Origin of the sequence: Klugiella xanthotipulae (genome assembly GCF_006716695.1) — a bacterium.
GTDB lineage: Bacteria > Actinomycetota > Actinomycetes > Actinomycetales > Microbacteriaceae > Klugiella > Klugiella xanthotipulae.
In genome coordinates this window covers 57,672-288,357 of the sequence record NZ_VFPN01000001.1, presented here as the reverse complement: position 1 = coordinate 288,357, position 230,686 = coordinate 57,672, and the positions used below count along the sequence as shown (strand labels likewise).

Below are 230,686 nucleotides of genomic sequence, written 5' to 3'. Positions count from 1 at the left end.
GATTCGGCTACCCCCACAACGGCACCCGCCAGTTCGGCTTCCGCGGCCAGCTGGTCCTACACGGGTGATGACGGTCCCGACCACTGGGGAGCCGTCGCCGACACCTGCAGCACGAGCGCGGCTCAGTCGCCCATTGATATTGAGAAAGACGCGCTCGTCGCTACCCCGACCGGTGCTCCCGAGGTGCACTACCAGGCCACTGCGTTTGAGGTCGAGAACAACGGCCACACTATTGAGGCCGTGCCCGAGGACCTGACACACAACTATGTTGTCCTCGAGGGCACGAAGTACTTCTTGCAGCAGTTTCACCTGCACACCACGAGCGAGCACACCATTAACGGTGAGAGCAGCGACCTTGAACTGCACCTCGTGAACAAGAGTGAGGATGGTCAGATCGCCGTTCTCGGCGTGCTCTTCAACACGGGTGCCGCCAACTCCACGCTCACCGAACTCTTCGATTCGATGCCCACCGAGGTGACCGAGGAGGAGAACCTGGTGAAGCTGAGTGAAGAGATCAACCCCGCCGATCTCCTGCCCGCTGGCTCGGAGGTTGTGCAGTATGAGGGGTCCCTCACGACCCCGCCGTGCACCGAGGGTGTGCGCTGGAACGTGTTTGAGACTGTCGGAGAGATCTCGGCTGACCAGCTGGCAGCTTTCCAGGAGATCTTCCCGAGTAACCACCGCCCCACCCAGGACGTGAACGACCGCGAAGAAACCGAAACGCCGGCCCTGTAGCCGCGTCTGGGGGCGGATGCCGGGTTGGCCTCCGCCCCCACGCATACACCCCCCGCCGCGGCGAATTCTCCTGGTTTTTCGTGAGGTGTAGAAATTTGATTACTTATTGGTCACGGGTTGCTGCGGCGATGGAATTTTTTCCAGACCGAACAGTACGCTGAATATTAACGCACGATTCGTGACCCACTACTGAGGAAAATACCCATGTCTCAATTTCCTGAAAACCCCGGCCCGCCCGCTGGCGGTCCTTCCGAGCCGGTTCCGCCCGCTGGTCAGTACCCCAGTCCAGGGGGCATGTACCCGCCTCCCACCGGCCAGTACCCGGGTCCCGGCGGTTCGTACCCGCCACCCGGACAGGGCGGTTACGTGCCGGTATCGCCGCAGGGTGGACCCGCTGGTAAGAACACTTTGGGGCTTGTCGCGATCATTGTGGCTGGCGTTGGTTTTGTGGCGGCGTGTATCCCGTTCGTGGCGTATCTTTCCTGGTTCCTGCTGGTGCCCGGCCTGGTTCTTGCGATCATTGCGCTGGTGCAAAAGAACAAGAAAAAGGGTCTCGCCATTGCTGCGCTCATTACGAGCGTTCTGGGGATTATCATGTCGATTATCATCGCCATCGTGAGTATCGTCATCCTGGGGGCTGGGGTGAGTAGCGCAATTGAAGATGCGGGCGGAAGTAGCCTGTCGCAGCAAGAGTCCGGTAAGGAGTTCTCTCTGGGGGACACCGCCACCATGAGTGATGGGGTGGCCTTTACCGTGACCGATACTGAGTGCGGGATCACCTCCGCCACCGACATGTTCGATATGGAGCAGCCCGCTCAGGGCGAATTCTGCACGGTGGAATTCACCGTTAAAAACGGATCGAATGATTCCGTGAGTTTGGCGACGAGCGTCATTGCCGGCATGGTGGGGAGCACCGAGTACTATCCCGACGGCTTGATCAGCACGTTTGGTACGGACAGTATGCTCACCACCCTGAACCCCGGCCTGTCGGTTGATTCGGTGATGTACTTCGATGTTCCCGCTGGCAGCACGCTGGACTCTGTTCGCCTCAACACCAACCTCGGTCTGGGGACGGGTGTCACCTTCTCACTGAAGTAGGCTGTACCCACTAGGTGGCGGCTCGCATCCCGGGAGGGCTGCGAGCCGCCACTGTTCGCTTCGTCGATCGTTAGGGATGTGTACTTGTGTCGTACCCGCCGCAGAACCCCCAGCCCTCCGCCGGCGGGCCGTACGGACAGCCTCCTGTGCCGCCAGGCGGTGCCCACCCGCCCTACGGCGCACCCGGTGGCTATGGTCTGATGCCGCCCACCCCGGACCCGCCGCGCAGCAGCTCGCTTGGCTTCGTCGCTCTCGTGGTTGCGGTTATCGGGGCTGTGGCCGCGTGTATCCCGGTCCTGACGGTGCTGGCCTGGGTGGTGCTGATCCCGGCCTTGCTTCTGTCCATTGTGGCTCTTGCTCAAAAAAACCACACCAAGAGGGGAGTGTCGCTGACTGCGCTCAGTGTGAGCATCGTTGGCACCCTCATCTTGTGCGCCATGATTGCTGTCTCCTCCGGGCTGCTGCGTGCCGGGTCAGACACCACCTCGACCGCTCGGCCCACGATAACCGGCGAGGCGTCCACCCCCACGCAGGAGCCAACCGAGGTGCCATCGGCTGCGGCCCCCACCAACCCGGATGAGGTGGGGATTGGCGAGCCCGCCAGCACCACGACCGGCGTCACGTTTACCGTGACGGGGAGTGAGTGCGGGATCACGTCCGCCCGGACCGTTTTTGATACGGAACAGCTGCCCGCGGGCGAGTTCTGCACGGTATCGTTCACCGCCGTGAACGGTTCGTCGAGTGCCGTAATAATTTGGCTCGACTCTCAGTTCGGGTTTATCGGTGCGAACGAGTATCGGTCCATCTCGACCCTGGGCGATGTGGGCGGGGACCTGTTGCTCTCACAGGTGAAACCGGGTCTGAGCGTTGACGGCGTTGCCTACTTCGATGTTCCGGCCGGTAGCGCGCTGGACGCGGTTGAACTGGGTGACGGGATTAGTTCCCTGCGGAGCGTGCGGATCGTTCTCAGGTAGCGGTGGCGGCGTCGATTCGGGGCTGTCGGTGGGGTCGAGTAGGCTGAGACCGTGCACTTTGCGATGGTTGCGAAGCTCCCTGCTACGTAGGATCTCGGATCGTGTGTGAGGTTTTCGACGCTCAGAAGTGAGGGTAGTTATGGCATGGTTCCGCAGACGTCGCGCAGAAGACGCCGAGCAGTCGAGCGATGCCTCGACCACGGAACCCGCGCCGATCGCCGAGGTGGTCCGCCAGGGGGTGATGATCGCCGAGGTCTCCGTGCGCATGGTCGCCAAGAACTTCATCATTATCAACGCCATGGGCGATCAGCTGTCCTACAATGAGGCGACCGTGATGGACGCCGTGCGTGCCGAGCTAAAATCTCTTGCCACCGAGAAACACGAGGACGCTGAACGCATCTCCGCGGACGCCGCCACGAAGCCCCGCAAACGCACGGTCTGGATGCGGCGAGATGAGAACCGCGCCACCCAGCAGGTCCTCAACGTTCGCCGCCAGGAAGTTTATGAGCTTCTGTCCGCGGAACTCACCCGGCTGCGTGACGATGAGGGGTATGTGCGTGCGACGGCTGAAAAGGCTCGCCAGGATGCCTGGCTAGAAATCAGTCGATCCTTCGAGATCATGCTGGTGAACGAGCAGAAGCGACGAGTGCGAGATGAAAGCTACTGGCATCGCCGCGACGACCGCATCACCTACCTGATCGAGAAAGATCTGGCCAAGCTGGAGCGGCAATCCGCGCATAAGCGGCGTGCCGCCGAGGAATCCTCGGCGGCGAAACGCTAAGACTTCCGTCCGGGGCGACCGACGTGTGGAATGCCATCGCCAGTTGCCCCGCCAGGCGGCGCGCACCAGAGAGAGGTTACTGGTCACCAGTTCCGTGGGGTGTACCGTTACGCCCGCACGAAGCGGAACCAAACCACCTGATCGGGGTCGCCGATCTCGAAAACCAGTTCAACGGGGGAGAACAGCATGCTCGTCATCCGCAATCGGTGTGAGTTGAGGTTCCACTGCGGTCCGCCCGCGGTATCGGTCGTGATGGTTGTGATGGTTGTGATGGTTGTGATGGTCGTGATGGTTGTGTCGATGGTGGGGAAGGTCTGCGGATCCCGTGTGGGGATTGACCAGCTTCCCCCGCCGGAGGTCAGCCACTCGGCGTTCTCCAGATCTGCATGGGTGGGGTGTGGGTTGTCCGCAAAGACGGCCGAGGGGATACCGTCAAATGTGAAGGTGCCGTCGGCTTTCATCGTGAGGGTTGCCTCTGCGCTGCCATCATCCGCCGCGTGTAGCCACTCGCCCACCACATCCGACTGCGTGGGCTGTGGAGTGGAGGCGGGGGTGAAGGTAGCGGCGTAGTGGCCGCATCCCATCAGCGTCAGGGCAACCACGGTGGAGACCGCGAGAGTGATGAGCCGCCGAAAGCCGCGAGGGGAAAGCATCGAGGCCTGTCGATTACGGCGCGACGCCAGCCACCGCGGGCTTAAATCCGAGGCGACGGTTTTCGCAGCATCCGGGCCGACACACGTCATACCAGGGGCCGAGCTCGGTGAGGGAGGAGCGGTCGGCAACCGGGGTGCCGTTGACGCGTTCGAGTACCAGGTCAACCAAACCGGCCACGTAGGCGGGGTGGGTGCCGGGCGTCTGGGTTCGGATGGCGGTCAGGCCGTGTTTCTCCGCGGTCTCGATGGCCTCGGTATCGAGATCCCACATCACCTCCATGTGGTCGCTGACAAAGCCAACGGGCACGATCAACACCGCACGGGTGCCCTTCGCGGGGAGTGTCTCGATAGCATCGTTGATGTCGGGTTCCAGCCACGGCTGGCTTGCCGGACCGCTGCGTGACTGGTAGACAAGCTGCCAGGAGATGGGGTGTGCGGTGGGAAACTCAGCCTGGATACTCGCCATAATGACCCGGCACACGGCTAGGTGCTGGTCTTCGTACGCGCCCCCGGGACCAAACTCTCGTGTCGCTGGGCCGGAGAGTTGCGCATCCGCTGTGGGGATGGAGTGTGTGGAGAAGAGGATCTCCACCTCGCTCTCGAGCGCGAGGTCGGGGATATCCGTGAGTAGGCTCGTGAGCCCGGCACGCACCCCCTCAATGAAGGGCTCGATGAAGCCGCGGTGATCGAAGAACTGGCGGACTTTGTCAATGCGCACGGTGTCGGTGAGGTTGGCGGCATCGAGAGCACTGGCGAAGTCTTCCCGGTACTGGCGGCAGCTGGAGAAGCTGGAGTAGGCGCTCGTGGCAATGGCGAGCAGCGTATCGTGGCCGTTGCTGTGCGCCGCTACCAGGGCATCCTTCAGGTAGGGATCCCAGTTGCGGTTGCCCCAGTACACGGGGAGGTCGATGTTACGCCGGGCTAACTCCGCGTCGAGGGCGGCCTTGAGTGCGCGATTTTGGTCATTGATGGGGCTCACCCCGCCGAAGTGGCGGTAGTGGTGTGCGACCTCTTCGAGGCGCTCATCCGGGATGCCTTTGCCGCGCGTCACATTGCGTAGGAACGGGATCACATCGTCCTGGCCCTCGGGGCCGCCGAACCCTGCCAGCAGAATGGCGTCGTAGTGCGTCGGAACCGTCACATGTTCGGGGCCGCTGGCCGCGCCGCTGGTTGCGCTCGGTACGGGTGCGGTGGAGGGGGTGGATTCTTGGCTCACAACGGTATCCATTTCGGCAGAGTGGGTGGTGGCTGAGCCTCCCACGCTAGCATGCCCCTCCCCGTCACAACGGGAAGGGGCATGGACGTTGCCAGACTCGGCTACGGGCGGCGGGTCAGTGCGAGCACACCCTTCCTCGCGACAGCGGGAAGGGTGTGCCACGTATATGGGACGAATCCGGCGCGTTACGAGAAAGGGATTCTGGGGGGCTCGGGGGTGGGCGCGACGTAGGGCGGGAGCGCTTCGGTGTAGGGGGCCTCCGTGACCAGTTTGTAGCGGGCGACATCCCGCACGTTCTTCTGCACGGCGACGGAGGCAAAGACGCTCATCACAAAAGCGATGCCGTAGAAGCCCTTCTCGCTCAGCTCAAGGCTGCCGGCATTCCACAGGCCGATGCAGAGAAGCGTAACCGCCAGCACGAGGGAGAACCAGGCGAGGCCGTAGTAAATGGCGGTAACGGCGATGCCCTCCGTTTTGTCCCGTACGGATTTTTGCAGCGACACTGCTGCAAAGAGACCAAACATGAGGACGGTGAAGTAGTAGCCCTTTTCGTTGAGCTCCATACTGGCGTTGAAGAGGCCGATGATGTAGGTCGAGAGGCCGATGAGAAGAGCGAGCCAGGATGCGCCGATGAAGGCCGGGGTGGGTTTCTGAATGTCCTCGGTGCGAGTCATGAGTGCTGTACCTCCGGTGATGGACCGGCGCTGTTGCCGGGTTACTGAGTAATCTACTGGCAGCGAATGCGGGTAACGGAATATTCCCCATCGCATGCATGTCTCGGCATATCTCCCGATGCTTTCTCTCCGCAACGTCCGCGCCTTAGCGCCAGGCCAGCACCCGGTCGAGTGTCCCCGGGCGGGTGAGCCGTGCGTGCTCGATGCTCACATCATCCCGACCCACCGCGACGGCCGACACGGACAGCGACCGGAACGCGTCTAGGCCCGGGCCCTCCTCACGCAGCAGCGCCTCGGGACTGGTGGAGGGCAGCTCGGCGCTGTCGCGCAACACGCCCAGCCAGGCCGCCCAGGTGCCCGAGCTGATCGGCCCCGTGGGGGCGGTTGCCCCCCGAAACGCGGGTAGCCAGCGGTGTACCCGTGGCACGGCCGTCTCGTCTGGTCCCTCGTGGGTGAGCATGTGGACGCCGGGGGTCAGCTGGGTGGTGGTGAGGGTGTGGCCGTTCCAACTGGTGTGTTCCGCATCCGGCCCGGTGACGGTGAGCAAGTTGAACGGACGGGTTGTGGGAGTACTATCTGCCGGGATACCCGTAGTGCTGCCGATCAGGGGGAGCTCGCCGCGGGTGGTCCAGCCGCCGGGGGGTTCCACGACGTTTTCACCGCGGTTAAGGACGACGGATGCGCGCCGTTTCGGTCCGTTGACGGCCAGCCATGCCCCGCCCGCCTCACGGTCCCGAATACCGCGAATGTGTTCGCAGAGTTCGGGCCACCACGCGCCGGGCGGATCCCAGGGGCGAGTGATGAGTTCGTCGCGCATCCCGAGGAGAACAACGGGCCAGGCGCTCGCGGGGTCGATGCTGACGATGACGGTGCACACGGTGAATCCTCGGGGTGGTGGCTGGTGTGGGCGCGGTTCCGCGCGGCCACCCCCAGTATGCCACCGGGTCAGGTCGGGGCTGAGCCGCTGGCTCGTACGTGTACCCGCTCGCCCTGCGGCCCGTAGAGGCTGAGGAACTCCACGCCGCGGGTGTCGGCCGGTCCAAACCAGTGCGGGGTTCGGGTGTCAAACTCGGCGGCCTCACCCGCGGGCAGCAGCAGATCGTGCTCGCCCAGGATGAGGCGTAGCGTGCCGGTGAGGACGTACAACCACTCGTGGCCCTCGTGCGCCCTGGGGTGTGGGGTCCGGCGGATCGGCCCGTTCGGAATAACGTGTTTGAACGCTTGGATGCCGCCGCTGCCTCGGCTGAGCGGCAGGATTGTCATCCCGTCCCGCTGCAGCGGCTTGATGTGGATGCGGGGGTCACCCGTGGCCGGCGCATCCACCAGGTCGTCAAGTGGCACGCCAAACTCACGGGCCAGGGGGAGCAAGAGTTCCAGGTTGGGTCGGCGCCGACCCGATTCCAGTCGAGACAGGGTGCTGACCGAGATACCCGTTGTGTCAGCCAACTCGGCGAGGGTGAGCCCTCGTGCCAGGCGCAGGCTACGGATGCGCGGGCCCACAGTCGTGAGGACGTCCTCTATCGTCTCGATCATGCGTCTAGTTTGCCATAGTGGCAAAACTTCTTGCTGGTGTGTGCAGTGCTGCACGAGGATGGGAGCCTCAACACACCCGTCTGAAAGGCCTCCACATGAACGCCATCCCGCAGCACGTCGATGTCCTGATCGTCGGCGGTGGCCCCGCCGGCCTCACCGCCGCCACCGCGCTCGGTCGCTCACGCCGCAGCGTGCTCGTGATCGACGCTGGGCAGCCGCGTAACGCACCCGCGGCGCACGCCCACAACATCCTCAGCCGTGACGGGGCCAGCCCACACGAGGTGCTGAGCCTCGGCCGCCGCGAGGTAGAGTCCTACGGCGGTCGCATCCTGAACGCCCGTGCTGAGAATGCCGCCGCGATCCCCGGCGGGTTCCGGGTGACCACGGATGCCGATGACACGTTCACCGCCCGCCGCCTGATCCTCGCCACCGGCCTCGTGGACACCCTGCCCGAGCTGCCGGGGATCGCGGAGCGCTGGGGTCGCGACGTGCTGCACTGCCCCTACTGCCACGGCTGGGAGGTGCGTGATCGGGTCATCGGCGTCCTGGCGACCGGGCCGACCGCCGTGCACCAGGCGCTGTTGTTTCGGCAATTGAGTGACCGGGTGACCGTGTTTCGGCACACCGCCCCCGAGTTCACCGCCGAGGAGGCCGAGATGCTGGCCGCGCTGGGTATTCGGCTGGTGTCCGGGACGGCCGAGTCGCTCGTGGTCACGGATGACGCGCTCAGCGGCCTCCGCCTCACCGACGGCCGGGTGGAGGCCGTTGACGCCCTCGTCGTGGGGCCGCGGTATGCGGCGCGTACCGCTCTGGCCGCGGGTCTGGGGCTCACGGGTACCGAGCATCCGATGGGCAGCCGGATTGATTCGGACGGGTTCGGTGCCACCACCGTACCTGGCGTGTGGGTTGCCGGTAACGTGACCGACCTCGCGGCGCAGGTAATGACCTCCGCGAGCGGCGGGCTACTCGCCGCGATTGCCGTGAACAACGACCTGATTCAGGAGGATGCCGCCGCCGCGGTGACCGCCCGCCGTGCCGCCCCGGCCCGGGTGCACGACCAGGCGGCACAGATCAGCCCGGCCAAGCACGACCGGGCCTTCTGGGATGAGCGCTACGCGGCGACCGACTCCGTCTGGAGCGGCCGCCCCAACGCTCAGCTGGTTGTTGAGACGGCGGCGCTCGCCCCCGGCCGGGCCCTCGACGTGGGCTGTGGCGAGGGTGCCGATGCGCTGTGGCTGGCCGAGCAGGGCTGGGCGGTGACGGCCGTGGACATCTCGGCGGTGGCGCTCCGCCGGGCCGCCGAGGTGACCGGTCGTCGTCACCCCGCTGTGGCGGAGCGGGTGAGCTGGGAGCAGCGCGATCTGCTTGAGTGGGTGCCGCCCGTCGGTACCTTCGATCTGGTCTCGGCACAGTTCATGCATCTGCTCCCGGAGTCTCGGAGGCTGGTCTACGCCCGGCTCGCCGAGGCGGTTGCCCTGGGCGGGTCTCTGCTGATCGTCGGGCACCGGCCCTCCGCCCGGCACGGCGGACACCCCGAGGGTTTCTTCTTTACCGCCGACGAGATCGTCGCAGATCTAGACCGTAGCCGGTGGGATGTCGTGGCCGCCGAGACCCGGCAGCGCACCATCACGAGCCGCGATGGCCGCCCCGAGATCCTGGAGGACGCCGTTGTGCACGCCCGCCGACGGGTGTAACCGGATTGCGTGTGTTCCTCACCGGCCTGTGGCATCGTTGGGGTAGTTGATTGTGCGGTGGCCCCGGCTCCGCGAGACGGGAGACCAGCGTGACGGAGCGACTCAATATCGTGGTGGGCATCACCGGGGGTATCGCGGCGTACAAGGCGGTGGGGGTCATCCGCGAGTTTGTCGTGGCCGGTCACAACGTGAACGTGATCGCCACCGAGAGCGCCCTGCGTTTTGTGGGTGCCCCGACACTGGAGGCACTCAGCCGAAACCCGCTCCACACCTCCCTGTTTGAGGATGTTGCCCGGGTGCGGCACGTCTCCCTGGGTCAGTCCGCCGACCTGATCGTAATTGCACCGGCGACCGCACACACCCTCGCGAAGCTTGCCGTTGGTCTCGCCGACGACCTGCTCGGCACCACCGTCCTCGCCTCGACCGCCCCCGTGGTGCTGGCCCCCGCTATGCACACTGAGATGTGGCAGAACCCGGCGACCGTTGCCAATGTGGCGACGCTGCGGGGGAGGGGCATGCACTGTGTGGGCCCCGAGAGAGGCGAGCTCACCGGCGGCGATGTGGGGCTCGGACGGATGAGCGAGCCCGCGGATATTGTGGCCTACGCGCTCGCCGTGCTGCACCCCGCTGGGGTGGTCCCGTCCGATGACCTGGCCGGGCGCACCGTTGTGGTCACCGCGGGTGGCACGCGTGAGCCGTTGGATCCCGTGCGCTACCTGGGCAATCGGTCGAGCGGTAAGCAGGGGGTTGCGCTGGCCCGGGAGGCGGCGCGGCGCGGCGCCCGCGTGCGCTTGATCGCCGCCCACGTAGACGGCGATATGCGGGATGCTGCTGCCGTGTTGACCGGGGTAACGGTCGAGGACGTATCGACCGCTGACGAGCTGGCCCGCGCGGTGACCGCGGCCGCGTCGGAGGCCGATATCGTGATCATGGCCGCCGCGGTGGCCGATTACCGCCCCGAGACGGTGGCCGAGGGCAAACTGAAAAAGGATGCCGTGGGCGAGTCGCTGACGCTGACCCTGGTGCAGACCCCGGATATCCTTGCGGGCCTCGCGGCGGCGCGTAGGCCGGGGCAGGTCGTTGTGGGTTTTGCGGCGGAGACCGCGGCGGATCGTGACGAGTTGCTGGCCCGGGGGCGGGCGAAGGCGGCGCGTAAGGGGGCTGACCTCCTGGTGTTGAACGCCGTGGGGTGGCAGCACGGGTTTGGTGCGGACAACACCACCGTCGTGGTGATTCGCGCTGACGGTGAGATTGTGGCCGAGGCGAGCGGGTCGAAGGATGAGGCGGCACGGGCGGTTTTTGATGCGGTGGGGTGCCTCCCGACTGCTTGAGCCCCATTCTTCTGTGCGTAGGTGTTGTTTTCTCCTCCTTTATAGAGGTGCGTTAACTAAGCGGGCTGAGGGTGAATTTTTGATGGTTTTATGTGGGGGTAAAAATAGCCCTGCGTAAATTTTTTCCCTCATTGCAAGAGGTGTGGCCGAATTTGTTTTTGCTTGGTCTCATAGCGTGGTAGTAACACCCTGTGTTGTGTGGGGTCGGGTGGAATGGGGTTCTTGTGTTACGTCGGGTTCTCTCGGTTACTGATCGTGTAGAGATTAGTGCCGGGTGAAAGCGGGGTGGTCTCTTCGTCGTATCGCGGGGCATCTTCACCGGGCACCCTCGGTGATCTCGTGAGAGGTCCGCGGTAGCCATACGCGAACCTGTGGGTATCGGGCTGTGACCGCTGATGTTACCGCGCAACGACGAAGACGCCGCACGCAACCATTCACGCTAGAACGCAACGAAGCTCTCCACACGCGTGGCCGACTCGGACACCGCGATGGTGCTCGGCGGGCACCGGTTCACAGGCCGCATGCCGCGCCGCAGTCGGTGGGGCAATGCGGTCACCCGGCACGCATTTCGGTTGGCGACCGGGTTGCGGGTTTACGAAACCCAGACGGGTCTGCGCGGATACCCAACTGGGGATGCCCCTCCTGCCCGCCAAGATCGCCACCGACACGAGCCTCTACCTGTTGAGCTACGACGTACAGCGCCGCTTCATCTTCCTCCGCTCCGCGCGGCGCGCGGGGAGGGCCGTGCCGCCCACCTCCGTGCGCCGCACCCGGGTTTCCGTGTCCGAGACGGCCCGGCGTGAGAACTACCACCGCCGCGCCTATGCCGCCCACCGGGTGCACGAGCGCGTCTAGTGCCCGCGCACCGGCACCGCTGCTGCCGGGGGTTAGGTGGCAGCTCGGCTGATACTCTGTGGTACTGCTGTTGTGCTGCCACAGATGTGAGGTCAGGTTGTCATGGGTGTGAGTGTTCTGGTGTACGGTGCTGGCGGTGCCGGTCGCAGCCTCTGCGCGGCCCTCGCCGCCGCGGGACTCAACGTCGAACTCGCGGGGCGCTCGCCGGAACGTGTGGGTGCCGTCGCCCGCGACCTGGGCGTTCCGTACCGGATCGCTGATCTGCGTGATCGGGTGAGTGTGCTCGGGGCCCTCGACGGTGTGCACCTGGTCATCAATGCGGCCGGCCCCTTCGCCCGAACGGCACCGCCGCTGCTGAGCGCCGCACTTACTGCAGGCGTTCACTATCTTGACCTCTCCAATGAGTACAGCTCCCATACCCACGCCTGGTTCCGCCATCGGGATGCCGTGGCTCGGCAGACCGCGATTGTCTGCGGGTCCGGGTTTGGCGGTACCGCGGCCGGGCTGGCCGCTCTTCGAGCCGTGGCCGAGGTACCCGACGCGCACAGCCTCGATATTCTCTTTGTCCCCCGCGGCAGCTCGGGTACGGCCGGTGTCCTCCGCAGCACGCTCTCGCTCGTGGCGGGCGGCGGGCGCGGCCTCCTCAACGGCACGTTACGCCGGTTATCCGTGCGCCGCTTCGCCCGCGCTGAAACCCTCCCGAATGGGGATGTTGTCAGTGTTGCCCCGGTATCGACAGGCGACCTCGTGTCGATCGCGCGGGGCACGCGGGTGCCCAACGTGATGGTGTTCACTCCGGTCCGGGTGTCGCTTCGTGTTCTCCGCGTCCTCATGCCCCCACTATCGGTCCTGCTGCGTCCGGGCTGGGTGCGCGAGGCTGTGGTTGCCGCCGTCATGCGACGAAAGGGGCGGGCCGAGACGCCCGTCCCGGCCCCACGAATGTCGTATGCTCAGGCCACCGCAACCGACACATCGGGGCGGTCACACACCGCCGTGGTGGCGGTGCCGCACACTCGCGACTTCATGGCCGCGGTGTGCCTGGCCCTGATCGAGGAGGTCCGCGGTGGCGATGTCGCCGGGTGTCACACCCCGGCTCAGGTCCTGGGGCGGGATCGGCTTGACGAACTGGTCGGCCGGATGGTGCAGACCTAGCGCGAGAACTGCTGCAGTGTCTCCACCCGCACCTGTGCCAACCGCAGGCGCAGACTATCCACCGCGGTTGAATCGAGTGTGCCGTGTGCCACCTCGGCGCGCAGGTCGGCGCGCAGCTGCTGGCGAAACTCGTTGATGACGAGGTCTGCTTCGCGCAGTGCCTGTCGTGAGACCACCCGGGGGTCGGCCGCCGCGGTGTGTACCGTGTAGTGCGGATTCCCGCCCGGGTTGGCTTTCGCTTCTCGTCTCGCCTCCTGCGCGGCCGAGGCGAGGTCGGCCTTCATGCTTTTCATGGCCTGGGTTACTCCGGCCCGTAGTTCGTCGGCGAGCCGCCGCACGGAGTCGGTCACCTCGTCCTCAATCGCGCTGAGCTCGGGTTCGCGTCCGACCAGTTCGTCGCGGCCCGCATCGGTGATCGTGTAGACGGTTTTGCGGCCGTCAACAGTTTTGGCCACCAGACCCTCCTCTTCCAGCTTGGCAAGCCGGGGGTAGATGGTACCGGCGCTCGGCACGTAGGTGCCGCCGAACCGGTCACTCAACGCCTGGATCAGCTCGTAACCGTGGCGGGGTTCGTCGCGTAGCAGGCTCAGGAGGTAGAGTCGCAGGCTGCCGTGGGAGAAGACTGGCGGGTTCATGCCGTCGCCTCCTCGTCGCTCGCACCGGCATCCGCACTGGTGTCCGTACTGGGGGTGGCCGCCCGGTGAATGACCGAGATATTCCCCGAGACCGAGTTGGCGCTCAGCTCTACCCAGGCTCCGTCAAGGTTGCCCGTGGTCGTGGTGTACCCGCCACCGCGCACACCCGTGATCACGTCGCCATCGAGGCGCAGTTTGCCGCCCACCGAGTTGACGCGGTACCGTGCGCCGACTCCGGCGTCCAACCGGACGGTTGTGGTTCCACTCACGGTGTTCGTACCGATCCGGTCCGGCACCCCGTAGGCGTCGAGCATGACGTTGCCGGATACGGTGTCCGAGGTGAAGACGTTGAGCTCACCGTTGGCGAGGATGTCGCCGCTCACGGTGTGCACCCTGACGTTCCCGCGGTGGTCCCGGATGCTCACATCGCCGCTCACGCTGTTCACGTCAATTTTTCCGGTGAGCCCATCAATCACGAGCTCACCGGAGACGGTGTTGAGTTTCGCGTCCGAGGTGAATCCCGACACGAGACCGCTGGCCGAGACGACGCCAAACGTGATCGCCACATCCCGGGGCACGAGCACACTGATATCGGCCTTGGCGAAGCCACGCCAGGCGCGAAACGCCTCGATGAAGTTGTCCCAGCGCAGCTGGGGGTGGTCGATGTCGAGTCTGTCACCCGAGATTTCGATTCGCAGGTCTTTGCCGGAGACCGTGTGCACCTCGACCCGGGCTCCGGGCTCGTCGTGGGCGATCACATCGACCTGCCCGGCGATCATGCCCAGTTTGAGTGAGCGGATCAGTTCGAGGTCGATAATCTTGGATTCTCCGGGCTGGATCAGCCATTTTTCGGATGCCATGGGAGGTCCCTTTCTTGGTTTGCGGGGGATACTGTTACGACGTAACGCGATATATCGTGTTTTCGATAGAACTCACGATATATCGCGTTTGCCGTCGTGTGCAAGCCGTACTCCACCAATCAGGGTCGGAATCAGGGAAACTGGGGGGTAACCCCCAGACGAGTTCGGGGGCGCATCCGCTACCCGAGGGTGTACCGAGTCAGCAGACTGGAATCATGAACACAACGCAGCCCCACGCACCCACCACGGCGCGCCCCTCCGCCCTCGCCGAGCATCTCCAACCCCGGGCCACCTACGGCGAACTGTGGCGGCGCACCCCCGCGGCTCTCGGCTACCTCCTGCCCACTATCGTCATCGCGGTGGGGAGCCTCGCGCTGCTCACCGTTCTCTTCTCTCTCAGCCTCTCGCTCGCCCTTTTTGTGGCTGGTCTCTACCTCGGCATCGGGATGTTCGCTACGGCCCGCTGGTTCGGCACGGTTGAGCTCGCCCGGCTCGAAGCCGCAGGCATGGCCCCCATCTCGCGACCCGTCTGGCCCCGGCTACCCGCGGGTGGCAACGTCTTCCGTCAGGTGTGTGCCCAGGCCCGCAACGGCCACTACTGGCTGTACCTGCTGCACGGCATGATCGTTGGTCCCATCGTAATGATCTTCACCTGGTCACTCACGATCTCCGCAATTGCCGTGGCGCTCGCAGGCAGTACCGTCTGGGCCTGGGGCTGGGCGCTGCCGGATGATCGGCGGGACATCGGTCTCGTCATCGTGGAGGGTGTTCCGGGTTTTCCGCTCCGCGAGCCGCTCCTGGTCTCGAACCTGGTCAACCTGGCTCTCGGACTGGTCGTCCTCGTGTGCCTGCCCTGGATCCTGCACGGCATGATGCGGCTCCAGCGCGGCCTTGCCGCGGCCATGCTCGGCCGGTTCCGCTCCGACGACCTCGCCGCGGAGGTCGAGAACCTTGCCGCCTCGCGCAGCGCCGCAGTTTCGGCCGAAAATGTGGGTCTGCGCCGTCTGGAGCGCGACATCCACGACGGCCCCCAGCAGCGTCTCATCCGCCTTCAGATGGATCTCGCCGCCACCGAGCGGATGCTGGATAGCAACCCCGACCGCGCCAGGGTCCTGCTCACCGAGGCCCGCACTCAGGCGCGCGACACCCTCGAAGAGTTGCGTGCCCTCTCTCGCGGCTTCGCGCCGCCCCTGCTGCAAGACCGGGGCCTTGCCGCGGCGCTCGTGCCGCTGGCCGCGCGCAACGGCATCCCCACAACGCTTGAGTCCGGTCTTCCCGATAACCGTCGGCTGGCCCCCGAGGTGGAGCTGGGCGCGTACTTCGTGATCGCCGAGTTGCTCAGCAACACGACTAAGCACTCGGGAGCCAACGAGGTCACGGTTGTGCTCGCCCTGATCGGTAGCTCTGTCGATACCGCGCTGAGTATTGCGGTGATGGATAATGGCACGGGTGGTGCCACCTTTGCCGAGGGTCACGGCTTGAGTGGCCTGCGTGAGCGGGTCACGGGTCTGCGCGGTTCGATCCGGGTGGCCAGCCCGGCCGGTGGCCCCACCACCGTGACGGTTGTCCTGCCGTTGCCAGCCTAACTCTGAGGGAGCCATGAGTCACGACGTTGCCACGCCTGCCCTGCGCATTGCCGTTGCCGAGGATTCTCTTCTGCTACGGGAGGGCCTCACCCGGCTTTTTGCCGAGGCTGGCTTCGTCACGGTCGGCGCGTATGGCGACGCCGTCGCTCTCCTCTCCTTCCTGGAATCCTGCCCCGCCGACGACATCCCGGATGTTGTCGTCACGGATGTCCGGATGCCACCCACCTTCCGCGACGAGGGTGTTCACGCCGCTATCACCATGCGCGCCCGCTGGCCCCGCCTCGGCGTCCTGCTGCTCAGCCAGTACGTCGAGAGTGTCTACGCTCAGGAACTCCTCGCCGCCGGGGCCGGCGGTCTGGGTTATCTGCTGAAAGACCGGATTGCCTCCCTGGACGAGGTTCGGGATGCCATCGAGCGCATCGCCCGCGGCGGCACCGTCCTCGATCCCCAGGTGGTCAGCGAGCTGATGACCCGTCACCGCGATCCTGTGTCCACCCTCACGGTACGCGAGCGCGAGGTGCTGGGGCTGATGGCCGAGGGCCTCACCAACCGGGCGATTGCGGCGCGGCTCTTCATTACCTCGGGGACGGTTGAGAAAAACGTCACGACAATCTTCACCAAGCTGGGCCTCGACGACTCCGTCTCGGAGAACCGCCGCGTGCTCGCCGTTCTCTCCTGGCTGCGCGACTGACCAGAGGGTTCTTCCCTCCGTGCCAAATCAGGGGGTAGTGTGGCGATAACATTGTCACCGGTACGGTAGGGAGCATGGATGACCTTCACCTGGGATGACCCGCAACTGCGGGCCCGCACCGCCCGCCAGCCCTGGCTGAACCCCGGGGCCTACTGGTCCGACCTCAGCCGGGCGGTCGCCGACCTCGACTCCCCGCTCGCGGTGATTTCTCTGGAGGCCCTCCTCCACAACGCCACCGATATGGTGCGTCGCGCGGGTGGCATACCCATTCGGGTCGCGAGTAAGTCGGTGCGTGTGCGCGAGGTGATCGACAGCGTCCTTGCCCTTCCCGGATTCGCCGGTGTGCTTGCCTACACCCTGCCCGAGGCGATCTGGCTCGCCGAGACGGTGGATGATGTGGTCGTCGGATACCCGACCGCCAACCTCAACGCCCTCCGCTACCTCGCGTCTCGGGAGAGGCTCGCCGCCCGGATCACGCTCATGGTTGACTCGGTTGAGCAGCTTGAGTTGATCAACCGCGCGGCCCCCGCCGGGAAGCGCGCCGAGATCCGTGTATGTCTCGACTTTGACGCTTCCTGGCAGGCCCCCGTCCTCGGCCATATGGGGGTGCGCCGCTCACCGGTGCACAGCCCCGAGGCGCTCCAACGCCTGGCCCGTCGCGTGCTGAGTGAGCCCGGATTCCGACTGGTGGGTATCCTCTCCTACGAGGCCCAGATTGCGGGTGTGGGCAGCGCCCCCGCGGGTCGGCCGCTTGACGGCGTGATGAAGCGTTGGATGCAGAAGAACTCGTTCGCCGAGTTGAGTGCGCGTCGGGCCGAGGCAATCGGTCTCGTGCGGGCCGAAACGGAACTCGACTTTGTCAACGGGGGAGGCACGGGTTCGCTCGAAACCACCTCTACCGATCCGAGTATCACCGAGATTGCGGCGGGTAGCGGCCTCTTCGGCCCGCACCTCTTCGACAACTACGCCACGTTCCACCCGGCCCCGGCCGCCGCTTTTGCCCTGGATGTTGTGCGCAAGCCACTCCCGGATACGGTCACCCTGCTCGGTGGCGGCTGGGTCGCCTCCGGTCCTGCCGCCGCCGATCGGTTGCCACAGGTGGTCTGGCCCCGGGGTCTGAGGTACGAGGCGCGGGAGGCCGCCGGTGAAGTCCAGACCCCCCTGCGCGGCCCGGTTGCCCGCACGCTGAGGGGTGGCGACCGGGTGTGGCTACGGCACACCAAGGCCGGGGAGCTTTCCGAGCACGTCAACGTTTTTCATGTGGTGAGCGACGGGGCCGTTGTGGGTACCACGCCGAGTTATCGTGGAGAGGGTCAGGCATTCCTATGAGCACAGCAGCCACTTGGCAAAACTGGGGTCGCGTGGAGAGCAGTACGCCGAGCCGTGTGCTGACCCCGGAAACCCCCGAGGACATCCAGCAGATTGTCGCGATTGCGAGCGATAGCGGCCAGCGGGTGAAACCCATCGGGGCTTCGCACAGCTTCACGGCCATCGGTGCGACCGACGGCATCCGCCTGCACCTGGACCGGCTTGGCGGTCTCCTCTCGGCCGATCCCGGGCGGGGTCGGGTGACGGTGGGGGCGGGTACCCGCTTGTACGAGCTGGGCCATATCCTGTCGCCGCTCGGGCTCGCGCTCGCCAATATGGGGGATATCGACCGGCAGACGATCTCGGGGGCCCTCTCCACGGGCACCCACGGCACGGGCCTCGGCTTTGGTGGGCTCGCTACCCAGGTGGTCGGGGTCACGCTCGTGGATGGCACGGGCACGCTCCGTCATATTTCTGATACCGAGAATGCCCATCTGCTGCCCGCGGTCGCGCTGGGTCTCGGCGCTCTCGGTGTGCTCGTGGATGTCACGCTTCAGTGTGTGCCCGCGTTTGTGCTCCGCGCGAGGGAGCGACCGGAACCACTCGCGGGTGTGCTCGAATCTTTTGTGGAGCGTTCGGCGGCCCACGACCACTTCGAGTTTTATTGGTTCCCGCACACCCGGACGGCCCTCACCAAGACCAATACGCGCCTCCCCGGGGATGCTGAGCGTCAGCCACTCACCGCCCTGTCGCGCTGGCGTGACGACGAGTTCATGGCGAACGGTGTCTACCGCGTCCTATGTGGGCTGGGCGCAGTCTGGCCGGCGACCACGCCACCCGTGAGCCGGGCCATTCAACGGTTCACCGCCAATCGCACGTTCAGCGACCACTCGCACCGCGTCTTTGTCACCGACCGCACGGTGCGTTTCCGCGAGATGGAGTACGCGCTACCGCTGGAGGAGGTACCCTCCGCTCTGGGCGAGGTGATGGCCCTGATCGAGACGAGGGGATGGCGGATTTCTTTTCCCCTTGAGGTGCGCAGCGCCGCCGCTGACGAGGTGTGGCTCTCGACGGCCCACGGCCGCAGATCTGGTTACATCGCGGTGCATCGTTACTGGCGCGAGGACTACCGCGAGTATTTTGCGGGGGTCGAGGAGATCATGCTCGCTCACGGAGGTCGGCCGCACTGGGGCAAAATTCACACTCTTGAGACGGAGCGGCTCGCCGAGCGATACCCGAGATTTGGCGAGTTCCGTCAACTGCGCGATGAGCTTGACCCCGAGCGAGTTTTTGCGAACGACTACATTGAGCGGGTGCTGGGCCGATAGCCTCTGAGTATCCAGAAAGGTGGTTGCCGACTCCCAGCGGAGTTTCACCATTGAACCACTATGATGAGCGCATGGAAGCCCTGCTTATTCCCCTACTCATTCTTGTGGCGCTCGTCGTCATTGTTGGCATCTATTTCTGGACCACCTACAACGGATTGGTCCGCCTCAACGTTCGTGTTGATGAGGCGTGGAGTGACATCACGGTCCAGCTCAAGCGCCGTGGCGACCTGCTGCCCAACCTGATCGAGACGGTCAAGGGATACGCCACCCATGAGCGGGGCGTTTTTGAGGCCGTGACGCAGGCCCGTGCCGAGACCATTTCGGCCGAGACGCCCGCCGAGGCCTCCGTCGCTGAAGGCCACATGCAGTCGGCGCTCAAGAGCATCTTTGCGGTGGCCGAGGCGTACCCTCAGCTCCAGGCCAGCCAGAACTTCCTCGCGCTACAGGGCGAACTGGTGGACACCGAGGACAAGATCCAGGCTGCGCGACGCTTCTACAATGGCGGGGTCCGCGAGCTCAATACCAAGATCAAAGTCTTCCCCAACAACATGTTTGCCCGGGGTCTCGGTTTCAGCGCCCGCGACTTCTTCGAGGTCGAGAACCTCGCCGCGATCTCCGAGCCGCCCCGCGTTCAGTTCTAACCGGCATCCGCGAGAATGCCCCGATGAGGCCCGTCGCACGCCGCGGCGGGCCTCCACTCGATTCCAGCCCAGCAAAGAGGTGACGCGTGTATAGCGCGATTCGTAAAAATAAGATCAACACGGTGCTCATCATCATGCTGTTCATCCTGATTATTGGCGGCCTGGGCCTCCTGGCCAGCTACGTCTATAACGACATGTCCATCGTGATCTTTGTGGTTGTTATTGCGGTTGGGTACGCCACTATCCAATATTTCCTGGCGGGTCGCCAGGCCATCGCCATGAGCGGTGCGCAGCGCATCGAGAAGGCGGATAATCCCCGCCTGTACCGCGTAGTTGAGAATCTGGCGATTGCCACCGGTTCGCCCATGCCCAAGGTCTATATCATCCACGACCCGGCCCCCAACGCGTTCGCCACGGGTCGCGACCCGGAGCACGCGATTGTGGCCGCCACGACCGGCCTGCTCGATATGATGACGGATGCCGAGTTGGAGGGTGTGATGGCGCACGAACTCGGGCATGTGCGCAACTACGACATCCGGCTCAATATGATCGTCTACGGCCTGGTGGTGGCCATCGGGATGATCGCCGATATGTTCCTGCGCATGGCCATCTTTGGCGGCGGGCGCAACAATAACAACAACAATAACCCGATCATGCTGGTCTTTGGACTGGTCGCGATGATTGTGGCCCCCCTCATCGCCACCGTGGTGCAGTTGGCCGTATCGCGCCAGCGTGAGTACCTGGCGGATGCCACGGGGGCGCTCACCACGCGTCATCCCGAGGCCCTCGCCAGTGCCCTGCACAAACTTGGCGAGTACGGTCGGCCGATGGCGCGCCAGAACACGAGTATGGCGCATATGTGGATCGCCGACCCGCTCGTGAAAAAAAGCTTCACCGCCAAGCTTTTTGCCACGCATCCGCCGATCCCCGACCGCATCCGCCGCCTGCTCGATATGGGCGGTAAATTCTAGCCCGCTCCCCTTACACTGACCGCTAGGGACGCGTGAATCAATGAACCGCGTGGCGGCACGATCGCCAGGGAGCGCCCCTTGCTTTCCGGGTAGCCGCTATGCTCGAACGCGTATCACCCCAAAATTTGCCTTGGTTTTCGCCCGCGGAGTGTTCGACTACACTATTTTTTTGCGGGTCGAGGTGACCCATAACAAGAGAAAGTGGTAATCGTGTCGCGAGTTATCTCAGCAGTCCGCACGCTGGCAGTTGTTGGCACGGTCAGTGCCCTCACGCTTACGGGATGCTCCGGCAACGGCGATTCCGTCTCGGCGGGTCCCCTGATTACTGAGGGCACCCTCAAGGTGTGCAGCGACCCCTCCTACCCGCCCTTCGAATCCACCAAGGATGGCGAATTCGTTGGCTTCGACATTGACCTCGCCGACCTGATCGCCACGGATCTCAGCGCCGAGGTCGAGATCGTCAGCACGGCCTTTGAGGGGATTCAGTCCGGCCTGGCGCTCGATACTAAGCAGTGCGATGTGGCCATCTCGGGGATGTCAATTAACGAGACCCGCGCCAAGAAGTTCGACTTCTCAGAGTCTTACTTTGACGACAGCCTGGCGCTGCTGGTCACCAAGGACTCCGGGATTACCAGCCTCAAGACGCTGGGTGACGCCGTTGTCGGCGTCCAGCAGGGCACCACGGGCGAGACATTTGCCAACGACGAGGGTCTCAAGCCCCGCCAATTTGAGGATTCGGCCCTCGCGATTCAGGCCCTCAATAACGGGGATGTGCAGGCGGTCATTAACAATATCGCCACGGTGGAGGTTGCCGCCAAGAACAACACCAGCCTTGTGGTTGCGGACACGTTCGCCACCGAGAAGCTGGGCGTTGGTGTTCGCGCGGGTAACACCGAGCTGCTCGACAGCGTCAACGCTACAATCGCCCGGATCTACGAGGATGGCACCCACAAGTCGCTCGTCGAGAAGTGGATGCAGTAGGCTCCGTAGACCGGTTCCGTCGAGTCTCCCAAAGAAAAGTGAGCTTCTTATGGCGTTAACCGCGGCAAAGCGCGCGCGACTCTCCCGTAACATCCAGTATCTGATTCTGGTCGCCGTGGTGGTGCTGGTCGCCTCCCTCGCCAATTGGGGTCAGATCGGTCACGCGTTTTTCAACTTCGGGTTTGTGGTTGAGGACAGCACCTTCCTCCCGCGTCTGGTACAGGCCTTTGGTAACACGCTGTTGTACACGGCCCTCGGCTTTATCTTGGGCCTGGCGGGCGGTGTGTTCCTGGCGCTGCTCAAACTGTCCTCGGTGGCCCCGTACCGTTGGATTTCGACGCTGTACATCGAGGTTTTCCGTGGGCTCCCGGCGCTGCTGGTGTTTATCGCGTTTGGCTACGGTATCCCCACGGCGTTCCCGGGCCTCCGACTCGACACGTATGTGACCGTGATGCTCGCCCTCGGCCTCGTCTCGGCCGCCTACATTGCCGAGACGATCCGTGCGGGCCTCCAGGCTGTGCCGGCGGGGCAGATGGAGGCCGCTCGCTCGCTCGGGATGTCACATTCGCGGGCGATGGTCACGATTGTGATTCCCCAGGCGTTGCGCATCGTGTTGCCGCCGCTTACCAACGAGGTCATCCTGCTCACAAAGGACTCCTCCCTGATCTACCTGCTGGGCCTTACCGCGAGCCAGTACGAGCTCAGCAAGTTTGGCCGCGAGGCGCTTAACGGTACGGATGCCGGTCTTACGCCGCTCGTGGTGGCCGGTGTCTGCTATCTCATCATCACGGTTCCGCTCAGCCTGCTGTCGCGGCGCTTTGAGACCAAGACTGCGAGGATCAAAAAATGACGGATGCACCAGTCGGCCCCGCCATCCAGCTCACCGGGGTCACCAAATCTTTTGGCGACAACGAGGTTTTGCGCGGTATTAGCCTCGCCGTCAATCCCGGAGATGTGGTCTGCCTGATCGGCCCGAGCGGTTCCGGTAAGTCCACGCTGCTGCGCTGCGTGAACCTGTTGGAGACGCCCAACTCGGGTGAGATCGTGGTTAATGGCACCGTTGTGACCGACCCCGAGGTAGATATTGACGGGTTCCGTCGCCGCGTGGGTCTCGTGTTCCAGCACTTCAACCTTTTTCCGCACCTCACGGTGCTGGAGAACTGTGTGGTCTCGCAGGTAAAGGTCCTCAAGCGGTCGAGGGCGGAGGCTGTGGAGGTTGCCGAGCGGAACCTGGCCCGAGTGGGTCTCTCTGATAAAGCGGCGGCCCGACCGGCAGCCCTCTCGGGCGGTCAGCAACAGCGCGTGGCGATTGCCCGCGCGCTCAGCATGGACCCTGAGCTCATGCTTTTTGATGAGCCCACGTCTGCTCTGGACCCCGAGACGGTGGGCGATGTGCTCGCGGTGATGCGTGAGCTGGCAGATGCCGGTATGACTATGCTTGTGGTCACGCACGAGATGGGCTTTGCTCGCGAGGTCGCTGATCGGGTTGTCTTCATGGATGGCGGTGTTGTGGTCGAGGAGGGCCCCGCCGCCCAGGTCATCACGGCCCCGCAGAACCCGCGCACCCAGGAGTTTCTCAGTCGCGTGCTCGACCCCAACCACGTGGGGCTTGACGACTAATCCGTGCGGGCCGCGAGGCCGCGCGCGGGCTCGCCGTTCACGGTCTGTAGCTCCCATCCGCTCTCATCGTGGGTGAGGACAGTCACCGATGCGTTGCCGATCCGCGGTGCATCAAACTCAAAAAGACTGGCGATGGTGAGACGGATGAATGACCCGTGCGCCACCGCAATCACCCGGTGTCCCGGGTGGGTATCCCGCAGATGTTCCAGTGCGAGGAGTCCGCGTGCGGCGACCTCGACCTCGGGTTCGGCCTCCTGAAAGCCGCCGGGGATGCGCACGCTCTCCAACTCTTCGCCGGCACCGAGACCTTCAGCCCGGCCGTAGTCGCGCTCCACCAGGTGCTCAACGGCGGTGGGGGAGTCGAGCCCCAGTTCCGCCGCGATAATGCGCGCGGTCTCCGCTGCGCGGGTGAGCGGTGAGGTGGCGATCGCATGCCAGCCCTCGCCGAGCGTGGTCGCGGCATCCTGAGCCTGCTTCCGGCCCGTGTCGTTGAGCGGGATGTCGGTGCGACCCTGAATGCGGAACTCGGCATTCCAGGGCGTCTGGCCGTGGCGGATGAGGGCGATGGTTGTCGTTGGGGTCACCCCCATATTCTCCCGTATGCGGCGGGATCATCGTCCTCCACCGCACCGTTGGGCGGTGATGATCCCGCGAGAGGAGGAATAATCCCGGGTAGGCGGAGCGTTTGGTTTGTCAGTTGCGTTCGCGCGTCGGCGGAAAAATCGGCGTGTGCGTGTACACTTGTCTACAGCGTAACTGTTTCCCATCACCCGCTCGACCGTCTTATTCGTTGCTCGAGCACGGAAACTCTGTTATCTATCAGAACCTCACCGAGCGTTTAGCGGGGGGTTCGTAATCGTTCCGAACCAACGTGTGTTGGATTCCGATCAGGAGAAACATGGCTCAGCCAGAACTACAGCAAGCCCCGGCCCGCACCAAACAGGCCCACAACGAGGGTCTCATCCCTCTGCTCGCGCGCGCCGTTCGCGAGGTGGAGGCTTCTGCCCAGCGTGGGAAGGCCACGCCCATGAACCGCACCAAGTTTCAGGTGATTGCGCTTCTCATGCGCGACGAGCGGGCCCGTGCCAAGTCGGATCCGAACCTGAGTGATGGTGACCGGGCCGAAACGCTCAAACGCCTCGACGGCATTGCATCGATTCTGGCGAAGGCTGCTGCCCGCGATACCTCTCTTATTACCCTGCTGGAGCCGGAGGCCACGCTCTCCGAGGCGGGTCGTAAGCTGCGTCGTAGCCTCATGGAGACCGCCGGCCTGGAGGTTCCCCAGGAGGAACCCGTCGCCGCTCCCGCCGAGGCCATTGTGCCGCCCGAACTCGCTGAGCGCCAGGTTCTGCCGCCCACCGTGATCGCCCGCCAGCGCTCCAACCCATTTCTGGCCCCCGACCTTACCCCTCTTCCCGCCAAGCGACCCGTTGTTCGTCTGGCCAGCTGGGAGCTGCTCGGTCCGCTCTTCAAATCGTTTGAACAGGGTGCCGGTGGTAAGGCTGCGTGTATGCCTCTGCCCGAGGCTCCTCCGGTTGACCGCCTGGCCCCCCGCGGTCACGAACTCATGCGCCACCAGTCCCGCTTCCTGGAGTCTGTGGGCAACGGTCACCGCAGTTTCCTGCTCGCCGACGAGCCCGGACTCGGTAAGACGGCGCAATCGGTGCTTGCGGCCTCCGTCGCCAACGCCTACCCGCTGCTCGTGGTGGTGCCCAACGTGGTCAAGATGAACTGGGCCCGCGAGGTGCACCGCTGGACGCCGCAGCGCCGCGCCACCGTGATTCAGGGTGACGGTCAGAACCTCGATGCATTCGCCGACGTCTTTGTGGTCAACTACGAGATCCTGGATCGCCACCTGAGCTGGATCGGCAAGATGGGCTTCCGCGGCATGGTGGTTGACGAGGCCCACATGATCAAGAACCTCCAATCGCAGCGTTCCAAGAATGTGCTTGCGATTGCCGACCGTATCCGCAAGAACACGCCCGGCGGAAAGCCGCTGATGATGGCGCTCACGGGTACCCCGCTGATCAACGATGTAGATGATTTCCGCGCCATCTGGCGTTTCCTTGGCTGGACCGACGAGGCAAAGCCTGCCCCCGAGTTGATGCACCGCCTGGAAGATACCGGTCTCACCCCGGCCGATCCCGGCTTTTACGCTGCGGCCCGTGAAACCGTGATTGATATGGGTATTGTTCGCCGCAAGAAGGTGGATGTGGCCGCCGATCTGCCGGCCAAGCGCGTGGTTGATCTCCCGGTCGAGCTCGACGACGATCTGGGTCGCAGTATTCGCCAGGCTGAGGAGGAGTTGGGCCGCAAAATGCTGGAGCGCTACAACCGCTCCCTCACGGGCAGGTTGGGTACCGAGCTCTCAACCGAGGCGCTCATCCGTATGATTGCGAGCCAGGAGCTCGAAGAATCGGGCAGCCAGAAGGGCATCAATGTGTTCACTATGGTGCGTCAGATTGGTCAGGCGAAGGCCTCGCTCGCCGCCGACTACGCCGCGCAGTTGGCCCGTTCGGTGGGCAAGGTGGTTTTCTTCGCTAAGCACATCGATGTCATGGATGCCGCCGAAGCCGCATTTGCTGAGCGTAGCCTGCGCACCATCTCGATTCGGGGCGACCAGACCTCCGAGTCGCGCCAGGCCCAGATTGACGCCTTCAACAACGATCCCGCGGTGTCGATTGCGGTGTGTTCACTCACGGCGGCCGGTGTGGGCGTGAACCTACAGGCCTCCTCCAACGTGGTGCTCGCCGAGCTCAGCTGGACGGATGCCGAGCAGACTCAGGCGATTGACCGTGTGCACCGCATCGGCCAGGAGGAACCCGTCACCGCCTGGCGGATCATCGCCGCGCACACCATCGACAGCAAGATTGCCGAGCTGATCGACAGCAAGGCAGGCCTGGCCTCCCGGGCGCTCGACGGTAACGAGGCGGATACCTCCACCGGTAATTCGGTTCAACTGGAGGCGCTCATCCACCTGCTGAAAAGCGCGATAGCATCGTCATAACGGTGCGCTAGCCAGGGGCATCGGCGGTCCGCGCGGCCGTACGGTGCGTAATAAGTACCCTCCACTATGAACAGGAACCATGAGGAGTGGTGTATGAAAATCGGAATTTTAACGAGCGGTGGTGACTGCCCCGGGCTTAACGCGGTGATTCGCGCAATTGTGCTGAAAGGAACCAGCGTCTACTCGCAGCAGTTTGTGGGTTTTCGAGACGGCTGGCGCGGTCTTGTTGAGGGGGACGTCATCCCTCTTGATCGTCACCGTGTGCGGGGCCTCGCCAAGCAGGGCGGGACCATCCTCGGTACGAGCCGTTTTGGCCCGTATGAGGGGCCCAGCGGGGGCCCGGAGAACATCCAGAAAACACTGGATCGTCTCGGCGTGGATGCGGTGATAGCAATCGGCGGTGAGGGGACCCAGGCCGCCTCCAAGCGACTCGCGGATGCGGGCATCAAGATTATTGGCGTCCCCAAGACCATTGATAACGATCTGGGCGCAACCGACTACACCTTCGGCTTCGATACTGCTGTGGAGATCGCCACGGAGGCGATTGACCGCCTCCGCACCACCGGTGACTCGCATAAGCGCTGCATGGTGCTTGAGGTGATGGGTCGCCACGTGGGCTGGATTGCGCTGCACTCGGGTATGGCCGGCGGTGCGCACGCTATCCTTATCCCGGAGCAGCCGGTGAGCATCGACCAGATCGTTACCTGGGTGGAGAGCGTTCGTGATCGCGGCCGCGCACCCCTGCTCGTGGTGGCCGAGGGTTTCACTCTGGACACAATGGATGAGGCCTACTCCACGAAGGGCCTTGATGGTTTTAACCGGCCGCGGCTGGGGGGTATCGCCGAGATCCTCGCCCCCATGATCGAGCAGCGCACCGGCATTGAGTCGCGAGCGACCGTGCTCGGCCATATTCAGCGCGGCGGCGTTCCGACCGCCTACGACCGGGTGCTCGCCACCCGCCTGGGCCTTGCGGCCATCGACACCGTCCTGGCCGAGCGCTGGGGCAATATGGTGGCGCTACGCGGAACCGAGGTGCAGGTCGTGGGTCTCGACGAGGCGCTTGGCGAGTTGAAGACCGTGCCCCAGCACCGCTACGACGAAGCCGCAATTCTTTTCGGCTAGACCGTGTGTCTGTCCTGAGGAACGCGTCGGCTGCCTCCCGGCGGAGGCAGCCGACGCGTTCCTCAGGCGGTGGTAGCGGGTTACACGCTCAGCGCGGCCTGCACATCTGCGAGCGACGGGTTGGTCGCGCTCGACCCGTCCGGGTAGAGCACGGTGGGAACGGTCTGGTTGCCGTTGTTGATCGACTCGACCAATTCGGCCGTGCCGAGGGTCTCCTCGATATTGATGTCGGTGTACCCGATGCCCGCCCGCTTCAGTTGGCCCTTCAGCCGCTGGCAGTAGCCGCACCAGGGGGTTGAAAACATGGTGATCGTGCCGGATTCTGGGATGTAGTCACTCATGGCATCCATCATCGCACGCTTCCGTGGGGTGTTACGCTGCAAGGCCCAGCACGTCGAGGAGCCAGGAGAGCTCGAACGCGCGTTCGCGCCACGCGTTGTAGCGGCCGCTGACCCCGCCGTGTCCGGCCGTCATCTCCGTTTTGAGGAGGACGGGTGCGTTGTTCTCCCGCAGGCGCGCGATCCACTTGGCAGGCTCCACATAGAGCACGCGCGTGTCGTTGAGGCTCGTCATTGCGAGGATGCGCGGGTAGCGCACATCCGAGCGGACGTTCTCGTAGGGCGAGTAGGCCTTCATGTAGGCGTAAACGTCCGAGTTGTGCAACGGGTCGCCCCACTCGTCCCACTCGATCACGGTGAGGGGGAGCGAGGGATCCAGAATGCTCGTGAGCGGGTCCACAAACGGCACCGAGGCGAGGATACCCGCCCATAGCTCGGGGGCTAGATTGGCCACGGCCCCCATCAGTAGCCCACCGGCGCTGCCGCCCTCGGCGACCATCCGCTCGGGCACCGTATAGCCGCGGGCTATCAGGTGCTCTGCGCACGCGATGAAATCGGTAAACGTGTTATTTTTCGCGAGAAGCTTGCCCTCCTCGTACCAGTAGCGGCCCATTTCCCCACCACCACGCACGTGTGCGATGGCAAAGATGACGCCGCGATCAAGCATCGAGAGTCGCGCAATCGAGAAGCCAGGGTCGATGCTGCTCTCGTAGGAGCCGTAGCCGTAGAGGTGCAGCGGGCGGGGGCCGTCATCGGGCTGCCCTGGCACCGCTGTTGCAGAGACAAGCGAGATCGGGATGCGGGTGCCGTCGGCCGCAATCGCCCACTCGCGCCGCTGCTCGTAGCGTGCGGGGTCGAAGGTACCGAGCACTCGCTGCTGTTTGAGGATGCTGCGCTCGCCTGTCGCCACATCCACCGAGAGTACGGTCGAGGGGGTCACGAGGGAGCCGTAGCTGAGCCGCAGGGTGCGCTGGCTCCACTCCGGGTTTCCGCCCGAGTGCACGGTGTAGAGGGGCTCGTCGAAGGCCAGCTCACTATCGGCCGTGGTGAGCGTTCCGGCCAGGGCGGATACCGGGGCGAGCGCCACCTGAGTGAGACCGTCGCGGCGGTAATCCAGCGTGATGAAAGTCTCAAACGCTGACACATCTTCGAGTCGCACGGTGTCGTTGTGGGGAATTACCACGCGGGCACCCTCCGGGCCGGTACCCGGGATGCTCGGGGCGAGGGCCACCAGCTCACAATTGGGCGCGCCGTCGTTGTGCAGCACGAGCAGTACATCCTCTCCGTTCAGCACGGCGTGCTCAACGGAGTACTCGACACCCTCTCGGCGTGGCCACACGATACGGAAGCCTGCCTCGGGTTCGCGGGTATCCAGCAGGTGATATTCGGTTGTGATCTTGGAGCCCAACTCGATGATCAGATAACGGCGGCTGCGCGTGCGGCCCACGCCCACCCAGTAGCGCTCATCGGGTTCGTGGAAAACGCGGGTGGGGGCCTCCGAGGAGCCGAGCGGGTGGCACCACACGGTATCAGGACGCCACGCCTCGTCGCAGGTGGTGTAGTAGATGGTCGCGGCATCCGGCGCAAAAATCGCGCCGGGGGAGGTCTCCGGGATCGTGTCGGGTAGGTCGCGGCCTGTGGCGAGGTCGCGGATGCGGATGGTGTAGCGCTCGTCGCCGATCGTGTCGGTTGAGTAGAGCAGCAGGGAGCCGCAGCCGCTCACGTCGAAGCTGCCGAGTGAGAAGAAGTCGTGGCCCTCGGCCTCCACATTGCCGTCGAGCAGGAGCTGTTCCCCCGGTACGGGAACCTGGGGGTCCAACCGGGGAGGGGTCCAATCATCCGGCCCGGCCAGCGGTGCACGGCACTGCAACCCGTATTGCTGGCCCTCGACCGTGCGGGCGTAGTACCACCAGTCACCGAGGCGCGTGGGTACCGACATATCGGTTTCAACCGTGCGCTCCTTGATCTCGGTGAACAGGCTTTCGCGCAGGGGCTCCAGGTGGGCGGTACGTGCGTCTGCGTAGGCGTTTTCTGCCTCCAGATAGGCGATCACCTCGGGGGAGTCTTTCTCGCGCAGCCACTCGTAGTTGTCGATGACGGTGTCACCGTGGTGGGTGCGCGCGGTGGGTCGCTGCGGGGCGTGGGGGCGGGCGGGCGAGACGGTGTCGGAGGTGGGAGAGGTGGTCACCCCTCTACGCTATCGCGCGGATCGAGGTGCCGTGGCCCAACCACTAAGCTAAAACCTATGACTGTGCCCCAGGTGTGTGTATGTTATCTCCTTCGCCCCGGCAACGGCGCGGGCGAAGAGGTTCTCCTGGGTCGTAAGAAGCGCGGACTGGGCGAGGGCAAACTCGTGGGCCCCGGCGGCAAACTGGAGGGGGAAGAAACCCCCGTGCAGGCGATTGTGCGCGAGGTGGCCGAGGAAGCCGGACTCAATATTGGCAGCCAGGCTGTTACCGAGGTGGGCCGGGTGCGGTACAGCTTTCCCGATTGCCCCGAGTGGGACCAGGAATCTACTGTCTTTGTGGCCCGAGAGTGGTCGGGAACACCGGCCGATTCCGATGAGCTAGAGCTCGATTGGTATCCCGTTGCCGGAATCGACTACTCGCTGCTGTGGGATGATGCCCAGTACTGGTTGCCTGCCGTGCTCACGGGCGGTACCGTGGATGCCGATTTTCGGTTTGGCCCGGATCTTCACACGGTGGCGACTCACACCGTACGCTGAGGGGTATGTCAGTACACCTTCCCCGCTACGCCCTGAACGACGGAAACTCCCTCCCTCAGATCGGCTTCGGCACCTATCCCCTCCTCGGTGAGGCAGGCGTAACGGCTATCCAGAGCGCGATTGACGCGGGATATACCCTGATCGACACCGCGGTGAACTACCAGAATGAGGGGGCGGTAGGTGAGGCCATCCGCCGCTCGGGTGTGGACCGCGCGGCCCTCCAGGTGGCCACGAAGCTTCCCGGGCGCTACCACGAGTTCAACAGCGCGATTGACTCCGCGCACGAATCGCTGTGGCGGCTGGGTCTCGAGTATGTGGATCTCTACGTCATCCACTGGCCCAATCCCGCGGTGGGCAACTATGTGGAGGCCTGGCGCGCCCTCATCCGGTTACAGGAGGAGGGTCTGGCCCGCTCGATCGGCGTGAGTAACTTCACCGCGGAGCATCTGGGTCGCATTATTGAGCAGACTGGCATTCGGCCCGCCGTGAACCAGGTGGAGTTGCACCCGTATTTTCCGCAGGTGGAGTTGCGTGCTGTACACGCTGAGCTGGGGATTCAGACCGAGTCGTGGAGCCCGCTGGGCAAGCGTAAAGCTCCTTACGGTGAGCGGGTGATTGTGGAGGCCGCCCGCGCACACGAGGTGACCCCCGCGCAGGTAATCCTCCGCTGGCAGACGCAGATTGGGTCGCTGCCGATCCCGAAATCGGCGACACCTGAGCGGCAGCGGCAGAACCTTGACCTGTTCGGTTTCGAGTTGTCGGAGGGTGAAATCGCCGCGATCACGGCCCTGGGTCGTCCAGATGGCCGCCTTTTCGGCGGCGACCCCGACACCCACGAGGAACAGTAACGCTCGACGCCCGGGTGGTGTGCTACCTCCCGGGGTCAGACGCGTCGGGTACAGAAATGCCCCGAACGCAGGAGAGGCGGGAGCATCCGGGGCACATCTGGTGGTGGGGACGGCGCGAGCGCTGCCCCCACCAAATCGGGGGTGTTAGAGCTTCATGACGATGCGGCCATCAATCTGGCCCTTGGTCATACGGTCGAAGATGCTGTTGATATCGTCGAGCGACTCGGTGGCGACCGTGGGCTTAATCTTCCCGCGGGCGTAGAAGTCAAGCGCCTCGATCATGTCCTGACGGGTTCCCACGATGGACCCGCGGATCGTGATGGCACGCAGCACGATGTCGAAGATGTTGGCGGGGAAGTCTCCCGGGGGCAGACCGTTGAAGACGATGGTCGCACCGCGGCGGGCGACGCCAAGGGCCTGGCCGAAGGCCTTGGGGTGTACCGCGGTAACGAGCACGCCGTGAGCGCCGCCCACCTCGCGCTGGACAACCTCGGCGGGGTCTTCGTTCATGGCGTTAACCGTGAGCAGTGCACCGTGCTTCGTGGCCAGCTCTAGCTTGGAGTCGTCAACATCGACGGCGACCACGTTGAGGCCCATGGCCACGGCGTACTGGACGGCGATGTGGCCGAGGCCACCAATGCCGGAGATGACAACCCACTCGCCGGGGCGAGCGTTGGTCATCTTGAGACCCTTGTAGACCGTGACACCCGCACAGAGAATGGGGGCAACCTCGACAGGGTCGGCACCCGCGGGGATGCGGGCGGCGTACTTGGTATCAACGAGCATGTACTCGGCAAAGGAACCGTCAACCGAGTATCCGCCGTTTTGCTGCTTCTCGCAGAGCGTCTCCCAGCCGGTACGGCAGTACTGGCAGACACCACAGGCGGACCAGAGCCACGCGTTGCCGACCTTGTCGCCAACTGCGAGGTCGGTGACGCCCTCGCCCAGCTTGACTACTTCGCCGTAGCCTTCGTGACCGGGGATGAGGGGCTGCTTAGGCTTGACCGGCCAGTCGCCCATTACAGCGTGCAGATCGGTGTGGCACACACCCGTGGTCTCAACCTTAACGAGAGCCTGACCGTATCCGGGCTCCGGGATGGGAACCTCGTCAATCGTAAGGGGCTTACCGAGTTCGTGAACCACAGCGGCCCGCATTGTTCCAGACATGAATGTACTCCTGAGCTGAATAAAATTGTGGCAGGGTCTGCCCGACGCTGATGCTAACGTCGTTGGCCCTCAGGATAGGCCGGAAAATGCTTTGACGTGAAGCGAAAAGGTTGCAACAGGGTTGCGTTGTAGCAGCTATGAAATGGACGTGACTCAGGGGGTGAAATCTGTTCTCGACTTGACCTGAGTGGCGCGCCCTGCAAGCATCGTTTGTGTGCGCTAACAGCACGCTTCGCGTTAAGGGACTTTCGATGAATTTCATCGAACACTTTCACGCGCGCGAGGAAGATACGTCTCGACAGGAAGACTTCGGTGGAACTCGCACTTATCGTGCTGCTAGTCATCGCGCTGGCCCTCTTTTTCGACTTTACCAACGGTTTTCACGACACCGCGAACGCGATGGCTACCCCCATTGCGACCGGTGCGCTGAAGCCGAAGACCGCTGTCTTCTTGGCAGCCATTCTGAATCTCGTGGGCGCGTTCCTGTCCACCGAGGTGGCCAAGACCATCTCGCAGGGCATCATCCGTGAGGGTGATGGCGGGGTGCTCATCTCACCCGAGATGATCTTTGCCGGTCTCGTCGGGGCCATTATCTGGAATATGGTGACCTGGTTGCTTGGTCTCCCCTCCAGTTCCTCGCACGCGCTCTTTGGCGGACTCATCGGTGCCGCCATTGTGGGTACGGGAATCAACGCCATCGACGGCGGAGTATTGCTGTCTAAAGTGATCCTGCCTGCCCTGGCCGCCCCGGTTACCGCCGGAATCGTAGCCTTCGTCGCGACCCGTGTTGCGTACTCCATCACTCGCCGATACGACGGCAAGCCGGATGGTCGCGGCCGATTCCGATACGCTCAGGTCGCTTCCTCCTCGCTCGTCGCCCTCGCCCACGGCACCAATGATGCCCAGAAGACGATGGGTATCATTACGCTCACGCTCGTTGCTGCCAATGTGCAGGAGGCGGGTACCGGCCCTCAACTGTGGGTCATCGTCTCGTGCGCCCTGGCTATTGCCCTCGGCACCTATTCGGGCGGCTGGCGCATTATCCGTACCCTGGGTGCGGGCCTCACCGATGTGAAGCCTGCGCAGGGGTTCGCCGCCGAGACGAGCACGGCTGCCACGATCCTCGCCTCCAGCCACCTCGGGTTTGCCCTGTCCACCACGCAGGTTGCTTCGGGCTCCGTGATCGGCTCCGGCCTCGGGCGGCGTGGCTCCACCGTGCGGTGGCGCACCGTGGGCCGAATCGCCGTCGGCTGGGTGATGACCCTACCCGCCGCGGGGGCCGTTGGTGCGATTGCCGCGTGGGTGGCGCATCTGGGCCCCGTGGGTATCGCGATTGACGCGATTGTGGGGGTGGGCGTCATCCTGGTTATCTTCCTGCTGTCCAAGCGCAACCGAATCAGCGCCAATAACGCCGTGAGCGATGTGGCCGAGTCGGGCTACGCTGTCCGCATCCGGAAGCGTAAAATCCGCCGAGTACCGACCGACACCGGCACGGTTCCCCCGCTGACACCCGTGGCCCAATCGGCCGTGATGCACGACAAGCTTGAAGCGCAGGCGCTCAAAGCCGAGGCCAAGGCTGAGGCCCAAGCCGCCGCGGAGGACGACACTTCCAGGCAGAAAGTTGAGGACAGTAAGTGATCGACTGGATTGCGTTCTTGACCGTCTTTGGCACGGCCCTCGTGGCTGCAACCATCGTTGTCAGCCTGTACTCCCTGGGTATCCGCTTCCTGGCCATGCCGGCGGCGCGCGTACCCCGCGAGGACGGTAGCTTTGAACCCCTCGGGGATGCCCGCGACGAGGAGTTTGACGATATCGAGGAGCTCGGCAGGCCTCGCTGGGCCACCGTCGGAGCCAATGTGTGCTTTGCTCTCTGCATTGCGTGTGTGCTTTTCGGTATTTACCTGATTGTGCCGGCCCTGCACGCCTAGAGACCGCACTCACCGCGGACACGGGGCGGTCCCTCTGCCTGAGGTTCTCGTCTCGGGGCGAATATCTGGGTTTCGGCTGCGGGTTGCCCGGCAGCGGTGGCACGGAGCGGGTCGAGGCGTAGGATGTCCCCTATGACGGAACAGCACATCCCCGAGGCCGTGGCTCAGCTGAGGAAACACTTCGCAAGCGGCCTCACCCGTTCCGACGAGTGGCGGGACGGCCAGTTGAGCGCCCTGAGCCGGATGCTCAGTGATAACACCGCGCTCTTCGAGACGGCACTCCAGCGAGATCTGGGCAAATCGCCGGTTGAGGGGGTCCTCACCGAGTTGGGGTTTTTGCTGACCGAGATCGATCACACCCGTGCCCAACTGCGCAGGTGGATGCGTCCCACTCGGGTGCGCACAGCGCTCGCGCTCCAACCCGCCTCGGCTCGCATCGTTGCGGAGCCCTATGGTGTTGTGCTCGTGATCGCCCCGTGGAACTACCCGTTGATGTTGGCGCTTTCGCCCGTGATCGGAGCGCTTTCGGCGGGTAATACCGTGGTGATTAAGCCGAGTGAGCTGGCACCGCACACCTCCGAACTACTGGCCCGCATCGTCCCCAGCTACCTGGATCACCGCGCGGTGACGGTTATTGAGGGAGCCGTCGAGGAGACCACGGCGCTGCTGAGTGAGAAGTTTGACTACATTTTTTATACGGGAAACGGCACGGTGGGCCGCATCGTGATGACGGCCGCCGCGCAGCACCTCACCCCCGTGACCCTGGAGCTCGGCGGTAAGTCGCCCGTTTACGTGGACGAAACCACCGATCTGCGACAGGCCGCCCAGCGCATCGCGTGGGGCAAGTTTGTGAACGCCGGGCAAACCTGTGTGGCCCCCGACTATCTCCTGGCCACCGAGCCAGTTATCCAGAGACTGACGCCCCTGCTCGCCGAGGCGGTGCGTAGCCTCTACGGCACTGCGGCGCAGAAGAATCCAGACTACGGCCGCATTGTGAATACCCGGCATACCGAGCGCCTGGCCGCCCTCATCGACGATGGTACCGCTGTGGTGGGTGGCGGGGTGGATGTGGAGGACCTCTTTATCGAGCCCACGGTACTCACGGATGTGTCGCGAGACTCCGAGGTGATGGCCCACGAGATCTTTGGCCCCATTCTCCCCATGATCGCGGTCTCAGACCTGGACGATGCGATTGGCTACGTGCGCTCCGGCGATAAGCCTCTTGCGCTTTATGTGTTCAGTGAGGATGGGGGTACCCGTCAGCGCTGGACCGACGAGACCAGCTCGGGTGCACTCGCCTTTGGTGTGCCTATGGCTCACCTGATGGTGCCCGATCTGCCGTTCGGTGGGGTGGGTGCCAGCGGCATGGGTGCCTACCACGGGCAGCGCTCCTTCCTCACCTTTAGCCATGAGAAAGCGGTGCTCAGTAAACCGCTCAGCCCGGATACGCTGCGGTCCACGATTATGCCGCCGTATACAGCGGGTAAAGAGACGGTCATTCGCCGCCTGCTGCGACGGATCTCCTAGGCTCCGGTGCCGGGTGGCGCACTCTCCAACGATGCGCGCTTCGACTTACATATGCTCCGCGAGCGGCAGATTACCCCGACCCGAGACGGTGATTCCGGAGCAGCCGCGCCACTCGGCCGCGCGTTCCAGTAGCTGCCACACACGCTCGGCGGTGTCGGCGGGTGCGCCCTCCTCCTGCCAGGCTGATTGCACGCGGAGGATGCCGGCTTTCCGGTCGTTCTTGAGATCGACCCGACCCACGAGCCGGTCGCCGAGGAGTACGGGTAGTGAGTAGTAGCCGTACACGCGCTTGGCCTCGGGCGTGTAGATCTCAATTCGGTAGTGGAAGTTGAAAAGCCGCTCGATGCGGGGGCGGAACCACACGACCGGATCGAAGGGGGAGAGGAGGGCGCTGGCACCGGCGGAGCGCGGGATGACGGCATCCCGGTGTCGCCACGCGGGCAGTGGAGAGCCCGAGGAGGTGGTCCATCCCTCAACCGTGACGGGGACGAGCACGCCTTCCTCCTGGAGCTCAGCCACGGCGCGGCGGGCGGCCGCGAGTGGCTGCCGGAAGTAGTCGGCGAAGTCGTGCAGGGTGCCAACCCCGTGCGCCCGTGCGCCCGTCTCGATCAGGTGGCGGTGGGCATCCGGTTCGGGCACCCGACGGCCGACGATCTCGGGGGAGAGTACCTGCTCGGTGAGCGCGTAGCGGCGCTCGAAGCGCTCCCGCCCGAGCGTGGTCACCTCGCCCCAACCAAATAGGCACTCCACCGCGCGTTTGACCTCCGACCAATCCCACCACTCGCCGCGTGTGCGCCGTACATCTCCCTCGATCTCCCGTACCAGAGAAGGGCCCCTCTCGGCGAGCTCGCGCCGCACCCAGTCGATTGTGTCAGCGTGCTCGGCGGCCCAACCGCCGGTGGCGGCCCCGGCATCTCGACGCTCCGCCATGCGCCAGCGGAACATCGGCCACAGTTCACGGTGGATAAAGGCCGCCTCGTGTGCCCAATACTCCACGTACTCCCCGCTCGTGAACAGGGTGGAATCAAGGAGGCCGGTGTCGTAGCCGCCGTGTCGGGAGAAGGCGGGCAGATAGTGGCTGCGCTCAAACACGTTGACCGAGTCGATCTGCATAACCCCCAGGCCCGTGAGAAGGCTCCTCACGCGGCGACGGGTGGTGAGTTCGGGTTGGGGGCGGTGTAGGTTTTGCGCCCCAAGGGCCAGACGGCGTGCCTGGCCGAGCGAAAGTGACTCTGGCATGGCGTCAGGTTAGCGGATGCTACCGACACTCGATTCACCTGCCTGCCGTATCCCTGGCGCGCATGGGTGAAACAACTAGACTGAACCAATGGCGCAGAACGACACACCACAGAACGCCCCGGAGCCACAGGGTTCTCCCGCCGCGCCGCCCACCGAGGTCAGGGATTACGTGCCATTTGGCATTCGCATTTCGGCGGCCTGGTCGTGGCGATTAATCCTCATTGTGGTCGCCCTGGCCGGTTTCTTGTGGCTTGTGGTGACGCTGCGCATTGTGGTCATCCCCGTGGTTATTGCGGCCCTGCTTGCGGCCCTGCTGATGCCCTTACAAAACCGCTTGATCGCTTGGAAACTTCCCAAGTGGTTGGCCGTTACGATTACCCTGCTGAGCTTGATCGCGGGGGTTGGTCTGTTGCTCGTCCTCATTATTACCCAGTTCCGAGAGGGCCTTGGTGGTCTGGGTCAGCGCACCGAGGAGGCCTATCACGAGTTTCTACTCTGGTTGAGCGGCGATCCCTTCCACTTCAGTAAGAAGCAGGTAGACACTACGATCAACGATTTCATCGAGGGGTTCAACGCCGATCGCAGCTTCTTCCTCAACGGTGCCCTCTCGGTGACCAGCACCCTCACCCACGTGCTGGCCGGGCTGCTGCTGACGATCTTCACCACTCTCTTCTTCCTGATCGACGGTGCCCGGATCTGGCGCTGGTTTGTCGGCTTTATGCCCACCCGCGCCCGTGCGGCGACCGACGGTGCGGGCCGTGCCGGGTGGGTGTCTGTTGGGCAGTACGTGCGTGTGCAGATCCTGGTGGCCTTTGTGGATGCGGTGGGTATCGGTCTCGGTGCCGGCATCCTTCAGGTTCCGCTGGCCATACCCATCGCGATTATGGTTTTCCTGGGGTCGTTTGTGCCCTTCCTCGGGGCGATCACTACGGGTGCGATTGCCGCCTTCGTCGCACTGATTTATAACGGACCCGTGAACGCCCTCATCATGCTCGGTATCGTGATCCTTGTGAATCAGGTCGAGGGTCACGTCCTCCAGCCGCTCGTGATGGGCAGCGCAGTGCGGGTGCATCCGCTGGGCGTCGTGCTCGCGGTGAGCATCGGAACACTCGTGGCCGGTATCCCTGGGGCGCTTTTTGCCGTGCCGATCGCTGCGGCGCTCAACAGCATGGTGAACTATCTCACCTCGGGTGTGTGGAAGGGAAAACCAGACCCACTTGCACACTCGCATCCCACCGGCCTCGCGGGTAGACCCACCCCTGCCGTAGCCCCCACCCCCGCCGATTTGGAGAAGTCCGTCGAATGACCACCACAACTCACCCGCACCCCACCCTGGCCGATTTTCAGACCGCACGCGGTGTGGTGTCACGGGTGGTGCAGAGCACACCGCTCGAAACCTCGCGTTATTTGGCTGAATTGATCGGCGTCCCCCAGGTCTATCTCAAGTGCGAGAACCTTCAGCGTACGGGATCCTACAAGATTCGCGGGGCCTACAACCGGATGGCCCAGTTGACACCCGAGGAGAAGGCCCGCGGTGTCGTGGCCGCCTCGGCCGGTAACCACGCTCAGGGGGTGGCATTTGCTGCTCGTGAGCTGGGCATCGCGGCCACGATCTTCATGCCGCTGGGCGTTGCTTTGCCCAAGCTCCAGGCCACCCGCAACTATGGGGCTGAGGTGGTGCTGCGCGGCCACACGGTTGAGGAGCCGCTCCGGGCTGCTGCTGAGTTTGCCGAAGCCACGGGTGCCGTGCTCATCCCGCCATTTGACCATTTTGACGTGGTGGCCGGTCAGGGCACGCTTGCCCTCGAAATGCTTGACGAGGCACCTGAGATCGAGACCTTCGTGGTACCGATTGGCGGTGGCGGGCTTATCGCAGGCGTGGCTGCTGCTGCTAAGCTGCGTGCCCGTGCGGACGGCCGCAGCGTGAGAATCATCGGGGTGCAGGCTGAAAACGCCGCCGCCTACCCACCCTCCCTCGCCGCGGGGAAGCCGCTTGACGTGACGATTACCCCCACAATCGCCGACGGTATCGCGGTGAGCCGACCGGGCCGCCTCAACTTTGAGATCATCCGTGAGTACGTGGATGAGGTGGTCACGATCAGCGACGACGATATTGCCCGCGGTATCCTCGTGCTGTTGGAGCGAGCCAAGCTGGTGGTGGAGCCCGCAGGTGCGGTGGGCGTTGCGGCCATGCTTGCGGGGTTGATCCCCGCGAACGGTCCGACCGCCACGATTCTCTCTGGCGGAAACATTGACCCAATGCTCATGCAGCGCGTGATTAGTCACGGCCTCGCGGCCTCCGACCGCTACCTCAAACTGCGTGTGATGCTACCGGACCGTCCCGGGCAGCTTGCCCGTACGGCCGAGATTGTGTCCGAGGCCAACGCGAACGTGGTCGAGGTGCAGCACACGCGGCACGGCTCGGGTCTACAAATCAGTGAGGTGGAGCTCGAACTGCACATCGAGACGCGCGGGCCGGAGCACCGTGACCAGGTGGTTGAGCGGCTGCGTGGTGCCGGGTACCGCATCCGGCTGGAGGGGCTCTAAGCCCAGTACCGGGTCGCTACCCCACCCAACGCCACATTACTGACCGTTGTACGTCTCGACCTTGACGATAGACACCGGGATGCTACGGCCGTTGGGTGCTTCGTAGCTGGTGGATTCGCCCACCTTGAGGCCCAGGATCGCCGCACCCAGTGGGCTTTGCTCGCTGTACACATCGAGATCGCTATTACCGGCAATTTCGCGGTTGCCGAGAAGGAACGTCTCTTCGTCACCCATCACGGTCGCGGTAATGACGGTGCCCACAACGACCTCCCCGGTGCTTTCGGGAGCGTCCCCCACCGTGGCGATCTTGAGCAGGTTGGTGAGGGTGCGGATGCGCGCCTCCATCTTGCCCTGCTCGTCCTTTGCTGCGTGGTAACCACCGTTTTCCTTAAGGTCGCCCTCGTCTCGGGCCAGCTCAATCTTCTTGGCGATATCCTCGCGGCCAAATCCGCTCAGGGTGTCTAGCTCGTCTCGGAGACGGTTGTAGGCCTCCTGGGTCAGCCAGGTTTCAGTTGCTTCGTTCGACATGGCGAACTCCTCACATACGACGCGCGCCCTAACGGTGACGTTAGGGCGATTCCGTCAAGGCTAGCAGAGCTAAGACAGAATCCAGCAGCGATCAACCACACCCGTGTTGCTGGGTGCCACGGTACGAAGCGATTCGGTGAAGCTCCGGGTGCGCTGGTCGCTTTCGGGGAGCACCACAACCCGGTACCCGACGACGGCGTAGGACTCCGAGAGCGCCTGCACCACACAGGCGACGGAGGAACCTGCGGGGGCCGTCACCTCGTACAGGACCTCCACGCTGTGATCGCTGATGGTGTCGTAGCCGAGGTTACGGTACTCCAGTGTGGCGCTGTTGCCGCTCAGGGTGGCCCAGATCACCCAGGCAACGAGGAGGAGCCCGAGCGCACCACCGAACACGCCGAGGAGTCTTTTATCGAGTCTGCGGGAGGCGGACCTGCCGTAGCGGTCTTCGAGATGCTGTTCCCTCACAGCAGCAGACTCCGTCACGTTGCTCCCATCCTGTTCGAATTCGTTATTAGGGATAGCCTACGTTGTCGTACCATTGGTTGCGGTGCCGACGATTCCTTACGGTCGCCGTTTATCCCACGACTTCCGCAAAGAAATGAGGCGATTGGTGTCACTGCGACTCATGGCTGTTCATGCTCATCCTGACGACGAATCAAGTAAGGGTGCTGCGACCTACGCCCACTATCTGAACGAGGGCGTTGAGGTGATGGTGGTGTCGTGCACGGGAGGCGAACGCGGGGATATTCTGAACGACCATCTGGAGCGGGATGCGCTCGCTCGCCGCGACCTGGCGGGATTGCGTCGCCTGGAGATGGCTGATGCCCAGTCCATCATCGGATTCCAGCATCGCTGGCTCGGCTACGTAGACTCGGGGATGGCCCGGGAGGATGGCACGCTGCCGCCCGGGAGCTTTGCCGATATTCCGGTGGAGATTGAGGCCGAGCACCTGGTGCGTGTGGTGCGCGAGTTTCGCCCGCAGGTTATCGTTACGTACGACGAGAACGGTGGCTACCCCCACCCAGACCATATTCGTAGCCACGAAATCAGTATGGCTGCCTATGAGGCTGCGGCCGACCCGGAGCGCTACCCCGAGGCTGGTGAGCCCTGGGCCGTTTCTAAGCTCTACTACGAACGCATTTTCAATTTTCCCCGCATGGAGGCCGTGGGTAAACATCTGGCCGAGATCGACCCAGACTCGCCGCTGCTGACCCAGTTCAACGAAATGGTGGGGTGGATGCGCGACCGCCCCTTCAACGCCACCACCCAGGTGCGGGTGGGCGAGTTTTTTGAGCGGCGTGACCAGGCGCTCAAGGCTCACGCCAGCCAGGTCGCACCCGATAGCTCGTTCTTCTTCTGGCCCAACCGGGTACAACAGGAGGCCTGGCCGTACGAGGACTACCAATTGGCGGCATCCCGTGTCGCCACCGCCACCCCGGAGGCGGACCTTTTCCAGGGAATTAGTGAGGACGACTAGATGCTGACCCTTCTGCTAACCAACCCCCTCGTCATCGGCCTGCTGGGAGCTGCTACGACGGCACCCGTCGCGGTTGATAATGAGGATGTGACCCCCGGGGCTGTGGGCTTTTTGGCGACGGCGTTTGTGGCCCTCATGGCAGTGCTCTTAGGTCTCGATATGATGCGCCGAGTACGCCGCACCCGCTACCGTGCCGAGGTGGGCGCTCTGCTCGACGCAGAGGAGGCTCAGGCACGTGGCGAGACGGTTGAGAGTGCGGATCCCACCGCCTCTGTCGCTCCTCTCGTGGGGTCGGGCGAACCCGTTTCGCCCGCCGATTCCGACTCCACCCCCCGCTAACCACATGGTTCCCGACGGTGCTGCCCCCGCCCACAATGCGCTGCCGGGGTCCGAATCTCCGCCCGACTACGACGACTACGCTGAGCCCGATTGGGATTCCTGGGAGCCGCAGGGCGACCCCTGGGGCGGACACGGTGCACCGGTGCAGGGCCTATCTGAACCGGAACATCCGCCCGTCGCATCTGTTTCTGCCGAACCCGTGCCGGAGCCCGAGTTGCGCGAGCGTGCACGGGAGATCCTGCATCGCGTTTTCGGCTACCCCGAGTTTCGCGGTCAGCAGGCTGATATCGTGCAGCGGGTGGCGAGCGGCGGGGATGCCGTTGTCCTGATGCCCACCGGCGGTGGTAAGTCGCTGTGCTACCAGATTCCCGCGTTGTTGCGCGACGGCGTGGGGGTCGTCGTCTCGCCGCTTATCGCGCTGATGCACGACCAGGTGGACGCCCTGCGTGCGGTGGGCATCCGCGCTGAATTTCTCAACTCCACCCAGGACGGCGCGCAGCGCGCTGCCGTGGAGCGCGCCTTTCTCTCGGGTGAGCTTGACCTGCTCTACGTGGCCCCCGAGCGGCTCAGCGCACCGGGTACTCAACAGTTGCTCAGTCGCGGAAAAATCTCGCTCTTCGCGATTGATGAGGCGCACTGCGTGTCGCAGTGGGGTCACGACTTTCGCCCCGACTACCTCACCCTCAACGTGCTTGCCGAGCGGTGGCCCCATGTTCCGCGGGTGGCCCTCACCGCCACGGCGACGGCGGAGACCCGCCGAGAGATTGTCGAACGCCTCTCGCTGGGCGACGCTGAGCTTTTCGTATCGAGTTTTGACCGGCCGAACATCCGCTATCGCATCGTGAACAAGGCGTCGGTAAAAACCCAGCTATCGTCGTTTATTCAGGGTGAGCATCCGGATGAGGCGGGCATTGTCTACTGCCTGAGCCGCAACACGGTAGAGAAGACCGCGGAGTATCTGCGCAGCGTTGGTGTGGATGCTGAGCCGTACCACGCCGGGCTGGATGCCCAGGTGCGATCCCGGGCCCAGTCACGTTTTCTGCGTGAGGACGGCGTGGTGATCGTGGCCACGATTGCGTTTGGCATGGGTATCGACAAACCCGATGTGCGTTTTGTTGCCCACATCGACCTGCCCAAATCGGTTGAGGGGTACTACCAGGAAACGGGCCGTGCGGGCCGGGACGGTTTGCCCTCCGACGCCTGGATGGCCTACGGCCTACAGGATGTGGTGCAGCAACGCCGGATGATCGAGCAGTCACCCGGTGATGTTGTGCACAAGCGCTCGCAGACGCAGCACCTCGACGCCATGCTCGCCCTGTGCGAGACAACCGAGTGTCGCCGGGTGGGGATGCTCGCCTACTTTGGTGAGCCAGTGGCCCAGCCCTGCGGTAACTGCGACACCTGCCTCAACCCGCCCGAGGTGTGGGATGGCACGGTGCCCGCCCAGAAGCTGTTGTCCACCGTGGCCCGGCTGAAGAGCGAGCGCAACCAGAGCTTTGGGGCCGGGCAGGTGATCGACATCCTGCGCGGCAAAGAAAACCCGCGCAGTAGTTCCTCCGCTCACCACGAGTTGAGTACCTGGGGGATCGGCAAAGACCTGAGCGACCAGGAGTGGCGCGGAGTGGTGCGTCAGTTGCTCGCCCGTCAGTTGCTCGCCGCCCAGGGCGACTACGGCGTTCTTGCACTGAGTGAGGGGAGTGTCGGGGTGCTGCGGGGTAGCCAGAAGGTGCTCATGCGTCACGAACCGCTGCGTGCCCCGCGGCCCGAGAAGACGAGCGGCTCCCGGTCGGCTGCGGCCGCCGAACTGACCGAGGCGCAGTTGCCCGTGTTTGAGGCGCTGCGGGCCTGGCGTGCGGCCGAGGCCCGAGAGCAGGGGGTTCCCGCATACATTGTGTTTGGCGATGCGACGCTGCGGGCCTGCGCTGTGGAGCTGCCGCGCACCGCCGAGGCGCTACTGGGTATCAGCGGTATCGGCGAGCAGAAGCACGCGCGCTACGGTGAGGCTCTGTTGGCGGTGCTCGGGGATTTTTAGTGGCGGCGGCCCTCGCAGATGAAGGCGTCCTGCCCAACGCTGACACCAGTCCAAAAATCGGGTGCGAGGGGGGAGAGGACCTCGGCGCTGTCTCCTGGGTGAAGCTATCTGTCTTTGTCGGGCAACTCGTCGAGGAATACTTTCGTGCGGTCGTGCTGACCCCCGCATCCACCTGGTGATTCTCGCAACGAGCGATGGTGGCTATCCCGCGTGATATGCCGGATGCAGTGAGATGATGAGTGTGGCGACCCAGTGGCAGAGGAACGCGATGACCGTGAGCGTGTGGAAGATTTCGTGGAAGCCAAACACTCCGGGCACGGGGTTGGGTTTCTTGAGTCCGTAGATCACGGCCCCGGCGGTGTAGCACAGGCCACCCACGATCACGAGCACCATCATGGTGGGACTCACCCGGAACAGGTCGCCCATGTACATGACCGCGGCCCAGCCGAGCAGGATGTAGATGGCCACGTACAGCCAGCGGGGTGCGGCCAGCCAGAACACGCGAAAACCGATGCCCAGAACGGCCCCGGCCCACACGAGAACCAGCAGCAGAATCCCCTTCTCGGGTGGGAGGGCCAGCAGGGCCAGCGGCGTGTACGTGCCCGCAATCAGTACAAAAATATTGGCGTGGTCGATACGTTTGAACACTTTCTTCACGGCGGGCCGCCAGTTCACACGGTGGTAGAGCGCCGAGTTGCCAAAGAGCAGCATACTGCTGAGGGTGAAGACCGTCGCGGCCCAGGTGGCCACGGTGCCCTCCGCGAGCACGATCAGCACCACCCCGGCGATGATGGTGACGGGGAAAGTTCCCGCGTGAATCCAGCCGCGCCAGGTGGGTTTGACCTCGACGGGTGCGGTATCGGATGCCTCCAACAGCGGAATGTTGGGCAGTTCTACTGCCCCGTCCTCGGCGAGACCCGGCCCGGTATCCCGTGCGGTGTCGTCCGCAACACTGGCGGGCCGGTCGCTGTTGCCCGTGTTCTCCGGTCGCTGTGAGTTTCCCATAGACCCCATGCTAGGTGGTGCATCCGTCAGCCGCGTGTATGAACATCGGATAACGTATCTCTGTGACCAGGCAAAGTGAGGGGCGAGGCGAGGGGATTCTCTACCGTCTCTATGCGCATCGCCTGCGTGCACAGATTGACGACTCCCGCACCCCGCACCACGTGGCGATCATTGTGGATGGTAACCGCCGCTGGGCTAAGCAGCGCCTGTTGGAGAGCGCCGCGCATGGGCATCGTGCGGGGGCTCGTAAGGTTCCCGAGTTTTTGGGCTGGTGCCAGGAGCGCGGCATCGGCGTGGTCACCCTCTATCTGCTCTCGACCGACAATCTTGCGGGCCGGGCGGGCCCCGAACTGGACGAACTCTTTGGCATCATCGCCGACCTGGCTGAGTACCTGTCTGCCAACGGAAACTGGCGGGTGCAACAGGTGGGCAGCTGTGAGGGTTTACCTGAGAGCCTGGTGACGGCGCTTCGGGATGCCGAACGGCGCAGCGCGGGCAACCGCGAGATGCAGGTCAACCTGGCCGTGGGCTACGGCGGGCGCAGCGAGATCGCGGCGGCCGTACGCAGCATCATCGACACGCACCGCGCCGGAGGTGGCACCCTCGACGCCCTCGCGGAGACCCTCACCCCTGAACTGATTGGTGAGCATCTCTACACCAAGGGCCAGGCTGACCCCGACCTTGTTATCCGCACATCGGGTGAGCAGCGGCTGAGTGACTTCATGCTGTGGCAGAGCGCCCACAGCGAGTTCTACTTCGTGGAGGCGCTCTACCCGGATCTGCGTGAGGTCGATTTCCTGCGGGCGCTGCGCGACTATTCGCGGCGGCAGCGGAGGTTCGGCGGGTAGGAACTCCGCTCGTGATCCACCGGGTACACAGTCCCTGTTAACCCGATGGTTACCTTCCCCGGTGTGTCACTGCTGGAAAATTTTCTCGATCAGACGTACCGTCGGGAGTACCGGGCACCGCGCCCGGTCGAGACGGCCACATATGTTCTTCTCGAACCCGAAATCTGTGGTCGTATCGCCTGAGGAACCGAGCGATACGTCGCTCGGGACGGGAGTGGTTGTGCGCGATCAACTATCGAACCAAACAAGCGGAAACTTCAGCGGGGCGGCCGAGCGGCCGGCCGGGCGGGAGCCTCAGAATCAGAACCAGGCCGAGCGTACCTACGTGTTAGATACCTCGGTTTTGTTGTCTGACCCACGGGCACTGTTCCGTTTCGCCGAGCATGCGGTGGTCCTGCCCGTTGTCGTCATCTCCGAGTTGGAGGGCAAACGTCACGACCCGGAAATTGGCTACTTTGCCCGGGCGGCGCTGCGTCTACTCGACGATCTGCGCGTGCAGCATGAGCGGCTCGACTTTCCCATCCCGGTGGGCGAGGGTGGTTCACTGCGGGTGGAACTCAACCACTCCACGATGTCCTCGCTGCCCAGCGGGCTCCAACTGGGGGACAATGACTCACGGATTCTCGCGGTTGCCCACAACCTGGCCAACGACGGTCTCGCGGTTACGGTGGTCTCGAAGGATCTCCCGATGCGCGTCAAAGCAGCCTCGATCGGCTTGGCTGCCGAGGAGTACCGGGCCGAGCAGTCGGTTGACTCCGGCTACACGGGTCTCGCCAGCATCTACCTGTCGAACGAGCAGATGAGTGACCTGTACGATACCGAACACATGGACACCGAGGAGGTGCGTGACCTGCCCGTTAACACCGGACTGATCGTGCACTCCGACCGCGGGTCGGCCCTCGGCCGGGTGGACGGTCCCGGCAGTATGCGCCTCGTGCGTGGCGACCGTGACGTTTTTGGCGTGAATGGCCGCTCCGCCGAGCAGCGGCTCGCCATTGATCTGCTGCTCGACCCGTCGATGGGTATCGTGTCGCTGGGGGGTCGAGCGGGAACGGGGAAGTCTGCGCTCGCGCTCGCAGCCGGCCTGGAAGCCGTTTTGGAACGTGGTATGCACAAGAAGATCATGGTGTTCCGCCCGCTCTACGCGGTGGGCGGTCAGGAGCTCGGCTACCTGCCGGGGGATCAGGGTGAGAAGATGAATCCCTGGGGTCAGGCGGTGTTTGACACGCTCGGGGCTGTCGTCTCGCAGAATGTGCTGGAGGAGGTGGTGGAGCGGGGCATCCTGGAGGTCCTTCCCCTCACCCATATCCGTGGCCGGTCGCTGCACGACGCGTTTGTGATCGTGGACGAGGCGCAGTCGCTGGAACGCAATGTGCTGCTCACGGTGCTCAGTCGAATCGGGCAGAACTCACGCGTGGTGCTCACCCACGATGTGGCGCAGCGAGACAACCTGCGGGTGGGTCGCCACGATGGTGTGGCCTCCGTGATCGAGGCGCTCAAGGGTCACTCGCTCTTTGCCCACATCACTCTCACCCGCTCGGAACGCAGCGAGATCGCCGCCCTGGTGACCGAATTGTTGGAGGGCACCGAGCTCGCGTAGACGCATCCAGGGTGAGTTTTCTTCGCCGGGTAGGGAAATAAACCCGGTCTGGCGGAGAAAACTCACCCCTGGTGGTGTGGCGAGGAGGGCGGTTAGGGTTCTCTGTCGAGGAGGGCGCGCAGCTGCTCGCGGTAGTCCTCGTAGGCGCGGCGACCGCGCGTGCTGAGGCGCAGGTAGGTGACGGGTTTGCGGCCGAGAAACTCCTTTGTCTGCACGATGTAGTCGGCGTCCTCCAGCTTTTTGAGGTGAGTGGACAGGTTGCCGGGGGTCATATCGAGGAGTTCCTGGAGCCGGGGGAACGCGATGCTTTGGTCCTGGTCGAGAGTGGCCAGCGCCGCCGTGATGCGCAACCGGGCCTGGGCGTGGATGACGGGGTCGAGGTCAGCCATGTCTCCCACCGCCCTCGGCGAGGGCGCGCACCCGGCGCAGCCGGATAAACGACACGAGTGCGAGGAGGGCAAACGTGCCGCCGCCCGCGAGGCCAAACCAGAGGTAGTGGTTTGGGTAGCCACAGAAGGGGCCGACGACGGCCAACACCATCAGGAGGCCGCCAGTAACAGCTGAGAACGATTCGGACCAGATGGCCCCCGCCATCACGTACATGATGCCGGCGAAGAGCACAAACGCGGTGGGGTAGTAGATGGTGGCGAGCTCGGCGCTCATCCCGTTTGCCTCAAGGCCGTAGCCAAACACGATGATGGCGATGCTACCCGCCGCCCACATTGCCCCGTAGATGATGCCGGTGAAGGCGCTCTCCGCCGAGGATTTGATGCCGCGGTTGGCCCGGATGCTCATCCAGGTCGAGAGTCCGGCGGCGACCAGGATGAGGCTGGCAAACGTGATGATGGCGGCAGGCAGGGGCAGGGAAAACTTCGGAGCCAGGCCGTCGATGAGCCAGAGCATGGTGAAGCCCACGGACCAGGCGACCGCCCATATCAGTGCCAGGGCGGGGACAAAGCTGCCCATCTGTTGCTCGATGCTGCGCTGCTGGTTATCGGCGAGGGCGAGCATGGCGAATGGGTCGAGGGCCTCGGTGTCGGTGTTCAGTGAGGAGTTCCTCGCCGGTTCTGGTGTGGGGTCTGCGGGAGAAACGGAGGTGGGTGACATAATTGTTCCGCTTTCGAAAGTACTTTGTATTTCAAAGTAAACGTAAATGCAGAGTAGGTGATGAATGAGCCGTGCGCAAGTGCGGTAGGTGTTTCGTTCACCATCAGGGCCGGGTGCGACCCTCAGAGAACACCGTGCGGGCAGATCGCGGTAACCTGTGGATGACCGTGTGCGCCGGGCTGGCCGTCGCCCTACCGTGAGGGCATGTCACCGCTCACCCTCGCCGCTCTGCCGCTCTACGCCTACCTCGCCGTCGTGACTCTTCCGCTCACGATGAGCGATCTGCGTGAGCGGCGACTGCCCAACCTGCTCGTGTTGCCCGGCTATCCGGTAGCCGCCGCCTCGTGGCTCCTCGCCCTCGTACTGGGTGGCCCGTTCCCCTTCTCCTCCGCGGTCGCCGGAGCGGTAGCCCTGTTGGGTCTGGGGGTGCTCGCCGCCCTCGGCAGCCTCGGGATGGGTGACGCTAAGCTGGCCGGTCTGATCGCCTGTGCGCTGGGCCTGCACTCCTGGGGTGCAGCGGTGGCCGGGCTCGCGGTCGGCTGTGTACTGGGCGGCATCTGGGCGCTGGGGAGCCGGCTGGCTGCTGCTGGCTGCGGGCAGATGCCCGGGGGTGGCGATCGGGTGCAGCCGGGTGGTCGGGGAGCTGATGGTGCCGGAATCCCGCTCGGCCCCGCCCTCCTCGCCGGCCTGTGGCTCGTGGCCGGGCTCGCGTGGGGGATGCAGCCCCCGGCATACACCGCACCGGCGTAGTGTTGATGGGGTGAGTGAAACAACGATGCAGACCATTCTGTCCGACGAGCTTCTGGAGCGTATCCGACACCGGGCGGCGGGGTACGATGCCCGCAACGAGTTTTTCACCGAAGATCTCGAAGAGCTCGCCCAGGTGGGTTATCTTGGCCTGTTTTCCCCCGAGAAACTCGGCGGGCTCAATCTCGGACTCGAAGAGGTTGCGCAACTTCAGATGCGGCTGGCCGCGGCCGCCCCCGCGACGGCTCTCGGTATCAATATGCACCTCGTGTGGACGGGGGTAGCTCGGGCGTTCAGCGACCGTGGTGACACCTCCCTCGACTGGCTGCTGGCGGAGGCTGCGGCCGGTGAGATCTTCGCTTTCGGTATTAGCGAGGCCGGAAACGACTCGGTGCTCTTCGACTCCGACACGGTCGCCACGCCGACCCCTGGCGGATACCGCTTCACGGGTACCAAAATATTCACGTCGCTCTCACCCGCCTGGACGCGGTTGGGAATTTTTGGTCGCGACAACAGCGACCCGGAGAATCCGAAACTTGTGTACGGCTTTATCACGCGGGAGACCTCCGGGTATACGATTTCCGACGACTGGAACCCACTGGGGATGCGTGCCACGCAGAGCCGCAGCACCGTACTTGACAACGTTTTTGTTCCCGCCGACCGCATCATCCGTATCCTTCCCGTTGGCCCGAGCGCCGACCTGCTGCCGTTTGCAATCTTTGCCAACTTCGAGCTGTTGCTCGCCTCGGTCTACGCCGGGCTCGGTGACCGTGCCCTCCGGCTTGCGGTCGAGACCGTTACCACGCGGCGCTCGAAGAAGACGGGAGAGGTCTACGCCAACGACCCCAATATCCGCTGGCGCATCGCCTCGGCCGCGATTGAGCAGGCGGCGGTGCGCCCGCAGATCCTTGCCTCGGCGCGTGATGTTGACGCCCTCGCTGACCACGGTCCGGCCTGGTTCCCGCTGTTTGTCGGACCCAAAATTCGCGCCACTGAGACGGCGCGTCGCGTGGTAGATGCCGCCATCCGGGTGAGCGGTGGTGGCTCCTACCGCAACGACGCCGAATTGACGCGGCTCTACCGCGACGTGGTCGCCGGACTGTTCCACCCCTCTGACGACGAGTCGGCGCACGGCACATTTGCGGATGCCTACCTGGGACCCATAACGTCATAGTGTGTTGCGGGCTTACTCAGGCCGCACATAGCCTGGTCACTGATGCTTGAACGAACAACAGATTTCACCGGAGAAGGACGCCCCATGCTGACTCGACGAACCACCCACACAACCCTCGCCCTGGCCGCCAGCCTGAGCTTGGCTGGAGCTCTCGCGGGCTGCGCTGCCGAGGCTGAGGACAGCGCGGCGACGCCCCCGCAGCCCACGACAGATGCCTCCTCCTCCGGTGCTGGCGACGGCTCAACCGACACCCTCGCGGGCGATGCGGGCACCGAATACAGTGACGGCACCTACACGGCCGAGGGTAGCTACCAGAGCCCCGCGGGCCAGGAAAACATCACGCTGGAGGTCACTCTCGCTGGCGGTACCGTCACCGAGGTCTCCCTTACGAGCGATGCTACCAACCCCAGCTCGAAGCAGTACCAAGGACAGTTCATCTCGGCACTTGAGGGGGCCGTGGTGGGGAAAAACCTGGATGAGATCAGTATCGACAAGCTTGCGGGCTCGTCGCTGACGAGCATCGGTTTCACCGAGGCGCTCGACTCGATCAAGTCGGAGGCCCGTGCCTAGCTTCGCCTTCGACGCCATCGGGGCACCGTGGCAGGTGGACACTCCACTGCCGCTGTCCGGGGCCGAGAGGGGCGCCATCCGGCGAATCGCCGGGGACTTTGATGCGGCCTGGTCCCGGTTCCGCAGCGACAGCACAGTCTCACGCCTGCGCAACGCACCCGGTGAGGTGACGCTGCCGCCGGAGTCCGCTGCCCTCGCAGAACTGTATCGTGCGTTGTACCGCCTGACCGAGGGGGCGTTGAGCCCCATCGTGGGGGCTGCCCTCGAACACTGGGGGTACGGCCCCGGCTACCGGCTCACGCCGCTGAGCGGTGCACCCGCCCCGCGCCCCTGGGATTCCTCGGTGCGCTGGTCGGGCACCACCCTTGCGGCGGATGCCCCCGTCGTCCTTGATATCGGGGCTGCCGGGAAGGGCTGTCTTGCGGGCCTCCTCGCTCGCGCGCTTGATGCGGCCGGGCACACCGACTACACCGTGGACGCGAGCGGCGACCTCGCGAACCGCGGGACGAGCCTGCGGGTGGGGCTGGAACACCCCTTCCAGCCGGGTCAGGCCATTGGTGTTGTTGAGCTGGGTGACGGCGCGCTGTGCGCCTCCGCCACCAATCGCCGCGCGTGGGGCGACGGACTCCACCACATATTGGATGCCCGCACCGGTCTTCCCGTGACCACCGTCGCCGCCACCTGGGTTCTCGCCGCCGACCCGGCCGTGGCCGACGGCCTCGCGACCGCGCTGTTTAGCGTGCCGGGAGAGACACTGGCCGCCGAGTTCGCGTGTGACTACGTGCGGATGTTCACCGATGGCCGCGTGGAGCTTTCGCCCACCCTCCCCGGGGAGGTGTTTCGGAGTGCGCCAGCTCGCTAGCCTGCTCGGTCGCCTGAGCATGTACCGGGTGGTGCTCGTGCTGCTGCTCGCTCTCTGGGTGGTGAGTTTTGGGTACTCGTTTCTCGGCCTGCTTCTCTATACCCCCATCGACCTCGCGCTTTCCGCCGCCGTTGCAGTCACGGCCACGGTGCTGTCCAGCGCTGTGCTCGCCCGGATCTTCCGGGCCACCGCCCAGTGGGAGTCCGCGGCCATTACCGGGATGCTCATCTTCTTCCTCTTCTGGCCTAGCGCAGACCCCAACCAGCTGTGGCGCGTAGCTCTCGTGGGGGTGGTTGCGAGCCTCTCCAAGTACATCCTGGCCTGGCGCGGACGACACCTCTTTAACCCGGCTGCGGCGGCGGCCTTCATCGGCGGGTTGACCCAGTTGACCGCCGCCGTGTGGTGGTTGGCCACGCCCTACCTTTTTCCCTACGTCGTTGTGGCCTCCTTCCTGGTGCTCTACCGCACGCGCCGTCTGCCGCTGGCCCTCACCTTCGTGGCGGTTGCGGTGACCACGGGCTCGGCGGTGCAGATTGTTGCTGGGGTCAACGTGGGGGCCGCCGTGAGTACCGTGCTGATGAGCTACCCCTACCTCTTTGTGGCCGGGTTTATGTTGAGCGAGCCGTTGACCCTGCCCGCCCGTCGATACCAGGAGATTGTGCTCGCAGCCGTCGGCGGCATCCTCGTGGCCGTACCGTTTCATCTGGGACCGCTCTACAACAGCCCCGAGTTGATGCTCGTGCTGGTTAACCTGGCCGCTGCGGTGTGGGTGGGTCGGGTTGGCATTCGCCTCACCTACGAGGGGAGCCGAGCGCTCAGCCCCTCGGTAACCGAGTTTGTTTTCCGGCCGACCCGTCCGCTGGGGTATGTGCCTGGTCAGTATCTGGAGTTGACGGTTCCGCACCGTCGGCCGGATGCCCGGGGTACGCGCCGCATTGTGAGCTTCACCTCAGCCCCGGACGTTGCCCCGGCTGCTGCCCCGGTTCGACGTCCTCGGTTGGTGACGGTGGCCATGAGTATCCCTGATCGCCCGAGCAGCGCGAAGGCGGCCCTGCGCGACCTCACCCCGGGCACGACCCTCTCGGCCACGGGCGTGTGGGGCGATTATGTGTTGCCGCGCGACACCACTGTGCCCGTGCTTCTGGTCGCGGGTGGCATCGGTATCACCCCGTGCGTCAGCCAGCTGCGGGCGGACGCGGTCCGCGGCCTGCGCCGCGATGTGGTGCTCGTCTACAGCGCGCGTAGCGCGCGGGAGTTCGCCTACGCCAATGAACTGGTCGAGTGCGGCGTTCCCGTGATCGCCTACGGCCCGGAGAGCCCCCAGCCGCTGCCTGCCGGGTGGACCTACGGCGGCCCCGGGCGGGTCACCGGCGATTTGTTGGCGGAAACCGTCCCTGGCCTGGCCGCTCGGCGGGCTTACCTCTCCGGTCCGCCTGCGATGGTCGCCGATCTGCGGGTAAGTCTCCGAGCCCGGGGCGTTCGACACATACACACCGACGCGTTTCTGGGCTACTAACCCGTTAACGATCGTGAGGTCCCCGCACCAGCGTGCGGGGACCTCACGAGGAGTGCCGAGAGAGGTGCTCTTACTGCATAAAGTCTGCGCCGCAGAGGTCGCTCAGGGCCGTGAGGTCTTCGGTCATGCCCTCGGTAACCGTGCCAATTTTTTCGGAGTCAATATTCATGAATTCGCCGTCAGCATCCCGGTAGACCTGGGCAAGATCCTCCATCGCGGTGGTGAGTCCGTTGGCGGCTGCGCGCACCTCTTCGTTACTCACCTTGCCGGCCGCTTCACTGTAGCTCTTGGCTACCTTGCTCATCATGTCGGCGAGTTTGTCAGTGTCACTGGTGCTCGCGGCTGTCGTCTCCGCGAGTTCGGCCTGCAACGGGGCCAGATCGGCACCGAGGGAGAGGCAGGCGGCGGCCGTGGACTGGGAGGCGCAGCCAACCAGTGCGCTCAGGGTGATGCCCGTGATGGCGAGCGCGCTGATGGTTTTCGTCGTGAACGTCATGAGTGTGTTTTCTCCGTAGGTGTCGGTGTGTGCAGAGGTCGCCATAAGGGCGAGCGCCAGTCAGTACTGTACCAATGGGATGAGACTGCGCCGGTTCCGAGGTCTCGGAGAAGCGGATAGGGGTTAGCGGTATACCGTGGGCAGCACCGGGTCGCCGCGCGTCAGCCGCATGGCCTCCGCGGGGAGTTCTGCCACGCTGCTCGCGTGCTGCTCGCGTGCCCGTTGCACCCCCGCCGCGCCGCGAAATTGCTCATCAATTTCACCCTGAACGAGAAGCGGAACGAGCAGCGCCCGCTCGCCGGGCATCTGGTGGGCATCGAGAGCAACGATTTCACTGCGGGCCGTGCCCCACGCATCCAGGCTGCGGTAGGCCTGCTTGCGGCCCCCCACGGAGGCCTTATCGACGGATTTTTTTGCCACCGAAATCCATTCTCCCGCGTCATTGGTGTGCGCAACGAGCTTGTACACCATCCCCATGGTGGGCGAGCCGGAGCCCACCACCACCGAGGTGCCCACACCGTAGGAGTCAACGGGGGAGGCCGCGAGCGCCGCGACGGCGTGCTCATCCAGGTCGTTGGTCACGGTGATTCGGGTGTCCCGCGCCCCGAGCGAGTCGAGTTGGGCGCGCACCTGGGCGACCACGACGGGCAGGTCGCCGGAGTCTATGCGTACCGCCCCCAGGCCGGGTCCTGCCACGCGGATGGCGGTCTCGACAGCCGTCGGGATGTCGTAGGTGTCCACCAGCAGAGTGGTGTCGGTGCCGAGCGTGTTGATTTGGGCGCGGAAGGCCTCCTCCTCGCTATCGTGCAGGAGCGTGAACGCGTGCGCGGCCGTGCCCATCGTGGGCACGGCCCAGCGGCGACCCGCCTCCAGGTTGGAGGTGGCGGCGAACCCGGCGATGTAGGCGGCGCGGGCGGCGGCGACGGCCGAGTGCTCGCCAGCGCGGCGCGAGCCCATCTCGGTCACGGGGCGGTTGCCCGCGGCGTTGACCATCCGCGAGGCCGCTGTGGCGACTGCCGAGTCGTAGTTCAGCACGCTCAGGGCGAGCGTTTCGAGGAGGACGCACTCGGCGAATCCGCCTTCGACCGTGAGCACGGGGGAGCCGGGGAAGAATACCTCGCCCTCCGGGTAACCGGAGATGGTGCCCGTGAAACGGTAGTTGGCCAGCCAGTCGAGGGTGTGCCCACTCACCACGCTGTTGTCGCGCAGCCAGGTGAGTTCCGCATCATCGAAGCGGAACCGCTCCACGAGGTCGAGGAGGCGGCCCGTTCCGGCGACAACGCCGTAGCGTCGTGCGCCGGAGAGGCGGCGGGTAAAGACCTCAAAAACGCAGCGACGGTGGGCGGTACCGGCCGTGAGGGCGGCATCCACCATGGTGAGTTCGTAGCGGTCGGTGAGCAGTGCTGAAGAAGCGATCACGGCGCAAGTGTACCGGTTGGCCTCGGGAAACCCGGCCCGGGAAACGCAGCGGGTAGGCTGTCCCTCGTGAATAACTTGCCGATTGGGATTTTTGACTCGGGAGTCGGCGGCCTCACGGTGGCCCGCGCCGTGCGAGACCAGCTGCCCCAGGAATCCATCATCTATGTGGGGGATACCGCGCATTCCCCGTACGGGCCCAAACCCATCGCCGATGTGCGCGGGTACGCCCTCGCGGTTCTGGATGACCTGGTTGAGCAGGGGGTGAAGATGCTCGTGATCGCGTGCAATACGGCCTCGGCCGCGATGCTGCGGGATGCGCATGAGCGGTACGACGTACCCGTTCTGGAGGTCATCCAACCTGCGGTGCGTAGCGCGGTCGCGATCACGCGTAACCGCCGGGTGGGTCTGATCGGTACGGTGGGCACGATTAATTCGCGGGCCTATGATGATCTGTTCAGTATCCGTAGCGACATCACCCTGTTGACCCGGGCCTGCCCGCGCTTTGTGGAGTTCGTGGAGGCCGGGGTCACCTCGGGCGCTGAGCTGGACGAGGTGGCTCGGGGCTACCTGGACGAGCTGCGCGAGCAGGATATTGATACGCTCGTGCTGGGCTGCACCCACTACCCCTTTCTCCGCGGCGCGATTAGCCGCGTGATGGGCCCGGGGGTGGCGCTTGTGTCGAGCGATATCGAGACGGCCAACGACGTGTACCGGGTACTCGTCGAGCAGGATCTGCTGCGCGCCGACGGTGCGCCACCCACATACCGCTACGAGTCCACGGGGGACACCGCCGACGCCTTCCTGCCCCTCGCCCGTCGCCTGTTGGGTGCGGATATCCCGGGGGTTGACCTGGTGCAGACCGGTGCGCATTCTTCCCTGTCCCGTGAGCCGTAGCCCATCCCGTCCGTTCCCCGTAATTCGTACACTATCCACGAGAGAGACTGTTCTGATGACCGATACACTGCGCCCCGATGGGCGAACCGCCAACCAGCTGCGCCCCGTGACGATTGAGCGGGGGTGGAGCGATCAGGCCGAGGGCTCGGCACTGATTTCGTGTGGCCGCACGCGGGTGCTCTGTACCGCATCCTTCACCAATGGGGTGCCCCGATGGATGATGGGCCAGGGCAAGGGCTGGGTTACGGCCGAGTACGCCATGTTGCCGCGTTCCACCAACGACCGGATGGCTCGCGAGTCGATCAAGGGCAAGGTGGGTGGGCGCACCCACGAGATTTCACGATTGATTGGCCGCAGCCTGCGTGCGGTTGTTGATATGAAGGCACTGGGTGAGAACACCCTCGTGATCGACTGTGACGTGTTGCAGGCCGATGGCGGCACCCGCACCGCCGCGATCACCGGGGCCTACGTGGCCCTGGTTGATGCGATTGAGTGGGGTCGTACCCACGGCTTTATCGCTAAGAAGGCTACGCCGCTGATTGACAGCGTCGCCGCCGTTTCGGTGGGAATTGTGGATGGGGAGCCCCGCCTCGATCTGGAATACCGCGAGGATTCCCGTGCGGAGACCGATATGAACGTGGTTGTGACGGGCCGCGGCCTGTTTGTCGAGGTGCAGGGCACTGCCGAAGGGGCCCCGTTTGATCGCAACGAACTCAACAACCTCCTTGACCTGGCACTGGCCGGGGCCGTAGACCTGACCGAGTTTCAGCGTGCCGCGCTGGCGAACACGGCCGAGTCGGAGTCGCGATGACGCAGGTTGTTTTGGCGAGTCACAACGCCCACAAGCTGGGCGAGCTGCGCAGCATCATGGCCCCCGGGCTTGGCGGGGTCGAGCTGATCGGGTATGACGGCCCCGAACCCGTCGAGGACGGTCTCACGTTTGCCGAGAACGCGCTCATCAAGGCTCGTGCCGCGGCCGCTCACACGGGGCTGCCCGCGCTGGCCGACGATTCGGGTATTAGTGTGGACATTCTGGGTGGCTCGCCCGGTATTTTTTCGGCGCGATGGGGTGGGCCCGCTCGGGATGACCGGGCCAACCTGGACCTGCTGTTGTGGCAGCTGAGCGATGTGGCTGACCCGCACCGCGCCGCACAATTTGTGTGCGCCGCGGCGTTGGTGCTGCCGGACGGCCGTGAGCACGCCGAGGTGGGGATCTGGCCGGGGCGGGTGCTGCGCGCCATCGACGGCGACGGTGGTTTTGGCTACGATCCGATTTTTGCGCCGGACGATGCCCCCGGCTCGGCCGGCGCACTCACCCCCGAGCAGAAGAACGCGCTCTCGCACCGCTCGCGCGCATTCCGGGCAATTGCGCCTGTTGTGGTCGAGATGCTGGGCTAGCCACCCGCGCAACTCCTAATAGATAACCGGAATCATTTCCTATAGGGCGCACCGCCTAGATTTGGCTGCACGGAGTGCGTAGGGTCGAAAGGGCTATGGCACACGATCACACTCCCCGCGTTGATGATGGTTCGGGTAAGACCCGACTCATTGTTGTCATCTGTATTACCGGCAGCGTCCTCCTGGCCGAGGTGGTGGGTGCGGCGTTCAGCGGTTCGCTGGCGCTCCTGGCCGACGCCGGTCATATGCTCTCGGACCTCATCGGACTCATCATCGCGCTCGTGGCGACGGTGGTTGCCGCCCGCCCGGCCACCCAGAGGCACACATTTGGCTATCGGCGGGTGGAGGTCTTTGCCGCGCTGCTCAACGGAGTTCTGCTGCTGGCCATTGCCGTGAGCATCACGATTGCCGCGATTGAGCGGCTCGTTGTTCCCACTGCGGTGGAGGTCGCGAGCGGCCCCCTGCTGGTCGTGGCCGTGATTGGGCTGGTCGCCAACTGTGTGGCGCTGCTCATCCTGCGGCCGGCCTCCACTCACACCATCAACCTCCGCGGCGCGTATCTGGAGGTTTTTGGCGACTTTCTCGGTTCGGTCACCGCGATTGTGGCCGGGCTGGTCATCTGGGCCACGGGCTTTATGCCGGCCGACGCCATCGCCTCGCTCGTGATTGCCGCGATGATTGCCCCGCGGGCCCTCTTTCTGCTTCGGGATGTTTTTCGTGTGCTCTCCGAGTCGGCCCCCGTCGATACCAACATCGCCGAGATTCGCGAGCACGTGCTGCGCGCACCCGGCGTCGTGGATGTGCACGACGTACACGTGTGGTCGATCACGTCGGGACAGCCCGTATTCAGCGCGCATGTGGTGGTGGAGGCTGCAGTGTTTGAGCGCGGTGACACCGGCGCGCTGCTTGACCGGCTCGACGGGTGTCTCGCTGAGCACTTTGATGTGGCGCATTCCACCTTTCAGCTGGAGCCCGAGACGCACGCCGCACACGAGGGACACCGGCACGATTAGGTGGTGTTACCTCGGTGCTGGTGAGTTGGTGGGTCTGATCCTTTCGGCTTTCGGATGCCGAATCGGGCCTGTCGCCGCCCGTTGCCTGACCGTGCTCGGTGAATGGGAAGAGACGAATTAGCGACAATCAGGATCTCGATGTTCGGATTGTTTGCGCGTAAAAGAAATATTGTCTACCATAGGGGAAACAGAAACTTTTGCGGGGATCATGCGATCACTATTGGCATTCACGATGAGGTCAGTATCGTGGTTGACATCGCGCAAGGTTTGCATAAAAATGTCTCTTTGGGGGAGAGTAATGATGGTAAGAATCTGCATTAGGCCGGGATATTTCGAGTCGAGTCTGAAACGCGCTAAGGGGGAAATAATCCATGTTAGCACGCGGACTGAGTAAACTGTGGTCTATTAGTTTTATTTCGCGTGCAGCGGAGCTTAGTTCTCGATCATCGGTGTTGCCTACGCATTGATCTGGTGTATCCGGTGAGGATTTTTGATGGCCCACAACACAATATTTTGTGTGCTGTCTCCTAAGTTATATGGCTGTATGATCGCAATTTTTGGGAGAATTGCTCGGTCTGTCTGAGGCTGTAGTTACTTTGTTATAACAAAAAAGGGGGAGCGCCATGAGGCGTGAAATGAGATATGGCCTGGCGGAGCGAACCGCGCAGAGAAAGTCTGGCCGTACAGCGGGGAATACGAAGTAGCGGTGGGCAGGTGTGCCGGTGACCGGCTGATCTTCCGCCGTATAAATCGGTAAATCATCACACGCGTCGTCCACTAGGTAATATTCCGGGCGATTCGGCTGGATGCTTTATGCTGCCGTACGGTAAAACAATTACCGTGACTACGGAAAAGTAGGCGCGTGAAACCGTGGGTCGGGCAGAATTCCGTTATCTCCGTTATCTCCGTTATGCGGAGTGATGACCTTATCTCGGAGGCATACACGGTCGTTTGGGTTGTGATGCGTGCGGGTATATTTCGGCGTTTGCGTTTCGTTCTTACCGCGTGAAACTTCTGTGACGCGGGGCGTCAACCCGAATAGTGTGACGACGCTTCCCTGCCGCGAGCGGGTGCAGGCCTTCGGAGACCTGGAGAACGGTATTCATTTGATAGTGGGTTGGTCTTGCCAACCCACTGAGCCCGGCGGTTGTCGGGGAAAAGAAGATGTCGAGCGTCTCGCTGTCTCCAGAGTGAGCGGTATGACGTTTGTAGCGAACTTTCTTAAATCCCAAAGTGATTTGAGAAAAACAAGAGCAGGACAACGAAAGGTAACCATGAAAAACAATCCCACAGGCCGCAGGTGGTGCAGTGCCGCGGCGATGTTGGCCGCTTGCGCGGTAGCCGTCGTCGGACTTGCTGGAACCGCTTCCGCGGCATCACTGGATCCGTACAATATTGATCCCACCAGAAAGAGCAGCATCACACTCACGAAGTACGGAACACCTGCGGCCGAAGTGCCGGCGGTTCCCGCGCAGGGGAGTGGCATAGAAAACGGCGTTGCGCCGACAACAAATTCGGTCTTGTTGGACGGTGCAGTTTTTGAGATTTACAAGGTCAACCACTCAAATTTAAATCTGACGAAGAATGAGGGCTGGCAGTATCTTGAGACTCTCATTGCGGCAACCACGGCGCATCCGGCAAAAACCGCCGTGGAGGCCCAGCCCGGGGTCACCCTCAATCGCATCGGTAGCCCGGTCACCACTGGTCGTGACGGAACTGGCGTTATCACGTGGACAGGTCTTGATCTTGGTCTCTACTACGTTGTGGAGACCAACGTTCCTGCGGGCTATAAGGCCTCGGAACCGTTCTTTGTGACCGCCCCAATGACGGATCCGGTGGAGCTTGATAACTGGATGTACGACGTTTTTGTGTATCCAAAAAATATTAAAGATGACAGCGTCAAGGTGCCCCTTGATACGGAGACTCCGAAGCCCGGTGACAAGATGGCCTGGGAACTGCGGACGACGATCCCCGGCGACATCACCCATCCGGTGACAATCATGAGGTTCACGGACACCCTGGCACCCGAGCTGGCACCGGATGTTGCTGCCCCCGGTGCCGTTACGATGCAGATCGGTACAACCTGGCAGAGCCCCGTCACGTCGAATATTTCGCTGGTGCCGGAGACTGACTTCTCCGTCACGGTTGACGGGCCGAGTAACACCGTCTCAGCAACCCTCACCGCTGCGGGACTCGCCAAGATTAACGGAACGCCCAATCACTACGGCAAGACGATTCTGGTGCACTTCAACACCGTTCTGGAGGACGACTACGTGGGAGTCATCACCAACGATGCAAAAATCATCGTCAACAAGCCCGGTTCGTCAACCGAAACTGAGGAGGTGACCACCCCTCCCGGTCAGGCAAAGTTTGGCGAGGTAACGGTCAACAAGACCGATTCCCAGAATGTGCCGCTCACCGGTGCCATATTCAAGGTGTATTACTCGCACTCGGCAACACCGGACTTCACTGAAACGGGTAACCCGGTGACCGGAGTGGCCGACACCGGTGCCGTGTGTGACATGGCCGGCTCCGGCGATCCCACCTCGTGCACCATGGATCTTCGCTATTCTGACTTCGCGGAGGACACCCAGCTGACCGCTGGCGATCCTCGTTGGAACCACTACTGGCTGGTTGAGGTCACGGCACCACGCGATTTCGAGTTGCTCACGGAAGCCATCCCGTTCGAGATCACGAAGGATACGGTTGTTTCCGGCACACACGCAAACACGGATATGACGGTGAAGAACGTCAAGCGTGGCGGCGGGCTCGAGTTGCCCTTTACCGGTGGGACCGGAACCGTCCTGTTCCTCCTCGGCGGTGTCGCGCTGCTCGGTGGGGCAACGGTGATGATCATCCACCGCGTCCGTCGCAGGAATGTTGCGGCTGAGTAACTGTCGATAACCGCCGGTACCGCTGGAAAGCCCCTGACGGGGTGACGCGGTTGAGGCCGGTGTGAGGGTGCAGAGTTTGGCCCTCACACCGGCACCACCACAAGCTGAGAGACACACGACACATGAGAGCCAGTTCTGCGATTGTGCAGCGCGTCATGATTACGCTCGTTGCGCTGATCGGTGTGCTGGTGCTCCTGTTTCCGAACATCGCGAACTGGTTTTCTACACTGGGAGTGAGCGCTCAGCACGGGTCCTACGACACCCAGGTTGACGAACTGAGCGAGGCGGAGATTGCGGAACTGATCGACTCAGCCCGGGACTACAATATGCACCTGCCGAGCGGTCCGCTGCGGGATCCCTACATGCTGTCCGATAGTGGGCAGTTCGTTGACCTTCGGGACGACCTGGAAACGTACGGCCAACAGCTGAACCTGGGTCCCGGCGTCCCGATGGGGTGGATCGAGATTCCCCGCATCGACGTCTCTCTGCCGATCCGGCATGGAACCGAGGCTGACACGCTCGAAAAGGGTGCCGGTCATCTGCACGGTTCGGCGCTGCCGGTGGGTGGGCCGTCCAGTCACTCGGTGATTACGGCCCATTCCGGTCGCGTGACGTCACAGTTGTTTACCGAACTTGACCGTCTGCGGAAAGGAGATGTGTTCTTCTCCGATGTGCTGGGGGAACGCTTCTACTACCGGGTGGACAGCATCGAGATTGTTGAACCGACGTACTCCGGTGAGATGCTCCGTCAGGTTGCCGGCGAGGACTACCTGACGCTACTGACCTGCACGCCAACCGGGGTGAATTCCCATCGGTTGCTCGTGCGGGGCACACGAATTGACGGCCCCGCCGCCGAAGAACTGATGAACGATATCGCGGCAACCGAATACAGCCCAGATTTTCCGTGGTGGATTGTGGTGGCCGGTGGAGTTCCAACGGTGGTGTGGGGTGTGCTAACTCGCGTTGATAACAGGGCTCAAGAGGGCGCGGCCCCGCCGCTCGAAAAGGGCCGGCGAGCCACGTGGAGAAGGAAGACGAGATGTTGAGAACTCAGAGAAATACACGGAGGAAGCGCGCCGCCCGAAAGATGTTGTCGGTCGTGGGGATCACGCTGGTCATCTCACTGGTAACCTCCGGAACGGTTGCTTCTGCGGCCACCACCACTACACCTCAGACGCCGTTGATGGCCGAGCCCGAGGGCGATACCGCCGGGAAAGACTCGGTGTCGGAGTCTGTGGTGGCTGATACGGCGGGCACTGGGCTTGAGATCTCGCCGGCCGCAGCCTCGGACTGGCCCTATAACAACCTCTGTACCGCTCCCAACACGTATGGATTCGGGAAAAACAATTCCTACGGTATATCTGATCCGCGTTCGGGAACCGTTCTGGGGTACAACGGGGTACCAACGGATGTGGGTGCGGCCAACGGGCACTTTGTCTACCTGCCCACACCCGTAACCTCTGTCGAGTACAGAACCGGATATCTGGAAACCCTCTCGCTCGCGAAGTATGTTGACGGTGATGCCAGCAATTTTGGTCTGTCCATCGATAGCGCTGGCAAAGTGTGGGCCTGGGGTGGTAACCGCTACGGTCAGCTGGGGATAGGGATTTCTGGTAATCCGACCAACACCGACTACATGGCAAAGTACTATCCAGAACGCGTGACGACCCTGCCGTCTACCGCAACGTTTGTGCAGGTCAGTGCGGGGTCACGTCACGCTCTTGCGCTGTCCAGTGATGGCGATATTTACGCGTGGGGTGGAACAAATAACTCGGGGCAACTCGGTCAAGGTAACATCACCGTTGTTCCCAATGGTCAAAACACGGCGCTCAAGGTGCAGGCTCCGGCTGGCGTAAAATTTATCAACATCAGTGCGGGACACGATTTCTCGCTGGCCGTCTCGACGACCGGTGTCGTCTACGGGTGGGGGTATAACAACTATGGATCGCTGGCTGGTGTCGGCGGCGGGACCCTGACCGCACTATCGGGCCTGTCGAACATCACCCAGGTGAGTGCCGGATACCAGCACGCGGGGGCGGTGTCCTCGACCGGTGTGCTGTACATGTGGGGGATGCGAAGCTCGGGACGTCTCGGCGACGGATCAAATACTTCCTCCGGGGCCGGAGTGACGCAGATCATGACGGGGGTTAAGCAGGTGAGCGCGGCCTGGGCCTCCTCCTACGCGGTCACGACCGGTGGTGTGCTCTATTCCTGGGGAAACAACAGTTACGGCCAACTAGGAATCCTCGATGCCGAGGGGCTTCCCCGGACGACGCCGCAGAACACAGGGGTCACCGGGGTAAAACAGGTTTCTGGGGGCACACAAACGGCAACCATCGTGACAACTGCTGGCGGGGTCTATACGGCGGGGACCAACGCGGTCAATCTGCAGCTGGGGGCAGGTAACGCCAACACCATCTATCGAACTTTCACCGGCCCAGTGCTCAGCGGTGCCACCGAGGTGGCCACCGGGTACGGGGCCGCGGGGGCGAAGGCAGGCAATACCTCCATGTGGGGAAACGGCACACAGGTGGGTCGCGGCTTGGCCTCATTCCTCACGCCGGGAGTTCTGACTGGTGTGTCGGGGACCCCCGCAACCACGTGGGTCACCGTACCCAGCACCGTTCCGGTGAGTGGTCAGATCGCCTTCGGAAACCCGGCGACGCAGACCCAGGGAGCGGCGGGATATCAGCTGGCGTTGAACACGCGGGTTGTGTCGAACGCGGGTGTCAACGTGCTGCGCGGTGATGTGCCAGCACACGTTGCCGGGCCCACGCCGGTCTATGTAAAGTGGGATAACGGTGGCACCTGGACGCGCACCGGATGCTATACCTACACGGTTGGCCTGAAAGTCGCTTCGGCCCCGTCGCCCGCGCGGACGACCCAGGCCGTTGACGTGACCACCTCGGTGTACGACCCGAAAGAGCAACCTTATCTTGGGCAATCGGTCGCCGACTTTGGCATCTCCGCCGTGTCCGGTGGCTCTCCCGCGCTGATTCTTGGGTCCGGGGCCACGGTGACGGGCGTTCCGTTCGCCTCCGGCACCCCGGCATCGGCAGTAACGCGGGTTAAGTTGACGGCACCGACTCCCTCCGCCAACGATGGTGCCCATGCGTGGAAGTACCCCGTCTCGGCCACCGCCCGGGTGGAAACATCGACCGGCAACGTGACGGTGAGTCGCAATGTACCGGCGGGTGACGTGCGGTTCTACACCATCCCGAACACGTACACCTGTGATGTTGATCCGCAGTGGCTTAACGTGGACAAGGTGGGTGGAACGGTGACGGGATGGGCGGATGATCGTGCCGAGGAAATCCTGAAGATACCCGCAGCTGCGGCGCGTGGCATCGTGTATTTTGGTGACCCGGCACTCGGTAGTGGGGTGGGCAAATCGCAGGCGGTGTCCGTGACCGCCGCCGATATCCGCACCGAAAATGGTCAACCGTATTATGCCGTGAAGGTTCCCCGACATGTGGTCGGTGGGGTTGAGGTCTACGTCAGTTGGGAGGGGTCCGCGCCCACACAGATCGGATGCTACACCTATCGACTGGGGCTCAATATTTCTCCAGACCCCAACCCACAAACGGCCGGTGGGGAGATTGTGGTGACGGCCTACGTTAACCCGGGTGAGGAACTCCTCACGGGCGACTCGCTGGTTGATATCTCGATTCCGGCCGTCGGCACACAGGTGGCCGTTGTCGCCGGTCAGAAGCTGACCGGACTCTCTCTGGTCGGTGGAAAAGTCACCACAAAGGTCAGGCTTGTTGAGCCGCGGCCCACACCGACCGAGGCGAACGGGGACTGGAAGTATCCGGACTCCGCTATCGCCTGGGTTCCGTCGAACAACACCAAGACCTCCCTGGCGAGTGATCCAGGCGGCGTGATCGTGAGCGGTCAGGCGGTGATGCCAACACCCTGGGTATGGTGGACTCCTCGGCTGCCCAGCAGTGTGTACCTGTGGAAGACCGGCGAATCGACGACGAGTCGGGAGGTCGGCATGAGCGGGTCATCGTGGGCGGTTTACGGTACATCACCGGTTACCCCGGGAACTCCCAACCGTGACGCGCCGGTAGTGGCCTTCCCCGCCGAGATCACCAACCCGAACACGAGCGCCCCCGACCGGCAGATGGGCTGGTTTCGGGCCGAGCTCATGCCGGGCACGTACTGGCTGGCCGAAACGAGGGCACCGTCGGGATTCCAGCTGATGGCAGAGATGGTGGAGTTTACGGTTGCCATTGACGGTTCCCTGACGCTGGAGAGGGGACACAGCCCGTATATTCGGGTCACGGATGACTGGGACGCGTCGCAACGGGCACACACGATTGTGGTCCGCGACCCGGGCAGCACGGAGCTTCCCGAGTCCGGTGGTAGTGGTGGGCAACGGTGGATGACGCTGCTCGGCACCCTGCTTCTTGCCGGTGCCGCGGGGTGGGCGATACGCCGGGTGCAGGTTCAGGCGCGCCGAATCACCGTGGAGTAGGAGGCTCCCTCGCTCGGGGGTCGGCTACAGGTCGAGGCCAAAACCGTCGAAGACACCACCCAGCACACCGCCGTCAACCTCGCCCACAACATCCCCGATGGATCCGGCCAGGTCGCCAAAGTCGGCAAGCTCAAGGGAGTCAAAGATGTGGGCGAGGTTAGTGATCAGCGCCGTGGCCTCCGCCAGATCGCCAAGCCCAGTACCCGACAGGTCGAGGCCGCTGTACTGTTCCACCACCGCGGCATCCACGCGCAGCTTGTCGAGCCATTCCTTGCCGTGGCCAAAGAGTACTGCGTAGGGGAGGAGACGCTCGTTGAGCAGGTAGGTGGTGACGGGGTGCCCGCTGTTGGGTATCCCCGATTCCACCGGAACCTGGAGTGCACCCTGGGGGCTCTGGAGCACGCGGAAGCGGTCGGCCTCGGCCAGTGTGATGTAGTCGTAGAGGCCGTTGAGGTGGTCGCGGTAGGGCGCGGCAGACTCGCGGAATACCCGCCAGGTCGGCGGGATCTGTGTGAGGGTAACGATGCACGCCACCGTGGTGAGAAGGAACAACACGATGGCGACGGGCTGCAGTGCCACGAGGGCACCCAGTAGGCCGAGGCCGCCGAGCAGCAGCCCACCCCACCCGAGGGCGACAAGCAGGGGCCGCAGTGCGCTGCCACCTCGCCGCACAAATCCGAGGCGGGTGAGTCGGCTCTGTCCGGTGCGCAGCACCTCCCGCAGGGCGCGGGCGAGCTGTCGGTTTTCCCGGGTGAAGCGGCGCACGGGTTGGCCAAAGCCGGGGCGGCCAAAGAGCGCCTCCATGATGGCGGCCTCGTCGGGGTGGAGTTCGCTGCCGTTGAGAAACTCGACCGACACCGGTTCGCGGGGGGTGGGCGGAGCGAGGATGCGAATCTTTTTGCGCACCGTGAGGTCGATCAGGGTGGCAGCGGCCACGTTCTTGTCTCGGCGAGTGAGAATCGCGGCGTCGCTCAGCGGCATCCCCTTGATGGGGAGGTACTGCACGATAAATCCCCCGCCCAGTCGTCGGATGCGGCGCACGGTGCGCACGACAAGAAACACGTAAGCCGCACACAGCGCGGCCACCACCAGGGCGAAGATGAGCATGTTCCGATGCTACCCGGGGGTTAGACCTCGGGCGTACGCGAAGCTTCGGCCGCGGCCGCGGCCCGCTTGCGCATCGTCGAGCGGAAACCCCGGTACATCTCGATGAGGATCGGGATGCCGGGGATGAGCACCATCGCAATAATGAAGTACTCGGAGTAGTTGCGGACAAACTCGATCTGGCCGAGGAAGAAACCGATCAGGGTGACGCCAATGGCCCAGAGGAAAGCGCCGATGGCATTGTAGGCTGCGAAGTGGCGGCGGGGCATTTTGCCCACGCCAGCGGCGACGGGGACAAAGGCGCGGAAGATGGGCAGGAAGCGGACGATGATGATCGCCTTTCCACCGTACTTTTCGAAGAACTCGTGCGTACGTTCCACGTTTTCGGGGTTGAAGAATCGGCTTTTTTCCCGGTTGAAGATGGAGGGACCGATGCGCCGACCGAGCGTATACGCCAGCTGATCACCGGCGAAGGCCGAGAGGAAGATGAGCGGGGCGACGACCCAGATGGGGTAGGGAATCACCCCCGTTGCGGTGAAGAGGCCCACCGTGAAGAGCAGGGAGTCACCGGGCAGGAACGAGAGCACCAGGACGCCGGTCTCCAAAAACACGATGGCGCACACGCCGACCAGCACAAAGGGACCAAACCAGCTGATGAGCCATTCGGGGTCTAGCCAGTCAATGCCGAGCAGGGCTGGATACACGGGAGTGTCCTCTTTTCCGTTGGGGGGGGTGGGCGATGTGGGCCGCCACCCAGTGTACCGATGGCTTCCCGGGAAAGTTCCTTGCGTCCGGAGGTGCACTATCGGGTGCGCTGAGCCGCCGCGCGCCTCCCGTCATGGAATAATGTGTCCAGAGTTCTCTCACGCCGCTGGTCTGTGAGCGATCACCGGACCCCCCTCTATACCGACGACACCCCAGTTACAGGATCCCGCCCCATGTCATCCACCACTCACACGCGTTGGCGTGGCCTGGCCGTCGGGAGTGCGCTGTTGGCCGCCGCGGGCGTGCTGGTGATGATCTGGGGGTTGAGTGGTTGGACCGGGCTGTCGGCTGCTCAGGCCACCCTGAGCAGCCCCACCTCGTTACCTCCCGCCGAAAAGCTGTATACCATCCGGGTGCAGGATGTCACGGTGGTCACCCCGTTTGGGGTTGCGGCCGAGCTGCCCAGCACCGTGACGACCCTGAACGCTGATGGCAGTTACGAGTCCCGCCCCGTGCGGTGGTCACCCGTTTTTGCGGGCACCCTCGTGTCGCCGGGAATCCACACGATTTCGGGCACACTGCTGGCGGATGGTCAACCGGTGACCGGCCACATCCGCGTTTTTGAACCCGGTCATACGGTTTCGGTGGCCGCCATTGGTGACAGTATCACCATGGGGTACGGGCTCCCCAACGAGACCGAGGACTGCTACCCCGCTCAGCTCGGTGCGCTGTTGGGCGACCGATTCTCGGTGAGCGGATACGGTGCCTCCGGCACAACCGCCCTCACCCGGGGAAACGCGCCCTATGTGAACGATCCGCTCTACGCCGAGAGCCTTCAAGCCGATTCTGACGTGGTCCTGCTCCAGTTGGGTACCAACGATAGTAAGGCAGAGAACTGGCGTTACGGTTACGAGTTGGTCGCCGACTATCGTGCCCTGATTGATGCGTATCGTAGCCTGCCCAGCGCCCCCACCGTTTACGTGGTCCTGCCGCCCGCCGTGCAGTCCTCGGGGATCTACGGTATTACAGATGTTGGCGTTAACCTGGTGATTCGGGAGATCCTTGCCGCCGTCAGTACGGATGCCTTCTCCGACGTCACAATTATTGACAACAATGCCCCCACACGCCACGCGCCACAGTACTTTACCGACGCGGTGCACCCCAATCTGGCGGGGGCTCAATTGCTCGCGGAAATTGCGCAGGAGCACATAACGGGCAGCGGCGTGCGCCACTAGGTGTACCCGGCCATGACGTTGGTTACTGATGGGTAGGGAGAGGGCCTCCACGATTGGTGGTATCTAACATCACCGAGGAGGAGGCCTTCTCGTGTCCCACGTTGATGCGCCGAGGCTCTTCGCGAGTCACGGAGTTTCCATTTGTGAGGTCATGACCGACCCGGGGTCAGGAGGGGTAGCGCGAGTTCCGGTGCCCGAGCACACTCGGGGATGCGTGTGGGCGTGGTGAGGAGTCGGGCCGGTTAGTTGTGTACAAACATCAGATTTTTGGGGTTGTTACGCATGAACTTGATGGGGACGGTCATCCCGGGCTGCATGTGGGGGGCGTAGAGGGGGGAGAGCGGTTCGCGTACGACGATATGGTGCTGCTCTGCGGTGTGGGGGTCGGTAAAGTCGAGCGTGAACTCGACGACCGGGCGTGAGCCGGTGACCTGGGCTGTGGACCGGGCAGAGACGATGAGCGCGGTCGCCTCGACGCCCTCTTTCACGAGCTTTCCCGTGCGCATGACGAGAAAGACAACACCCAGAACCGCAGCCGCGGCCGCAATGAGACCAAAGTATTCCATGGGGCGAGCCTAGCGAATTGTCGGGGGCTGGATGTTCGCCTGAGCGCCCCGGAGGGGGTAACGCTTTGGTGCGCCTCAATTCCTGCACGACAGATAAATTCGAGCGGTTGCGCGAAGCCATGCGGCAGCAGGATAAACGATCTGTGTGTTGTGTTGACGGTTCAGGGGCAGGTACCGAAGAGGCTGTTCGCTTTCATATCTATGTGGCCACCACCTCTGGCCAGGTGGCCGAAAATGCTTCCGAAATGCCTTCGCCGGAGCACGTGATTCAGCCTGCGCGGGCATAGGAAGAGGATCCTGTGTAGGCCATTTTGGACGCACCCTTGGACTCGGGACACCCGGCTTTGCAGAGATAGCTGAGTGAGCTGTTAGCGATCCGAGAAACTGGGTGTGGCGTCTCTCATGCCACACCCATCGGGCAGACTGAGAGCTTCACCGCGTTTGACGAGGACGTCGCCCCTGAATCTGTGCCACATGCGGCCTACGCGGATACCGAGGAACCCGGTTACCCCGAGGACGGAGAATGACCTTCCTCCGCCAAGGCCAGCGCGTTTTCGTTGGGCGGTGCGTGCTCACGCATGAACTCGCCCACGCAGAGAACGGTGACCCCGTCGGCCACCACCCACGAGACGAGGCCCGCGCCAATCGCGTTGCCGCCGAACGCCTCACCAACCCCCGCGAACTCTCCGAGCTCGTCCGCGTCTACCCCGACGGCGACCAGATCTGTCGCGAACTCGGTATCACCCGCGAGCTATTCACGGCCTACTGGAGGAGTACGGCGACAGCGGCGGGTGCAATACCCGCCATATTGCCTAACCGACCCAACCTGTAATCGACCTTCTGCTATGGTCATCGAGTCCAATTTAAAAAGGAGTAACTATGAAACGACGTAGCCCAGCCGCACCCCTTCTTCTGCCCCTCATCACCTTCGGGATCTACACCCTCGTGTGGTTCGTGAAAACCAAGAACGAGATGAACGAAGCCAACGCCTCGAACCCCGAGGTTCGCATCCCGACCGCTTGGCTGTTCATCGTTCCGTTCGTGAACATCTGGTGGATGTGGCGCTACGCCGTCGGCGTCGAGACATTCACCAACCGCCGCATCAGCACTGTGGGGGCCTTCCTGCTTATGTTCCTGCTCGGTGTCATCGGTGACGCCATCGTGCAGAGCAAATTCAACGCGACCATCGACGGCCGCTAGCGACAAAGGCTGGGGGTGCGTGTGCCTGCGCGCCCCCGGCACCGGTTGTTAAGCCTTTAAGACAACGACTGCCCAGTGGGCTAGACGGCCAGAACAACTGTCCGGCCCGAGTAACTAACAAGACGAACATGGCAACGATCAAGGCCGACGACGCCACGAAGGGCCTCTTGTCCCGCGTCCGGTAGTGCAAACCTGACAACAAGCAGGCGCACAGCCGCGGGTTCCGCACCAAAAAAGAGGCCCACCTGAGCCCATCGGCCTCTGGCCCGGTTGAAACGGGCTGGCGGCTCCGCGTTCGCGAGAGATGGGGCGCGACGCCCGTCGTCATCCGCGACTACGGCACCCTCGCCAGCATCCTTGACGTGGCCGTGCGAGACCGGCGAATCTCGGCCAACCCGGCCAACCCGGCCAACCCGGCCAACCCGGCCAACCCGGCCAGCGGCGTCATGCTCCCGCGCAAGGTCCACGTCGGCGACGGCATCACCACGTGTGGAATCCCAAGCCGGCCAACGGCTGGCTGACACGTGCGCTCAACGCCCTGCGGGAGGAGCACAAGACCATCCCGGCAACGTTCACGCCACACGACGTTCGCCACCCGGCCGCGTCGCTCGCGGTGTCCTCGGGTGCCAAGGTCAAGGTGCTACAACGGATGCTCGGACACGCCTCGGCCGCGATGACACTCGACACCTACACCGACCTGTTCGACGACGACCTAGACGATGTTGCAGCGCGCCTCGATCACAAGATCACCGAAACAATTGTGGGCAAAAAGTGGGCAAAATGGCGGGCCAACAAAAAAAGAACCCCCGCATCCCAGTCGTTGACCGGAATACGGGGGTAAAAGTTGGTGCGGGAAAAGGGACTTGAACCCTCACGCCTTGCGGCACAGGAACCTAAATCCTGCGTGTCTGCCAATTCCACCACTCCCGCAGACCGTACCCATCTTAGTCATATGGCAGCGGTCGTGTGGCGTGCACCGTGCGCACCCTCCCCGCGGAGCCCGCGCGGGAGTAGGCTAGAGGGGTTTTCGCCCCGACCCCAGGAGAGATACCGTGACCCGTCAGATCAAGCTTGCCGTTATTCCCGGAGACGGCATCGGCCCCGAGGTTATTGCGGAGGCCAACAAGGTTCTTGATGCCGTGCTGGTGGGCAGCGACGTGGTGATCAAGCGCAGCCACTTTTCGCTGGGCGCGGCGCGCTACCTGGAAACGGGGGACACCCTCACCGACGAGGATCTCGCCGCGATTAGGGCGAACGACGTCATCCTGCTGGGTGCGGTTGGTGGGGTGCCCGGCGATCCGCGCCTGGCGAACGCCACTATTGAGCGGGGGCTGCTTCTGAAGCTGCGCTTTGAGCTCGACCACTATGCCAACGTGCGCCCCAGTATTCTGCTGCCCGGCGAGACGAGTCCGCTGACGGCCCCGGGCACCGTGGATTTTGTGGTTGTGCGTGAGGGTACCGAGGGCCCCTATGTGGGTAACGGTGGCGCGATCCGCGCCGGCACCCCGCACGAAATTGCCAACGAGGTCTCGATTAACACGGCGCACGGTGTGGAGCGCGTGGTCCGCTACGCGTTTGAGGTGGCCCAGGCTCGCCCCGCCAAGAAACTCACCCTCGTGCACAAGACCAATGTGCTCGTCTACGCGGGTGCGCTGTGGCAGCGACACGTGGATGCGATTGCCGCCGAGTTCCCGGAGGTGTCGGTCGATTATCTACACGTGGACGCCGCGACGATTTTTTTGGTGACAAACCCTGCTAGGTTTGATGTCATCGTCACGGATAATCTCTTTGGCGATATCCTCACCGATCTGGCCGGCGCAATCAGCGGCGGCATCGGTCTCGCCGCCTCCGGCAATATCAACCCGAGCGGTGAATTTCCTAGCATGTTCGAGCCGGTTCACGGTTCCGCTCCGGACATCGCCGGTGAGCAGAAGGCCGACCCGTCCGCCGCGATCCTGTCGGTCGCCCTCATGCTCGACCACCTGGGTCTGCCCGAACAGGCTACCCGGATCCGCGAGGCGGTCGCTCAGGATGTGGCCACCCGTGGTTCCGCTCCGGCCGGTGCGCTCTCCACTCGCACGAGCGACGTTGGCGACCGCATCGTTCAGCGACTTTCTCGATAAATCTATTCAGTACGTCAGGAATTGACACATGACACACGCACCCATCACGACCCCGTTGACCTTCACGACCGAGCGCAACACCCATTCCCTGCCCGCGGCCGAGCGTGAGGCTATTCTTGCCGACCCGGGTTTTGGCAAGTACTTCACCGACCACATGGTCTCGATCGACTGGTCCCGTCAGGAGGGCTGGACTAACGCCCGCGTGCTGCCCTACGGCCCGCTCCTGATGGACCCGGCCTCGTCGGTGCTGCACTACGGCCAGGAAATCTTTGAGGGCATGAAGGTTTATCGCCACCCAGATGACTCCCTGTGGACGTTCCGCCCCGAGGCGAATGGCACCCGGCTCAACCTCTCCGCTCAGCGTCTCGCGTTGCCCCAACTTCCGGTGGGCGACTTCATCGAGTCGCTGCGCCAGTTGATTGCGGTGGACGGTCCCTGGGTGCCCTCCGGCCACGACATGAGCCTCTACCTCCGACCCTTCATGATTGCCAATGAGAGCTTCCTGGGCGTGCGCGCCGCCGAGAAGGTCTCCTACCTGGTGATCGCGAGCCCCGCGGGGCCGTACTTTGCCAGCGGTGTGAAGCCCGTCTCCATCTGGTTGTCCACCGAGTACTCGCGTGCGGGTCGCGGGGGCACGGGGGCGGCTAAGTGTGGTGGCAACTATGCCTCCTCACTGCTACCACAACAGGAGGCCGCGGCCAACGGCTGCCAGCAGGTACTCTTCCTCGACGCGGTCACCCGTGAGTACATCGACGAGCTGGGCGGTATGAACGTGTTCTTTGTGAAGAAAGATGGCACCCTGCTGACCCCCAACCTCAACGGCAACATCCTGCACGGCGTCACCCGCGCGAGCATTATCCAGCTGGCGAAGGACCGCGGCGTTGCGGTGGAGGAGCGCCCCATTACGATCACCGAGTGGAAGGATGGCGTGGCCTCGGGCGATATTGTTGAGACCTTTGCGTGCGGTACGGCCGCCGTCATCACCCCCATCAACGTGCTCAAGGGGCCCGGTTTTGAGGTGGGTGACCCGGAGGCACCCGCCGGTGAATTCACCATGTCGATCCGCGAGGAACTCACGGATATCCACCACGGGCGTCGTCCCGACCGCCACGGCTGGTTGACGCGGCTGGACGCCTAACCCCTTCTTTTTGAGACAACCACACCCGAGGAGACCCATGCAGGTAGTACGGCTCAGCCACGACGAGGCCATCGCCTACGGCATCATTGACGGCGAGGACGTTGTTGTGCTCGACGGCGACCCCATGTTTGCGGGTTTCCAGCCCACGGCTGAGCGTATCCCGCTGGCCGAGGTCACGCTGCTGGCCCCGTCGATCCCGCGCTCGAAGGTGGTGTGCGTGGGGAAGAACTACCACGACCACGCCGCCGAGATGGGCGGGGTGGCCCCCGAGGCACCCCTGCTCTTTCTCAAGCCCAACACCGCGGTGATCGGCCCGGGCGACGCGATTGTGATCCCGCCGCAGTCGAAGCGCGTGGATTTTGAGGGCGAGCTGGCCGTGGTCATCGGACGGGTAGCCAAAAACGTGAAGGCAGCGGATGCCGCCGACTACATTTTTGGCTACACCGTCGCCCTCGATATGACGGCCCGCGACCTGCAGCAGGCCGATGGTCAGTGGGCGCGCGGTAAGGGCTTCGACACGTTCTGTCCACTCGGTCCGGTGATCGAGACGGAGTTTGAGGTGGCCGCCTCCGGGCTGACCACGCGGGTCAACGGTGAGGTGGCGCAGCACGCGCCCTTCACCGCGATGATCCACTCGGTGGCCGACATCATCGAGTACTCGTCGAGTGTCTGGACGATGCTGCCCGGTGATGTCATCCTCACGGGTACACCGGCGGGTGTTGGTCCGGTCGTGAGCGGTGATGAGGTCTCGGTGGAGATTCCCGGCATCGGGATTCTGCGGAACCCGGTTCGGTAGGCGCGGTCGCCCTGATGCAGCATCCGGGAGAGCTCGCTGAGGTTGGCCACGAGATCTCCCGTTGAGAGCCTATTCTGCGAGATCCGGGTCGGCGGTGGCACCCTGTTCTGCCGCGCGCTCCTGCCGCCGTGACCACGCCTGGTTGCTCTGCACAATCTTTTCGCCGGAACCCCCGGGGTGCGGGTCTATCCACACAATAACGGTGTCCCCCACCTGGGGTGACTCGGACTCCAGCGGCGGGTTTCCCGCCGCAAACTCGGACACCACGAGTGACTCCATCGGCCGACCCGGGACCTGAGTATGGAGGAGAAGGACGAGGACTACCGCGCGGTTGGTGCGGTCTACCCGGAGAATCCGGTCAATAACCGTGCCGGTAACGTGCAGCGCGGCCTGTGAAAACGCGGCGTAGTCCTCGGCGCTTTTCTGTTGAGTCCGAGTTGCTGATCGCCAACCGCGAAAGTACCCGCGCCACAGCGGCAGCAGGAAGACCCAGGGGAAGAGGATCCAGATGATGTCCCAGGCCAGCGGCATCACACCGCCGTGGTTCAGGGCGTTTCCGGTAATGAAACCCACCCCCAGGCACGTGCCAGCCACCAGGTAGACACCCTGTAAGACTCGGCGCTTTCGACTCGTGTATTTTCCGTACACAACCTGTGGATCCGTCGGGAGTTTCCCCATGTCCTCAGCGCGTTTCACCGGAAGAAGGCGCGTATGTGGGGTCGTCAGCTTGAGAGCCTTGAAGTCGTCGGCGGGGAGATTCTGCAGGAGGGTCATGGGGGTCCTTTCGCTGATTCAGGATACCGCTGGTCTGGTTATCGGTTGGTCGGGACCCGCTCGTGTCAGCTCGGGTGGCGCCCCAGCTCCCGCGTCAGATCATCCAGTTCCGACCCACCGGCCATCAGCCTGGTGAGTTCCTCCACCGTGATCTCACCGCGCGCGTACGTGCCCAGCATCTCACCGCGGCCCAGCAGCAGAAATGTGTCGCCCACCGGATATGCGTGGTGCGGGTTGTGCGTCACAAAGACCACACCCAGCCCCCGGTCACGGGCCCTCGCGATGTCGCGCAGCACAATCCCTGCCTGTTTGACGCCGAGGGCCGCGGTGGGCTCGTCGAGGATGACAACGCGGGCACCGAAGTAGACGGCCCGGGCGATGGCTACGGATTGCCGTTCACCGCCCGAGAGGGTGCCGATGGGCTGCTCCAGGTCGCGCAGCTGGATGCCCATCCGGGCCAGTTCGGCGGAGGCAACCGAGCGCATCCGGGCCACATCGAGCCGGCGCAGCGGGCCGTGACCCACCGTGAGTTCGGAGCCGAGGAAGAAGTTGCGCCACACGGACATCAGCGGCACGACCGCGAGGTCTTGATAGACGGTGGCGATGCCGTGGTCGCGCGCCTCCCGCGGGCTCGATAAACGGGTGGGCTGGCCGTCAACCAGGAACTCGCCGCTGCCGTGCGGCTGTGCGCCTGAGAGGATACTGATGAGCGTTGACTTGCCCGCCCCGTTGTCACCCAGCACACACAGCACCTCACCGGCGAGTACCCGGGCGGAGACGTCGTGCAGTGCCACGATGGAGCCATAGGAACGGCCCACGCCCCGCGCCTCAATAAGGGGGGTGCCGGCCGAACCGGGTCGCGGGGGAGTGGCCCCGCTCATGAGCGCGACCCCAGCCTCTTGCGCACGTACAGGTTGACGAGCACCGCGCCGAGCAGCATCGCGCCCAGAAAAGCCTTGAGCCAGTTGTTATCCCACTGGGCAAAAACGATCCCCTGCAACGTCATCCCGTAGATGAGCGCCCCCAGCGCGGCCCCCACGGCCGAGCCGTAGCCGCCCGTGAGCAGGCAGCCGCCCACGACGGCGCAGATGATGTACACAAACTCCTGACCGATACCGCTCGTGGCTTGTACGGTCGAGACGTCGAAAAGTTGCAGCATCCCCACCAGCCAGGCTGCACCGGCGGTGGTCATGAAGAGCGAGATTTTGGTGCGAGCCACGGGTACGCCCATCTGTCGCGCGCTCGACGGTGCCCCACCCGCCGCAAAAATCCAGTTTCCGGGCCGCGTACGCAGCAGCACCCAGGTGGCGATCAGCGTGACCGCGAGCCACCAAAACACGGAGGTCTTCACCTCCACCCCGAGGAGCGACACGCGTGACCCGAAGAGGATCTTGCCGGTGTCGAAGCCGTCCACCGCGGACATCCCCTGAATGGCCACCGAGCCGGTGATGAGCTTCGTTACCGCCAGATTGATGCCCTGCAAGATAAAGAATGTACCGAGGGTCACGATGAAGCTGGGCAGGCCGGTCGTGACCACGAGCAGGCCGTTAATCGCGCCGAGTCCGAGGGCAACGGCGAGCGATAACGCCATCGCTAACCAGATGTTGACCTGCCACTGTGTGGTGAGTACCCCCACCAGCAGGCCGGTTGTGCCGGTCATGGCCCCGGCGGAGAGGTCAAACTCGCCGCCAATCATGAGCAGCGCCACCGCGACGGCCATGATGCCGAAGAGTGAGGAGGAGTACAGCCAGGTGCCGATGCCCGCCGGGGTGAGGAAGGCTGTGGTGATGCTCGAAAAAAGAACAAAGATCATGAGTGCGGCGGCCAGGGCACCGATCTCGGGCCGCCGCAGAACAGCGACAAACGGATGCGTGGCAGCAGGGACCACCGCGGCGACCGGCCCGAGGGGCGCGGCCGTCTCACTCACGGCGGGTGCTGCCCGGGTCATCGCGTGCCGTTCTGTGCGAACTCAGCCACCTCGGCGGCGTTGTCAAGTGTCACAAACCCGGGGCCGGAGTACACCGGCTGACCGCCGCCCACCTGGTCCCCGTTGCGGTTGAGCAGGGTGAGGAAGGTGACCGGCAGGTAGCCCTGCGAATAGGGTTGCTGGTCTACGGCAAAAAGCACCTTCTTGTCGAGGATGAGGTCGGTCACGTCGCTAGACACATCAAACGTGGCGACCCGGGCGTCGCTACCGGCGTCAGCAACGGCCTGCGTGGCAGCGGTTGCGAGACCCGAGTTGAGCGTCAGTACGGCGTCAATGCTCGGGTCGCTCAGCAGCTGGCTGGTGATCAGGTTTTGGGCGTCGGCGATGTTGGCAATATCCACCTGCACGTTACTGATCGTTCCGTTGAAGGTGTCAGCGACGCCCGAGCAGCGCTCCTCCAGCCCGGAGTTACCGGCCTCGTGGATCACGCAGGCAACCCGTGTCGCCCCCGCATCGTTGAGCTTCTCGCCCGTGCGTTGGCCCGCAATAAACTCGCTCTGACCCACATGGGTGAGGGCACCAAACTCGGCGGACCGTTCCAGTCCCGAGTTGATGGTGACCACGGGGATACCGGCCGCAACGGCCGCCTCAACCGAGTCTTTCAGCCCGTCCGGGTTGGCCATCGACACCACGATCCCGTCAACCTTGTCGGCCACGGCGCTGTCGATCAGGGAGCTCTGCTTCACCGGATCGCCGTCACCCTGGTAGGTAATTGAGACGTTCAGGTCTTCCCCGGCCTGCTCGGCGCCGCTCTTCACCACGTCCCAGAAGGAGTCGCCCGGGGTGCCGTGCGTGACAACCGCGATTGTGAGGTTGTCGCTGGGTCCGGTTTCGGTGGTGACAGCCGGTGCCGTGCATCCGGTCAGGAGGAGGGGGGCCGCAAGAACGAGGGGGAGGATGAGGCGGGCGAGCAGGGAGGTGCGAGTCATGGGGCGGGGTCTCCTGGGGACGGTCAGCGGCGCACCTCATCGTGCGCACGGGGGAACAACGGGGCGGGTCGGCTCCGAACGGCCGAACCCACTGCCCTCCAGAATAGCCCCTGTGCCCGAGGGCGATGACCTTTGTTGCGTTGTTGTCGTGAACAATAGGGCCCAGCCTCGGGGATCGTCCCACTGAGGCGATGCGCAGAATCACACCGTAGACTGGGGCGGTCTGCACTCATGATTGTGTAGGGAGGTATGAAGGGGATGCACAGTCCATGGTTGGCGCTCCGCCGCGGTGAATCTGCCCGCGAACGACGCCGGGTTTTGCTGAGTGCACACGAGGAGGCGTTTAACGGTTTCGCGATCCCCGATGTGGTGCGTGATCGGGTGCGCGAGTCTTGGGAGCGCTCCATTCTCAGCGAGATGAACCCCGCGAAGATCCCCCCGCTCAGCGTGTGGGCGCGCGAGAAGCTGGAAGATTACCGCCGCACCCACCCGCTCTCGACCATCATGCCCGTCATCCAGCGGCTCCTTATCGAGGATGCCGAGGAGGCCGGTATTATCGTGGCCGTGGGGGATGCCGCGGGTCGTCTGCTCTGGATCGATGGCGATCACACGCTGCGCGACGAGGCCGAGCGCATGAATTTTGTGGCCGGGGCTGACTGGTCTGAGGCTGCCGTGGGCATGAGTGCCCCGGGGGCCGCGCTCACGTTCAACCACGGTATCCAGGTGCTCGGGGCTGAGCATTTCAGTGAGTTAGCCCACCAGTGGAGCTGCACGGCTGTGCCCGTGCACGACCCGCTGACCAACGCTCTGCTCGGGGTGATAGACATTACCGGCGGCGACGATGTGGTGGCCCCGCACACCCTGCAACTTGTGGAGGCAACGGTGGCTGCGGTGGAGGCCGAGTTGCGCATTCAGACCCTCCGCAACGACATGGTGCTCGCGCAGGCCCGCCGCGGTTCGCGCGGCCTCTCGGAGCGTCGGCCCGTGCGCGGCACCGGCATCACCCGGCTCAACGTGCTCGGTCGCGACCGCGGTGAACTCTACATCGGCAGTGAACTGGTCGAGCTCAGCCGTCGCCACGCCGAGATCCTCACCCTGCTTGCCTGGCATGAGAACGGTCTGTCTGCGGAGCGTCTCTCACAGCTGCTGTACGGTCGGGACGACGGTGCGCTCACCCTGCGCGCCGAGATGGTGCGTCTGCGTTCGGTGCTCAAGAGTATTGATCCGAGCCTCACCCCGCTCTCGCGGCCCTACCGTTTGCCGCGCTCGATCACACTCGATGTGCGTGATGTCCTCTCGGCCATCGGCCGCGGTGCGCACCGTCTGGCCCTCGCGGCCTACGCGGGTCCGCTGCTGCCGGAGTCGGAGGCCCCCGGCATCCTGGATATTCGCACCGAGGTCGCCTACACGCTGCGCGAGGCTCTGCTCACCGACGCCTCGGTGGAGGTGTTGCTCGCCTACGTGCAAACCCCGGAGGGCGCGGATGACCGCCAGGCCTGGGAGACCTGCCTGCGGTTGCTGCCCGCTCGCTCGCCCAAACGCTCCCATGTGCTCTCCCGGCTCGAAATTATGGATGCGGCTGCCGAGGCCGCCGCGGCGACCGCCTAGCGGCGGAGGTCCGTCCCGATGTCGGAGGGTCCGGGCATCGTGGCCGTGGAGCCTAGCCCTGCCCCAGTTGTGGTACCTGCGGGAACGTGGTCGCCAGGTACAGCTCGGTGGTTTCACTCACACTCTGGATGAGGTACTCACGGTCACCAGGAAATCGCACGTAGTCACCGGTCGCGGCCTCGATGGGTTCCTCGACGGGTCCGAGGCGCACCGTGCCGGACATAACGTAGGCGTGGTGCAGACTGCCCGGGGTGTGGGTCTCCCAGGGGGTGATCTGTGGGTCATCTGAGCGCCGCACCGTGAGGAGGGCGTTGCGCACGTAGCCGGAACCGTACACCTCGTCGAGCTCGCGTAGCTCGCCGGTGGGGTGGAGCGGGTTCCACGCGGCATCGGCGGCCCGTCGGATAAAAACGCCGCTGCCCCACTGGGTGAGTACCGAGCGCAGGGAGACACCGAGGGCGTCCGCAATCGCAGAAACCGTCTCGATCGTGGGGTTACCGTTGCCCTGTTCGAGTGCGCCCAGGGTTTGTTTTGAGAGTCCGGCGCGGCGGCCCAATTCGGCGAGTGACATGCTCCGTTCGGTGCGGAAGCGTCGAATATTACGGGCCAGCATCGTTGCCGTTGTGCTCATGGAATCTCCGTGTCTATTTTAATTGCCTGGCGTGCTGTTATAGTGGACGACCAGGGGAATACATCAGAAGCGTACAGTGCGCTTCACCAACGTCAACGGTGATGAGGACATCCATCATGAATAACACTGCTACAGCATCGCGCGACGAACGCACGGCCGTCGAGAAAGCCCTCAGCTTGCTGGAAGCTTTTGGGGCCGACGCTCCAACCGGGATGGGGGTCAGCGCTCTTGCTCGGCGCGCCCAGCTCAGTAAATCGACCGCGTTTCGGCTGCTCGCTCTGCTTGAACGCAAAAATGCCGTTGAGCGCGTGGGTACCAGCTATCGGATCGGCCCGATGCTGAACGCTCTGGGGGCCGGTAGCGACTCCCGCCTGCACGACACCCTCCGCGACTTCCTGACCCCGTACCTCGCCGAGCTGTACGAGCAGACCCGACAGACCGTGCATCTCGCCGTGCTCACCGGGACAGAGGTGATCTATCTCAATAAGTTGCACGGCCACCGGCGGGTCCCCACCCCCTCAAAGATCGGTGGTCGGGTACCGGCCTACCGTACCGCGGTGGGTAAAACGCTTCTGGCCCTCAACGAGGTCGCCTCCACCGCCGCGGGCCGCGGCACTTTTGATGCACCGACCCCCACAACGATCACGGGAGCCGCTCAATTGGAGCGTGAGCTTGATGACATTCGGAGGCGGGGCGTCGCCTACGATAACGGCGAGTCTCTCCCCGAACTGGTGTGCGTTGCCGCACCCGTCATGGGGCCACAGGGTCGCCCCGTCGCCGCGTTCTCGGTGGCTGGCCAGCGCGGCTTCTTTAGCCCGGAGGAGCAAGCGGAGGCCCTGCGGAGACTCTGCTTTGCCGCATCCCGAGCCCTCTCAACCGTCTCCCGGTAGCGGGAATTCTCTCCCGCGCAGGGGAGGTGCAGCGAGCGGTGCCCGGGAGAGCATGGGGATGCCAACCCCACTAGTCCAGGGGGATAGCGTCCAGATCGAGGGGCTGGGCCGTCACCCAATCGGGCTCAACCACGAGAAGTGACTGTTCCGTTTCCGCCGTCTCGACATCAACCACATAGCGGAAACCGCCCGCCTCGGCCGCGGCGATCGCGGCCAGGTCCTGCTCGGGAACGGGAAGCACGACCCGCCGACAGCGGGGGTCTTCCGCCAGGAGGTACTCGCTGACCGCGCGCAGCGCCTCGGGGTCGAACGGACGACCGGCCACGGTGGCCGTGTCGCCCTCCGCGCTGCGCAATTCCCGGTCGTGCGCCCCCGCCGGGTAGGACCGGCCGAGCGGACCCTCCAGGGCAAAGCGCGCAACAAAATGGGCCACCGGTGCACCGGGGCGTGAGACCTCGTAGCTGGAGCGCCAGCCGGGAAGGACATCGGCGAGCGGGGTGACCCGGGGCCGGGTATCCGTGGGGCTGGGAGTGGGTGAAGACATGGTCTACCGTCCTGTCAGAATACTGGTGGCAACGAGCTCACGGATCGTGGGCTTGTCGAGTTTGCCAGCCCCGTTGCGGGGGATGCTTTCGAGCCGTAGCATCTTGGTCGGCAGCTTATACCGGGCCAACTCGTCCGCGGCAAAGTCACGCAGATCGTCCAGCGTGATCGTGTGCTCCTCGGGGGCCGAGATGACGGCGACGACGGCCTCGCCCCAGCGCGGATCGGGACATCCCACCACGGCAATGTCGGTGAGCTGCGGATGCCCAGTCAAGACCCGTTCAACCTCCGCCGGATACACGTTCTCGCCGCCCGTGATCACCATGTCTTTGAGCCGGTCGATGATGAAGAGATAACCGTCGGTGTCGAAGTAGCCAATATCGCCGCTCCGGAACCACCCTCCCTCCACAAAAGCTTTTTCTGAGGCTTCAGGGTTATTCCAGTAGCAACCGGCCACGTTAGGGCCACGCACCCACAACTCACCACTGTCACCCGGTTCGGTGATGACCCGGAGGGTGTCGGGGTCAACGACCTGTACCTCGGTGTGTGGCATGGGGATGCCTGCCGAGCCCAGCTTGAGCAGCGTCATCTCGGTCTCAAGATAGGTCGCAAAGGGGGAGGTCTCGGTCAGCCCCCACGCCTGCTGCAGGTAGACACCCTTATCGGCGTAGGCGGTGATGAGCGAGGGTGGCACGGGGGCACCCGCCGCGATGGTGGAGCGCAGGGCTGTCAGGTTGGCCTCGGCAAAGCCGGGCTCTCGCTGTACGGCCGCGAGCATCGCGGGCACCACAAAGAAGCCGTTGACACCGTAGCGCACCAGGTCATCGACGGTCTGGGATGGTTCGAAGGTGCGTCGGATAATCGACGTGGCTCCCCGGGTGAGCGCCCGTAGCGTGAAGGTGTTGAGGCTTCCGATGTGGTACAGCGGGGCAATTGCGAGGTAGACATCCGTCGTGCGGGTGTCTACAACGCTGTCCACGTTGAGGGAGTTCCACCACAGGTTTCCGTGGGTTAACACCACGCCCTTTGCCCGGCCGGTGGTGCCGGAGGTGTAGAGCAGAGTTGAGATATCTTCTTCGTGGAGTGCCACCGGTACGGGTGTCTCCTCGGTCGCCACAGCGATGAACTCGCTGAGGGGGTGCCAGGGCGCATCCCCCAGGTGGGCCGCGGCGAGGGCTGCCGAGAGTGAGGGATCCGTATCCACAACGAGTGCGGTGAGGGGTGGTAACTGATCGAATGAAGGGATCAGCTGTGCGGCATGTTCCGGCTCGGAGATCAACACGGTGGGGGTGGAATCGTGGCACATATCCACCACCTCGGCCGAGGAGAGACGGTAGTTGATGGGCACAAATGCTGCGCCGATCCAGGCGCAGGCGAGGTAGGTGATGACAAAGGTGGAGCTGTTCAGCCCGTGGAAGATGACGCGATCACCGCGGGAGACTCCGCCGTGTGCGAGGGCCGCCGCGAGGCGACCCACCTCGGTGTGGAGCCGACGAAAGCTGAAGGTTTCACCCTCGTAGAGCAGGGCAACCTTATCGCCGCGGTAACGGGCATGCTGGCTGAAGCGGGGGATGGGGCTGATATCGACGGGACTCACAGGTCATCACCTCCCGCCGCGGTCTGGAATCCGCGGGCAGCGATACCCCCATCGGCGTTCACAATTGACCCCGTGATCGTGGAACTGTTGCGCCGCGAGGCGAGTAGGACGTAAGGGCCGGTGTAGTCCTCAGGCTCGACGCTCACATCGTGTAGGGGGAGGAGTGGGTTATTTCCCGAGGTGTCGTTACGATCAAACGAGTCGGCGATTGATCGGTCGGCCAGACCCGTGGCAGACGGACCCCGTAGGTTTGTGCGCATTCCGCCCACAGCCACGCCATTCACACGAACCTTGGGGGCCAACTCGTAGGCGAGTTGGAGCAGTAATCCGCGGTCCGCATGTTTGCTCGCGGTGTAAACGGGACCGCCGCCAGCCGGGTAGAACGAGGCGTTAGAGAGCGTCATGACGACGCATCCCCGAGACTCCACCAGCTCGCGCCAGGCGGCCTCAACCGTGAGTAGGTATCCCTTAACGTTGATGGCAAACACCTCGTCAAAGGAGTCCGAAAGTTGCTGACCCGTGAGCCGGGTAATCGAGCGGTTATAGTCCCAGATACCCGCGTTGGGCACCAGAATATCGAGCCGTCCGAAACGGGTGATTGTCTCGGCAACAGCGCGATGCATATCGTCGGTGGAGGTGACGTCGGCCGCAATGGGGAGGATGCGGTCTGCCGCCTCGCCAGCAGCCGCGACGGTGTCGGCGAGTTTATCGAGGTCGCGGCCAACGATGGCGACCGATGCGCCCTCGGCGAGGAAGCGCAGGGCGAGGGCCCGACCGATGCCGGACCCTCCCCCCGTGATGAGCGCAACGTCGCCAGGAAGCCAGCCTGTGCCCTGGGTGAGGGGTGAGTTCACAAGTCCTCCTTGACTGTGGCCACGGGTGTGGCAAATATGGTGCGGGTGATCCTAGAAGAAAGTAGCGACGTTCTTGGCGAGAAGAACGTTCTGTTCAAAGAGCAGAGTACGCCGGGCCACTTCAAAGCCTTCCGGCCCGCCCGCGCGGATCACGTCGGTGCGCCCACCCGCATAAATGTCCACCTCGGTGAGAAGGCGATTACGGTAGACGATAAACGCCGAGCGTACGAGGTACTCACCCTCGCCCGTGACTCGGACCGTGACGTTGGAGATCAGGTGCCGGGTGCGTGAGGGCGGGTCCTCGGACCAGGCCATCCCGGTATCGAATCTGCGAATGCGCCAGGCAAGACTCTCCTTGGTCTCGTCATAGAAGGCTGCCTCACCCGGCTGGGCGATGGAGAGGGCCTGCTGGCGGCGGAGGCGGTTGGTGCGGGTGGGGGCCCAGTAGTGCAGGTCCTCGGCGAGAAGGTCTAGCCAGTCGGTGAAGCGACCGTCATCGAGCAACTCGGCCTCACGAAAGTAAAACTGCGAGATCCGGAAGTGGGTGTCGGCATCGGCGAGCGGGGCCTCCAGTACGTCGGCGGCTGCCGGGGCGGTGCTGGTCATGGCGGTTATCCTTTCGAGGCGGTGGAGCGGAGGAGTGAACGGAGGTTGTGCTCCGGGTTACTGAGGTCTTCGGCAGTGACCGATATCCGGCCGTCAATCATGCGGCGAGCTGCCCGGATGGCATTGCTGTCGTCGATTGAGACAGCCCCCACGACACGATCACCGTCGAGCCGGAACACCGTCGCCGGTCCGTCGCCCAGTGTGCCGCGCAGGACGGTGGTGCCCGAGGGGCTCATATCACCGACGCCCTCCACATGGATGCCGTGGCGATCAGTCCAGAACCAGCTGGAAATCTCTGTGACGGGTTCGCGGCCGAGCACCCCGGCTGCCGCTGCCCTGCCGGTTCCCTCGGCAGCGTCCCAGTGCTCTGCGCGGCGCGAAAGTACCCCGTCGGGTCCGCGACGGCGGGAGGAGTCTCCCGCGGCAAAGACTCGAGGGTGCGAGGTGCGCTGGGAATAGTCAACAATCACGCCGTTGTCGATGTCTAGCCCGGCGGCTTCGGCCAGGGCGGTGTCGGCGGTGATGCCGATACCCGCCAAGACCAGGTCGGCTTCGATGGTGTCCCCCGTGGCGAGCGTGGCCACGAGGGGGCTGGTCTGCGATTCCTGTGCGATACCGGTGACCGAACCGTGAATGGTGGTGATGCCCCGTTCCGGGTGCTGCGCGTGCAGGAAGGCGGCGACCTCCGGTCCGACGGCGGGCAGGAGCGGGACGCTCATCGGATCGACGAGGGTCACGCTTGCTCCGAGATGAAGCGCCGTGGAGGCCGTCTCGGCTCCGATCAGGCCGGCTCCGATCACCAGCAGACGTGTGCCCGGGGTCAGTGCGGCGCGCAGCCGGTCTGCGTCCTCTGCCGAGCGCAGGACGTGCACGGCGGGCAGGTCTCCACCCGGTACCGGCAACGGGCGGGGTGTTCCGCCCGTTGCCAGAATGATGGCGTCAGCGTGCAGGACGCTGGCGTCGCTCAGGAGAACCTGGCCCGCATCCGGTTCGATGCGCTCGACCCTGGTAGTGGTAACGAGGGTCACGTTCTGGTCGGCAAACCATTTCGCCGGGGCCAGGTGGATGTCAGGCATCGTTTTGGTACCCAGTAGATAGTCTTTGCTGAGCGGCGGCCGGTCGTAGGGGGCGGCACCGGCATCCACGATCGTGAGATCACCGTCGTAGCCCAGTCGTCGCAACTCGCGTGCGGCCGAAATACCCGCGACGCCGCCGCCGACGATCACCACACTCTGCGGACTATCGTTCGTGGTCATTCGGTCTCCTCGCTGGGGGTCTCGCCCGGGTAGAGGATGATGTCCTCGCCCTGCACCTCCACGCGGTGCGCGACCGTGCTCTCGTTGGCGGGCATGGACAGCACCTCTCCCGTCCTCAGGCAGAACTTGCCGACGTGGAGGGGGCACTCGACCGCGCCATCCTCTACCCAGCCGTCAGCGAGCGACGCTTTCTCGTGGGTGCAGGTGTCGTTGAGCGCGTAGTAGCGGCCAGCGGCGCTGAAGAGGGCGATATCGTCCTCTGTGCCGGTTGCGGCCTTGTCGATGCGGATGCCTTCCCCATCATCGACGTCACCAACTTCGGCTATTTTAATTCCCGTGGTCATTCCGTCTCCTCGTGCCAGGCAGGGGTGTTCATCAGATCTGCCCAGCGGGCGTAGAAGGAGCGGCCAGCAGCATCGCTGTACAGCTCGCTTGTGGTGCCGGGGTAAACTCCGTCGTGACGCTCACTTCCGAGCCCCATCTGGTAGTTCAGGGGCGTGTTGTTGGTGATGAAGCCGTGCGAGATAGCCTGCACCTCGCTCCAGTTCTCACCGTCGTCAGACTCGAAAATACCGCTCGGTCCAAATGTGCGCAGGTTGTAGAGACGCTGAGCCTCTTTGACCTCGGGCGGCATTGACTTGTCGAGCAGCGTCCAGGCCCAGACCTCCATCTCGTCCGGTCCCTTCGGGTGCCAGATACGGATGCTGCCGTTCACGGGCAGGTAGGAGAAGTTGGGGAACACCGTTGCGTGGCCCGTTGTCATGGGACCCTCGACCCGGGCCGCACCCAGGCGATCACGGAGGGCGTCATAGTCGTAGTGCTCGTGCACGGCCTGAGCATCGAAACGACTCTTGGGGTGGGTGGGGAAGCCAGCACCGTGACCCTGGGGGTCAACGTATTGGCGACCGGGGGTGTTCGCAATTCCGGATACGGGACCCTTGCCGGTGGGCGAGAGAACCATGAGCGCCGACGCGTGCGACATGTTGACGTGGTACCAGTCGGTGGCAAACTGCTCGGCAGCGAGTTTCCAGTTGCCCTTGAGGACCCACTTCATCACGCCACCCACCACCTCGGTGCCCTCCGGGTCGCGGTTGAGCATGGCATCCATGTACCAGGCCATATCGCCGAGTGCCTCGGGCAGGGGTGGTGCCTTCGGATTCCACGTGGCAAAGATGAGCCCGCGGTAGGTGTCGAGCTGGGCAACGGGGACGAGTCCCCAGGCCTCGCGATCGAACTTCTCGTTGTACCCAGCCTCGTTCGGCACGTTCTGAAGCTTGCCCTGCAGGTCAAATGCCCAGCCGTGGTAGGTGCAGCTGAAGGCCTTCGTGTTGCCGGCATCCGCCCGGCAGACGCGCGCCCCCCGGTGTCGGCAGGAGTTCAGGAAGGCCTGGATTTTTTTGTCCTGGTCCATCGAAACGATCACGGGGTCTTCCCCCATGTACGTCGTGAAGAAGTCGCCCTTCTTGGTGAGTTGGCTGACGTGCCCGAGGAAGAGCCAACTGGGGGCGAATACCCGCCGTAACTCCTGCTCGTAAATTTCTCGGTTGGTGAAGATTGCTCGATCGACGACCCCGTTTGTCGTGTCAATGAGGGAGGAGACATCGACGGTGGGCGTAAGCGCAGCCGGTCGGTGGAGGTCTCCTCGCTCGGTGTGTGTCTGGGGGTTCGCCGACGGGGGGGTCAGATTGATGGCCGTCATCCGTGTACTCCTTTGTCGGTGATGTGCGGTCTAGTTAACGGCAAGGATGTGCTCCGTGTCACGGCCTGTTCCGTGCAGTGGAACGTGAATCCCCTCGGGGGTACCTCGGGGATGCTGCTGTGCCGAACCGTGGCACGCGCACGCACCGGGTGGCCGACGTTGGTCTAGCGTGGGCGAGTATGTGTCCCGTGGCCAGTGTTCGCGGGGAAAGGGCAAATGATATGAGCGAGCAGACTTTCGACCAGATCTGGACCGACTTCTACGACGAGGTGGGCATTGATATGGCCGCAACCCTCAGCCTGGAGCCGGTGTCCGGGAGTCCCGAGGCCGTGAGCGTGCGGATGCCACTGACCGAGGCCAACCGGCAGCCGGCCGGGATGTTCTCCGCCCCCGCCCTCTTCGGCCTCGCCGATATCACGGGCACCTTCCTGGCTCGCTATCACGTGCCGGAGGGTGTGTTTCCCTTCGCCATCCAGGCCAACATCAACCTGCTGAGTAACACGGGTGCGGGGTATGCAACAGCGACCGCCACGCTCGTGCGTGCCGGTCGCTCCGTGGTGGTCACCCAGACCGAGGTGCGGGATGATCAGGGCAAGTTGCTCACGACCGTCAGCGCCACGTATCTGCCGAAAAAGGTCGGTTAGTTTCTCTGTGCCCTCTGGTCTCTGTGCCCTCTGGTCTCTGTGCCCTCTGGTCACTCAGCGGGCCGTAGCTGTTTTTCTGGATGCGGACGGTGACTAAGGCGTCGGTGCTATGCCACGCTTCAGCGCTGCGCGGGTGCTGGAGTCGGGGGTAAGGTCCAAGCGGCGCAGCAGTTGCGCGTTCAATGCGACGACGAGGGTAGACCCGGACATGAGTATCGCCCCGACCGACATCGGGAGCGTGAATCCGACCGGTGCGAGCACCCCCGCAGCCAGTGGGACGGACAGCAGGTTGTAGCCGGCGGCCCACCAGAGATTCTGTTTCATCTTCCGAAAGCTTGCCCGGGACAATTCGATCACAGATATCACTGAGCGCGGGTCGTCGGATGCGAGGATCACCCCGGCGGATGCGATTGCGACGTCAGTGCCTGCACCGATCGCGATGCCCACCTGCGCCTGGGCGAGGGCTGGGGCATCATTCACGCCGTCACCGATCATCGCGACGCGACGTCCCTCCTGCTGTAACTCTGCAACCTTCGCGGCCTTATCTTCCGGCTTTACGCCCGCAAACACCAGATCAATGCCGAGTTTTTGACCAACTGTGTGGGCGACGGCCTCAGCGTCTCCGGTGACCATGACAACCTGTATACCAATCGCCTGCAATGCCTGCACCGCCTGCCGCGACTCTTCTCGCACCTCGTCGGCTAACCCAAGAGCGCCGACGACGTGACCGTCTCGAACGACGTGCAGGATAATCATCCCTTCGCCTTCCCACGCGTGGGTCTGTTCCAGCGGGTTCGCATTATGAGCACGAAGCATGCGTGGCCCTCCGACGCTGACCGTGTGTCCGTCAACCATTGCCGTGACCCCGACCGCTGTGGATGCACGAAATGCGGAGGCAATCGGTACCCGGATACCGCGCATTTTTGCTGCGGTCGTGATCGCGTGTGCCAGTGGGTGCTCACTGTCGGCCTCGACCGCAGCCGCAATCGCCAGTAGTTGGTTCTCTGGAATCCCGTTGATCGTCTGCACCGCAGACAGGGTGGGTGTGCCCGTGGTGAGGGTGCCCGTCTTGTCAAAAAGAATTGTGTCCACGGTGCGCATACTCTCTAGCGAGAGGCGGTCCTTGATGAGCACCCCGCCCTTGGCAGCACGTTCCGTTGCAATCGACACGACCAACGGGATTGCGAGACCCAGCGCGTGTGGACATGCGATCACCAGGACCGTTATGCTGCGGACCACCGCATTATCCGCTTGACCCAGTATCATCCACACGATTGCGGTGATTCCGCCCGCGGTCAGTGCGAACCAGAACAACCACCCCGCTGCGGTGTCTGCGATTCGCTGCGCTCGAGAAGATGAGTTTTGTGCCTCGGCAACCAGTCGTTGGATACCCGCAAGTGCGGTGTCATCGCCTACCGCAGTCACCGTGACCCGAATGGCTGTGTCGGTCGCGACGGTACCCGCGACGACCAGAGAACCAGGACCTCGACGGACCGGACGGGACTCGCCGGTAATCATCGACTCGTCCATATCCGCGGTGCCCTCGGTCACCCGGCCATCGGCTGGTACCCGCCCGCCGGGGCGGATAAAGACGAGATCGCCGGGCATGAGATCCACGGGGGATACCTTTTCGATCTCTTCGCCACGGATGCGCTCCGCCTCATCCGGTAGTAGCGCCGCGAGGGAGTCCAAAGCTGTTGAGGTTTGGGCGAGGGAGCGCATCTCGATCCAGTGCCCGAGCAACATGATCACGATCAGTAAAGCGAGTTCCCACCAGAAATTCAGTTCCCGGTCGAGTAGGCCGATGCTCGCGCCCCAGGATGCCAGGAATGCAACCGTGATCGCCAGAGCGATCAGCATCATCATTCCCGGTGTTCTGGACCGCAACTCTGATACTGCCCCCTGAAGGAACGGCCGACCGCCCCAGAGGTACATCACCGTCCCGAGCGCCGGAGAAATCCATGTCAGTGCAGGCGCGTCGGGGAGGGGATAGCCCAGGATCATCGCGAACATGTCATTGAACACCACCACCGGCACCGCGATCAACAGCATGATCCAGAACAACTTCCGGAACTGACCGACATGATCACCGTGATTCATCTGGCTGCCCATTTCGCCGTGACCGGCATGGGGGGTGATGTCCGTGGCACCGGACCCGTGCGGGTCGTGGCCGTCTGTGTGCGTCTCGTGTTGCACCATCGTGACTCCTCATGGTCTCGGCGGACCTCACCCCGAACATATACCCCCTAGGGGTATTTGGCAATGGGGTGAGCCTGACCGCAGACCGGGTGGGGCGAGCTATACCAGGTTGGCGCTGCCCTGTGCTGGCCTGCGCTGCGCTGCGCTGGCCGAATACGGCGAGACCACGAGAGGCGCGTTTCCTCAACCCTTCGCCGGGACACCCGACCTCCAGCACCGGCTACCGTTGCGATGACCCGTTGACTACGGTCGGTGTACCCTCGCGCGGAAGAGAAGACCCAGCACGAGAAGCGTTGAGAGAGCCACCAGGGCGTACACGATGAGTGCGAGTTGTGGGGTGCCGGTCATCCTCCCTGGGCGGCTAGTCCAGGAACGAGCTGAGCTGATCCGTTACGGTGGCGCGCATGGCGGCGCGCGAGATCGTGGCGGTACCGTCGCCCGCTTGCACACCGTAGTCGCCAAAACGCGCGTGGTTGGCCCCCTCGATGGTTACCATCTGGGCGGAGGCAGGAAGCAAGCTGCGGGCATCCGCGACCTTCACCGGGGTGCTCAGACCGTCGTTGCTACCCGCGAGGCTCAACACGTCGAGACCGGAGTCGGCGAGGTCGGTTGCGCAGTAGCTGCCAAAGAGGACGAGGCCGGCGACATCCTCCGACTCGGCCATCATGCAGGCGCGCACGCCACCCAGGGAGTGGCCACCCACGTACCAGGTATCGACGCCCGAGACGGGATCGGTAAAAGCGGCGAGCGGGCGCTGGTCGAAGAACGCGAGGTTGAGGGTTGGCTTGGTGATGACAACGGTGACCCCCTCCTCCGCAACAACCCCCGAAAGGATATTCATGTAGGCGTAGGGGTCAACGCGCGCGCCCGGGATAAACACCAGACCCGTGCCGTTCGCCACGCCGCCCGTCGGGGTCAGGATGATCGAAGTGCTCGTGGATTCAACGCTCACCGCAGGGTTCTTCCAGACCTCTATCGCGGCCGCTCGATTACCGTGCATGGGGGAATTGGCCCACACCAGGAAGGCAACCGCGAGCACAAGCACAACGACGATGGCCCAGGCCACGGCGTGTAGCACGGCTTTTCCGAGCGAGGCACGGGTGCGTGATTGCGTGGATGTGGTCATGGCTGCTCCTCGGGTTGGCGGGCTGCTCCCATGTTACGGGTCGAGGCCCCGGACCGGGGTGCCCGGTAAGCATGGGCCATCGGTTAACGCAGGGTGACGATAACTTTTCCGTCCACGATTGTCACTCGGGGGTTGGGGGCATCGAAAGCAGCCATGAGTGTCTCGGTCACGGTACCGTCTGACACGGTGGCCGTGATGTTCCCGTTGGTGAGGGTGGCATCGCCGAAGGCGGTGTCCGGGAGAGTGAGCGTGGGATACTCCGTGATTGTCACCGTGGTCGTCACCGTGGTTGGCGCGTTTAACATCCCCGACTCGGGGTAGCCAAAGTGGAGTCCACACAGCGAAAACTCGTAGAAATCTTTCGATAGGGCGCACTCGTCGATCTGGGCGTTGATCTGTTTCTGGGCCTCCGCCACAAATGCGGGGGAGGGGGTGAGCTGGGTATCCGTGATCCTCAACCCCGAGCTGCCGAGGGCAACAGTCGAGTCACCGGATACCGTGAAGAAGCTATTGGGGGTCTTCAGCGTGTACACGCCGAGATACAGGAACGCGTTGGCCGAGGAGGTCGCTGCCGTGTCGAAGTTTTCCCCCGCATCGCTGCTGTCACCGGGGAGTGCAAACCGGGCACCGTACAGGTCGGCCGAGAGATCAGAATCCGAGACCAGCCCCTCGGTGACCACCCACTCACCCGCACTGTTTTTCTCTAGTTCAATGAAGTCCAAGGAGTCCTCACCGTCCAGAGTATATCCCACCTGGTAAAGGGCCGAGTTCTCGGCGGAGTCTAAGTCGGTACCCCATCCGTCTTCACCTAGCTGAACCTCGGTGATGGGGCTGGCCGCGCCGAGAACCTTATCGGTGAGAAGGCGGTGTTGCGGGTCGGCTGTGGAGAGGTGTGCGAGCGCGTTTGCCTCGGTGGCGTCACCGGCCGCGACGGCCTCAATATAGTTCTGGGCGGTCTCGCGTGCGGTCGCGTGTGCGGTCTCGGCGGTCTCGCCCCCCGGCAGAAAACCCGCCCAGTTCGTGGACCCTGCTACGGAGACCAGAATGGGGAGACCTACCGCTGCTCCGATAATGAGCCAGCCCAAACCCCTTCCCGGGGTGCGACTCGTGGGGCGCGAGTTGGCGGTGGCCGTCGCTGTGGTGGCTGAGGTGTAGCCGGTAACGGGTGATGCTACGGAACCACTGCGTGCGCCTTGAAGCTGGGAATCGTTGCGGTCATGGGTGACGGTCCGCGGTGTCATCGGGTCGAAAACTACGCTGATCTGACGACCCGTTTCCACCGCCCCGAGCTGATCGGCAGCGACTGACGTTCGTATCCACGCCGTGTACGGGGTGCCCAGGCGGTCGGAGAACCGCACCTTCAGCTCGACGGTGACCGGTGGGAGCCCGCTCGGGGCCGGGAGCGGTCCGGTCAGCCGGGGGGCCCCGGAGAGAATCTCGGCCTCGGTGCGGGTTCCGGTCAGTCGCAGGCGCTCCCAGAGCTGGTCATCCGCGCCTGCTGACGAGCGGCGGGTGCGGATGATCTGTCGGAGGATCAGTGCACCGAGGAGGACGAGGAAAACAACGATGCCGCTGCTGGCGATAGCGAGGGGGGTCATTGTGGGTTTTCCTCCGGGGGTTGGGAACAGCGCTAACGTGGTATTTCCCGGTGGCCCGGCGTCTTCGCGTGACGCGTGGGACCTATCCGCACCACACTATCGGAGTTTCTGAGAGGTCCTCGCCCCTCGGTGCAACCAGGATGCAACCCCGTGGGGGCTACGGTGAGCAGACTCCCACACGGGAAGACTATGACAACGTCGTCAAAGGAGACACCCCATGACCGTTTATTCGGCCCCCGGCACGCCCGGATCGTTCATCACGTTCAAACCCCGCTACGAGCATTGGATCGGGGGTGAGTGGGTGGCCCCCGTGAAGGGCCAGTACTTCGAGGACATCTCCCCCGTCAACGGCAAGCCGTTCACCGAGGTCGCCCGCGGCACCGCCGAGGATATCGACGCGGCGCTCGATGCCGCGCACCGCGCCGCGCCCGCCTGGGGGAAGACCACCGCAACCGAGCGCGCCGCCGTGCTACACAAGATCGCCGACCGCATCGAGGCCAACCTGGAGTTGCTCGCGGTCGCCGAGACCTGGGACAATGGAAAATCTATCCGTGAACCGCTCAACGCCGACCTGCCCCTCGCCGCCGACCACTTCCGCTACTTCGCGAGCCTCATCCGCGCGCAGGAGGGCGAGTTTACCCAGATCGACAACAACACGGTCGCGTACCACTTCGCCGAGCCGCTCGGCGTGGTGGGGCAAATTATCCCCTGGAATTTCCCCATCCTGATGGCCGTGTGGAAGCTGGCCCCGGCGCTCGCCGGGGGCAATGCGGTCGTGCTGAAGCCCGCGGAGCAGACTCCCGTGAGCATCCTGGTGCTGATCGAGCTGCTCGCGGATATCCTGCCACCCGGTGTGGTCAATATTGTGAACGGGTTTGGGGTGGAGGCGGGTAAGCCGCTCGCGTCGAGCCCGCGCATCCGCAAGATTGCGTTTACGGGGGAGACGACCACGGGGCGGTTGATCTTGCAGTATGCGAGTGCCAATATCATCCCGAGCACCGTGGAGCTGGGCGGCAAAAGCCCCAATATTGTGTTCGAGTCGGTGGCCGACAAACGGGACGCCTTCTACGACAAAGCGCAGGAGGGGTTTACCCTCTTTGCGTTCAACCAGGGAGAGGTGTGCACCTGCCCGTCGCGCTCGCTGATTCAGAAGTCGATCTACGATGACTTCCTCAGCGACGCAATTGAACGCACCCAGAAGGCGGTGCAGGGCAACCCGCTCGATACCGACACTCAGGTGGGTGCACAGGCGTCCAACGACCAACTGGAGAAGATCCTCAGCTACATTGACATTGGAAAGCAGGAGGGAGCAAAGCTCGTGCTGGGCGGTAACCGGGTTGACCTGGGCGGCGACCTGAGCGGCGGGTACTATGTGGCCCCCACGATCTTTGAGGGCCAGAACAGGATGCGCATCTTCCAGGAGGAAATCTTTGGTCCGGTGGTCGCCGTCACGAGTTTCACCGACTATGACGACGCGATTGCCCTCGCCAACGACACCCTCTACGGGCTGGGAGCCGGGGTGTGGTCTCGCAACGGCAACGAAGCGTACCGGGCGGGGCGGGATATCCAGGCCGGCCGGGTCTGGGTGAATAACTATCACGCCTATCCGGCGGGGGCCGCATTCGGCGGATACAAGAGCTCGGGGATTGGGCGGGAGAACAACAAGCTCGCACTCGATCACTACCAACAGACCAAGAACTTGTTGGTGAGCTACAGCGAGACGGCACAGGGCTTCTTCTAGCCTCGTCCAACGTTACTCGGCTGCCGGGGCCGTGGCCGCGCGGGCGGCTCCGGCAGCCACCGGGTGGCGGTGGTGCCCAGATTCACGCGATCCGACGCCGCGGCACCGGCGTACACTGGCCACACATCCGACCGCGCCGGGAAACGAGGAAGGTCAATGATGACCAGGAAAGCTACCGAGAACGACCTGCCGATAATCGCTGAGCTGCCCGCCGTTGTGGCGAGCGTGACGATTGCGGGCGAAACCGAGCCGCGCGTTGCCCTCACCGCCTCTGCCGTTACCCTGCTCACTCAGCTGTGGGACCAGCACGGGCCGCTCATGTTTCACCAGTCGGGCGGATGCTGCGACGGCAGTTCGCCCATGTGTTATCCACTGGATGACTTCATCACCTCCGACGCCGACGTGTTGCTGGGGGAGTTGGAGATTGCCGCGGATGATGTGGCGGGGCGCAGCATTCCCTTCTACATGTCGGTCGAACAGTTTGAGTATTGGCGGCACACGTTTCTGACGGTGGACGTGGTGCCGGGGCGGGGGAGCGGGTTCTCGCTGGAGGCTCCCGAGGGAAAACGGTTTCTGATCCGGTCGCGGCTGATGGGGGTGTAGCGCACTACCCGGTTGGCGCGTCCACCGCGCCAACCGATGGTGCCGTCTCGTTCCCCTCCTCCCGTCGCCCACCCAGCGAGAGGGTTGCGAGGAAGCCGAGAGCCAGGAAACCCGCAGCCGAGAAGGCCGCAAATCGTGTCCCGTCGGAGAAGGCCGCCTTCGCGTCGTCGGCCAGCGCCGAGGTCGCCGGGTTCTGGGCGAGTCCCGGGATAGCGGAGCCGGCGCTATCGACCACGGCAGAGACGACCGTGTCGCGCTGGGCGGCGGGGACGCCCTGATTGCTCAACCGGGCATCCAGTAGCAGCGAGGTTGAGGTGAAGAGCACGGTGCCGAGGACCGCAATACCCAGAGCCGAGCCGACCTGGCGGGCCGTGCTCTGAGCCCCCGAGCCCTGCCCGCTCTGCTCAACCGGGACATCCTTCAGCACAACGCCAGTGAGTTGAGCGGTCGCCAGGCCCACCCCAAATCCGTACACAAACAGCAGCGGTGCGAGCCCCAGCCACGAGGCCGCCGGGCTGATCACCAGGCCGATACCGGCGACCCCCACGACCTCGGCGAGCAGGCCAACCCGGACGATCATCACGGGCGCAATCTTGTTGCCAAATGCCCCCGCAAAACCGCTCGCCACGAAGGACCCGATGGCCAGGGAGAGCAGCACAAATCCCGTCTGGAGTGCGTCGTAGCCGAGGACGTTTTGCAGCCACAGGGGCAGCGAGAGAATGATGCCAAACTCGCCCAGACTCACGATCATGGCCGCGACGTTCCCGTTGCGGAACGAGGGGATTGAGAACAGCGCGAACGGCAGCAGCGTGGATCGGCCCGCGCGCATCCGGGCCCGACCCCACAGCACAAACGCCACGCCGCCCAGCACACTCACGACACCCAGGAGGGGGATGGGCGAGAGCTCCAGCGGCCAGGTCCAACCGCCCAGCGTGACGGTGCCGTTGGTGAGCCACCAGCCCATCGTGCGGCCCTCGATGAGGGCAAAAACAAGGCTAGCGCTCGTCACCACCGAGAGGATCGCCCCCACCACGTCGATGCGACTGACCGTGCCGGTCTCGCGCGACTCGGTCACGAAGAGCAGTACTCCCAGCATGATGATGATGCCGAGTGGGATGTTGATACCAAACGCCCAGCGCCAGGAGAAGGAGGTGGTCAGCCATCCCCCGAGCAGCGGCCCGAGGGCCGTCATTCCACCAATGGTGGAGCCCCAGATCGCAAACGCGAGTGCCCGCTCCTTACCCCGGAACGTGGCGTTGATGAGTGAGAGCGTGGTGGGCAGCACCATCGCGCCACCCACGCCCTGCACGACGCGTGACCCGATCAAGAGCTCGCCCGTGGAGGCGAGGGCGGCAAGCACCGAGGCCAGGGCAAACACGGTGACGCCGATCACGAGCATCCGGCGGCGGCCAAACCGGTCGGCCAATGATCCGAAAACCAGGAGTAAGGCGGCAAACACGAGGGTGTACGACTCCTGCACCCACTGCACCTGTGTGGAACTGATCCCCAGGTCGTCAACAATTGACGGGATCGCCACGTTTACGATGGTGGAATCGACGATGATCATCGCGACGGCGAGGCTAACCGCCACCAGACCGAGCCAACGTTTTTTCGCGGTGTTCATGCTGCTTCTTTCGTCCAAAAGTGTGAGTGCACCCATGCTACGCCGCTGGGAAGCTGACGCAGATTGTTGCCCCACGGTTCGGCCCGGATTGTTCGACCGAGACGGTGCCCTCAAAACGTGTGGCGATTTCCGAGACGATGGCGAGGCCAAGGCCGTAGTGCCTGCCGTGCTCCGGGCGTGTCTCACGGATGCTTGCGAAGCGTTCGAAGAGCCGCGATTCCTCGCCAGGGGGGAAACCAGGCCCATCATCCGAGACCCGGAGTACTACGGTGTTTTTCCCGGCCGACACCTCAACGATGATGAGCTTCTCTGCGTGGTCAATCGCGTTGGTGACGAGCGCCGTGACCAGTCGCAGCAGCGGCACGGGCAGCCCCCGCACCGAGTGCCGCGTACCCGTGCGGGTGGCCCGGAGTTCAACGGTGCGTTCTGCCGCGGTGCCGTGGAGCGCCGTGACGGCCTGCTCCGCGACGGCACCCAGGTCTACCGTCTCACGCGCGGAATCCTCGCGCGGGTCGGCGGCCAGGAGGAGGTCCTCCAGGATCTCGGTGAGCAGGCTGGCGTCGCGCACAATGTCATCCAGTCCGGAGGTGTCGCCCCGCTGGGTCGCGGTGCGGCGGCGCAACAATTGGGCGCGAGTGCTGATGAGGGTGAGGGGTGTCCGCAGCTCGTGGCTCGCATCAGAGATGAATCGGCGCTGAATCGCCAGCGCCTCGGTGAGGGGTCGCACCGCCCGCCTGGCCATAACGAGCGAGAGGAGCCCGGCCACGAGAGTTGCGGCGAGGCCGCCACCCACGAGCGACATCAGAAGGCGCTGCAACTCCTCCTCCGTCTCGTGGGTGTTCACGGCGACCTGCGCGATGCGCCCCTTGCTCTGTGTGGTCAACACCAGAAAGGTCTCGTGGTTCACCGAGAGCGTTCTCCAGACCTCGCCGCGGCCCGCAGCCACCGCGGCGAGCGCGTCGTCGTCGGGCAGCCCGGTTGGCAGCGTGGGGGAGGTTCCCGACCCGCCCGCTCCGCCCCCTCCGCGGTGTGGTTCCTTGCCGCCCACAAAGATGGCGTATACGCCAGCCGGGGCATCATCGGGTGCGTCAACGAGGGCGGCTGCACGCAGCGTCCGCTCGTTTTCTTCCCGGGTGCTGGCGGCCACGATTGAGTAGACGAGGACGCTGACGAAGACCAAAACGCAGAGCATCAGCCCGCTGAATTGCAGGGCGAGTCGGACGGTGGTACGGCCCGGCGTGTTGGCGACGCGTGAACTCATCGGGTCGCCCTCACGAATCAACCTGGCCCAGCGTGTACCCGATGCCGCGCACCGTTCGCACGGTGGAGCGGCCACACTTCTTGCGAATGTAGTGCACGTAGGTGTCGATCACACCCGGATCATCGGCATCCGGAAAAACCGTGCGCAGCAGGTCGGCCCGTGGAAAAACCTGGTGGGGGCGGCGGGCGAGTACCGCCAATAACTCGCTTTCCCGCTCGGAGAGCGCGACGGTGGCCCCGCTCGTCAACCGGGCGTTGCGGCTTGCCGTGTCGAGCGACCCGGTGGGGAGTGCCACGACCGGCACACTCGCCAGCGACCGGCGTTGCAGGGCGCGGAGGCGGGCCAGTAGCTCGTCGATATCGAACGGCTTTGCGAGGTAGTCCTCGGCCCCGCGGTTGAGTCCCTCCACCCGGTCGGCGGGGTTGCCCAGGGCGGAGAGGATCAGCGTGGGGGTGATAACGCCCGCCCCGCGTAGCTTGGTGAGCAGATCAAGCCCCTCGATTGCGGGTAGTCCCCGGTCGAGCAGGATAACGTCAAACTGCTGGGTGAGTCCCTCGTGGAGTCCCCGCTGCCCGTCGCGGGCGGTCACAACCGAGTAGTTTTCGGCCTCCAGGAGCTCAACCAGCATGGCGAGGAGGTGCGGGTCGTCCTCGACCACAAGGATGCGCGGCAAATCGCTCATATCCGAAGTATAGGCATCCGGCGCGGCGGGGGTCTGGCACATCATGCCGACACGAGGGTGGAGTGCCGACTCACCCGCTGTGAGGCGGTGATCTGACCCTCCCGGTCAACCGTGATGACGTCCACGTCCCGGCAATCCAGGACGTCATCGCGGAGGGTGCAGCCAGCGGACAGAATCGCGGTGGCCAGTACATCGGCCTCCTCGATGGTGGCCGCGAGCACCGTGACCTGCACGAACTCCGCGGCCGTGGATGTCCGCCAGACGTGCTCGCCCCGTTCGGCGGTTCCCGAGGTGGCGAGTGCCTGCCAGGGGGCGATCAGGGGGACGGAGCAGAGCAGGGCGGCACGGTCAGCGGGGTCAACGATGCCCGCCAGCCAGAGGCTATCAGCTGCGTTTCCGGCAACCAGAATGTCACCGCCCGCGTTGAGAATCCAGTCGTCGTACCCGCGCCCGCGCAACTCATCGCCGGCCGCGGTGATGGCCATTGCTTTGACGATGCCACTCAGGTCGATCACACCGTCGGGGCGGTGCGGGGTGAAGGCTCCCATCGTGAGTTCCCGCCACTCGATAGCCCGCGCGTAGGCCTCTCGAAACTCCGAGGTGGACGCGGTCAGGCGACGCTCGCCGCGGGCGATCCGGGAGGCCTCTGAGTCGGCTCGGTACAGGCTGAACTGCCTGTCGAGCCGGGCGAAGGCCTCCCGCACGGCGAGCACGTCGGGCTCGGCCAGTTCCGTGAGGGAGTGCAGGCTGACGGTTGTGCCCATCGTGTTAAACACCACGTCGGCCACGGCTAGAGCCCCGCCTGGTCGAGTGCCGACTGGAGTGAGGTGATGTATGCCTCGCTCGTGTAGGTGGCTCCCGAGACTGTCTGGATTGCCGCAGATTGGGCGGTGAGGGCCTCCTCTCGCAGGACGGGGGCGGCCCGGTTGCTGATCTGCACAGACTTGCCGTCCGAGTCCGTGAGTTGGAGGGCAGTGACCTCGGTGAGTTGGCCACCGGCCACCGTGATCTGCACCTGGACGTTGCCAAACCGGGTGCTCGCGCTCGCGCCGGTGTAGGTGCCGTCGGTTGCCGCTGTGGCCGGGGCGGTGGTGGTTGTATCCGGTGGTGTTGTGGGGGTATCCGTTGTGGTCGTATCGCTGGGGGCTTCCGCCGTCGCGCCGTTGCTTCCCGAGGTGCTCGGGGGTGTCGTCGCGGGGTCCGAGGCGGTGGTGGCCGCCACCACTGACGTCTGAGCGGTACCCATCGTCCCGATCTGCCAGCCCACCGCGAGGACCGCGGCGGAGGACAGAATGCTTGCATATACTGCGCGTTTTCTCACCAGTCAAACCTTTCTACGTGAATCTGTTGTGGGCGGAGCCCCGCGTGCCGGGCATCCCGCACGACCGCGTCGGTCCACGTCTGCGGCCCGCAGACGTAGAGGTCGGATTGTCGGAGGTGGGGGAAGACGGAGGTCAGGGTCACTCCCGAGGAGAGCGCCTGGGCGGACATCCAGGTGTCGAGCCCGCGGGGCCGGTGGCCCATCATCGAGTAGATCGTGGAGCCGGAGCGGTGCGCGAGGGCACCCATTTCATCCCACAGGTAGGTTTGGTTCTGGTCACTCCCGCGCAGCAGGATCGTGGCCTCACCCGGGTGCAGGGGGGAGTGCTCCAGCAGGGCGCGCACGGGGGTGATCCCAATCCCGGCCGCCATCACGGCGAGGTAGGGGGAACTGCGTACCCGGTCGGTGAAGATCCCGTAGGGGCCCTCGAAAGACACCCGCGTTCCCGGTCGCACCCCGGCGAGTGAGCGAGAACCCGCCCCCAGGTCGCGCACCGTGATGCGGAGGGTCGCCGTGTTGGGGGCAGCGGAGAAGGAGAGCGGATGTGCGTGCCACCAGGTGGCCCCCGTCCAGAATCGCCAGACCGCGTACTGACCACCCGCACCTGTGAACCGTGCCAGGTGACGACCGCTCAGAGAGATGGACACCACCCCGGGGGCAATTGTCGTGACCGCGGTGACCCGGAGGCCGTGCCGCAGGCTGGACACCGAGGGAAGCACAAAGCGGTAGATCCCGATTGCGCCGAAGGCCAACACGTACAGGGCAATCCAGTAGATCCGCTGGACGGTGCCCTCGGCGAGCACAGCCCCGGCACTCAGCTGGTGCGGCACCGCCACGAGCACGGCCGCATAGCTGAGCAGGTGGATGACGTGCCACACCTCGTAGGACAGGTGCCGCTGCACGGCGACCACGGAGGAGACCACCACGGCAAGGAGCAGCCCCAGCCCCAGGTAGGCGAGTGGTAGGTCGGGGGTGTTGAAGAGGGAGAGCGTCTCGGCGACCACGTTGCTGCCGTCCGTGAGCGCGTAGCCGACGGTCAGGAGCACAGCGTGGCCCAGGATGAGGTAGAGGGCAGGCTTGCCGAGCTGGCGGTGGAACGCTATTGCGACATCCTGGCCCACGGTCCGGTCGATGAGGGGGATGCGCGCCGCGAGGATCAACATGATGAGGATGAGGTTGGTCCCCACGAGCCCGGTCACAATGCCGAGGGCCGAGAACGCCGAGGGGATGTCGGTGACAGTTGCGGCCCCACCCGAGGAGAGATACAGGGTGACGGCCAGGGCTACGGAGGTCCAGCAGGTGATGATGAGGGCGTCCTGCGTGCGTAGTCGGCGGGGCACACTCGCCCGTGGGGGTGTCGGGATGAGTATCGGGGCGGTTGTGCGCGGTGCCCGGGTCTGGAGTTTCATCGGGTATCCCTTCTGTGAGCTTTCGGTGTGCTCACAGTGACTAGGTTCCTCTGAGTTTCTTCCAGGTTTCTTAGACGGTGGGGTGCAGGGAATGAACTGCATGCTCTGAGAGATGAAAACACAACCCAACGTTTAGTGGGGATCAAAAACCATAAACAAAATATTTGTTTTGTGGATTTTAGATGAGTCTCATAGTATGAAAAATCTCGGCATTAGGTCACCCCCCGTGAGAAAGCGAGAATTCAATATGGCGAAGATCGGTGGAAACGACCCCACTCAGTATTCTTATAGCGCGGCCGACAGTCTAAAACTGATCGCAGAAAACGCAGCTAGGGCAGTTGAGAACCAGTTGGGTTCGCGGTCTTCTTATGTGCAAACCGCTCAGCGGGAATTCCGGGGATTTTTCGCACAGGTGTTTACGGAGAATTCCTCCGTTGCCTCACAGAGTGCCGCTGCACTTGTGGACGCGTTGCGGACGGTAGCTGGGTTTGTTGCCGAATTGAGGAATGCCGCGAAGGAAGAAGACCAGCGACGCGCGGAGGCGCGGGCGTGGGAAGAGCGCCAGCGGCGTCGAGAGGAAGACTTTTGGGCCGGTGCCGCGCACGAGGTGGCCTCGTGGTTTGGGGCTGAGGACGATCCCCAACCACCACAACCCCAACCTGAACCGCAGTGTCAGGCGGATGAGGTTACAGTGAGAAGACGCGGAAACCCTGGTACGAGCGGCGCGGGTGGTGGCACCTCATCGGCAGCACCGGCGGACCTTCGCTCGTTTCAGTCCGGGATGTACGCGCTGAATACCCATATTTCTGGTTATCTTGCTTCGCTGCGGACGGCCCTGAGCGACTATGAGTCGTTCTGTAACGGTAAGTGGGGTACCCTGAGTGCCCAGTCGCTGGTGACGGCGTTTCAAGCGTGGCTCGATGAGAACCTGAGTGATGTTGAGTGGGCTGGATCGGTTGCTGCTGCCTTTGAAGCCGCAGGTAATGGCGTGGTTTCGATCTCGGACGCGTCCATTTCTGCCATGTTGGCGGCAGCGGGTGTCGATGTATATCGGGATGACTTCACGATCGGCCCCTTCTCTGCGATTGGTACCCCGCCAACGAATGGCTTCTCCGACGATCCGGTGAACACAGCGACGGGTAACTTTTTAGAACCAGAAACGGATCTCCCCTTCCCAGGTGCGGCCGAATCTATGGGGTTTACTCGCATGTATAACTCCCTTGATCCGCATATCGGGGTCTTCGGTGCTGGCTGGGCGTCGATTCTCGGCATTCGTCTTGATCTCAACGATGAGGGTGCCACATTTGTGATGGATGATGGTCGCCAGATTACTTTTCCGCGGTTAGGAAACGCCTGGGATCGCGGTGTCGGCGAGAACTACTGGATCACGGAAGAACCCGCATCCCGGCTGCCCGTTCGCAGTGCTGTGCCCGACCACGTGCTGGTGGTGCGGAACAACACGGGTAGCTGGTGGGCATTTACGCTGGTGGGCACGTGGCTTGGTAGGGGGAACGGCCCCGGGACTTCCGTCACTGTTGTTCGTGATGATACCGGCCAGATTATCCGCCTTACACATGAGCGCGGCAGGTTTATAGAGGTCGAGTACGTGGGTGAACGGGTCGCCTATGTCACCGCCTCGGACGGGCGCAGGACGGAGTACCTCTATGATGATGCGAGGCGGCTTGTTGGCGTGCAAGATAGGGTCGGTACGCGCCGCTACCGCTGGAATGATGCGAGTCTGATTGATCGGGTGGTTTCTGCTGCTGGGGTGGTGGAATGCGAGAACGGTTACGACGCACAGGGGCGGGTCATCGAGCAACTGACCCCGTATGGGAGACGTGTGCGGTTCGCCTACCTTCGTGGGCGGGTTACCTCGGTATCTGACCTGGACGGCTCGAATGCGAACACCTGGATTGCGGATCAAAAGGGGCGTGTGGTCGGGATTATTGATGCGGAGGCTAACCGTCAGTCGATGGCCTACGACGCACACGGCAACCTGGTGTCGGTGACCGAGCGTGATGGGCAGGTCACGGTCCATGCGTACGACGTTCGTGGGCGAAAGATTCGCACGGTTACGCCGGAGGGGGCCGATTTTACCTACGCATACGACGACTTTGATCGTGTGACGAGTGTCGTGACGGCATCCGGAGGTCTGGTCGCCTACGAGTATGCGAACGAGCAGGATCGAGGGCCGTGCGTCATCGTTGACCCCGAGGGTGGGAAGAGTCTGCTGGAGTGGCAAAACGGTAATCTGATGCGGGTAACCGACCCGGTTGGGGTCACTATCGCGTGTGAATATGATGCGTGTGGCGATCTAGTGGGCGTGACCAACGCTGCGGGAGATAGGGCGCGTCTGGTATGGGATGGGGCGGGGCGCGTGACCGAAGCGGTTTCTCCTGGTGGCAACCGTACTCGTTATCGCTACGATGACGCGGGGCTACTGGTAACTCGTGAGGATCCGGACGGTGCTGTGTGGGGGTTCGAACACGGTGTCGGTGGAAAAGTCGTCGCGACGGTTGACCCGTTGGGTGCACGCACTGAGATGGAGTATGGCCCACATGGCGAGATGGCGCGGATAGTTGACCCGTTGGGGCGCGTGACCCTCCGCGGTTGTGACGAGTTGGGGAATATCGCATCACTTACGTTACCGGACGGTGCGGAGTGGAGGTTCACCCATGATGCGCTCTCCCGGCTACGGAAGATCATCGACCCGGCCGGTGGTGTCTGGGCATGTGATTACGATGCGACGGGGCAGCCTACAGCAACGACCGACCCGACGGGTGTGTGCCGTGAGGTTTCACACTCACGCGCGGAAAGGACGCTCACGATACATGAGGCGTTTGACCAGTGCAGAATCCGCTCCGACGAGTATGGGCGTCCGATCCGCGTGGAGCAGGGGGATGCGGTCGCTGAACTGGTCACCTATGACGGCTGTGGTCGCCCGGTCGAGTTCCTGGATGCCGAGGGTGGCCTCACAAGGGTCGAGCGTGATCTCGCGGGCCGCGTCGTGCAGGTTACGTCGCCCGCGGGCCGCGTGACGCGTTACGAATACGACTCGTGTGGTCGCCCGGTCGGCACAACCGATGCGACCGGTGCACGTACTACGCTCGCATATGACGCGGACTCTCGGGTTATTGAGCGCACCTCACCAACCGGTGAGGTGACTCGGATCGATTATGACCGGATGGGCCGTGTACTTCGGGAGCGCATTCCCGGGGTCGGCGTCACCCGATACTCGTATGACAGTGCCGGACGGCTCACCGGTGCGCAGGATTCCCGCTACGGGCGGCGCAGGTTCACCTACGATGCAGCCGGGCAGCTGACTGAAGCTATGAACGGTGTCGGTGGTGTGACGCGCTATGAGTACGATGATCGCGGCCGTGTGGTGCGCATCACAGACCCCGTGGGCGGGGTCACTACACGAAACTATAACGAATGTAACCGGGTAGGTTCACAATCGGACCCGCTTGGCCGGGTCACGACCAGCACCTACGATGCCGCGGGCAGGCGGATCTCCCAGTCCACTCCTCACGGGCGGACGATGGAGTGGGTGTACGATGCTGCCGGTCGTGAGGCTGGTGTCCGGATGGATGGCAGGTGGGTGTCCCAGACTGTGCGGGATGCCCGTGCCCGAACAACGAGCATCACCGATCACACCAGGCCCGCAGCTGCTCCAGTTGTGCATACGCTCCAGTTCGACCGTTTGGGACGGCTTGTTCAGCGCACCACAGACTGTGGCGATGATCCTCAGCAGACGCGGTGGGAGTACGACGCGGATGGTACCCGTGTTGCGCTCATTACCCCGATGGGAGCCCGGGTTACATACACGTACGATCTGGTTGGCCGACTGGTTGGTATCACGCATCCTGGTCTGGGCAAGGCATACTTCGACTACGACCCGTCGGGCCGGACGAGCGAGGTCCGGTCGGGCGAACTGTTGCAGTCGTGGGAGTACCAGAACGGATACCCCGTTCGTCACGCTCGTACCGATGCGCACGGTGCGCGTGTGACCAGTACTGTCCGTGACGACGAGGGCCGGATCACGGAGATTAACCGCCCGGACGGTACCACCGTTTACCGTTATGACGATGCGTGTCAGCTTCTCTCGGCAACGTCGGGTGGCATCGAATCGGCGTGGATGTACGATCAGTCGGGCCGCCTCACCGCGGAAACCGTGCGTGGGTGTGAACGTTTTTTCCGGTATGACGAGGCAGGGCAGCTTCTCTCGGTCAGAGAGTCTGGCGGCGTGAGTACGGACTACGCCTACGATGGGCAGGGTCATCGTGTGCGTGCCACAATCGGTGACTGTGCTGCCGAGTACGAGTGGGATGACCGCGGCTGGCTGGCTGGTGTCAGGCAACATGATGTTGACACGGTGCGGGAAACTCGACTGTGGGTGAACGCCCTCGGCGAACTCGCTGATATTGATGGAACAGCTCTGACCTGGGACGCCGCAGCCGTTGTGCCGTCGCTGCTCAGTCTCGGTGGGACGGCCGTGTTCCAAGGACCGGCAGGGCTCACCGGTAGCGGGAGCGAGTGGCGGGTATCGGGGTGGCGTGCGGGGCGTGCTACGGATGTTGAGGATCCGTGGCAGGTTCTCGACGCTCTCACCGGCCCTGACTCCGGCGATCGCGATGCGTTTCCTGCGGGCATCTCGTTTGGTGCGGATGGTGGGCTGCGCGTTGCGGGACTCGACTGGATGGGTGCCCGGGTGTACGACCCGGCAACGCGCGGATTCCTCTCTGTTGATCCCCTTGCCCCGGTCACGGGCGCAGCCTGGTCTGGGAACCCCTATTCTTATGCGGGAAATGACCCCCTTCACGCGATTGATCCGCACGGGCTGGCTCCAATCACGGATGCCGAGCTCAGGGGATACGCCGATAGTCTCCAGGGCCCGCTCGCGCAGGCTGCGGGAGCGGCCGGACACTGGCTCTCCGAAAACTGGGAGTACATCGTGGGTGGGCTCGCGATTGTGGCCGGCGTGGCACTCATGTTTACCGGCGTCGGCGGCCCCGTTGGCATGATGCTGATTGGAGCGGCCAGCGGGGCACTCGTTTCGGGAGGTGTTTCGGTGGTGACTCAGAAGGCGACCACCGGCACGGTCGATTGGGGTGAGGCGGGTAAAAGCGCCCTCATCGGTGCTGCGGGTGGTGCGGTTGGTGGTGGCGTTGCGGGTAGTTTGGCCCGGGGCGCACGGGTGCTTGCACCACAGGTGTTGTTGGCTGATGATGCTAGTACGTTGGTTCAGGTCAGCTATGCTGCGATGAGAAACACCGCGGTGCGCACAGCGATTGCAAATGGAAGCGGAAACGCGGCCAGTAACACCCTGAACTACGGTGTAAACGCAACCGATCACACTCCGCTGGGCTATCTACAGAGTCTCGGCACTGGATTTGCGACCGGTGCTGGTGGGTCGTATCTGACCAATAGGTTTGGAGGAAGTATTAATAACCGGCTGGGGGAAGAACTGTTGAACCGCCTCGGCGGAATGACGCAGAACGTCGTCAACGAAAACATCCGCGCGGGCGGGGACACAGCGGTAGAAAACCTGGTGTCGGTCGGGTTGCTCGGCTTTGTCACAGGCGGCACCGGTCCTGTGACCGGTGTTCACTCGGCGGGATATTAAAGTGGAGGAAAGTCTGCCCTCAACATCGACGGGAGGTCGTCATGGTAGGCCTCCGGCGCGGTGGAGTTGGTGGCTGAAATGGAGGCGGCCGAAAGATTGGATCCTGAATATCGGAGGAATCATCCTCATAGTCCCGGGCCTTTTAGTGCTCATGATTCCCCTTTTTAATTCGTTGGATGAGCAATGGATTAGATGTGAAGTGGTTTCTGCTGCTCCACACGTTTCATCCGGTGGGGTGGGAGGGTCTGTCTCGCGTTTGACTGTCACGGTAGAAACTCGCGATTGTCGCGAAATTAGTATCAGTTGGGGTGTGACACGCGAGAATATGCAGCGGATCGCAGATTCGTTCGAGCCGGGTGCGACGTATGAGTTTAAGATGAAGTGGGTGTCAATCCAAGCGGCTCGTGGTTTCCCGTTTGTCGAGCCCAGCGCGGAAAAATTTCGGATGTATGATTCGGCGGAATAACTCTGGCTCAATTGCCTCGGCGATGGATGTGCGACCGGTGCTGGTGGGTCGTATCTGACCAATAGGTTTGGAGGAAGTGATGTGCCCTGGCTTTAACGGAGTCGACCTGTTGGAATCTTGGTAGCAGCTCCACCAAGAAGGAGGCTGGCTATGAGTCGTTACCTTGAACCATTCAAACGCAAAGTCCTAGACCTACTTGCTGACGGCACGCCCGTAAAGCATGTCGCAGAGGATCTCGGCATCAGTCAGCAGACCATCGACAACTGGCGCGAACAGAGCCTCGTTGACCGGGGCGAGCTCTCGGGCATGACCAGCACCGAGAGCGCTGAACGTGCTAGCGCAAGGCGCCGTATCCGCGAGCGTGAAGAGGAAGTGCGAATCCTGGTTCGAGCGCGGGAACTCGTGAAAGAGGCGCCCCGCCTAAAAGGGTCTACGCGGCCATCACGGTGATGGACGCGGAACGTCTCCCTGTGCAGAAGGCGTGCCGGCTGCTCGGTGTGTCTGAATCTGGTTACTACGCTTGGAAGACTCGTGCCCCGTCGAAACGTCAGATCCGGCATGCGTGGCTCCTCGATCAGATTCGGGCCGTCCACGAGGGGACACGGGGCGTGTATGGTGCTCGCAGAGTGTGGGCCGAACTCACGATGGGGTTAGGTCTGCAGGTGGGGCGGTCCCAGGTGGAACTGGTGATGTCACGCGCGGGATGACGTGGCATTCCAGGACCTCGCAGCGCCCGGAGACCGCGACAGGAGTCCCCTCTCCCCGGGGATCTTGTGCGGCGTGAATTTCATCGAGAACATCCAAACATGTTGTGGGTCACCGACGTCACGTGAGCATCGCACGAGAGAAGGAAAGATTTACTGTGCGGTCGTGTTGGATACGTTCAGCCGCAAAGTGGTCGGTTGGGCGATTGATAGCGCCCCGAATGCTGGGCTGGTGACGAACGCATTACAGATGGCGATCAAGACGCGACGCCTGGGCCCGGGACGGTGATTCATTCGGATCACGGCACGGTCTTCAGAAGCTGGGTATTCACGGAGCGCGCAAAGAGTGCAGGGCTGATGCCATCGATGGGGGCAATCGGCTCGTGTTACGACAACAGCATGATCGAATCGTTCTGGGGGCGCATGTAAACAGAACTCCTGAACCGGAAGTCGTGGCGGACCAGGCTCGAACGTGCGAATGCGATTTTCGAGTATCTCGAGGTGTTCCACAACCGAAAGCGCCGCCATTCTAAGCTCGGGATGCGCACACCCCGTGGCACCCTAACGACCTTACAGTCGTGGCTGGTCGAGCTCTTTCGCGAAAAATATGCTCGCTGCTTTGAGCACTTCGTTCGCTTTCTTCAGCTCCGCATTCTCACGCCGCAGCCGCCGGTTTTCTGCGGCAACATCGCTCGTGATGCCAGGCTTGCTGCCGATATCAATCTGGGTGTGGCGATACCAAATACGGAGCGTATCGGGCGAGACACCCAACAGCCCGCCGACGTGTTTACTTGCGGCGTGCAGGCTCGTCTGCTCGGGGAGTGCTTCGGTGAGCATGCGCAGGGCACGCTCCCGGAATTCTCGATCGTATTTTCTTGGCCATGGTGTTCCTATCCTTGTACAAAAACCGGAACAACACCCAGAGCACAGAACTGTAAGGTCGTTAGGGTGCCACGGGGTGTGCCGCCCGTGAATATGCAGCGGATCGCCCACTCGTGTGAGCCCGGTGCGTCATCTGAGTTTAAAATGGGGTGGCTCTCGCAACATGCCGCGACGAGTTTCTCTTTCTTCACACCCACGGCGGAGGCCTGCAGAGCGTATGACCCAGCAGAATAACTCGGACCCGGTGGGTGACTCCCACCCGCTCGAGACCGAAGCGGCAGAACACTCCTCTCCGCCGCCCCGAGGCCGTCACGCTCAGCCTGCTGCGAATCAGCGGTGGCGGCGGACCCGCACCGGGATTTCCGCTCTCGGGGTCACTCTCCTGTTGGTGGCCTGTGCTCTTAGTGTTCTGGTTCCCCTTCTTAACGGGGTGGGTAAAGACTGGGTGCGCTGCGACGTCGTTTCGGCGAGTCCCGGGTATTCGTCGGTGAGCTACTGGCGACCGTCTTCCTCCGTTCCAACGGTGAGGGTCACAACGAAAAACTGTCGGACTATTACCGTGACACGCGGGGTGACGAGTGAGAATATGCAGCGGATAGCCGATTCTTTTGAGTCCGGTACACCATACGAGTTCAAAATGGGCTGGCTCTCGCAGCAGGCTGCGCACGGGCTCACCTTCTTCACCTCAACGGCGGTATCTTTCCGGCCCTACCTCCCGGCGGAGTAATGCCGCCACCCCGGCATCCGCCCTACGGGTACCCCACGAACCAGAGCAGCACAATCGCTACCGGCTGGAGCGCAATCCCCACGCACAGCAGCGTGACCCGCCGCGCCCGGGTGGCCGAGAGGGCCGGGTCGCCGAGCAGCGGGGCCATCGGTAGGACCATCCGAAACAGGCTCTGCTGCGGCAGGAAGACCGCCACGAGGTACAGCGCGTAGCTTCCCGAAAATGTGAGCAGTTCGTGCCCGAGCGGCCGGATGCGCCGCCGCAGCAGCCACGCGGCGAACCCGGCCGCGACGGCCAGCACCAGCACAGCACCCCACCAGCCCAGGTACCGGGTGGACATCACAAACCAGGGCGTGAGTGGGGCGAAGTGTTGCCGACCCACAAACCCGGTCCACCAGGCGAGTTCGGTCTCCAGGTAGGCGTCCGGATACCCGGTGACGGCATCCGCGATGAGGGGCCAGCTGAGGCCCGCCGCGGCGATCAGTAATCCCGCGGCGACCAGGGAGAGTCGGTCTCGCAGACTGAAGGGCTGCGTCGTTGCCGGGGCCCATCGCCCCCACCAGCGCCGGGGGGTTCCCGAGCGCCACAGTCGCACCAGGAAGTGGATGCCCAGCATGAGGGCGAGGGCGAGAATCCCGGGCCGGGTGAACGCGGCCAGCACGCCGAATGGGATGACGAGCAGGTAGCGTCGTGCGAGCACCGCCCAGAGTGCACCGAAGAGCAGTGCCAGGTACAGGCTCTCGGCGTAGGCGGTTTGGAGGATGAACGACAGCGGCCCGAAGCAGAAGAAGACGACCGCCCAGAACGACGGGACGTGACCGACCCGCAGGCGGAGCATCCGGTACAGCAGGAGGGCCGCAACGCCGCCGCAGACGAGCGCGATGAGCGGGGCGACCACGTTAAAACCGAGACCCGTGACCGCCATGAGGCCGCGGCTGAGCATCGGGAAGAGGGGAAGAAAAGCCCACGCGTTGGGTTCGACCTCGCCGGAGGTGTTGAGCGGCAGCTCGGCGGGGTATCCCGCGGTGGCGATGGTGCGGTAGTAGGAGGCATCCCAGGAGCTGAGGAAGGCGAAAAAGTCGGCAGCGATCCGCGGGCTGGCAAACGCCCACTGCTGGGCGGTGGCTGTGGCAAACATCGCACCCAGCAGTGCGGTGGAGAGCAGGCGCGAGGCGACGTAGACGGCCAGCACCCGGGCCCAGGCGGGCTGGGCGGCGAGCCAGGCTCGCGGCCCGCGACGGGCTGTGGTGGCCGGGGTGGTTTTGCGCGTCTCCGTGTACGCCGTGGGGGTCGTCATCGTGTGGGTGCTATCCGTGGGTTGTGGGTTTCCCACAGTGTAGCCCGCGCGGGGGTGTGCGCCCCGCCGGGGTGAGGGTCCCGGCGGGGCGCACGTTCTGTGTGGTTACCCCGGCTAGCTAGTCGCGCGCATCCGAGAGGAGCTCCACCGTGCGCGACTCGACGGGGCGGCCGAGGGCGCGGTACTCCCAGCCGCGCGCCCGGTACTCGTCCGCGTTGAGGGCATGGCGACCGTCCACGATGCGGCGGTGGGCCACCAGGCGGCCCAGGTCGTCGGGGCGGGCCTCCCGGAACTCAGCCCACTCGGTGAGCAGCGCGACGACCTCGGCCCCGCGCACGGCCTCGGGGAGCGAGGGGGCAAACGAGAGTTCGGGATACGCTCGCCGGGCGTTGGGCATGGCCTCCGGGTCGTAGATGGTCACGATGGCCCCCTCGGCGCTGAGCATCCGTGCCACATCGAGGGCCGGTGCATCACGGATGTCGTCCGAGTTTGGCTTGAACGCGGCCCCCAGGGCGGCCACGGGGACGCCCTCCAGGGATCCACCAACCATCTCGCGGATGACGTCCACCGTACGCGTGCGTCGCCGCTGGTTGATACCGTCCACCTCGCGCAGGAACGTTACGGCCTGGCCAACCCCGAGTTCCTCCGCGCGGTGGATGAACGCCCGGATATCTTTGGGTAGGCAACCGCCGCCAAATCCCAGGCCCGGCTTGAGGAAACGCGAGCCAATGCGGCTGTCGTAGGCGAGCGCCGAGGCGAGGATGTTGACGTCGGCCCCCGTCGCCTCGCACACCTCCGCCATCGCGTTGATGTAGGAGATCTTGGTGGCGAGGAAGGAGTTGGCTGCCACCTTGACGAGTTCAGCGGTTGCCAGGTCGGCGATGACGAGGGGTGTACCCGCGTCGAGGATCGGTCGGAAGGCCGCGCGCAGCTGGGCCTCAGCCCACTCCGATTGCACCCCGAAGACGAGGCGGTCGGGGTGCAGGGTGTCCTCCACCGCGTAGCCCTCGCGCAGAAACTCGGGGTTCCAGGCGAGCTCGACGCGCTCACCCACCGGCGAGGAGGCTCGCACGAGTTCGGTCAGCCGCGCCGCGGTTCCGATAGGAACGGTTGATTTGCCCACGATCAGGGCCCGGCGCGTGATCGCCGAACTGAGCGTGGCGAACGCCCGGTCCACGTAGGTGAGGTCGGCCGCGTTGGAGTCGTGGGCCTGCGGGGTGCCCACGCAGATGAAGTGCACATCGCCCCACTCGGCGGCCTCGGTGAAGTCGGTCGTGAAGCGCAGGCGGCCCGTGTCGAGGGCCTCGCGCAGTTTTTCGGGCAGGCCCGGCTCATAGAATGGCACGCGGCCCGACGCGAGCAGGGCGATCTTCGCAGCGTCAACATCCACGCCGAGCACCTCGTAGCCGAGGACGGCCATGCTGACGGCGTGGGTGGCTCCCAGGTAGCCGGTGCCGATGACGGTCAGGCGTGGGTGCTCGGCGATGGGTGGAATGGTGCCGACGAGGGTGGTGGGGCGGTGGTCGGGGGTGAGGTTGAGAGTTGTCATGGGATGCTCCTAAAAATCAACGGGGAGGGTCACCGAGGGGTAACCTGCGGGTTGTGTGAGGTTCGGGGAACGAGGTGCGGGCGTTAGCCGACGCAGCCCACGTTGGACAGCCCTCTGGCTGCCCCGGATTCGACGTTGTTACAGTGCACGACGTTGGCCAGCACGGGGGTTGTTTTGATCGCAAATCCCGGGCCGTTGACGTGTGCGGTGTTGGTGCTGAAGGAATTGCCGTTTCCCCAGCCGTCCAGGATCTCGTGAGTTTGGAAGCCGTCCTCGGGTGAGTTGACACCGGTGTTGTCGGTCACGGTCCAGTCGTTTCCTTTCACATCCACCCACGAGTCGGCGGCGGTGATGGCCGTGCCGTCGAAGGAGTTGCCGCTCAGGCTGCCACCCGTTGTGCCCTCCTTAATATCGACGCTTTCGGCTGTGGTATCCGAGATGGTGTTGTTCGCCACGGTGTTGTTGTCGCTGCGGTCCGGGTTGCAGTTTGTGATCCGACACCAGTTGCTCTCGGCCGTGCCCACGTAGATGCCCTCACCAAACTTGGGTTTCACTTTTCCGGTGTGGCTCACGGTGTTGCCGCTGACGGTGTTTGAAACGCTGTTGTTTCGCAGGTGGATACCCTCGTTACCGATATCGGTGACCGTGAGCCCGGTGAGGCTGGCGTGGGCCGTGGCATCCAGCATCACGCCCTTCTGGCCGTTCCGCACCGTGAAACCGCTGAGGTTCCAGTAGTCAGCCCCGTCGAGGTGCAGCACGTAGCCGTCGGTGATGTCACCACCGTCGAGGACGCTGTCGGCGCTGCCGCACAGCCACACCGGGTTGGCCGCGGTGCCCGCATCGCTCGCCTCAAACGTGCCGGAGTAGACCCCCGGCCGCAACCGGATGACGCTTCCCGGCTCGGCCGCGGACAGCGCCCGGGTGAGCTCGCGGGCCGTCCCCACCGTGACCGTTGCCGCGGGGCAGTCACCCGCAGCGGCAGCCGGGGCGGGGGTGGCTTCCTCGGTCGGGGTCGTGTCGGCGGGGGCGGTGGACGCCCGGGTCGTGGGTTCACCCCGCGGCCCGGACGCTACGCTCCACAGGATGGCAGCGATGGTCAGGACTCCGACCGCGGCCGCCGCGAGCCAGTACACCTGCGCGCGCGTCATCCGCGGACTCCGGCCGGCCCGTTATCGGGCTCGCCGTAGCGCACCGTTGAGTGTGCGGTCGCGGGCACCGGGCTGGCTACCAGACCCACCGCCTCGGGGGAGACCATCCCCTCCGTGAACTGGCTGAGCGGGCGCATCTCCTCGTACGGGTTGTGGATGCCCTGGGTGCGTCGCCGGGCCCCGCGCGTCGCCGTCAGGACGAGCAGTGTCGCGAGGATAACCCACAGCACCGTGAGGGGCTGGAAGATTTCCCGGATAATGATGGGCAGGCTCCGTGCGCGTGACCAGTCCGCCACCGCGTTGGTTCCCAGGGTGGTACCCGTGCCGCGTTCCAGGTCAATCGCGGTGGGGCCCTCCCCGGCCAGGGTATTGTCTTTTACGACCGACCCGTTGTTGGTCCCCACGAGTGTGACCCCGTGGTTGGTGGCCTCCGTGACGGTGTTGCCCGTCACCTGACCGGTTGAGTCGCGCAGGTAGATGCCGGTGTCGGCCCCGGTTACAGTGTTACCGGTGACGGAGGCATCCTGCACGGCATCAACGACCGTGATGCCGTGCTCGTCACTGTTGGTCACGGTGTTGTGGCTGACGACCACGTCGGAGGCAGCCCCCGACAGGGCGATACCCGTCTCGTTGTTGCGCACGGTGTTGCGCGTCACCTGCACGTTTTCGCCCCCGACCACGCGCACGCCGTAGCGTTCGTTGGTGCTCGTGGTGCTTGTGGAGAGGACGTTATTGCCGTAGTCGTCCACGGCGGCCCCGGTGGCGCTTGGCCCGTCGGCCAGGGGGGTGCCGTCAAACGCGAAGCCGTCGCGACCGTTGTGTTCTGAGGTGACACCCGTCACGTGGATGCCCGTCGAGGCCCGGGTCACGCTCAGGCCGTCCACGGCGTTGTTGCTCGTGATTGTGGATCGTACGCTGCTGCTGGTGACCTCACGATGGAAGACGATCCCATCGACGAGACTATTCACGATCAGACTGTTGATGATGCTCACTCCCGTCGCGCCGTTGACGAAGATGCCGAAGGCGTTTCCGTCGATGATGACGTGGTCGAGGCGGCCGGTGGCGGGGGCACCGGATGCCGCAGAGGTATCAGCATCCGCGGGTGTGGACACCTCCGATGCCCCGGTGATAGCTAGACCGCCCGTATTGCCGCTCCAGAAGCCCAGGTGGTCGAGGTGCGTCTGGCTGAGCACGGCGGTGCCGCCGAGAGTGCGGATGTAGGCCCGCCCGTCGTCGGTGAGGGTGTCGGGGGTCTGGGCCGCGGCATCCCAGCCGGTGATGGTGAGCGGATGCTCGGCCGTTCCCGCGCCCCGGAGGGTACCGCCCAACCCCAGGATCGACACGTAGCCGTCGGGGGAGCTCGCCAGGTGGAGCTCGTGATCGTTGGGCATACTGAGGTCGAGCGTGGCACCCGCCACCACAACGACGCTCTTCGAGAGCAGGTAGGAGCCGTCGGGTTGCCGACTGAGGGTGTCGGGGATATCCACGAGGTCCTGATAGGTGTAGGGGGCCGTTGCCGGCACCAGCACCACCGTGGGCAGCGCGTTCGCGGGGGTGACGGTGAACGGCGCGCTCAGCCCGGAGCCGGGCCACTGTGCGGCTGAGGCGGCACCCCGCAGGGTGTCGATTCGGGCCTCTTCGCGGGTGACGAGCACCGATTCGCGGTCCGGGTCTCCCGGGTAGGCGCGGCCAGTTGAACCGGTGTCAGTGGTGGGTTCGGCGCCGGTGTCCGACGTTGTATCGGCCCAGGCGGCGGTCGTGTCGAGGGTGCCGAGGCCGGGAAGAATCGCGGTGGACAGCAGACCCCCGGCGGTCACTACCGCCGCGAGGCGCGAGGTGTGGCGCATCATGATGCCTCCAATGCGGGTTCGAATGTGGGCTCCAGGGTGTGTGCGGCCTGGCCGTCGCCGCCGATGGTGTCGGCGTGGCGGGTGAGCCAGCCCTGCTTATTCATGGTGACAAATGCGTACGCCTTGATGGGGAGGGCCACGAAGATCACCGCAAACGCCATGACGGGCAGGATGAGGATGTCCCACGGGTGCCGCTTGAGATCCGAGAATCCCCGGATAGCCCGGCCGAGGAGCAGCCAACCCAGTGCGAGGCCGAGGCCAACCGGGGCCAGACTGGCCCGGCTGAACATGAGGTACCAGATGGTGAAACCCATCGTGAGCGGGGTGATGAGGATCTGCAACACCGTGATCTTGGTCACAAACGGCACCTGCCACACCCATCCTTTCGCGATGGCCGTGAGGTAGCAGCGGTAGGAGTTGCGGCTCCAGCGCACGCGCTGCTTCACAAATGCGGAGAACGCGGAGGGGAACATGGACAGCGCCCGGGCGGAGGACTGGTGCACCGTCTTGTATCCCGAGGCGAGAACCAGCCAGGTGAGCCTGCCATCATCACCCGAGATGCAGCGGCGCCCCAGGAAGAACTCGTTTTCCAGGTTGTCGAGCACGGGGAGCACGGCGTCGCGTCGGTAGGCGGCGGTGCGCCCCGAGAGGCAGGGCACCGCTCCGGCCCGGCCCATGGCGGGCACGTAGTTGTAGTAGCGCAGGGTAACCATCCAGTCGGCAACTTTTCGCCACAGGCTGGAGTGACGCTGGTACACGTTTTGCTGGGTACTCACGCCGCCGACGGCCGGGTCAGCAAATGGCATCTGCACGTTCTCCAGTAGGCCGGGTAGCCACGAGGTGTCGGAGTCCACGAGGATCAGTAATTCGCCCTGGGCGAGCCGGATACCGGCCCCGAGCGCCGATCGTTTACCCGCGTGGTGGAAGAGGATGGGTCGTACCCTCGGGTCGCCCAGCCGGTCAATGCGGGCGTAGGCCTCGGTGTCGGCCACGTCGAGCACGATGATGATTTCATCGGGGCCCTGCTCCCGCCAGGTGTCGAGGCAGCGCATCAGGATGTCGGGGTCTTCGTGGTAGGACGGCACGACCACGGAGCTGGTGGCGCGGAAATCCGAGACGATGGGTTTCGCGAGGCCCGAGAGGATGACGCGGTAGAGCCAGAGCGCCCAGACGATCGTGCCGGCGATGGCGAGAGGAAGGTAGACGGTCCAGCCGTCAAAGAAGTTGTGCGGGAAAATGGCGTTCACCGAGCCGGGAATGATCCTGGGGGCTGTGTGAAGGAACGTCAAAATAGTCATGAGAATAGAACTTTCTCTATGCGTATTTTCTGCTCAGATGAGGTGGCCGCCCCGGAGGGGGGAGCGAGAAGCAGCTGTGAGAGTCCGGCAGTTGGTTGAAACCCGGAAACTGCCTCTTTGCGTTGACTGGGAGCCACGTTAGGTGCCGTTAACGGATACCGCAACCCTTCGTGGAATATCCGGTACGCGTTATTAATGCGCGTGAAACATAGAGTTTCAAACGTTTTTTCATCCCTGGCGTGTAGTCCGCCCTGGGGCCGGGTAGATGTGGCGCGTGCGGGGGGCTCAGCCCTCGGCGAATTCGCTGCCCCGGATCGCTGTCGTGTCCTGGCTGAGGGCGGCGACGGCCTGGATCGTGTCGCGCTCGACCCGGTTGAGCGCGACCCGTTCGAGCGGTGGTAGCTGAGCGGGTCGGGGCTGCCCCAGCACCGTCTCGGTGTCGGCTGAGCTGATCGCGTTAAGTTCTAGGAAACGCAGGCTGGCGAAGTCGGCGAGTGCGGAGAGGTGACCGAGTCGGCTCGGTGCACCGTGCACCGTGAGCTGCGTGATGCCGGGGAATCGGCGCGCGATCACGGCGAGGTCAACGGTGTCGTCCGTTCCGGCGGTGCCGTGGTGGGGGGTGCCGTCTGCCGCGGCATGTATGGTGACACCGCCGAGAGAATCCGGCCCGATGCAGCCCACGATGCTGCGCGGCCCGGCGAGAGTGAGCCAGGTGCCGTCACCGTGGATGCGCAGGCCCGGTTGTACCCGGCCCGTGAGCACCAGGACGGTCTGATGCTCGCCGAGGAAGATATCCGTGACCCCGGTCGCGTCAAGTGTGAGTGTAAAGATTCGCGTGTCGCGCATATCCACCCGGGTGAGGCTGTGGTTGTGGAGGGTCACCTGGCGGATAAACGGGCGCTCACGTAAGTATTGCGGCAGGCCGAGGGCGGGGGTGTTGGCGGCGAGTGCCGTGAGCCCGGGCAGTCGGTCTAGTTCGGCCAGATCGCTGAGTGCGCCCACCTGCTCGGCAGTCATCCGCTCGGTGCTGATCGGGAGGGCGGTCCCGGCGAGGGTGAGCACGGCAGCCGGGTCGTCATCCATGCGGGAGACGGAGAAGCTGCGTTTCTGCTCCCGGGTGACGTTCATCCAGTCGCTGCGTTCCCAGACGTCCCAGCCGAGCACCGCGGGCGGTGGTGGCACGGTGATAACCGGCTCGGCGTGGCCGAGGGGTATCCAGGATTCGGGAAGGGGGAATGGAGCCCACCAGTGGGTCGGTGATTCCCACGCGCTCGCGACGAGTGGCGGCTGCATATGGATCGTATCGAGGGTGCCTGTGGCGGGCAGCTCTGGGTCTTGCCAGTCCAGGAGGGCGAGCGCCACACGCCCCGCATTGTCACCCGTTCCGCTGGCCGTGATCTGGAGTGCCAGGTACACACCCAGGCGGGGGCTGAGTGTGGCGTAGACGTTTCCGACGGGGGGAGTCATCTTCCCTTCCTACCGCACCGCGAGGACAAATGGCAACACCGTGGCGACCCCGGCCGCGTGTAGGACCCGCCCGGCGACCGTGAGGGTCCAACGGCTGTCTGCCTGATCATCCACGAGGAGCACCGGCTGACCGGCGTACGCGTCGAGGGCGTCGGCGAGTGCGGAGCCCACGGTGAATCTGTTCCATACTCCCGCGAGGCGGTAGGCGCTGTTGCCGCCGGGTGCGCCGCTGGGTCCGCCTCCCGCGTGGTCGAGCGTGCCCAGGTAGGGGAGTCGTCCCGCGCTCGCGAGGCCTCGGGCCACCGAGTCGATCAGTTGCGGCCGACTGCGGGAGGGTACGCTCACCACCGCGGCCGGGCGCTCCGCCCACCCCCAGTCGGCGAGTGCGCGCACGCAACCGCCGAGGAGTGCTTGGCTGGCGGGGGCATCTGGTTGCCCGGGGGCGAAAAGCTCGCGTAGGGTGCCACCCCAGCCCAGGTCGGTGAGGCGGGCGAGGGCGCGCCCGGGGGCGAGACGCTGGGCGGGTGGGATGTTGCCGCGCACCTCAACCCCGAGTCGTGCGGCTCCGGTGGGCCATTGCGCACGCGGTTCGAGGAGGACTCCCACCCGGTCGAGTGCGGTGGTTGCCTCGGTGTGGGCAGCGGCGAGGAGATCGGTGGGATACCAGGGGCCGGAGCAGTTATCGCAGCGGCCACAGGGCGCGGCGGTGTCGTCGTCGAGGGCGCGCTGGAGGAATTCCATGCGGCAGTCCGCAGTGGATTCGTAGGCCAGCATGGCGTTCTGCTCGATGCGGCGTTCGGCGGCGATGCGGGTGTAGCGTTCCTCGTCGTACTCCCAGGGCTCACCGGTGGCGAGCCAGCCGCCCCGCACCCGGGTGACCGCGCCATCCACGTCGAGTACCTTGAGTAACAGCTCGAGCGGGGTGCGGCGCAGATTGACCCGTGACTCTAGTGCGGGGGTGGAGAGCGGGCCGTCACTCGCCCGCAGCGTATCGAGCACCGCGCGCGCGTTGTCGGCGCTCGGCATGGATGCGGTGGCGAAGTATCGCCAGATGGCCTCATCCTCGGGCCCGGGTAGCAGGAGCACCTCGGCGTTGTCGGTCGCGCGTCCGGCGCGGCCCACCTGCTGGTAGTAAGCCACGGGGGAGGAGGGTGCGCCCAGATGCACCACAAAGCCCAGGTCGGGTTTGTCGAAACCCATCCCGAGTGCGCTCGTGGCGACGAGAGCCTTGACCTCGTTGCGGGTGAGCATCTCTTCTGAGCGCTCGCGTTCCTCCGTGTCGGTCTGGCCCGTGTAGGAGCGCACGGCGTGGCCGGCGTCGCGCAGGAGCCGGGCGGTATCGTCGGCGGCGGAGACCGTGAGCGTATAGATGATGCCGCTGCCGGGTAGGTCGTTCAGATGGCTGAGGAGCCAGGCGAGGCGGGTTCGGGTATCCGGTAGCGGGAGCACACCCAGGCGCAGCGAGGCCCTGGCGAGGGGGCCACGCACCGTGACGACCTCGACCGGATGCCCGTGGACGTTCATCCCCACTTGCTCGGCGACATCGGTGACCACGCGGCTATTGGCGGTTGCGGTGGTCGCGAGCACGGGGACGCCCTCGGGCATCTGCGCGATCAGATCGCGCAGTCGCCGGTAGTCGGGGCGGAAATCGTGGCCCCAGTCGGAGATGCAGTGGGCCTCGTCAACCACGAGCATCCCGGCCCGGGAGAGCAGGGCGGGCAGGTGCTCATCGCGGAAGGCGGGGTTGTTCAGCCGCTCGGGGGAGACGAGGAGCACATCGACCTCGTCTGCGGCGATTGCTCGCAGCACGTCATCCCACTCGTGGACGTTGGCCGAGTTTATGGCGACCGCACGTACTCCGGCCCGGGCGGCGGCGGCGACCTGGTCGCGCATGAGGGCAAGCAGTGGCGAGACGAGGATAGTGGGGCCTGCACCCCGCTGACGCAGCAGCAGGGTGGCCACAAAGTACACGGCTGATTTTCCCCACCCGGTGCGCTGTACCACGAGCGCCCGGCGTCGGTCGTCCACGAGTGTCTCGATGGCCTCCAACTGGCCGACATGAAACTCGGCGTCCTCCCGACCCACGAGGGTGCGCAGGATATGACGAGCGTGTGCGGCGGTTGGGGTCATAGGGACAGTGTGCCAGAGGGGTCTGACCTGGCCGCGCGCGGCCCGCCGGGGGGCGACGCGCCGCCAACCGCACCGTTCGGGGCTTGCCCAGTGAGAGGTGAAAGACTGAGATGATGTTCCGTCAGCACCCGCGCCTCACCGTCTTCACCGTGGTGTACTTGGCGATCGTGGCGTGGATGACCCTCGGGCCGCAGCCGCTTGACGACCACGGCGACGCCTTCATGCGTATGGTGGCATGGCGCATTAGTCTGTGGGAGCCCCTGAACTGGTTCGATTTTCCCCACCTGGAATTTATTTCCAACATCCTGATGTTCGTCCCGGGCGGGATGTTCCTCATCTTGCTGCTGGGCCGCCGCTACTGGTGGTTTGCTGTCCAGGTGTGTGTCCTGGCCACGGTGGGAATCGAAACCGTCCAGATGTTCCTGCCCCAGCGCGTCCCGGATCTGCGAGATGTCATTGCCAACACGATTGGCGGGATGATCGGGGTCACCGTGGCGATGATCGTGACGTATCCGGCGGCTCGGGTGCGAAAAGCCAGCGTGGTTTCGGCTCCACAAACGGCCGACACAGTCGTCGAACCGGTGCGCTCGACAGCACTACGGTCAGAATAATCGACAGCAGCAGCATCCCCGTCAGCCAGAGGTCGGGGAATCCGGTGTGCCGCATCACGCCGCTCTCACGTAGTGGGTAGAGCACAAAGCTGTGCAGTAGGTAGACGTACATGGTGAACTGCCCGTAGCGCGTCATCCGGTTGGGCGTGCGGGGCACCAGAACAAGGAACGCCACGCTCAATACCGCGGCGAGCGCGATCACGCCCAGGCGGATGCCGCCAGCCCACCACTCCTGACTGCCGAGTCCCACGTAGGAGTCGTCGTAGAAGAACCAGAAGCGCAGTTCTACGCTGCGCCACGTGTCGAGGAACGTGAGTACCACGACAATCCAGCCGAGGAGCAGCGTTATCGCCGCGCCGCGCACGGCTGTGGAGCCGCGTCGTAGCGCCAGCCACCGCTCCGCGAGGCCCCACCGGCGTAGTTGCCAGCCGAACACAAAAAAGGGCAGGATGCCGAGCGCACGCGACAGCGCAAACGTGTTATCGACGTTGCCGAAGTAGCCCACCCCGACCGAGATCACGACCGCCCAGGCCAGCGGCCAGCGCAGCAGGACGAGGTAGGGCATAACCAGGCGGAATACGCCGAGTGCGAGCAGGAACCACAGCGTCCAGGAGGGTCGGGTGGGGTTGATGTGAGTCTTGTCTTCGGCCATGAATTGCACGAGGCTCCAGATGGACTCCATGATGATGTAGGGCAGCACAATGTCGGTCAGGACCCGCGTCATCTGCCGGGTGGTAGGTGCGCCCGAGCGGGCGAAGTATCCGCTCACGATGGCAAACGCGGGCATGTGGAAGGCGTAGACGACGAGGTAGGTGGTGAGTGCGGCATCCGACTCGTGGATCAGCCGCTGGATGCTGTGCCCGAGCACCACGAGGATGATGCAGGCTACACGGGCGTTGTCCCAGTAGGGCACGCGGGAGTGCGGGAGTACGGTGGTCGCGGGGGACAGCTCGGAGCGCACGGGAGTCCTTCCGCTGGTGGGCGTGATGCGTGAGGGGTGCCTGCAATACCCTAGCGGAGGGTGCCCGAGCGGGCCGCATCACCCGCAGCCTCCCCGTGCACGGCGGCCAGTATGGCCGCCACATCTTCCCGCGTGTTCCACAGGTGAAACGCGACCCGTACGCGACCTGCCCGGCCGGATGCCGTGAGGCCCGCCGCAGTGAGCGCCGCCAGTCGCGTCGCGTCGGCGTCGGGCCAGGTGACGATTGCGCTGTGCGCCTCCGCGATGCCGAGTCCGCGGCACAGCTCATCACCCAGCCCCGCACAGTGCTCGCGTACCGCTGCCAGGTCGAGCCGGTTAAAGAAGGTCAGCGCTTCCCGGGCACCCACCCAGGCCGACCAGGCTGGCGAGACGTCAAAACGCCCGGCGGTCTTCGCGAGCGGCATATGGGTGGCGTAGCAACTCGACCACACATCGTCGGCGGAGTACCAGCCCGCGGCGATGGGTACAAGAGATTCGATCAGGGCCGGGCTGAGCGTGAGGAAAGCAGCGCCCCGCGGTGAGCACAGCCACTTGTAGGTGTGGCACACGGTTGCGTCAAAATCTCCGGCGTTGACGGGCAGCCAGCCGGCCGCCTGGGTGAGGTCGCACAGCGTGAGTGCTGCGTGACGGGCCGCAGCCTCGCGCACGGCGTCACTGTTGGCCACCGCACCTGTCGCCGATTGGACGAGTGAGAACGCCACGAGGGTCGTGGCATCCGTGACCGCGTCGGCCAGGTCGTGAAGTTCTGCGAAGCGCACGGTTACGCCGCGGTGTGCCTGCTGCACGAAGGGATGCACCACCGAGCTAAAGTCGCCCGTGACGCACAGGATCTCGGCGTTGTCGGGCATCCCGGCCGCGATGATTGATACGAGTGAGGAGGTCTGCGATCCCGTTGCGACGGCCTCCGGGGCAACCCCGACGAGCGTGGCATACAGGGCTCTGCTGTCCTCGACGGCCTGACCGTAGGTTGCGGCACTGGCCGAGCCGGAGCACCAGGCGTCCAGGTCACGGTGAAGGGCCGCCGAGGTTTCGTGGGTGGGTACGCCCATGGTGCACGCTGAGAGGTATCCCGGGCGGCGGGGGAAGTGTGTTCCTGCCTCGGCCACGGTGAGGGAGCTTGTCACTGGTGTACTCACGAGGTCAGTCTAGAAGCGGACCACACATTAGTTAAGAGCATATTTCTTATGTCCACTCTCTTCTTCCCTTATGGATGAAGGGCCGCTCTCCCCGCACCTCGGGTGACTTTTCCTCACACATCGACGATTATTTCTCGGTATTGTGAGCTTTTCTCACCCGGAGTGGAGGGTGCCTGGCCGGGCTCCTCAGAATGTATTAGTAATTTGGATGTCTCGTCGCCAACCAATATCTTATGTTTATGTCTCTCACCCCCGCCCCTGCCGTCACCCCTCCCACGGCGGACAGCATTGACGGCCGGGTGATGCGCATCGTGCACGCCGTCAGCGTCACCGGCTCCATCACCGCAGCGGCCGAGCTGCTGCACCTCAGCCAGCCTGCCGTGAGCCAGCAGATTAAGAATGCCGAGACGCGCCTCGGTATTCCCCTTGTCGAGCGGGTGGGGCGGGGTGTGCGGCTGACCGAGGCTGGCGGTATCCTTGCCCGGCATGCCCGGGTGATTACGGCCGAGTTGGAGGGTGCCGTCGCCGAAATTTCCGACCTCGTGGGCCTGCGCAGCGGTCGCCTGCGTCTCGCGTCCTTCCCCTCCGCCTCGGCAGTCATCGTGCCTGAACTGCTCCAGAGCATCCGTCACAGCCACCCCGGTCTCACCACCCACTACCGTGAACTCGAACCGCCCCAGGCGATTGAGGCGGTTCGTAATGGAGAGTTGGATGCCGCCCTCACCTTCAGCTACCCGGGTGACGGCGTCGGCCTCGTCGGTGACACACTGCCGGGTCTGCGCATTGAGCACCTCTGGCGCGAGGAGGTGCGCGTGGCACTGCCCGCCGACCACCCCCTCGCCACGCGTGATCGCGTGCGGCTGAATGACCTGGCAGAGGACACCTGGATCGCCGGTTGCCTCCGTTGCCGGGGTCATCTGGTCGCTGCGGCCGAGTCGAGCGGATTTATCCCGAGGATTAGTCACGAGACCGATAACATGGTCGCCGTCATGGGCATGGTCGCTGCCTCGTTTGCCGTCGCCCTCGTCCCACAGCTCTCTGTTCTTGCCGCCAAGGCGTTTCCTTCGCGCGTGGTTCTCCTGCCGATTGAGGGCGACACGCACCGCGTGATCAGCCTCGTCAGTCCGTTGAGCGCCAGCGATGTACCCGCCATCACCGCTACCCGTGCGGCCTGCCGTGCCCTCGACCCCGCCGCGTGGTCGCTGACTCCCTTTGCGGCTCAGCCTTCCCTCGCCTCCGCGGTGTCACGGTGACCGCCGCGCGTATCCACCCCGTCGATCCTGCCGCGGTCGTCGCACTTCAGCGTCGCACTCTCGGAGTGCTCATTATCGGACAGGTTCTCGCGGGCCTGGGCATCGGTGCCTCCCTGTCGGTGGGTGCCCTTCTCGCCGCCGCCATCTCGGGTGATCCGGCGTGGTCCGGGATGGCCGCCACCATGACCACGTTTGGGGCTGCTGTCGTGGCGTTTCCGCTCGCGCGTCTTGCCTCCCGCCGCGGCCGCGGCGTCTCCCTTAGTATCGGAAGCCTGGTTGCCGCGGTCGGGGTTGTCCTCGTCGTGACCGCCGCTGTGTGGGGTCAGTTCTGGCTGTTGCTGGCGGGCTTGGCCTGCATGGGTTCGGCCTCCGCCGTGCAACTGCAATCACGGTTTGCCGCTGCCGACCTGGCCAGCCCCTCGACGAAGGGGCGTGACCTCTCGATTGTGGTGTGGTCCACGACCGTTGGGTCGGTTATCGGCCCCAATCTGCTCGTTCCCGGTGACCTGGTGGGGACAGCGCTCGGGATGCCTCCCCTCACCGGCACCTTCCTCCTCACTCTCGTCACCCAATTGACCGTCACCGTCCTCTACTCTCTGGCTCTGCGCCCCGACCCGCTGCTCACCGCGCACAGCCTCGCCACGCAGCGGCGGTTCGAGCCTGCTGACGGTGCCGGGGGTGTTGCGCCCGCTACCGAGCCCACCCTGGCCACCCGCATTAGCCGTCAGCGCGCTGCAATCGCCATGATTGCGCTCGCGCACGCCGTCATGGTTTCCGTGATGGCGATGACCCCCGTGCACCTGCGCGAGCACGGGGGCTCCCTCAGCCTGGTGGGCCTCACCATCAGCCTGCATATCGCCGGTATGTTCGTCTGCGCGCCCGTCTGGGGTCTGCTCAGCGATCGCTGGGGAGCTGCCCGGGTCATCTCCCTGGGGTGTGTGATCTTCGCCGCGGCTCTCCTCTGCACCGGGCTCAGCCCCGCAGACAGCCCCGTGGTGCAGGTGGGGCTCATCCTGCTGGGGCTGGGCTGGAGCGCTGTGACGGTTGCCGGGGCGGCCCTCCTGACCCAGAACGCGGTGACGGGTGAGGGTACCGCCCGGCAGGGAATCGCCGACACCGTCATGAACGGTAGCGGGGCGCTTGCCGCGGCCGGGGCGGGGCTTGTGCTCAGCCTTATCGGGTTTGCGGGCCTCTCGTGGGTGGCGTTCCTGATTGTGCTGGTGATCGCCCGCATCACGGTCTCTCTCCGCCGGATTGACCGACTCGACGGGGCTTCGGGGGCCCCGGTCGAGTCCTCGACTGCGTGACCCCCCAGGATCTCCCCAGAGAAGTGACTATGCTGTCACGTTGGGGATGACCATATGCCAGAGACGGAGGTGCAGTGTTTAGAGCGGCCAATGAGATATCTGCGGGGCGGTCCTCACGCGTTCAGATTGTGGACTACTACCGGTTTGCCGCCGCCGCCTGGGTGCTGCTCTTCCACTACTTCTTCAGCGGTATCGCTTCGGGTCGGGTGACGAGCCTCGACTATCTCTCGCCCGTTCCCGCCGCCATCCGCTACGGCTACCTGGGTGTTGATCTGTTTTTCCTGATCAGCGGGTTTGTGATCGTTCAGTCTGTATCGGGAAAGACGGCCAGGTCGTTTACGGTCGGACGGTTTGTGCGGCTTTACCCCGCCTTCTGGGTGGCCATGCTCATCACCGCTTCTATCGCCGCCTTCTGGGGCACGGGGGAACTCGCTGTCACGGGTCCGCAGGTGCTCGCCAACCTCACGATGGTGCCCACCTGGTGGGGCGAGAATCCGGTGGACGGAGTCTATTGGACGCTCCTTTTCGAGCTTAAGTTTTACGCGCTCGTGGGCCTCTTTGTCTTCTTCCGTAAGACCGCGTGGCTGGGCACCTTCATGCCCCTCTGGTCTATCGGGATGCTGCTGGTCACCCTTCGTGCGCCCGGCCATGCCCAGCAGATCGACTTTCTCGGCGGCTACTATTTTCTCTTCGCCGGTGGCGCAATCATTGCCAGTATCCGTCAGAGCGGGTGGAGCCCTCTGCGAATCGCGGGGCTCCTGGCCTCGTTTATGGGTGTTATTCCGCTCGAATTGACCAAGGCTTTTAATCAGGCTCGTGACACCGTTACCCCCATGCCCACCGTCGTTACGGTGGGCCTGATCGCCCTGATCTACGGGATGCTCCTGCTCACCCTGTCGAGGCGCGTCTCGTCGTGGACGCTCCCGGGCTCGGCGTTCGTTGGTGCACTCACCTACCCGATCTACCTGCTGCACGCCAGCATCGGGTATATGGTGCTGAATCACCTCGCCACCAACGAGAACCAGTGGCTGGTGTTCCCCTGCCTGATTCTCAGCATGGTGGTGCTGGCCTACGCTGTCCACCGGGTGATTGAGGTGGGGCTTAAGAGTCAGTGGTATCGCTTTTTTGATGCCACAGTGGGTCGTGCGGTGGGTGCTGTTGAGGGGTGGGCTGCTCGCGTGCGCCGCAGGGTCCGTGGCGGCAATCTGGTGCGCCGCGGCTAGGTGTAGACCGCGCTACACCACATCAATCCGGGGGAAGCCTCGGGGGTCCTCGGCCGCCCGGCGGCCACCCGAGACCGCGTGCCAGGCCCCCGCGAGCGCCACGATGAGGGGCTCCACCTCCTGTGGTTCCATACTGAGTGGCACGCGCAGGAATCGCTCAAAGGCTCCGTCGAGGCCAAAGCGTGGCCCGGCTGTCAGGAGGAGCCCGTGGGAACTGGCCGCAATCGTGAGTGCGGTGCTGAGCGGTGCGCCCAGGTTGGCCCACAGGCAGACACCGCCCCGGCCGGGGGAGAGCGTCCACTCGGGGAGGTGGTGTGCGAGGGCGGCTCGCATCGCTACGTTGGTGGCGGCCAACTGCTCTGACCGGTAGAGCAGGATGTCCGTGATTGAGTCCAGGGCGGTCATCGCCACCCACTGATCGATGGTTGGTGTGCCCAGGTCGTGTGCCGGTCGGGCTGCTACGAGACGGCGGATGCGGTGCGGTGTGGCCCGAATCCAGCCGACGCGCAGCCCGCCCCAGACGGTCTTACCCATCGAGCCGAGAGTAATGATGTGGCCGGCCCGCCCGGGGGGAGCGCTCGCGGCGAATGGCAGCGGTGAAGGCCCGGCCGTGTGCGATAGTTCGGCTGTCGTCTCGTCAACGATGAGCGTCGTGCCCTCGTGCTCGGCCGCGCGGATGATTCGTTCGCGCGTTTCTTGTGGCATCGACAGGCCCGTGGGATTGTGAATATCGGGGATGAGGTAGGCGAGTGCGGGGGAGGCGCGGCGGAAGAGGGCGACCGCCTGGTCGGCATCCCAGCCCGCCTCCCCTCCTATGGTCGGATCATCGGTCGAGACCGGCAGCGGGGTGAGTCGCGCGCCGGCTGCGATGAGTGCGTCGCGGGCGTGCGGGTAGCTGGGGTTTTCGATCAGGGCGCGGTCGCCCCGCCGTAGCAGGGTTCGGCTGAGGAGGCCGATTGCGTGCTGGGCCCCCACCGTTACCATGATGTTCTCGGGCTCGGTGGGCAGTCCACGCTCGGTGTAGCGCCGGGCGATGGCCGCCCGCAGCTCGGGGGTGCCGAGCAGGTCGTAGCCGTGCTCGGTGAAGAGTTCGGGATGCTCGGCGAGCGTGCGCTCGGTGAGCTGCCGCAACCCCGGCCAGGGTGGTGGGCATGCGGTGGTGAGGTCGTACGGGGCGGCCTCGAGGCCGCGCGGCGTGGCCCCGCGTGCCTCCTGACCTGCGGGGATTTGGCTCACGCTCCCGGAGCCCTGGGTGCTCCGCAGGAAGCCCCGCTCGCGCAGGGTGCGGTAGGCAGAGGACACCGTGGTTCGACTCAGCTGGAGGGTTTCGCTCAGCTCGCGCTCGGCGGGTAGTCGAGTCTCGCTGGCGATGCGGCCGTCCACGATGAGCAGGCAGATGCGCTCGGCGAGGGCCACGTAGGCGGGGCCAGTGTCTCGCCAGTCGGCAAGCATGGTGCCCAGTGCGCGGGCGGAGAGGGCAGCAATCGTCATAAAAGCCACTTTAGGCTTATTGGTATCTTGCAGACAAGCCACTTTTATTATTGGATTGCATTTATGCTCATTCGTTCCCTCCGGCTCCTCATTGGCCTCTTTCTTTACGGCATTGCCTGCGCCCTCATGATTGTTGCGGGGGTTGGTGTGGACCCCTGGACCGTTTTCGCTCAGGGCTGGGACAGGTATACCGGGCTCGGGATGGGCTGGCTCACCTTCATTATCAGTGCCGGTGTCATGCTGATCTGGATTCCGCTGCGGCAGAGGCCGGGAGTGGGCACGATTCTCAATATTGTGTTGGTGCCGCTGTCGATGGAGTTGGGGTTGTGGCTGATTCCGCATCCCGAGGAACTGTGGCTGCGGATCCTCGTGTTTGCCGCCGGTCTCCTGCTGCTTGCGGTTGCGAGTGGCCTCTATATTGGGGCGCGGATGGGCCCCGGCCCGCGGGATGGCCTGATGATGGGCATCCACACCCGCACCGGCTGGCCTCTCTGGGTGGGCCGCACGATTGTGGAGGTCACGGTGCTCGGCACCGGTTGGCTGATGGGTGGCAATGTGGGGGCGGGCACGGTGGCGTTTGCGCTGCTGATCGGCCCGCTCTGTTCGCGCACGATCCCCCTCCTGCGGGTGCGGGAATCCGTGCCTGAGGAGGGGATGGCCGCACCCGCAGACCCCGAGGTTGGGGAGCGCCCCGAGGATACCAGTAGCATCACAATTCCCGCTCGCTAGGGGCGTATCCCGGTGGTGCGCGCCGACTGGTTTAGGATTAGCGTGATGTCTGACCTCACTATGCACCCCTTTTCCACGGCCGCCGGTAGCGACGTTCGGGTACGGTTTTGTCCGTCCCCCACGGGGACTCCCCACGTGGGGCTCGTGCGTACGGCACTATTCAACTGGGCCTACGCCCGGCACACGGGCGGCACCTTTGTCTTCCGGATAGAGGACACCGACGAAGCGCGAGACAGCGAGGAGAGCTACCAGCAGGTGCTTGATGCCCTGCGCTGGCTGCGCCTCGACTGGGATGAGGGCGTTGACGTGGGCGGCCCCCACGCGCCGTACCGCCAGTCGCAGCGTGGCGATCTTTACCGGGATGTCATCGACCGTCTCATCGAGTCGGGCCACGTCTACGAGAGCTTTTCGAATGCCGAGGAGATCGACGCGCGTAACGTGGCTGTCGGCCGCCCCAAGCAGCTCGGTTACGACAACTTCGACCGGGACCTCACGGCGGAGCAGCGTGCGGCCTTCCGGGCGGAGGGCCGCGAGCCCGCCCTGCGCCTGCGGGTGCCGGACGTTGATCTCTCCTTCACCGACCTCGTCCGCGGCGAGATCACCTTCCCTGTCGGCTCGACCATCGACTTCGTTGTGGTGCGCCCCAACGGCAAGCCCCTCTACACCCTGGTCAACCCGGTTGACGACGCCCTCATGGGCATTACCCATGTGCTGCGCGGGGAGGATTTGCTCTCGTCAACGCCCCGCCAGATCGCGCTTTACCACGCGCTCATCGACATCGGGCTGACCACGTTTGTCCCGCTTTTTGGTCACCTGCCCTACGTGATGGGTGAGGGCAACAAGAAGCTCTCCAAGCGTGACCCCGAGTCAAATCTGTTCCACCATCGCGACCGCGGTTTCATTCCGGAGGGCCTCATCAACTACCTGTCGCTCCTCGGCTGGTCGCTCGCGCCCGACCGTGATGTTTTCAGCGTGGATGAGCTGGTTGCGGCCTTTGACGTTGTCAACGTTAACCCCAACCCGGCCCGTTTCGACCAGAAGAAGGCCGACTCGATTAACGGTGACCACATCCGTCTGCTCGCGCCCGATGACTTCGTTGAGCGCATTCTCCCGTACCTGGTGGCGGGTGGTGTGCTGAGCGAGCCGGTAACCGAGGAGCAGCGCGCGATTGTGGTGGCGGCGGCCCCGCTCATCCAGGAGCGCATCACCGTCCTCAGCGAGGCGGTTGATATGCTCGGCTTTTTCTTCATCCCCGGTGAGGCCCTGGCCTACCAGGCGGATGCTGTCAAGACTCTGCCCGCCAACACGGGCGAGGTTCTCCAGGCGTCAATTCTGGCGCTTGAGGCGATCAGTGCGGAGGAGTGGGCAGCGGAGCCCCTCCAGGCCGCCCTGAGCGCTGCCCTCATCGAGGGGCTCGGCCTCAAGCCGCGCGTGGCCTACGGGCCGCTGCGCGTCGCGACCTCGGGACGGCGAGTATCACCGCCGCTCTTTGAATCAATGGACATCCTGGGCCGTGGGGAGACGCTCGCGCGTCTGGCTCGATGTGCCGCACAACACGGAGAACAATCATGACTGAGTGGAATTTTGACGTCGCCATCATCGGTGGCGGTCCCGCGGGCCTCGCCGCTGGGCTTAACCTGGCGCGGGCCAACCGTCAGGTGATTATCCTGGACAGCAACCGCCCTCGGCACGCGGCGACCCTACGCTCGCACGGCTTCATCACGCGAGACGGGGCACCGCCGCTGGAGCTGCGTCGGTTGGGCCGCGAAGAGTTCGAGGCCTACGAGAATGCCACGTTTGCCCAGGCGACGGTTACCGCGGTGACCCCCCTCAGCGGTGACGAGGATGTGGACAATACGGCCGGATTCCGCGTGGTGGCCGAGGGTGTGCGTGGTGCCCCCGACCAGGACATCACGGTGCGCTTTGTGCTCGTGGCCGCAGGTCTGGTAGAAGAGCTGCCCGCCCTTCCCAGCCTGCGGGCGTACTACGGCACGGCTCTGCACAGCTGCGTGGAGTGCGACGCCTACGAGAAGACCGGATGGCCGCTCGCCGTCATCGGCGAGACGACGGATGTTTTTGACCGTGCCCTTCAGCTCACCCCCTTTACGCAGGACCTCACCCTTTTCACCAACGGTGCCGACACGGTCACGCCCGAGGAGGAGCAGCTGCTTGAGGTCTCCGGGGTCACGCTAGAGCGCCGCCCCATTGAGGATATCGAGGGGGAGAAGGGTGAGATGACCGGCGTGCGCCTGACGGATGGCACTGTGATCGAGTGCCGCGGCGGATTTGTGCGCCCGCGCTGGAACGCGTCAACCGACTACCTGGGCGACCTTGTGCCGCGCCGCAACCGCTGGGGCCTGCTGGAGGTTCGCGCCAACGGCGAGACGAGTATCCCCGGAATCTACGCCGCCGGTGACATCACCCCGCCCGGCCCGGAGCAACTGCTCATTGCGGCCGGTGAGGGAGCCCGTGTGTCGAACCGGATCAACGTCTCCCTGATCCGGGCCGATCTCGGTTTGTCGATTGCCGCTTCCATGGGATAGAGTTGTGTCTTGGTTCGGGAGCGATTCTGAGCCAATGGGGTATGGTGTAATTGGCAACACGGCTGATTCTGGTTCAGTTGTTCTTGGTTCGAGTCCAGGTACCCCAGCCACCATAGTGGCGAGATTGCGCGGCTAAATTGCCCAATCTTCGTCATCTGGTCACCAGCCGCTTCGGCGCTGGTGACCAGATTGAAGAACAAAAATCTTCTCGCGGCCGTTTCTTCGCCGCATTCCGCACCTGTCCTTCATGGATAGTGTTCACGGATCATCTCCAACATTCTTTACCCAGGCCGAAGTCGCCGAGCTTCTTCGTGTACCGGTGCGCACCGTAGAAGACTGGCGGCAAACGCGCGTCGGCCCGCCATACGTCAAACTCGGACGACACGTTCGTTACGACCGCGATGAGCTGTTTACCTGGATCAAGGGGCGGCGACATGGCTAGACCCCGCACCAAGGCCGGTGAGCTCGGCACGTGCAGATCACACAGCTCGCCAGCGATACCTACCGTGCACGTGCACGCGCCCGCAACGACGCAGGCAACTTGCACCAGCTGCGAGCCGTTGCCGGGCTTACCGCCGCGGATACAATCGCCGACGTCTCCGTGGCGTGGCTCGAAACGGGTTCGGGCCAGGGCAGTATCTGGCGCAGGGACATTTTCGACCTACGAATCGTATGAGAGGACCGTGCGGATGATTCTTCTGCCGCAATGCGGTGGAATCATGTTGGGCGCGCTGACCGTGGGCCGGTACGATCGAATCATCCAAGCCATCTTGACGCAACGCTCGGTGTCTGCGGTCATCCGGGAGACCTCGACGCCCATCCGGCCACCGACGCACTCAACCGACTACACCCTCGTTCGCGAAGAGCCAACAAAACCCAGACCAAATCAGACAGTCAGCGATACCATTCTTCATCAATCTTTGACAGTCGCGAAGGACGTATTTGAGTGGTCAAGCCAAAGAACTTCTGAAAGCTCATGATGAGCGGTCGCCACCGATCTGGATCGATACGGTTCGGAAACGCCTCGTCCTGCACAGCAGGATGCACGTGTACTCGTGTGACCGAGATTTCAAAAACTGATGCTTTTCCAGTCTCTGACGGATCATTCGCGATCAGGGGGTGGGTGGCAACCAAACGTCCTTCAAGAGAGACCGGGCATTCGGCAATCCGAGGTGGAGCCACTGTTCTCGAGGGGACAGCCGTGAGGTCTGCATGAGCGAATTTGTCGGATGAATAGATATAGCCAACCTGTTCTTTAGCGGTCGGAACAGGGTTTCGGCCCGTGGTCAGAGCGAGTCGGTCTACTGCACTCACCTGCTCAACAGAAGGCAAATTGATAACAATCTCTCCCGCGGCTGCGAGGTTCGACGACGGTTGCGACCGTAGGCACATTCCAAGTACGGCTGTTTGGCCCAACCAGAAAACGGATGACATGGGGGCGAGGTTTGGTCTACCCTCAGCGTCCACGGTGCTCAGCAGTACTACTGGAGTTCCGAAGTAGAGGATTGCGGGGTCAATTTCAATATGAGATTCGGGCATGGAACTCCAAACGTTGGAAGGGCAGAGAATCTCTCCACCACTATGAAAACGTTCTGACAGATGTGATTGTGAGGTCGCATCGTGCCAATCACCGGCAGGTTCAGACAGTTGGTGCACTACTCATGACGTCTTGACCTCTGCTGGCGGTCTAGGAGGCTCCCTATTTTCCGCCGAAAACCGAACGGATATGGGCTAAGTGGGCTGCTGTTCTGGTGCTTTGTCGGTTCGTGTGAGGGCGCACGTGACTGCGCATCTAATTGCGGAGGAGAAGTTGGCTCGGCTGCGGGAGTTACCGGAGATCGGTCGGCGAGTTGGTTCGTGTGTTTGCTGCGCCCAGCGTCGTTGGTAACCGCCCGGCTCTTGCCGCTCTGCTGTCAACCAACATGGTGCTCCCGCCGCCATCGGGAATGTTGCCCAGTTTGGCCTTGACTCCGTAGGGTGGACATCTGGGACTGCTGTGGGTCAGGTCAGAGTGGAAACCAAACTATAGGTCAGGTCAGATGCCCTACAGCCTCTCAACTCCCCTGAAGCGACGCACCAACCCCCTCAGCGAGTCCAAGTCCTTCTCCCAAGAGCGAGAAGATCGCGCCGTCGCACTAAACCGACCAGCTTGTTCAACTTGTAGATATGCATATCTGTTGTTATAGTTTTGGTGCCAATGTCAGGAGAAAAAATGAAACGAACGAAATTAGTCACGACTGTCGCCGTTACTGTGGCACTTTGCTTAGGGGGAGGGGCGGCACCAGCCAGCGCTGTAGACTGTACAATGACTCAACTCGTCAACACCTCCGCAAAAATCCTTGTCTCCGTTAACGCATGCAGCTCAGGCTCCAAGCTCCGCGCATTTAAGCAGTACTACAGTAGCGATGCGAGCAATGCCTACGTCAGTACTACCTATGGCGCATGGGCATCGCAGAAGGGGGCCCTTTCGAGTGCTTCGCTGCCGACTGGGAAATTCCATAAAATCAATGGAGTCAATTTCAACCTCTAAGGGATGGAATAAAAATGTTTTACAGAGGCGGCCTAGTCGTAATTATCGCAATAATTCTATCTGGGGGAACGGCCTGCACAGAGACTCGTACGGCCCAAATCAACCCCTATGAGACAGAATTTACTGAGGCTAAGGCTGCCTCTGTAAACGACTTCCAGCTAAGAATACTCGATGACGGCAAGATCACCGCCGAAGAGTATTCTGAAACGCAGCAGAAATACACCGATTGCCTCGATGACGAGGGCTTCACAGTCGTGGCCAGCATGATCGACGGGGCACCTCAATACGATGTAACGTATGCGAAAAACGACCAGTCAAGGTTCGAATCGGTAGAGGCGGAGTGCGGAAAGCAATCAATTGCACTGATTGAACCGCTATATATGCTAGCAAGAGACAATCCCCAGGCTAAAGACATGAATGATGTGCGAGCGGAATGTCTCGTCAAAAAAGGAATCGCACCAAGCGGGTTCACCGGGAATGAGCTCAAGGCCATTTTGGACTCCAAAGAAAATACAACATCTGTGAATTCTCCGGCCGACGACTCCAATAAGGACGACAGAAACATCGAGATACCCCTTGACCCCCAAAACAATTTGGGTGTTATCCCCGGAGGTGGCAGCTTAGACACCGACGAAGCATGGCTTTGCTTCACTAACCCTCAAGCGAATTAGATGTTATGTCTTCACGCGAAGCTAAAATAAATGAAAACTAAACGCAAAATCAAGAGAGCCAAATTTCTAAGTCAAAAATGGAGCCCAAGAGTTGGGTTTCTAGTATTCATCGCTGCGCTGGGAGTAGGAGTAATTCTCGGACTGCTGCTGGCACCGAATACGAAACCAGAGTCGCTAAAACCGCCATCCAATGTATACGATGTTTCTGTTCTAACGCGGGAATCAGATGGAGCCCGCGTTGACAAGGTTTCCGTTACTTTAAGCCCCGAGAGAGATCTTCTCTCCCCTGATTCCGGGGTCCTGGTTCGCAGCGAGTGTACCCCAGGTGTGAGCATTAGATCCGGGGAACCTATATTTACAATCGATAACGAATCGATTGTAGCCCTATACACAGATCTACCTCTATGGCGAGATCTGAATTCTGGCGACACCGGCGAAGATGTCTCTTCATTACAGCGAGAACTTATTCGTCTCGGGTTTAACATCATCGAAAGCGGCAGATTCGATTTTAGAACCTCCGAAGCCGTAAGAAAATTAATTCCTTCACACGATAATTCTCGTCAATACGCGCTTCAACTTTCTCGCTTTATATGGCTACCTTCCCCAGAATTAACCATATCATCCTGCGCAAATAGTATTGGTGATTTGATTTCTGTCGGGCAGAGCTTGGCGACATCAGGAAATCAGTTAACATCTATTAAACTTACGGAAAATAATCAGGGTGATGGGAGCCGCGTTGTTACTGCAGGTGGCATAGAGTCAGAGTTGACAGAAAACGGAACGATTACTGACAGGGCGTTTTTAGATGCCTATTCAGAAACACCTGAATTTATTCAGTGGAGGGCCAATCAATCGCAGGGGCTGACCGTCAAATCACACTTAAAAACACCAATACATTCTGTTACTGTGCCTTCTTCGGCTTTATTTATGGTCGATGGGAGATACGCTTGCATTATAGGAAACGGAAAATCGTTAGCTGTAACAATTATCGGTTCAGAGTTGGGAAAGACGTTCGTTACCGCTGATAACCTGCCATCACAAGTCTCCATTCGTCCTTTCAGCGACGAGGAAAAATGCAGATAAATCTGACCGACGTAAGCCATTCCTTTAGTGGTCAACCGCAACTATTTACTCACGTCACGTTCTCCATCTGTTCTGGAGAGATGGTTGCAATCGTTGGCCCGTCAGGCTCCGGCAAGTCAACACTGCTTTCTATTCTCGCCGGATGGCAAAAACCATCCGAAGGCGAAGTCCTACGCAGTGGCATAGAATCAATCAGTTGGGTATTTCAAAACCCGCATGGCGTAGCACAAAGATCAGCCCTAGATCATGTCAGCTTACCTTTACTTGCTCGAGGCCTAGGGCGGTCTGAAGCTGACACCGAGGCCCGAAGAATACTTGAGATCTTTGGCTTGCTTGAACTTTCGCACCGGCCTTTTTCTTCTCTGTCAGGTGGCGAAGCTCAGCGCCTTATGCTTTCCCGGGCAGTAGCCAAAAAACCCAGTGTTCTACTAGTTGACGAGCCTACTGCCCAACTAGATATGGCGTCCGCGAAGACAGTGAACGCTGTGCTAAGCTCACTTTCCGGTATCGACTCAATCGTTGTAGTGGCCACCCATGATTTTCACACGCGGGACGCATGCTCGAGAGTCATCGACCTCAACGACTTTATTATTGATGAGTCCTCTTGATGCGAAAAACGGTTATTGCCCAAGAGGCGTTCCGAAATATTTCCACTGGAGCGTCTCGAACAGTTTATCTTTTTTTTGTTATTTCTTTCATCCTATTTTCTGGCGCGGGGTGGTCATCAAGGACCGTGGTTGATCTGTCAATGGACGCTGAGAAATTCCGTCAGGCAGGTGGTTCAGTAACTATCGTTAGCGCACCAGCAAAAATAGATGGCGAACAATGCGATGCTCTCTCAAAAACTTCAGGCATCTCCTCTTCCGGCGCAATACGTCAAATTGAATCAATCACCTTTAGTGCTTTACCTGATCGCGCACTTAACCAATACGCAATTACGCCTGGCTTCGCATCTCTTTTATCTAGCACTTCCCTCGAGACGTCCGTTTCGGGCATTTGGATATCACGGGACCTATCATCTGATACCGGCTGGCTGGCTGGCTCAAAGGTGTCATTATCTGACGGCCGAACTTCCGATGTTGCTGGAGTATATGATTTTCCAAGTGATGGCCGAGACCAGTCACTTGCATATGCAGTGGCTTCTCCTTACTCATATTCGGATTTATTCGACGAGTGCTGGATTGACTCCTGGCCCATATCGCCTCAATCTGAACAGTTATCGTATCTTTCCGTGTTGGCATCACCCGATGGAATATTCGAGATGGAGGTGCCAACCATTCGTCAGCTCAACTCCACTCTTGGAGTTAAATTTGACGGATCAGAGAAGTTTGATAAAGTTCCATTTGTCGCAGTTCAAATATTTTTAATTGCAATTTCGTTCTCGTCCGCTACAATCTGGATTTGGACGCGCAGACTTGAGTTCTCAAGCGCTCTGCATGCCGGGGTTAGGCGCGCTGATATAATCCTTCAACTTATTATAGAATTTTCGGTTCTTATGGTTCCCGCAGGCTTAGTTAGTGCAATTATACTATATTTTTTTTCACACTATTCTAATCCTGACCCTTGGATTAGTTCTTTCTGTGTTGGGCTAAAATTTATTTTTATTTCCGCATTAGCTTTTTTGCTTTCAATAATATTTACTCCTTTGTTTCTTCGTGAGGATAATTTGTTTCGATACTTCAAAGAACGATGATATGTTGAATACCTTGATTCTAAGAAAATTCCACTGAGGTTTATAAAAATTGTGTTCGATAGAAGCGTAGTCCGATGGTTGTGGTGATTGTTTCGGGGAATGTGTTGGTCGGGCGGCGGTAGTCCGTGTGGAGTATGCGCCAGGTCTTGAGGGGTGCGATTGATCTGTTGCGGGGATTTCGGACAGCGGAATTGATGATTTTGTGCGCTGCCACGGTTGGCTGTTCGTAGGAATATTGGACTTCGTTTGGCAGGCGATAATCGAGCGCTGAGTGACGCCTCCGGTTGTTGTAGAACCCCTCAATGTATGCGATGACATCGCGGCGGGCTTGGGCCTTCGTCACGTAGACCGTGCCGTAGACACACTCGTTTTTCAACGCTGAGAAGAACGATTCAGCGGGCGTCGGTGACGAGTTCGGTGCGCATGTGATTAGCGATGGACCAGCCGACAACTTTCTTCGAATAGTAGTCGATGACGGTCGTGAGAGAGATGACGCCCCGTCATTGTCTGGGTTCGCATTATGTGTCGTTCATGACTGACGTGTACTCGCGAAGAATTGTGGGCTCGAAACTCGCCTCAACGCTCGAAACAGACGCATTGCCGTTGCAAGCGCTGGAGATGACTGCCTGTCAGTCGGGTGGGAGCTTGGATGGGCTGATTCATCACAGCGATCACGACTCGAACTACATGTCGATGGTCTACACCAACAGGATCGCAGAACTCGGCGCGATCCCCTCGACTGGGACAGTCAGCAACAGTCAGCAACAGTCAGCAACAGTCAGCAACAGTCAGCAACAGTCAGCGACAGTCAGCGACAGCTACGACAACTCGATGGTCGAACTTGCCACCCTCGAATAAGAACAGGCCCACTCTGCTGGCTCTGAATCCCTTCCGAAACTGATGAGGCAACAGGCAACAGGTCGGAACACAGCCCAGGCCAAATCAGTCGAGATCTCCAGGGTAGGTCGCCACGCCCGTGAAAAGGTTGTGTGCATCCTCAGGGGGCTGTTGCCGTGTCGGTGGTACTGAGTAGGGTTGCCGTATCCGCCGTTTTGAGGAGCACAGTGACGTGACCACCCACACAACCACCCCCTACCTATTCGACGCTATCCGCACCCCGCGCGGTCGCGGGCGTAACGGGTCGCTACACGGCACCAAGGCGATTGACCTGGTCACGGGCCTCATTCACGAGTTGTGTGCCCGAGCACCCGGTCTCGATCCCGCCCGCATCGACGATGTGGTACTTGGCATCGTCACGCCAACGGGCGACCAGGGCGGTAACCTTGCCAAGACCGCTGCGATGGCGGCGGGCCTGCCTGACGAGGTTGCGGGGGTGCAGGTGAACCGCTTCTGCGCATCCGGGTTGGAGGCTGTCAATATTGCCGCCCAGAAGGTTGCCTCGGGTTGGGATTCTCTTGTGCTGGCCGGTGGCGTCGAGTCGATGTCACGGGTACCGATTGGGGCTGATGGCGGGCCCTGGTCGTATGACCCGGTGACGAGCTACGATAACTATTTTGCTCCGCAGGGCATCGGTGCCGATCTGATTGCCACCCTAGAGGGTTTCTCCCGGGACGACGTAGACGCCTTCGCTCTCGAATCGCAGAGCCGCGCCGAGGCTGCCTGGGCCGAGGGCCGTTTTTCCCGCTCGGTGGTGCCCGTGCGAGATATGAATGGTCTGGTGGTACTCGACCACGACGAGCACCGCCGCCCCGAGAGTTCGGCCACGTCGCTTGCCGCGCTTCGGCCCTCGTTTGAGCGGCTGGGGCGGGATGCCGGGTTTGACGCGGTCGCCCGTGCTAAGTACCACTGGGTTGAGCGTATTAACCACGTGCATACCGCGGCAAACTCCTCGGGCATTGTTGACGGTGCCGCGCTCGTGCTCGTGGGCAGCGAGCAGGCCGGGGCGGAGGCTGGTCTCACGCCGCGCGCCCGGGTCGTATCGGTGGCCGTCACCGGGGCCGACCCCACGATCATGCTCACCGGGCCTACTCCGGCCACGCGCAAGGCCCTCGACCGGGCGGGCCTCACGGTCGAGGATATCGACCTGTTTGAGCTTAACGAGGCGTTTGCGGCGGTTGTGCTGAAGTGGCAACGCGACCTCGGCATCCCCTCAGAGCGGGTGAATGTGAACGGCGGGGCTATCGCGATGGGCCATCCGCTCGGGGCCACAGGGGCCATGATTCTGGGCACCGCGCTTGACGAGTTAGAACGGCGCGGTGGGCGGCGGGCGCTCGTCACGCTGTGTATTGGCGGCGGCATGGGTATTGCAACGATTATTGAGAGGGTGTGAGCGGCGTGGTCAGAGAGACGGCGGCGGGCTCGGTTGAGGCAGCTAGCACAGGGGTAGATAGCGAGTGGATTGGCATGATGTCCTGGCAGCGAGACGCGGAGGGCATCGTCACCCTTGTGATGGATGATCGGGACCACCCGGTCAACACCATGAACGACACCTTCATCGATTCTATTGAGGCGGTCAACGACCGGCTTGCGGCGGAGAGGGACAGCGTCACGGGCGTTATCTTGGCCTCCGCGAAGAGTAGCTGGTTTGCGGGTGGTGACCTGCACGAATTGCGTGAGGGGTCGAGCGCGAATGCAGCGGCCGACTACGCGCGCATTACTCGGATGAAGCGCCAGTTTCGTCGCCTGGAAACCCTGGGCAGACCCGTCGTCGCGGCGATTAACGGCACGGCTCTCGGCGGAGGATTCGAGGTGGCGCTCAGTTGCCATCACCGCATCGTCGCCGACCACCCGCGCACCCGCCTGGGTCTGCCCGAGATTACCTTGGGGCTTTTCCCTGGTGCCGGCGGGGTCACGCGCACGGTGCGGATGCTGGGCCTCGAATCCGCCCTCACCACGGCGCTGCTACCCGGCACGCGATTCACGCCGAGGGCAGCCCGTTCTGCGGGGCTCATTGACGAGGTTGTGGGGAGCGTTGCGGAGCTGGACGGGGCCGCGCGCGCCTGGATCGCCGCGCATCCGGACGCCAGCCAACCCTGGGATCGCGAGGGTTTTCGTATTCCCGGGGGTTCGCCCCGCACGGACGGTGTTGTTCCCGCCCTGGCCGTCACGTTGCCTGCCCTTCCGGCTCGGCTGCGGGCGCAACTCGGTGGGGCCGACTACCCGGCCCCGCGGGCCCTCCTGGCGAGTGCTGTTGAGGGGGCCCAGGTGGATATAGACACGGCTCTCGACATCGAGACCCGCTACTTTGTCAATGTGTTGGGCTCCGCCGCCGCGAGCAATATGATCGGTGCTTACTTCTTCGACCTCACCGCGGTTACGCAGGGGGCCAGCCGGCCGGCGGATATCCCGCGCACCTCCGTTACCACGCTCGGTGTGGTCGGGGCCGGAATGATGGGGTCAGCTATCGCCTACACGGCGGCCCGCAGCGGGCTCTCGGTCGTGATGACCGACACCGACCCGGCTGCGGGGAAGCGGGCTTTCGGCTATGCGGCTGCTCGTGCCGTTTCTGCGGCTCGCCGCGCGCATCCCGAGCTCACCGAGGCGGAGGCTGACCGGGCCGCCGATGATGTTCTGGCGCGCATCCGCTTCACGCTCGACCTCACCGAGGTTGCGGCGGCCGATCTGGTGGTTGAGGCGGTGTACGAGGATGCCGGGCTCAAGCGCGATCAGCTCACCGCCATTGAGGCTGCTGCCGGGCCGGGCACGATCCTCGCGAGCAATACCTCCACCATCCCGATTGGTAGCCTCGCGTCTGCCGTCACCCGCCCGCACAATGTGGTGGGCCTGCACTTCTTCTCGCCCGTTGACCGGATGGACCTGGTTGAGATTGTGCGAGCACCCGAGACGAGCGATGAGACCCTCGCTCGCGCTTTCGACTGCGCGCGGCAGCTCCGCAAGACGCCCATCGTGGTCAACGATTCGCGCGGATTCTTTACGAGCCGGGTGATCTTCCGCTTTATCGAGGAGGCGCTCGCGGCGCTTGACGAGGGGGTCTCGCCCGTCACGATCGAGCGTGCGGCGCGGCAGGCCGGTTACGCCACCCCACCGCTCGCGCTCATTGACGAGCTGAGTCTCACCCTTGTCGCTCGGATTTGGGCGGAGAATCGCGTTGCGACGGACGGTTCGGCTCCCGGTACCGTCTGGTCGCCCGTGGCAGGGGCTGAGCGGGCCCTCGAACGGATGCTTTCCGCCGGTCGGCCGGGACGTTCCGAGGGTGCTGGCTTCTATGATTACGCTGACGGCCGCCGCGGCACTCTCTGGACCGGCCTTGCCGCGCACACAGCCGGGAGCCAGCCCGGTGCTGGTCAGACGCGCACCACCCTGCCCCCGCGTGAGCCATTTGTTGATCTTCAGGAGCGTATGCTCTTCGCGGAAGCCCTCGAAACGGTGCGCTCCTTTGACGAGGGTGTTCTCACCTCGCTTGCGGATGCCAATATCGGGTCGCTCCTGGGCATCGGCTACCCGCCCTGGACGGGTGGCGTGATGCGCTACATCGAGCAGTATACGGGCGGCATTGCGGGTTTTGTGCGGCGGGCCGAGCAGTTGTCCGACCTGTACGGTCTGCGGTTCGTTCCGCCAGCTTCGCTGACCACTCTCGCCGAGAGTGGCGGCAGCCTTGCCGCTTACGCCACGTCACCCGCTGCACCGGCCGGGGGAATATCCGCCGCCTCTCGAAAGGACATACCATGACCCGTCTCGCCACACCCTTCACCGAGGCTTTCGGTATTGAGCACCCGGTCGTTCAGGGCGGCATGATGTGGGTGGGGCGGGCCGAGCTCGCCGCTGCCGTCTCGGAGGCGGGGGGTCTGGGCATGATTACGGCTCTCACTCAGCCGACCCCGGCCGATCTGGTGCGGGAGATTGAACGAGCCCGGTACCTCACGACTAAGCCCATCGGGGTTAACCTCACGATCCTGCCCTCGATTACTCCGCCACCCTACGACGAGTACCGCCGCGCGATCATTGATGCGGGGATCACGATCGTGGAGACGGCCGGGGCCAATCCTGAGCCGCATATGGAGCTGTTCCGTGAGCACGGTATCAAAGTCATCCACAAGTGCACGAGTGTGCGGCACGCCCTCACCGCCGAGCGGGTCGGGGTGGACGCCGTCAGCATCGATGGCTTCGAGTGTGCCGGTCACCCGGGTGAGGACGACGTGCCGGGGCTCGTGCTGATTCCGGCCGCCACGCAGCGGTTGAGTATCCCGGTGATCGCCTCGGGCGGTTTTGCCGATGGGCGCGGCCTTGCGGCGGCGCTCATCCTGGGTGCGGACGGGGTCAACATGGGTACACGCTTCATGTGCACCACCGAGTCGCCGGTGGCCCGGTCGGTCAAGGAGCACATCGTCGCCGCGACGGAGCTGGATACCGAGCTTATTTTCCGGCCTCTGCGCAATACCGCGCGTGTCGCGAGTAACGAGGTGAGCCGTGAGGTCGTGCAGATTCTTGCCGAGGGTGGCGAATTTGCGGATGTTCGTGAGCTTGTCGCGGGCGCACGCGGGCGCACCGTCTATGAAAACGGCGATGTGGAGGCCGGGGTCTGGTCGGTGGGCCTGGTGCAGGGGCTTATCACGGATATCCCCTCCGCCGGTGAGGTGGTGCGCCGCACGGTCAATCAGGCGGTGGCCGAGCTGCGCCGGGTCGGTTCCCTCATAGTGGAGCCTGTCCTGGGCTAAATCTCGTAGCTGTCGAAGGGTTCGAGCGGCAGATATTGGCCCCCGCCCGCCTCGGTGGCCCACCGGATGCGGTCGGCCGCGAGGTCCTTCCCCCAGCGGGAGAGACCCATCTCGTGTGTGGGGAAACTGCGTCGCGGTGCCACCGCGACGACGTAGTCCATAACGGCACCGATCGTGAGCCAGGGCGCACCGGCGGGTACGGCCAGCACATCCACCGCGAGGCCCGCGGGCGGCACGAGGCTGTCCCCGCCGTAGAAAAGTTCACCATTGATGAGCACCCCCACGTTGTCTATGACCGGAATTGACCGGTGGATAACGGCGTGTGTGTCACCGAAAAAGCGTAGGGTAAAAGGCCCTACCCTGTGCGTGTCACCCGCGGTCACTACCGTCACGTCCACGCCGGGGCAGGCCTCTGCGACCGCGGCCGTACTGAACACGCGCGCCTCCGGGCTCAGCTCATGCACACGCGCCAACTGCTCAGGCGTCCAATGGTCAGGGTGTTGGTGAGTGATCACGACTGCGACGGTGTTGTCCACCTCGGTGAGCGGGGTGGTCATATTGCCGGGATCGACGAAGATCTTTTTACCCTCCTTTTCGAGGAGAAGGGCGGCATGCTCAAATTTTGTCAGACGCATATAACGACCCTAGACGATCCCCGGAGGCCCCACGGTAGGGTGATTCCATGCCGGATTCCACACCCCACGTTATTGTCGCTATTAACCCGGCAGCAGCCACGGGTCAACGCGGGGTGGTGGGGGCCCGTGTGGCCGATGCGCTGCGGGCGGCGGGGTTTCGTGTCAGTGAGCTGCGCGAGAACAGCGCCGTCGAGTTGAGGGCTGCCGTTGAGCGGGAGCTTGCCTCCCGTCCCACCGCGTGTATCGTGGTGGGCGGTGACGGTCTGGTCAGCCTCGTGCTGGGGCTGCTGGTGGGCACGGGTATCCCGCTCGGTATTGTTCCGGCAGGCACCGGGAACGACCTGGCTCGGGGTCTCGGACTGCCGCTCAGCGCGGAGGCGGCAACCCGCCTTCTCGTGACGATTCTGCGGGATACCGGGCGGAGCGTGGGGCGTCTCATTGACACCGTCGAGACGGAGGGGGTTGAGGGGTGCGGCACCTATGTGGGTGCCCTCTCGGCAGGGTTGGATGCCCAGGTCAATGCCCGTACCAACCGGATGACGTTTCCGCGCGGTCGCGCCCGCTACGTGATCGCCGTCGCCGTCGAGTTTTTGCGGATGCGCCCGCGGCACTATCTTCTGACGATTGACGGGGTTGATCGGCACACGGATGCCCTTTTAGTTACTGTCGCCAATAACGGCATGATCGGCGGAGGCATGAACATTACGCCGGATGCCCAGCTTGATGATGGGCTGCTTGACGTGTTTATCGTGCACAGAGCCACCAGACTGCGCTTTATTCGCCTGTTTCCCAAGGTTTTTTCGGGAGCCCACTCGGGGGTGCCCGAGGTGGAGATCGTTCGGGCCCGCGAGGTGCGGGTCGCCTCGGAGGGTTTGGTCGGGTATGCGGATGGCGAGCGGATGGGCTCACTTCCCCTCTCGGTTCGCGTGGCTCCTTCCTCCCTCCGAGTCCTGGTTTAACCCGGCAGCACGGTACCCCGGGGAGGGGCTCTGGTGTCTCACTCGGGACACCGGTGTTTCTCGCAGAATGCTCTGCTCGATTTGGTGCCCTCCCAAAAGTGTGACAAGATATAACGGTTGTCAAGAAGGCCCCATCGTATAGCGGCCTAGTACGCCGCCCTCTCACGGCGGTAACGCGGGTTCGAATCCCGCTGGGGTCACAACGCAAAACATCCCGGTTCCTTCCGCTGAAGGGGCCGGGATGTTTTTCTTATGTGTGCACTCGCGTCCTCTCCCGAGACCTCCAGGAGCACTCACTTTTCGGGGATTTGTGACGAATATTCGGGGGTGAAATTTTTGTTTTTCCTGAGGGGACAGGGGGTTACCTTCGGGGGTGAAAATCTCAGCATTTTGACAGGTACTTCGCTGCTGACAGGTATTGTTTTTCTTGCAAGAAAACCGGAGAGTTGGTTATTTCTTCTCGCCGGTACGGGGTGCCCTGGGAAGGTTTCTGGTCGCCCGGTGACCCGGTCGGCGCGCACCCCTACCCCGCGTGCCGGCCGTGGTCACCCACCCGGCACGCCCGGACACTGCTGGTACTGCTCTCACGAAGAGTTGCCCGTCTCGCACTGAAACAGCAAGGATATCCATGACTCATAGAACTAGGCGTATGTCGCGCCCGCTCACCCGCACCCTGGCGGTGATTCTGGCAGCCCTCCTGGTGGGTGGTGCCACCGATCTCTCGCTCGCGCCGCAGGCTCAGGCCCACGCGGCGACCACCCCGGTGGCTGCTACTTTACCCGCTGTGTCCTCACCCGCCGTGGCAAACGACCTATCGCCGGCCGCCCCGGCGACGGGTGGCGTCATCATTAATGAGGTTGTTGCGGCTGCGTGGAATAACAGTGCGAAAGACCAGGATGGCGAGGCGAAAGACTGGGTTGAGCTGTACAACCCCACCGATAACGCGGTTGATATCTCCTACTGGGGTCTCAGCAATAAAGACGCCTCAGCCTTCCGCTGGACCTTCCCCGCAGGTACCGTCATCAAATCGAAGGCCTACCTTGTCGTGTGGCTTTCGAAGAAAGACCGTGCCGTCGCCGGTGCGGAGCTTCACGCGAGCTTCAACCTCGATAATGGCGTTGACCCCCTGCTCCTGTCCGTCCCCGACGGCAGCAGCACCGGCGCTCTGGCTGATTCGGTTTCCCCTCCTCGCACCAAAACCGATCAGTCGTGGTGTCGGATGCCCTCGGGCAGTGCCTCGTCACCCTTTAACTTCTGCGAGACGCTCACCAAGGGTGCCGCGAACTCGGGTAAATCGTTTGCCGAGATGGCCGCTCAGCCGGTAATCTCGCCGAACGGTGGTGTCTTCTCTGCCCCGCAGATCGTCACGATTACGGCCCCCTCGGGTAGTGAGATCCGATACACCACAAATGGCAGCGAACCCGTGGCCAATTCGACCCTGTACACCGCCCCCTTCTCGGTCTCGACCGGTTCCAGTGTTCGGGCCGCGTCATTCCGTACCGGTGCGATGTCGAGCATCACCACCACCGCGTCGTTTGTGATTGATGCCCAAGCCGACTCGAAGTACGGTGGCCAGCGTGTCATTATGGTCACCCTCGACCCCGCGGACGATATGCTCTACCGCGTCGCGAACCAGAGCCATCTCTTCGACTCGACGGTTGATCTGCGAGAGACTGATGGCAGCATCATTCTGCAATCAGACGCCGAGAGCAAAGTGGCCGGTCAGCTGGGTAGCCTGGGCGCTCAGAAAATCTATCCGCTCAACGTCACCCTGCGTGATGCGCGCGGGGAGACCGACTTCACCTACCCGCTCTTCCCCGGTAAGGGGACGCAGACTATTGAGCGGTTCCGACTGCGCAACAGTGGGAACGACTTCTTCTACGGTCGGCTGCGCGATTCCTTTGCCCAGTCGTTGATGAGTGATAGCGCCTCCCTCTGGTCTGGCTACACGCCCGTTGCCATGTTTGTGAATGGTGAGTACCGCGGCCTGATGGATATCCGTGAGCGTGAGGATGAGACCCTGGTTGAGTCCTCAACGGGTGCCGACAAAGACAGCGTGCAGTATGTCTCCGACGGTGCCGAGGTGAGCGGCGGAGCTGAGGCGGAGAAGGCCTACAGCGACATGGTTGCCTACATGAATAGCAACTCGATGACAAACCAGGCCAACTACGAGAAGGCCCAGAGCATGATTGACACGCAGGCCCTCGCGGAGGTCACCGCCTCCTACGCGTGGGCGGCCGTTTGGGATTGGCCCTGGAAGAACATCCACGCGTGGCGCTCAACTGCCCTCGACAATAAATGGCAGTATAAGTCGCACGATTTCGATATTGGAATGGACGTTACCCCGCTCCTGGCGTGGGGAGCCAACACCAAGTCCTCCGTTAACATGTATGGCCGAATCTACGCGTCGAATAACTATGCGTTTTCCAGTCTGATGCGTAACCCGGAGTATCAGAACCAGTACATCAACACGGTTGCCGATCAGATGAACTCTCGCTTTAAGACGGAGAACACCAACGCGCGCCTCGACGAGATGGTGGCTCTGGTCAAACCCTACATCGCCGAGTTTCGTAAGAAGAACCCCGCCCTGGGTACGGCCGAGTCTTGGGAGACTACGGATGTGGCTCGATTGCGTGAGTTCCTGAACACGCGCAACGCCATCCTCGATACGCAGACACAGGCCAAGTACAAACTCTCAGCACGACAGAATGTCACTGTGGGCGTCAATAACCCTTCGATGGGGACGATCATGCTGAATAGCCTGGCCCTCGATACGGAGTTCACTGCGGCCACGCCGACCTGGACCGGTTCTTACTATCCCGAGGTGCCGATCACGGTGAAGGCGCAGCCTCTGCCCGGGTACCGCTTTGCGGGTTGGTCCGGGGGCAGCACCAGCACGGATGCCACGATCACCGTCTCGGTGACCAAGGCGACCGCCCTGACCGCGACGTTCGCTCCCGCAGGTACACCGGCCGCCCCCGTTTTTGCGCCGGTTGGCGCGCAGAAAAACCTTACGGGTGACACGGTGGACGTCACGGTGGGAGCTACCGATCCGGCCGGGTTTGCGCTGAGTTACTCGGCCAAGCAACTGCCCAAGGGAGTCGCTATTGATGCGTCTACAGGTCACATCACGGGTAAAATCACCACGCCGGGCAGCTACACCACTAAGGTGACGGCCACCAACGGCGTGAGCAAAACGACTGTCACCGTGGCGTGGACCGTTGCTGACCGCCCGAACACGGGCACGGCGAGTGTGCCGCTTTCAGGTCGGGTTACGACCGAGTATTGGAAGAACGCGACCCTATCCGGGGATCCCGCACTCACCAACATCTCGCCGATCGGGTTTGCCCTGGGTACCGGCACGGCGGCGGCAGGGCTCCCGAGTGATAACTTCAGTGTGCGCTGGTCCACCACGGTGACCCCCACCCAGACGGGCACCCACACCCTGCATCTGGACACGGCCGCCTACGACGGTGTCCGGGTGTATGTGAACGACATGCTGGTCCTTGACAAGTGGGCCTCCACTACGGCCAAGGGTTCGTATGATGTGCCACTGGCTCTCACCGCGGGTGCGCGCGCCGTTCTGCGGGTTGAGTACGTTGACACGGCCTACGATGCCGCGCTTGCGCTCACCTGGAAGACTCCCGGAAGTAGCAGTTTGACACCGATCCCGGCCGCCGTGATGACCACGGGTCCGGCACCTGTTGAGGCGACAGGCGAGGAGCTTATCGTCGCGCCGATCACGAGTTCTTATTGGAAGAACCGGACCCTCACGGGTGCAGCCGCCCAGACTAACCGATATGAGTCGTCAATCGGGATGGATCTGGCCGCGGGTGCGGCCCCGGCCGCCGGTTTCCCCGCGGATAACTTTGGGGCGAGCTGGGAGACCACGGTCACCCCGCAGAAGACCGGCGAATATAGTTTCCAGGCCGCGATCTCCTCTTACGATGGGGCGCGGATCTACGTCAACAACGAGCTGGTTGTTGATGCCTGGAACACTCTCCCCGCCGCCTCCGCTAAGGAGGGTAGCGTCACGCTCACGGCGGGCCAACCGGCCGCCGTGCGAGTGGAATATTACGATTCCGCCTACGATGCCACTTTCGTGATGAGAGTTAAGGGCCCCGGCGCGCTCGGCTATGCCGAGTTACCCGAGCCTACCCGTGATGGCACCGTGACCCCGATTGCGCCCGTTCTGGGACCGATCACAGCTGCCTACTGGAAGAATCGCACCCTGACCGGTGATCCTGCCCAGACCAATCGGTTTGAGCCCGGTATCGGCGTGAGCCTCGCCTCCGGCGCGGTCCCGCTGCCCGGTTTCCCCGGCGATAATTTTGGTATCCGATGGACGAGCACCCTGGTTCCTCAGACCACGGGCGACTACGTGCTGCGCGCAGCTAACTCGCTTGGTGACGGGGTGCGTGTGTATGCGGACGACAAGCTGGTGCTGGATAACTGGAGCGGTGGAGTCTCCTCCAACGATGTATCCCTCTCGCTCACCGCGGGTAAGAGCGTAGCGCTTCGGGTGGAGTTCTTCGATGGCGGCGGCGATGCGCAACTGAAGCTGAGCGTTGTCACACCGGGATCGACGACGTTTGAGGACTTGCCCGCCCCGGCGACCCTCGACGCGGTTCAGCCCGTCGCCCCCGTGGTCGGTCCGATTACGGCCGAGTACTGGAAAAACCGTACCCTCACGGGAGCTCCGACACTGAGCCGCGGTTACGAGCAGCAGATTGGGCTGAAGCTGGCCTCGGGGGTCGCCCCGGCGGTGGGCTTCCCTGCCGATAACTTCGGGATTCGCTGGAGCACCACCGTGGTGCCGCAGGTGACCGGAAACTACACGCTGCGGGTGGGTACCTCGGCCTATGACGGGGTCCGAGTGTATCTCGGCGACCGCCTGGTGCTCGATAATTGGACCACTCAGAGCACGGTCCGTTCCACGGATGTATCGGTTGACCTCACCGCTGGCGAGGCGGTTCCCCTGCGGGTGGACTACTTCGACTCTTCCGGTGATGCGGCCCTGAGCCTGGGTCTTGTTGTTCCGGGCGCGGCCGTCTTCGGGTCGCTACCCGTTCCGGTGATGCTTGACGGCACGGTTGCGGCCGGTCTCGCCCAGGGTGAGGCCACAGCCGAGTACTGGAAGAACCGTACCTTCGCGGGGTCTGCGGCCCTCAGCCAGAAGGCTCCCATTTCGCTCGACCTGGGCTCGGGGGTGGGCCCGGCTAGCGGATTCCCCACGAGCAGCTTCGCGATCCGCTGGAATACGGAGATCACGGCCGAGCAGACGGGTACCTACACCTTCCGGGTGGCCAACACACTGAGTGATGGTGTGCGCGTCTATGCGGATAATGCGCTCGTGTTAAACAACTGGACGGGTGCGGCAACAGACAGTGAGTTCTCGCTTGAGTTGACCGCGGCCCAGGCTCAGAACCTCCGTGTGGAGTTCTGTGATGCCGGTGGAACAGCGCAGCTTTCGCTGCTGGTGCGTACGCCCGGTTCGGCGGCCTTTGTACCGCTAACCGCGGGGTAGCGCTCCGCGTAACGTGGCCCCATCCCTCCTCGCGGTGGGGTGGGGCCGCCGTTGTTAAGCCGCCGGTGTCGGCGGCCGGAGAGTAAGAGAGATTGCGTAGCAGGGTTGCGGATGCGCCCGGGACCAACATCTGGCCCACGGCTCCACCATGGCTCCAGGAGGAACTGCACCGGGGCGGTACTGGCTGAGAGCGGGTTGCCCCCGAGCCCGACGCGGCCGCTGAGGCCGCCGACCAGCATGATTGGGCGCTGTCAGGGGTATCTGGTGCAGACGGTCGTCGTCCCTGGCTTCGACGGCGACGCTCGACACCTCCCGCTGAGGTGTCGAGCGCGCTCATACGTTTTGGGGAGGTTAGTGTGCTCCGGCCCGAGCTGCCTCCAGTAGAGTCTTGTTCTGCATCCGGTCAATCCAGGCGAGCGCGAGCGCCGACACGATGAACGCCAGGTGGATGAAGACCTGCCACATGACCCCCTCGGAGGTGTAGCTGTGCCCGGTGTCGCTCTTGGCTCCCACCTCTCCGATGTTGCCGACCTCGATAAACGTCTTGAGCAGGTGGATGGAGGAGATGCTGATGATCGAAATTGAGAGCTTGATCTTGAGCAGGTTGGCGTTCACATGTGAGAGCCAATCCGGCTCATCGGGATGACCATCCACCCGAATCTTCGACACGAAGATCTCATAACCGCCAATAATCACCATGATGAGCAGGTTGGCTATCATGACGACGTCAATCAGGCCCAGTACGCTGAGCATCACTGTGGCTTCGTTGAGCTTGTTCCAATTGGTGATGACATCGTTGATCAGATGCCACAGATCGAGCATGAAGACGATGACGTAGACCACCTGTGCCACGATCAGCCCAATATAGAGGGGTGCCTGGAGCCAGCGGCTGGTGAAGATGAAGTAGCCGAGTGCTCGGGAGGTTGGTCCCGGGGGGCGATAGGTGCGGTCGGGGATGGTCTGGGTGGGGTCAGTACTCACGTGCTGAGGCTCCTTGGTAGGGGTCGTGTGGGTGGCGATCATTTTATCGGTGGGCGCTGGCAAAGTAGCTGGGTGTCGCGCCCACCGCGTATATTTGTGGGGTGGCTACCCTCAACGACCTCCCTCTCCGACCTGACCTGGTGGGCAAGACGCCCTATGGTGCTCCGCAGGACACGGTTGCCGTGCGCCTCAACGTGAACGAGAACACTCATCCCATTCCGGAGGAGGTCGCGGTCGATATCGTGTCCTCGCTTGCCCGTGCCGTGACGGGGGTTAACCGCTATCCTGATCGCGAGTTTGTCGAGTTGCGCGAGTCGTTGGCCGCATATTTAGGCCACGGTCTCACCGCCGATAATCTCTGGGCCGCCAACGGCTCGAATGAGGTTCTTCAGCAGATTCTTCAGGCGTTTGGCGGTCCCGGCCGCAGCCTTCTGAGCTTTGTCAGCACATATTCGATGTACCCGTTGCTCGCCAACGGGACGGGAACCGAGTGGATTCCTGTCCCGCGTGACGCCGGTTTCGAGCTGTGCGAGGAGACGGCGCTGGCCGCGGTGCGGGAGCATTCGCCGACGATCACCATCGTGTGTACGCCCAATAACCCCACGGGAACAACCGTATCGCTCGACGTGATTCGGGCGCTGTATGACGCGACCGAGGGTCTTCTTGTGGTTGACGAGGCCTATGCCGAATTTGCCGGCGGCGACTACACGTCCGCCGTGTCGCTGCTGCCCGGCCGTGAGCGCCTTCTGGTCTCACGCACCATGAGTAAGGCGTTTGCGTTTGCAGGTGTGCGCCTCGGCTACCTGGCCGCCGACCCGGCCGCTGTGGATGCCCTGCGCCTCGTGCGCCTGCCCTACCACCTCTCCGCTCTGACCCAGGCCGCGGGTATCGCCGCGCTCCGGCACGCCCCGCGGATGCTCGCAACCGTTGGCGATATCCGTGCTGAGCGACGTCGGATTGCCGAGCGGCTCGCGGAGCTCGGCTACACCGTCTATCCGAGCGAGAGCAACTTTGTGCTCTTTGGCGGGGTGACGAGCCCGCAGGCCACATTTCAGGCGTTGCGTGAGCGGGGCATCCTGATCCGGGATGTCGGCATTCCGAACCACCTGCGCGTGAGTGCGGGCACCCACGCTGAAACGAGCGTCTTCCTCGACGCGATTGCTGCGCTGCCTCGCTAGGTTACGCGGGGCAGCATGGGTCCCGCCCACTGGATAGGATGGGACGCATGACACTGCCAGAAACGGCGCGCCCCGCCCGGGTTGCGACTATCCAGCGCGAGACGAGCGAGTCGAGCATTGATCTCACGATTAACCTCGACGGCACCGGACGATCCGATATTGAGACGACGGTTCCCTTCTTTAATCACATGCTGACCGCGTTTGCCAAGCATTCGCTCACCGATATCACGCTGCGCGCCACGGGCGACACGCACATTGATGTGCACCACACGGTGGAGGACACGGGTATCGCGCTGGGTCAGGCCATCGTGGCAGCCCTCGGCGACAAGAGCGGGATTGCTCGCTACGGCGACGCGCATGTGCCCCTCGATGAGGCGCTCGCCCTGGCCGTTGTCGATATCTCGGGTCGGCCCTATCTCGTACACGGTGGTGAGCCGGAGGGTTTCGAGTTTCACCTGATCGGTGGGCACTTTACCGGCTCCATGGTGCGCCACTTCTTCGAGGCTGTCGTGCTTAATGCTCGCCTCACGGTGCATGTGAAACTTCTCGCAGGTCGCGACCCCCACCACATTGCCGAGGCCGAGTTTAAGGCCTTCGCGCGTGCATTTCGCCAAGCGAAGGCGTTCGACGCGAACGTGTCCGGCGTCCCCTCCACTAAGGGAGCGCTGTGACCCAGCCGCGTGTGGTCGTCTACGACTACGGTTCGGGCAACGTGCACTCCGTTGTCAAGGCCATGCAGAAGACCGGGGCGGATGTCGAACTCACGAGTGACCGTGCACGCGTGATGGAGGCAGACGGGCTCATCGTGCCCGGGGTGGGTGCCTTTGACGCCGTGATGACCCAGCTGAACGATGTGCGCGGTGGTGAGCTGATTGACCGGCGGTTGGCCGGTGGCCGCCCGGTGCTCGGTATCTGTGTGGGCCTCCAGATCATGTTTGAGCGAGGTGTAGAGCGCGGTGTCACGACCGAGGGGTTGGGCGAGTGGCCCGGTGAGGTCACCCGCCTCAACGCCCCCGTGCTGCCGCATATCGGTTGGAACACGGTCGAGGTTCCTGAAAACTCCACGCTTTTCGCTGGGGTTGAGGGGGAGCGCTTTTACTTTGTGCACTCTTACGGTGCCCAGGAGTGGACGCTTGACCCACATCCCGCGATCCAGCGGCCTGCTGTCACCTGGGCCGAGCACGGTTCGCGTTTCATTGCAGCCGTCGAAAATGGACCGCTCACTGCTACCCAATTCCACCCGGAAAAGTCGAGTGCTGCGGGTATCCGCTTGCTGTCCAACTGGCTGCACAGCCTCGGCTAGAATTTTCACGTGTGTTCGCCCCTTCTCGGCGTTCGCCTCCCAACAATCAAGGACATCATGAGCGAATTTAACAAGCGCCCCCGACTGGAACTACTGCCGGCCGTGGACGTGGCTGATGGCAAGGCAGTACGCCTCACCCAGGGTGAGGCGGGTACCGAAACCAACTACGGTTCGCCTATTGACGCCGCCATGGACTGGGTCAATCAGGGAGCCGAGTGGATCCACCTGGTAGATCTGGATGCTGCCTTTGGTCGGGGTAGTAATGCCGCACTGCTCAAGAAGGTTATTAAGCAGGTGCGCGGGGTGAATGTTGAGCTTTCGGGCGGTATCCGTGACGATGCGAGCCTGGAGGCCGCCCTGGCTCTCGGGCCGAAGCGGGTAAATCTGGGCACTGCCGCCCTCGAAAACCCCGAGTGGACCCGCAGCGTCATCGCCCAGTACGGCGAGTTAATTGCCGTAGGCCTTGATGTGCGCGGTACCACCCTGGCCGCCCGCGGCTGGACCCAAGACGGCGGTGACCTGTGGGAAGTGCTTGCCCGTCTGGAGGATGCCGGCTGCGCCCGCTATGTGGTCACCGATGTGACCAAAGACGGCACGCTGCGTGGCCCCAACATCGAGCTGCTCCAGCAGGTGCTTGAGCGCACCCACCGCCCGGTGGTGGCATCTGGTGGCGTGTCCAGCCTGGATGACCTCGCCGCGCTGCGCGAACTCGTGCCCAACGGCCTGGAGGGTGCCATCGTAGGCAAGGCGCTCTACGCCGATGCCTTCACCCTCGCCGAGGCGCTTGATGTGGCTGGCGATTAACCACCGATTACGCACGACGGAAAGGCTGTCAGATCATGGCCGCACAGAATCTGGGTTCTACCAATAAAGCAGACTCTGCCGGCTTCCCCTGGGCGGGGCGGGCCTTCGAATCCAACGAGTTTGCGAATGACGACGGCAGCACCCCTGAGGTACTCGCCCTGGCCCTCACCCGTTTTGCCGAGGGTGCGGCCGGTCCGGAGAGCGTTGTTGACGCGTTCCGCTCGGCTCGTCTCCTTATCCCACTCGTGACCGAGGCGGGGGATATTGGCTTCACGGAAGACGGCCGCCAGGTTGATAAGACCCAGGAACTCTCGATTGTAACGGTCGCCGCCCCCGACGGCCGCCGGGCCCTGCCCGTGTTCTCGTGCGTCGCGGCGATGGCCGAGTGGAACCCGCTGGCGCGGCCCGTTCCGGCCGACGGTATTCGGGTAGCGCTCGCGGCGGCGGGGGAAGAAACGGATCTCGTGGTCCTCGATCCCGGTGCGGCCACCGAGTTTGTTCTGCGTCGCCCCACCGTCTGGGCTGTCGCGCAGGAGAACCCCTGGTCGCCCGCGTGGCGTGACCCCGAGGTGGCGTTCGCGTTTGAGAGCTCGGTTGCGGACGAGCCGGCGGTTGTTGCCGTTGAACTGTCGAGCGGTGACCCGCGTTCGCGTCTGGCCGCGCCCGAGCTGGCCGTGAGGTTGCGGCTCGTGCCGGGTCTCGGCGAGTCTGAGGTCGCGGGACTGGTGCAGCGCCTCCAGATCGCGTGGTCACGGAGCGAACTGATTGCTGATCGGGTGGACTCGATGGCGCTCACCCTCGCCGCTGCCTAACCGTTTCCTTTTTATCGGAGGTTCGGAATGCGGGACCCGCTGCGCGCGTTACCTCACGTGAGCGTTCCGTCGTCATGAATCGTCACACGGGGTGTCTCTCCAGTAAACCGTCGAGAGAATTGATTCACTATGCCGCACATCACATCCCAGAGCGATCTCAACGCGCCAGTTGATGTTGTTAACAGAGCCTACGAATCCTTCGCCTCCTGGCGTGCCGACCGCGATGCTGCCGTTACCGCGCCCACCGGGAATCTGGCCCTGGTGGAGACCCGCTGGTTGCCCGCCGCTGGTCCCAGGGCGAGCGAGATCGCGGACGAACAGCCCCCGGGTGTTAGGGTCTCCGACGTGAAACGGATAGATCCCGATACGGGGGAGACCGAGGTGGGACTGCGCTTCTGGGATGCCGACTCTGCCGCCATCCGTTCCTTTGAGACGATTGATGCGTTCCCCTTTGCGCCCGAGTGGGTGGTGACGGCCCATTTCACCCCGGTGGATGCCGAGCGTACCGTGCCGTTTGAGCATATCCGCGACAACGGCGGCACACGTGACCTTGTGGTACCCGGAGACATCAGCGTCACGCTCGGCGGGGAGAAATACACGCTGAGCGCATTTGATGACAACGGCACCCTGTTGCTCGTTTTTGGTGACCTGACCAATCGTAGCCAGGAGCCCCCCGACGCGACCTACCCGGCCGGACGCTTCCTGCACATCCCTACCGAGTTGGATCGAGGTGAGACCGGTACGGTGGTGCTCGACTTTAACCGGGCGTTCATCCCGCCGTGCGGATTCTCGCCGCACTACAACTGTCCCCTCCCACCCGCCCAGAATCGGATTAACCTGGCCGTTACGGCTGGCGAGAAAAGTGTCCTCACCTCGGCCTAGCTGAGTCTCGCCCTGTCCTACTTCTTTCACCGCAGCAGCATCACTACACAGCACAGGAGATAGACCCCAGTGAAAAAACTCTCGCTTACGCTACTCGCGTCGGTTACCGCGGCCACGATGTTTTTGTCGGGCTGCGCCGGTGGCGGGGCTGGCGTGGATGGCGGCACGGACGCATCCATCGCAATTGGTTCGCTCTACGAGCCGCAGAACCTCGACAATACCGCCGGTGGTGGACAGGGTGTTACCGAGGCCTTCAACGGAAATGTGTACGAGGGTCTCTTCACGCTGACCGACGAGGGGGCGGTGGAGCCCCTGCTGGCCGACAGCTTCACCACGAGTGACGACGGCCTCACCTACACCGTGACGCTGCGTGAGGGCATCACCTTTCACTCGGGTAAGAAGCTCACCTCGGCCGATGTGAAGTCGAGCATGGAGCGTGTGGTGGCTGAGGACTCCAAGTCTGCCCGTAAGAGCAGCTTTGACGTGGTGGAGAGTATCGAGACTCCCGATGACAGTACGGTTGTTTACCACCTGAGCACCCCGTCGATTTCGTTCCCGTATAACCTCAGCTACATCTGGGTGATCAACGGAGAGGCGAAAGATCTCACGAGCACCGAGGACGGAACCGGACCCTACACGCTCGGCACCTGGAAGCGCGGTAACTCGCTCAGCCTGGAGCGCTGGGATGACTACTGGGGCAGTCCCGCTACCAATGGCGAGGTCGTCTTCACCTACTTCACGGACGCTACGGCGCTCAGTAACGCGCTGCTCACCAACGCGGTTGATATTGTCACAACCGTGCAGAGCCCGGATGCCCTGACCCAGTTCGAGAACAACAGCGACTACGTCGTGAGCGAGGGAAACTCCACCACCAAAGAACTACTTGCCTTCAACGACCGAGTGGCTCCGTTTGACAACGCTGAGGTGCGCGCCGCGCTCTACTCCGCGATTAACCGGGAGAAGCTGCTCACCTCCATCTGGGGTGATTACGGTACGCTGATCGGCTCGATGGTTCCGCCCACCGACCCCTGGTATGAGGACCTCACCCAGGTGAACCCCTACAGTGTGGATCGTGCGAAGCAGAAGCTTGCGGATGCCGGGTATGGGGACGGCTTCACGTTCACCCTTGACACTCCTAACTACGACCCGCATCCGGCCGTGGCCGAGTTCGTGAAGGGTGAGCTTGCTCGTGTGGGTGTAACCATGAATATTAACGTGATTACCCCTGACGAGTGGTATACCAAGGTGTTCACCGAGCGCGATTTTGAGGCTACCCTGCAGGAGCACGTCAATGATCGCGATGTGGTGTGGTATGGCAACCCCGACTTCTACTGGGGCTACGACAACCCGCAGGTTACGACGTGGGTCACCGAGGCCGAGCAGGCGGACAGTACAGACGAGCAGACGGCTACCCTCAAGCTGGTCAACGAGCAGATCGCGAAGGATGCCGCGAGCTTGTGGCTCTACCTCTATCCGCAGATCGTGGTCGCGGGCAGCGACGTGACGGGATACCCGGTTAACGGTCTCAACTCGCAGTTCTTCGCATACAACATCGTCAAAGAGTAGCGTGGTAGCGTCCTGGCCCGCCCGCACCGCGGGGAGCCGGGACGCTACGCTGTTCCTACATCCCGTGACCGTCGCGGCCCGCCGCGGCATTCTGTAGACCGGATTTTCATGACCTCATACGTGCTGCGGCGATTGCTTTTCTTGCTGCTCTCCCTCGCCGCCGCCATGGTGGTGCTCTTTTTCTTGTTGCGCCTGCTGCCGGGAAACGCCGCCAACGCCCTCCTTCCCCTGGATGCGACGCCCGAGCAGATCGCGGCGGCCGAGGCGGCGCTCGGCACCGACCGTCCCTTGTGGCAGCAATTTTTTGAGTGGGCCGGTCAGATGGCCCGCCTCGATCTGGGCGAGTCCTTTATCAGCCAGCTTCCGGTGCTGCCCGAGATCGCGGTGCGGCTGCAGGTGACGGTGCCGCTGACGCTGATGTCGTTTGTCATCGCCGCGCTGCTTTCGGTGGGCATCGGGTTTGTCGCCGGATACCGCGCCGACCGCTGGTACGGTACCGCGCTTTCCGGGTTCTCGCAGCTGGGGGTGGCTGTGCCCGTGTTCTGGGTGGGTATCCTGCTGGTCTGGGTTTTTGCCCTGGGCCTGGGCTGGCTACCCTCGGGCGGGTTTCCCCGACGTGACTGGGCCTATCCCGGGGCTGCCCTCACCGCCCTCATCCTGCCCGTGGCCACAATCGTGATCGTGATGAGCGCGTCGATGTCGCGCTACGTGCGTTCTGCCACGATTGACGTCCTGGGTAGTGATTTTCTGCGCACGTCCCGCGCCCTCGGTGCCACCTCGGGTGAGGCAATGCTGCGGCACGGTCTACGCAACGCCGCCGTGCCCGTGATCGCGATCCTGGGCATTGAGTTGGCAACCACTTTCCTGGGTGCCGTGGTCGTGGAGAGTGTGTTCACCCTGCCCGGGCTGGGCACAATGTTGCTCACAGCCATTGCCCAGCATGACTACCCCAACATCCAGGGCATTCTTTTCATCAGCACGGTCTTTGTGCTGCTGGTGGGGTGCGCCGCCGATATCATCCAGCGGGTTGTTGACCCGCGTTTGCGCACGAGCCTGTCAGGAAACCGATGAGTGCACTCACCGAGGCGCAGATTGACGTCTCAACGCCCCGCCGCAGGACCCGCTCCATCACCCTGAGGATCGGTGCCGTTCTCGTCGGGATCATCGTGATCTTGGCGATTGTGTCGCTGTTCTGGGTGCCCTTTGATCCCGCCGATACCTCGGGTGGCCGGCTGGAGGGCCCGGGATCCGAGCACTGGCTTGGCACCGATAAACTTGGCCGCGACCTGGCTACCCAGATCATGATTGGTGCTCGCATCGCGCTCACGGTGGGTCTGGGTGCGGTTGCGATCAGTGCCGTGCTCGGCATCGCGATCGGCCTGGTCGCGGCGTTTGCCGTGTCATGGGTGGACGACACCATCTCGGCGGGCCTCGACATTCTGATCGCTTTTCCCACCCTGCTGCTTGCGATGCTCATCGTGGCCGCGCAGGGGGCCTCACTCGGGTCAGCGATTCTCTCAATTGGTATCGCGATGTCCGCGATCGTCGCGCGTCTGACGCGTGTGGTGGCTAAGCGAGTGCTCGCTCAGCAGTACATTACGGCGGCACGCACCTCCGGTACGTCCTGGTGGGGGATCGTGTGGCGGCACGTTCTTCCCAATATTTGGCCCACCGTTTCGGTCAGCCTGGCCCTGCACTTTGGTTTGGCCGTGCTGGCCGAGTCGAGTTTGTCTTACCTGGGGTTGGGGGCCCCGCCACCCAACGCCTCCTGGGGGCGCCTGCTCCAGGAGGCTCAGGGTACTGTCCTCACGGCCCCCGTCGGGGCGCTTGCCCCGGGAATCGCCCTCGTGATGCTGGTGCTCGGTGTCAACTTCATCGCCGACGGTCTCCGCGACATCGCTGACCCCACCCGCAGGAGGAGCCGATGAGTACCCCCATTCTTGACATCGAGGCCCTCACCGTGACCGCGGATGACGGTCGCCGCCTGCTTGACCGGATCACCCTCGCGGTGGGTCCCGGCGAGCGGGTCGGCATGATCGGTGAGTCTGGTTCCGGCAAGTCCATGACGGCCCTCGCTGTGATGGGTCTGCTCCCGCCCGGTATGACGGCAACCGGCAGTATTCTGCTGGGGGGAACCCAGGTCGTGGCTGCGGCCGAGCGCGATCTTGTCTCTCTGCGGGGGCGTGTGGCTTCTGTGGTGTTCCAGGAGCCGCTCACCGCACTCGACCCGCTCATGCGGCTGGGTCACCAGCTGGCTATCCCGTTGCGCCGCCACCAGAATCTGCGCGGAAGTGCCCTGACGGAGGCCGTGCTGCGCGGTCTGCGTGAGGTGCAGATATCCGACCCCGACCGCATCGCTCGTGCCTACCCGCACGAGGTGTCGGGCGGTCAGCGGCAGCGCGTGGCAATCGCGATGGCCCTCGCCTGTGCACCCGAGCTATTGATCGCGGACGAGCCGACGACAGCGCTCGATGTGACGGTACAATCCGAGGTTCTTGCCCTGCTCGACACGCTCGTGAGTGATCGCGGTATGGCTCTGCTCTTCATCAGTCACGATCTGGCCGTGGTTTCGGCTGTGACCGAGCGGGTGCTGGTGTTGCGGTCGGGGGTGGTGGTTGAGGCGGCCCCACTCACGGATATTCTGCGGACCCCCGACGATCCGTACACGGCCGAATTGGTGGCCTCTGCCCGGGCACTCGACGCCGTGCTTGACAGCGTTGCCCGCCCCACCGCGCCGGGTCAACCCGCGCAGACGACACCGGAGGAGGATTCGCCGTGACGGCAGCCCCGCCCATCCTGCAGCTCAGCGCTGCCGATTACCGTTACCCTCGTGCCGAGGCACCAACCCTCACCGGTATCAGCCTGGACCTGCCAGCCGGGGCTCATCTGGGCATCGTGGGGGAGTCGGGGGCCGGTAAGTCCACGCTGCTCTCCCTGTTGCTGGGCCTCACCTCGCCCACCCGTGGGGCGGTTCTTTTTGACGGTCAACCGCGGCCCTCGGGCTCGCAGCGCGTGCTCCGGTCTTTCCGGCGGAGTGTGCAGATGGTGTTTCAAGACCCCTATTCGTCACTTGACCCGAGACAGACCGTTGGCAGCATCGTGGGCGAGCCGTTACGGTCGCTGCGCGTCGGTGACACGAGTGAGCGTTCCCGAATGGTCGCGGAGGCTCTGGATTCGGTGGGTCTGCCGGGTAACGCGGCTGGCCGGTATCCGCACGAGTTCTCCGGCGGTCAGCGCCAGCGCATCGCGATTGCCCGGGCCATCGCGCCCCGGCCGCGTTTGCTGCTCGCCGATGAGCCGGTGAGTGCCCTCGATGTGACCACGCGCGTCTCGGTGCTCGACCTGCTGCGTACCCTGGGTGAGGAGCGTGGCCTCGCCGTGGTGATGGTCTCGCACGACCTCTCGGCCGTCGCGGCGCTGTGCCACTCTGCCGTGGTGCTTCAGGCCGGCCAGATCGTGGAGCGAGGCAGCACAGCCAGTATTCTGGGTAACCCACGGCATCCCTACACGCAGAAGCTGGTGTCTTCGGTGCCCCGGCTGCCCGCGCTCTAGTGGGGCAGCTCCGCGTGCGGCGGATGCCGTGTGGGTGCCGGGGAATCGGCGAATCGGCGATCGGTAAACGAAAAAGACCCGCGCAATGCGCGAACAAGACGATGAACTAGTTCACCGGTCCGGTCCACTTCTCGCCCGGCCCCTTGCCGATGGGGTCGGGGATCACAGATGCTTCACGAAACGCTAACTGGAGCGAGCGCAGACCGTCGCGCAGGCTGCGCGCGTGCATATCGCTGATTTCGGGGGCACCCGCGGTAATCAGCCCGGCCAGAGCGGTGATGAGTTTGCGGGCCTCGTCGAGATCGGTCTGGCTTTCGGGGTGATCCGCTAGGCCGCACTTCACCGCGGCTGCGCTCATGAGGTGCACGGCGGTTGTGGTGATGACCTCAACGGCCCCCACATCGGCGATGTCGCGGAGAGCCTGATCGCTGGCATCCTTCAGCTGGGCGGCCTCGTTTTCTGAGTCGTAGGGGCTCCCGCTGAATACGTTTTTGTCGCTCATGTACACGTTCTTTCACTGTGGTTGCCGCGATCTGTGATTTTCTCGCGGTCTCTGCTATTATTCATGAGGCTCTGGAACTTATCTGTTCCAGTACGAAAGTGGAGATTCTCCCACCCGCGCTTGACCGCCTACACAAGGTTACCGGGTATTGCGCTCCGCCACACCCGGGTCACCGAGTGGGGTAGATAGGGCGCAAAGCTGATACTCACCGCAGGACTGTGGTGGGCGGATGCGTGAAACTCCTTGATCGTTGCTCGCCCGGTTATTCAACCGGTTGAGAGGCTACCATCACTATCAGAGGAGAAACGCATCAGCGATCCCCGTACAAATGAGCGTATCCGCGTTCCCGAAGTTCGCCTGGTTGGACCCAGCGGCGAGCAGGTTGGCGTCGTGGCGATTGAGGTTGCCCTGCGTCTAGCTGCCGAGGCAGATCTCGACCTGGTAGAAGTTGCCCCCAACTCGAAGCCCCCGGTTGCCAAGATCATGGATTACGGCAAGTTTAAGTACGAGGCTGCGCAGAAGGCGAAGGAAGCGCGTCGTAACCAGGCCAATACGGTCCTCAAAGAGGTCCGTTTCCGCCTGAAGATTGATAAGCACGACTACGAAACCAAGCGTAAGCGTGCCGAGGGCTTCCTTAAGCAGGGCGACAAGGTGAAGGCAATGATCCTGTTCCGTGGCCGCGAGCAGTCGCGGCCCGATCAGGGGGTTCGTCTTCTCCAGAAGTTTGCTGAGGATGTTGTGGAGTTTGGCACGGTAGAGTCCAACCCCACGATTGACGGTCGCAACATGGTGATGGTTATTGCCCCACTTAAGAACAAGTCTGAGGCGAAGGCCGAGGCTAACGCTGTTCGCGCCTCGAACAAGAGCGCGGCCCGTGCCGAGAGCCACGCGTCCGAGAAAGCTGCTCCGGCAGAGTCCGCTCAGACCGAGCCGGTATCAGCCGCGCCCGTCACTGAAGAGGATGCCGCGAGCGACACCTCGCCCGCCGCCGCAGAATAAGACTTTTGCCACCCCGGTGGCGAAACCGATAGAGGAGAGAAAATGCCTAAGATGAAGACCCACTCGGGCGCCAAGAAGCGTTTCAAGGTCACCGGATCGGGAAAGCTGAAGAAGCAGCAGGCCGGTATGCGTCACAACCTGGAGGGTAAGTCCAGCCGTCGCACCCGTCGTCTCAACCAGGACCAGATCCTGTCCAAGGCCGACACCAAGGTCGCTAACAAGCTTCTCGGACGCGGCTAGTCCGCATCCCGACGACATAACGTAAAGGAAATCCAGAAATGGCAAGAGTAAAGAGAGCCGTCAACGCTCACAAGAAGCGTCGCGTTATCCTTGAGCGCGCAAAGGGCTACCGCGGACAGCGTTCACGTCTGTACCGTAAGGCAAAAGAGCAGACGATCCACTCGTTTGTGTACCAGTACCGTGACCGTCGCCAGCGTAAGGGAGACTTCCGTCGCCTGTGGATCCAGCGCATCAACGCCGCCTCACGCGCCAACGGCCTCACCTATAACCGCTTTATCCAGGGTCTGGGTCTTGCCGGTATTGAGGTAGACCGTCGGATGCTGGCCGAGTTGGCCGTGCACGAGCCCAAGACGTTTGCTGCCCTGGTGGAGAGCGCCCGCGCTGCTCTGCCCGCTGACACCTCGGCTCCCAAGGTCACCGCGTAACTCTTCGCAGTCGGTTGATGCCCCGCACCACTCTCGTGGTGCGGGGCATTCGTCGTTGTGCCACCGGTGGGGGAGACCACTGCCGACATTCGGCGGGCCTACACTGGAACAATGCTTGAAAATCCCCGTTCAGCCCGTGTCCGCTCGATCGCCTCCCTGGCCAAGAAGAACATCCGTCAGGAGACCGGCTACTTCCTGCTGGAAGGCCCGCAGGCGGTGCGTGAAGCACTCAGCTACCGTCCCGAGTTGCTCACCGAACTGTTTGGCACACCCACGGCGATTGAGCGCTACCCGGAAATCGTGAAACTGGCCGAGGCTGCCGGGCACGAGTTCGAGTTCGTCACCGAGCAGGTGCTTACCGCCCTGGCAGATACCGTCACGCCACAGGGGTTTGTGGCGGTCTGTCGCCAGTTTCCCACCGCGCTTAAAGACATCTTTGCGGGGGAGCCGACGCTCCTCGTGATCCTGAATGAGGTGCGCGACCCGGGCAATGCGGGTACGATCATCCGGGCCGCCGACTCGGCGGGAGCCGATGGCGTCATCCTCGCCGGACGCAGCGTTGATCTATTCAACCCCAAGGTGGTTCGCTCGACGACGGGTTCGCTCTTTCACATCCCTGTCGCCGTTGACGCCACGCTTGAGGATGTGCGAGGCCGTGTGAATGAGGCCGGCCTCACCCTGCTCGCCGCCGATATTAAGGGCGATAGCCTCTTGGCGGCTCGCGAAGATGGCACCCTGGCCCGCCCGACCGCGTGGCTCTTTGGCAACGAGGCCCGCGGTCTGAACGATGCGGACCTCGCGATGGCTGATCGCGCACTCACTGTACCCATCTACGGCACTGCTGAGTCGATGAATCTGGCGACCGCGGCCTCCGTCTGCCTATACGAGAGCGCGTTCTCGCAACGGGCGGGCGGCGCAGTCGAAGCCTAGGGCGTGTCGCCACCCCGCAGGATGGAGGTCATTTTCTTCCCCCCGGCCACCTCGTCAACGAGTTTGTCCATATACCGGATCTTCTGCATGAGGGGGTCTTCGATCTCTTCCACGCGAATCCCGCAGATCACGCCCGTGATGAGCGAGGCCTGCGGGTTCATCCGTGGGGCTTCGGCGAAGAATGTGCGCAGGTCAACCTGATCGGTGAGGGTCTGTTTTAGACCGGCCTCATCGTAGCCGGTCAACCAGGAAATGACGCGATCCATCTCCTCCTTGGTGTGTCCTTTCCGTTCCACCTTGGCCAGATAGAGCGGATAGATGACGGCAAAGCTGGTGGTGAAGATGCGGTGTTGTGTCATCTCGGGCGTCCTTCCTGAACGTGTTATTTCCCGACTGAAAGTATCCCACGGCCTGCCGCGCGAGGGCAGCGTCTATCGGAACAGCGTTTCACCGATGAAGCCGCCCTCGGTGCAGCCCGGTGGAATTGCGACGACCACCGAGCCGATGTGGGTGATCCACTCGTTCATCAGGTCGAGCTCATCGAGTCGCTTCTGTAGTGGCACAAATTGCGTGGTGGGGTTGGCCTGGAACGAGATAAAGAGCAGGCCAGCGTTGCTGTCGTGCCCGTCTCCTATTGCCTCATCGTAGTTGTACCCGCGGCGGAAGATCCGTTCGTGGGTGTTCTCCGAGCGAGCCCGTCGCACGTGCGAGATATCGGAGATCACGGGGAAGCCGAGCGATGTCTTCGCCTCAAAATCTGGTTCATCGTGTTCCTTCGTACCGGTTAGGGGGGCACCGTTTTTCAGGTTACGGCCCATGGCCTGCTCCCGGCCGGAGCGGTCGAGTTTGTCCCAGGTATCGAGGTTCATGGCAATACGACGCAGCACGAACGAGGTGCCACCCGCCATCCACCCGGCTCCGTCACCCTGCCAGACCACGGTGTCGAAATCTTCGGTGTCGGCTGCCGGGTTCACGGTGCCATCTACCTGGCCAAAGAGGTTGCGCATGGTGGTGCCGGGGGATTCGCTGCTCAACGCTCGCCGGAAGCCGCTCTGGGCCCATCGTCGGGTGGCGAAGGCGCGGAGGTCTTTGGAGAGCATCCGCACGGTGTGCGAGACGGTGAGCGGATCATCCGAACCCACCTGGATGAGCAGGTCGCCGCCGCTCCACTCATCGGCCAAGCTGTCTCGATTAAACGCCGGTAGGGGGGTCAACCACTCGGGTAATGCTGCCGGGTTGACCCGCTTCACCAGCTCGGGGCCAAAGCCCACCGTCACGGTGAGCCGGGCCGGCACTACGGCCAGCTCGGGTTCGGTGTCGGCGAGAGCGGCCGACCCTAGGGTGAGTTTGGCCGCATCATCGGTGAGGAGGCGCAGCATCCGCTCGACGCCCTCACGGCTGGTACCCGGGAGGAGATCGTAGGCGATGAGGGTGACGTGAGCCTGGGGTGACGTCATTACACCGGATTGGTGTGTGCCGTAGAACGGTTCCGTGTCGTTGCCCGTCGGGTAGAACTCGGGTGCGGGCAGGCCCGTCTCGCCGCCCGAGCGCTGCACCAGATCGACGCCGACGGCCACAGCCGCCCCGACCCCCGCGGCGGCACCCCCGAGAAGGAGGTGCCGCCGACTGAGGGTGCGGCGGCCAACAGTGGATTCCTGCTGGCTGTCGGTCATTTAGTGTTCCGTGCTCTCGTTATCCATGCTGCTGTCGGATCCGTCGGTGGGTTCACCATGCCCGGGAGCATAACTCTCGTTGGCACCGGCGTACTGTTTCACAGGAGCCTCGATTTTTACGGTGGACCCGTCGGAAAGTTCGAGCGTGATGCTGACCGTTTGGCCGGGCTCCAACTTGTCGGTGAGTTCCATAAACATCAGGTGGTCGGCACCGGGTTCCAGGGCGTGTGTGCCCTCGGCCGGTACAACAAACCCACCCTCCTTTTGTTGCATGAGCGAGTTACCGTCGTCTCCCGTGATGACCTCGTGCAGTTCCACGGTTGCGGCGGCGTCGCTCGAGGCAGCGACGACGGTGATGTCGGTGGCCGAGGAGTTGTTCAATTCTCCGAAGGCCCCCGTCATTCCGGTGTCGCTGGCCTTGATCCAGGCATCCGATACCGTGAGGGCGTCAGCGGCAACGGCTGTCGTTTCTACCGGTGTGGGAGTACTGCTGCAGCCGGAGAGGGCCAGCAGCCCTGCGGCAACGAGGGCGGTCAGGGTGAGTGAACGTGTATACATTATGGCGTGTTCTTTCTGGCCTGCTGTCAGACAGCGGGCCGGGGGAGGAGGATAAAAGTTACTTCGGGGTTCGTCGGGTGCGCAGCCGAATCACGAGCACGTACAGGCCCAGGCCCACACCGGCACCGACAACCACCACGAGGATGGTGCGGATCGCGCTGGGGATAGACCGTGCCGTCTCGGTTGACCCGGATGTCGCCTCCGCCGGAGCCGTTGTGGCCGTTGTGGGGGCCACAACCGCGGAGGGCTCGCCCACGACAAAGGTGAATGTACCGGTGATCGGATGACCGTCGCCAGACACCACTCGCCAGACCACCGTGTAGGTGCCGTCGGGCGCATCAGTGTTGAGTGGTTGGGTGACGCTGGCCCCCGAAAGGGTGAGGTCACCGCGTGTGACTGCCGTATCGGTGGCGTCTACAACCCGCACAACCGTTCCAATATCGAGCAGTGTGTCGGAGAAGGTCAGGGTGACGCTATCGGGCATCGCCTCCAGCTCGCTGCCGTCGGCCGGGTCTGCGCTGATGAGTTGATCGTGCGCGGAGGCGGCTGAGGGTGCAAGCTGGCTCGCAATCATGACACCGAGCGCGATGGCTGTGGTGGCGAGGATGCGGGTGAGTCGATGGCGACGTTGTTCACCCTGACCCTCCCGGGGGAGGAATCGCATGTGGGTTCTTTCGTCTGGAGCTGTCATCGGATGCGGATTGTTCCGCGAGGTTAGGCCAGGGCAGGTGCGGGCGGACCGCGATAGCTGAGGCCGGACATCCAGCGTGAAACGGAGGTAAAGGGGTTGTGCCAGCCGGGCACGAGGGTGTGGGTGGCGGCCGGGAGAATGGGGTGGGGATGGCTCCCCGTGAGGCGTCGTACCGCGAGCCGGGTGAGCGCGATGAGTCGGTATGCGCCCCGTTCACCAAAGCGCAGCACCGCAATGGTGCACCCGGCTGCAACGGCGTGTGCAAGCCACATCCACCCGCTGTGTGCATCTCCCGCGAGGGCGTGAGGCGAGAGGATTGCCGCCGCCGTTGCGGAGCCGTGTACGTGTAAACCTGTCGGGATGCCTGCGGTGTCTGCTGGAGCGGAGGCGGGCATTGCGAGGTAGGAGAAGACCGCGTGGAAGAGACCCTGGCTGATGACAACCGCGCTGCCGAGCCGCCAGAGGGATAGCGCTCGTCCCGCCAGCGCGATACACACGGGGGTGCATACGATCAGGGCCGAGACGATACCGGCAACGGACGGGGCGGCACCTCCTGCAATGGTGTGTGACAGCGCGGCAAGAAGGATGGCGCTGGCGGCGGCCACCAGGCCCCGCCACGTGCGTCCACCCCGCGTCATCGGTTACACCTCACATGCCGATGGTATACGACGAGTGCCCGATCAGAAGAACCGGGCTTTCGTATCCGGTATTTTCAAACTCGGTGTGAAAACTTTGGTTTTTATAAAAGTTAAAACGTTTTTGATTGCATCTGGGTAACAAAGCTATGCGTCCATGAGTGTGGATGGCTTCGCGCGGTTACCGTGTAGGCATGACAGATTCAGAGTCCGCCCCCGGTGCCGCGCAGCTGAACGCGTTTGAGACGACCAGTAACCCCATCCTGGCCGACATCGGTAAGCCGCTCGTGGTTGTTTCTGGGGTGGAAAAATTCTATGGCGAATTTCACGCGCTTAAAAACATCAATCTCACGGTTACGAAGGGGGAAGTTGTCGTCGTCATTGGCCCGTCAGGTTCCGGTAAGTCCACCCTGTGTCGCACGATCAATCGGTTGGAGACCATCAGTGCCGGTGAGATTCTCATAGACGGTAAAAAGTTGCCGGAAGAGGGCAAAGCTCTCGCGACTCTTCGAGCCGATGTGGGCATGGTGTTCCAATCGTTTAACCTGTTTGCGCACAAGAGCATTCTCGAAAATGTCGCTCTCGGCCCCGTCAAGGTGCGCAAGCGACAGCGTGCAGATGCCGAGATGGCCGCCCGGATGCTCCTTGATCGCGTGGGTGTGGGGGAGCAGGCTGACAAAATGCCTGCCCAGCTTTCTGGAGGCCAGCAGCAGCGCGTAGCGATCGCGCGAGCACTGGCGATGAAGCCCAAAGTGATGCTCTTCGACGAGCCCACCTCAGCTCTCGACCCCGAGATGATCAATGAGGTCTTGGACGTCATGGTTGAGCTGGCAGCCGAGGGGATGACCATGATCGTGGTGACTCACGAGATGGGGTTCGCCCGCCGGGCTGCCGACCGGGTGGTCTTCATGGCTGAGGGCGAAATTATCGAGGAGGCGGAGCCCGAGGCTTTCTTTACCAATCCGCAGAGTGATCGCGCCAAAGATTTTCTGTCGAAGCTGCTCACTAACTAGTTTGTGGGCGCGGACAGAGCAACGGTCGCCCCGTCACGGGGTGCCACAATGAAAGGAAACGTATGCGTAAGAAAGCACTGCTCCTCGGAGTAAGCCTGGTCGCTGCACTGACTTTGAGCGCCTGTGGTGGTGGACCCGCCAATGACGGCGATAACACTGCGGGCGATTCCAACTCACGTTTCGAGGTCGCGAAGGATGTCTCGCTGAGCGGTAGTCCTACGTTCGACGCGATGGTTAAGCGCGATAAAGTCATCATTGGTGTCAAGGAAGACCAGCCCAACCTCGGTTACCGTGATGCTGCAACGGGTGAGCGCACGGGATTTGATGTCGAGATTGCGACGTGGATCGCGGCCTCCCTGGGTTTTGGGGCCGACCAGATTGAATTTAAAGCTATTCCGAGCGTGAGTCGCGAGTCAGCTATCGTCAACGGTGACATCGACTACTACGTGGGTACGTACTCTATTACGGATGCGCGCAAGGAACAGGTTGACTTTGCCGGACCATACTTCATCACTGGTCAGGGTCTCTTGGTGGCGGCCGACAACGACACGATTAAGAGCGAGAAAGACCTGAAGGGTATGCGCGTCTGCTCGGCCACCGGGTCCACACCGATTCAGAACATCAAAGACAACTTTCCTGACACAAAAACGGTGGAATTTGATACCTACTCGCAGTGTGTTGAAGCGCTCACCGACGGACAGGTGGACGCTGTGACGACAGACGCCGCTATTCTGATTGGCTATGCCGCACAGGACCCCGACAACCTCACCGTGGTGGGGGAGCCCTTCACCGTCGAGAAGTACGGTGTCGGTCTCGCGAAGGGCGACGCGGTGCTGCGTGCGCACATCAATGACCTCTTCACCAACGGGAACGACACGTGGACGCAGATCTACGATGACACCCTGGGTCAGTCCGGCACGAAGGTTCAACAGCCGGAGGTTGACGCTTCCTAAGTCCCCGTGTGTCGTGGCACCCTTCCGGGAGCGGTGTCACGACCGGGCTCTCATGTTCAGCATCCGTGACGGAAAGGGTCCGCAGTGGATACGCTTCTCAATAACTTTGATCTTTTTACCGAGGGCTTCAAAAATACGCTGATTCTCTTCTCCTTTTCGGCGATTATCGCGCTTGTTCTGGGCGGTGTTGTGGGTGCTTTTCGAGTGTCCCCCGTCACCTCGATGCGGGCCGTCGGTACGTTCTACGTGAACACGATTCGCAACACACCGCTCACACTTATTATGTTTTTCTGTGCGTTTGGCTACCCCAAACTCCAACTGCCCGAGATCAGCTACATGAATCTGGCGATTATCGCGCTCAGCGTGTACACCGCCACGTATGTGGCGGAGACTCTGCGCTCGGGTATTAACACCGTTCCCCTGGGTCAGGCGGAGGCTGCCCGCGCAATCGGCCTCCCGTTTGGCCAAACGATGACGCTTATTATTCTGCCGCAAGCTTTTCGTGCGGTGATTCCGCCCATGATGAGCGTGTTTATCGCGCTGCTTAAAAACACCACGGTCGCCGCAGGCTTCTCCGTGATGGAGGCTGGTGCGGTCAAGAACTATTTGTCGGAGCGTGGCGAACCGGCGATTGTCGGGCTGCTGTGGGTGGCCCTCGTTTTTATCCTTCTCGTGGGTGTTCTCGCTTTCCTGCAGCGAAAACTTGAAAATATGTGGAAGGTGGCACGATGACGAGCCTGCTTTTTGATGCCCCGGGCCCCCGGGCCAAACGGTTGAATGTCCTTCTTAATGTGGTGGTGCTTGCCCTGGTGCTCGTTGCGCTGGTTTTTGTGCTCTGGCAGTTCTACCAGACCGGCCAGTTTGAGTCGCGAAAATGGAGCATATTCACTTATCCTCTCGTGCAACAGAGTCTGCTGAGAGCGACCGTCGCCACTCTCCAAGCGTTTGCCGTCGGTGCCGTCCTGAGCCTTGTACTGGGCCTGCTCCTCGCGATTGGGCGGATGTCCGCACATCCGTGGGTTCGCCTGCCGTGCATGTGGGTGGTTGAGCTCTTCCGGGCCACCCCGCTGCTGATCCTGATGATGATCCTGTACTACGGTCTTCCCCCGTTGGGCTTCACCTTCATCACACCGTTTATCGCCGTCGTCACCGCATTGACCGTCTACAATGGTGCGGTCTTAGCCGAGGTTTTTCGGGCCGGTGTGGAGTCGCTGCCAAGCGGGCAGAGTGAGGCAGGCTACGCAATTGGCCTCAGAAAGTCTCAGGTGTTATCACTTGTTTTGATGCCGCAGGCTATTCGCGCGATGCTACCGGTGATCATCGCGCAGCTGGTGGTTATTCTGAAGGATTCGGCACTGGGCTTTATCGTGACCTACCAAGAACTGCTCTATGAGGCGAAGCGGCTTGGCACGCAAGTGCAGTTTGGATCGCCTATCATCCCGGCCGCGATTGTGGTGGGTATCATCTATGTGGGTCTGTGCCTGATTCTCTCGGGTGTGTCCACCTGGTTGGAACGGCGCTTGCGGCGCAGCCCTAGCTCACTCGTTCACAAAACAACTCAGGATATTTCACAGGTTCAGCTCTGAGTCTGCATCGCGCTCTCGGATACGGCGCTACGTCGTGACCCGGTAACATGGTGTTTTGTGTCAGAGACCAATCCCATTACCGAAGAAGCCGTTGATACTGCCGTGAATGAGGCGCTCCGCGCTGTGGACTCGGTAGCCACCCTTGTCGATCTGAAGGTGTTGCGTTCGGCGCATACGGGGGAGGCCTCCCCTCTCTCTCAGCTCAACGCGATGCTGCGTACCGTGCCCAACGATCAGAAGGCCGCCACGGGCAAGCTCGTGGGTCAGGCCCGTGGCCGCGTGAACCAGGCGTTTGCTGCCCGAGAAGAGTCCCTGCGGGAACAGGAGGAACTCAACCGGCTGGCCGCCGAGACAGTTGATGTGACCGCGGCCCCTCAGCAGTGGCGGGCCGGCGCGCGCCATCCGCTCTCCGCTCTCCAGGAGGATATCTCCGATATCTTCATCGGTATGGGCTGGGAAGTTGCTGAGGGTCCCGAGCTCGAAAACGAGTGGTTCAACTTTGACGCGCTCAACTTTGATCCTGACCACCCCGCGCGGGCCATGCAGGACACCTTCTTCGTGGATCCTGTTGACAGCCACCTGCTGCTACGCACTCACACCTCGCCCGTGCAGGTCCGTGCGCTTCTCTCGCGTGAGTTACCCGTGTACGTCGTTGCGCCCGGACGCGTCTTCCGTACCGATGAATTGGATGCCACCCATACCCCCGTCTTTAACCAGATTGAGGGTATCGCGATTGACCGTCACCTCACGATGGCGCATCTGCGGGGCACCCTGGAACACTTCGCCCGCCAGATGTTTGGCGAGGAAGCCACAATCCGGCTGCGGCCCAATTTCTTCCCCTTTACCGAGCCCAGCGCAGAAATGGATGTCTGGCAGCCTCATGCGAAGGGCGGGGCTCGCTGGGTGGAGTGGGGTGGTTGCGGCATGATGAATCCCAATGTGCTTCGCGCGGCGGGTATCGATCCCACCGAGTATCAGGGCTTTGCCTTTGGTATGGGGATTGAGCGCACTCTGCAATTCCGTAACGACCTGAACGACATGCGCGACATGGTTGAGGGCGATATTCGTTTTAGCACCCAGTTTGGAACGGTGATTTAGCCATGAGAGTACCCCTGAGTTGGCTCGGCGACTACGTTGATCTTCCCGAGAAGATGACGCCCAAGCAGTTGCACGCCGCCCTGGTGAGTGTTGGTTTTGAAGAAGAGGATGTGCACGGCGGCGAGGTTTCTGGCCCGGTCGTTGTCGGGCAGGTGCTGGAGCGCACGCCCGAGGAGCAGTCCAATGGTAAGACGATCAACTGGTGTCAAGTGCGCGTTGCCCCCGAGGGCCACCTCGCGGCTGATGGCGGCGCGGATGTTCGCGGTGTGGTCTGTGGTGCCCACAACTTTGAGGTGGGCGACAAAGTTGTTGTCACCCTGCCCGGCGCGGTTCTGCCCGGCGGCTTCGCTATTGCCGCTCGTAAGACGTACGGACACGTATCCGATGGCATGATTGCGTCGGTGCGTGAGCTCGGTATCGGCGAGGACCACGACGGTATTTTGGTTCTCGCCCGCATGGGGCTCGACCCCGAGGTCGGCGAGGACGCCAAGACCCTTCTGGGCCTTGACGATTCTGCGGTGGAGATCAACGTCACCCCCGACCGCGGCTACGCTTTCTCTATTCGTGGCGTGGCTCGCGAGTACTCACACGCTACGGGGGCGGTCTTCCGTGACCCCGCACTCGCGGTCACTCCGGTCGAAGCTGCGGGCTTCCCCCTCACGGTGTCGGATACGGCTCCGTTGCGTGGCCGCGCTGGCGTTACCACGTTCGTGACGCGCGTGGTGCGCGGTGTGGACCCGGCCCGGCCCTCACCCCGCTGGCTGTCCTCGCGACTAGCCCTTGCCGGTATCCGTTCGATCTCTCTGATTGTGGATATCACCAACTATGTGATGCTGGAGCTGGGTAACCCCATTCATGGGTACGACCTCGATAAGCTCAGGGGCGGAATGACCGTCCGTCGTGCAGAGGTGGGGGAGACCCTCGTCACGCTTGACGAGCACCTCCGGAAACTGCATCCCGAAGACCTACTGATTACCGATGAGTCTGGCCCCATCGGTCTCGCCGGTGTGATGGGCGGTGCCGCCACCGAAATTGGTGACACAACCCGCAATGTGCTTGTTGAGGCTGCGATCTTCGATCCCGTGTCGGTCGCGCGCACCGCGCGCCGTCACAAGCTGCACAGCGAGGCCTCCAAGCGTTTTGAACGCGGTGTGGATACCCGAGTGTCGGCGGCGGCGGCGCAGCGTGTGGTTGACCTGCTGGTGGAGCTTGCTGGTGGCACCGCGGATACCCAGGGCTCGGTCTACGACGTGAGCCGCCCCGCTGACCCGATTGATTTGCCTGACGGCTTCATTGAGGGTCTGGTCGGCGTGGAATTCACCCGTGATGAGGTTGTGACGAGTCTCACCGCCATCGGTGCCGAGGTTGCATCCGTTGAGGGGGGTCTGCGAGTTGTGCCGCCCACCTGGCGCCCCGATTTGACCTTTCCCGCCTCCCTCGCGGAGGAAGTGGCCCGCATCGTCGGATATGACCGTATTCCCTCGGTACTGCCCGTTGCGCCGCCCGGCCGTGGCCTCACCCGTGACCAGAAGCTCCGGCGCTCGGTGGCCCGCGCCCTTGCAGATGCGGGTGCCGTTGAGGTGCTCTGCTACCCGTTTGTGGGGGAGGCTGCCAACAACCGTTTCGGCTCACCCATTGCGGGTTCCGTGCCCGCTATTCGTCTGGCCAATCCGCTGGATGGTGAGGCGAGCTACCTGCGCACCTCGCTCATCCCTGGCCTGATCCAGGCGGCGCAGCGCAATGTGTCCCGCGGCCTGACCACTCTGGCCCTGTATGAGACGGGCAGCGTCTTTCTTCCGAAGGCTGGCGTTGCGTACGGCGTTGTGGCGGTGCCCCCGCTGGGGGTGCGGCCCACCAATGAGGTTCTGGCCCAGCTCAACGCGAGTATCCCGCCGCAGCCTCGCTATGTATCCGCTCTCCTGACCGGTACGGCTGTGGCCAAACAGCCGGGCCGTGAACCTCGGTTCTTTGACTGGTCGGACGCTCTCGACGTGGTGCGGCAAATCTCACTGGCGCTCGCGGTGGAGATCACGGTGCGTCAGGGGTCCCACCAGGGGTTCCATCCGGGGCGTACGGCCGAGCTGGTTGTCACGATTGACGGTTCGGAGCGGGTGGCTGGTTACGCCGGTGAGCTGCTCCCTGCGATTGGCGAAGATCTGAAGCTGCCGCATCGCCTGGCCGCGGTCGAGGCCAACCTCGACTTGCTGATCGAGGCGGCCCGCATCGAGGTGGAGTACGTTCCGCTGTCGTCCTTCCCCGCGGCCACTCAGGACCTCTCACTGCTCGTGTCGGTTGCGGTTCCAGCGAACGCCGTGTTGGGCGCGGTTGTTGCCGGGGCGGGCGACCTGCTGGAGAGTGCACGTCTCGTGGATGACTACCGTGGCACCGGGGTGGAGGAGGGGTACAAATCTCTCACCTTCGCTCTGCGTTTCCGGGCATCTGATCGGACGCTGACCGCGGCCGAGGCGAACGAGGCAAAGCTCGCGGGCGTAGCACATGCTGAACAGCTTTTTGAGGTGACCCTCCGCGACTAAAACAAAATCATCCATCTATTTTTCCTCGCGGATGAAATAGGTGGGGGATTCTCGCTTTTTTGCACGAATTTGCCGAGATTCCGTAATATTTTCGCTCCTAACGAGTCTTTAAACAGTGAGGGGGTTGCGCCGCTACTAACGCGGGCAGCGGCCTCCCTACTATACGAGTTTCAACTCGCGACGCCGACGACAGTAACCATCCGGTCACACATCCCCCGCGGCTGAGCAGGACGATCGAAAGGAATCCGTCGTGAATACCCGGAACGAGCCCTACGCTGACGCACTGTCAGTTGCGTGGCCCGTGCTGGTGAGTTTCACCACAGCCGGATGCGTGTACCCGATGCCTCGCCCCTCCCGTGAATACAGCCTCTCCGAGGCAGCCCCCCTGTTTGACGGTGGCGTCCACATCACCAATGTGGCCTACTACACCCAGCGCACATGCGATAATCACATCCCGTTCGGCCGACGCCAACGGGCTCTGCGGGTGCTCAAACCGCACCCGCAGACCATGGAGCGATTGCGATTTGAACGCAATACCCGTGAAAGAATAGACACCACTATGAACGTCCTTCTCGGCAAGCTCACGCCCGCCGAGGCGGCCGCCCGATTGGGAGTTGAGTGCGATGAGGTCACGGCGTGGGTCAGTCGCCTGATGATGTTGCCCACGGCCCCGATTGATTAGCTCGCGGTAACTGCCGTCTTCCTGTGCGCGTCGTTGGCTCGATTGGGTTGGTGCGCACGGGTAGATTGGTTACGTGACTTTTTCTGTAGCGGTAGCAGGTGCGAGTGGATACGCCGGTGGGGAGCTTTTGCGGCTTCTCTCCGGGCATCCCGAATTTGTGGTGACTACGGTCACCGCCCATTCCAACACGGGTCAGCGCTTGGTGGATGTACAGCCACACCTCCGCTCCTTGGCCCACCTTGTCCTTCAGCCGACAACAGCCCAGGTGCTCGCCGGACACGATATCGTCTTCTTCGCGCTGCCACACGGGGCTTCTGGTGAGATTAGCGCACAGCTTGACTCGGATGTGCTTGCGATTGACTGTGGTGCCGACCACCGATTGACCAGCCGAGAAGACTGGGATGCTTTTTATGGTGGCGACTATGCGGAGGCCTGGACCTATGGTGTTCCGGAGTTGCCGACCCGGAACGGTAAGCAGCGTAATGCCCTCGTTGGTGCCCGCCGTATCGCGGCCCCCGGCTGTAATGCGAGCACTGTGGCGTTGTCAATGGCCCCGGGTATTGAGTCCGATGTGATCGAGGCACACGATATTGTGACGGTTCTTGCTGTCGGCCCCTCGGGTGCGGGTAAGAGTCCGCAGGTTACCCTTCTCGCGAGTGAAATCCTGGGGTCGGCTAATCCCTACGCCGTCGGCGGTACACACCGCCATATCCCCGAGATTAAGCAGGCCCTTCGCGCGGCCGGGGCCGGCGATGACGTCTCCGTGTCGTTTACGCCCGTGCTGGTGCCCATGTCGCGTGGCATCTTGGCTACCTCGACGGCCCGCCTGCAACCCGGCATGACGGCCGCGGACGTTCGCTCCGCCTGGGAGCTTGCCTACGCTCATGAGCCATTTGTGCATGTGCTGCCCGAGGGGCAATTTCCGCGCACCGCCGACACCCTGGGTGCTAACAGCTGTCTTCTGGGTCTTGCGGTCGATGAGGCTGCTGGCCGTGTGATTGTGGTCGCGGCCCTCGATAACCTAACCAAGGGAACTGCGGGGGCTGCCATCCAATCGGCCAACATTGCCCTGGGTCTGCCGGAGACTACCGGCCTGAGCGTAGATGGAGTAGCGCCGTGAGTGTAACCGTACCGGGAGGGTTTGTGGCGTCGGGAGTTATTGCCCAGCTCAAGTCAACAGGTAAGCCCGACCTTGCTCTGGTACAAAACCAGGGCCCTCGGCAGGCCGCCGCAGCGGTGTTCACGAGTAACCGGGCCAAGGCCAACCCCATCCTGTGGAGTGAGCGAGTGATTCTCGACGGTACGGTATCGGCGATTGTTCTTAATTCAGGCGGTGCCAATTGTTTCACGGGGTCGTTTGGATTTCAGACGAGCCACGCCACCGCTGAGGCGGTCGCCGATGCACTGGGTGTATCGGCTGGCGACGTGCTCGTCTGTTCCACCGGCCTGATTGGTGTGGGCGATCAGGAGTTCCGGGACAAGATTCTGACGAATATCCCGGCCGCTGCCGCTGCCCTTTCGACCGATGGCCATACGGCGGCCCACGCGATCCTGACAACCGACACGGTGGCCAAGACGGCCGAGTTTCGCGGCGAAGGGTGGTCAATCGGCGCGATGGCCAAGGGGGCCGGGATGCTTGCGCCCGGCCTCGCCACCATGCTCGTGGTGGTGACGACGGATGCCGACCTGGGTTCGGCCGATCTGGATCAGGCCCTGCGTGCCGCCACCCGTGTGAGCTTTGACCGCCTCGATTCTGATGGGTGTATGTCCACCAATGATCAGGTCACGCTGATGGCTTCGGGGGCGTCCGGAATTGTTCCCGATCTGCTGACCTTCACCGAGGCCCTGACAGCCGTCTGCCTGGAGCTGGCTCACAAGTTGCAGGGCGATGCCGAAGGTGCAACTCATAACATCAACATTGAGGTGGTGAACGCCGCGAGTGTGCGCGATGCTGAGGTGGTGGGCCGCTCGGTGGCCCGCAACAACCTTTTCAAAGCCGCGATCTTTGGGAACGATCCCAATTGGGGTCGTGTTCTTGCGGCGATCGGTACCACGGATGCCAAGTTTGACCCCTATCTGGTGGATGTCTGGATGAACGGCGTCCGTGTGTGTCACACCGGCGAGCCGGATCAGCCCCGTGAACTGGTTGATCTTCAGCCGCGTGATGTCCACGTACTGATTGATCTGCTGGCCGGGTCTGAGACCGCGACGATCTACACCAATGACCTCACCCACGATTATGTTCACGAGAACAGCGCCTATTCCAGCTGATGCCGACCACGTATAGAACCCCCAATCAGGCTGAGGCCGCCAAAAAGGCCGAGGTGCTCATCGAGTCTTTGCCCTGGCTCAAACGCTTCCGCGACCAGATCATCGTGGTCAAGTTTGGTGGTAATGCCATGGTGAGTGCGGCACTCACGCGCGCCTTCGCCGAAGACATCGTCTATCTGCGCTACGCGGGGCTTAAGCCCGTCGTGGTCCACGGCGGCGGCCCACAGATTTCTCTGATGCTCAACCGCCTCGGCATTGAGAGTGAATTCCGCGGCGGTTATCGCGTGACCACTCCCGAGACGATGGACGTCGTGCGGATGGTGCTCACCGGCAAGGTTAATCCTGAGCTGGTCGCGCAGATTAACGAGCACGGCCCTCTCGCCACGGGTCTCTCGGGCGAGGACGCCGGGCTGTTTGAGGGAGAGAAGCGTCACGCGGTGCTGGACGGTGAACCTGTTGATCTGGGTCTTGTGGGCGATGTTGTCGCGGTGAACCCGGAGACGGTCCTCGCTCAATTGGAGTCGGGACTTATCCCGATTGTCTCTTCGATCGCTCCCGACCGTAACGAGCCCGGCAGCTCGCTCAACGTCAATGCAGACGCGGCTGCCTCGGCCCTTGCCGTTGCACTGGGCGCGGCCAAGCTCATTATTCTCACGGATGTTGCCGGGTTGTACAGCGACTGGCCCAATACCGACTCGCTTGTTTCTAATATCCAGGCGGATGAGTTGCGCACCCTATTACCGTCGCTCGAATCTGGGATGATCCCCAAGATGACCGCGTGCCTGGATGCTGTGGACGGCGGGGTGGAGAAGGCCGCCATTATCGACGGTCGTGTCGCCCACTCCATCCTGCTTGAGGTGTTTACTCGGCAGGGGATTGGCACCGAGGTTGTCGCTGCCGACGCCTCACGTGGTGCCGCCGGATCCTGATTTTACGTGTGTCTTTTGTACGAGCACCCCCGATATTGAGGACCTGATGACAACAATGAACCAGACCTGGCAGACCGAGTACGAGCACGCCCTGGTACATACCTTTGCGACCCCCCGCGAGCTTCTGGTGCGTGGCGAGGGGTGCTACGTGTACAACGATGAGGGCAAGCGATACCTGGACGCTATGGCAGGTATCGCCGTCAATGCTCTGGGACATGCCCATCCTGCCCTGGTGGCCACCGCGAGCGAGCACGCCGCCAGACTCATGCACGTCTCCAATTTTTTCGCCACCCGGCCCCAACTCGACCTGGCCGAGGCCATCCTCAGGCTGTCGGGAGTGGGGGAGACGGGGCGTGTTTTCTTCGGTAACAGCGGGGCCGAGGCGAACGAGGCCGCGTTCAAGCTGGCACGGCTGCACGGTGGTGTCGGGCGTCCGCGGATTATTGCCCTCGAAAACGGGTTTCACGGCCGTACTATGGGGGCGCTTGCGCTCACGGGGAAGCCCGCTATGCGCGTCCCGTTCGAACCGATGCCGGAGGGCGTTGAGCATATACCGGCGACAATCGAGGCGATGGAGCGGGCGCTGACGGGCCCCGATGCTACCCAGGTCGCCGCCCTTCTGGTTGAGCCCATTCAGGGCGAGTCGGGCGTTCTACCCCTGCCCGATGGTTATCTGCGCCGGGCGCGTGAACTCACGGCCGAGGCGGGTGCACTGCTCATCATCGACGAGATTCAGACGGGTATCGGTCGCACCGGATACTGGTTTGGGTTCCAGCATGAGGGCATCATCCCGGATGCGTTCACTCTGGCCAAGGGCCTCGGCGGGGGCATCCCGATTGGTGCTCTCGTCACGGCGGGTGCGGCTTCTGACCTGTTCCAGCCGGGCCTGCACGGCACCACGTTCGGCGGCAACCCGTTTGCGACCGCGATGGGGTGCACCGTGCTGAACGTGATCGAAGAACAGGATCTCGTTGCCGCAGCAACCGAGCGTGGTGCTCAGCTTCGTCGGGCAATCGAGTGCCAGGAGATCTCGGCGATAACGGGTATCCGGGGCCGGGGTCTGCTGCTGGGCGTGAGCCTGGCCGACCCGGTTGCGTCGGATGTTGTTGTGGCCGCTCTCGACCGTGGGCTCATCCTGAACGCTCCCAACGAGTCAACCATCCGCTTGGCCCCCCCGCTCGTGATTGGTGACGAGGAGATGCGGCTGCTGGCCGATCTGCTTGGTCAGGCCATCACAGCTGTGTATTCGCAGAAAAATATTGTGGCTCCTCGCGCAGCCGGATAGGGTATAGCCTGTGACCAGGCATTTCTTAAGAGACGATGACCTCAGCCCCTCTGAGCAACGGGAGGTTCTTGACCTCGCCGTAACCCTGAAGACGAGTCCGTATTCGCGTCGGCCCCTGGCGGGCCCCCAGACGGCTGCCGTGATCTTCGATAAAACCTCTACCCGTACCCGCGTGAGCTTTGCCGTGGGCATCGCCGATCTGGGCGGTCATCCGCTCATCATCGATAGCCAGGGCAGCCAGTTGGCTGGTAAGGAGTCAGTTGCGGATACCGCCCGGGTCTTGGAGCGGATGGTCTCGGCGGTTATCTGGCGGACTTTTTCGCAGGCGGGCCTGGAGGAGATGGCTGAGGGCACCACGGTTCCCGTGATTAACGCGCTCTCCGACGACTTCCACCCGTGCCAGATCCTCGCCGATCTGCTCACTATCCGAGAACACAAGGGCGAATTGGCGGGCCTCACCCTGACCTACATGGGGGACGCCGCTAATAACATGGCCCACTCATACCTGTTGGGGTGTATTACGGCCGGGATGAACGTGCGTATTGCCGGGCCCGATGGTTACCTGCCGCGGCCCGAGTATGTGGCGGATGCTCTAGCTCTTGCCGACCGCCAGGGCGTCGATGTGTGGCTGGGGTCTGATCCTACAGAGGCGGTGCAGGGTGCCGATGTGGTGGTTACTGACACGTGGGTGTCGATGGGTCAGGAAGACGAAAAGGCCGAGCGCCAATCCATCTTCATCGACTATCAGGTCAACGAGGAACTCATGGCGCAGGCCGCTGAGGGGGCGCTTTTTCTGCACTGCCTGCCCGCTTATCGCGGGTATGAGGTGACCACCGGTGTCATTGACGGTCCGCAGAGTGTGGTCTGGGATGAGGCGGAAAACCGCCTGCACGCCCAGAAGGCTTTGCTCGTGTGGCTTCTCGAGCATGCTTAACCCGCCGGTCGTCGCCGGGGTATCCGAGGCTGTTCCCGGGGTGTCCGCTGATTTTCCGTCGGGTGGCGGCCGCATCGTCGGTCTCGATGTGGCCCGAGGTCTTGCGGTATTGGGGATGTTCGGCGCGCATCTGCTCGTCATCCCTGGCGACCTCGACTGGGGCGCTACCGACACCTGGCCTGCGATCGTTAACGGGCGTTCCTCGATCCTGTTCGCGGTGCTCGCGGGTGTCTCAATTGCTATTATTTCGGGCCGCACCCGCCCGGTCGAGGGCGTGCCTTTGCTCCAGGCCCGTGTGCGTATCCTTACCCGTGCCGCGCTGATCGTTCTGATTGGCGGTCTGTTGGAGGCGCTGTTTACTCCGGTCGCGATCATCCTGGGCGCCTACGGTCTTCTCTTTGTCGCAGCCGTCCCTTTCCTCCGGTGGTCTGCACCCAATCTCTTCGTGGCGGCGGCTGTCTCTGCCCTGCTCATGCCCATCCTGAACTCATTTGCCATCATCGGGATGCGTGAAGCCGAGTTGGGCGACTCCGCGGTGACGACCGTCTTGTTTAGCGGCAGTTATCCAGCCACTATCTGGATCACGTTTATGCTGTTGGGCTTGGGCGTGGGGCGTCTCACGCTGGAGTCGCCCACGGTGCAGTTGCGCTTGGGCCTCGTGGGTGTGGGTCTTGCTGCGCTCGGTTACGGGGTGGGCTCGTTCGTGTGGGCTGCGGTGTCCGCCTCCGGCACGTTTTTTGGAAAGCCGTTGGACCTGGATTCATCAGCTATGACCGGCTCGGCCTCGGGTGCCTCCTTAGAGCCGGCTAATTACTTTTCGGCGCTGCCCCACACGGGCTCCACCTTTGAGGTGGTGGGCTCATCCGGGTTTGCCCTTGCGGTGATCGCGCTGTGCTTGTGGGCGGGACCGCGTCTTCGGGTGGCGCTTTTCCCGCTTGCTGCCACGGGGGCTATGGCTCTCACCGCCTACTCCGCCCATGTTTTTGTGGTCATGTGGGCCGAGCGCAACGATCTTCTGTGGCTCGACAACGCGCTTTTTTTCTGGCTGGCAGGCGGCACACTTGTTTTCTGCACTGGCTGGACGCTGACCCTTGGTCGTGGACCGCTCGAACGGCTACTCACCATGGTGTCCCGTCGGGCTGCGAGCGTGGGTGGATCGTCTCCCAACGACCACTAGACTTGTCCAGAACCTCAAACACAGGAGATTGGTCAATGACGGAGCGCGTTGTTCTTGCATATTCGGGTGGACTAGACACCTCGGTTGGTATCGGCTGGTTGAAGGATGCGACGGGTAAAGACGTCGTTGCTATGGCCATCGACGTCGGCCAGGATGGCGAGGATATGGAGGTGGTCCGCCAGCGCGCTCTCGACTGCGGTGCTGTTGAGTCTGTTGTCATCGACGCCAAGGACGAGTTTGCTAACGACTACTTGGTGCCCGCCATCAAGGCCAACGCCATGTACCAGAAGCGCTACCCGCTTGTCTCGGCGCTCAGCAGGCCGTTGATTGCGAAGTACCTCGCTCGCACGGCTCAGGAGCATGGTGCGGATAGCGTCGCTCACGGATGCACGGGCAAGGGTAACGACCAGGTGCGTTTTGAGGCCGCCGTCGCCGCCATCGCTCCCGACCTGATCTCGCTCGCTCCGGTGCGCGATTTTGCGCTCACGCGAGACAAAGCGATCGTCTACGCAGCCGAGCACAATCTCCCCATTGAGCAGAGCAAAAAAAGTCCCTACTCCATTGACCAGAACGTCTGGGGTCGTGCGGTTGAGACCGGATTCCTGGAGGACCCCTGGAACGCCCCCATTGAAGATCTCTACACCTACTCGCAGGACCCCTCGGTTCCCCGCGAGGCCACCGAGGTTACCATCACGTTCGATCAGGGTGTGCCCGTAGCCATCGACGGCACGTCGGTGACGCCGCTCCAGGCCGTAGAGATCTTGAACCGGTCTGCGGGAGCACACGGTATTGGCCGTCTCGATATGGTTGAGGATCGCCTGGTGGGTATCAAGAGCCGCGAGGTGTACGAGTCGCCCGCAGGGACCACGCTGATTGAGGCGCACGAGCATCTCGAAGATTTGACGATTGAGCGCGAGGTTGCTCGTTATAAGCGCCGCGTTGAGGCGGAGTGGTCCGAGCTGGTTTACGACGGCCTGTGGTTCTCGGGCCTCAAGCGAGCGCTGGACGCGTTCATTGATGACACTCAGCGCTATGTATCGGGCGATGTTCGTCTGAACCTGCACGCCGGGAAGGCCACCGTCACGGGCCGTCGTTCCGAGCAGAGCCTGTACGACTTCGACCTGGCGACCTATGACACGGGCGACACCTTTGATCAGTCACTCGCGAAGGGCTTCATTGAGCTTCACTCGCTGCCGAGTAAGATTTCGGCCCAGCGCGATCTGGCCGCCCAGCAGAACGGCTCGGTCAAGTAGTTTCATGACGGCATCGACTGATTCTGATCACGAGGCCATGAACCGTGCTGGCGAGGCGGGTGCCCTGTGGGGTGGCCGCTTCGCCAGCGGTCCGTCTCCCGAGCTACAGCGCCTGAGTAAATCGACTCAGTTCGACTGGGTGCTTGCCGATTACGATATCCGCGGCTCGAAGGCCCACGCTACCGCTCTCGCGGCGGCCGGGTATCTCACGGGCGAGGAGCTCACCGCTATGCACGAGGCTTTGGAGGTTCTGCGCGCCGATGTGGCGAGCGGCGCGTTTGTGGCCGCCGAGAGCGACGAGGACGTTCACTCCGCCCTGGAGCGCGGTCTTGTTGAGCGAGCTGGGGGCCAATTGGGCGGTAAACTCCGTGCCGGTCGCAGCCGCAATGATCAGATTGCCACGCTGGTGCGCCTGTATTTGCTCGACCATGCAGCGATTATTCGCGGTCTACTCGTGCAGCTTATTGAGGTGATCACGGCTCAGGCTGAGGCACATCCGACGGCAATCATGCCGGGGCGCACTCATCTACAACATGCCCAACCGGTCCTGCTGGCGCATCAGCTTGCGGCGCATGCGTGGCCGCTTGTGCGCGACCTGGAGCGCCTGCGTGAGTGGTCGGTCCGAGCGTCCCGTTCGCCCTACGGCGCGGGTGCCCTCGCGGGCAGTTCGTTGGGGCTTGACCCTGCCCTCGTGGCGAGTGAGCTGGGGCTTGGACTGCCGTGCGACAATTCGATCGACGCGACGGCTGCCCGGGATGTGGTTGCCGAGTTTGCCTTCATCCTTGCCCAGGTGGGCATTGACCTGTCGCGTTTCTCGGAGGAGATCATCCTGTGGGCCACGCGCGAGTTCAGCTTCGTGCGGCTGCACGATAGCTTCTCCACGGGATCGTCAATCATGCCCCAGAAGAAGAATCCCGATATTGCGGAACTTGCACGGGGTAAGTCGGGTCGTCTGATTGGTAACCTCACGGGCCTGCTGGCCACACTGAAGGCCCTTCCGCTTGCATACAACCGTGATCTACAGGAGGACAAGGAACCGGTTTTTGATTCGGTTGACACTCTGGAGGTCTTGTTGCCCGCCTTCACCGGTATGGTAGCCACTCTCTCGTTCAATACTGAGCGCATGACAGATCTGGCCCCGCAGGGATTCTCTCTTGCCACGGACGTGGCCGAGTGGCTCGTCAAGCAGGGTGTCATTTTTCGCGATGCACATGAGATTTCGGGTGAACTAGTTCGTTTCTGCGAAGAGAACGGTCTGGAACTCCCTGAGCCCAGCGATGCGCAACTCGCTGCGGTGTCTCCCCATTTGACGAGTTCAGTGCGTGAGGTCCTCACGGTGAGTGGCTCGGTTAATAGTCGGGTCGGCGCGGGGGGAACCGCTGCCGTGCGGGTTGCTGAGCAGCTCCGTGAGTTGGCTCGGGTCACGGCGGAATTCCGCGACTAATCAATCGTGCGGTAAGACCCTGCCCCGAATCAGTCAGGGCAGGGTCTTACCGTGTCCCCTGGTGCCCGCGTGGTGTTGCTCTTTGCCCGGGGAGAAATTGGCCCCGGGAGGCTGGATGCCGTTGCTACGATAGCTTCTGTGTCTGATCTCACTGATGAAGCGGCGACCCCGGTCGTCCCACGCAACGATGCCACTTTCGAGTCCCTCTGGGATGAGCTCGTTTGGCGTGGCCTGATTCACGTCTCTACCGATGCGGAGGCACTGCGCGAGCTACTCCAGGGTGATCCGATCACGTATTACTGCGGGTTTGATCCCACCGCGCCGAGTCTCCACCTGGGCAATTTGGTTCAGCTCCTTTTTATGCGACGGTTGCAGCTCGCAGGGCATCGACCTCTCGGTCTGGTCGGCGGTTCCACCGGCTTGGTGGGAGATCCGCGCCCCACGGCTGAGCGCACTCTTAATACGAAGGAGACCGTGGCCGAGTGGGTTGGGTACCTTGGTGCCCAGATCCAGCGTTTCCTGAGCGCTGAGGGTAGCAACGGCGTTCGCATGGTCAACAATCTTGACTGGACTGCTCCGCTGAGCGCTATCGACTTCTTGCGTGACGTCGGCAAATACTACCGTGTCGGAACGATGCTCAAGAAGGATGCTGTTAGCGCGCGTCTCAATTCTGAGGCGGGTATCAGCTACACAGAGTTCAGCTATCAACTGTTGCAGGGCCTGGACTACTTGGAGCTTTACCGACAGTACGATTGTGTTTTGCAATCGGGTGGTAGTGACCAGTGGGGCAATCTCACGAGTGGTACCGATCTGATCCACCGGGCGGAGGGGGTGCGCGTTCATGCCATTGGCACACCGCTCATCACGAACTCGGATGGCACCAAGTTTGGTAAGAGCGAGGGCAACGCTATCTGGCTTGACCCCGATTTGGTGTCCCCGTACGGCTTCTACCAGTTTTGGGTTAATACCGAGGACGCGGATGTCGTGGCCAGGCTCAAGGTGTTCACGTTCTTGTCGAGGGCCGAGATTGAGCGCATCGCTGAGCTTGTGGTTCGTGAGCCGTTCCGGCGTGAGGGGCAGAAGCGTCTGGCGTTTGAGGTGACGTCAACCGTGCACGGTGTGGAGGCTACCCGGGCGGCTATTGCAGCTTCACAGGCGCTTTTTGGTCAGGGAGATTTGGCTCGGCTGGATGCCGCAACTCTCGACTCCGCTCTTGCCGCACTTCCTCGCGCGATTGGCTCACTCGGTATGCCGCTCACGCAATTGCTTGTGGATGCTGGCCTGACGAAGAGCCTGGGGGAGTCGCGGCGGGCGATCGAACAGGGCGGGGTGTATCTGAACAATGTCACGGTTGGGTCTGCGGATGCCGTGCTGACCGCCGACGCGATCCTCGTCGGCGTCGGTGCCGTCCTTCGGCGGGGTAAACGTACCCTGGCAGCGGTCACGCTCGCCGACTAGCTGTGAACAGTGCAGCCCCGTCCGACGGGACCGCACTGTTTATTGGTGCCGGGTGAGCTACGCAACCGGGTCGTGTTATCCCTGTGGGTGGCCCAGTTGTGCTGCGTGTGCTTCGGACTGCTGGGTTGATCCGGGTTCGCCGACTGCGAGGGGGCGGATGATGACGGCGGTGCCGACGGCGCATACCTCAGTGCCCAGTTGGTCCATTGCCGAGGTGTCGAAGCGTGTGGCTACGACGGCGTTCGCTCCGCGGTTGAGCGCTTCGGCAACCATCCGCTGCATCACCTCTTGTCGCCCCTCATAGAGCGATTTTGTGAGCTCGGGCAGTTCGCCTCCGCCGATAGCGCGGAAGCCCGCGACAAAGCGAGAACCTGCATCGCGGGTACGCACGGTGAGGCCCATAACCTCCCCGAGAACACTCTCAATGCGATAGCCGGGGATATCGTTGGTCGTCACAATCATCATAATGGCGTCTTCTTTCTTCGGGGGAGTTCTTTGTTCTGAGGTTATTCTTCGTTTCGACATGTGACCTGGCACTCCGCTGAGAGTGGAGGCAGTAGGTGTTGTTTCGGAGCGATGTACTCTCCCACAGATGAACGTTTTCTGTGTTCAACACCTGTACGTCTATGCGGGAATCGCAGATACTCGGCATCTTTGTCATTACCATCCAGATTCCCCGGATCATCCGTGCTGGTCCGTTGCGTCGGTCCGGGAATCTATGCGATGCCGCATCGTCGCGATCAATTGCATGTTCCGTCGCTGCTGAGAACTTCGGGGTCTAAATATCTCCGCCGAGGATCGGGGTGGAAGGCCAGGCACTCGTCATATTCTGATTCGTTTTTGTCAGTGTGTTGACGTGTGACACGCCCGGGTTGTGTTGGTGGTTGGGGTGGTTTGGCCTGTGGTGGTGGGGTTTTTGGGTGGTGTGGGGTGGTGTGGATTTGCGTGGTGTTGAGTTTCGGCTGTAATGTAATCCAAGTACCCCACAGGTGCGGCAGAGCGGTTAGCTCGCCGGCCTCAAGTGGCACCGATTCATACTCCACATTCCCTGCTTGGTTGCGGGGGTCAGGTTTTAGTGTGATGATGTAACTCCTGCTCTTGTGAGTGTCAGGTTCTTTTCTTCTGCTGTTATGGCGGGGTTGATTTGACAGGAGCTTGTGGGAGTGGCAGGATAGAGAAGTTGCCTAGAGGGCAGGTTGTGAGACTGGAACTCTGGTGCGTCCGATCCTTGAGAACTCAACAGCGTGCACAATGTCAAATGCCAAATTATCCTCGCCATCAGCTTTGGTTGGTGGGAGAGATTCCTTTGGATTAGACAGATTGTCAGACAATCTGATTTAGTCAGATCAAACTCGTGTGTTGTCCGCCTTTTTCCGGTGGCTTCATGCACAAGATTTAGTGGCGAGCTTGCTTGCTGCTTATTAATCATTTACGGAGAGTTTGATCCTGGCTCAGGACGAACGCTGGCGGCGTGCTTAACACATGCAAGTCGAACGATGAACTGGGAGCTTGCTCCTGGGGATTAGTGGCGAACGGGTGAGTAACACGTGAGTAACCTGCCCTTGACTCTGGGATAACTGCTGGAAACGGTAGCTAATACTGGATATGACCCCTGAAGGCATCTTCTGGGGGTGGAAAGAATTTCGGTCAAGGATGGACTCGCGGCCTATCAGCTAGTTGGTGAGGTAATAGCTCACCAAGGCGACGACGGGTAGCCGGCCTGAGAGGGTGACCGGCCACACTGGGACTGAGACACGGCCCAGACTCCTACGGGAGGCAGCAGTGGGGAATATTGCACAATGGGCGCAAGCCTGATGCAGCAACGCCGCGTGAGGGACGACGGCCTTCGGGTTGTAAACCTCTTTTAGTAGGGAAGAAGCGAGAGTGACGGTACCTGCAGAAAAAGCACCGGCTAACTACGTGCCAGCAGCCGCGGTAATACGTAGGGTGCAAGCGTTGTCCGGAATTATTGGGCGTAAAGAGCTCGTAGGCGGTTTGTCGCGTCTGCTGTGAAAACCCGAGGCTCAACCTCGGGCCTGCAGTGGGTACGGGCAGACTAGAGTGCGGTAGGGGAGATTGGAATTCCTGGTGTAGCGGTGGAATGCGCAGATATCAGGAGGAACACCGATGGCGAAGGCAGATCTCTGGGCCGTAACTGACGCTGAGGAGCGAAAGCATGGGGAGCGAACAGGATTAGATACCCTGGTAGTCCATGCCGTAAACGTTGGGAACTAGATGTAGGGGCCATTCCACGGCTTCTGTGTCGCAGCTAACGCATTAAGTTCCCCGCCTGGGGAGTACGGCCGCAAGGCTAAAACTCAAAGGAATTGACGGGGGCCCGCACAAGCGGCGGAGCATGCGGATTAATTCGATGCAACGCGAAGAACCTTACCAAGGCTTGACATATACAGGAAACGGCTAGAGATAGTCGCCCCGCAAGGTCTGTATACAGGTGGTGCATGGTTGTCGTCAGCTCGTGTCGTGAGATGTTGGGTTAAGTCCCGCAACGAGCGCAACCCTCGTCCTATGTTGCCAGCACGTAATGGTGGGAACTCATGGGAGACTGCCGTGGTCAACACGGAGGAAGGTGGGGATGACGTCAAATCATCATGCCCCTTATGTCTTGGGCTTCACGCATGCTACAATGGCCGGTACAAAGGGCTGCAATACCGTAAGGTGGAGCGAATCCCAAAAAGCCGGTCTCAGTTCGGATTGAGGTCTGCAACTCGACCTCATGAAGTTGGAGTCGCTAGTAATCGCAGATCAGCAACGCTGCGGTGAATACGTTCCCGGGCCTTGTACACACCGCCCGTCAAGTCATGAAAGTCGGTAACACCCGAAGCCAGTGGCCTAACCGTAAGGGAGGAGCTGTCGAAGGTGGGATTGGTGATTAGGACTAAGTCGTAACAAGGTAGCCGTACCGGAAGGTGCGGCTGGATCACCTCCTTTCTAAGGAGCATTTGGCGCTCTTCGGAGTGTCCAGAGCCATTACAGGAGCGAATGTTTCCTGGTGGTTGCTCATGGGTGGAACATTGACATTGATGCATCATGCCGGATGGTGTGGTTTTAGTACGGTCTCTTCGGGGATTTGGAACGGGCTGTGCCGGGGGTGTGGTGTTTGCACGCTGTTGGGTCCTGAGGGACCGGGCATGACCTTTGGGTTGTGACTGTTCCTTCTGGGCCTTACTGAGGTCAGGAATTGTTTCCTGGTTGAGGTTTGGTACCGCCCGTACTTTGAGAACTACACAGTGGACGCGAGCATCTTATTGACAGCAACTTTTGTTGTTGTTTTTACAAGATCTAAATTTTTATAGATCATTGGTCAATTTTTCTTTAATGATTAATCGATTCAACTCATGTGATTTCAAGTTTATAAGAGCAAACGGTGAATGCCTTGGCATCTGGAGCCGAAGAAGGACGTAGTAATCTGCGATAAGCCTCGGGGAGTTGATAAACGAACTGTGATCCGAGGATGTCCGAATGGGGAAACCCCGCTGGGCTAGCGATAGACCCAGTGACTCCCGCCTGAATATATAGGGCGGGTAGAGGGAACGTGGGGAAGTGAAACATCTCAGTACCCACAGGAAGAGAAAACAAAAGTGATTCCGCTAGTAGTGGCGAGCGAACGCGGAAGAGGCTAAACCGGTCATGTGTGATACCCGGCAGGGGTTGCATGGTCGGGGTTGTGGGACTTTTCATTGGTTTCTGCCGAAGCCTGAGAGTTAGAACGTTGTATAGGCGAATGGTTTGGAAAGACCAATCATAGAGGGTGATAATCCCGTAGTCGAAATGCAGCAATCGCTCGAAGAGTATCCCAAGTAGCACGGGGCCCGAGAAATCCCGTGTGAATCTGTCAGGACCACCTGATAAGCCTAAATACTCCCAGATGACCGATAGTGAACAAGTACCGTGAGGGAAAGGTGAAAAGTACCCCGGGAGGGGAGTGAAATAGTACCTGAAACCGTTTGCTTACAATCCGTTGGAGCAGCCTTGTAGCTGTGACAGCGTGCCTTTTGAAGAATGAGCCTGCGAGTTAGTGATATGTGGCGAGGTTAACCTGTGAGGGGAAGCCGTAGCGAAAGCGAGTCTTAATAGGGCGTTATAGTCGCATGTTCTAAACCCGAAGCGAAGTGATCTATCCATGGCCAGGTTGAAGCGCGTGTAAGAGCGCGTGGAGGACCGAACCCACTTAGGTTGAAAACTGAGGGGATGAGCTGTGGATAGGGGTGAAAGGCCAATCAAACTTCGTGATAGCTGGTTCTCTCCGAAATGCATTTAGGTGCAGCGTTGCGTGTTTCTTACCGGAGGTAGAGCTACTGGATGGCCGATGGGCCCTAAAAGGTTACTGACGTCAGCCAAACTCCGAATGCCGGTAAGTGAGAGCGCAGCAGTGAGACTGTGGGGGATAAGCTTCATAGTCGAGAGGGAAACAACCCAGATCACCAAATAAGGTCCCAAAGCGTGTGCTAAGTGGAAAAGGATGTGGAGCTGCTTAGACAACCAGGAGGTTGGCTTAGAAGCAGCCACCCTTGAAAGAGTGCGTAATAGCTCACTGGTCAAGTGGTTCCGCGCCGACAATGTAACGGGGCTCAAGCACACCACCGAATTTGTGACATTCATATTATTGGTAGGCCTTCGTGGTCCAGCCGTGTGGATGGGTAGGAGAGCGTCGTGTGGCGAGTGAAGCGGCGGTGTAAACCAGCCGTGGACGCTACACGAGTGAGAATGCAGGCATGAGTAGCGAAAGACGGGTGAGAAACCCGTCCTCCGGAAGACCAAGGGTTCCAGGGTCAAGCTAATCTTCCCTGGGTAAGTCGGGACCTAAGGCGAGGCCGACAGGCGTAGTCGATGGACAACGGGTTGATATTCCCGTACCGGCGAAAAACCGCCCAAGCTAATCTAGTAGTGCTAAGAGTACTAATCCTGGTTTCGAGCCCTTCGGGGTGAGTTTCTAGGGGTAACCCTCGACCCCGTTCTAGTGCGGTTAGCGTATTAACAGGTGTGACGCAGGAAGGTAGTCAATCCCGGGCGATGGTTGTCCCGGGCTAAGGATGTAGGGCGAACGATAGGCAAATCCGTCGTTCATGTGTCTGAGATCCGATGGGGAGTCTTAAGTGACGAAGTTGATGATCCTATGCTGCCGAGAAAAGCATCGACGCGAGGTTTTAGCCGCCCGTACCCCAAACCGACTCAGGTGGTCAGGTAGAGAATACTAAGGAGATCGAGAGAATCGTGGTTAAGGAACTCGGCAAAATGCCCCCGTAACTTCGGGAGAAGGGGGGCCTGAGGCGTTAGCGGACTTGCTCCGTGAAGCGTTTGAAGGCCGCAGAGACCAGTGGGAAGCGACTGTTTACTAAAAACACAGGTCCGTGCTAAGTCGCAAGACGATGTATACGGACTGACGCCTGCCCGGTGCTGGAAGGTTAAGAGGAAGGGTTAGCTTTGGCGAAGCTCTGAATTTAAGCCCCAGTAAACGGCGGTGGTAACTATAACCATCCTAAGGTAGCGAAATTCCTTGTCGGGTAAGTTCCGACCTGCACGAATGGCGTAACGACTTCCCAGCTGTCTCAACCGCGAACTCGGCGAAATTGCATTACGAGTAAAGATGCTCGTTACGCGCAGCAGGACGGAAAGACCCCGTGACCTTTACTATAGTTTGGTATTGGTGTTCGGTGTGGCTTGTGTAGGATAGGTGGGAGACTGTGAAGCTTGGACGCTAGTTCAGGTGGAGTCATTGTTGAAATACCACTCTGGTCACTCTGGATATCTAACTTCGGACCCTAATCGGGTTCAGGGACAGTGCCTGATGGGTAGTTTAACTGGGGCGGTTGCCTCCTAAAAAGTAACGGAGGCGCCCAAAGGTTCCCTCAACCTGGTTGGCAATCAGGTGGCGAGTGTAAGTGCACAAGGGAGCTTGACTGTGAGACTGACAGGTCGAACAGGGACGAAAGTCGGGACTAGTGATCCGGCAGTGGCTTGTGGAAGCGCTGTCGCTCAACGGATAAAAGGTACCTCGGGGATAACAGGCTGATCTTGCCCAAGAGTCCATATCGACGGCATGGTTTGGCACCTCGATGTCGGCTCGTCGCATCCTGGGGCTGGAGTAGGTCCCAAGGGTTGGGCTGTTCGCCCATTAAAGCGGTACGCGAGCTGGGTTTAGAACGTCGTGAGACAGTTCGGTCCCTATCCGCTGCGCGCGTAAGAAATTTGAGAGGATCTGACCCTAGTACGAGAGGACCGGGTTGGACGAACCTCTGGTGTGTCAGTTGTTCCGCCAGGAGCACCGCTGATTAGCTACGTTCGGAATGGATAACCGCTGAAAGCATCTAAGCGGGAAGCCGGCCTCAAGATGAGATTTCTATCCCTTCGGGGGAGAGGCTCCCAGTAGACGACTGGGTTGATAGGCTGGATGTGGAAGTGAGGACTAAAGACTCATGGAGCTGACCAGTACTAATAAGCCGATAACTTGATAACACTTTTCTATATTGATCCTGATTTTGTGATGATAACGCGTCCACTTTGTGGTTCTCGATGTACGGTCGAGAACTAGTGACACAAACTTTGTTGTGTGTTACTTTTCGTTTGATACATCAATAGTGTTTCGGCGGCCATAGCGCGAGGGAAACGCCCGGTTACATTCCGAACCCGGAAGCTAAGACTCGTTGCGCCGATGGTACTGCAGGGGGGACCCTGTGGGAGAGTAGGTCACCGCCGAACTTAACCTGTGAAATGGCCACCCAATGGGTGGCCATTTTGCGTTAACAAGTTCACAGTAGAAGATGGATACCGCAGTAGATGACTGCAGTTACGAGGAGAGCAATGTCTGAAAACGGTCAGTCTGACGGCGACGAGCGTCAGCGCCCTCCCCGTGATACGCGGGGGGAATCCTCCTCCTACTCACGAGGTAAGCGTTTTGGCTCTTCTTCATCTTCTGGGGGTTCCCGCCCACAGCGCGAAGACTCTGCCTCCGACGGCCGGTCTGCTCGTTCACGCAGCGATCAGCCGCGCCGTGAGGGTGACCGTCCACAGCGTAGCGCTGATCGCCCGTATCAATCGGGTCATCCGTCTCGAAGTAGCGCTGATCGTTCCTCTTCCCCAACTGGTCGCCCGCGTCGTGAGGGGGATCGTCCGGTCGGTAAGGATAACAGGACTCCGCGCTCGGATGAGCGTGCTGCCCGTGTTGATCGTCCGCGCCGGGACGGGGAGCGTTCACAGCGCGGTGGGGATCGTCCCTATAGTAGTGATCGGCCGCGCCGTGATGACGACCGTTCACAGCGTAGTAGTGATCGCTCGTATCGATCAGGTCGTCCACAGCGTGATGACGAGCGCCCGCAGCGAAGCGGTGGTGAACGTTCCTACAGCTCTGATCGCTCTCGGCGGGAAGGGGATCGACCCTCCACGAATGATCGATCACAGCGACCCGATCGGTCCTTCAGCTATTCTCGCGGTGAAAAACCTTCTCGGGGTCAGGGCAGTGATCGACCGAATCATCGCAGCTCCGACGGACGTTCCGACGGACGGGGCGGCCGCGACCGAGAGCCATCACGGTACGTGCGAACAGACGATAAGTCGGGTGACCGTCGTGAGTATCGTGAACTGACCGAGGAAGAGATTCGGGCTCGCGAACTGAAAAGCGTTCGTACCCGGCATGAGGACCCTGAGTTCCCCGCTGATTTGCAGCCAAAGGAGCTGAACAAAGGTGCTCGGTTTGAGTTGAAAACTCTAACTCAGGAAAACGCGGACAATGTTGCGATGCATCTCGCGATGGCCGCTCGACTGATTGATAGCGACCCGGAGCTTGCCCACCAGCATGCCATTTCAGCATCCCGTCGTGCCGGTCGGATCGCGATTGTGCGCGAGACACTCGCGATCACTGCATATACGATTGGTGACTTTGGACTTGCGCTGCGTGAGTTGCGCACCTATCGACGTATCTCCGGTAAGGATGATCAGCTCGCGCTCATGATCGACTGCGAGCGAGGGCTGGGTCGTCCCGAAAAGGCGCTTGAGTTGGGGGCATCTGTTGAACGTTCGAGCCTCCCCGTTGATGTGCAGGTGGCCGTGGCCATTGCCCTCTCTGGTGCGCGACTAGATCTTGGGCAGACGGAGCGCGCATTGGAGGAGCTGGAGATCTCACAGCTCGATCCGAACCGCGCTTACCTGTTCAGTCCCGACCTCTATTCGGCGTACGGAGAGGTCTTGGAGGATCTGGGCCGTTTGGATGAGGCTGCGCTGTGGAGTAAGCGAGCCGAGATCGCCTGGGAAGCGATTCAGGAGAAATACGGTCATAGCGAGACGCTGGATATCGTGGATGTGATGGATGAGGAACTGTCCTACCAAGTGGATGCCGCTGATGCTGCTGCCCGGTGGGAGGCGGAAGCTCCGGCTCGTGAAGAGGCACGTCTGGCCGCCGAGGCAGCGAGTGTGGCCGAGGAGGAAGCACTTCGGGCTGAGGCCGCGCTTTACGCTGAGGAAGACGCCGCATTTGCCGCGGAGCACGGATTGCCCTGGCCGCCCGAGTCGGTGATGAGCACTCAGGTTGATGACGACGATTCCACTCCGGTGGTCGGCTCTGTGGGTGACAGTTCTAGAACGGAAGGCGAATCGCACGATGGCACTGTTCCGGTCGAAGCAGAAGATGAGTCCTAACGGACCTGCTCCGCTGGAGGGCATGGACCTGGTACTGGCTGACCTGGATGGTGTTGTCTACACGGGTCCCTCTGCACTTCCGTTCGCGGTGGAGAGCCTGAACCGGGTGGCAGAACAGACACGGCTTGCCTATATCACCAACAATGCATCACGCACCGACGCCGCGGTTGCCGGGCATCTGAACGAGCTGGGACTTCGTGTTCAGGCCACTGATGTGGTGACCTCCCCTCAGGCCGCAGTAACGCTGCTGCGGGGCCTTGTTCCCGAGGGCGCGACAGTTCTGGTCGTGGGTGGGGAGGGGCTGGTTGTCGAGGTGCAGCGGGCCGGGTTTACCGTCACCCGCTCCGCAGAGGACCGGCCTGCCGCCGTTATCCAAGGCTTTGCGCCCGAGGTAGGGTGGACACATCTTGCAGAGGCTGCATTCGCGCTCCACGCGGAGGAGGGAACCGCGGGTATTCCGTGGGTGGCGACAAACACCGACTGGACGATTCCCGTGGCTCGTGGCCTCGCTCCCGGAAACGGCACGCTCGTATCCGCGGTGCACACCGCTGTTGGCCGTCTGCCAACCTTCGCGGGTAAACCCGAGGTTGCCATCTTTGAGGAGGCTTTTCGGCGATTCGGGTCACGCAATGCGCTCATGATTGGGGATCGGCTCGACACTGATATCCTCGGTGCTCGACGGGCGGGTATCCGGTCCGTGCACGTGATGACCGGTGTTGACCGGGCTAAGCAGCTGGTTGCTGCGGACAAGACGATGCGACCCGACTACATCCTGAGCGACCTGCGTGAACTGCACCAGCCGTATCCCACCTCGCAGATCAACGAGAAGAACAACAGCGTGCGTGTGGGTGCGGCTGAGGTGCGGATGCGTGGGCACATCGTTGAGATCGTCACCGAGGGCGATGATCGTCTCAACCTGCTGCGCGCGGGCTGCCAGGCAATCTGGAACTCCGGTCTTGCTATTTACGGGCTTGAGGTGCCGGAAAAGCTTTACACGTAGCTGTCTGGACTGTGGATATCCGGCACAACCCGGGATCCTGCGGGTACTGTAGAGACCATGAGTAGCGACCTTGAGCACGCCCAGAGGGATGTCGGAGACCTGTTGGCGGGTGACGGTGGGCTGGTGTCTCGTCTGACGGTCATTGAGGAGCAGCCCTTGGCCACCCGGGCGGCGGCCTACCAACAGATCCACACCGAGCTGCGTGAGCGGCTTGAGAGCGGTGACATCAATCGTTGAGCGGGCGACTGTGACCGATCCCCGTCTTGATATGGCTCTTGCAGAACGTGGCCTGGCTCGTTCACGCACCAACGCGCAGGCACTGATCGCTGCGGGATCCGTCCGTGTGAACGGGGTGACCGCGACAAAGCCGTCGCTGCGAGTGTCTGCTGATGCTGTCGTCACGGTCGAGAGCACCGACCACTACGTGAGTCGGGCTGCGTACAAACTTCGTGCCGCCCTTGACGCTTTTTCCTCGGTAGACCCCGGCGGCCGGACTGTGATGGATGTGGGGGCTTCCACCGGCGGATTTAGCCAGGTGCTTCTGGAACGCGGTGCTCGCCGAGTGCTTGCGATTGAGGTGGGGCACGGGCAGCTAGCTCCCGACCTGATCGGTGAGTCGCGGCTGGTTCTCGCGGAGGGTTTCAACGCCCGCTATATGACGCCCGAGCTTCTGCGTGAAGCCACGGGGGTGACCGAACCGCCCACGCTCGTGGTGGGGGACCTCTCCTTCATCTCGCTGGAAATGGTGTTGCCGGCGCTGCGGGTGAGCAGCGCATCCGATGCCGACTTTATTCTTCTCATCAAACCGCAGTTTGAGGTGGGCCGAGGAGGTATCACCGCGGGGATTGTGACCCGAGCAGCGGATCGGGCCGAAGCCATTCACCGTGTGATTCAGGCGGCTTGGCGGCTGGGGCTGGGAACGGCCGGGATTATTCCTTCCCCTCTCCTCGGTAGCCTGGGTAATCATGAGTATGTCGTGTGGTTGAGCCCCCGGGTGGGCCAGAATCCGACAGAATGGGTACAGACAATTATGACTTTGACGGGAGAGTGAACCGTGTCCGATGCGGCTTTGAGCGGGGGCCCTCGCCACATCCTCTTGGTGTCGCACACCGCACGCCCGGAGGCCGTTGAGGCAACCCTCACCGTCTACCATCAGCTGATTGAGGCCGGGGTCACCCCGGTGATGGCCGATGACGAACGCACCAATCTGCTTGCCGCCCACGGCGAGGAACTCAACGTAGCGGTCCTACACCGAGACACCGAGATCAACGAGATTGACATTGCTATTGTGCTGGGTGGAGACGGAACCATCCTGCGCGCCGCAGAAATGCTGCGTGGCGAATCCGCCCCGATTGTCGGAGTGAATCTGGGCCATGTGGGCTTCCTCGCTGAAAGTGAGCGCCATGATCTGGCCAAAACGGTCACGTGTATCGTGGAACGCCGGTATCGGGTGGAGGAACGGATGGCGCTCCAGGTGCTCGTGAAGGTGGGCGGTATCGTGGTCTATGAGACTTGGGCGCTCAACGAAGCCACCGTGGAGAAGGCCTCGCGAGAACGGATGCTGGAGGTTGTCATCGAGGTCGATGGGCGACCGCTCTCCAGCTTCGGCTGCGACGGCGTTGTGATGTCCACTCCAACCGGCTCGACCGCCTACTCATTCTCGGGTGGCGGCCCCATCGTCTGGCCGAGTGTGGCGGCGCTGCTTCTCGTGCCGCTCAGCGCGCACTCTCTATTCAACCGACCGCTCGTTGTTGACCCCCGTTCGTCGCTCGCCGTTGAGGTGTTGGAACGTAACCAGGGCAGCGGAATCCTATGGTGCGATGGGCGGCGTGCATGGGATCTCCCACCGGGGGCGCGCGTGGTGGTGCACCGATCTGACGTTCCGGTGCGTCTGGCCCGCATCGCTGACGCGCCCTTTACCGACCGGCTCGTTAATAAGTTCCACCTTCCCGTTGACGGGTGGAGGGGGCCGGTACGAGGTGATTGAGGAACTGTCGATACGTGACCTGGGCGTTATCAAGGATGCCCGGCTACCGCTCGGTCCCGGATTCACGGCGATCACTGGAGAGACGGGAGCGGGCAAGACCATGGTAGTCACCGCTCTCGGACTGCTCCTGGGTGCCCGCTCAGACGCAGGTTCGGTGCGTTCCGGGGCCCAGCAGGCACGGGCCCAAGGGCGTTGGTTAGTGCCGAACGATGGGTCCGTGGCTGAACGCGTGCGGGAGGCCGGCGGAGATGTTGAGGAGGGCGAACTCATCCTCAGCCGCTCGGTGTCGAGCGAGGGCCGCAGCCGCGCGACCGTGGGGGGGAGCGCTGCACCGGCATCCCTGCTCTCCGGTCTGGCCGCAGAGCTTGTGGTGGTGCACGGTCAATCCGATCAGCAGCGGTTGCGCTCGGTGGCTGCCCAGCGCGATGTTGTTGACCGATACGCGGGTGGCCCGCTGGCGCTCGCGCTGGCGGACTACCAGGCCTCCTATCGGCGGCTCAAGAGCCTTCGGAGTGAGCTCACCCTCCTGACCGAGGAACATGACCGCCGCCAGCTCGAAGCCGCGGAACTGCGTGCCGCGGTCGCCGCCATTGCCGAGGTGGCACCCGTGCCCGGCGAAGATGACGAACTCGCGGCCCAGGCCGAGGTGCTGACCAATAGCGAGGCCATCCGCGCGGCGACGGATGCCGCACGTGAGGCCCTATCGAGTCAGTCGCCCGAGTCGGTGGGGGCGGATGTGCGCGGCCTACTTGACCAGGCCAAGCGCGAGCTGGAGCGGGCATCCGTATACGATCCGGTCTTGGCTCCGACCCTTGAGACGATTACGAGCATGGGTTTCTTGCTTAACGACGCGGTCGCTGAGCTCTCACGTTACCTGGGCGAGAAAGCGGAGGACAGCGCGCGTGACCTAGAACTCATCCAGCAGCGCCGCGCCGCACTATCCGCGCTAACACGCAAATATGGCCCCGAGCTTGCCGACGTGCTAAACCTCGCCGAGACGGCAGAACAGCGCTTGCTGGAGCTTGACGGTGATGACGAACGGATTGCGCAATTGGGTGGTCTGATCGCGGCGGAGGCAGCTATGGGCAGCGAGTGTGCGGCCCGGGTGACCGAGCTCCGCACGACCGCGGGTCTGGCGCTCGCGACGGCGGTCACCGCCGAACTGTCCGCTCTGGCGATGCCTGACGCACAGCTTGTGGTGGCGATCACCCCGCTCGCTGAGCCGGGCCCCCACGGTGCCGACGAGGTCACCATCCTGCTGCGACCGCATTCTGGTAGCGACCCGAGGCCGCTCGCCAAAGGAGCATCCGGGGGCGAACTGTCCCGGGTGATGCTCGCAATCGAGGTTGTCGTGGCAGCCACCGACCCGGTCCCCACGTTTGTCTTTGACGAGGTCGATGCCGGGGTGGGTGGGGCCTCCGCCATCGAGATCGGTCGGCGTCTGGCTCGTCTGGCCCGAACCTCGCAGGTGATCGTTGTGACTCATCTGGCGCAGGTCGCGGCGTTTGCCGATAACCATCTCCAGGTGGTGAAGGACAGAAGCGGTGGGTACACCGAAAGCAGCGTGCGCTCGCTGGGTGGCGATGAGCGGGTGAGTGAAATCGCCCGGCTGCTCTCGGGGCTGGCCGACTCCGAGAATGCGCTCAGCCATGCCCGGGAGCTACTTGACCGTTCCGCTATGTAGGCACAGGAAGGTTCACCGGACACGCGCGGTTGTTCCCCCGCTCGGCCCGCGAACCGGGTTACTGTCAGCGCATGATCTTTCGACTCGTGCGACGTCGCACCGCCTCACCCGTCCCGGTCGCCACGGCTGAAACGGAGGACCTCGGCGGTGGCCCTGTTGGTGCCCCACCCGATGACCGCGGCGAGCCCCGTGGTCGTCGGGGTCCCGTGCACGAGATGACGGTGCGCTCGCCGTTTGCCCTCGGCTTCACCATCACCCTCGGCGGGTTGCTCGCGATCGTCGTGGGCGGGGCCATTGGACAGCTCTCGACGATCATCCTCTACGTGGTCGCCGCGCTTTTTGTTGCTCTGGGTCTTGACCCTATTGTGCGCTGGTTGGAGAGGCGCTCGATGAGTCGCCCGACGGCAATCGGGGTGGTCTTTGGCGGGTTTGCATTGATCGTGGTGGGCCTGCTCGCGCTGATTGTGCCACTGCTGGCCACGCAGGTGGGAGAGTTCCTGCGGCTCGCCCCTCGGTATTTGACGGATATCCAGAACCAGGAGTGGTTCCTCGACCTCAACAGCCGTGTCGGCTCGGCGGTTGACCTCGACCGCCTGCTCGATCTGGGAATGACCTTTATCGGGACCCCGAAGAACTGGACCAACCTGGCCGGTGGTATCTGGCAGGCCGGTATTGGCGTGGCCAACGGGGTCACCGCCACAATTGTGGTGCTTATCCTCAGCCTGTACTTTCTCGCTTCACTCAGTCGGATGAAAGAGGGTGCCTACGCGCTCGCCCCCCGGTCCGCCCGTTACCGAGTGATCGACATCACCGAGCAGGTGACCACCTCTATCGGCGGCTACGTCAACGGGATGGTGGTGTTGGCCCTGCTGAACGCCGGGCTAGGCTTCATCGCCATGACCGTGTGCGGAGTGCCATTTGCCGGGGTGGTGGCCGTTGTGGTGTTCCTGCTGGCGCTCATCCCGCTCATCGGCTCTGTGCTGGCCACGGTGCTGGTTGTGGTGATCGGTCTGTTCAACTCGCCAGCCACCGCCCTCGCGATCGGTATCTACTATGTGATCTACATGCAGTTGGAGGCCTACCTGCTCACCCCGCGCATTATGAATCGGGTGGTATCGGTACCCGGTTCACTCGTGGTGATCGGCGCGCTCGCCGGAGGTACACTGCTCGGGCTGCTCGGTGCGCTCATCGCGATACCGGTCACCGCTGCTCTGCTCATGATCGTGAAGCAGGTCGTGATTCCCGCGCAAAATGAGCGATGAGGAGAGCGAGACCCAGTAATCGGGAGACGTATTTGTTCGTGATGTGGGGTTGTTGCTGCCGCTGAGCCTCGGAAGCTGTTAGGATTGAAGCCCGTGGTGGATAATAAAAACTCGGGTACGTCAAACGGCATTGCTAAGCACATTTTTGTGACTGGCGGTGTCGTTTCTTCTTTGGGGAAGGGGCTCACTGCGGCGAGTCTCGGCAACTTGTTGACCGCGCGCGGGCTCCGCGTCGTCATGCAAAAGCTGGATCCCTATCTCAACGTTGACCCCGGAACGATGAACCCGTTCCAGCACGGCGAGGTCTTCGTGACCGACGACGGCGCGGAGACCGACCTGGACATCGGTCACTACGAGCGCTTCCTCGACATCAATCTCAACCAGGCGGCCAACGTGACGACCGGTCAGATTTACTCAACGGTGATCGCCCACGAGCGGCGCGGTGAGTACCTTGGCGACACGGTGCAGGTCATCCCCCATATCTCGGACGAGATCAAACGTCGGATGCGCGCCCAGGCCGAACTCGACCCGAGACCCGACGTGATTATCACCGAGATCGGCGGTACCGTCGGCGATATTGAGTCGCAGCCGTTCCTCGAATCCGCGCGCCAACTGCGACACGAGTTGGGCCGCAAGAACGTGTTCTTCGTGCACGTCTCGCTCGTGCCCTACATGGGGGCCTCGGGCGAGCAGAAGACCAAGCCCACCCAGCACTCGGTGGCGGCGCTGCGCTCCATCGGTATCCAGCCGGACGCTATCGTGCTGCGCAGTGACCGGCCCGTAACCGACTCGAATAAGCGCAAGATTGCACTCATGTGTGATGTGGATTCGGACGCCGTTGTGAACGCGGTTGACGTGCCCAGCATCTACGACATCCCCGTGATGCTGCACGACCAGAACCTTGACGGCTACATCATCGAGCGCCTTGGCCTTGCCGCCACAGAGGTGGACTGGTCGGGTTGGCAGCCGGTGCTTGACGCGGTGCACAACCCCAAACATGAACTCACAATTGGGCTGGTGGGCAAATACATTGACCTGCCCGACGCGTATCTGTCGGTAACCGAGGCCCTCAAAGCCGGTGGCTTTGCGCACGGGGCTAAAGTGTCCATCCGTTGGATTCCCTCGGACGGCTGCGAGACCGAGGATGGTGCCGCCGCTGCGCTCGCCGAGGTGGACGGTATCTGCGTCCCCGGCGGGTTTGGCATCCGCGGCATTGAGGGCAAGCTGGGTGCGCTGCGCTTCGCCAGGGAGAACGGTATCCCGGTGCTCGGGCTCTGCCTCGGACTGCAGTGCATGGTGATCGAGTATGCCCGCAATCGTGCCGGACTGCCCGGGGCCTCCTCGACCGAGTTTGACCCGGACACCGAGTATCCGGTGATCGCTACGATGGCTGAGCAGGTGAGCATCCTGGAGGGCGGCGACCTGGGCGGCACCATGCGTCTCGGACTGTACACGGCCGCGCTCACGCCCGGCTCGATTGTGGCTGAGCTCTACGGCGCGCCCACGAGCGAGGAGCGCCACCGCCACCGCTACGAGGTGAACAACAGCTACCGTCAGCGGATCTCCGATGCCGGGCTCATCTTCTCGGGAACGAGCCCCGACGACAGCCTCGTGGAGTATGTGGAGCTGGACCGCGCGGAGCACCCGTTCTACGTGGCCACGCAGGCCCACCCGGAGTTGCGCTCACGCCCGGGCCGCCCCCACCCGCTGTTTGCCGGGCTGGTCAAAGCCGCCCTGGAACGCCAGCAGGCCAGTCGTCTCTTCGAGGTCAAAACCGAGGACGCGTAGCGTGGCCGCCGAACGCCCGGCCCTTGCGGGGAGCGAACTGTACGATGTAGCCACTCCCGAGATTGAGGTGGAGTCGAGCGAGATCGTCTTCACCGGCCGAGTATGGGACGTTCGGCGCGATACCTTTGCCTACGGCGACGGGACGCTCAAGCGAGAGTACACCGACCACACCGGGGCCGTCGCCGTGCTTGCCCTCGACGACGCAGAGCGAATGCTGCTGATCCAGCAGTACCGGCACCCCATTGCCGCCCGAGACTGGGAGATTCCCGCCGGTCTGATGGATGTCGCGGGTGAAAGCCCGCTCGCGGGGGCGCAGCGCGAGCTGGCGGAGGAGGCCGACCTGGTGGCTACCGAGTGGGCGGTACTCTCCGACTTTGTGATGACGCCGGGTGGCAGCACCGAAGCGATGCGGATCTACCTGGCTCGGGGACTGAGCGACGCGGACGAGGTCTTCGCCCGCACCGGTGAGGAAGCCGACATTCGACGTGCCTGGGTACCCCTCGACGAAGTTGTGACCGCGGTGCTGGAGCGCCGAGTGCAGAATCCGGCGGTTGTCGTCGGTGCGCTCACCGCCCAGGCGGCGCGCAGCCGAGGCTGGTCCACCCTGGCCCCGGCCGATGCGCTGTGGGAGCGCCGCGAGTGGGTGCGGGGCACGCGGTCGTGACTCAACCGGCCCCTGAGCCTGAGCGCAGCGCGCGCGCGATTGAGGGGTTTCTACGCCACGTTTCTTTTGAACGGGGACTGTCGGCCAACACGGTCGCCGCCTACCGTCGTGACCTGGTGCTGTACCGGGAGTGGTGCGGTACGCGCGGTATCACGGAGTTCTCGGCGGTAACCGAGAGCGACGTGTCCGACTTTGTCGGGGCACTCGCGACCCGACAGGAGCCGCTGAGTACGGCCTCCATCGCGCGTATCTTGTCATCGGTGCGCGGGCTGCACCGGTACCTGCACGCCGAGGGGATGCTGGCCGAGGACGTCGCGCGCGAGGTGCGACCGCCCAAGCGAGGCCGCCGCCTGCCCAAAGCCATCACGATCGAGCAGATGAGCACGCTGCTCGGGGCGGTGACGGGTGACGAGCCGGTCGATGTGCGTGACCGAGCCATCCTGGAATTGCTGTATGCGACGGGTGCCCGGGTGTCCGAGATCACGGGGCTGAGCGTGGACGATGTGGTGCCCGAGCAGAACCTGCTACGCGTTCTCGGCAAGGGGAATAAACAGCGTATCGTGCCCTACGGTAGTTACGCGCGGGATGCGCTCGATGCATATCTGGTGCGGGCCCGGCCCGTGCTGGCGCAGCGCGGCCGCGGTACCCCCGCGCTTTTTCTGGGCGTGCGGGGCGCGCCGCTCAGCCGACAGAGCGTCTGGTTGATTATCCAGGCAGCGGCCGAGAAGGCCGAGCTGGGGCTTGATATCTCGCCGCACACCTTCCGGCACTCCTGTGCGACGCATCTGCTGCAGGGTGGGGCGGATGTGCGTTCGGTGCAGGAACTCCTCGGCCACTCTTCGGTCGTCACCACACAGATTTACACTCTGGTGACCGCGGATACCCTCCGGGAAATGTACGTGACGGCACATCCGCGGGCGCGGTAGAGCGTGTGAAAACTACTGAGTGAGGGTGGGGTCGGTCGTGAGTTCCACATTGGCCCACAGATCGAAGCCGAGGGGTGCCACCCGGTTGATGATGGCGTGGCGAATGTGGTCTTCGTCAGCGACATCCCAGCGACCGGGCTGGACCACAAAGTCCACCTCCAGGTAGAGGCGGCGGCCTACCTTGTGCATCCGCACGATGGGTGAGTCCAGATTATTTTCGGCGCGGACCGCCTCGATGATCGCGCCGACGGACTCCTGAATTTTTGCCGGCGGCGCGGCCTCCAGTAGCTCGTTAAACCCTGAACGTAGCAACCGGATGGGCATGGGTGCGAGCAGCGCGCACGCCATCAGTACGAGTACCGGATCAACATACTGCACCACACTGCGTAGGTCTGTGCGGTCGAGCAGGAGGGCTGCCCCGGCCCCCAGCACCATGACGACGCTGAGGGCCGCCCCGGCTCGCCACTGTGCGGCCTCAGCCACGATCAGTTCCGAGCCGGGAGCCACGCGGGGGAGCCGCCAGGCGGCCACGATCCCGACGAGAGCGGTGAGGAGCCCGTAGCCCGCAACGGCCGCGGGGGCGACGTCGCTCCCGCCGTCGCGAATCAGAATAACGGCATCCGTCGCCGCGTAGATCAGCGTGCCGAGGAGGGCAAGCCCCTGCCCGGCGATGGCAAAAGGGGTGAGGCTTTCGCGACCGAACGGGAAGCGCGTGGTTGCCCCGGCCTGCACCGTGCGCGATACGAGAAGAGATGACCACGACAAGACGATGCCGAGTAGCACGTAGACGCCGTCAAAGAGCACAATTCTCGCCCCCGAAAGAAGCCCCCAGGCGACGGCGATCACGGCCACGCCGAGCGCGATAGCCATCGACTCAACCAGGGCGCGCCGCTCAGTGGCAGGCCCCGACGGGGTGGCTGCGGGGGCGGGTGAACTCTGCGCCAGCATCACACGTCCACGCTAGCAGCCGGGGATTTATCTGTCTGTAGCAAAAGGCATCGACATTGAGCGGGATGAAACTGGCGAGTAATGTGGCCCGGATGCTGGTGCCGCCCCGGAATATGGCGGCTGCCGCGGTAGTATTGACCAGAATTTGTCGTCGAGAAAATGGAAAGCGGGCGTCGGTGTCAACACCAGAGCAGAGCACAGGCGGGGCGGTCACGGGTCCAACCGGGCGACCCCTCACCGATTTTCCGGTACCTGAGCCGCTCGACGCCCACGGCCCTGCCCGCATTATCTCGCTGTGCAATCAGAAAGGTGGTGTGGGCAAGACCACCACCACGATCAACCTGAGCGCGGCGCTCGCCGCGTACGGTCGCCGTGTACTCGCCATCGACTTTGACCCACAGGGTGCCCTTTCTGCCGGGCTGGGCGTGCAGAGCCACGATGTGCCCACCATCTACGACCTGTTGCTGGGGCACGTTCAGGACCCGCGCGAGGCGATCCAGCACACGGAGGTTGAAGGTCTCGACGTCATCCCCGCCAACATCGACCTCTCGGCCGCCGAGGTGCACCTCATCAATGAGGTGGCCCGCGAGCAGATCCTGGCGAGCGTGTTGCGTCGGGTGAGTGAAGACTACGATGTGATCCTGATCGACTGTCAGCCCTCGCTCGGCCTGCTCACGGTGAACGCGCTCACGGCCAGCCACGGCGTGCTGATTCCGCTTGCCTGTGAGTACTTCGCTCTGCGCGGTGTGGCCATGCTGATAGAGACGGTCGAGAAAATCCGTGATCGCCTGAATCCGGTCATTACCCTCGACGGCATCGTTGCGACCATGTATGACTCGCGTACCCTGCACTCCCGAGAGGTGTTGGAACGAGTGGTTGACGCTTTTGGTACCGAGGCCCTGGAGACGGTCATTGGGCGCACGGTTAAGTTTCCGGACGCCAGCGTCGCGGCCCAGCCCATCACCACCTTCGCGCCCGATCACGCTGCGGCCAAGGCCTATCTCCAGCTCGCCCGGGAGCTTGTGGCCCGCGGTGCCGTCGCCTAGGTGAGAGCGATGAGCGTCGCCAGCACCGCCGACGCGGGCGTCGGCGGTGAGACCGCCGCCGAGGCGGAGGAGGGCACCTTCCGCGTCTCCCTCAACAACTTTGAGGGCCCCTTCGACCTCCTGCTGAGCCTGATCGGTAAACACGAGATGGACATCACTGAGGTGTCGCTGAGCGTGGTGACCGATGAGTTTATCGCCTACCTCCGTGAACTCAACTCGATTGACGAACTGGATCGGGCCTCCGAATTTCTTGTGGTGGCGGCAACCCTGCTCGATCTGAAGATCGCGAGTCTGCTTCCCCAGGGTGAGGTTGTCGATGCGGAGGACGTCGCCCTGCTGGAGGCCCGCGATCTCCTCTTCGCTCGCCTCCTGCAATATCGCGCGTTTAAGGTGGCCTCGGGCTGGTTTAGCGAGCAGCTGACCGCCGAGTCAACCCGGCACAGTCGTCAGGTGCGGCTGGAGGAGAAGTACCGGCAGCGCACCCCCGAGCTCGTCTGGACGCTGAGTCTGGGTGACTTCGCCGCGCTCGCTGCCCTCGCCCTGACGCCGCGCGAGATTCCCACGGTGGGGCTGTCTCATCTGCACGCACCGCTCGTGAGTATCCGGGAGCAGGCGGCCCATGTGGTGAGTATCCTGCGTCCGGGGGATCCCGTGAGCTTCCGTCAGTTGATCGCTGGCGTTGAAGAGCAGGGCGTTGTTGTCGCGCGTTTCCTTGCGGTGCTGGAGCTGTATCGCCACGCATCCCTCTCGTTTGAGCAGGTAGAGCCGCTCGGTGAGTTGATCCTGCGGTGGACAGACAGCGACTGGTCCGATGACGATCTCGCGAACCTGGGGGCCGACTATGACGGTTGATCTGGATCGGGCGGTTGAGGCCATCCTGCTCGTGGCCGACGAGCCACAGAGCCCTGTGAGCCTGGGCACCGCGCTCGACACTCCTGTGGCCCACATCCGCAAGGCCCTCGCCCGGCTGGTGGTCGACTACGATGGCGAGGCGGAGGGGGGAGTGCGCCGTGGCTTCGAGCTGCGGGAGGTGGGCGGCGGTTGGCGACTCTACGTGCGCGCCGACTACGACGAGGTGGTGCGGGAGTTTGTGCACACCAACAATCCCAGCAAGCTCTCCCAGGCGGCCCTCGAAACCCTCGCCGTAATTGCCTACCGTCAGCCCATTTCACGGGGTGCCATTGCGTCGATCCGCGCGGTGAACGTGGACTCGGTGGTGCGCACGCTTCTGGGCCGCGGACTCATCACGGAGGTCTCCACCGATAGCGAGACCGGCGCGATCGCGTATGGCACCACCGACCTGTTGCTCACTCAGCTGGGGATCAACTCCATTGAGGAGCTTCCCCCGATCTCCCCACTACTCGACGACGGCACGGAAGGATTCGACGGTGTCATATAACGACGCGCCCTGGGGCGCAATATCCGGCAATAACAGGGGCGAGGTGCGTCTGCACAAAGCGCTGGCCGCGGCGGGGGTGGCCTCCCGACGCGCCTCGGAAGACTTGATCGCCGAGGGTCGGGTTCGGGTCAACGGCAGTGTGGTGCGCGAGATGGGTAGCCGGGTCAACCCCGAGACCGACCGGGTGTCGGTCGATGGTCGGGCTGTACAGCTGGACGTGTCGAAGCGGTACTACATGCTGAATAAGCCGCGCGGTGTGGTGAGCACCATGAGTGATGAGGCGGGACGACGCGATCTGCGCGAGTTTACCGATCAGTTTGAGGAGCGGCTCTTTAACGTGGGCCGACTCGATTACGAGACCTCCGGGCTGCTTGTTCTCACCAACGACGGTGATGTCGCTCACGTGCTTTCGCATCCCTCATTTGGTGTGGCCAAAACCTACATTGCGAAGGTACGCGGTCAAGTCACTCCGCAGACAATTGCGAAGCTCCGCGCGGGCATTACGCTCGACGACGGGCCCATCGCCGCTGACCGAGCCCGCCTGTTAAACAGCGGCGAGAGTGCCGAGCACTCCCTCGTGGAGGTGACCCTGCACTCGGGACGTAATCGTATCGTGCGCCGAATGATGGCTGAGGTGGGGCATCCGGTTGTTGACCTGGTGCGTCGGCAGTTTGGTCCGCTTACCCTGGGCACCCTGCGTTCCGGTGCGGTGCGGGAGTTGACTAAAGTAGAACGAGGCGAATTGCTCACGCTCGTGCGGGCATCTGCCTCACCCGACGCATCTGCCTCACCCCACACGTCCTAAACGGCCGCCGCGCACCCCGCGGCACGAAAGAGTATTCACGGTGAACGAACCCGAACGATCGGCACGGCTCGCGGGCCCGGTGCGCGTTGTGGGTGCCGGCCTGCTCGGTGCGAGCATCGGCTTGGCCCTGTGCGCGCACGGGGTTGACGTGATCCTGGACGACGCCTCGCCGTCGGCCCTCGACCTCGCAATCGACTACGGTGCGGGCCGCCGTGCGGCCGTGGGTGATGCGCCCGTTCTTGTGGTGGTGTGCGTACCGCCGGATGTGACGGCCCCCCTCATTGAGCGGGAACTTGCCGCGCATCCGGATGCCGTGGTCACCGACGTGGCCAGCGTCAAGCTGGAGCCGTTTCTCGCGTTGCAGCGTCGCGGTGTTGACCTGACCCGTTACATCGGCTCGCACCCGCTCTCGGGTCGGGAGCGCGGCGGCGCAATCTCGGCCCGCGCCGACCTGTTCTACGGTCGGCCCTGGGTGATCTGCCGTGACGCGGAGACGCCCGGCTGGGCGCTCGGTCTGGTGGAGGACCTCGCCCTCGACCTGGGTAGCACCCCCCTGGAGATGACCCCCGAGGAGCACGACCGCTCGGTGGCCCTCGTCTCGCACGTTCCCCAGGTGGTCGCCAGCCTCCTGGCCGCCCGCCTGATTGACGCCCCCGAGATCGCGGTGGCGCTCGCCGGTCAGGGCGTGCGCGATACCACCCGCATCGCGTCAAGCGACCCGTCGCTCTGGTTGCAGATCCTACGCGCTAACGCCGAACCCGTGGTGGAGGTGCTGCGTGATCTGAGCCGTGATCTGGACACGGTCGTGGCGGCTCTGACCTCGATCAACAGCGAGGGGGAGGCGACGCCTGGTACGCGCCGGGCTATTGCCGACGCTATCGCCGCGGGGAACGCCGGGGTGGCCCGTCTGCCCGGTAAGCACGGGCAGAATCGACGTTTTGTGACCCTCACCGTTATGGTGGATGACACCCCCGGCGCGTTGGGTCGCCTGCTCACCGAGCTCGGCGAGATCGGGGTCAATATGGAAGACCTTAGGCTGGAGCACTCTCCCGGCGCACAGATCGGCTTTGCCGAGATCGCCGTGGTGCCCGAGGTGAAGCAGCGCGCCATCGACGACCTCGTGGCTCGCGGATGGAGGATCGCCGGACTATGACCACAGACAACAACTCCGAGCCCACGGTCGTCGCGATTGACGGCCCCGCCGGGAGTGGAAAATCGAGTGTGAGCAGGGCCGTTGCCCGCGTCCTTGGCTTCGGTTACCTCGACACGGGGGCTGCGTACCGTGCGCTCGCTTGGCTCGTCAACGGCTCGGGTATTGATCGTGAGGACGTCGATGCTGTTGAGGGCATCCTCCCTACCTTCGACTACACGATTGGCCTCGACCCTGATGTGGTGGTTGTCACGGTCAACGGCGAGGACGTCACCGACGCTATTCGGCAACCCGAGATCAGCGCCTCGGTGAGTGCCGTGGCCCGCGTGCCGCACGTGCGCGAACATCTGAACACGCTGTTCCGCAGTATCGTGGCGGATACCTATGTGCCGGGTGTGGTGATTGAGGGGCGCGATATTACAACTGTTGTGGTGCCGGATGCCCCGGTGCGCATCCTACTGACGGCCGACGAGGCGGTGCGCGCGGCCCGCCGCAGCCTCGAGCTGAGCGATACTGCCGTGCGGGTCACGGCGGAGGCAACGGGCGATCAGATCCGTGCACGCGATGCTGCGGACTCGCAGGTGGTCGATTTCATGAATGCGGCCGAGGGCGTCGTGACCATTGACTCAACATCCCTGAACTTTGACGAAACCGTGGAAGCCGTGATCAACGTGATCCGGGCCGCCACGGAAAAGGAGCAAGCATGACGAACGACACCACCGCTACGGGCGGCTTTGACGATTCCGTTGAGGATGAGCCCGGGCTCGACGAGCGGCTTGCGGCGCTGGCCGACGAGGAGGCTGAGCAGCGCGCCCGCTCCCTCCGCGCGAGCCTGAGCGACTACGATCTGGATGAGGCCGACATCACCCTCCTGGAGGCGCAGGAGGCCGACCCTGACGCCGTGATTTACCTGCCCGCTTTGCCGGTCGTGGCGATTGTCGGCCGACCCAATGTGGGCAAGTCGGCGCTCGTGAACCGCATCCTGGGCCGCCGCGAGGCCGTCGTGGAGGATGTGCCGGGTGTGACCCGAGACCGGGTGACCTATCAAGCGGAGTGGGGTGGGCGGCCGTTCAGCATTGTGGACACGGGTGGCTGGGAACCGGATGCCAAGGGCATTGACGCCGCCGTTGCCGCCCAGGCCGAGGTGGCCATTGACCTGTGTGACGCCGTGATGTTCGTGGTTGACTCCCGTGTGGGGGCGACCGCGACCGACGAGCAGGTTGTGAAGATGCTTCGGAAGACCAACAAGCCGGTCTTCCTCGTGGCGAACAAAGTGGATGATGTGCGGCAGGAGGCGGAGGCCGCTTCACTGTGGTCGTTGGGCCTAGGTGAGCCGTATCCCGTCTCCGCCCTGCATGGGCGTGGCGTGGCGGATCTGCTCGATCTGATCCTGTCGAAGCTGCCCGCTGAATCTGCTGTGGCCAAGCGCCAGGTGGGGGGCCCCCGTCGGGTGGCTATTCTGGGTCGCCCCAATGTGGGCAAGTCGAGTCTGCTGAACAAAGCTGCAGGCGAGGAGCGCGTGGTGGTCAACGATCTCGCTGGTACTACGCGCGACCCGGTTGATGAGCAGGTGGAGTTGGGTGGCAAGGTCTGGACCTTTGTGGATACAGCCGGTATCCGTCGCCGCGTACACATGGCCCAGGGGGCTGACTTTTACGCTTCGTTGCGCACGAGCACCGCGCTCGAAAAGGCCGAGGTGGCCGTTGTGCTTCTGGACGTGTCTCAGCCGATCAGCGAGCAGGATGTGCGCATCATCGATCTGGTACTCGAATCGGGCCGCGCGCTCGTGCTGGCCTTCAATAAGTGGGATCTGCTGGATGACGAACGTCGCCGCTACCTGGAGCGCGAGATTGAGCAGGATCTGGCGCACGTGGCCTGGGCTCCGCGCGTCAACATCTCTGCCACGACGGGTCGTCACCTGGAGAAGTTGGTGCCCGCGCTAGAGAAGGCGTTGGAGTCGTGGGATACGCGCATCCCCACCGGCAAGTTTAATGCCTTCCTGGCAGAGCTCACCCAGGCGCATCCGCACCCCGTGCGTGGCGGTAAGCAGCCGCGTATCCTCTTTGGTACGCAGGCCGCGTCGCGTCCGCCCACATTCGTGCTGTTTACGACGGGATTCTTGGACCCGGGATACCGCCGCTACGTGCAGCGCCGTCTGCGTGAGATCTACGGTTTTGAGGGGTCTCCCATCGTGTTGAATATGCGTGTGCGTGAGAAGCGCGTGCGCACGTAACCTCGTTGTGTGCGGCCCTGACGGCCACCACGATATGCGGCCCGGTACCCGTTGGTGCTGGGCCGCTCGTGTCTCTGCTGGGGACGGCAGGCGCGGTGTTACGATACCCGCACATACCACCTGAGGAGGGGCGCATGGTTGCTATCGGATATGGTGACTACACCGTTCTTGATTGTCCGGATCCGCTGGTGCTGGCCCGGTTTTACCGGGCTCTTCTGGGCGGGGATATTTCCCGTGAGGACGAGGGGTACGGCGAGTGGGTGGAGTTACGCGTGCCGCGGGGTAACGATCTTGCGTTTCAACGGGCCACCAACCTGGTGGTGCCCACCTGGCCCGAGCCGGGTATCCCTCAGCAGATACACCTTGATGTGTTTGTGGAGGATATTGAGGCGGCTGAGCGTGAGGTGCTTGCGGCGGGTGCGACGAGGACGGGTCTTCCGCATCCGGCCCCCGGGTATGCGCCCCGTTTTCGGGTGTACCGTGACCCGGCTGGGCATCCGTTTTGCCTGTGCTGGCGGTTACCGGAGGGTACCTCGGGGATATCCGCGCCCGGGTGGCTGGGGCAGCTGGAGTAGCGGTGGGCGGGTTTCGTGGCGGTGTGCATCATCTGGGTGTGCACCGCCATTTTGTGCGAACACATTGCCTTTAATACCCCCAGGGGGTATATTGAAAATATGTTATTAGATACCCCCTGGGAGTATCGCATCGTGTGAGGAGAAAACCCATGACAACAACCACTTTCACCGTGGCCGGAATGACCTGCGGACACTGCGAAATGTCCGTGACCGAAGAGGTCGAGAAAATCATCGGGGTGAGTGACGTCCGGGTGAGCGCGGATACGGGCGTGCTGAGCGTCACCTCGGCGGAACCGCTCGCCGATACCGAGGTGATTGAGGCCGTGCGGGAGGCGGGGTACACGGCCGTCCGTGTCTAATACTGCGGGTCACTGACCGGCGGGTTATCGCCCACAACGTACAAAGGAAAATAACCATGACAAATCCCCAGGCCCCAGACACGGCCCTCCCCCTGGAGAGCGCTGAACTGAGCATTACCGGCATGACCTGTGCGTCGTGCGCCAACCGCATTGAGCGCACGCTGAACAAGCTCGACGGTGTCACCGCGAGTGTGAACTACGCAACAGAGAAAGCCAAGGTCACCTACCCGGTCGTACTGGACACTGCGGCGCTCATCACCGCGGTGGAAAATGCCGGCTACGCGGCCATGCTTCCGGCCCCGTCTGCGGGCGAGGCGGCGGGTTCCCCCCAGGACACCGAACTGCGATCCCTGCGGCGCCGACTCTTCGGTAGCGTGGTGCTGGCCGTTCCGGTCATTCTGATCTCCATGTTCCCTATCTTCCAGTTCATCTATTGGCAATGGGTGGTGCTGGCCCTCGCCACCCCCGTTGTGCTGTGGGCGGCCTGGCCCTTCCACCGTGCGGCCTGGGCTAACCTGCGTCACGGCTCGGCCACGATGGACACCCTGATCTCGATGGGCACCCTCGCCGCCTACGCCTGGTCCGTCTACGCGCTCGTCTGGGGGATGGCTGGGGAGCCGGGGATGACCCACGCGTTTGAGCTGACCATCAGCCGAACGGAGGCCTCGGCAAATATCTACCTGGAGGTCGCCGCGGGCGTTACCATGTTTGTTCTCGCGGGACGCTACTTCGAGAAGCGTTCGAAACGCCAGGCCGGTGCCGCCCTCCGCGCACTCCTTGAGCTGGGCGCGAAAGAGGTCACCGTGCTGCTGCCGGACGGGTCTGAGGAACGAGTCTCCGCTGAGACTCTCGCCGTGGGCACGCGTTTTGTGGTGCGCCCCGGTGAGAAGATTGCCACCGACGGTGTGGTTGTCGAGGGGAGTTCGGCCGTCGATGCGAGTATGTTGACCGGCGAGTCCGTTCCCGTTGAGGTGGTCGTGGGCGACGAGATTGCCGGGGCGACGGTGAACGCGGGTGGGCGGCTTGTGGTGCGGGCCACCTCAGTTGGCGCGGAGACACAGTTGGCTCGGATGGCCGCACTCGTGGCGGAGGCCCAGAACGGCAAGGCCCAGGTGCAGCGCCTAGCAGACCGAATCTCCGGGGTTTTTGTGCCCATTGTGATCGGGATTGCCCTCGTGGTACTGGTGGTCTGGCTGCTGGTTGGTGGTACCGCTGCCTTTGCTTTCAGCACGGCGGTGGCAGTGCTGATTATTGCCTGCCCCTGTGCCCTGGGGCTTGCGACCCCGACCGCGCTTCTTGTGGGGACCGGGCGGGGAGCTCAGCTGGGCATCCTGATCCGCGGGCCCGAGGTGCTGGAATCCACCCGCGCGGTTGACACGATTGTGCTCGACAAGACCGGCACCGTGACGACCGGGCAGATGACGCTCATTAATGTGGTCACCGCCGTGGGGGTCAGCAGATACGAGGCGCTGAGATTCGCCGGTGCGCTTGAACAGGCCTCAGAACATCCCATCGCCCGTGCCATCGCCGCGGGTGCCGTTGCCGAGTTGGGTAGCCTGCCTCCGGTGACCGATTTTAGTAACCGTGCCGGTCTGGGCGTTGCAGGGATCGTTGACGGTATTTCTGTGCTCGCCGGACGTGGCGCTCTCGTTGGCGATTCGCTCCCCGTCGAGCTGGCCGAGGCGAAGGCTGCCGCGGAGGACTCCGGTACCACCGCGATTGTGGTGGCCTGGGCGGGCGCGGCCCGCGCCGTGCTGATGGTCACCGATGCGCTCAAAGAGACCAGCGCAGAGGCCGTCACCCGGCTGACCGCCCTCGGTCTGGAGCCTGTCCTGCTCACGGGGGATAACGACACCGTGGCCCGGCACGTTGCGGCTGAGGTCGGCATCCATCGGGTGATCTCAGAGGTGCTGCCGGCCGATAAGGTGCGGGTGATTCGTGAGCTTCAGCGGGAGGGGCGCGTAGTTGCGATGGTGGGCGATGGGGTGAACGATGCCGCCGCGCTGGCCCAGGCCGACCTGGGGCTCGCGATGGGTACGGGCACCGATGCCGCCATCGAAGCGAGCGATATTACGCTCGTGCGGGGCGACCTGCGCTCGGTTGCCGATGCCATCCGGCTGTCGCGATCCACGCTGCGTACCATCAAGGTAAACCTGTTTTGGGCGTTTGCCTACAATACCGCGGCGATCCCGCTCGCCGCGCTGGGCCTGCTTAATCCGATGCTCGCCGGGGCAGCAATGGCCTTCTCCAGCGTTTTTGTGGTGGGTAATAGCCTGCGACTGCGCAGGTTTCGGCCGGGCTCGGATACTTGATGCCCAGTGCCGTTAGGCTCGGGGCACGCTGTTCCCGCGGTTATTCCACCATCCGCGCCGTTACCGTTCATCGGAGAAATGAGAAGTACTATGACCGACACGATTGACACGGTGGGTGGCGACCATGCCCACCACGGCTACATCACCGACAAGGAGGTGTATCTCAAGCGTTTGCGTCGCATTGAGGGGCAAGCCAGGGGGGTGCAGCGGATGGTGGACGAGGAGCAGTACTGCATCGACATTCTCACTCAGATTTCGGCTATCACCAAGGCCCTGCAAAACGTGGCCCTTGGCTTGATGGACGATCACCTGAACCACTGCGTGCTGGATGCGGCGAAGAATGGCGGCCCGGAGGCGGAGGCAAAGCTGGCCGAGGCCTCGGCGGCGATTGGGCGGCTCGTTCGCTCCTAGCGGGGGTCGCAGTGCAGAGGGGGCTCCCAGAGAGGGAGGGGGTTGGTGGGTGCCGTGATTCTCTGGCTTCCTCGGCTATTGTGTGCTCTGATCCGGGGTGCTCGCCGCCCCGAGCTGTGTCTGACAGCTTCTGAGCGCTTCACGGAGCGCGTCAACCTGGGCACCCGTGAGTGCGGCTGTCATCCGGTGTTCGAGGGAGTCAACCTCTTCGCTGACTCGCTCTATTAGCTCGCGGCCGGTGGGAGAGATCGTTGTGGGCAAGACACGACCCAGGGCGGGAATGGTGGCGCGCTGCACCAGCCCGCGTTGATCGAGCGTGCGCAGCAGCATATTCATCGATTGACGGCTCACATAGGCGCGCCGCGCCAGCTCCGCGCTGGAGATGTTGGGCATCCGGTGCAGAATACGTAGGCAGGTGTACTGCGGCGCGGTGAGTTCGTGAGGTCGTAGGATCGCGTCTAACCGAGCGCGTATCAGTGCATTGGTGTGGTGGATGAGTCCGCTGACGGCGGGTGCGGGTATGGCCGGTTCTGTGCTCTCGGGAGAATTCACGTCAATATTCTGACATACCGTGCGGAGTATCCTCGGCGCGTTTAACTACGCCAGCGGTCCCTCTCTGCGGAACCGGGCGGATCCTGTTATCGCCCGGTGCCACAGGGTGGTCTATCGGGCAGGGTAATGACCCGTTGCGGGGTCGTGGGCAGAGCGGGTACTGAGATTCAGTGAGGAACGATTGCCCTGCGTTACGTGTGCCATGCGGCCCTCCCGGCGCTGAATGCGTCCACTCATCCGGGATCGCTTCAACGGCGGTGCGGAGTGAAACGTGGAGGGTCCGGCTGTTCCTCTACCCTCCGCCAGAAACCGCGGCATGTCAATGGTTTTCTGTCGCGTGCGGGAGGGATCGAGCATCCGAGGCTACAATCGGCTCATGAGTTTTTTGGCCCCCGCCACCCTGACCGGCCCGCGCATCACGCTGGAACCGCTCTCGCCGAGGCATCGCGATGATCTCGCCGAGGCCGTCGCGGAGGGGAGGCTCTGGGACACCTGGTACACGAGTATCCCCTCACCCGAGGGTATGGCCGATGAGATCGACCGCCGCCTCGCGCTCCGTGCGGAGGGGCAGATGATGCCGTGGGCGGTTATCGACACCCTCAGCGGCCGTGCCGTTGGTATGACGAGCTTTTACAACCCGCAGGAGCAGCACCGGCGGGTTGAGGTGGGATACACCTGGCTGGGCAAGGCCGCCCAGGGGGTCGGTATCAACCCCGAGGCCAAGCTGCTGATTCTGACGCACGCGTTTGAGACGTGTGGGGCGCTGTCTGTGGTGCTGATGACGCACTGGCACAATCACCAATCGCGCGCCGCGATCGCACGTCTCGGAGCCAAGCAGGACGGTGTGCTGCGCAACCACCAGGTGTGGCGCGATGGCACCCTGCGAGATACCGTGCTTTTTTCGATCATCAGTTCGGAGTGGCCCGCGGTGAAGAGTGGGTTGCGGGCGCGGTTACGTGGCTAACGTGCGCCGCCGTTTCGGTGTGGGTGCGCAATGGGCTGCGTAGGTGAGAGTCCTGGTCGCTAGCCGATCAGCCTGTTATCGTAGGCGTGCGCGATAATCTGTGCCCGCGACATCACCCCTAGCTTGGTGAGAATGCTGCCGACGTGGCTCTTCACAGTTGTCTCCCCGATGAAAGCGGCCCGGGCAATATCGCCGTTACTCAGCCCCTTCGCTACGAGTAGGTAGATCTCTTTCTCTCGGGGAGAGAGGATCTCGATGGCCTCTTCGGCTCCGCGCGACGACGGCGAAGCGGCGTCGGCCGCCCGCGAGTTATGTCGCAGGATGTCTGCGGTGGCCGAGGCCGCAATCACCGACTGTCCCTCGTGTACGGCCCGGATGCTGGCCAGCACAAAGTCGGGGTGGGCGTCTTTCAAGAGGAACCCGCTGGCCCCCGCCCGGATCGCGTGGGCGACAGCCCCGTCGCGCTGAAACGTGGTGAGTACCACAACGCGTGGTGGGGGAGTCTCCCCACCCGCGGCCCGGAGGATACGGGCCGTCGCCTCGATACCGTTCAGCAGTGGCATTCTTACGTCCATCAGGATCACATCGGGGGTTGACGTTGCCGCGAGTTCGACCGCCGCGAGTCCATCGTGTGCCATCCCCACTACCGTGAGGTCATTTTGCGAATTGATGAGCAGAGAGATGCCGGCGCAGAAGAGTTGTTGGTCGTCAACCACGAGCACACGGATGGGAGATATGGGGTTCATGCTGTTCCTGTTTCGGTGCTGGTCGTCTCGACGCGAGTGGTCACGGGGTTTTTTTGTTTCAGTGCTCTCCTCGGCGGTGGGGATGAACGCCGTCACGAGGAAGGTCCGCGGGGGAGTCGGGTCGAGTCCTGCCGCCAGCCAGCCCCCGGTGAGTCGTGCCCGCTCCATCATGCCCCGGATGCCGCGCCCGGCCGGTACAGCTGCGGCGTCATCTGCTGCGTGCGAGGTGATCGATACCGAGAGCCCCGCGCCGTGCCAATCGATCACCACGCGCACAGGTTCGCTCGTGTTGCCGTGCCGGAGTGCGTTGGTGAGGCTCTCCTGCACGATGCGGTATGTGGCTAATTCGCGGCTGGCCGGTAGTGGGGTCGTCTCACCCAACTCTTCCGTGAGGATCGTCAGACCGGCCGTACGCATCCGCTCGTAGAGCTCGGGGAGATCGGTGAGCTGTGGTTGTCCGGTATCGCTCACCTCGTTGGTCAGCCAATCTATGAGGGCGCGTACCTCGGTGAAGGAGGACCGGGCAGAGGTTGCGATGTTCTCCAGTGACTCCCGCATCACCTCGGGCTGGCTGTGACGTGCGTAGCGCGCCCCGTCAGCCTGGGCGATGATGACGGCGAGGGAGTGCGCCATGATGTCGTGGACATCGTGGGCGATGCGGCTGCGTTCGGTCGTAACGGCCAGTTCGGATTCTACGGTCGCTAGGCTCCGCGTAATCTCGGCGAGTTGAGCGTGTGTGTCGTTGCGTTGACGCCAGAGCCGGAGAAGGATAGCGGCCAGGCAGGGGACGAGTGCGACCAACAGGACCGTGCCGTAGAGGAGATAGGTTGCGGTGGGGGAGGGTGCTGGCTCGTCAGGGATGCGGGCGAGTATTGTGGCCACGGCGAGGCCGGTGGCCAGTGAGAAGGCGAGTGATATTCCACGGATGGTGGGTCGGGCTGAGTGCCCCGCCTGGACCGACACGATGATAAGCCCCAGGTAGGCCGGCCACATGGTGCTGCCAAAAGTGGTGAACCCGGGTAGCGACTGTACGATCAGCGTCACGAGTGCGAGGGGCATGGCGGCGAGGGGCTGAACGTGGCTGAGCGCGATGGATAGCCCCAGGAGGAGGAGCGGAAGAAAGAATCTGACGATCGGGAAGAAGTCGCCGTCACCGGTCGTGCCGATTCGGCCGGTCTCGGCAAAAATCCAGAGGACGATAAATACCACCGCGGTCACGGGCAGGAGGAAGGGGCCACTGCGAGCGAGCCAGCCTGGAATATTCGTGGGGTGGGGGAGTCGGATAACTGTCATGCTTTCACGCTACAAGCCACTCACGCTTCTCTGGGTGGTGGCGGTTGATCTTTCCTACCAGAGGAGGATGCCGCTCGTTCTCACGGTCGAATAGCGACGCATTTGGTGGTGCTCCTCGCGTGGCGTATAGTCCTAGTTGAAATAGGACTATACAAACTGCTTGTCGAAAGCTTGCATCATACGGAGAGGAAGAACGCGCGCTCATGCTGATCACGATTGACGAGACCAATGATTCTCCGCTCTTTGAGCAGATCGCCGCGGCGGTTCGCACGGGTATCGTCACGGGCACGATTCGCCGCGGTGATCGGATGCCGACGGCGAAAGATCTGTGTGCCTCCCTTGCGGTGAACCGCAACACCGTCCTACATGCCTACCAGATGCTGCGTGACGAGGGCCTGGTCGAGCTGCGCCGCGGCCGCGGGGCAACCGTGACGGCACAGGCCGATAACCTCGTCCAGCTCTCCGTCGCCGTGAACAACCTGGTCACGGAGGCCCGGGAGCTGGGTATTTCGCCCGAGATTCTGTCTCGACTGGTCAAAGAGTCCTCCGCGTGACCGTGACCGCACGGCGTCCCGACGCCGCACCCCTCGACGAGCTCATGATGCTCACCCGGCGGCTTGTCGCGGTGGGGCTCGTCGCGCCCGTCGCGCTCATGATGCTCGCGGCGGCAGGGACCGCGGCCGTGACCCCGCGTCTTCCCGACACGATCATGCTGGGCACAAGTCTCGGGAGTGCCCCGACGGAGCCGCTGGGGCTCTGGGCTGCCATCCTCTTCCCGCCCGTCGTAACCCTCCTGGTCGCGATCCATACGACGACAGCCGCCGTGCAACTCCTGTCGGAAGACGTCACCGTGGGCCACGTGCGCCTGCGAGCCTCCTGGGGCCCGCTTCTCGCGGCACTCCTCCTTCTCGCGGTGTACCTGCCGACCTGGCAGCAGGCCAGGCCGGCACCAGGGCAGGTTTCTCTCTGGGTTGTTGTTGCGGCGGGTGCGGCTCTGGTCCTCTCCGCGCTTCTCCTCATTCCGGGTGGGGCGGTTGCCGCCCTCACCCGGGCTGCCCCCCTCCGGGGTGCCCCGACTGCACTGCGTCTGAGCGCCACGCAGCGGGTCCACTGGTCCGCGGCAACCCGCAGTATCACGCTGCTCTGGGTGTTCATCACCGCCGCGGCGGTCTGGGCGTTGCTGCCCGATCACACGGTCACTGGGGTGGCCAACGTGACGATGGGTACCTGCATATGCGTGGCCGTGCTGGCACCGTGGCGGGTGTCAGTTGATGCCGCAGGCCTCCGGGCGAGACCCATTATCGGCCGACCGCAGTTTCGCTATCCGCTCGACCGAATTGACCGCGCTGAGGTGATCCGCATCAGCCCTCTGCCCGACTTCGGTGGCTGGGGTCTGCGCTGGGGTGCACGCTCACGGTTCGGCGTGATTACCGCCGGTGGGCCCGCGCTCGCCGTTCATCTGCGCACCGGTCGAACCTTCGTGATCACCGTCTCAGACTCGGAGACCGCCGCGAGCCTGATTAATGGACTGAAAGAAAGAGAGATTCTTGCCGATGACTAGCCCCACCGACGCGCTCGTCGCGTCCGGCCTGACCAAGCGCTTCGCGGAGCGTGAGGCCGTGTCTAACCTGTCCTTCCGCGTGCCCACCGGCCGAGCCTTCGGCCTGCTGGGGCCCAACGGCTCGGGCAAAACCACGACCGTCCGAATGCTCACGGGTCTCCTGCGCCCCACAGGCGGTACGGTCACGCTTTTCGGGCAGCGGCTCGATACTGCCAGCGCCGACGCCCTGCGCGGCCGGATTGGCGTGCAGACCGACACGAATCTGTACGAGTCGCTCAGCGTACGCGACAATCTCCAGATCTGGGGCGAGCTGTATGGGCTGGCGCCGGCGGTCGTGCGGCAGAAAGCGGGGGAGGTGCTTGAGGTGCTCGGGCTGTCGGAGCGGGTGGACTCACTCGTGGGCCAGCTGAGCAAGGGTATGCGTCAGAAATTGTCCGTGGGGCGAGCGGTGCTGCACGAGCCCGACCTCCTGTTCCTCGACGAGCCCACAGCGGGGCTTGACCCTGAGGCCTCCGCTGACCTGATCGACTACTTGAAAGAGATGATCCGCACCCTTAACACGACCCTGATTATCTGCACCCACCAATTGCACGGTCTGGAGTCGCTGTGTGACGAACTCGGTATCATCCGTCAGGGCCGGTTGGTCATCACGGGGGAGGTGCAGAGTCTGCTGCGCCGACGCTGGCCCGAGAAGCGCTACCGTCTCTCGGCCGCGGGGGATCCCGCCGCAGTGCGCGCCGCGATCACCGCGGTCATTGGTGCCGAGGCGGAGGTCGTGGTGACGGGTGACCACTGTGAGTTTGCCGTGCCGGAGGACGAAGCCATCTCTCGCGTTATCGCGCGTCTTGTCCGGGACGGGCTCGGGGTGCGGGCGGTCGTGCCGCAGTATCCCACCATTCAGGACCTCTACTTTGCCACCCTCAACGACGGGAGCCCCTCATGATGAATCGCCAGCGGGTCCGCGCCCTCATACGCAAGGATTGGCGGGAACTTTCCCGGAATAAACAGGCCACGGTGCCCCTTCTCGTTCTGCCACTCGTTTTTGTCATCATCATCCCCACGGCCATTATTCTGCTGGGCAACAACCCCGCCCTGCTGGCCACCGTTAACGGGTTGCAGGCCTTCATCGACAACCTCCCCGTGGGAATCACCCCGGACGGGTACAGCACCCGGCAGCTCATCATTTACGCGGTTATCGTGTACTTTATGGCCCCGTTTTTCCTGCTCATCCCGGTGATGGTCGCGAGCATTATGGCGAGCTCCAGCTTTGTGGGGGAGAAGGAGCGCCGCACGATTGAGGGTCTGCTCTACACCCCACTCACCGACCGCGAGCTGGTGCTCGGTAAGGTGCTCGTCTCGGTTGTTCCCGCCGTGCTGCTCACCTGGGGGTCGTTCCTGATCTACACCCTGCTCGTCAACGTGCTCGGCGGCCCCATCCTCGGCGGAATGTTCTTCCCCACGTGGACGTGGGCCGTGATCATCATCGTGCTTGTCCCGCTCGTGTCTTTTCTCGCGACCTGTCTGATTGTGGCGGTGTCGGGGCGTTCGACCTCGATGCAGGATGCCCAGGGCTCCGCCATGCTGATCGTGCTGCCCGTTATCGCGCTCGTGGTGGGCCAAGCCACCGGGCTGCTGCTGTTTGACGTGTCCGTCGCACTCATCGTGGCTGCCGCGCTGCTGGTCGTGGACGTTGTGGTGTTTGTGTGCGTGGTGGGTCGCTTCCAGCGGGAGCGGATTGTGACTCGGTTGTAGTCGGTTACCGGACTGCGACCGTCCCATACGGGGGTTAACCCCCGTAAAAAATGGGTGGATCCCCTGATAGACCAAAACCCCTCCAGACAATACGCTGGCCGTGGGCGCGTCGCCGCGCCCACTTCTCCGCCCGTCCGGGCGGCCCTCCCACAGTAAGGATCCGAGTGGATACTCCCAGTTCAGCGACCGCCATCAGCGCGGTCAACGTGCGTAAGACCTACGGCAAGAAGGAGAACGCGTTCCACGCCCTGCGCGGTGTGAGCCTCGACATCAGGCAGGGGGAGAGCATCGCCATCGTGGGCAAGTCCGGCTCCGGCAAATCGACCCTGATGCATCTCCTCGCCCTACTAGACACCCCCGATGAGGGCAGTATCCGCCTGGACGACCGGGATGTTAGTAGCCTTCGCGCCGTCGAGGTGAACAAGATGCGCAACAGCTACTACGGCTTTGTGTTCCAGCAATTTTTCCTCAACGGACGCCAGAGCGTGCTCGACAACGTGATGCTGCCGCTCGTGATCGGCGGTGTGCGCCCGGCAGAGCGTAAGAAGCGCGCCCGCGCGGCGCTGGAGGCCGTCGGCCTGAGCGATAAGATCAAAAACCGTGCCAACGACCTGTCCGGTGGCCAGAAGCAGCGCGTCGTGATCGCCCGTGCGCTCGTCAACGAGCCGCGCATCATCTTTGCGGACGAGCCCACCGGTAACCTCGACACCCACACGGGTGAGCAGGTAGAGCAGATGCTCTTTGACCTGAACAAGCAGAAGGGGATCACGCTCGTCGTGGTGACGCACGATCCCGAGTTCGCGGCCCGCTTCGACCGGCAGATCTTCCTCAGCGACGGCCAGATCGTGTCGGAGAGCGGGGCCGCAGCATGAGGTTTGCAGACATCCTGGGTATGGCCTCCGGTGGCATGTGGCGCAACAAGACGCGCAGCATTCTCACGATCGTGGCGATCTTTGTCGCCGCCTTCACGATCACGCTCACGACCGCGATTGGCGCGGGCGTATCGACCTATCTCGACAAGCAGACGGACGGCTTCGGCGCGCCCAACCTCATGCAGGTGAGCGTGGCCGCCGAGGACGACGGTGACGGCCCGGCCGTGTACGACCCGAAGGCCCAGACCAACTTCGGCCAAACGGTATCAACGCTCACGAACGCGGATATCGACGCGATTGCCGCGATCAAGAACGTGGATTCCGCGGTGCCGTTTGAGGGCAGCTCGCCCAGCTACATCCAGACGAACGGTGACAAATTTGTCCTCTCCTCCCAGCAGCTCGTGCGCGGCCAGACGGTCGATGTGGTCGCGGGCTCTGCACCGAAGGAGGGCGCTCAGCCTGAGATTATCATTTCGCCCCAGTACGCAATCGCCCTCGGTTTTGACACGAACAAGGACGCTGTGGGAGCGACGGTCACGCTCGGTGTGAGCGACCCGCTCCAGCAGGTACAGACCGTCGAGGCGAAGATCTCCGGCGTAATGAACGAGTCGCTCCTGGGTGGCGGGCGCCTCTGGGTCAACGACACGCTACAGGACAAGGTCACGGCCATCGCCCAGCAGGGCCTACCCGCCGAGGCGACCGACAGCTACTTTGCTGCGGTGCTCTACGCGGCCAATACGGACCCGGAAACGATGACCCAGATCAAGGCAGACCTCTCCGACCTGGGTTTCCAGGGGATGACGGTGGAGGACCAGATCGGGATCGCAAAGCAAATCTTTGACGCCATCACCACGGTTCTCACCGTGTTCGGCGTGATCGCGCTGCTCGCGGCGAGCCTCGGTGTCATCAATACGCTGTACATGTCGGTGCAGGACCGCACCAAGGAGATCGGGCTGATGAAAGCGGGCGGACTGTCCTCCGGGCGGGTATTCTCGCTGTTCAGTATCGAGGCGATGCTCCTGGGCCTGTGGGGGAGTGTGCTCGGTATCCTCGCCGCGTGGGGTGTGGGTCAAGCGGTCAACCAGGTGGCCGCCGAGTCGTTCCTGAAGGACTTGCCCGGCTTCGACCTGATGCTGTTCCCGCTGGCTTCCCTCGCGGTGATCGTGGGGATCATCCTGGTCATCACGTTCCTCGCGGGCACGCTGCCGGCGCGGCGGGCGGCCCGGCTGAACCCGATTGACGCGCTGCGGTACGAGTAGCTGTTGACGCGGGAGTGGTGGCCCGGCAGAGATGCCGGGCCACCACTCTTTTCGTCTGGGCCGTGGGATGGTGCCCGCCGGTGACCTACTCGTAGGTGACGATGAACCGGCCGATGACGCCGCCGGCGCGTAGCTTATCCAGTGCCTCCGGAATCTGATCGAAGGTGATGGGGGTGATGGGCGGGTTGAGGTCGCCCGACTTCATGAGCTCGTAGAGCGCTGCCAGGTCTTCTTTCGTGCCCGATTTGGAGCCCTTGATGGAGAGCTGGTTGATGATGATCGGGTAGGTGTTGATGGTTGATTCGAGCCGGCCCATCCCCACCTGTACAAGCGTGCCGAACTCGGCGAGCGTCTCAACGGCCGCCGAGGTGGTGGTGCCAAAGCCCGCGTAGTCCACGATGAGTTCCAGACCCTTATCCTTAAACTCGTCAATAGAGTTGGCGACCCCGGCCAGGCCGATCTCCTCGGCGAGTTTCTGCGTTTCGGGGTTCACCTCGGCCGCATACACCTCGGCGCCGGTGAGCACGGCAACGCGTGCACCGATGTAGCCGAGACCGCCCAGACCGATCACGCCGACCTTCATCCCCGGTCGGCAGCCGCCGACGGACATCATGGCGTGGTAGGAGGTGAGCCCGGCGTCCGTGGCCATTGAGCCGAGCTCGAAGGATACCTCGTCGGGCAGCGCGACCAGGTTGGCCTCGGTGGCGCGCACCTTCGGCCCAAAGCCGCCATCCCAGGCCCCGTAGCCGATGGCGTCACCGTCGGGCATCACGGGGGAGAGGCCCACACGGTCGCCGACCTTCCAGGTGTCGCCGATCTTTCCGGAACCGACCTCGGTGATGATGCCGGAATTCTCGTGCCCGAGTGTCATTGGCAGGCGGGGGAAGAGCGGCATCCACCCCGGATCGTCGAGCGCACTAACATCGGAGTGGCAGAGACCGGCGGATTTGACAGTGACCACGACTTCTTCCGGTCCGGCGTGTGGTTCGTCGACCTCGGCGAGCTCAAGCGGCTTGTTTGTTCCCAAAAAACGCCACGATTTCATGTCTTCTCCCTCGTTGGATGCAGAATGCCGTTAGATGTATGGCGGCGTTTGTGAGTATACGCGTGCAGCATACAACGGCGTGACGAGCACGTTCTGGAGGGTTCTCGAAACCGGGGGCGTCCTGGCAGAACTGGTTTTGTGACACGCTCAGCGACCGCGGCGACCCGCAAAAAGCGTGTGCAGCAGCGGGGCGACTGAGACCCCCATCATCACCGTGCCGAGCAGCGCATCATCCGTGCGGAGGATGCTTCCCGTGATGAGGAGTGCACCGAATAGCACGGCCGAGATGACCCGCCGTGCGGTGCGCTCAAGCCGGTCGATTGTGCGGTCCAGTCGGGGCGTCGCAACCGCCACCGAGCCCTCCTCGACTCGCGTGATGAGCCCATCCAGCCGTGTGGGGAGACGCCAGGCGACCCCGGCGACCCCCAACGCTTGCTGGGCGAAATCTTTGGCCACGTTTCCGCGTTCATCGCGGAGTAACTGCGTTGCATACGGCTCAACGGAGTCCCAGAGGTTAAATGCCGGATCCAGCGCACTGCACACCCCGGATGTGAGTGACATTGCACGGATGATGAGCAGAAAGTTCTCGGGCAGTTGGACGGGTAGTGAGCGCACCACATCACCGAATTGAACGGCGAAGTCGCGGAACTCACGCGGGTCTACCTCACGGAGCTCAGCAAAACCCATGCCGCCGAACCGGGCGAAAAGCTGCGTCATCGCCCGTTCGAGTTCGGTGGTTTCGGCCGAGGGCAGGAGCACGCCCAGGTCTCGGATGGCGCTGACCAGGCCGCTTCCATCCCGCGAGGCCGCCGCGATGAGGAGCTTGCGCAGGCCACCGCGAGTGCCGGTGGTGACCTCGCCCATCATGCCAAAGTCGATGAAGGTCAGAATCCACGGCTGCCCACCCGGCGTCTTGGCAGTTGGGGTCACGAAGATGTTGCCCGGGTGCGGATCGGCGTGGAAAAATCCGTGGGTGAATAGTTGCTCGAACATGACCGCTGCGAAGACCGGGGCCACCTGCACCGGGTCGATGCCCGCGGCGCGCAACCCTTCAGCATCGGTGATCTTGAGCGCGGTGACATCCTCAAGGGTCAGGACGCGCCGGGTGGTTCGTTCCCACACCACGGCGGGCACGTTCACCCGCTCATCGTTGGCGAAGTCAGCCGCGAACCGCTCAGCGTTTGCGGCCTCGTGGAGATAGTCGATCTCCTCGCGGCTGGTCTGCGCAAACTCTTCCACAAGCGCGGGCATATTCACCCGGTCGGCGACCAACCGCACGCGGCTGAGCCAGCCGCCGACTTTGCGCAGTGCCGCCAGATCAACGGCAACGATCTCGTCAATTCCCGGCCGTTGAACCTTGATGACCACCCCGTCGAGTCCCGTTTCGGCAGCGTCGAGGGGGGCGAGCCGGGCCCGGTGTGCCTGCCCCAGGGAGGCCGCCGCAATCGGTCTATCGTCGATTGTCGCGAACGCCCGGGCAAGCGGCACCCCGAGTTCCGTCTCTGCGAGGGTACGAATGGCGGCGAAGGGCACGGGGGGCACCTCGTCCTGTAACCCCTCAAGCTCTGCGGTGATCTCGGGCGGCAGCACATCGAGCCGGGAGGACATGAACTGACCCACCTTGATCATCAGCCCACCGAGGTCTACCGCGAGCACATGAAAACGTTGCGCGAAGCGCCGCATCCGCCGAGCCCGGGTGCGCTCCGCGACCTTCGCCAGCCCGATGCGCGGCAGGAAGAGTTCGAACCACCAGGCTACGGCAAGCTGAGCCCCGGCGAAACGGACGATGCGGCGGTAACGGCTACGGACCTCCCCGGACCCCGGGATTGAATGCTCTTGTGTGCGGCGAGCTGACGGCACCGGGTTAGTCCTGGGCGAGAATCGAGTAGAGCCGACGGCGCGCCTCGTCGAGCACGGTCACGGCCTGCGTGATCTGTTCCGGGGTTCCCGTGCGGTTCATCTGGGCAGCCGCCTGGGCGAGTTCAATACCCGCCTGGGGGAGCGCCGTGCGCCCGACACCTGAACCAGGGGCATCGCCCTCCCAGTGCACCCGGTCGCTCGCGCTCGCCGCCTCGTCCCGGCCAGTCTCGGTGAGGAGGTAGGTTTTACGGCCGTTCGATTCCTCGGCGCTAATGAGTCCCTCCTCTGCCAGTAACTGGAGTGTGGGGTAGACCGAGCCGGGGCTCGGCTTCCAGCTGCCGCCGCTGCGCTCCTCGATCTCGTGGATGATCTGGTAGCCGTGCATGGGTTTCTCGGTGAGCAGCGCGAGGATCGCCGCGCGTACATCACCGCGACCCGCACGGCTGCCCGCGCGCTTCTCGAACCGGGAGCGTAGCTGATCCATCAGCTGCCACATACCGTCGGTGTGAGTGCCGCTGCCGAATCCGCCTGCGGGGAATGAACTGCCCATGATGACCTCCTGTTGACATGTGAACGATACTCAACGATACATCGTGAAGGGTGTGTGATAGCTGTCGATGTTAACGGATTTTCGTGCGGTAGATCGCGTTCGCGCAACCATAGGCGATAACAAGGAGGCCAACCAGCCACGCAAGAGCGATCCAGCTGTCGCCGCCAATGGGCTCCTGAGCGAATAGTGCGCGGATAGTGTTCACGATGGAGGTTACCGGCTGGTTCTCGGCGAACCAGGCCACCGGGCCGGGCATCGTGTCGGTGGGCACAAACGCGGAGCTGATAAATGGCAGGAAGATTAGCGGGTAGCTGAAGGCGCTCGCTCCGTCAACGGTCTTCGCGGAGAGCCCGGCGATAACGGCGACCCAGGTCAAGGCGAGGGTGAAGAGGACCAGGATGCCGGCAATCGCGAGCCAGGAACCCGCGGATGCCCCGGTGCGGAACCCCATCAGGAGCGCAACCCCCGTGACGATCACAACCGAGACCAGGTTGGCGGCTACCGAGGTGAGCACGTGCCCCCAGAGCACGCTTGACCGCGCGATGGGCATGGACTGAAATCGTTCGAAGATGCCGCCCTGCATGTCCAGGAACAGTCGGTACGCGGTGTACGCGATACCAGAGGCAATGGTGATGAGCAGGATGCCGGGGAGCATGTAATTGATATAGGACCCGCCGGATCCGGTGGTGATTGCGCCGCCGAGCACGTACACAAACAACAGCATCAGGGCAATCGGGGTGACCGCGGTGGTGATGATGGTGTCGGGGCTGCGCAGGATGTGGCGCAGCGAGCGAGCGGTCAGGACACGAGTGTCGCTGAGAATGTGGCTGGTCATCGGGGATCCTTTCCTGTGGGAGTGGTGCTGTCGCCGGTGTTGTCGGTGTGATCGCTATCGTCATCGCCGACGAGGGCGAGAA

General features: G+C 63.1%; 208 protein-coding genes, 3 tRNA genes, 3 rRNA genes and 4 pseudogenes (2 of these 218 only partly in view). 142 read left to right on the top strand and 76 right to left on the bottom strand.

All coding sequences use genetic code 11. The features are described 5' to 3' along the window. From FB466_RS01315 to FB466_RS01300, 4 genes are all read left to right on the top strand, one after another. Window positions 1-735 carry the 3' portion of a carbonic anhydrase gene (locus FB466_RS01315; RefSeq protein ID WP_141915228.1) on the top strand. The gene continues 72 nt to the left of window position 1, outside the view, so only the last 735 of its 807 coding nucleotides appear in the window; the start codon falls outside the window, past its left edge; its stop codon occupies window positions 733-735. Window positions 736-939: 204 nt separating this feature from the next. After that, window positions 940-1,833 carry a DUF4352 domain-containing protein gene (locus FB466_RS01310; RefSeq protein WP_141915226.1) on the top strand — a complete coding sequence of 298 codons (894 nt, stop codon included), beginning with the start codon at window positions 940-942 and terminating at the stop codon, window positions 1,831-1,833. A gap of 86 nt (window positions 1,834-1,919) precedes the next feature. Continuing rightward, entirely contained in the window at window positions 1,920-2,807 is an 888-nt protein-coding gene (locus tag FB466_RS01305; protein ID WP_141915224.1) for a DUF4352 domain-containing protein, read from the top strand. Between the two features lie 139 nt (window positions 2,808-2,946). Beyond that, on the top strand, window positions 2,947-3,588 hold the full coding sequence (locus FB466_RS01300; RefSeq protein WP_141915222.1) for a hypothetical protein: 642 nt from the start codon (window positions 2,947-2,949) through the stop codon (window positions 3,586-3,588). A gap of 107 nt (window positions 3,589-3,695) precedes the next feature. On the opposite strand, the gene FB466_RS01295 is transcribed toward FB466_RS01300, so the two are convergent. From FB466_RS01295 to FB466_RS01275, 5 genes are all read right to left on the bottom strand, one after another. Further along, window positions 3,696-4,241 (bottom strand): hypothetical protein, encoded by a 546-nt coding sequence (locus FB466_RS01295; RefSeq protein WP_141915220.1) that lies wholly within the window; start codon window positions 4,239-4,241, stop codon window positions 3,696-3,698. Window positions 4,242-4,254: 13 nt separating this feature from the next. After that, window positions 4,255-5,469 carry a ferrochelatase gene (locus tag FB466_RS01290; protein WP_141915218.1) on the bottom strand — a complete coding sequence of 405 codons (1,215 nt, stop codon included), beginning with the start codon at window positions 5,467-5,469 and terminating at the stop codon, window positions 4,255-4,257. A 173-nt stretch (window positions 5,470-5,642) separates the two neighbouring features. Further along, the gene (gene yiaA / locus FB466_RS01285) at window positions 5,643-6,131 is read right to left on the bottom strand and encodes an inner membrane protein YiaA (RefSeq protein ID WP_141915216.1); all 489 of its coding nucleotides are present in this window, start codon (window positions 6,129-6,131) and stop codon (window positions 5,643-5,645) included. A 145-nt stretch (window positions 6,132-6,276) separates the two neighbouring features. Continuing rightward, entirely contained in the window at window positions 6,277-7,008 is a 732-nt protein-coding gene (locus FB466_RS01280; protein ID WP_170205972.1) for an NRDE family protein, read from the bottom strand. A gap of 68 nt (window positions 7,009-7,076) precedes the next feature. Next, a complete protein-coding gene (locus FB466_RS01275) occupies window positions 7,077-7,664 on the bottom strand; it encodes a helix-turn-helix domain-containing protein (RefSeq protein ID WP_141915213.1) in 588 nt (195 codons plus the stop codon). Between the two features lie 95 nt (window positions 7,665-7,759). Between FB466_RS01275 and FB466_RS01270 the strand changes: the two genes are divergently transcribed. From FB466_RS01270 to FB466_RS01255, 4 genes are all read left to right on the top strand, one after another. Further along, on the top strand, window positions 7,760-9,358 hold the full coding sequence (locus FB466_RS01270; protein WP_211344732.1) for a bifunctional NAD(P)/FAD-dependent oxidoreductase/class I SAM-dependent methyltransferase: 1,599 nt from the start codon (window positions 7,760-7,762) through the stop codon (window positions 9,356-9,358). A gap of 89 nt (window positions 9,359-9,447) precedes the next feature. Next, window positions 9,448-10,689, top strand: coding sequence for a bifunctional phosphopantothenoylcysteine decarboxylase/phosphopantothenate--cysteine ligase CoaBC (gene coaBC / locus FB466_RS01265; RefSeq protein ID WP_141915212.1), 1,242 nt, complete (start codon window positions 9,448-9,450; stop codon window positions 10,687-10,689). A gap of 633 nt (window positions 10,690-11,322) precedes the next feature. After that, window positions 11,323-11,544 carry a hypothetical protein gene (locus tag FB466_RS01260; RefSeq protein WP_141915210.1) on the top strand — a complete coding sequence of 74 codons (222 nt, stop codon included), beginning with the start codon at window positions 11,323-11,325 and terminating at the stop codon, window positions 11,542-11,544. A gap of 102 nt (window positions 11,545-11,646) precedes the next feature. Further along, window positions 11,647-12,696, top strand: coding sequence for a saccharopine dehydrogenase NADP-binding domain-containing protein (locus tag FB466_RS01255; RefSeq protein WP_141915209.1), 1,050 nt, complete (start codon window positions 11,647-11,649; stop codon window positions 12,694-12,696). Here the strand turns inward: FB466_RS01255 and FB466_RS01250 are convergent. Together FB466_RS01250 and FB466_RS01245 are read right to left on the bottom strand one after the other, a co-directional pair. Next, window positions 12,693-13,331, bottom strand: a complete 639-nt coding sequence (locus tag FB466_RS01250) for a PadR family transcriptional regulator (RefSeq protein ID WP_141915207.1) — start codon at window positions 13,329-13,331, stop codon at window positions 12,693-12,695. The genes FB466_RS01255 and FB466_RS01250 overlap by 4 nt on opposite strands. Then, on the bottom strand, window positions 13,328-14,191 hold the full coding sequence (locus FB466_RS01245; protein ID WP_141915206.1) for a DUF4097 family beta strand repeat-containing protein: 864 nt from the start codon (window positions 14,189-14,191) through the stop codon (window positions 13,328-13,330). The genes FB466_RS01250 and FB466_RS01245 overlap by 4 nt, the downstream gene beginning before the upstream one ends. Before the next feature lie 215 nt (window positions 14,192-14,406). Between FB466_RS01245 and FB466_RS01240 the strand changes: the two genes are divergently transcribed. The 9 genes from FB466_RS01240 (at window position 14,407) to FB466_RS01200 (ending at window position 23,317) form a co-directional block, all read left to right on the top strand. Further along, entirely contained in the window at window positions 14,407-15,777 is a 1,371-nt protein-coding gene (locus FB466_RS01240; RefSeq protein ID WP_141915204.1) for a sensor histidine kinase, read from the top strand. A 13-nt stretch (window positions 15,778-15,790) separates the two neighbouring features. Continuing rightward, on the top strand, window positions 15,791-16,468 hold the full coding sequence (locus FB466_RS01235) for a response regulator transcription factor (protein WP_141915203.1): 678 nt from the start codon (window positions 15,791-15,793) through the stop codon (window positions 16,466-16,468). 78 nt (window positions 16,469-16,546) lie between these two features. Next, window positions 16,547-17,797 (top strand): alanine racemase, encoded by a 1,251-nt coding sequence (locus tag FB466_RS01230; protein WP_141915201.1) that lies wholly within the window; start codon window positions 16,547-16,549, stop codon window positions 17,795-17,797. Continuing rightward, entirely contained in the window at window positions 17,794-19,104 is a 1,311-nt protein-coding gene (locus FB466_RS01225) for a D-arabinono-1,4-lactone oxidase (RefSeq protein WP_141915200.1), read from the top strand. Before FB466_RS01230 ends, FB466_RS01225 begins: the two co-directional genes overlap by 4 nt. Window positions 19,105-19,175: 71 nt before the next feature. Further along, window positions 19,176-19,745, top strand: coding sequence for a LemA family protein (locus FB466_RS01220; protein WP_141915198.1), 570 nt, complete (start codon window positions 19,176-19,178; stop codon window positions 19,743-19,745). An 86-nt stretch (window positions 19,746-19,831) separates the two neighbouring features. Next, window positions 19,832-20,716 (top strand): M48 family metallopeptidase, encoded by an 885-nt coding sequence (locus FB466_RS01215; protein WP_141915197.1) that lies wholly within the window; start codon window positions 19,832-19,834, stop codon window positions 20,714-20,716. 210 nt (window positions 20,717-20,926) lie between these two features. Then, complete coding sequence (locus tag FB466_RS01210; RefSeq protein ID WP_246054487.1) at window positions 20,927-21,697, top strand: transporter substrate-binding domain-containing protein; 771 nt, start codon at window positions 20,927-20,929, stop codon at window positions 21,695-21,697. 49 nt (window positions 21,698-21,746) lie between these two features. Continuing rightward, window positions 21,747-22,547, top strand: a complete 801-nt coding sequence (locus FB466_RS01205; RefSeq protein ID WP_141915195.1) for an amino acid ABC transporter permease — start codon at window positions 21,747-21,749, stop codon at window positions 22,545-22,547. Beyond that, window positions 22,544-23,317 (top strand): amino acid ABC transporter ATP-binding protein, encoded by a 774-nt coding sequence (locus tag FB466_RS01200; protein ID WP_141915194.1) that lies wholly within the window; start codon window positions 22,544-22,546, stop codon window positions 23,315-23,317. Before FB466_RS01205 ends, FB466_RS01200 begins: the two co-directional genes overlap by 4 nt. On the opposite strand, the gene FB466_RS01195 is transcribed toward FB466_RS01200, so the two are convergent. Beyond that, window positions 23,314-23,907 (bottom strand): histidine phosphatase family protein, encoded by a 594-nt coding sequence (locus tag FB466_RS01195; RefSeq protein WP_141915192.1) that lies wholly within the window; start codon window positions 23,905-23,907, stop codon window positions 23,314-23,316. The genes FB466_RS01200 and FB466_RS01195 overlap by 4 nt on opposite strands. A gap of 308 nt (window positions 23,908-24,215) precedes the next feature. Between FB466_RS01195 and FB466_RS01190 the strand changes: the two genes are divergently transcribed. Both FB466_RS01190 and FB466_RS01185 read left to right on the top strand, forming a co-directional pair. Continuing rightward, entirely contained in the window at window positions 24,216-26,324 is a 2,109-nt protein-coding gene (locus FB466_RS01190; RefSeq protein WP_141915191.1) for a DEAD/DEAH box helicase, read from the top strand. Window positions 26,325-26,417: 93 nt separating this feature from the next. Further along, window positions 26,418-27,446, top strand: a complete 1,029-nt coding sequence (locus tag FB466_RS01185) for a 6-phosphofructokinase (protein ID WP_141915189.1) — start codon at window positions 26,418-26,420, stop codon at window positions 27,444-27,446. An 80-nt stretch (window positions 27,447-27,526) separates the two neighbouring features. Here FB466_RS01185 and FB466_RS01180 read toward each other — a convergent pair whose 3' ends face one another. Together FB466_RS01180 and FB466_RS01175 are read right to left on the bottom strand one after the other, a co-directional pair. Then, window positions 27,527-27,787, bottom strand: a complete 261-nt coding sequence (locus FB466_RS01180; RefSeq protein WP_246054485.1) for a mycoredoxin — start codon at window positions 27,785-27,787, stop codon at window positions 27,527-27,529. 31 nt (window positions 27,788-27,818) lie between these two features. Then, complete coding sequence (locus FB466_RS01175) at window positions 27,819-29,972, bottom strand: S9 family peptidase (protein ID WP_141915186.1); 2,154 nt, start codon at window positions 29,970-29,972, stop codon at window positions 27,819-27,821. Window positions 29,973-30,029: 57 nt separating this feature from the next. On the opposite strand from FB466_RS01175, the gene FB466_RS01170 reads away from it, so the two are divergent. Together FB466_RS01170 and FB466_RS01165 are read left to right on the top strand one after the other, a co-directional pair. Further along, window positions 30,030-30,509: an 8-oxo-dGTP diphosphatase gene (locus FB466_RS01170; RefSeq protein ID WP_141915184.1), complete on the top strand. Its 480-nt coding sequence runs from the start codon at window positions 30,030-30,032 to the stop codon at window positions 30,507-30,509. A gap of 5 nt (window positions 30,510-30,514) precedes the next feature. After that, the gene (locus FB466_RS01165; RefSeq protein ID WP_141915182.1) at window positions 30,515-31,357 is read left to right on the top strand and encodes an aldo/keto reductase; all 843 of its coding nucleotides are present in this window, start codon (window positions 30,515-30,517) and stop codon (window positions 31,355-31,357) included. A gap of 144 nt (window positions 31,358-31,501) precedes the next feature. Here the strand turns inward: FB466_RS01165 and adhP are convergent, their stop codons facing one another. Continuing rightward, window positions 31,502-32,524: an alcohol dehydrogenase AdhP gene (adhP, locus tag FB466_RS01160; RefSeq protein ID WP_211344731.1), complete on the bottom strand. Its 1,023-nt coding sequence runs from the start codon at window positions 32,522-32,524 to the stop codon at window positions 31,502-31,504. 312 nt (window positions 32,525-32,836) lie between these two features. Here adhP and FB466_RS01155 point away from each other — a divergent pair, with 312 nt between their 5' ends. The 3 genes from FB466_RS01155 (at window position 32,837) to FB466_RS01145 (ending at window position 35,979) form a co-directional block, all read left to right on the top strand. Further along, window positions 32,837-34,162, top strand: coding sequence for an inorganic phosphate transporter (locus FB466_RS01155; RefSeq protein ID WP_141915180.1), 1,326 nt, complete (start codon window positions 32,837-32,839; stop codon window positions 34,160-34,162). After that, window positions 34,159-34,452, top strand: coding sequence for a hypothetical protein (locus FB466_RS01150; RefSeq protein WP_141915179.1), 294 nt, complete (start codon window positions 34,159-34,161; stop codon window positions 34,450-34,452). The genes FB466_RS01155 and FB466_RS01150 overlap by 4 nt, the downstream gene beginning before the upstream one ends. A gap of 132 nt (window positions 34,453-34,584) precedes the next feature. Further along, on the top strand, window positions 34,585-35,979 hold the full coding sequence (locus tag FB466_RS01145; RefSeq protein ID WP_141915177.1) for an aldehyde dehydrogenase family protein: 1,395 nt from the start codon (window positions 34,585-34,587) through the stop codon (window positions 35,977-35,979). 45 nt (window positions 35,980-36,024) lie between these two features. Here the strand turns inward: FB466_RS01145 and FB466_RS01140 are convergent, their stop codons facing one another. Then, window positions 36,025-37,218 carry a winged helix-turn-helix domain-containing protein gene (locus tag FB466_RS01140; protein ID WP_141915175.1) on the bottom strand — a complete coding sequence of 398 codons (1,194 nt, stop codon included), beginning with the start codon at window positions 37,216-37,218 and terminating at the stop codon, window positions 36,025-36,027. Window positions 37,219-37,306: 88 nt separating this feature from the next. Between FB466_RS01140 and FB466_RS01135 the strand changes: the two genes are divergently transcribed. After that, window positions 37,307-38,524, top strand: coding sequence for an AI-2E family transporter (locus tag FB466_RS01135; protein ID WP_141915173.1), 1,218 nt, complete (start codon window positions 37,307-37,309; stop codon window positions 38,522-38,524). Then, on the top strand, window positions 38,521-39,765 hold the full coding sequence (gene ilvA, locus FB466_RS01130) for a threonine ammonia-lyase (RefSeq protein ID WP_141915171.1): 1,245 nt from the start codon (window positions 38,521-38,523) through the stop codon (window positions 39,763-39,765). Before FB466_RS01135 ends, ilvA begins: the two co-directional genes overlap by 4 nt. 36 nt (window positions 39,766-39,801) lie before the next feature. Here ilvA and greA read toward each other — a convergent pair whose 3' ends face one another. Together greA and FB466_RS01120 are read right to left on the bottom strand one after the other, a co-directional pair. Further along, window positions 39,802-40,293: a transcription elongation factor GreA gene (greA, locus tag FB466_RS01125; protein ID WP_141915169.1), complete on the bottom strand. Its 492-nt coding sequence runs from the start codon at window positions 40,291-40,293 to the stop codon at window positions 39,802-39,804. A gap of 69 nt (window positions 40,294-40,362) precedes the next feature. Next, a complete protein-coding gene (locus FB466_RS01120) occupies window positions 40,363-40,761 on the bottom strand; it encodes a DUF4307 domain-containing protein (RefSeq protein WP_170205971.1) in 399 nt (132 codons plus the stop codon). Window positions 40,762-40,921: 160 nt separating this feature from the next. Here FB466_RS01120 and mca point away from each other — a divergent pair, with 160 nt between their 5' ends. From mca to recQ, 3 genes are read left to right on the top strand one after another with little or no spacing between them, the layout of a single operon-like run. Then, entirely contained in the window at window positions 40,922-41,773 is an 852-nt protein-coding gene (gene mca, locus FB466_RS01115) for a mycothiol conjugate amidase Mca (RefSeq protein WP_141915166.1), read from the top strand. Then, the gene (locus tag FB466_RS13570; RefSeq protein ID WP_211344729.1) at window positions 41,774-42,112 is read left to right on the top strand and encodes a hypothetical protein; all 339 of its coding nucleotides are present in this window, start codon (window positions 41,774-41,776) and stop codon (window positions 42,110-42,112) included. A gap of 4 nt (window positions 42,113-42,116) precedes the next feature. Further along, window positions 42,117-44,144, top strand: coding sequence for a DNA helicase RecQ (gene recQ / locus FB466_RS01105; RefSeq protein WP_141915164.1), 2,028 nt, complete (start codon window positions 42,117-42,119; stop codon window positions 44,142-44,144). Between the two features lie 201 nt (window positions 44,145-44,345). Here the strand turns inward: recQ and trhA are convergent, their stop codons facing one another. Then, window positions 44,346-45,149, bottom strand: coding sequence for a PAQR family membrane homeostasis protein TrhA (gene trhA, locus FB466_RS01100; RefSeq protein WP_141915163.1), 804 nt, complete (start codon window positions 45,147-45,149; stop codon window positions 44,346-44,348). Window positions 45,150-45,211: 62 nt separating this feature from the next. Here trhA and FB466_RS01095 point away from each other — a divergent pair, with 62 nt between their 5' ends. Together FB466_RS01095 and phoH2 are read left to right on the top strand one after the other, a co-directional pair. Further along, complete coding sequence (locus FB466_RS01095; protein WP_141915161.1) at window positions 45,212-45,997, top strand: isoprenyl transferase; 786 nt, start codon at window positions 45,212-45,214, stop codon at window positions 45,995-45,997. Window positions 45,998-46,322: 325 nt separating this feature from the next. After that, a complete protein-coding gene (phoH2, locus tag FB466_RS01090; RefSeq protein WP_246054540.1) occupies window positions 46,323-47,597 on the top strand; it encodes an RNA 5'-3' helicase PhoH2 in 1,275 nt (424 codons plus the stop codon). Between the two features lie 92 nt (window positions 47,598-47,689). Here the strand turns inward: phoH2 and FB466_RS01085 are convergent, their stop codons facing one another. Beyond that, window positions 47,690-47,986, bottom strand: coding sequence for a transcriptional regulator (locus tag FB466_RS01085; protein WP_141915158.1), 297 nt, complete (start codon window positions 47,984-47,986; stop codon window positions 47,690-47,692). Further along, a complete protein-coding gene (locus FB466_RS01080; protein WP_141915156.1) occupies window positions 47,979-48,704 on the bottom strand; it encodes a hypothetical protein in 726 nt (241 codons plus the stop codon). The genes FB466_RS01085 and FB466_RS01080 overlap by 8 nt, the downstream gene beginning before the upstream one ends. 204 nt (window positions 48,705-48,908) lie before the next feature. Between FB466_RS01080 and FB466_RS01075 the strand changes: the two genes are divergently transcribed. The 5 genes from FB466_RS01075 to FB466_RS01055 are packed head-to-tail and all read left to right on the top strand — an operon-like array spanning window position 48,909 to window position 53,573. Further along, window positions 48,909-49,454, top strand: a complete 546-nt coding sequence (locus FB466_RS01075) for a prepilin peptidase (protein WP_141915154.1) — start codon at window positions 48,909-48,911, stop codon at window positions 49,452-49,454. A 25-nt stretch (window positions 49,455-49,479) separates the two neighbouring features. Beyond that, window positions 49,480-50,625, top strand: a complete 1,146-nt coding sequence (locus FB466_RS01070) for an acyl-CoA dehydrogenase family protein (RefSeq protein WP_141916735.1) — start codon at window positions 49,480-49,482, stop codon at window positions 50,623-50,625. Window positions 50,626-50,667: 42 nt separating this feature from the next. After that, a complete protein-coding gene (locus tag FB466_RS01065) occupies window positions 50,668-51,195 on the top strand; it encodes an FMN-binding protein (RefSeq protein WP_246054484.1) in 528 nt (175 codons plus the stop codon). Further along, the gene (locus tag FB466_RS01060; protein ID WP_141915152.1) at window positions 51,188-52,057 is read left to right on the top strand and encodes an FAD:protein FMN transferase; all 870 of its coding nucleotides are present in this window, start codon (window positions 51,188-51,190) and stop codon (window positions 52,055-52,057) included. Before FB466_RS01065 ends, FB466_RS01060 begins: the two co-directional genes overlap by 8 nt. Further along, window positions 52,041-53,573 (top strand): FAD-dependent oxidoreductase, encoded by a 1,533-nt coding sequence (locus FB466_RS01055; RefSeq protein ID WP_170205970.1) that lies wholly within the window; start codon window positions 52,041-52,043, stop codon window positions 53,571-53,573. The genes FB466_RS01060 and FB466_RS01055 overlap by 17 nt, the downstream gene beginning before the upstream one ends. Window positions 53,574-53,643: 70 nt before the next feature. Here the strand turns inward: FB466_RS01055 and FB466_RS01050 are convergent, their stop codons facing one another. Both FB466_RS01050 and FB466_RS01045 read right to left on the bottom strand, forming a co-directional pair. Then, window positions 53,644-54,069 (bottom strand): hypothetical protein, encoded by a 426-nt coding sequence (locus tag FB466_RS01050; protein ID WP_141915148.1) that lies wholly within the window; start codon window positions 54,067-54,069, stop codon window positions 53,644-53,646. Between the two features lie 123 nt (window positions 54,070-54,192). Next, window positions 54,193-55,488, bottom strand: a complete 1,296-nt coding sequence (locus FB466_RS01045) for a nicotinate phosphoribosyltransferase (RefSeq protein ID WP_211344728.1) — start codon at window positions 55,486-55,488, stop codon at window positions 54,193-54,195. 66 nt (window positions 55,489-55,554) lie between these two features. On the opposite strand from FB466_RS01045, the gene murI reads away from it, so the two are divergent. The 4 genes from murI (at window position 55,555) to FB466_RS01025 (ending at window position 58,793) form a co-directional block, all read left to right on the top strand. Then, window positions 55,555-56,382: a glutamate racemase gene (gene murI / locus FB466_RS01040; RefSeq protein ID WP_141915145.1), complete on the top strand. Its 828-nt coding sequence runs from the start codon at window positions 55,555-55,557 to the stop codon at window positions 56,380-56,382. 55 nt (window positions 56,383-56,437) lie between these two features. Beyond that, on the top strand, window positions 56,438-57,193 hold the full coding sequence (gene rph / locus FB466_RS01035) for a ribonuclease PH (RefSeq protein WP_141915143.1): 756 nt from the start codon (window positions 56,438-56,440) through the stop codon (window positions 57,191-57,193). Further along, window positions 57,190-57,780 carry a non-canonical purine NTP pyrophosphatase gene (locus FB466_RS01030; protein ID WP_141915142.1) on the top strand — a complete coding sequence of 197 codons (591 nt, stop codon included), beginning with the start codon at window positions 57,190-57,192 and terminating at the stop codon, window positions 57,778-57,780. The genes rph and FB466_RS01030 overlap by 4 nt, the downstream gene beginning before the upstream one ends. A gap of 95 nt (window positions 57,781-57,875) precedes the next feature. After that, window positions 57,876-58,793 (top strand): cation diffusion facilitator family transporter, encoded by a 918-nt coding sequence (locus FB466_RS01025; protein WP_141915140.1) that lies wholly within the window; start codon window positions 57,876-57,878, stop codon window positions 58,791-58,793. Between the two features lie 117 nt (window positions 58,794-58,910). Here the strand turns inward: FB466_RS01025 and FB466_RS13340 are convergent, their stop codons facing one another. Continuing rightward, window positions 58,911-59,111, bottom strand: coding sequence for a hypothetical protein (locus tag FB466_RS13340; protein ID WP_170205967.1), 201 nt, complete (start codon window positions 59,109-59,111; stop codon window positions 58,911-58,913). A 956-nt stretch (window positions 59,112-60,067) separates the two neighbouring features. On the opposite strand from FB466_RS13340, the gene FB466_RS01020 reads away from it, so the two are divergent. The 3 genes from FB466_RS01020 (at window position 60,068) to FB466_RS01010 (ending at window position 66,167) form a co-directional block, all read left to right on the top strand. After that, complete coding sequence (locus tag FB466_RS01020; RefSeq protein ID WP_170205966.1) at window positions 60,068-61,687, top strand: SpaH/EbpB family LPXTG-anchored major pilin; 1,620 nt, start codon at window positions 60,068-60,070, stop codon at window positions 61,685-61,687. Window positions 61,688-61,809: 122 nt separating this feature from the next. Next, on the top strand, window positions 61,810-62,733 hold the full coding sequence (locus FB466_RS01015) for a class C sortase (RefSeq protein ID WP_141915139.1): 924 nt from the start codon (window positions 61,810-61,812) through the stop codon (window positions 62,731-62,733). Beyond that, entirely contained in the window at window positions 62,727-66,167 is a 3,441-nt protein-coding gene (locus FB466_RS01010) for a SpaA isopeptide-forming pilin-related protein (protein WP_141915137.1), read from the top strand. The genes FB466_RS01015 and FB466_RS01010 overlap by 7 nt, the downstream gene beginning before the upstream one ends. A 24-nt stretch (window positions 66,168-66,191) precedes the next feature. Here FB466_RS01010 and FB466_RS01005 read toward each other — a convergent pair whose 3' ends face one another. Together FB466_RS01005 and FB466_RS01000 are read right to left on the bottom strand one after the other, a co-directional pair. Further along, window positions 66,192-67,274, bottom strand: coding sequence for a DUF2207 family protein (locus FB466_RS01005; protein ID WP_141915135.1), 1,083 nt, complete (start codon window positions 67,272-67,274; stop codon window positions 66,192-66,194). 20 nt (window positions 67,275-67,294) lie between these two features. Then, window positions 67,295-67,975 (bottom strand): DedA family protein, encoded by a 681-nt coding sequence (locus FB466_RS01000; RefSeq protein WP_141915134.1) that lies wholly within the window; start codon window positions 67,973-67,975, stop codon window positions 67,295-67,297. A gap of 234 nt (window positions 67,976-68,209) precedes the next feature. Here FB466_RS01000 and FB466_RS00995 point away from each other — a divergent pair, with 234 nt between their 5' ends. Continuing rightward, a complete protein-coding gene (locus FB466_RS00995; protein ID WP_141915132.1) occupies window positions 68,210-69,211 on the top strand; it encodes a GDSL-type esterase/lipase family protein in 1,002 nt (333 codons plus the stop codon). Window positions 69,212-69,453: 242 nt separating this feature from the next. Here the strand turns inward: FB466_RS00995 and FB466_RS00990 are convergent, their stop codons facing one another. Continuing rightward, a complete protein-coding gene (locus tag FB466_RS00990) occupies window positions 69,454-69,777 on the bottom strand; it encodes a hypothetical protein (protein ID WP_141915131.1) in 324 nt (107 codons plus the stop codon). A gap of 523 nt (window positions 69,778-70,300) precedes the next feature. Here FB466_RS00990 and FB466_RS00985 point away from each other — a divergent pair. Next, entirely contained in the window at window positions 70,301-70,609 is a 309-nt protein-coding gene (locus FB466_RS00985) for an ImmA/IrrE family metallo-endopeptidase (protein WP_141915129.1), read from the top strand. A gap of 47 nt (window positions 70,610-70,656) precedes the next feature. Continuing rightward, window positions 70,657-70,977, top strand: coding sequence for a DUF4234 domain-containing protein (locus FB466_RS00980; RefSeq protein ID WP_141915127.1), 321 nt, complete (start codon window positions 70,657-70,659; stop codon window positions 70,975-70,977). Between the two features lie 80 nt (window positions 70,978-71,057). Here the strand turns inward: FB466_RS00980 and FB466_RS13565 are convergent, their stop codons facing one another. Beyond that, a complete protein-coding gene (locus FB466_RS13565; RefSeq protein WP_211344727.1) occupies window positions 71,058-71,444 on the bottom strand; it encodes a hypothetical protein in 387 nt (128 codons plus the stop codon). Between the two features lie 101 nt (window positions 71,445-71,545). Here FB466_RS13565 and FB466_RS13560 point away from each other — a divergent pair. Beyond that, window positions 71,546-71,818 (top strand): annotated as a pseudogene (locus FB466_RS13560) (tyrosine-type recombinase/integrase); the annotation flags it as partial. 4 nt (window positions 71,819-71,822) lie between these two features. Here FB466_RS13560 and FB466_RS00970 read toward each other — a convergent pair. Further along, window positions 71,823-71,907 (bottom strand) — tRNA-Leu (locus FB466_RS00970). A gap of 122 nt (window positions 71,908-72,029) precedes the next feature. On the opposite strand from FB466_RS00970, the gene FB466_RS00965 reads away from it, so the two are divergent. From FB466_RS00965 to FB466_RS00955, 3 genes are read left to right on the top strand one after another with little or no spacing between them, the layout of a single operon-like run. Beyond that, window positions 72,030-73,100 (top strand): 3-isopropylmalate dehydrogenase, encoded by a 1,071-nt coding sequence (locus FB466_RS00965; RefSeq protein ID WP_141915126.1) that lies wholly within the window; start codon window positions 72,030-72,032, stop codon window positions 73,098-73,100. Between the two features lie 28 nt (window positions 73,101-73,128). After that, a complete protein-coding gene (locus tag FB466_RS00960) occupies window positions 73,129-74,238 on the top strand; it encodes a branched-chain amino acid aminotransferase (protein WP_141915124.1) in 1,110 nt (369 codons plus the stop codon). Between the two features lie 37 nt (window positions 74,239-74,275). Continuing rightward, complete coding sequence (locus tag FB466_RS00955; RefSeq protein WP_141915122.1) at window positions 74,276-75,034, top strand: fumarylacetoacetate hydrolase family protein; 759 nt, start codon at window positions 74,276-74,278, stop codon at window positions 75,032-75,034. A gap of 69 nt (window positions 75,035-75,103) precedes the next feature. On the opposite strand, the gene FB466_RS00950 is transcribed toward FB466_RS00955, so the two are convergent. The 4 genes from FB466_RS00950 to FB466_RS00935 all read right to left on the bottom strand — a co-directional run bounded on the left by FB466_RS00950 (window position 75,104) and on the right by FB466_RS00935 (window position 78,724). Then, on the bottom strand, window positions 75,104-75,808 hold the full coding sequence (locus FB466_RS00950; RefSeq protein ID WP_141915121.1) for a hypothetical protein: 705 nt from the start codon (window positions 75,806-75,808) through the stop codon (window positions 75,104-75,106). A gap of 65 nt (window positions 75,809-75,873) precedes the next feature. Further along, on the bottom strand, window positions 75,874-76,689 hold the full coding sequence (locus FB466_RS00945; RefSeq protein WP_141915119.1) for an ATP-binding cassette domain-containing protein: 816 nt from the start codon (window positions 76,687-76,689) through the stop codon (window positions 75,874-75,876). Then, the gene (locus FB466_RS00940) at window positions 76,686-77,756 is read right to left on the bottom strand and encodes an ABC transporter permease (protein ID WP_141915118.1); all 1,071 of its coding nucleotides are present in this window, start codon (window positions 77,754-77,756) and stop codon (window positions 76,686-76,688) included. The genes FB466_RS00945 and FB466_RS00940 overlap by 4 nt, the downstream gene beginning before the upstream one ends. Further along, a complete protein-coding gene (locus FB466_RS00935; protein ID WP_141915116.1) occupies window positions 77,753-78,724 on the bottom strand; it encodes a sugar ABC transporter substrate-binding protein in 972 nt (323 codons plus the stop codon). The genes FB466_RS00940 and FB466_RS00935 overlap by 4 nt, the downstream gene beginning before the upstream one ends. A 258-nt stretch (window positions 78,725-78,982) precedes the next feature. On the opposite strand from FB466_RS00935, the gene FB466_RS00930 reads away from it, so the two are divergent. Next, window positions 78,983-80,332, top strand: coding sequence for a sigma-54-dependent transcriptional regulator family protein (locus FB466_RS00930; protein WP_141915115.1), 1,350 nt, complete (start codon window positions 78,983-78,985; stop codon window positions 80,330-80,332). Between the two features lie 52 nt (window positions 80,333-80,384). Here FB466_RS00930 and FB466_RS00925 read toward each other — a convergent pair whose 3' ends face one another. Beyond that, a complete protein-coding gene (locus FB466_RS00925; protein ID WP_141915113.1) occupies window positions 80,385-80,963 on the bottom strand; it encodes a helix-turn-helix domain-containing protein in 579 nt (192 codons plus the stop codon). Between the two features lie 116 nt (window positions 80,964-81,079). Here FB466_RS00925 and FB466_RS00920 point away from each other — a divergent pair, with 116 nt between their 5' ends. Further along, on the top strand, window positions 81,080-81,853 hold the full coding sequence (locus FB466_RS00920; protein ID WP_141915112.1) for an IclR family transcriptional regulator: 774 nt from the start codon (window positions 81,080-81,082) through the stop codon (window positions 81,851-81,853). Between the two features lie 70 nt (window positions 81,854-81,923). On the opposite strand, the gene FB466_RS00915 is transcribed toward FB466_RS00920, so the two are convergent. Genes FB466_RS00915 through FB466_RS00885 form a run of 7 tightly spaced genes read right to left on the bottom strand, consistent with a single transcriptional unit; the run spans window position 81,924 to window position 88,408 of the window. Next, complete coding sequence (locus FB466_RS00915; RefSeq protein ID WP_141915110.1) at window positions 81,924-82,397, bottom strand: GNAT family N-acetyltransferase; 474 nt, start codon at window positions 82,395-82,397, stop codon at window positions 81,924-81,926. 3 nt (window positions 82,398-82,400) lie between these two features. Next, window positions 82,401-83,993, bottom strand: coding sequence for an AMP-binding protein (locus tag FB466_RS00910; RefSeq protein WP_141915109.1), 1,593 nt, complete (start codon window positions 83,991-83,993; stop codon window positions 82,401-82,403). After that, window positions 83,990-84,847: an SDR family NAD(P)-dependent oxidoreductase gene (locus FB466_RS00905; RefSeq protein WP_141915107.1), complete on the bottom strand. Its 858-nt coding sequence runs from the start codon at window positions 84,845-84,847 to the stop codon at window positions 83,990-83,992. Before FB466_RS00905 ends, FB466_RS00910 begins: the two co-directional genes overlap by 4 nt. Before the next feature lie 51 nt (window positions 84,848-84,898). Further along, a complete protein-coding gene (locus tag FB466_RS00900; protein WP_141915106.1) occupies window positions 84,899-85,453 on the bottom strand; it encodes an aromatic-ring-hydroxylating dioxygenase subunit beta in 555 nt (184 codons plus the stop codon). A 5-nt stretch (window positions 85,454-85,458) separates the two neighbouring features. Beyond that, window positions 85,459-86,709 (bottom strand): NAD(P)/FAD-dependent oxidoreductase, encoded by a 1,251-nt coding sequence (locus FB466_RS00895; protein ID WP_141915104.1) that lies wholly within the window; start codon window positions 86,707-86,709, stop codon window positions 85,459-85,461. Next, entirely contained in the window at window positions 86,706-87,053 is a 348-nt protein-coding gene (locus FB466_RS00890; protein ID WP_141915102.1) for a non-heme iron oxygenase ferredoxin subunit, read from the bottom strand. The genes FB466_RS00895 and FB466_RS00890 overlap by 4 nt, the downstream gene beginning before the upstream one ends. Next, on the bottom strand, window positions 87,050-88,408 hold the full coding sequence (locus FB466_RS00885; protein ID WP_141915100.1) for an aromatic ring-hydroxylating dioxygenase subunit alpha: 1,359 nt from the start codon (window positions 88,406-88,408) through the stop codon (window positions 87,050-87,052). Before FB466_RS00885 ends, FB466_RS00890 begins: the two co-directional genes overlap by 4 nt. 221 nt (window positions 88,409-88,629) lie before the next feature. On the opposite strand from FB466_RS00885, the gene FB466_RS00880 reads away from it, so the two are divergent. Then, window positions 88,630-89,052, top strand: a complete 423-nt coding sequence (locus tag FB466_RS00880; RefSeq protein WP_141915098.1) for a PaaI family thioesterase — start codon at window positions 88,630-88,632, stop codon at window positions 89,050-89,052. 93 nt (window positions 89,053-89,145) lie between these two features. Here FB466_RS00880 and FB466_RS00875 read toward each other — a convergent pair whose 3' ends face one another. The 3 genes from FB466_RS00875 to FB466_RS00865 form a co-directional block, all read right to left on the bottom strand. Then, window positions 89,146-91,251 carry a heavy metal translocating P-type ATPase gene (locus tag FB466_RS00875; RefSeq protein WP_141915096.1) on the bottom strand — a complete coding sequence of 702 codons (2,106 nt, stop codon included), beginning with the start codon at window positions 91,249-91,251 and terminating at the stop codon, window positions 89,146-89,148. 361 nt (window positions 91,252-91,612) lie between these two features. Continuing rightward, window positions 91,613-92,377 (bottom strand): alpha/beta hydrolase, encoded by a 765-nt coding sequence (locus tag FB466_RS00870; RefSeq protein ID WP_141915094.1) that lies wholly within the window; start codon window positions 92,375-92,377, stop codon window positions 91,613-91,615. A gap of 83 nt (window positions 92,378-92,460) precedes the next feature. Beyond that, complete coding sequence (locus FB466_RS00865; RefSeq protein ID WP_141915093.1) at window positions 92,461-93,975, bottom strand: hypothetical protein; 1,515 nt, start codon at window positions 93,973-93,975, stop codon at window positions 92,461-92,463. Between the two features lie 217 nt (window positions 93,976-94,192). Between FB466_RS00865 and exaC the strand changes: the two genes are divergently transcribed. Together exaC and FB466_RS00855 are read left to right on the top strand one after the other, a co-directional pair. After that, entirely contained in the window at window positions 94,193-95,716 is a 1,524-nt protein-coding gene (gene exaC / locus FB466_RS00860; RefSeq protein WP_141915091.1) for an acetaldehyde dehydrogenase ExaC, read from the top strand. A gap of 159 nt (window positions 95,717-95,875) precedes the next feature. Further along, a complete protein-coding gene (locus FB466_RS00855; RefSeq protein WP_141916730.1) occupies window positions 95,876-96,319 on the top strand; it encodes a DUF779 domain-containing protein in 444 nt (147 codons plus the stop codon). 4 nt (window positions 96,320-96,323) lie between these two features. Here FB466_RS00855 and FB466_RS00850 read toward each other — a convergent pair whose 3' ends face one another. From FB466_RS00850 to FB466_RS00825, 6 genes are read right to left on the bottom strand one after another with little or no spacing between them, the layout of a single operon-like run. Continuing rightward, entirely contained in the window at window positions 96,324-97,943 is a 1,620-nt protein-coding gene (locus FB466_RS00850; RefSeq protein WP_141915089.1) for a DHA2 family efflux MFS transporter permease subunit, read from the bottom strand. A 37-nt stretch (window positions 97,944-97,980) separates the two neighbouring features. Continuing rightward, window positions 97,981-99,204 (bottom strand): sensor histidine kinase, encoded by a 1,224-nt coding sequence (locus FB466_RS00845; protein ID WP_141915087.1) that lies wholly within the window; start codon window positions 99,202-99,204, stop codon window positions 97,981-97,983. Between the two features lie 10 nt (window positions 99,205-99,214). After that, window positions 99,215-99,886, bottom strand: coding sequence for a response regulator transcription factor (locus FB466_RS00840; RefSeq protein WP_211344726.1), 672 nt, complete (start codon window positions 99,884-99,886; stop codon window positions 99,215-99,217). Window positions 99,887-99,927: 41 nt separating this feature from the next. After that, window positions 99,928-100,674 (bottom strand): FAD:protein FMN transferase, encoded by a 747-nt coding sequence (locus FB466_RS00835; protein ID WP_246054482.1) that lies wholly within the window; start codon window positions 100,672-100,674, stop codon window positions 99,928-99,930. Window positions 100,675-100,676: 2 nt separating this feature from the next. After that, window positions 100,677-101,207, bottom strand: coding sequence for an FMN-binding protein (locus FB466_RS00830; RefSeq protein ID WP_246054481.1), 531 nt, complete (start codon window positions 101,205-101,207; stop codon window positions 100,677-100,679). Beyond that, window positions 101,204-102,616 carry a ferredoxin reductase family protein gene (locus FB466_RS00825; protein WP_170205965.1) on the bottom strand — a complete coding sequence of 471 codons (1,413 nt, stop codon included), beginning with the start codon at window positions 102,614-102,616 and terminating at the stop codon, window positions 101,204-101,206. Before FB466_RS00825 ends, FB466_RS00830 begins: the two co-directional genes overlap by 4 nt. Before the next feature lie 412 nt (window positions 102,617-103,028). On the opposite strand from FB466_RS00825, the gene FB466_RS00820 reads away from it, so the two are divergent. Both FB466_RS00820 and FB466_RS13970 read left to right on the top strand, forming a co-directional pair. Continuing rightward, a complete protein-coding gene (locus tag FB466_RS00820) occupies window positions 103,029-108,242 on the top strand; it encodes a DUF6531 domain-containing protein (RefSeq protein ID WP_170205964.1) in 5,214 nt (1,737 codons plus the stop codon). Between the two features lie 616 nt (window positions 108,243-108,858). Next, window positions 108,859-109,991: pseudogene (locus tag FB466_RS13970) on the top strand (IS3 family transposase); the annotation flags it as partial. Here FB466_RS13970 and FB466_RS13840 read toward each other — a convergent pair. Continuing rightward, a complete protein-coding gene (locus tag FB466_RS13840; protein WP_170205962.1) occupies window positions 109,983-110,405 on the bottom strand; it encodes a transposase in 423 nt (140 codons plus the stop codon). The pseudogene FB466_RS13970 and the gene FB466_RS13840 sit on opposite strands and share 9 nt — an antisense overlap. 106 nt (window positions 110,406-110,511) lie before the next feature. Between FB466_RS13840 and FB466_RS00795 the strand changes: the two genes are divergently transcribed. Next, window positions 110,512-111,021 (top strand): hypothetical protein, encoded by a 510-nt coding sequence (locus FB466_RS00795; RefSeq protein WP_141915076.1) that lies wholly within the window; start codon window positions 110,512-110,514, stop codon window positions 111,019-111,021. 22 nt (window positions 111,022-111,043) lie between these two features. Here FB466_RS00795 and FB466_RS00790 read toward each other — a convergent pair whose 3' ends face one another. The 7 genes from FB466_RS00790 to FB466_RS00760 form a co-directional block, all read right to left on the bottom strand. Next, window positions 111,044-112,318 (bottom strand): mannosyltransferase family protein, encoded by a 1,275-nt coding sequence (locus FB466_RS00790; protein ID WP_246054480.1) that lies wholly within the window; start codon window positions 112,316-112,318, stop codon window positions 111,044-111,046. A 118-nt stretch (window positions 112,319-112,436) separates the two neighbouring features. Then, complete coding sequence (locus tag FB466_RS00785; protein WP_141915074.1) at window positions 112,437-113,867, bottom strand: UDP-glucose dehydrogenase family protein; 1,431 nt, start codon at window positions 113,865-113,867, stop codon at window positions 112,437-112,439. 83 nt (window positions 113,868-113,950) lie between these two features. Next, window positions 113,951-115,015, bottom strand: coding sequence for a right-handed parallel beta-helix repeat-containing protein (locus FB466_RS00780; protein WP_141915073.1), 1,065 nt, complete (start codon window positions 115,013-115,015; stop codon window positions 113,951-113,953). Next, entirely contained in the window at window positions 115,012-116,865 is a 1,854-nt protein-coding gene (locus tag FB466_RS00775) for a right-handed parallel beta-helix repeat-containing protein (protein ID WP_141915071.1), read from the bottom strand. The genes FB466_RS00780 and FB466_RS00775 overlap by 4 nt, the downstream gene beginning before the upstream one ends. Beyond that, a complete protein-coding gene (locus tag FB466_RS00770) occupies window positions 116,862-118,163 on the bottom strand; it encodes a glycosyltransferase (RefSeq protein WP_141915069.1) in 1,302 nt (433 codons plus the stop codon). The genes FB466_RS00775 and FB466_RS00770 overlap by 4 nt, the downstream gene beginning before the upstream one ends. Window positions 118,164-118,448: 285 nt before the next feature. Further along, entirely contained in the window at window positions 118,449-119,630 is a 1,182-nt protein-coding gene (locus FB466_RS00765; protein WP_141915068.1) for a hypothetical protein, read from the bottom strand. 9 nt (window positions 119,631-119,639) lie between these two features. Next, the gene (locus FB466_RS00760) at window positions 119,640-121,760 is read right to left on the bottom strand and encodes a RecQ family ATP-dependent DNA helicase (RefSeq protein ID WP_141915066.1); all 2,121 of its coding nucleotides are present in this window, start codon (window positions 121,758-121,760) and stop codon (window positions 119,640-119,642) included. Between the two features lie 110 nt (window positions 121,761-121,870). On the opposite strand from FB466_RS00760, the pseudogene FB466_RS13675 reads away from it, so the two are divergent. Next, window positions 121,871-122,224 (top strand): annotated as a pseudogene (locus FB466_RS13675) (VanZ family protein); the annotation flags it as partial. A gap of 22 nt (window positions 122,225-122,246) precedes the next feature. Here FB466_RS13675 and FB466_RS00750 read toward each other — a convergent pair. Both FB466_RS00750 and FB466_RS00745 read right to left on the bottom strand, forming a co-directional pair. After that, window positions 122,247-123,332, bottom strand: a complete 1,086-nt coding sequence (locus FB466_RS00750; protein WP_141915063.1) for an acyltransferase family protein — start codon at window positions 123,330-123,332, stop codon at window positions 122,247-122,249. 50 nt (window positions 123,333-123,382) lie between these two features. After that, the gene (locus tag FB466_RS00745; RefSeq protein ID WP_246054479.1) at window positions 123,383-124,489 is read right to left on the bottom strand and encodes an aminotransferase class V-fold PLP-dependent enzyme; all 1,107 of its coding nucleotides are present in this window, start codon (window positions 124,487-124,489) and stop codon (window positions 123,383-123,385) included. A gap of 239 nt (window positions 124,490-124,728) precedes the next feature. On the opposite strand from FB466_RS00745, the gene FB466_RS00740 reads away from it, so the two are divergent. The 3 genes from FB466_RS00740 to FB466_RS00730 all read left to right on the top strand — a co-directional run bounded on the left by FB466_RS00740 (window position 124,729) and on the right by FB466_RS00730 (window position 128,272). Further along, window positions 124,729-125,742: a LysR family transcriptional regulator gene (locus FB466_RS00740; protein ID WP_170205961.1), complete on the top strand. Its 1,014-nt coding sequence runs from the start codon at window positions 124,729-124,731 to the stop codon at window positions 125,740-125,742. Beyond that, window positions 125,739-127,049 carry an MFS transporter gene (locus FB466_RS00735; RefSeq protein ID WP_141915060.1) on the top strand — a complete coding sequence of 437 codons (1,311 nt, stop codon included), beginning with the start codon at window positions 125,739-125,741 and terminating at the stop codon, window positions 127,047-127,049. The genes FB466_RS00740 and FB466_RS00735 overlap by 4 nt, the downstream gene beginning before the upstream one ends. Window positions 127,050-127,123: 74 nt before the next feature. After that, window positions 127,124-128,272, top strand: coding sequence for an acyltransferase family protein (locus tag FB466_RS00730; RefSeq protein ID WP_141915058.1), 1,149 nt, complete (start codon window positions 127,124-127,126; stop codon window positions 128,270-128,272). Between the two features lie 12 nt (window positions 128,273-128,284). Here FB466_RS00730 and yczR read toward each other — a convergent pair whose 3' ends face one another. Further along, entirely contained in the window at window positions 128,285-129,763 is a 1,479-nt protein-coding gene (gene yczR, locus FB466_RS00725) for a MocR-like transcription factor YczR (RefSeq protein ID WP_246054478.1), read from the bottom strand. Window positions 129,764-129,826: 63 nt separating this feature from the next. Here yczR and yczE point away from each other — a divergent pair, with 63 nt between their 5' ends. The 6 genes from yczE to FB466_RS00695 all read left to right on the top strand — a co-directional run bounded on the left by yczE (window position 129,827) and on the right by FB466_RS00695 (window position 133,711). Next, window positions 129,827-130,492, top strand: a complete 666-nt coding sequence (yczE, locus tag FB466_RS00720; protein WP_141915056.1) for a membrane protein YczE — start codon at window positions 129,827-129,829, stop codon at window positions 130,490-130,492. A gap of 45 nt (window positions 130,493-130,537) precedes the next feature. Continuing rightward, a complete protein-coding gene (gene gltX / locus FB466_RS00715; protein WP_141915054.1) occupies window positions 130,538-132,064 on the top strand; it encodes a glutamate--tRNA ligase in 1,527 nt (508 codons plus the stop codon). Beyond that, window positions 132,061-133,035, top strand: a complete 975-nt coding sequence (locus FB466_RS00710; protein WP_141915052.1) for an NAD(P)/FAD-dependent oxidoreductase — start codon at window positions 132,061-132,063, stop codon at window positions 133,033-133,035. The genes gltX and FB466_RS00710 overlap by 4 nt, the downstream gene beginning before the upstream one ends. A gap of 35 nt (window positions 133,036-133,070) precedes the next feature. Continuing rightward, window positions 133,071-133,145: transfer RNA gene (locus FB466_RS00705), tRNA-Gln, on the top strand. A 137-nt stretch (window positions 133,146-133,282) separates the two neighbouring features. Then, window positions 133,283-133,477: a helix-turn-helix domain-containing protein gene (locus tag FB466_RS00700; protein WP_141915050.1), complete on the top strand. Its 195-nt coding sequence runs from the start codon at window positions 133,283-133,285 to the stop codon at window positions 133,475-133,477. Window positions 133,478-133,507: 30 nt separating this feature from the next. Then, window positions 133,508-133,711 (top strand): hypothetical protein, encoded by a 204-nt coding sequence (locus tag FB466_RS00695; protein ID WP_141915048.1) that lies wholly within the window; start codon window positions 133,508-133,510, stop codon window positions 133,709-133,711. Window positions 133,712-133,929: 218 nt separating this feature from the next. On the opposite strand, the gene FB466_RS00690 is transcribed toward FB466_RS00695, so the two are convergent. Beyond that, window positions 133,930-134,574, bottom strand: a complete 645-nt coding sequence (locus FB466_RS00690) for a flavin reductase family protein (protein WP_141915046.1) — start codon at window positions 134,572-134,574, stop codon at window positions 133,930-133,932. 1,005 nt (window positions 134,575-135,579) lie between these two features. Here FB466_RS00690 and FB466_RS00685 point away from each other — a divergent pair. From FB466_RS00685 to FB466_RS00670, 4 genes are all read left to right on the top strand, one after another. After that, a complete protein-coding gene (locus FB466_RS00685) occupies window positions 135,580-136,236 on the top strand; it encodes a hypothetical protein (RefSeq protein ID WP_141915044.1) in 657 nt (218 codons plus the stop codon). A 30-nt stretch (window positions 136,237-136,266) separates the two neighbouring features. Continuing rightward, complete coding sequence (locus FB466_RS00680) at window positions 136,267-137,319, top strand: peptidoglycan-binding domain-containing protein (protein WP_141915042.1); 1,053 nt, start codon at window positions 136,267-136,269, stop codon at window positions 137,317-137,319. Next, a complete protein-coding gene (locus tag FB466_RS00675; RefSeq protein ID WP_141915040.1) occupies window positions 137,310-137,927 on the top strand; it encodes an ATP-binding cassette domain-containing protein in 618 nt (205 codons plus the stop codon). The genes FB466_RS00680 and FB466_RS00675 overlap by 10 nt, the downstream gene beginning before the upstream one ends. A 125-nt stretch (window positions 137,928-138,052) precedes the next feature. Continuing rightward, on the top strand, window positions 138,053-139,012 hold the full coding sequence (locus FB466_RS00670; protein WP_141915039.1) for an ABC transporter permease: 960 nt from the start codon (window positions 138,053-138,055) through the stop codon (window positions 139,010-139,012). Between the two features lie 40 nt (window positions 139,013-139,052). Here the strand turns inward: FB466_RS00670 and FB466_RS13670 are convergent. Next, window positions 139,053-139,512, bottom strand: a pseudogene (locus FB466_RS13670) (IS3 family transposase); the annotation flags it as partial. On the opposite strand from FB466_RS13670, the gene FB466_RS00660 reads away from it, so the two are divergent. From FB466_RS00660 to FB466_RS00645, 4 genes are all read left to right on the top strand, one after another. Next, the gene (locus FB466_RS00660) at window positions 139,484-139,870 is read left to right on the top strand and encodes a DDE-type integrase/transposase/recombinase (protein ID WP_141915037.1); all 387 of its coding nucleotides are present in this window, start codon (window positions 139,484-139,486) and stop codon (window positions 139,868-139,870) included. The pseudogene FB466_RS13670 and the gene FB466_RS00660 overlap by 29 nt on opposite strands. Before the next feature lie 211 nt (window positions 139,871-140,081). Beyond that, window positions 140,082-141,302 (top strand): acetyl-CoA C-acetyltransferase, encoded by a 1,221-nt coding sequence (locus FB466_RS00655; protein ID WP_141915035.1) that lies wholly within the window; start codon window positions 140,082-140,084, stop codon window positions 141,300-141,302. A gap of 5 nt (window positions 141,303-141,307) precedes the next feature. Further along, the gene (locus tag FB466_RS00650) at window positions 141,308-143,662 is read left to right on the top strand and encodes a 3-hydroxyacyl-CoA dehydrogenase NAD-binding domain-containing protein (RefSeq protein WP_281285146.1); all 2,355 of its coding nucleotides are present in this window, start codon (window positions 141,308-141,310) and stop codon (window positions 143,660-143,662) included. After that, window positions 143,659-144,648, top strand: a complete 990-nt coding sequence (locus tag FB466_RS00645; RefSeq protein WP_141915034.1) for an NAD(P)H-dependent flavin oxidoreductase — start codon at window positions 143,659-143,661, stop codon at window positions 144,646-144,648. The genes FB466_RS00650 and FB466_RS00645 overlap by 4 nt, the downstream gene beginning before the upstream one ends. Here FB466_RS00645 and FB466_RS00640 read toward each other — a convergent pair. Beyond that, window positions 144,645-145,283: an MBL fold metallo-hydrolase gene (locus tag FB466_RS00640; RefSeq protein ID WP_141915033.1), complete on the bottom strand. Its 639-nt coding sequence runs from the start codon at window positions 145,281-145,283 to the stop codon at window positions 144,645-144,647. The two genes, FB466_RS00645 and FB466_RS00640, sit on opposite strands and share 4 nt — an antisense overlap. A 47-nt stretch (window positions 145,284-145,330) precedes the next feature. On the opposite strand from FB466_RS00640, the gene FB466_RS00635 reads away from it, so the two are divergent. From FB466_RS00635 to FB466_RS00625, 3 genes are all read left to right on the top strand, one after another. Next, on the top strand, window positions 145,331-146,242 hold the full coding sequence (locus FB466_RS00635) for a diacylglycerol/lipid kinase family protein (RefSeq protein WP_141915032.1): 912 nt from the start codon (window positions 145,331-145,333) through the stop codon (window positions 146,240-146,242). Window positions 146,243-146,369: 127 nt separating this feature from the next. Then, window positions 146,370-146,442, top strand: a tRNA-Glu gene (locus tag FB466_RS00630). A 428-nt stretch (window positions 146,443-146,870) separates the two neighbouring features. Then, window positions 146,871-151,769, top strand: a complete 4,899-nt coding sequence (locus FB466_RS00625; protein ID WP_141915031.1) for a PA14 domain-containing protein — start codon at window positions 146,871-146,873, stop codon at window positions 151,767-151,769. Between the two features lie 351 nt (window positions 151,770-152,120). On the opposite strand, the gene FB466_RS00620 is transcribed toward FB466_RS00625, so the two are convergent. Further along, window positions 152,121-152,750 carry a TIGR00645 family protein gene (locus FB466_RS00620; RefSeq protein ID WP_246054477.1) on the bottom strand — a complete coding sequence of 210 codons (630 nt, stop codon included), beginning with the start codon at window positions 152,748-152,750 and terminating at the stop codon, window positions 152,121-152,123. Between the two features lie 101 nt (window positions 152,751-152,851). Between FB466_RS00620 and FB466_RS00615 the strand changes: the two genes are divergently transcribed. The 11 genes from FB466_RS00615 to FB466_RS00565 all read left to right on the top strand — a co-directional run bounded on the left by FB466_RS00615 (window position 152,852) and on the right by FB466_RS00565 (window position 162,847). Beyond that, window positions 152,852-153,928: a histidinol-phosphate transaminase gene (locus FB466_RS00615; RefSeq protein ID WP_141915029.1), complete on the top strand. Its 1,077-nt coding sequence runs from the start codon at window positions 152,852-152,854 to the stop codon at window positions 153,926-153,928. Window positions 153,929-153,975: 47 nt separating this feature from the next. Continuing rightward, entirely contained in the window at window positions 153,976-154,599 is a 624-nt protein-coding gene (gene hisB, locus FB466_RS00610; protein WP_141915028.1) for an imidazoleglycerol-phosphate dehydratase HisB, read from the top strand. Continuing rightward, a complete protein-coding gene (hisH, locus tag FB466_RS00605; protein ID WP_141915026.1) occupies window positions 154,596-155,231 on the top strand; it encodes an imidazole glycerol phosphate synthase subunit HisH in 636 nt (211 codons plus the stop codon). Before hisB ends, hisH begins: the two co-directional genes overlap by 4 nt. Window positions 155,232-155,288: 57 nt before the next feature. Beyond that, window positions 155,289-156,035, top strand: coding sequence for a bifunctional 1-(5-phosphoribosyl)-5-((5-phosphoribosylamino)methylideneamino)imidazole-4-carboxamide isomerase/phosphoribosylanthranilate isomerase PriA (gene priA / locus FB466_RS00600; RefSeq protein WP_141916713.1), 747 nt, complete (start codon window positions 155,289-155,291; stop codon window positions 156,033-156,035). A gap of 35 nt (window positions 156,036-156,070) precedes the next feature. Further along, window positions 156,071-156,847, top strand: coding sequence for an SseB family protein (locus FB466_RS00595; protein ID WP_141915024.1), 777 nt, complete (start codon window positions 156,071-156,073; stop codon window positions 156,845-156,847). 129 nt (window positions 156,848-156,976) lie between these two features. Then, window positions 156,977-157,729 (top strand): DUF1684 domain-containing protein, encoded by a 753-nt coding sequence (locus FB466_RS00590; protein ID WP_141915023.1) that lies wholly within the window; start codon window positions 156,977-156,979, stop codon window positions 157,727-157,729. Between the two features lie 69 nt (window positions 157,730-157,798). Further along, window positions 157,799-159,295, top strand: coding sequence for an ABC transporter substrate-binding protein (locus FB466_RS00585; protein WP_246054476.1), 1,497 nt, complete (start codon window positions 157,799-157,801; stop codon window positions 159,293-159,295). Window positions 159,296-159,403: 108 nt separating this feature from the next. Beyond that, complete coding sequence (locus tag FB466_RS00580) at window positions 159,404-160,366, top strand: ABC transporter permease (RefSeq protein ID WP_141915021.1); 963 nt, start codon at window positions 159,404-159,406, stop codon at window positions 160,364-160,366. Next, a complete protein-coding gene (locus tag FB466_RS00575) occupies window positions 160,363-161,223 on the top strand; it encodes an ABC transporter permease (RefSeq protein ID WP_141915020.1) in 861 nt (286 codons plus the stop codon). Before FB466_RS00580 ends, FB466_RS00575 begins: the two co-directional genes overlap by 4 nt. Further along, window positions 161,220-162,074, top strand: a complete 855-nt coding sequence (locus FB466_RS00570; protein ID WP_141915018.1) for an ATP-binding cassette domain-containing protein — start codon at window positions 161,220-161,222, stop codon at window positions 162,072-162,074. The genes FB466_RS00575 and FB466_RS00570 overlap by 4 nt, the downstream gene beginning before the upstream one ends. Then, complete coding sequence (locus tag FB466_RS00565; protein WP_211344724.1) at window positions 162,071-162,847, top strand: ABC transporter ATP-binding protein; 777 nt, start codon at window positions 162,071-162,073, stop codon at window positions 162,845-162,847. Before FB466_RS00570 ends, FB466_RS00565 begins: the two co-directional genes overlap by 4 nt. Before the next feature lie 106 nt (window positions 162,848-162,953). Here the strand turns inward: FB466_RS00565 and FB466_RS00560 are convergent, their stop codons facing one another. Then, window positions 162,954-163,349 carry a DUF1844 domain-containing protein gene (locus FB466_RS00560; RefSeq protein ID WP_141915017.1) on the bottom strand — a complete coding sequence of 132 codons (396 nt, stop codon included), beginning with the start codon at window positions 163,347-163,349 and terminating at the stop codon, window positions 162,954-162,956. Between the two features lie 264 nt (window positions 163,350-163,613). Here FB466_RS00560 and infC point away from each other — a divergent pair, with 264 nt between their 5' ends. The 4 genes from infC (at window position 163,614) to FB466_RS00540 (ending at window position 165,943) form a co-directional block, all read left to right on the top strand. Further along, window positions 163,614-164,348, top strand: a complete 735-nt coding sequence (gene infC, locus FB466_RS00555; protein ID WP_425460893.1) for a translation initiation factor IF-3 — start codon at window positions 163,614-163,616, stop codon at window positions 164,346-164,348. A gap of 42 nt (window positions 164,349-164,390) precedes the next feature. Continuing rightward, on the top strand, window positions 164,391-164,588 hold the full coding sequence (gene rpmI / locus FB466_RS00550; RefSeq protein WP_141915015.1) for a 50S ribosomal protein L35: 198 nt from the start codon (window positions 164,391-164,393) through the stop codon (window positions 164,586-164,588). A 38-nt stretch (window positions 164,589-164,626) separates the two neighbouring features. After that, complete coding sequence (gene rplT / locus FB466_RS00545; RefSeq protein WP_141915013.1) at window positions 164,627-165,013, top strand: 50S ribosomal protein L20; 387 nt, start codon at window positions 164,627-164,629, stop codon at window positions 165,011-165,013. A 111-nt stretch (window positions 165,014-165,124) separates the two neighbouring features. Then, a complete protein-coding gene (locus tag FB466_RS00540) occupies window positions 165,125-165,943 on the top strand; it encodes a TrmH family RNA methyltransferase (RefSeq protein ID WP_141915011.1) in 819 nt (272 codons plus the stop codon). On the opposite strand, the gene FB466_RS00535 is transcribed toward FB466_RS00540, so the two are convergent. The 5 genes from FB466_RS00535 to FB466_RS00515 form a co-directional block, all read right to left on the bottom strand. Next, a complete protein-coding gene (locus tag FB466_RS00535; RefSeq protein ID WP_141915009.1) occupies window positions 165,940-166,302 on the bottom strand; it encodes a DUF2200 domain-containing protein in 363 nt (120 codons plus the stop codon). The genes FB466_RS00540 and FB466_RS00535 overlap by 4 nt on opposite strands. 72 nt (window positions 166,303-166,374) lie before the next feature. Beyond that, entirely contained in the window at window positions 166,375-167,616 is a 1,242-nt protein-coding gene (locus FB466_RS00530) for a Dyp-type peroxidase (RefSeq protein ID WP_141915007.1), read from the bottom strand. Further along, window positions 167,617-168,174 (bottom strand): copper chaperone PCu(A)C, encoded by a 558-nt coding sequence (locus tag FB466_RS00525; RefSeq protein WP_141915005.1) that lies wholly within the window; start codon window positions 168,172-168,174, stop codon window positions 167,617-167,619. It lies immediately after the preceding gene. Window positions 168,175-168,232: 58 nt separating this feature from the next. Further along, entirely contained in the window at window positions 168,233-168,838 is a 606-nt protein-coding gene (locus FB466_RS00520; RefSeq protein WP_170205959.1) for a copper resistance CopC family protein, read from the bottom strand. A gap of 50 nt (window positions 168,839-168,888) precedes the next feature. Further along, the gene (locus FB466_RS00515) at window positions 168,889-169,503 is read right to left on the bottom strand and encodes a hypothetical protein (RefSeq protein WP_141915001.1); all 615 of its coding nucleotides are present in this window, start codon (window positions 169,501-169,503) and stop codon (window positions 168,889-168,891) included. Between the two features lie 191 nt (window positions 169,504-169,694). Here FB466_RS00515 and FB466_RS00510 point away from each other — a divergent pair, with 191 nt between their 5' ends. The 16 genes from FB466_RS00510 (at window position 169,695) to tyrS (ending at window position 188,117) form a co-directional block, all read left to right on the top strand. Then, a complete protein-coding gene (locus FB466_RS00510; protein ID WP_141914999.1) occupies window positions 169,695-170,513 on the top strand; it encodes an amino acid ABC transporter ATP-binding protein in 819 nt (272 codons plus the stop codon). A 62-nt stretch (window positions 170,514-170,575) separates the two neighbouring features. Beyond that, on the top strand, window positions 170,576-171,466 hold the full coding sequence (locus FB466_RS00505) for a glutamate ABC transporter substrate-binding protein (protein WP_141914997.1): 891 nt from the start codon (window positions 170,576-170,578) through the stop codon (window positions 171,464-171,466). Window positions 171,467-171,550: 84 nt separating this feature from the next. Then, window positions 171,551-172,198: an amino acid ABC transporter permease gene (locus FB466_RS00500; RefSeq protein WP_141914996.1), complete on the top strand. Its 648-nt coding sequence runs from the start codon at window positions 171,551-171,553 to the stop codon at window positions 172,196-172,198. Next, window positions 172,195-173,052 carry an amino acid ABC transporter permease gene (locus FB466_RS00495; protein WP_141914994.1) on the top strand — a complete coding sequence of 286 codons (858 nt, stop codon included), beginning with the start codon at window positions 172,195-172,197 and terminating at the stop codon, window positions 173,050-173,052. Before FB466_RS00500 ends, FB466_RS00495 begins: the two co-directional genes overlap by 4 nt. A 57-nt stretch (window positions 173,053-173,109) precedes the next feature. Then, window positions 173,110-174,150, top strand: coding sequence for a phenylalanine--tRNA ligase subunit alpha (gene pheS, locus FB466_RS00490; protein WP_141914992.1), 1,041 nt, complete (start codon window positions 173,110-173,112; stop codon window positions 174,148-174,150). Window positions 174,151-174,152: 2 nt separating this feature from the next. Beyond that, window positions 174,153-176,684, top strand: a complete 2,532-nt coding sequence (gene pheT, locus FB466_RS00485; protein WP_141914990.1) for a phenylalanine--tRNA ligase subunit beta — start codon at window positions 174,153-174,155, stop codon at window positions 176,682-176,684. Window positions 176,685-176,934: 250 nt separating this feature from the next. Next, entirely contained in the window at window positions 176,935-177,366 is a 432-nt protein-coding gene (locus FB466_RS00480) for a hypothetical protein (protein ID WP_141914988.1), read from the top strand. Between the two features lie 73 nt (window positions 177,367-177,439). Then, window positions 177,440-178,486 carry an N-acetyl-gamma-glutamyl-phosphate reductase gene (argC, locus tag FB466_RS00475; RefSeq protein WP_141914987.1) on the top strand — a complete coding sequence of 349 codons (1,047 nt, stop codon included), beginning with the start codon at window positions 177,440-177,442 and terminating at the stop codon, window positions 178,484-178,486. Next, window positions 178,483-179,637, top strand: coding sequence for a bifunctional glutamate N-acetyltransferase/amino-acid acetyltransferase ArgJ (argJ, locus tag FB466_RS00470; protein ID WP_141914985.1), 1,155 nt, complete (start codon window positions 178,483-178,485; stop codon window positions 179,635-179,637). The genes argC and argJ overlap by 4 nt, the downstream gene beginning before the upstream one ends. Then, window positions 179,637-180,566, top strand: coding sequence for an acetylglutamate kinase (argB, locus tag FB466_RS00465; RefSeq protein ID WP_141914983.1), 930 nt, complete (start codon window positions 179,637-179,639; stop codon window positions 180,564-180,566). The genes argJ and argB overlap by 1 nt, the downstream gene beginning before the upstream one ends. Before the next feature lie 46 nt (window positions 180,567-180,612). After that, a complete protein-coding gene (locus FB466_RS00460; RefSeq protein ID WP_246054475.1) occupies window positions 180,613-181,851 on the top strand; it encodes an acetylornithine transaminase in 1,239 nt (412 codons plus the stop codon). 10 nt (window positions 181,852-181,861) lie between these two features. Then, window positions 181,862-182,785 carry an ornithine carbamoyltransferase gene (gene argF, locus FB466_RS00455; RefSeq protein ID WP_141914981.1) on the top strand — a complete coding sequence of 308 codons (924 nt, stop codon included), beginning with the start codon at window positions 181,862-181,864 and terminating at the stop codon, window positions 182,783-182,785. Continuing rightward, entirely contained in the window at window positions 182,778-183,962 is a 1,185-nt protein-coding gene (locus FB466_RS00450; RefSeq protein WP_170205958.1) for a heparan-alpha-glucosaminide N-acetyltransferase domain-containing protein, read from the top strand. Before argF ends, FB466_RS00450 begins: the two co-directional genes overlap by 8 nt. A 35-nt stretch (window positions 183,963-183,997) precedes the next feature. Further along, window positions 183,998-185,215: an argininosuccinate synthase gene (locus FB466_RS00445; RefSeq protein ID WP_141914978.1), complete on the top strand. Its 1,218-nt coding sequence runs from the start codon at window positions 183,998-184,000 to the stop codon at window positions 185,213-185,215. Window positions 185,216-185,219: 4 nt separating this feature from the next. After that, the gene (gene argH / locus FB466_RS00440; protein WP_141914976.1) at window positions 185,220-186,659 is read left to right on the top strand and encodes an argininosuccinate lyase; all 1,440 of its coding nucleotides are present in this window, start codon (window positions 185,220-185,222) and stop codon (window positions 186,657-186,659) included. A 138-nt stretch (window positions 186,660-186,797) separates the two neighbouring features. Beyond that, the gene (gene tyrS, locus FB466_RS00435; RefSeq protein WP_246054474.1) at window positions 186,798-188,117 is read left to right on the top strand and encodes a tyrosine--tRNA ligase; all 1,320 of its coding nucleotides are present in this window, start codon (window positions 186,798-186,800) and stop codon (window positions 188,115-188,117) included. 75 nt (window positions 188,118-188,192) lie between these two features. Here the strand turns inward: tyrS and FB466_RS00430 are convergent, their stop codons facing one another. Continuing rightward, window positions 188,193-188,582 carry a YbjQ family protein gene (locus FB466_RS00430; protein ID WP_141914975.1) on the bottom strand — a complete coding sequence of 130 codons (390 nt, stop codon included), beginning with the start codon at window positions 188,580-188,582 and terminating at the stop codon, window positions 188,193-188,195. Between the two features lie 963 nt (window positions 188,583-189,545). Here FB466_RS00430 and FB466_RS00425 point away from each other — a divergent pair. The 14 genes from FB466_RS00425 to xerD all read left to right on the top strand — a co-directional run bounded on the left by FB466_RS00425 (window position 189,546) and on the right by xerD (window position 206,077). Continuing rightward, a 16S ribosomal RNA gene (locus FB466_RS00425) occupies window positions 189,546-191,066 on the top strand. 413 nt (window positions 191,067-191,479) lie between these two features. Then, window positions 191,480-194,591, top strand: a 23S ribosomal RNA gene (locus FB466_RS00420). Window positions 194,592-194,717: 126 nt separating this feature from the next. After that, a 5S ribosomal RNA gene (rrf, locus tag FB466_RS00415) occupies window positions 194,718-194,834 on the top strand. The 16S, 23S and 5S rRNA genes sit together here, the layout of an rRNA operon. 196 nt (window positions 194,835-195,030) lie before the next feature. After that, on the top strand, window positions 195,031-195,717 hold the full coding sequence (locus FB466_RS00410; RefSeq protein ID WP_141914973.1) for a hypothetical protein: 687 nt from the start codon (window positions 195,031-195,033) through the stop codon (window positions 195,715-195,717). Next, window positions 195,669-196,766, top strand: a complete 1,098-nt coding sequence (locus tag FB466_RS00405; RefSeq protein ID WP_246054473.1) for a tetratricopeptide repeat protein — start codon at window positions 195,669-195,671, stop codon at window positions 196,764-196,766. Before FB466_RS00410 ends, FB466_RS00405 begins: the two co-directional genes overlap by 49 nt. After that, window positions 196,729-197,766 (top strand): HAD-IIA family hydrolase, encoded by a 1,038-nt coding sequence (locus FB466_RS00400; protein ID WP_141914972.1) that lies wholly within the window; start codon window positions 196,729-196,731, stop codon window positions 197,764-197,766. Before FB466_RS00405 ends, FB466_RS00400 begins: the two co-directional genes overlap by 38 nt. A 57-nt stretch (window positions 197,767-197,823) precedes the next feature. After that, the gene (locus FB466_RS00395; RefSeq protein WP_141914970.1) at window positions 197,824-198,003 is read left to right on the top strand and encodes a hypothetical protein; all 180 of its coding nucleotides are present in this window, start codon (window positions 197,824-197,826) and stop codon (window positions 198,001-198,003) included. Window positions 198,004-198,013: 10 nt separating this feature from the next. Continuing rightward, on the top strand, window positions 198,014-198,817 hold the full coding sequence (locus tag FB466_RS00390) for a TlyA family RNA methyltransferase (RefSeq protein ID WP_246054472.1): 804 nt from the start codon (window positions 198,014-198,016) through the stop codon (window positions 198,815-198,817). An 18-nt stretch (window positions 198,818-198,835) separates the two neighbouring features. Then, entirely contained in the window at window positions 198,836-199,753 is a 918-nt protein-coding gene (locus FB466_RS00385; protein ID WP_141916700.1) for an NAD kinase, read from the top strand. Beyond that, window positions 199,746-201,437 carry a DNA repair protein RecN gene (gene recN / locus FB466_RS00380; protein ID WP_141914968.1) on the top strand — a complete coding sequence of 564 codons (1,692 nt, stop codon included), beginning with the start codon at window positions 199,746-199,748 and terminating at the stop codon, window positions 201,435-201,437. The genes FB466_RS00385 and recN overlap by 8 nt, the downstream gene beginning before the upstream one ends. Window positions 201,438-201,508: 71 nt before the next feature. Then, the gene (locus FB466_RS00375) at window positions 201,509-202,699 is read left to right on the top strand and encodes an AI-2E family transporter (protein ID WP_141914967.1); all 1,191 of its coding nucleotides are present in this window, start codon (window positions 201,509-201,511) and stop codon (window positions 202,697-202,699) included. A gap of 93 nt (window positions 202,700-202,792) precedes the next feature. Further along, entirely contained in the window at window positions 202,793-204,487 is a 1,695-nt protein-coding gene (locus FB466_RS00370; RefSeq protein WP_281285145.1) for a CTP synthase, read from the top strand. A 1-nt stretch (window position 204,488) separates the two neighbouring features. After that, entirely contained in the window at window positions 204,489-205,151 is a 663-nt protein-coding gene (locus FB466_RS00365) for an NUDIX domain-containing protein (protein WP_141914965.1), read from the top strand. Beyond that, window positions 205,148-206,077, top strand: coding sequence for a site-specific tyrosine recombinase XerD (xerD, locus tag FB466_RS00360; RefSeq protein ID WP_141914963.1), 930 nt, complete (start codon window positions 205,148-205,150; stop codon window positions 206,075-206,077). The genes FB466_RS00365 and xerD overlap by 4 nt, the downstream gene beginning before the upstream one ends. Window positions 206,078-206,089: 12 nt before the next feature. On the opposite strand, the gene FB466_RS00355 is transcribed toward xerD, so the two are convergent. Beyond that, window positions 206,090-207,025 (bottom strand): cation diffusion facilitator family transporter, encoded by a 936-nt coding sequence (locus FB466_RS00355; protein ID WP_246054538.1) that lies wholly within the window; start codon window positions 207,023-207,025, stop codon window positions 206,090-206,092. A gap of 176 nt (window positions 207,026-207,201) precedes the next feature. On the opposite strand from FB466_RS00355, the gene FB466_RS00350 reads away from it, so the two are divergent. From FB466_RS00350 to FB466_RS00300, 11 genes are all read left to right on the top strand, one after another. After that, a complete protein-coding gene (locus tag FB466_RS00350) occupies window positions 207,202-208,071 on the top strand; it encodes a ParA family protein (RefSeq protein ID WP_246054470.1) in 870 nt (289 codons plus the stop codon). A 9-nt stretch (window positions 208,072-208,080) separates the two neighbouring features. Next, the gene (locus tag FB466_RS00345) at window positions 208,081-208,923 is read left to right on the top strand and encodes a segregation and condensation protein A (RefSeq protein ID WP_141914959.1); all 843 of its coding nucleotides are present in this window, start codon (window positions 208,081-208,083) and stop codon (window positions 208,921-208,923) included. Beyond that, window positions 208,883-209,470, top strand: coding sequence for an SMC-Scp complex subunit ScpB (gene scpB, locus FB466_RS00340; protein ID WP_141914957.1), 588 nt, complete (start codon window positions 208,883-208,885; stop codon window positions 209,468-209,470). The genes FB466_RS00345 and scpB overlap by 41 nt, the downstream gene beginning before the upstream one ends. Then, complete coding sequence (locus FB466_RS00335) at window positions 209,460-210,275, top strand: pseudouridine synthase (RefSeq protein ID WP_246054469.1); 816 nt, start codon at window positions 209,460-209,462, stop codon at window positions 210,273-210,275. The genes scpB and FB466_RS00335 overlap by 11 nt, the downstream gene beginning before the upstream one ends. Window positions 210,276-210,315: 40 nt before the next feature. Next, window positions 210,316-211,428, top strand: coding sequence for a prephenate dehydrogenase (locus FB466_RS00330; protein WP_141914954.1), 1,113 nt, complete (start codon window positions 210,316-210,318; stop codon window positions 211,426-211,428). Next, a complete protein-coding gene (cmk, locus tag FB466_RS00325; protein ID WP_141914953.1) occupies window positions 211,425-212,132 on the top strand; it encodes a (d)CMP kinase in 708 nt (235 codons plus the stop codon). Before FB466_RS00330 ends, cmk begins: the two co-directional genes overlap by 4 nt. Further along, complete coding sequence (der, locus tag FB466_RS00320) at window positions 212,129-213,658, top strand: ribosome biogenesis GTPase Der (RefSeq protein WP_141914951.1); 1,530 nt, start codon at window positions 212,129-212,131, stop codon at window positions 213,656-213,658. Before cmk ends, der begins: the two co-directional genes overlap by 4 nt. A 134-nt stretch (window positions 213,659-213,792) precedes the next feature. Next, window positions 213,793-214,233: a VOC family protein gene (locus tag FB466_RS00315; protein ID WP_141914950.1), complete on the top strand. Its 441-nt coding sequence runs from the start codon at window positions 213,793-213,795 to the stop codon at window positions 214,231-214,233. A 149-nt stretch (window positions 214,234-214,382) separates the two neighbouring features. Next, complete coding sequence (locus FB466_RS00310) at window positions 214,383-214,592, top strand: heavy-metal-associated domain-containing protein (protein WP_141914948.1); 210 nt, start codon at window positions 214,383-214,385, stop codon at window positions 214,590-214,592. A gap of 56 nt (window positions 214,593-214,648) precedes the next feature. Then, complete coding sequence (locus FB466_RS00305) at window positions 214,649-216,904, top strand: heavy metal translocating P-type ATPase (protein WP_141914946.1); 2,256 nt, start codon at window positions 214,649-214,651, stop codon at window positions 216,902-216,904. A 90-nt stretch (window positions 216,905-216,994) separates the two neighbouring features. Further along, complete coding sequence (locus FB466_RS00300) at window positions 216,995-217,315, top strand: metal-sensitive transcriptional regulator (protein WP_141914945.1); 321 nt, start codon at window positions 216,995-216,997, stop codon at window positions 217,313-217,315. A 75-nt stretch (window positions 217,316-217,390) separates the two neighbouring features. Here FB466_RS00300 and FB466_RS00295 read toward each other — a convergent pair whose 3' ends face one another. Then, entirely contained in the window at window positions 217,391-217,867 is a 477-nt protein-coding gene (locus FB466_RS00295; protein ID WP_141914943.1) for a MarR family winged helix-turn-helix transcriptional regulator, read from the bottom strand. A gap of 376 nt (window positions 217,868-218,243) precedes the next feature. Here FB466_RS00295 and FB466_RS00290 point away from each other — a divergent pair, with 376 nt between their 5' ends. Continuing rightward, window positions 218,244-218,831: a GNAT family N-acetyltransferase gene (locus FB466_RS00290; protein WP_141914941.1), complete on the top strand. Its 588-nt coding sequence runs from the start codon at window positions 218,244-218,246 to the stop codon at window positions 218,829-218,831. Between the two features lie 59 nt (window positions 218,832-218,890). Here the strand turns inward: FB466_RS00290 and FB466_RS13935 are convergent, their stop codons facing one another. After that, a complete protein-coding gene (locus FB466_RS13935; RefSeq protein ID WP_141914940.1) occupies window positions 218,891-220,870 on the bottom strand; it encodes a helix-turn-helix transcriptional regulator in 1,980 nt (659 codons plus the stop codon). Window positions 220,871-221,073: 203 nt separating this feature from the next. On the opposite strand from FB466_RS13935, the gene FB466_RS00280 reads away from it, so the two are divergent. From FB466_RS00280 to FB466_RS00255, 6 genes are all read left to right on the top strand, one after another. Then, window positions 221,074-221,424 (top strand): GntR family transcriptional regulator, encoded by a 351-nt coding sequence (locus FB466_RS00280; RefSeq protein WP_141914938.1) that lies wholly within the window; start codon window positions 221,074-221,076, stop codon window positions 221,422-221,424. Continuing rightward, window positions 221,421-222,431 (top strand): hypothetical protein, encoded by a 1,011-nt coding sequence (locus FB466_RS00275; protein ID WP_141914937.1) that lies wholly within the window; start codon window positions 221,421-221,423, stop codon window positions 222,429-222,431. The genes FB466_RS00280 and FB466_RS00275 overlap by 4 nt, the downstream gene beginning before the upstream one ends. Further along, on the top strand, window positions 222,424-223,374 hold the full coding sequence (locus FB466_RS00270; RefSeq protein WP_141914935.1) for an ABC transporter ATP-binding protein: 951 nt from the start codon (window positions 222,424-222,426) through the stop codon (window positions 223,372-223,374). The genes FB466_RS00275 and FB466_RS00270 overlap by 8 nt, the downstream gene beginning before the upstream one ends. Next, complete coding sequence (locus tag FB466_RS00265; protein WP_141914933.1) at window positions 223,371-224,183, top strand: ABC transporter permease subunit; 813 nt, start codon at window positions 223,371-223,373, stop codon at window positions 224,181-224,183. The genes FB466_RS00270 and FB466_RS00265 overlap by 4 nt, the downstream gene beginning before the upstream one ends. Before the next feature lie 164 nt (window positions 224,184-224,347). Continuing rightward, window positions 224,348-225,055: an ABC transporter ATP-binding protein gene (locus tag FB466_RS00260; RefSeq protein ID WP_246054468.1), complete on the top strand. Its 708-nt coding sequence runs from the start codon at window positions 224,348-224,350 to the stop codon at window positions 225,053-225,055. Beyond that, window positions 225,052-226,314, top strand: a complete 1,263-nt coding sequence (locus FB466_RS00255) for an ABC transporter permease (RefSeq protein ID WP_141914929.1) — start codon at window positions 225,052-225,054, stop codon at window positions 226,312-226,314. The genes FB466_RS00260 and FB466_RS00255 overlap by 4 nt, the downstream gene beginning before the upstream one ends. An 85-nt stretch (window positions 226,315-226,399) precedes the next feature. Here the strand turns inward: FB466_RS00255 and FB466_RS00250 are convergent, their stop codons facing one another. From FB466_RS00250 to FB466_RS00230, 5 genes are all read right to left on the bottom strand, one after another. Beyond that, entirely contained in the window at window positions 226,400-227,359 is a 960-nt protein-coding gene (locus FB466_RS00250; RefSeq protein WP_141914928.1) for a zinc-binding dehydrogenase, read from the bottom strand. A gap of 147 nt (window positions 227,360-227,506) precedes the next feature. Beyond that, complete coding sequence (locus tag FB466_RS00245; protein ID WP_141914926.1) at window positions 227,507-229,219, bottom strand: ABC1 kinase family protein; 1,713 nt, start codon at window positions 229,217-229,219, stop codon at window positions 227,507-227,509. Window positions 229,220-229,223: 4 nt separating this feature from the next. Then, the gene (locus FB466_RS00240) at window positions 229,224-229,769 is read right to left on the bottom strand and encodes a PadR family transcriptional regulator (RefSeq protein WP_141914924.1); all 546 of its coding nucleotides are present in this window, start codon (window positions 229,767-229,769) and stop codon (window positions 229,224-229,226) included. Between the two features lie 70 nt (window positions 229,770-229,839). After that, complete coding sequence (locus FB466_RS00235) at window positions 229,840-230,604, bottom strand: ABC transporter permease (RefSeq protein WP_141914922.1); 765 nt, start codon at window positions 230,602-230,604, stop codon at window positions 229,840-229,842. After that, window positions 230,601-230,686: the 3' end of an ABC transporter ATP-binding protein gene (locus FB466_RS00230; protein WP_141914921.1), read on the bottom strand. Its footprint extends 742 nt past the window's final position; only the last 86 of its 828 coding nucleotides appear in the window; its start codon lies off the right edge, out of view; its stop codon occupies window positions 230,601-230,603. The genes FB466_RS00235 and FB466_RS00230 overlap by 4 nt, the downstream gene beginning before the upstream one ends.

Excerpts from the sequence above, each read along its gene's own strand:
- FB466_RS00235 (WP_141914922.1), bottom strand. The coding sequence starts at position 230,604 with ATGACCAGCCACATTCTCAGCGACACTCGTGTCCTGACCGCTCGCTCG.
- FB466_RS00855 (WP_141916730.1), top strand. The coding sequence starts at position 95,876 with ATGACCAGGAAAGCTACCGAGAACGACCTGCCGATAATCGCTGAGCTG.
- FB466_RS00920 (WP_141915112.1), top strand. The coding sequence starts at position 81,080 with ATGAATAACACTGCTACAGCATCGCGCGACGAACGCACGGCCGTCGAG.
- FB466_RS00825 (WP_170205965.1), bottom strand. The coding sequence starts at position 102,616 with ATGAAACTCCAGACCCGGGCACCGCGCACAACCGCCCCGATACTCATC.
- FB466_RS00505 (WP_141914997.1), top strand. The coding sequence starts at position 170,576 with ATGCGTAAGAAAGCACTGCTCCTCGGAGTAAGCCTGGTCGCTGCACTG.
- FB466_RS00575 (WP_141915020.1), top strand. The coding sequence starts at position 160,363 with ATGAGTGCACTCACCGAGGCGCAGATTGACGTCTCAACGCCCCGCCGC.
- FB466_RS00395 (WP_141914970.1), top strand. The coding sequence starts at position 197,824 with ATGAGTAGCGACCTTGAGCACGCCCAGAGGGATGTCGGAGACCTGTTG.
- FB466_RS00790 (WP_246054480.1), bottom strand. The coding sequence starts at position 112,318 with ATGACGACCCCCACGGCGTACACGGAGACGCGCAAAACCACCCCGGCC.
- FB466_RS01205 (WP_141915195.1), top strand. The coding sequence starts at position 21,747 with ATGGCGTTAACCGCGGCAAAGCGCGCGCGACTCTCCCGTAACATCCAG.
- FB466_RS13570 (WP_211344729.1), top strand. The coding sequence starts at position 41,774 with ATGCTGACCCTTCTGCTAACCAACCCCCTCGTCATCGGCCTGCTGGGA.
- FB466_RS00990 (WP_141915131.1), bottom strand. The coding sequence starts at position 69,777 with ATGGAATACTTTGGTCTCATTGCGGCCGCGGCTGCGGTTCTGGGTGTT.
- FB466_RS00525 (WP_141915005.1), bottom strand. The coding sequence starts at position 168,174 with ATGTATACACGTTCACTCACCCTGACCGCCCTCGTTGCCGCAGGGCTG.
- FB466_RS01015 (WP_141915139.1), top strand. The coding sequence starts at position 61,810 with ATGAGAGCCAGTTCTGCGATTGTGCAGCGCGTCATGATTACGCTCGTT.
- FB466_RS00865 (WP_141915093.1), bottom strand. The coding sequence starts at position 93,975 with ATGACCCCCCTCGCTATCGCCAGCAGCGGCATCGTTGTTTTCCTCGTC.
- FB466_RS00960 (WP_141915124.1), top strand. The coding sequence starts at position 73,129 with ATGACACACGCACCCATCACGACCCCGTTGACCTTCACGACCGAGCGC.
- FB466_RS01075 (WP_141915154.1), top strand. The coding sequence starts at position 48,909 with ATGTCACCGCTCACCCTCGCCGCTCTGCCGCTCTACGCCTACCTCGCC.
- FB466_RS00935 (WP_141915116.1), bottom strand. The coding sequence starts at position 78,724 with ATGACTCGCACCTCCCTGCTCGCCCGCCTCATCCTCCCCCTCGTTCTT.
- FB466_RS00925 (WP_141915113.1), bottom strand. The coding sequence starts at position 80,963 with ATGAGCACAACGGCAACGATGCTGGCCCGTAATATTCGACGCTTCCGC.
- FB466_RS00310 (WP_141914948.1), top strand. The coding sequence starts at position 214,383 with ATGACAACAACCACTTTCACCGTGGCCGGAATGACCTGCGGACACTGC.
- FB466_RS00980 (WP_141915127.1), top strand. The coding sequence starts at position 70,657 with ATGAAACGACGTAGCCCAGCCGCACCCCTTCTTCTGCCCCTCATCACC.
- FB466_RS00535 (WP_141915009.1), bottom strand. The coding sequence starts at position 166,302 with ATGACACAACACCGCATCTTCACCACCAGCTTTGCCGTCATCTATCCG.
- FB466_RS00625 (WP_141915031.1), top strand. The coding sequence starts at position 146,871 with ATGACTCATAGAACTAGGCGTATGTCGCGCCCGCTCACCCGCACCCTG.
- der (WP_141914951.1), top strand. The coding sequence starts at position 212,129 with ATGACGAACGACACCACCGCTACGGGCGGCTTTGACGATTCCGTTGAG.
- FB466_RS00520 (WP_170205959.1), bottom strand. The coding sequence starts at position 168,838 with ATGCGATTCCTCCCCCGGGAGGGTCAGGGTGAACAACGTCGCCATCGA.
- FB466_RS00445 (WP_141914978.1), top strand. The coding sequence starts at position 183,998 with ATGACGGAGCGCGTTGTTCTTGCATATTCGGGTGGACTAGACACCTCG.
- FB466_RS00270 (WP_141914935.1), top strand. The coding sequence starts at position 222,424 with ATGACTAGCCCCACCGACGCGCTCGTCGCGTCCGGCCTGACCAAGCGC.
- FB466_RS13340 (WP_170205967.1), bottom strand. The coding sequence starts at position 59,111 with ATGCAGATTCTTACCATCATTACTCTCCCCCAAAGAGACATTTTTATG.
- FB466_RS00640 (WP_141915033.1), bottom strand. The coding sequence starts at position 145,283 with ATGCGTCTGACAAAATTTGAGCATGCCGCCCTTCTCCTCGAAAAGGAG.
- FB466_RS01250 (WP_141915207.1), bottom strand. The coding sequence starts at position 13,331 with ATGAACCCGCCAGTCTTCTCCCACGGCAGCCTGCGACTCTACCTCCTG.
- FB466_RS00770 (WP_141915069.1), bottom strand. The coding sequence starts at position 118,163 with ATGACTATTTTGACGTTCCTTCACACAGCCCCCAGGATCATTCCCGGC.
- FB466_RS00930 (WP_141915115.1), top strand. The coding sequence starts at position 78,983 with ATGCACAGTCCATGGTTGGCGCTCCGCCGCGGTGAATCTGCCCGCGAA.
- FB466_RS01065 (WP_246054484.1), top strand. The coding sequence starts at position 50,668 with ATGCTTGAACGAACAACAGATTTCACCGGAGAAGGACGCCCCATGCTG.
- FB466_RS00850 (WP_141915089.1), bottom strand. The coding sequence starts at position 97,943 with ATGAACACCGCGAAAAAACGTTGGCTCGGTCTGGTGGCGGTTAGCCTC.
- FB466_RS01070 (WP_141916735.1), top strand. The coding sequence starts at position 49,480 with ATGCAGACCATTCTGTCCGACGAGCTTCTGGAGCGTATCCGACACCGG.
- FB466_RS00645 (WP_141915034.1), top strand. The coding sequence starts at position 143,659 with ATGACCCGTCTCGCCACACCCTTCACCGAGGCTTTCGGTATTGAGCAC.
- FB466_RS00530 (WP_141915007.1), bottom strand. The coding sequence starts at position 167,616 with ATGACCGACAGCCAGCAGGAATCCACTGTTGGCCGCCGCACCCTCAGT.
- FB466_RS00870 (WP_141915094.1), bottom strand. The coding sequence starts at position 92,377 with ATGACCACATCCACGCAATCACGCACCCGTGCCTCGCTCGGAAAAGCC.
- FB466_RS00940 (WP_141915118.1), bottom strand. The coding sequence starts at position 77,756 with ATGACCCGGGCAGCACCCGCCGTGAGTGAGACGGCCGCGCCCCTCGGG.
- ilvA (WP_141915171.1), top strand. The coding sequence starts at position 38,521 with ATGACCACCACAACTCACCCGCACCCCACCCTGGCCGATTTTCAGACC.
- FB466_RS01275 (WP_141915213.1), bottom strand. The coding sequence starts at position 7,664 with ATGATCGAGACGATAGAGGACGTCCTCACGACTGTGGGCCCGCGCATC.
- FB466_RS01085 (WP_141915158.1), bottom strand. The coding sequence starts at position 47,986 with ATGGCTGACCTCGACCCCGTCATCCACGCCCAGGCCCGGTTGCGCATC.
- rplT (WP_141915013.1), top strand. The coding sequence starts at position 164,627 with ATGGCAAGAGTAAAGAGAGCCGTCAACGCTCACAAGAAGCGTCGCGTT.
- FB466_RS01225 (WP_141915200.1), top strand. The coding sequence starts at position 17,794 with ATGAGCACAGCAGCCACTTGGCAAAACTGGGGTCGCGTGGAGAGCAGT.
- argH (WP_141914976.1), top strand. The coding sequence starts at position 185,220 with ATGACGGCATCGACTGATTCTGATCACGAGGCCATGAACCGTGCTGGC.
- FB466_RS00540 (WP_141915011.1), top strand. The coding sequence starts at position 165,125 with ATGCTTGAAAATCCCCGTTCAGCCCGTGTCCGCTCGATCGCCTCCCTG.
- FB466_RS00635 (WP_141915032.1), top strand. The coding sequence starts at position 145,331 with ATGCCGGATTCCACACCCCACGTTATTGTCGCTATTAACCCGGCAGCA.
- FB466_RS00305 (WP_141914946.1), top strand. The coding sequence starts at position 214,649 with ATGACAAATCCCCAGGCCCCAGACACGGCCCTCCCCCTGGAGAGCGCT.
- FB466_RS00430 (WP_141914975.1), bottom strand. The coding sequence starts at position 188,582 with ATGATGATTGTGACGACCAACGATATCCCCGGCTATCGCATTGAGAGT.
- FB466_RS01260 (WP_141915210.1), top strand. The coding sequence starts at position 11,323 with ATGCCCCTCCTGCCCGCCAAGATCGCCACCGACACGAGCCTCTACCTG.
- FB466_RS00840 (WP_211344726.1), bottom strand. The coding sequence starts at position 99,886 with ATGAGCGATTTGCCGCGCATCCTTGTGGTCGAGGACGACCCGCACCTC.
- FB466_RS01200 (WP_141915194.1), top strand. The coding sequence starts at position 22,544 with ATGACGGATGCACCAGTCGGCCCCGCCATCCAGCTCACCGGGGTCACC.
- FB466_RS01165 (WP_141915182.1), top strand. The coding sequence starts at position 30,515 with ATGTCAGTACACCTTCCCCGCTACGCCCTGAACGACGGAAACTCCCTC.
- FB466_RS01300 (WP_141915222.1), top strand. The coding sequence starts at position 2,947 with ATGGCATGGTTCCGCAGACGTCGCGCAGAAGACGCCGAGCAGTCGAGC.
- FB466_RS00250 (WP_141914928.1), bottom strand. The coding sequence starts at position 227,359 with ATGAAATCGTGGCGTTTTTTGGGAACAAACAAGCCGCTTGAGCTCGCC.
- FB466_RS00560 (WP_141915017.1), bottom strand. The coding sequence starts at position 163,349 with ATGAGCGACAAAAACGTATTCAGCGGGAGCCCCTACGACTCAGAAAAC.
- FB466_RS01185 (WP_141915189.1), top strand. The coding sequence starts at position 26,418 with ATGAAAATCGGAATTTTAACGAGCGGTGGTGACTGCCCCGGGCTTAAC.
- FB466_RS00280 (WP_141914938.1), top strand. The coding sequence starts at position 221,074 with ATGCTGATCACGATTGACGAGACCAATGATTCTCCGCTCTTTGAGCAG.
- FB466_RS00510 (WP_141914999.1), top strand. The coding sequence starts at position 169,695 with ATGACAGATTCAGAGTCCGCCCCCGGTGCCGCGCAGCTGAACGCGTTT.
- FB466_RS01050 (WP_141915148.1), bottom strand. The coding sequence starts at position 54,069 with ATGACGTTCACGACGAAAACCATCAGCGCGCTCGCCATCACGGGCATC.
- argB (WP_141914983.1), top strand. The coding sequence starts at position 179,637 with ATGCCGACCACGTATAGAACCCCCAATCAGGCTGAGGCCGCCAAAAAG.
- FB466_RS00900 (WP_141915106.1), bottom strand. The coding sequence starts at position 85,453 with ATGACCAGCACCGCCCCGGCAGCCGCCGACGTACTGGAGGCCCCGCTC.
- rph (WP_141915143.1), top strand. The coding sequence starts at position 56,438 with ATGACCGATACACTGCGCCCCGATGGGCGAACCGCCAACCAGCTGCGC.
- FB466_RS01170 (WP_141915184.1), top strand. The coding sequence starts at position 30,030 with ATGACTGTGCCCCAGGTGTGTGTATGTTATCTCCTTCGCCCCGGCAAC.
- FB466_RS00890 (WP_141915102.1), bottom strand. The coding sequence starts at position 87,053 with ATGACCACGGGAATTAAAATAGCCGAAGTTGGTGACGTCGATGATGGG.
- FB466_RS01235 (WP_141915203.1), top strand. The coding sequence starts at position 15,791 with ATGAGTCACGACGTTGCCACGCCTGCCCTGCGCATTGCCGTTGCCGAG.
- FB466_RS00495 (WP_141914994.1), top strand. The coding sequence starts at position 172,195 with ATGACGAGCCTGCTTTTTGATGCCCCGGGCCCCCGGGCCAAACGGTTG.
- priA (WP_141916713.1), top strand. The coding sequence starts at position 155,289 with ATGAGCGAATTTAACAAGCGCCCCCGACTGGAACTACTGCCGGCCGTG.
- FB466_RS00355 (WP_246054538.1), bottom strand. The coding sequence starts at position 207,025 with ATGCTGGCGCAGAGTTCACCCGCCCCCGCAGCCACCCCGTCGGGGCCT.
- FB466_RS00700 (WP_141915050.1), top strand. The coding sequence starts at position 133,283 with ATGGATAGTGTTCACGGATCATCTCCAACATTCTTTACCCAGGCCGAA.
- yczE (WP_141915056.1), top strand. The coding sequence starts at position 129,827 with ATGCTCATTCGTTCCCTCCGGCTCCTCATTGGCCTCTTTCTTTACGGC.
- FB466_RS00710 (WP_141915052.1), top strand. The coding sequence starts at position 132,061 with ATGACTGAGTGGAATTTTGACGTCGCCATCATCGGTGGCGGTCCCGCG.
- FB466_RS01255 (WP_141915209.1), top strand. The coding sequence starts at position 11,647 with ATGGGTGTGAGTGTTCTGGTGTACGGTGCTGGCGGTGCCGGTCGCAGC.
- FB466_RS00240 (WP_141914924.1), bottom strand. The coding sequence starts at position 229,769 with ATGGGCAGTTCATTCCCCGCAGGCGGATTCGGCAGCGGCACTCACACC.
- hisB (WP_141915028.1), top strand. The coding sequence starts at position 153,976 with ATGACACTGCCAGAAACGGCGCGCCCCGCCCGGGTTGCGACTATCCAG.
- FB466_RS00875 (WP_141915096.1), bottom strand. The coding sequence starts at position 91,251 with ATGGTGCAACACGAGACGCACACAGACGGCCACGACCCGCACGGGTCC.
- FB466_RS00885 (WP_141915100.1), bottom strand. The coding sequence starts at position 88,408 with ATGACGGCCATCAATCTGACCCCCCCGTCGGCGAACCCCCAGACACAC.
- FB466_RS00740 (WP_170205961.1), top strand. The coding sequence starts at position 124,729 with ATGTCTCTCACCCCCGCCCCTGCCGTCACCCCTCCCACGGCGGACAGC.
- gltX (WP_141915054.1), top strand. The coding sequence starts at position 130,538 with ATGTCTGACCTCACTATGCACCCCTTTTCCACGGCCGCCGGTAGCGAC.
- trhA (WP_141915163.1), bottom strand. The coding sequence starts at position 45,149 with ATGGGAAACTCACAGCGACCGGAGAACACGGGCAACAGCGACCGGCCC.
- FB466_RS01140 (WP_141915175.1), bottom strand. The coding sequence starts at position 37,218 with ATGCCAGAGTCACTTTCGCTCGGCCAGGCACGCCGTCTGGCCCTTGGG.
- FB466_RS00780 (WP_141915073.1), bottom strand. The coding sequence starts at position 115,015 with ATGACGCGCGCGCAGGTGTACTGGCTCGCGGCGGCCGCGGTCGGAGTC.
- FB466_RS00895 (WP_141915104.1), bottom strand. The coding sequence starts at position 86,709 with ATGACCACGAACGATAGTCCGCAGAGTGTGGTGATCGTCGGCGGCGGC.
- yczR (WP_246054478.1), bottom strand. The coding sequence starts at position 129,763 with ATGACGATTGCTGCCCTCTCCGCCCGCGCACTGGGCACCATGCTTGCC.
- FB466_RS01195 (WP_141915192.1), bottom strand. The coding sequence starts at position 23,907 with ATGGGGGTGACCCCAACGACAACCATCGCCCTCATCCGCCACGGCCAG.
- FB466_RS00915 (WP_141915110.1), bottom strand. The coding sequence starts at position 82,397 with ATGTCTTCACCCACTCCCAGCCCCACGGATACCCGGCCCCGGGTCACC.
- FB466_RS01180 (WP_246054485.1), bottom strand. The coding sequence starts at position 27,787 with ATGAGTGACTACATCCCAGAATCCGGCACGATCACCATGTTTTCAACC.
- mca (WP_141915166.1), top strand. The coding sequence starts at position 40,922 with ATGGCTGTTCATGCTCATCCTGACGACGAATCAAGTAAGGGTGCTGCG.
- FB466_RS00580 (WP_141915021.1), top strand. The coding sequence starts at position 159,404 with ATGACCTCATACGTGCTGCGGCGATTGCTTTTCTTGCTGCTCTCCCTC.
- FB466_RS01080 (WP_141915156.1), bottom strand. The coding sequence starts at position 48,704 with ATGTCACCCACCTCCGTTTCTCCCGCAGACCCCACACCAGAACCGGCG.
- FB466_RS01245 (WP_141915206.1), bottom strand. The coding sequence starts at position 14,191 with ATGGCATCCGAAAAATGGCTGATCCAGCCCGGAGAATCCAAGATTATC.
- FB466_RS00400 (WP_141914972.1), top strand. The coding sequence starts at position 196,729 with ATGGCACTGTTCCGGTCGAAGCAGAAGATGAGTCCTAACGGACCTGCT.
- FB466_RS00765 (WP_141915068.1), bottom strand. The coding sequence starts at position 119,630 with ATGACTCCCCCCGTCGGAAACGTCTACGCCACACTCAGCCCCCGCCTG.
- FB466_RS00515 (WP_141915001.1), bottom strand. The coding sequence starts at position 169,503 with ATGACGCGGGGTGGACGCACGTGGCGGGGCCTGGTGGCCGCCGCCAGC.
- scpB (WP_141914957.1), top strand. The coding sequence starts at position 208,883 with ATGACGATCTCGCGAACCTGGGGGCCGACTATGACGGTTGATCTGGAT.
- FB466_RS01145 (WP_141915177.1), top strand. The coding sequence starts at position 34,585 with ATGACGGAACAGCACATCCCCGAGGCCGTGGCTCAGCTGAGGAAACAC.
- FB466_RS00595 (WP_141915024.1), top strand. The coding sequence starts at position 156,071 with ATGGCCGCACAGAATCTGGGTTCTACCAATAAAGCAGACTCTGCCGGC.
- FB466_RS01010 (WP_141915137.1), top strand. The coding sequence starts at position 62,727 with ATGTTGAGAACTCAGAGAAATACACGGAGGAAGCGCGCCGCCCGAAAG.
- FB466_RS00785 (WP_141915074.1), bottom strand. The coding sequence starts at position 113,867 with ATGACAACTCTCAACCTCACCCCCGACCACCGCCCCACCACCCTCGTC.
- FB466_RS00945 (WP_141915119.1), bottom strand. The coding sequence starts at position 76,689 with ATGAGCGGGGCCACTCCCCCGCGACCCGGTTCGGCCGGCACCCCCCTT.
- FB466_RS01310 (WP_141915226.1), top strand. The coding sequence starts at position 940 with ATGTCTCAATTTCCTGAAAACCCCGGCCCGCCCGCTGGCGGTCCTTCC.
- FB466_RS01290 (WP_141915218.1), bottom strand. The coding sequence starts at position 5,469 with ATGGATACCGTTGTGAGCCAAGAATCCACCCCCTCCACCGCACCCGTA.
- FB466_RS01020 (WP_170205966.1), top strand. The coding sequence starts at position 60,068 with ATGAAAAACAATCCCACAGGCCGCAGGTGGTGCAGTGCCGCGGCGATG.
- FB466_RS01240 (WP_141915204.1), top strand. The coding sequence starts at position 14,407 with ATGAACACAACGCAGCCCCACGCACCCACCACGGCGCGCCCCTCCGCC.
- FB466_RS00570 (WP_141915018.1), top strand. The coding sequence starts at position 161,220 with ATGAGTACCCCCATTCTTGACATCGAGGCCCTCACCGTGACCGCGGAT.
- recQ (WP_141915164.1), top strand. The coding sequence starts at position 42,117 with ATGGTTCCCGACGGTGCTGCCCCCGCCCACAATGCGCTGCCGGGGTCC.
- FB466_RS00255 (WP_141914929.1), top strand. The coding sequence starts at position 225,052 with ATGAGGTTTGCAGACATCCTGGGTATGGCCTCCGGTGGCATGTGGCGC.
- FB466_RS00450 (WP_170205958.1), top strand. The coding sequence starts at position 182,778 with ATGCTTAACCCGCCGGTCGTCGCCGGGGTATCCGAGGCTGTTCCCGGG.
- greA (WP_141915169.1), bottom strand. The coding sequence starts at position 40,293 with ATGTCGAACGAAGCAACTGAAACCTGGCTGACCCAGGAGGCCTACAAC.
- FB466_RS00795 (WP_141915076.1), top strand. The coding sequence starts at position 110,512 with ATGACCCAGCAGAATAACTCGGACCCGGTGGGTGACTCCCACCCGCTC.
- FB466_RS00775 (WP_141915071.1), bottom strand. The coding sequence starts at position 116,865 with ATGATGCGCCACACCTCGCGCCTCGCGGCGGTAGTGACCGCCGGGGGT.
- FB466_RS01230 (WP_141915201.1), top strand. The coding sequence starts at position 16,547 with ATGACCTTCACCTGGGATGACCCGCAACTGCGGGCCCGCACCGCCCGC.
- FB466_RS00460 (WP_246054475.1), top strand. The coding sequence starts at position 180,613 with ATGACAACAATGAACCAGACCTGGCAGACCGAGTACGAGCACGCCCTG.
- FB466_RS01030 (WP_141915142.1), top strand. The coding sequence starts at position 57,190 with ATGACGCAGGTTGTTTTGGCGAGTCACAACGCCCACAAGCTGGGCGAG.
- FB466_RS00995 (WP_141915132.1), top strand. The coding sequence starts at position 68,210 with ATGTCATCCACCACTCACACGCGTTGGCGTGGCCTGGCCGTCGGGAGT.
- FB466_RS01135 (WP_141915173.1), top strand. The coding sequence starts at position 37,307 with ATGGCGCAGAACGACACACCACAGAACGCCCCGGAGCCACAGGGTTCT.
- FB466_RS00660 (WP_141915037.1), top strand. The coding sequence starts at position 139,484 with ATGACGGTCGTGAGAGAGATGACGCCCCGTCATTGTCTGGGTTCGCAT.
- FB466_RS00685 (WP_141915044.1), top strand. The coding sequence starts at position 135,580 with ATGTTTTACAGAGGCGGCCTAGTCGTAATTATCGCAATAATTCTATCT.
- adhP (WP_211344731.1), bottom strand. The coding sequence starts at position 32,524 with ATGTCTGGAACAATGCGGGCCGCTGTGGTTCACGAACTCGGTAAGCCC.
- FB466_RS00315 (WP_141914950.1), top strand. The coding sequence starts at position 213,793 with ATGGTTGCTATCGGATATGGTGACTACACCGTTCTTGATTGTCCGGAT.
- pheT (WP_141914990.1), top strand. The coding sequence starts at position 174,153 with ATGAGAGTACCCCTGAGTTGGCTCGGCGACTACGTTGATCTTCCCGAG.
- FB466_RS01220 (WP_141915198.1), top strand. The coding sequence starts at position 19,176 with ATGGAAGCCCTGCTTATTCCCCTACTCATTCTTGTGGCGCTCGTCGTC.
- FB466_RS00760 (WP_141915066.1), bottom strand. The coding sequence starts at position 121,760 with ATGACCCCAACCGCCGCACACGCTCGTCATATCCTGCGCACCCTCGTG.
- FB466_RS00845 (WP_141915087.1), bottom strand. The coding sequence starts at position 99,204 with ATGAGTTCACGCGTCGCCAACACGCCGGGCCGTACCACCGTCCGACTC.
- FB466_RS00375 (WP_141914967.1), top strand. The coding sequence starts at position 201,509 with ATGATCTTTCGACTCGTGCGACGTCGCACCGCCTCACCCGTCCCGGTC.
- FB466_RS01190 (WP_141915191.1), top strand. The coding sequence starts at position 24,216 with ATGGCTCAGCCAGAACTACAGCAAGCCCCGGCCCGCACCAAACAGGCC.
- yiaA (WP_141915216.1), bottom strand. The coding sequence starts at position 6,131 with ATGACTCGCACCGAGGACATTCAGAAACCCACCCCGGCCTTCATCGGC.
- FB466_RS00955 (WP_141915122.1), top strand. The coding sequence starts at position 74,276 with ATGCAGGTAGTACGGCTCAGCCACGACGAGGCCATCGCCTACGGCATC.
- FB466_RS01005 (WP_141915135.1), bottom strand. The coding sequence starts at position 67,274 with ATGCTCATCTTCGCCCTGGTGGTGGCCGCGCTGTGTGCGGCTTACGTG.
- FB466_RS00265 (WP_141914933.1), top strand. The coding sequence starts at position 223,371 with ATGATGAATCGCCAGCGGGTCCGCGCCCTCATACGCAAGGATTGGCGG.
- exaC (WP_141915091.1), top strand. The coding sequence starts at position 94,193 with ATGACCGTTTATTCGGCCCCCGGCACGCCCGGATCGTTCATCACGTTC.
- cmk (WP_141914953.1), top strand. The coding sequence starts at position 211,425 with ATGACCACAGACAACAACTCCGAGCCCACGGTCGTCGCGATTGACGGC.
- FB466_RS00590 (WP_141915023.1), top strand. The coding sequence starts at position 156,977 with ATGCCGCACATCACATCCCAGAGCGATCTCAACGCGCCAGTTGATGTT.
- FB466_RS01270 (WP_211344732.1), top strand. The coding sequence starts at position 7,760 with ATGAACGCCATCCCGCAGCACGTCGATGTCCTGATCGTCGGCGGTGGC.
- FB466_RS00690 (WP_141915046.1), bottom strand. The coding sequence starts at position 134,574 with ATGCCCGAATCTCATATTGAAATTGACCCCGCAATCCTCTACTTCGGA.
- FB466_RS00950 (WP_141915121.1), bottom strand. The coding sequence starts at position 75,808 with ATGACCCTCCTGCAGAATCTCCCCGCCGACGACTTCAAGGCTCTCAAG.
- FB466_RS00675 (WP_141915040.1), top strand. The coding sequence starts at position 137,310 with ATGCAGATAAATCTGACCGACGTAAGCCATTCCTTTAGTGGTCAACCG.
- FB466_RS13935 (WP_141914940.1), bottom strand. The coding sequence starts at position 220,870 with ATGACAGTTATCCGACTCCCCCACCCCACGAATATTCCAGGCTGGCTC.
- FB466_RS00290 (WP_141914941.1), top strand. The coding sequence starts at position 218,244 with ATGAGTTTTTTGGCCCCCGCCACCCTGACCGGCCCGCGCATCACGCTG.
- rpmI (WP_141915015.1), top strand. The coding sequence starts at position 164,391 with ATGCCTAAGATGAAGACCCACTCGGGCGCCAAGAAGCGTTTCAAGGTC.
- FB466_RS00680 (WP_141915042.1), top strand. The coding sequence starts at position 136,267 with ATGAAAACTAAACGCAAAATCAAGAGAGCCAAATTTCTAAGTCAAAAA.
- FB466_RS01025 (WP_141915140.1), top strand. The coding sequence starts at position 57,876 with ATGGCACACGATCACACTCCCCGCGTTGATGATGGTTCGGGTAAGACC.
- FB466_RS00345 (WP_141914959.1), top strand. The coding sequence starts at position 208,081 with ATGAGCGTCGCCAGCACCGCCGACGCGGGCGTCGGCGGTGAGACCGCC.
- FB466_RS00300 (WP_141914945.1), top strand. The coding sequence starts at position 216,995 with ATGACCGACACGATTGACACGGTGGGTGGCGACCATGCCCACCACGGC.
- FB466_RS00985 (WP_141915129.1), top strand. The coding sequence starts at position 70,301 with ATGACCTTCCTCCGCCAAGGCCAGCGCGTTTTCGTTGGGCGGTGCGTG.
- FB466_RS01295 (WP_141915220.1), bottom strand. The coding sequence starts at position 4,241 with ATGCTTTCCCCTCGCGGCTTTCGGCGGCTCATCACTCTCGCGGTCTCC.
- FB466_RS00880 (WP_141915098.1), top strand. The coding sequence starts at position 88,630 with ATGAGCGAGCAGACTTTCGACCAGATCTGGACCGACTTCTACGACGAG.